At 41.1% G+C, this 230,686-nt stretch carries 221 protein-coding genes, 6 pseudogenes and 2 riboswitches (1 of these 229 only partly in view); of the genes and pseudogenes, 66 read left to right on the plus strand and 161 right to left on the minus strand.

Annotated elements, in window-relative coordinates:
* From FFL34_RS05800 to FFL34_RS18165, 5 genes are all read left to right on the plus strand, one after another.
* On the plus strand, positions 1-97 hold the 3' portion of the coding sequence (locus tag FFL34_RS05800; protein ID WP_138602319.1) for a GbsR/MarR family transcriptional regulator. 494 nt of this gene lie to the left of the window's left edge; only the last 97 of its 591 coding nucleotides appear in the window; its start codon lies beyond the left edge, outside the window; its stop codon occupies positions 95-97.
* Positions 57-752 carry a cysteine hydrolase family protein gene (locus tag FFL34_RS05805; RefSeq protein WP_138602321.1) on the plus strand — a complete coding sequence of 232 codons (696 nt, stop codon included), beginning with the start codon at positions 57-59 and terminating at the stop codon, positions 750-752. The genes FFL34_RS05800 and FFL34_RS05805 overlap by 41 nt, the downstream gene beginning before the upstream one ends.
* Before the next feature lie 33 nt (positions 753-785).
* Positions 786-1,022, plus strand: coding sequence for a hypothetical protein (locus FFL34_RS05810; protein ID WP_138602323.1), 237 nt, complete (start codon positions 786-788; stop codon positions 1,020-1,022).
* 20 nt (positions 1,023-1,042) lie between these two features.
* Entirely contained in the window at positions 1,043-1,717 is a 675-nt protein-coding gene (locus tag FFL34_RS05815) for a glycine betaine ABC transporter substrate-binding protein (protein WP_138602325.1), read from the plus strand.
* Positions 1,718-1,786: 69 nt separating this feature from the next.
* Entirely contained in the window at positions 1,787-1,963 is a 177-nt protein-coding gene (locus FFL34_RS18165) for a hypothetical protein (protein WP_176961153.1), read from the plus strand.
* 187 nt (positions 1,964-2,150) lie between these two features.
* Here FFL34_RS18165 and FFL34_RS05820 read toward each other — a convergent pair whose 3' ends face one another.
* Together FFL34_RS05820 and FFL34_RS05825 are read right to left on the minus strand one after the other, a co-directional pair.
* Positions 2,151-2,447 carry a DUF3219 family protein gene (locus FFL34_RS05820; RefSeq protein ID WP_138602327.1) on the minus strand — a complete coding sequence of 99 codons (297 nt, stop codon included), beginning with the start codon at positions 2,445-2,447 and terminating at the stop codon, positions 2,151-2,153.
* Between the two features lie 289 nt (positions 2,448-2,736).
* Complete coding sequence (locus FFL34_RS05825; protein ID WP_138602329.1) at positions 2,737-3,627, minus strand: LysR family transcriptional regulator; 891 nt, start codon at positions 3,625-3,627, stop codon at positions 2,737-2,739.
* A gap of 166 nt (positions 3,628-3,793) precedes the next feature.
* Here FFL34_RS05825 and FFL34_RS05830 point away from each other — a divergent pair, with 166 nt between their 5' ends.
* Positions 3,794-4,567 carry a sulfite exporter TauE/SafE family protein gene (locus FFL34_RS05830; RefSeq protein WP_138602331.1) on the plus strand — a complete coding sequence of 258 codons (774 nt, stop codon included), beginning with the start codon at positions 3,794-3,796 and terminating at the stop codon, positions 4,565-4,567.
* Positions 4,568-4,625: 58 nt separating this feature from the next.
* Here FFL34_RS05830 and FFL34_RS05835 read toward each other — a convergent pair whose 3' ends face one another.
* The 12 genes from FFL34_RS05835 to FFL34_RS05890 all read right to left on the minus strand — a co-directional run bounded on the left by FFL34_RS05835 (position 4,626) and on the right by FFL34_RS05890 (position 16,690).
* The gene (locus FFL34_RS05835) at positions 4,626-5,663 is read right to left on the minus strand and encodes an ABC transporter substrate-binding protein (protein WP_138602333.1); all 1,038 of its coding nucleotides are present in this window, start codon (positions 5,661-5,663) and stop codon (positions 4,626-4,628) included.
* Positions 5,664-5,770: 107 nt separating this feature from the next.
* Entirely contained in the window at positions 5,771-7,000 is a 1,230-nt protein-coding gene (locus FFL34_RS05840) for an NAD(P)/FAD-dependent oxidoreductase (RefSeq protein WP_138602335.1), read from the minus strand.
* Position 7,001: 1 nt separating this feature from the next.
* Positions 7,002-7,355, minus strand: coding sequence for a Rieske (2Fe-2S) protein (locus tag FFL34_RS05845; RefSeq protein WP_138602337.1), 354 nt, complete (start codon positions 7,353-7,355; stop codon positions 7,002-7,004).
* A gap of 42 nt (positions 7,356-7,397) precedes the next feature.
* Entirely contained in the window at positions 7,398-8,861 is a 1,464-nt protein-coding gene (gene betB / locus FFL34_RS05850) for a betaine-aldehyde dehydrogenase (protein WP_138602339.1), read from the minus strand.
* 29 nt (positions 8,862-8,890) lie between these two features.
* Entirely contained in the window at positions 8,891-9,247 is a 357-nt protein-coding gene (locus tag FFL34_RS05855; RefSeq protein WP_138602341.1) for a Rieske (2Fe-2S) protein, read from the minus strand.
* Positions 9,244-10,344, minus strand: coding sequence for an amidohydrolase family protein (locus FFL34_RS05860; RefSeq protein ID WP_138602343.1), 1,101 nt, complete (start codon positions 10,342-10,344; stop codon positions 9,244-9,246). Before FFL34_RS05860 ends, FFL34_RS05855 begins: the two co-directional genes overlap by 4 nt.
* A 490-nt stretch (positions 10,345-10,834) precedes the next feature.
* Positions 10,835-11,707, minus strand: a complete 873-nt coding sequence (locus tag FFL34_RS05865; RefSeq protein WP_171046284.1) for an IS3 family transposase — start codon at positions 11,705-11,707, stop codon at positions 10,835-10,837.
* The gene (locus tag FFL34_RS05870) at positions 11,704-12,000 is read right to left on the minus strand and encodes a hypothetical protein (protein ID WP_138602247.1); all 297 of its coding nucleotides are present in this window, start codon (positions 11,998-12,000) and stop codon (positions 11,704-11,706) included. The genes FFL34_RS05865 and FFL34_RS05870 overlap by 4 nt, the downstream gene beginning before the upstream one ends.
* Positions 12,001-12,200: 200 nt before the next feature.
* Positions 12,201-12,689 (minus strand): hypothetical protein, encoded by a 489-nt coding sequence (locus FFL34_RS05875; protein ID WP_138602345.1) that lies wholly within the window; start codon positions 12,687-12,689, stop codon positions 12,201-12,203.
* Positions 12,690-13,099: 410 nt separating this feature from the next.
* Positions 13,100-13,861, minus strand: a complete 762-nt coding sequence (locus FFL34_RS05880) for a glucose 1-dehydrogenase (RefSeq protein ID WP_138602347.1) — start codon at positions 13,859-13,861, stop codon at positions 13,100-13,102.
* Positions 13,862-13,975: 114 nt separating this feature from the next.
* Positions 13,976-15,115 (minus strand): plasmid pRiA4b ORF-3 family protein, encoded by a 1,140-nt coding sequence (locus FFL34_RS05885; protein WP_138602349.1) that lies wholly within the window; start codon positions 15,113-15,115, stop codon positions 13,976-13,978.
* Positions 15,116-15,277: 162 nt separating this feature from the next.
* Positions 15,278-16,690, minus strand: a complete 1,413-nt coding sequence (locus tag FFL34_RS05890) for a sodium/glutamate symporter family protein (protein WP_138602351.1) — start codon at positions 16,688-16,690, stop codon at positions 15,278-15,280.
* Positions 16,691-16,866: 176 nt separating this feature from the next.
* Between FFL34_RS05890 and FFL34_RS05895 the strand changes: the two genes are divergently transcribed.
* On the plus strand, positions 16,867-17,253 hold the full coding sequence (locus tag FFL34_RS05895) for a hypothetical protein (protein WP_138602353.1): 387 nt from the start codon (positions 16,867-16,869) through the stop codon (positions 17,251-17,253).
* 424 nt (positions 17,254-17,677) lie between these two features.
* Here the strand turns inward: FFL34_RS05895 and FFL34_RS05900 are convergent, their stop codons facing one another.
* Positions 17,678-18,661 (minus strand): ABC transporter substrate-binding protein, encoded by a 984-nt coding sequence (locus tag FFL34_RS05900; RefSeq protein WP_234031439.1) that lies wholly within the window; start codon positions 18,659-18,661, stop codon positions 17,678-17,680.
* A 381-nt stretch (positions 18,662-19,042) separates the two neighbouring features.
* Between FFL34_RS05900 and FFL34_RS05905 the strand changes: the two genes are divergently transcribed.
* Positions 19,043-19,396, plus strand: a complete 354-nt coding sequence (locus tag FFL34_RS05905) for a SpoIIAA family protein (protein WP_138602355.1) — start codon at positions 19,043-19,045, stop codon at positions 19,394-19,396.
* A 134-nt stretch (positions 19,397-19,530) separates the two neighbouring features.
* Positions 19,531-19,995, plus strand: coding sequence for an Abi family protein (locus FFL34_RS05910; protein WP_171046288.1), 465 nt, complete (start codon positions 19,531-19,533; stop codon positions 19,993-19,995).
* A 24-nt stretch (positions 19,996-20,019) separates the two neighbouring features.
* Here FFL34_RS05910 and FFL34_RS05915 read toward each other — a convergent pair whose 3' ends face one another.
* The 3 genes from FFL34_RS05915 to ggt are packed head-to-tail and all read right to left on the minus strand — an operon-like array spanning position 20,020 to position 22,769.
* A complete protein-coding gene (locus tag FFL34_RS05915) occupies positions 20,020-20,547 on the minus strand; it encodes a chromate transporter (RefSeq protein ID WP_138602359.1) in 528 nt (175 codons plus the stop codon).
* A complete protein-coding gene (locus FFL34_RS05920) occupies positions 20,544-21,128 on the minus strand; it encodes a chromate transporter (RefSeq protein ID WP_138602361.1) in 585 nt (194 codons plus the stop codon). Before FFL34_RS05920 ends, FFL34_RS05915 begins: the two co-directional genes overlap by 4 nt.
* A 27-nt stretch (positions 21,129-21,155) precedes the next feature.
* Positions 21,156-22,769, minus strand: coding sequence for a gamma-glutamyltransferase (gene ggt / locus FFL34_RS05925; RefSeq protein ID WP_138602363.1), 1,614 nt, complete (start codon positions 22,767-22,769; stop codon positions 21,156-21,158).
* A gap of 280 nt (positions 22,770-23,049) precedes the next feature.
* Here ggt and FFL34_RS05930 point away from each other — a divergent pair, with 280 nt between their 5' ends.
* Both FFL34_RS05930 and FFL34_RS05935 read left to right on the plus strand, forming a co-directional pair.
* The gene (locus FFL34_RS05930; RefSeq protein WP_138602365.1) at positions 23,050-23,508 is read left to right on the plus strand and encodes an Lrp/AsnC family transcriptional regulator; all 459 of its coding nucleotides are present in this window, start codon (positions 23,050-23,052) and stop codon (positions 23,506-23,508) included.
* 117 nt (positions 23,509-23,625) lie between these two features.
* A complete protein-coding gene (locus FFL34_RS05935) occupies positions 23,626-23,979 on the plus strand; it encodes a SpoIIAA family protein (RefSeq protein ID WP_138602367.1) in 354 nt (117 codons plus the stop codon).
* A 20-nt stretch (positions 23,980-23,999) separates the two neighbouring features.
* Here FFL34_RS05935 and FFL34_RS05940 read toward each other — a convergent pair whose 3' ends face one another.
* The gene (locus tag FFL34_RS05940; protein ID WP_171046289.1) at positions 24,000-24,698 is read right to left on the minus strand and encodes a YqjF family protein; all 699 of its coding nucleotides are present in this window, start codon (positions 24,696-24,698) and stop codon (positions 24,000-24,002) included.
* A 395-nt stretch (positions 24,699-25,093) separates the two neighbouring features.
* Here FFL34_RS05940 and FFL34_RS05945 point away from each other — a divergent pair, with 395 nt between their 5' ends.
* Positions 25,094-25,723 carry a YczE/YyaS/YitT family protein gene (locus FFL34_RS05945; protein ID WP_138602371.1) on the plus strand — a complete coding sequence of 210 codons (630 nt, stop codon included), beginning with the start codon at positions 25,094-25,096 and terminating at the stop codon, positions 25,721-25,723.
* A 20-nt stretch (positions 25,724-25,743) separates the two neighbouring features.
* Here the strand turns inward: FFL34_RS05945 and FFL34_RS05950 are convergent, their stop codons facing one another.
* On the minus strand, positions 25,744-26,724 hold the full coding sequence (locus FFL34_RS05950; RefSeq protein ID WP_138602373.1) for an aromatic ring-hydroxylating dioxygenase subunit alpha: 981 nt from the start codon (positions 26,722-26,724) through the stop codon (positions 25,744-25,746).
* Positions 26,725-26,805: 81 nt separating this feature from the next.
* A complete protein-coding gene (locus FFL34_RS05955; protein WP_138602375.1) occupies positions 26,806-28,167 on the minus strand; it encodes a nucleobase:cation symporter-2 family protein in 1,362 nt (453 codons plus the stop codon).
* Between the two features lie 160 nt (positions 28,168-28,327).
* Positions 28,328-28,429: riboswitch (purine riboswitch) on the minus strand.
* A 200-nt stretch (positions 28,430-28,629) separates the two neighbouring features.
* Between FFL34_RS05955 and guaD the strand changes: the two genes are divergently transcribed.
* Positions 28,630-30,006 (plus strand): guanine deaminase, encoded by a 1,377-nt coding sequence (gene guaD, locus FFL34_RS05960; protein WP_138602377.1) that lies wholly within the window; start codon positions 28,630-28,632, stop codon positions 30,004-30,006.
* Between the two features lie 199 nt (positions 30,007-30,205).
* Here guaD and FFL34_RS05965 read toward each other — a convergent pair whose 3' ends face one another.
* The 9 genes from FFL34_RS05965 to FFL34_RS06000 form a co-directional block, all read right to left on the minus strand.
* The gene (locus tag FFL34_RS05965; protein ID WP_138602379.1) at positions 30,206-30,391 is read right to left on the minus strand and encodes a hypothetical protein; all 186 of its coding nucleotides are present in this window, start codon (positions 30,389-30,391) and stop codon (positions 30,206-30,208) included.
* Positions 30,392-30,895: 504 nt separating this feature from the next.
* Positions 30,896-31,045 carry a hypothetical protein gene (locus tag FFL34_RS18170; RefSeq protein WP_171046290.1) on the minus strand — a complete coding sequence of 50 codons (150 nt, stop codon included), beginning with the start codon at positions 31,043-31,045 and terminating at the stop codon, positions 30,896-30,898.
* Positions 31,046-31,080: 35 nt separating this feature from the next.
* Positions 31,081-31,299 carry a hypothetical protein gene (locus tag FFL34_RS05970; protein ID WP_138602381.1) on the minus strand — a complete coding sequence of 73 codons (219 nt, stop codon included), beginning with the start codon at positions 31,297-31,299 and terminating at the stop codon, positions 31,081-31,083.
* Positions 31,300-31,618: 319 nt separating this feature from the next.
* Positions 31,619-32,788 (minus strand): ArgE/DapE family deacylase, encoded by a 1,170-nt coding sequence (locus tag FFL34_RS05975; protein ID WP_411712278.1) that lies wholly within the window; start codon positions 32,786-32,788, stop codon positions 31,619-31,621.
* 295 nt (positions 32,789-33,083) lie between these two features.
* Positions 33,084-33,725 (minus strand): M20/M25/M40 family metallo-hydrolase, encoded by a 642-nt coding sequence (locus FFL34_RS05980; RefSeq protein WP_171046291.1) that lies wholly within the window; start codon positions 33,723-33,725, stop codon positions 33,084-33,086.
* 11 nt (positions 33,726-33,736) lie between these two features.
* Positions 33,737-34,243 (minus strand): M20/M25/M40 family metallo-hydrolase, encoded by a 507-nt coding sequence (locus FFL34_RS05985; protein WP_171046292.1) that lies wholly within the window; start codon positions 34,241-34,243, stop codon positions 33,737-33,739.
* A complete protein-coding gene (locus FFL34_RS05990; protein ID WP_138602389.1) occupies positions 34,243-35,730 on the minus strand; it encodes a tripartite tricarboxylate transporter permease in 1,488 nt (495 codons plus the stop codon). The genes FFL34_RS05985 and FFL34_RS05990 overlap by 1 nt, the downstream gene beginning before the upstream one ends.
* Positions 35,731-35,751: 21 nt before the next feature.
* Positions 35,752-36,198, minus strand: coding sequence for a tripartite tricarboxylate transporter TctB family protein (locus FFL34_RS05995; RefSeq protein ID WP_138602391.1), 447 nt, complete (start codon positions 36,196-36,198; stop codon positions 35,752-35,754).
* Positions 36,199-36,223: 25 nt separating this feature from the next.
* Positions 36,224-37,219, minus strand: coding sequence for a tripartite tricarboxylate transporter substrate binding protein (locus FFL34_RS06000; RefSeq protein WP_138602393.1), 996 nt, complete (start codon positions 37,217-37,219; stop codon positions 36,224-36,226).
* Positions 37,220-37,437: 218 nt separating this feature from the next.
* Here FFL34_RS06000 and FFL34_RS06005 point away from each other — a divergent pair, with 218 nt between their 5' ends.
* The gene (locus FFL34_RS06005) at positions 37,438-38,631 is read left to right on the plus strand and encodes an IS256 family transposase (RefSeq protein ID WP_138602395.1); all 1,194 of its coding nucleotides are present in this window, start codon (positions 37,438-37,440) and stop codon (positions 38,629-38,631) included.
* 319 nt (positions 38,632-38,950) lie between these two features.
* Positions 38,951-39,859 carry a LysR family transcriptional regulator gene (locus tag FFL34_RS06010; RefSeq protein WP_138602397.1) on the plus strand — a complete coding sequence of 303 codons (909 nt, stop codon included), beginning with the start codon at positions 38,951-38,953 and terminating at the stop codon, positions 39,857-39,859.
* 186 nt (positions 39,860-40,045) lie between these two features.
* Here FFL34_RS06010 and FFL34_RS18575 read toward each other — a convergent pair whose 3' ends face one another.
* The 10 genes from FFL34_RS18575 to FFL34_RS06050 form a co-directional block, all read right to left on the minus strand.
* Positions 40,046-40,684, minus strand: a complete 639-nt coding sequence (locus FFL34_RS18575) for a PucR family transcriptional regulator (protein ID WP_234031440.1) — start codon at positions 40,682-40,684, stop codon at positions 40,046-40,048.
* A gap of 108 nt (positions 40,685-40,792) precedes the next feature.
* Complete coding sequence (locus FFL34_RS18770; protein WP_267900357.1) at positions 40,793-40,888, minus strand: sugar diacid recognition domain-containing protein; 96 nt, start codon at positions 40,886-40,888, stop codon at positions 40,793-40,795.
* A 34-nt stretch (positions 40,889-40,922) separates the two neighbouring features.
* Positions 40,923-41,147 carry a sugar diacid recognition domain-containing protein gene (locus tag FFL34_RS18775; RefSeq protein WP_267900358.1) on the minus strand — a complete coding sequence of 75 codons (225 nt, stop codon included), beginning with the start codon at positions 41,145-41,147 and terminating at the stop codon, positions 40,923-40,925.
* Positions 41,148-41,562: 415 nt separating this feature from the next.
* Positions 41,563-42,264 (minus strand): LutC/YkgG family protein, encoded by a 702-nt coding sequence (locus FFL34_RS06020; RefSeq protein ID WP_138602399.1) that lies wholly within the window; start codon positions 42,262-42,264, stop codon positions 41,563-41,565.
* A gap of 1 nt (position 42,265) precedes the next feature.
* Positions 42,266-43,696, minus strand: coding sequence for a LutB/LldF family L-lactate oxidation iron-sulfur protein (locus FFL34_RS06025; protein ID WP_138602401.1), 1,431 nt, complete (start codon positions 43,694-43,696; stop codon positions 42,266-42,268).
* A 14-nt stretch (positions 43,697-43,710) separates the two neighbouring features.
* Positions 43,711-44,430 (minus strand): (Fe-S)-binding protein, encoded by a 720-nt coding sequence (locus FFL34_RS06030; protein ID WP_138602403.1) that lies wholly within the window; start codon positions 44,428-44,430, stop codon positions 43,711-43,713.
* A 576-nt stretch (positions 44,431-45,006) separates the two neighbouring features.
* A complete protein-coding gene (locus tag FFL34_RS19025; RefSeq protein ID WP_411712852.1) occupies positions 45,007-45,243 on the minus strand; it encodes a helix-turn-helix domain-containing protein in 237 nt (78 codons plus the stop codon).
* Positions 45,244-45,801: 558 nt separating this feature from the next.
* The gene (locus FFL34_RS06040) at positions 45,802-47,088 is read right to left on the minus strand and encodes an IS110 family RNA-guided transposase (protein ID WP_138602407.1); all 1,287 of its coding nucleotides are present in this window, start codon (positions 47,086-47,088) and stop codon (positions 45,802-45,804) included.
* 522 nt (positions 47,089-47,610) lie between these two features.
* Positions 47,611-49,275, minus strand: a complete 1,665-nt coding sequence (locus FFL34_RS06045) for an amidohydrolase (RefSeq protein WP_138602409.1) — start codon at positions 49,273-49,275, stop codon at positions 47,611-47,613.
* A 192-nt stretch (positions 49,276-49,467) separates the two neighbouring features.
* The gene (locus tag FFL34_RS06050; RefSeq protein WP_138602411.1) at positions 49,468-50,922 is read right to left on the minus strand and encodes a sodium:solute symporter family protein; all 1,455 of its coding nucleotides are present in this window, start codon (positions 50,920-50,922) and stop codon (positions 49,468-49,470) included.
* Between the two features lie 1,244 nt (positions 50,923-52,166).
* On the opposite strand from FFL34_RS06050, the gene FFL34_RS06055 reads away from it, so the two are divergent.
* Genes FFL34_RS06055 through FFL34_RS06065 form a run of 3 tightly spaced genes read left to right on the plus strand, consistent with a single transcriptional unit; the run spans position 52,167 to position 55,150 of the window.
* Positions 52,167-54,215 carry a thioredoxin domain-containing protein gene (locus FFL34_RS06055; protein ID WP_138602413.1) on the plus strand — a complete coding sequence of 683 codons (2,049 nt, stop codon included), beginning with the start codon at positions 52,167-52,169 and terminating at the stop codon, positions 54,213-54,215.
* 40 nt (positions 54,216-54,255) lie between these two features.
* On the plus strand, positions 54,256-54,945 hold the full coding sequence (locus tag FFL34_RS06060; RefSeq protein WP_138602415.1) for an NAD(P)H-dependent oxidoreductase: 690 nt from the start codon (positions 54,256-54,258) through the stop codon (positions 54,943-54,945).
* A gap of 22 nt (positions 54,946-54,967) precedes the next feature.
* Positions 54,968-55,150: a hypothetical protein gene (locus tag FFL34_RS06065; protein ID WP_138602423.1), complete on the plus strand. Its 183-nt coding sequence runs from the start codon at positions 54,968-54,970 to the stop codon at positions 55,148-55,150.
* 135 nt (positions 55,151-55,285) lie between these two features.
* On the opposite strand, the gene FFL34_RS06070 is transcribed toward FFL34_RS06065, so the two are convergent.
* From FFL34_RS06070 to proB, 4 genes are all read right to left on the minus strand, one after another.
* Complete coding sequence (locus FFL34_RS06070) at positions 55,286-55,507, minus strand: hypothetical protein (protein ID WP_138602425.1); 222 nt, start codon at positions 55,505-55,507, stop codon at positions 55,286-55,288.
* 122 nt (positions 55,508-55,629) lie between these two features.
* A complete protein-coding gene (locus FFL34_RS06075; RefSeq protein ID WP_138602427.1) occupies positions 55,630-56,199 on the minus strand; it encodes a hypothetical protein in 570 nt (189 codons plus the stop codon).
* A gap of 958 nt (positions 56,200-57,157) precedes the next feature.
* Complete coding sequence (locus tag FFL34_RS06080) at positions 57,158-58,405, minus strand: glutamate-5-semialdehyde dehydrogenase (RefSeq protein WP_138602429.1); 1,248 nt, start codon at positions 58,403-58,405, stop codon at positions 57,158-57,160.
* Complete coding sequence (gene proB, locus FFL34_RS06085) at positions 58,402-59,529, minus strand: glutamate 5-kinase (RefSeq protein WP_138602431.1); 1,128 nt, start codon at positions 59,527-59,529, stop codon at positions 58,402-58,404. Before proB ends, FFL34_RS06080 begins: the two co-directional genes overlap by 4 nt.
* A gap of 615 nt (positions 59,530-60,144) precedes the next feature.
* On the opposite strand from proB, the gene FFL34_RS06090 reads away from it, so the two are divergent.
* Entirely contained in the window at positions 60,145-60,897 is a 753-nt protein-coding gene (locus FFL34_RS06090; RefSeq protein ID WP_138602433.1) for a hypothetical protein, read from the plus strand.
* An 873-nt stretch (positions 60,898-61,770) separates the two neighbouring features.
* Here the strand turns inward: FFL34_RS06090 and FFL34_RS06095 are convergent.
* The 4 genes and pseudogenes from FFL34_RS06095 to FFL34_RS06105 all read right to left on the minus strand — a co-directional run bounded on the left by FFL34_RS06095 (position 61,771) and on the right by FFL34_RS06105 (position 64,750).
* Positions 61,771-62,193 (minus strand): hypothetical protein, encoded by a 423-nt coding sequence (locus FFL34_RS06095; RefSeq protein WP_138602435.1) that lies wholly within the window; start codon positions 62,191-62,193, stop codon positions 61,771-61,773.
* 42 nt (positions 62,194-62,235) lie between these two features.
* A complete protein-coding gene (locus FFL34_RS18175; protein WP_171046293.1) occupies positions 62,236-62,400 on the minus strand; it encodes a hypothetical protein in 165 nt (54 codons plus the stop codon).
* Positions 62,401-62,672: 272 nt separating this feature from the next.
* Positions 62,673-62,852: pseudogene (locus FFL34_RS19105) on the minus strand (IS4 family transposase); the annotation flags it as partial.
* Between the two features lie 668 nt (positions 62,853-63,520).
* The gene (locus tag FFL34_RS06105) at positions 63,521-64,750 is read right to left on the minus strand and encodes an IS110 family RNA-guided transposase (protein ID WP_138601661.1); all 1,230 of its coding nucleotides are present in this window, start codon (positions 64,748-64,750) and stop codon (positions 63,521-63,523) included.
* Between the two features lie 380 nt (positions 64,751-65,130).
* Between FFL34_RS06105 and FFL34_RS06110 the strand changes: the two genes are divergently transcribed.
* From FFL34_RS06110 to FFL34_RS06120, 3 genes are all read left to right on the plus strand, one after another.
* Complete coding sequence (locus tag FFL34_RS06110) at positions 65,131-66,480, plus strand: APC family permease (protein WP_138602437.1); 1,350 nt, start codon at positions 65,131-65,133, stop codon at positions 66,478-66,480.
* 93 nt (positions 66,481-66,573) lie between these two features.
* A complete protein-coding gene (locus tag FFL34_RS06115; protein WP_138602439.1) occupies positions 66,574-67,530 on the plus strand; it encodes an acetamidase/formamidase family protein in 957 nt (318 codons plus the stop codon).
* 31 nt (positions 67,531-67,561) lie between these two features.
* On the plus strand, positions 67,562-67,834 hold the full coding sequence (locus FFL34_RS06120) for a hypothetical protein (protein ID WP_138602441.1): 273 nt from the start codon (positions 67,562-67,564) through the stop codon (positions 67,832-67,834).
* 539 nt (positions 67,835-68,373) lie between these two features.
* Here FFL34_RS06120 and FFL34_RS06130 read toward each other — a convergent pair.
* From FFL34_RS06130 to manA, 10 genes are all read right to left on the minus strand, one after another.
* On the minus strand, positions 68,374-68,616 hold the full coding sequence (locus tag FFL34_RS06130) for a hypothetical protein (RefSeq protein WP_138602442.1): 243 nt from the start codon (positions 68,614-68,616) through the stop codon (positions 68,374-68,376).
* A gap of 20 nt (positions 68,617-68,636) precedes the next feature.
* Positions 68,637-68,891, minus strand: coding sequence for a hypothetical protein (locus FFL34_RS06135; protein WP_138602444.1), 255 nt, complete (start codon positions 68,889-68,891; stop codon positions 68,637-68,639).
* A 672-nt stretch (positions 68,892-69,563) separates the two neighbouring features.
* Complete coding sequence (locus tag FFL34_RS06140) at positions 69,564-70,412, minus strand: ROK family protein (protein WP_138602446.1); 849 nt, start codon at positions 70,410-70,412, stop codon at positions 69,564-69,566.
* Between the two features lie 134 nt (positions 70,413-70,546).
* A complete protein-coding gene (locus FFL34_RS06145; protein ID WP_138602448.1) occupies positions 70,547-72,496 on the minus strand; it encodes a BglG family transcription antiterminator in 1,950 nt (649 codons plus the stop codon).
* A gap of 74 nt (positions 72,497-72,570) precedes the next feature.
* On the minus strand, positions 72,571-73,893 hold the full coding sequence (locus FFL34_RS06150; RefSeq protein ID WP_138602450.1) for a 6-phospho-beta-glucosidase: 1,323 nt from the start codon (positions 73,891-73,893) through the stop codon (positions 72,571-72,573).
* Between the two features lie 20 nt (positions 73,894-73,913).
* Positions 73,914-75,302, minus strand: a complete 1,389-nt coding sequence (locus FFL34_RS06155) for a glycoside hydrolase family 1 protein (RefSeq protein ID WP_138602452.1) — start codon at positions 75,300-75,302, stop codon at positions 73,914-73,916.
* A 15-nt stretch (positions 75,303-75,317) separates the two neighbouring features.
* A complete protein-coding gene (locus FFL34_RS06160) occupies positions 75,318-75,629 on the minus strand; it encodes a PTS lactose/cellobiose transporter subunit IIA (RefSeq protein WP_267900359.1) in 312 nt (103 codons plus the stop codon).
* A gap of 73 nt (positions 75,630-75,702) precedes the next feature.
* Positions 75,703-76,995, minus strand: coding sequence for a PTS cellobiose transporter subunit IIC (gene celB / locus FFL34_RS06165; RefSeq protein ID WP_138602454.1), 1,293 nt, complete (start codon positions 76,993-76,995; stop codon positions 75,703-75,705).
* Positions 76,996-77,021: 26 nt separating this feature from the next.
* Positions 77,022-77,330: a PTS sugar transporter subunit IIB gene (locus FFL34_RS06170; RefSeq protein WP_138602456.1), complete on the minus strand. Its 309-nt coding sequence runs from the start codon at positions 77,328-77,330 to the stop codon at positions 77,022-77,024.
* Between the two features lie 314 nt (positions 77,331-77,644).
* A complete protein-coding gene (gene manA / locus FFL34_RS06175) occupies positions 77,645-78,604 on the minus strand; it encodes a mannose-6-phosphate isomerase, class I (RefSeq protein ID WP_138602458.1) in 960 nt (319 codons plus the stop codon).
* Between the two features lie 140 nt (positions 78,605-78,744).
* Between manA and FFL34_RS06180 the strand changes: the two genes are divergently transcribed.
* On the plus strand, positions 78,745-79,227 hold the full coding sequence (locus tag FFL34_RS06180; RefSeq protein WP_138602460.1) for a GNAT family N-acetyltransferase: 483 nt from the start codon (positions 78,745-78,747) through the stop codon (positions 79,225-79,227).
* A gap of 112 nt (positions 79,228-79,339) precedes the next feature.
* Here the strand turns inward: FFL34_RS06180 and FFL34_RS06185 are convergent.
* From FFL34_RS06185 to FFL34_RS06195, 3 genes and pseudogenes are all read right to left on the minus strand, one after another.
* Positions 79,340-79,717, minus strand: a pseudogene (locus FFL34_RS06185) (PTS sugar transporter subunit IIA); the annotation flags it as partial.
* 210 nt (positions 79,718-79,927) lie between these two features.
* Entirely contained in the window at positions 79,928-80,251 is a 324-nt protein-coding gene (locus tag FFL34_RS18585) for a hypothetical protein (protein WP_234031441.1), read from the minus strand.
* A gap of 131 nt (positions 80,252-80,382) precedes the next feature.
* A complete protein-coding gene (locus FFL34_RS06195; RefSeq protein ID WP_138602462.1) occupies positions 80,383-80,931 on the minus strand; it encodes a hypothetical protein in 549 nt (182 codons plus the stop codon).
* A 302-nt stretch (positions 80,932-81,233) separates the two neighbouring features.
* On the opposite strand from FFL34_RS06195, the gene FFL34_RS06200 reads away from it, so the two are divergent.
* Complete coding sequence (locus FFL34_RS06200) at positions 81,234-82,559, plus strand: IS4 family transposase (protein WP_234031442.1); 1,326 nt, start codon at positions 81,234-81,236, stop codon at positions 82,557-82,559.
* 79 nt (positions 82,560-82,638) lie between these two features.
* Here FFL34_RS06200 and FFL34_RS06205 read toward each other — a convergent pair whose 3' ends face one another.
* A complete protein-coding gene (locus tag FFL34_RS06205) occupies positions 82,639-82,953 on the minus strand; it encodes a penta-EF hand family protein (RefSeq protein ID WP_138602464.1) in 315 nt (104 codons plus the stop codon).
* Between the two features lie 88 nt (positions 82,954-83,041).
* Positions 83,042-83,592 (minus strand): annotated as a pseudogene (locus tag FFL34_RS06210) (Rossmann-fold NAD(P)-binding domain-containing protein); the annotation flags it as partial.
* 180 nt (positions 83,593-83,772) lie between these two features.
* Between FFL34_RS06210 and FFL34_RS18180 the strand changes: the two are divergent.
* Entirely contained in the window at positions 83,773-84,186 is a 414-nt protein-coding gene (locus FFL34_RS18180) for a hypothetical protein (protein WP_171046294.1), read from the plus strand.
* 220 nt (positions 84,187-84,406) lie between these two features.
* Here FFL34_RS18180 and FFL34_RS06220 read toward each other — a convergent pair whose 3' ends face one another.
* The 3 genes from FFL34_RS06220 to FFL34_RS06230 form a co-directional block, all read right to left on the minus strand.
* A complete protein-coding gene (locus FFL34_RS06220) occupies positions 84,407-85,003 on the minus strand; it encodes a 3'(2'),5'-bisphosphate nucleotidase CysQ family protein (RefSeq protein WP_234031443.1) in 597 nt (198 codons plus the stop codon).
* 178 nt (positions 85,004-85,181) lie between these two features.
* Positions 85,182-85,784 (minus strand): adenylyl-sulfate kinase, encoded by a 603-nt coding sequence (gene cysC, locus FFL34_RS06225; protein ID WP_138602466.1) that lies wholly within the window; start codon positions 85,782-85,784, stop codon positions 85,182-85,184.
* Positions 85,785-85,800: 16 nt separating this feature from the next.
* A complete protein-coding gene (locus tag FFL34_RS06230; RefSeq protein ID WP_138602468.1) occupies positions 85,801-86,238 on the minus strand; it encodes an SLC13 family permease in 438 nt (145 codons plus the stop codon).
* 151 nt (positions 86,239-86,389) lie between these two features.
* Here FFL34_RS06230 and FFL34_RS06235 point away from each other — a divergent pair, with 151 nt between their 5' ends.
* Positions 86,390-86,827 (plus strand): VanZ family protein, encoded by a 438-nt coding sequence (locus FFL34_RS06235; protein ID WP_171046295.1) that lies wholly within the window; start codon positions 86,390-86,392, stop codon positions 86,825-86,827.
* Positions 86,828-86,978: 151 nt separating this feature from the next.
* On the opposite strand, the gene FFL34_RS18445 is transcribed toward FFL34_RS06235, so the two are convergent.
* Positions 86,979-87,425, minus strand: a complete 447-nt coding sequence (locus FFL34_RS18445) for a hypothetical protein (RefSeq protein WP_176961134.1) — start codon at positions 87,423-87,425, stop codon at positions 86,979-86,981.
* 258 nt (positions 87,426-87,683) lie between these two features.
* Here FFL34_RS18445 and FFL34_RS06245 point away from each other — a divergent pair, with 258 nt between their 5' ends.
* Positions 87,684-88,352 carry a hypothetical protein gene (locus tag FFL34_RS06245; RefSeq protein ID WP_138602472.1) on the plus strand — a complete coding sequence of 223 codons (669 nt, stop codon included), beginning with the start codon at positions 87,684-87,686 and terminating at the stop codon, positions 88,350-88,352.
* Positions 88,353-88,869: 517 nt separating this feature from the next.
* On the opposite strand, the gene FFL34_RS06250 is transcribed toward FFL34_RS06245, so the two are convergent.
* Entirely contained in the window at positions 88,870-91,059 is a 2,190-nt protein-coding gene (locus FFL34_RS06250; RefSeq protein WP_138602474.1) for a malate synthase G, read from the minus strand.
* Positions 91,060-91,306: 247 nt separating this feature from the next.
* On the opposite strand from FFL34_RS06250, the gene FFL34_RS06255 reads away from it, so the two are divergent.
* The gene (locus FFL34_RS06255) at positions 91,307-92,191 is read left to right on the plus strand and encodes a LysR family transcriptional regulator (protein ID WP_138602476.1); all 885 of its coding nucleotides are present in this window, start codon (positions 91,307-91,309) and stop codon (positions 92,189-92,191) included.
* 169 nt (positions 92,192-92,360) lie between these two features.
* Here the strand turns inward: FFL34_RS06255 and FFL34_RS06260 are convergent, their stop codons facing one another.
* The 13 genes and pseudogenes from FFL34_RS06260 to FFL34_RS06315 all read right to left on the minus strand — a co-directional run bounded on the left by FFL34_RS06260 (position 92,361) and on the right by FFL34_RS06315 (position 103,160).
* Positions 92,361-92,996: an SGNH/GDSL hydrolase family protein gene (locus FFL34_RS06260; protein WP_138602478.1), complete on the minus strand. Its 636-nt coding sequence runs from the start codon at positions 92,994-92,996 to the stop codon at positions 92,361-92,363.
* A gap of 30 nt (positions 92,997-93,026) precedes the next feature.
* The gene (locus FFL34_RS06265; protein WP_171046296.1) at positions 93,027-93,866 is read right to left on the minus strand and encodes a MurR/RpiR family transcriptional regulator; all 840 of its coding nucleotides are present in this window, start codon (positions 93,864-93,866) and stop codon (positions 93,027-93,029) included.
* Positions 93,867-93,868: 2 nt separating this feature from the next.
* Complete coding sequence (locus FFL34_RS06270) at positions 93,869-94,774, minus strand: ROK family protein (protein ID WP_138602483.1); 906 nt, start codon at positions 94,772-94,774, stop codon at positions 93,869-93,871.
* Between the two features lie 66 nt (positions 94,775-94,840).
* Positions 94,841-96,121: a TRAP transporter large permease gene (locus tag FFL34_RS06275; protein ID WP_176961133.1), complete on the minus strand. Its 1,281-nt coding sequence runs from the start codon at positions 96,119-96,121 to the stop codon at positions 94,841-94,843.
* Complete coding sequence (locus tag FFL34_RS18450; RefSeq protein WP_176961132.1) at positions 96,122-96,589, minus strand: TRAP transporter small permease; 468 nt, start codon at positions 96,587-96,589, stop codon at positions 96,122-96,124. It abuts the gene before it with no gap.
* A gap of 25 nt (positions 96,590-96,614) precedes the next feature.
* A complete protein-coding gene (locus tag FFL34_RS06280) occupies positions 96,615-97,649 on the minus strand; it encodes a sialic acid TRAP transporter substrate-binding protein SiaP (RefSeq protein ID WP_138602485.1) in 1,035 nt (344 codons plus the stop codon).
* Positions 97,650-97,859: 210 nt separating this feature from the next.
* Positions 97,860-98,726 (minus strand): N-acetylneuraminate lyase, encoded by an 867-nt coding sequence (locus tag FFL34_RS06285; RefSeq protein ID WP_138602487.1) that lies wholly within the window; start codon positions 98,724-98,726, stop codon positions 97,860-97,862.
* Positions 98,723-99,432: pseudogene (locus FFL34_RS06290) on the minus strand (N-acetylmannosamine-6-phosphate 2-epimerase). The gene FFL34_RS06285 and the pseudogene FFL34_RS06290 overlap by 4 nt, the downstream one beginning before the upstream one ends.
* Before the next feature lie 638 nt (positions 99,433-100,070).
* Positions 100,071-100,718, minus strand: a complete 648-nt coding sequence (locus FFL34_RS06295) for a cyclase family protein (RefSeq protein ID WP_138602489.1) — start codon at positions 100,716-100,718, stop codon at positions 100,071-100,073.
* A 156-nt stretch (positions 100,719-100,874) separates the two neighbouring features.
* Complete coding sequence (locus FFL34_RS18590) at positions 100,875-101,042, minus strand: hypothetical protein (RefSeq protein ID WP_325053266.1); 168 nt, start codon at positions 101,040-101,042, stop codon at positions 100,875-100,877.
* Between the two features lie 154 nt (positions 101,043-101,196).
* Positions 101,197-101,976: a Cof-type HAD-IIB family hydrolase gene (locus FFL34_RS06305; protein WP_138602491.1), complete on the minus strand. Its 780-nt coding sequence runs from the start codon at positions 101,974-101,976 to the stop codon at positions 101,197-101,199.
* A 666-nt stretch (positions 101,977-102,642) separates the two neighbouring features.
* Positions 102,643-102,855 carry a DUF2922 domain-containing protein gene (locus FFL34_RS06310; RefSeq protein ID WP_138602493.1) on the minus strand — a complete coding sequence of 71 codons (213 nt, stop codon included), beginning with the start codon at positions 102,853-102,855 and terminating at the stop codon, positions 102,643-102,645.
* 80 nt (positions 102,856-102,935) lie between these two features.
* A complete protein-coding gene (locus tag FFL34_RS06315) occupies positions 102,936-103,160 on the minus strand; it encodes a DUF1659 domain-containing protein (protein WP_138602495.1) in 225 nt (74 codons plus the stop codon).
* A 310-nt stretch (positions 103,161-103,470) separates the two neighbouring features.
* Here FFL34_RS06315 and FFL34_RS06320 point away from each other — a divergent pair, with 310 nt between their 5' ends.
* The 3 genes from FFL34_RS06320 to FFL34_RS06330 all read left to right on the plus strand — a co-directional run bounded on the left by FFL34_RS06320 (position 103,471) and on the right by FFL34_RS06330 (position 106,850).
* Positions 103,471-104,463: an LCP family protein gene (locus FFL34_RS06320; RefSeq protein WP_138602497.1), complete on the plus strand. Its 993-nt coding sequence runs from the start codon at positions 103,471-103,473 to the stop codon at positions 104,461-104,463.
* 181 nt (positions 104,464-104,644) lie between these two features.
* The gene (gene tagD / locus FFL34_RS06325) at positions 104,645-105,031 is read left to right on the plus strand and encodes a glycerol-3-phosphate cytidylyltransferase (RefSeq protein WP_138602499.1); all 387 of its coding nucleotides are present in this window, start codon (positions 104,645-104,647) and stop codon (positions 105,029-105,031) included.
* Positions 105,032-105,797: 766 nt separating this feature from the next.
* On the plus strand, positions 105,798-106,850 hold the full coding sequence (locus tag FFL34_RS06330; RefSeq protein ID WP_138602501.1) for an LCP family protein: 1,053 nt from the start codon (positions 105,798-105,800) through the stop codon (positions 106,848-106,850).
* A gap of 136 nt (positions 106,851-106,986) precedes the next feature.
* Here the strand turns inward: FFL34_RS06330 and FFL34_RS06335 are convergent, their stop codons facing one another.
* The 3 genes from FFL34_RS06335 to FFL34_RS06345 form a co-directional block, all read right to left on the minus strand.
* Positions 106,987-108,054, minus strand: coding sequence for a glycosyltransferase family 4 protein (locus FFL34_RS06335; RefSeq protein WP_138602503.1), 1,068 nt, complete (start codon positions 108,052-108,054; stop codon positions 106,987-106,989).
* Between the two features lie 120 nt (positions 108,055-108,174).
* Positions 108,175-109,647, minus strand: a complete 1,473-nt coding sequence (gene murJ / locus FFL34_RS06340; RefSeq protein ID WP_138602505.1) for a murein biosynthesis integral membrane protein MurJ — start codon at positions 109,645-109,647, stop codon at positions 108,175-108,177.
* Positions 109,644-111,893, minus strand: coding sequence for a glycosyltransferase (locus tag FFL34_RS06345; RefSeq protein ID WP_138602507.1), 2,250 nt, complete (start codon positions 111,891-111,893; stop codon positions 109,644-109,646). Before FFL34_RS06345 ends, murJ begins: the two co-directional genes overlap by 4 nt.
* A gap of 1,023 nt (positions 111,894-112,916) precedes the next feature.
* Between FFL34_RS06345 and secA2 the strand changes: the two genes are divergently transcribed.
* From secA2 to FFL34_RS06365, 4 genes are all read left to right on the plus strand, one after another.
* On the plus strand, positions 112,917-115,301 hold the full coding sequence (secA2, locus tag FFL34_RS06350; RefSeq protein WP_138602509.1) for an accessory Sec system translocase SecA2: 2,385 nt from the start codon (positions 112,917-112,919) through the stop codon (positions 115,299-115,301).
* On the plus strand, positions 115,302-116,177 hold the full coding sequence (locus FFL34_RS06355; RefSeq protein ID WP_138602511.1) for an accessory Sec system S-layer assembly protein: 876 nt from the start codon (positions 115,302-115,304) through the stop codon (positions 116,175-116,177). It abuts the gene before it with no gap.
* A gap of 554 nt (positions 116,178-116,731) precedes the next feature.
* Positions 116,732-117,940 carry a glycosyl hydrolase family 18 protein gene (locus FFL34_RS06360; RefSeq protein ID WP_234031444.1) on the plus strand — a complete coding sequence of 403 codons (1,209 nt, stop codon included), beginning with the start codon at positions 116,732-116,734 and terminating at the stop codon, positions 117,938-117,940.
* A gap of 18 nt (positions 117,941-117,958) precedes the next feature.
* On the plus strand, positions 117,959-118,798 hold the full coding sequence (locus FFL34_RS06365; RefSeq protein WP_138602513.1) for an S-layer homology domain-containing protein: 840 nt from the start codon (positions 117,959-117,961) through the stop codon (positions 118,796-118,798).
* Positions 118,799-118,835: 37 nt separating this feature from the next.
* Here the strand turns inward: FFL34_RS06365 and FFL34_RS06370 are convergent, their stop codons facing one another.
* The 6 genes from FFL34_RS06370 to FFL34_RS06395 form a co-directional block, all read right to left on the minus strand.
* The gene (locus FFL34_RS06370; RefSeq protein ID WP_138602515.1) at positions 118,836-120,968 is read right to left on the minus strand and encodes an S-layer homology domain-containing protein; all 2,133 of its coding nucleotides are present in this window, start codon (positions 120,966-120,968) and stop codon (positions 118,836-118,838) included.
* A gap of 78 nt (positions 120,969-121,046) precedes the next feature.
* Positions 121,047-123,080 (minus strand): S8 family serine peptidase, encoded by a 2,034-nt coding sequence (locus FFL34_RS06375; RefSeq protein WP_138602517.1) that lies wholly within the window; start codon positions 123,078-123,080, stop codon positions 121,047-121,049.
* 117 nt (positions 123,081-123,197) lie between these two features.
* A complete protein-coding gene (locus FFL34_RS06380; RefSeq protein WP_171046297.1) occupies positions 123,198-124,613 on the minus strand; it encodes an S-layer homology domain-containing protein in 1,416 nt (471 codons plus the stop codon).
* A gap of 277 nt (positions 124,614-124,890) precedes the next feature.
* Positions 124,891-127,419, minus strand: a complete 2,529-nt coding sequence (locus FFL34_RS06385; RefSeq protein WP_171046298.1) for an S-layer homology domain-containing protein — start codon at positions 127,417-127,419, stop codon at positions 124,891-124,893.
* Positions 127,420-127,700: 281 nt separating this feature from the next.
* Positions 127,701-129,308, minus strand: a complete 1,608-nt coding sequence (locus FFL34_RS06390) for a hypothetical protein (protein ID WP_138602523.1) — start codon at positions 129,306-129,308, stop codon at positions 127,701-127,703.
* 57 nt (positions 129,309-129,365) lie between these two features.
* Positions 129,366-129,722, minus strand: coding sequence for a hypothetical protein (locus tag FFL34_RS06395; protein WP_138602525.1), 357 nt, complete (start codon positions 129,720-129,722; stop codon positions 129,366-129,368).
* 303 nt (positions 129,723-130,025) lie between these two features.
* Here FFL34_RS06395 and FFL34_RS06400 point away from each other — a divergent pair, with 303 nt between their 5' ends.
* Positions 130,026-131,021 carry a YecA family protein gene (locus tag FFL34_RS06400; protein WP_138602527.1) on the plus strand — a complete coding sequence of 332 codons (996 nt, stop codon included), beginning with the start codon at positions 130,026-130,028 and terminating at the stop codon, positions 131,019-131,021.
* A gap of 135 nt (positions 131,022-131,156) precedes the next feature.
* Here the strand turns inward: FFL34_RS06400 and FFL34_RS06405 are convergent, their stop codons facing one another.
* From FFL34_RS06405 to FFL34_RS06415, 3 genes are all read right to left on the minus strand, one after another.
* A complete protein-coding gene (locus FFL34_RS06405; protein WP_234031445.1) occupies positions 131,157-131,975 on the minus strand; it encodes a phosphodiester glycosidase family protein in 819 nt (272 codons plus the stop codon).
* A 23-nt stretch (positions 131,976-131,998) separates the two neighbouring features.
* Positions 131,999-132,913 carry a hypothetical protein gene (locus FFL34_RS06410; protein ID WP_138602531.1) on the minus strand — a complete coding sequence of 305 codons (915 nt, stop codon included), beginning with the start codon at positions 132,911-132,913 and terminating at the stop codon, positions 131,999-132,001.
* A 219-nt stretch (positions 132,914-133,132) separates the two neighbouring features.
* A complete protein-coding gene (locus FFL34_RS06415) occupies positions 133,133-134,728 on the minus strand; it encodes an S-layer homology domain-containing protein (protein ID WP_138602533.1) in 1,596 nt (531 codons plus the stop codon).
* Between the two features lie 346 nt (positions 134,729-135,074).
* Between FFL34_RS06415 and FFL34_RS06420 the strand changes: the two genes are divergently transcribed.
* Genes FFL34_RS06420 through FFL34_RS06430 form a run of 3 tightly spaced genes read left to right on the plus strand, consistent with a single transcriptional unit; the run spans position 135,075 to position 137,995 of the window.
* Positions 135,075-136,586: a DUF6056 family protein gene (locus FFL34_RS06420; protein WP_138602535.1), complete on the plus strand. Its 1,512-nt coding sequence runs from the start codon at positions 135,075-135,077 to the stop codon at positions 136,584-136,586.
* 33 nt (positions 136,587-136,619) lie between these two features.
* The gene (locus tag FFL34_RS06425; RefSeq protein ID WP_138602537.1) at positions 136,620-137,606 is read left to right on the plus strand and encodes a glycosyltransferase family 2 protein; all 987 of its coding nucleotides are present in this window, start codon (positions 136,620-136,622) and stop codon (positions 137,604-137,606) included.
* Positions 137,603-137,995 carry a GtrA family protein gene (locus tag FFL34_RS06430; protein WP_138602539.1) on the plus strand — a complete coding sequence of 131 codons (393 nt, stop codon included), beginning with the start codon at positions 137,603-137,605 and terminating at the stop codon, positions 137,993-137,995. The genes FFL34_RS06425 and FFL34_RS06430 overlap by 4 nt, the downstream gene beginning before the upstream one ends.
* Positions 137,996-138,026: 31 nt before the next feature.
* On the opposite strand, the gene FFL34_RS06435 is transcribed toward FFL34_RS06430, so the two are convergent.
* The 10 genes and pseudogenes from FFL34_RS06435 to FFL34_RS18185 all read right to left on the minus strand — a co-directional run bounded on the left by FFL34_RS06435 (position 138,027) and on the right by FFL34_RS18185 (position 153,287).
* Complete coding sequence (locus tag FFL34_RS06435) at positions 138,027-138,572, minus strand: transposase (protein ID WP_138602541.1); 546 nt, start codon at positions 138,570-138,572, stop codon at positions 138,027-138,029.
* A gap of 381 nt (positions 138,573-138,953) precedes the next feature.
* On the minus strand, positions 138,954-139,373 hold the full coding sequence (locus FFL34_RS06440) for a hypothetical protein (RefSeq protein ID WP_138602543.1): 420 nt from the start codon (positions 139,371-139,373) through the stop codon (positions 138,954-138,956).
* Positions 139,374-139,576: 203 nt separating this feature from the next.
* On the minus strand, positions 139,577-140,149 hold the full coding sequence (locus FFL34_RS06445; protein WP_138602545.1) for a TetR/AcrR family transcriptional regulator: 573 nt from the start codon (positions 140,147-140,149) through the stop codon (positions 139,577-139,579).
* Positions 140,150-140,162: 13 nt separating this feature from the next.
* Positions 140,163-143,258 (minus strand): efflux RND transporter permease subunit, encoded by a 3,096-nt coding sequence (locus FFL34_RS06450; protein ID WP_138602547.1) that lies wholly within the window; start codon positions 143,256-143,258, stop codon positions 140,163-140,165.
* A 3-nt stretch (positions 143,259-143,261) separates the two neighbouring features.
* Entirely contained in the window at positions 143,262-144,659 is a 1,398-nt protein-coding gene (locus FFL34_RS06455) for an efflux RND transporter periplasmic adaptor subunit (RefSeq protein WP_138602549.1), read from the minus strand.
* Positions 144,660-144,836: 177 nt separating this feature from the next.
* Positions 144,837-146,144, minus strand: a complete 1,308-nt coding sequence (locus FFL34_RS06460) for a TolC family protein (protein ID WP_171046300.1) — start codon at positions 146,142-146,144, stop codon at positions 144,837-144,839.
* 354 nt (positions 146,145-146,498) lie between these two features.
* Positions 146,499-148,433, minus strand: coding sequence for a M28 family peptidase (locus FFL34_RS06465; RefSeq protein WP_171046301.1), 1,935 nt, complete (start codon positions 148,431-148,433; stop codon positions 146,499-146,501).
* Positions 148,434-148,608: 175 nt separating this feature from the next.
* Positions 148,609-149,546 (minus strand): annotated as a pseudogene (locus tag FFL34_RS06470) (nucleoside hydrolase).
* 247 nt (positions 149,547-149,793) lie between these two features.
* Positions 149,794-152,118 carry a PepSY1/2 domain-containing protein gene (locus FFL34_RS06475; RefSeq protein ID WP_138602555.1) on the minus strand — a complete coding sequence of 775 codons (2,325 nt, stop codon included), beginning with the start codon at positions 152,116-152,118 and terminating at the stop codon, positions 149,794-149,796.
* Between the two features lie 263 nt (positions 152,119-152,381).
* Positions 152,382-153,287 carry a hypothetical protein gene (locus FFL34_RS18185; RefSeq protein WP_171046302.1) on the minus strand — a complete coding sequence of 302 codons (906 nt, stop codon included), beginning with the start codon at positions 153,285-153,287 and terminating at the stop codon, positions 152,382-152,384.
* Between the two features lie 94 nt (positions 153,288-153,381).
* Between FFL34_RS18185 and FFL34_RS06490 the strand changes: the two genes are divergently transcribed.
* Both FFL34_RS06490 and FFL34_RS06495 read left to right on the plus strand, forming a co-directional pair.
* Positions 153,382-153,801, plus strand: a complete 420-nt coding sequence (locus FFL34_RS06490; protein ID WP_176960977.1) for a hypothetical protein — start codon at positions 153,382-153,384, stop codon at positions 153,799-153,801.
* A gap of 18 nt (positions 153,802-153,819) precedes the next feature.
* The gene (locus FFL34_RS06495; RefSeq protein WP_138602562.1) at positions 153,820-154,257 is read left to right on the plus strand and encodes a hypothetical protein; all 438 of its coding nucleotides are present in this window, start codon (positions 153,820-153,822) and stop codon (positions 154,255-154,257) included.
* A 200-nt stretch (positions 154,258-154,457) separates the two neighbouring features.
* On the opposite strand, the gene FFL34_RS18190 is transcribed toward FFL34_RS06495, so the two are convergent.
* The 11 genes and pseudogenes from FFL34_RS18190 to FFL34_RS06550 form a co-directional block, all read right to left on the minus strand.
* A complete protein-coding gene (locus FFL34_RS18190; protein WP_171046303.1) occupies positions 154,458-154,604 on the minus strand; it encodes a hypothetical protein in 147 nt (48 codons plus the stop codon).
* Positions 154,605-154,767: 163 nt separating this feature from the next.
* Positions 154,768-155,748: an aldo/keto reductase gene (locus tag FFL34_RS06500; RefSeq protein ID WP_138602564.1), complete on the minus strand. Its 981-nt coding sequence runs from the start codon at positions 155,746-155,748 to the stop codon at positions 154,768-154,770.
* Positions 155,749-155,981: 233 nt separating this feature from the next.
* Positions 155,982-156,341 (minus strand): hypothetical protein, encoded by a 360-nt coding sequence (locus FFL34_RS06505; protein ID WP_138602566.1) that lies wholly within the window; start codon positions 156,339-156,341, stop codon positions 155,982-155,984.
* 652 nt (positions 156,342-156,993) lie between these two features.
* A complete protein-coding gene (locus tag FFL34_RS06510) occupies positions 156,994-157,251 on the minus strand; it encodes a hypothetical protein (protein WP_138602568.1) in 258 nt (85 codons plus the stop codon).
* A gap of 1,015 nt (positions 157,252-158,266) precedes the next feature.
* Entirely contained in the window at positions 158,267-159,232 is a 966-nt protein-coding gene (locus FFL34_RS06515) for a carbon-nitrogen hydrolase family protein (protein ID WP_138602570.1), read from the minus strand.
* 17 nt (positions 159,233-159,249) lie between these two features.
* The gene (locus FFL34_RS06520; protein WP_138602572.1) at positions 159,250-160,758 is read right to left on the minus strand and encodes a sodium:solute symporter family protein; all 1,509 of its coding nucleotides are present in this window, start codon (positions 160,756-160,758) and stop codon (positions 159,250-159,252) included.
* Position 160,759: 1 nt separating this feature from the next.
* The gene (locus FFL34_RS06525; protein WP_138602574.1) at positions 160,760-161,005 is read right to left on the minus strand and encodes a hypothetical protein; all 246 of its coding nucleotides are present in this window, start codon (positions 161,003-161,005) and stop codon (positions 160,760-160,762) included.
* Positions 161,006-161,177: 172 nt separating this feature from the next.
* Complete coding sequence (locus tag FFL34_RS06530; protein WP_138602576.1) at positions 161,178-162,782, minus strand: sigma 54-interacting transcriptional regulator; 1,605 nt, start codon at positions 162,780-162,782, stop codon at positions 161,178-161,180.
* Positions 162,783-162,885: 103 nt separating this feature from the next.
* Positions 162,886-163,227, minus strand: coding sequence for a hypothetical protein (locus FFL34_RS06535; protein ID WP_138602578.1), 342 nt, complete (start codon positions 163,225-163,227; stop codon positions 162,886-162,888).
* Positions 163,228-164,297: 1,070 nt separating this feature from the next.
* On the minus strand, positions 164,298-164,498 hold the full coding sequence (locus FFL34_RS06545; protein ID WP_206675977.1) for a YjzC family protein: 201 nt from the start codon (positions 164,496-164,498) through the stop codon (positions 164,298-164,300).
* Between the two features lie 152 nt (positions 164,499-164,650).
* Positions 164,651-164,755, minus strand: a pseudogene (locus tag FFL34_RS06550) (ATP-binding protein); the annotation flags it as partial.
* Positions 164,756-165,244: 489 nt separating this feature from the next.
* Here FFL34_RS06550 and FFL34_RS06555 point away from each other — a divergent pair.
* Genes FFL34_RS06555 through FFL34_RS06565 form a run of 3 tightly spaced genes read left to right on the plus strand, consistent with a single transcriptional unit; the run spans position 165,245 to position 167,432 of the window.
* Positions 165,245-165,826, plus strand: a complete 582-nt coding sequence (locus tag FFL34_RS06555; RefSeq protein WP_411712307.1) for a GbsR/MarR family transcriptional regulator — start codon at positions 165,245-165,247, stop codon at positions 165,824-165,826.
* Positions 165,816-166,475, plus strand: a complete 660-nt coding sequence (locus FFL34_RS06560; protein WP_138602582.1) for a cysteine hydrolase family protein — start codon at positions 165,816-165,818, stop codon at positions 166,473-166,475. Before FFL34_RS06555 ends, FFL34_RS06560 begins: the two co-directional genes overlap by 11 nt.
* 39 nt (positions 166,476-166,514) lie before the next feature.
* Positions 166,515-167,432 (plus strand): glycine betaine ABC transporter substrate-binding protein, encoded by a 918-nt coding sequence (locus FFL34_RS06565; protein ID WP_138602584.1) that lies wholly within the window; start codon positions 166,515-166,517, stop codon positions 167,430-167,432.
* A gap of 319 nt (positions 167,433-167,751) precedes the next feature.
* On the opposite strand, the gene FFL34_RS06570 is transcribed toward FFL34_RS06565, so the two are convergent.
* The 6 genes from FFL34_RS06570 to FFL34_RS06595 all read right to left on the minus strand — a co-directional run bounded on the left by FFL34_RS06570 (position 167,752) and on the right by FFL34_RS06595 (position 172,297).
* Positions 167,752-168,510, minus strand: a complete 759-nt coding sequence (locus FFL34_RS06570) for an amino acid ABC transporter ATP-binding protein (protein ID WP_138602586.1) — start codon at positions 168,508-168,510, stop codon at positions 167,752-167,754.
* Positions 168,488-169,162, minus strand: coding sequence for an amino acid ABC transporter permease (locus FFL34_RS06575; RefSeq protein ID WP_138602588.1), 675 nt, complete (start codon positions 169,160-169,162; stop codon positions 168,488-168,490). The genes FFL34_RS06570 and FFL34_RS06575 overlap by 23 nt, the downstream gene beginning before the upstream one ends.
* A gap of 136 nt (positions 169,163-169,298) precedes the next feature.
* The gene (locus tag FFL34_RS06580; protein ID WP_138602590.1) at positions 169,299-170,087 is read right to left on the minus strand and encodes a substrate-binding periplasmic protein; all 789 of its coding nucleotides are present in this window, start codon (positions 170,085-170,087) and stop codon (positions 169,299-169,301) included.
* Between the two features lie 37 nt (positions 170,088-170,124).
* Positions 170,125-171,273 (minus strand): N-methyl-L-tryptophan oxidase, encoded by a 1,149-nt coding sequence (gene solA, locus FFL34_RS06585; protein WP_138602592.1) that lies wholly within the window; start codon positions 171,271-171,273, stop codon positions 170,125-170,127.
* A gap of 596 nt (positions 171,274-171,869) precedes the next feature.
* On the minus strand, positions 171,870-172,100 hold the full coding sequence (locus FFL34_RS06590; protein ID WP_138602594.1) for a DnaD domain-containing protein: 231 nt from the start codon (positions 172,098-172,100) through the stop codon (positions 171,870-171,872).
* Complete coding sequence (locus tag FFL34_RS06595; RefSeq protein ID WP_138602596.1) at positions 172,100-172,297, minus strand: hypothetical protein; 198 nt, start codon at positions 172,295-172,297, stop codon at positions 172,100-172,102. The genes FFL34_RS06590 and FFL34_RS06595 overlap by 1 nt, the downstream gene beginning before the upstream one ends.
* Before the next feature lie 109 nt (positions 172,298-172,406).
* Here FFL34_RS06595 and FFL34_RS06600 point away from each other — a divergent pair, with 109 nt between their 5' ends.
* Complete coding sequence (locus FFL34_RS06600) at positions 172,407-172,892, plus strand: helix-turn-helix transcriptional regulator (RefSeq protein ID WP_199799049.1); 486 nt, start codon at positions 172,407-172,409, stop codon at positions 172,890-172,892.
* Here FFL34_RS06600 and FFL34_RS06605 read toward each other — a convergent pair.
* From FFL34_RS06605 to FFL34_RS06615, 3 genes are all read right to left on the minus strand, one after another.
* Positions 172,854-173,459 carry a hypothetical protein gene (locus tag FFL34_RS06605; protein ID WP_138602600.1) on the minus strand — a complete coding sequence of 202 codons (606 nt, stop codon included), beginning with the start codon at positions 173,457-173,459 and terminating at the stop codon, positions 172,854-172,856. The two genes, FFL34_RS06600 and FFL34_RS06605, sit on opposite strands and share 39 nt — an antisense overlap.
* 301 nt (positions 173,460-173,760) lie before the next feature.
* Complete coding sequence (locus tag FFL34_RS06610; RefSeq protein ID WP_138602602.1) at positions 173,761-174,102, minus strand: transposase; 342 nt, start codon at positions 174,100-174,102, stop codon at positions 173,761-173,763.
* A gap of 251 nt (positions 174,103-174,353) precedes the next feature.
* Positions 174,354-175,391 carry a hypothetical protein gene (locus FFL34_RS06615; protein ID WP_138602604.1) on the minus strand — a complete coding sequence of 346 codons (1,038 nt, stop codon included), beginning with the start codon at positions 175,389-175,391 and terminating at the stop codon, positions 174,354-174,356.
* Between the two features lie 1,161 nt (positions 175,392-176,552).
* On the opposite strand from FFL34_RS06615, the gene istA reads away from it, so the two are divergent.
* Together istA and istB are read left to right on the plus strand one after the other, a co-directional pair.
* Positions 176,553-178,115, plus strand: coding sequence for an IS21 family transposase (istA, locus tag FFL34_RS06620; protein WP_138602606.1), 1,563 nt, complete (start codon positions 176,553-176,555; stop codon positions 178,113-178,115).
* Positions 178,112-178,891, plus strand: coding sequence for an IS21-like element helper ATPase IstB (gene istB, locus FFL34_RS06625; RefSeq protein WP_138600698.1), 780 nt, complete (start codon positions 178,112-178,114; stop codon positions 178,889-178,891). The genes istA and istB overlap by 4 nt, the downstream gene beginning before the upstream one ends.
* Positions 178,892-178,922: 31 nt before the next feature.
* On the opposite strand, the gene FFL34_RS06630 is transcribed toward istB, so the two are convergent.
* From FFL34_RS06630 to FFL34_RS06645, 4 genes are all read right to left on the minus strand, one after another.
* Positions 178,923-179,573 carry a hypothetical protein gene (locus FFL34_RS06630; protein ID WP_138602607.1) on the minus strand — a complete coding sequence of 217 codons (651 nt, stop codon included), beginning with the start codon at positions 179,571-179,573 and terminating at the stop codon, positions 178,923-178,925.
* Positions 179,574-179,807: 234 nt separating this feature from the next.
* Positions 179,808-180,323 (minus strand): hypothetical protein, encoded by a 516-nt coding sequence (locus tag FFL34_RS06635; RefSeq protein ID WP_138602609.1) that lies wholly within the window; start codon positions 180,321-180,323, stop codon positions 179,808-179,810.
* A 59-nt stretch (positions 180,324-180,382) separates the two neighbouring features.
* Positions 180,383-181,294, minus strand: coding sequence for a nucleotidyl transferase AbiEii/AbiGii toxin family protein (locus FFL34_RS06640; RefSeq protein ID WP_138602611.1), 912 nt, complete (start codon positions 181,292-181,294; stop codon positions 180,383-180,385).
* Positions 181,294-181,902, minus strand: coding sequence for a type IV toxin-antitoxin system AbiEi family antitoxin domain-containing protein (locus tag FFL34_RS06645; protein WP_138602613.1), 609 nt, complete (start codon positions 181,900-181,902; stop codon positions 181,294-181,296). The genes FFL34_RS06640 and FFL34_RS06645 overlap by 1 nt, the downstream gene beginning before the upstream one ends.
* 534 nt (positions 181,903-182,436) lie before the next feature.
* Between FFL34_RS06645 and FFL34_RS06650 the strand changes: the two genes are divergently transcribed.
* A complete protein-coding gene (locus tag FFL34_RS06650; RefSeq protein ID WP_138602615.1) occupies positions 182,437-183,108 on the plus strand; it encodes a restriction endonuclease in 672 nt (223 codons plus the stop codon).
* A gap of 273 nt (positions 183,109-183,381) precedes the next feature.
* Here the strand turns inward: FFL34_RS06650 and FFL34_RS06655 are convergent, their stop codons facing one another.
* Positions 183,382-183,867: a type II toxin-antitoxin system PemK/MazF family toxin gene (locus tag FFL34_RS06655; protein ID WP_138602617.1), complete on the minus strand. Its 486-nt coding sequence runs from the start codon at positions 183,865-183,867 to the stop codon at positions 183,382-183,384.
* Between the two features lie 409 nt (positions 183,868-184,276).
* Here FFL34_RS06655 and FFL34_RS06660 point away from each other — a divergent pair, with 409 nt between their 5' ends.
* A complete protein-coding gene (locus FFL34_RS06660) occupies positions 184,277-185,470 on the plus strand; it encodes an IS256 family transposase (protein WP_138602395.1) in 1,194 nt (397 codons plus the stop codon).
* Between the two features lie 328 nt (positions 185,471-185,798).
* Positions 185,799-186,320, plus strand: a complete 522-nt coding sequence (locus FFL34_RS06665) for a tyrosine-type recombinase/integrase (RefSeq protein ID WP_234031446.1) — start codon at positions 185,799-185,801, stop codon at positions 186,318-186,320.
* Positions 186,321-186,450: 130 nt separating this feature from the next.
* On the opposite strand, the gene FFL34_RS06670 is transcribed toward FFL34_RS06665, so the two are convergent.
* The 4 genes from FFL34_RS06670 to FFL34_RS06685 form a co-directional block, all read right to left on the minus strand.
* The gene (locus FFL34_RS06670) at positions 186,451-187,197 is read right to left on the minus strand and encodes a hypothetical protein (RefSeq protein ID WP_138602620.1); all 747 of its coding nucleotides are present in this window, start codon (positions 187,195-187,197) and stop codon (positions 186,451-186,453) included.
* An 88-nt stretch (positions 187,198-187,285) separates the two neighbouring features.
* Positions 187,286-188,146, minus strand: a complete 861-nt coding sequence (locus tag FFL34_RS06675) for a tyrosine-type recombinase/integrase (RefSeq protein WP_138602622.1) — start codon at positions 188,144-188,146, stop codon at positions 187,286-187,288.
* Between the two features lie 14 nt (positions 188,147-188,160).
* On the minus strand, positions 188,161-188,469 hold the full coding sequence (locus FFL34_RS06680) for a hypothetical protein (RefSeq protein WP_138602624.1): 309 nt from the start codon (positions 188,467-188,469) through the stop codon (positions 188,161-188,163).
* A 114-nt stretch (positions 188,470-188,583) separates the two neighbouring features.
* Positions 188,584-188,769, minus strand: coding sequence for a hypothetical protein (locus FFL34_RS06685; RefSeq protein WP_138602626.1), 186 nt, complete (start codon positions 188,767-188,769; stop codon positions 188,584-188,586).
* Between the two features lie 111 nt (positions 188,770-188,880).
* Here FFL34_RS06685 and FFL34_RS06690 point away from each other — a divergent pair, with 111 nt between their 5' ends.
* On the plus strand, positions 188,881-190,038 hold the full coding sequence (locus FFL34_RS06690) for a helix-turn-helix domain-containing protein (RefSeq protein WP_138602627.1): 1,158 nt from the start codon (positions 188,881-188,883) through the stop codon (positions 190,036-190,038).
* A 97-nt stretch (positions 190,039-190,135) separates the two neighbouring features.
* Here the strand turns inward: FFL34_RS06690 and FFL34_RS06695 are convergent, their stop codons facing one another.
* The gene (locus tag FFL34_RS06695; RefSeq protein WP_234031447.1) at positions 190,136-190,345 is read right to left on the minus strand and encodes a helix-turn-helix domain-containing protein; all 210 of its coding nucleotides are present in this window, start codon (positions 190,343-190,345) and stop codon (positions 190,136-190,138) included.
* 399 nt (positions 190,346-190,744) lie between these two features.
* Here FFL34_RS06695 and FFL34_RS06700 point away from each other — a divergent pair, with 399 nt between their 5' ends.
* The 4 genes from FFL34_RS06700 to FFL34_RS06715 all read left to right on the plus strand — a co-directional run bounded on the left by FFL34_RS06700 (position 190,745) and on the right by FFL34_RS06715 (position 195,764).
* Positions 190,745-191,716, plus strand: coding sequence for a replication-relaxation family protein (locus FFL34_RS06700; protein WP_138602629.1), 972 nt, complete (start codon positions 190,745-190,747; stop codon positions 191,714-191,716).
* Between the two features lie 773 nt (positions 191,717-192,489).
* A complete protein-coding gene (locus tag FFL34_RS06705) occupies positions 192,490-194,541 on the plus strand; it encodes a hypothetical protein (protein ID WP_138602631.1) in 2,052 nt (683 codons plus the stop codon).
* A gap of 567 nt (positions 194,542-195,108) precedes the next feature.
* On the plus strand, positions 195,109-195,360 hold the full coding sequence (locus FFL34_RS06710; protein WP_138602633.1) for a hypothetical protein: 252 nt from the start codon (positions 195,109-195,111) through the stop codon (positions 195,358-195,360).
* Positions 195,361-195,410: 50 nt separating this feature from the next.
* Entirely contained in the window at positions 195,411-195,764 is a 354-nt protein-coding gene (locus FFL34_RS06715; RefSeq protein WP_138602635.1) for a hypothetical protein, read from the plus strand.
* A gap of 77 nt (positions 195,765-195,841) precedes the next feature.
* Here FFL34_RS06715 and FFL34_RS06720 read toward each other — a convergent pair whose 3' ends face one another.
* Both FFL34_RS06720 and FFL34_RS06725 read right to left on the minus strand, forming a co-directional pair.
* Positions 195,842-196,078, minus strand: a complete 237-nt coding sequence (locus FFL34_RS06720; protein ID WP_138602637.1) for a hypothetical protein — start codon at positions 196,076-196,078, stop codon at positions 195,842-195,844.
* A gap of 83 nt (positions 196,079-196,161) precedes the next feature.
* Positions 196,162-196,395 (minus strand): hypothetical protein, encoded by a 234-nt coding sequence (locus FFL34_RS06725; protein ID WP_138602639.1) that lies wholly within the window; start codon positions 196,393-196,395, stop codon positions 196,162-196,164.
* 378 nt (positions 196,396-196,773) lie between these two features.
* Here FFL34_RS06725 and FFL34_RS06730 point away from each other — a divergent pair, with 378 nt between their 5' ends.
* The gene (locus FFL34_RS06730) at positions 196,774-197,247 is read left to right on the plus strand and encodes a hypothetical protein (protein WP_138602641.1); all 474 of its coding nucleotides are present in this window, start codon (positions 196,774-196,776) and stop codon (positions 197,245-197,247) included.
* Positions 197,248-197,540: 293 nt separating this feature from the next.
* Here the strand turns inward: FFL34_RS06730 and FFL34_RS06735 are convergent, their stop codons facing one another.
* Together FFL34_RS06735 and FFL34_RS06740 are read right to left on the minus strand one after the other, a co-directional pair.
* Positions 197,541-197,966 (minus strand): hypothetical protein, encoded by a 426-nt coding sequence (locus FFL34_RS06735; RefSeq protein WP_138602643.1) that lies wholly within the window; start codon positions 197,964-197,966, stop codon positions 197,541-197,543.
* Positions 197,967-198,570: 604 nt separating this feature from the next.
* The gene (locus tag FFL34_RS06740; protein ID WP_138602645.1) at positions 198,571-198,888 is read right to left on the minus strand and encodes a hypothetical protein; all 318 of its coding nucleotides are present in this window, start codon (positions 198,886-198,888) and stop codon (positions 198,571-198,573) included.
* Between the two features lie 472 nt (positions 198,889-199,360).
* A riboswitch (cyclic di-GMP riboswitch) is annotated at positions 199,361-199,445 on the plus strand.
* Positions 199,446-199,534: 89 nt separating this feature from the next.
* Between FFL34_RS06740 and FFL34_RS06745 the strand changes: the two genes are divergently transcribed.
* The 3 genes from FFL34_RS06745 to FFL34_RS06755 are packed head-to-tail and all read left to right on the plus strand — an operon-like array spanning position 199,535 to position 200,319.
* Entirely contained in the window at positions 199,535-199,729 is a 195-nt protein-coding gene (locus tag FFL34_RS06745; RefSeq protein WP_138602647.1) for an aspartyl-phosphate phosphatase Spo0E family protein, read from the plus strand.
* Positions 199,726-200,091, plus strand: coding sequence for a response regulator (locus FFL34_RS06750; RefSeq protein WP_138602649.1), 366 nt, complete (start codon positions 199,726-199,728; stop codon positions 200,089-200,091). The genes FFL34_RS06745 and FFL34_RS06750 overlap by 4 nt, the downstream gene beginning before the upstream one ends.
* 12 nt (positions 200,092-200,103) lie before the next feature.
* Complete coding sequence (locus tag FFL34_RS06755) at positions 200,104-200,319, plus strand: hypothetical protein (protein WP_138602651.1); 216 nt, start codon at positions 200,104-200,106, stop codon at positions 200,317-200,319.
* A 469-nt stretch (positions 200,320-200,788) separates the two neighbouring features.
* Here the strand turns inward: FFL34_RS06755 and FFL34_RS06760 are convergent, their stop codons facing one another.
* From FFL34_RS06760 to FFL34_RS06775, 4 genes are all read right to left on the minus strand, one after another.
* Complete coding sequence (locus FFL34_RS06760) at positions 200,789-201,370, minus strand: HNH endonuclease (RefSeq protein ID WP_138602653.1); 582 nt, start codon at positions 201,368-201,370, stop codon at positions 200,789-200,791.
* A 120-nt stretch (positions 201,371-201,490) separates the two neighbouring features.
* Complete coding sequence (locus FFL34_RS06765; protein WP_138602655.1) at positions 201,491-201,751, minus strand: hypothetical protein; 261 nt, start codon at positions 201,749-201,751, stop codon at positions 201,491-201,493.
* Positions 201,752-202,354: 603 nt separating this feature from the next.
* The gene (locus tag FFL34_RS06770) at positions 202,355-202,843 is read right to left on the minus strand and encodes an HAD domain-containing protein (protein WP_138602656.1); all 489 of its coding nucleotides are present in this window, start codon (positions 202,841-202,843) and stop codon (positions 202,355-202,357) included.
* Positions 202,836-203,255: a hypothetical protein gene (locus tag FFL34_RS06775; RefSeq protein ID WP_234031581.1), complete on the minus strand. Its 420-nt coding sequence runs from the start codon at positions 203,253-203,255 to the stop codon at positions 202,836-202,838. The genes FFL34_RS06770 and FFL34_RS06775 overlap by 8 nt, the downstream gene beginning before the upstream one ends.
* Before the next feature lie 599 nt (positions 203,256-203,854).
* On the opposite strand from FFL34_RS06775, the gene FFL34_RS06780 reads away from it, so the two are divergent.
* Positions 203,855-204,328 carry a hypothetical protein gene (locus FFL34_RS06780; RefSeq protein WP_138602658.1) on the plus strand — a complete coding sequence of 158 codons (474 nt, stop codon included), beginning with the start codon at positions 203,855-203,857 and terminating at the stop codon, positions 204,326-204,328.
* A gap of 74 nt (positions 204,329-204,402) precedes the next feature.
* Complete coding sequence (locus FFL34_RS06785) at positions 204,403-204,612, plus strand: hypothetical protein (protein ID WP_138602660.1); 210 nt, start codon at positions 204,403-204,405, stop codon at positions 204,610-204,612.
* A gap of 356 nt (positions 204,613-204,968) precedes the next feature.
* Here FFL34_RS06785 and FFL34_RS06790 read toward each other — a convergent pair whose 3' ends face one another.
* Positions 204,969-205,679, minus strand: coding sequence for a hypothetical protein (locus tag FFL34_RS06790; protein WP_138602662.1), 711 nt, complete (start codon positions 205,677-205,679; stop codon positions 204,969-204,971).
* Positions 205,680-205,996: 317 nt separating this feature from the next.
* Positions 205,997-206,740: a hypothetical protein gene (locus FFL34_RS06795; RefSeq protein ID WP_138602664.1), complete on the minus strand. Its 744-nt coding sequence runs from the start codon at positions 206,738-206,740 to the stop codon at positions 205,997-205,999.
* Positions 206,741-206,975: 235 nt separating this feature from the next.
* Here FFL34_RS06795 and FFL34_RS06800 point away from each other — a divergent pair, with 235 nt between their 5' ends.
* Positions 206,976-208,292 carry an IS1380 family transposase gene (locus FFL34_RS06800; RefSeq protein ID WP_138602666.1) on the plus strand — a complete coding sequence of 439 codons (1,317 nt, stop codon included), beginning with the start codon at positions 206,976-206,978 and terminating at the stop codon, positions 208,290-208,292.
* A gap of 169 nt (positions 208,293-208,461) precedes the next feature.
* Here the strand turns inward: FFL34_RS06800 and FFL34_RS06805 are convergent, their stop codons facing one another.
* Entirely contained in the window at positions 208,462-208,707 is a 246-nt protein-coding gene (locus tag FFL34_RS06805) for a hypothetical protein (RefSeq protein WP_138602668.1), read from the minus strand.
* 705 nt (positions 208,708-209,412) lie between these two features.
* Between FFL34_RS06805 and FFL34_RS06810 the strand changes: the two genes are divergently transcribed.
* Positions 209,413-209,826 carry a hypothetical protein gene (locus tag FFL34_RS06810; RefSeq protein WP_138602670.1) on the plus strand — a complete coding sequence of 138 codons (414 nt, stop codon included), beginning with the start codon at positions 209,413-209,415 and terminating at the stop codon, positions 209,824-209,826.
* Between the two features lie 119 nt (positions 209,827-209,945).
* On the opposite strand, the gene FFL34_RS06815 is transcribed toward FFL34_RS06810, so the two are convergent.
* From FFL34_RS06815 to FFL34_RS06825, 4 genes are all read right to left on the minus strand, one after another.
* A complete protein-coding gene (locus tag FFL34_RS06815; RefSeq protein WP_138602672.1) occupies positions 209,946-210,770 on the minus strand; it encodes a hypothetical protein in 825 nt (274 codons plus the stop codon).
* Between the two features lie 338 nt (positions 210,771-211,108).
* Complete coding sequence (locus FFL34_RS06820) at positions 211,109-212,971, minus strand: ATP-binding protein (protein WP_138602674.1); 1,863 nt, start codon at positions 212,969-212,971, stop codon at positions 211,109-211,111.
* A 453-nt stretch (positions 212,972-213,424) separates the two neighbouring features.
* The gene (locus FFL34_RS18780) at positions 213,425-213,559 is read right to left on the minus strand and encodes a hypothetical protein (RefSeq protein WP_267900360.1); all 135 of its coding nucleotides are present in this window, start codon (positions 213,557-213,559) and stop codon (positions 213,425-213,427) included.
* Positions 213,560-213,969: 410 nt separating this feature from the next.
* A complete protein-coding gene (locus FFL34_RS06825) occupies positions 213,970-215,253 on the minus strand; it encodes an IS110 family RNA-guided transposase (protein ID WP_138600615.1) in 1,284 nt (427 codons plus the stop codon).
* 572 nt (positions 215,254-215,825) lie between these two features.
* Here FFL34_RS06825 and FFL34_RS06830 point away from each other — a divergent pair.
* Entirely contained in the window at positions 215,826-216,371 is a 546-nt protein-coding gene (locus FFL34_RS06830) for a hypothetical protein (RefSeq protein ID WP_138602675.1), read from the plus strand.
* A gap of 101 nt (positions 216,372-216,472) precedes the next feature.
* The gene (locus FFL34_RS06835; RefSeq protein ID WP_138602677.1) at positions 216,473-216,718 is read left to right on the plus strand and encodes a hypothetical protein; all 246 of its coding nucleotides are present in this window, start codon (positions 216,473-216,475) and stop codon (positions 216,716-216,718) included.
* A 612-nt stretch (positions 216,719-217,330) separates the two neighbouring features.
* On the opposite strand, the gene FFL34_RS06840 is transcribed toward FFL34_RS06835, so the two are convergent.
* The 9 genes from FFL34_RS06840 to FFL34_RS06880 form a co-directional block, all read right to left on the minus strand.
* Entirely contained in the window at positions 217,331-219,892 is a 2,562-nt protein-coding gene (locus FFL34_RS06840; protein ID WP_138602679.1) for a hypothetical protein, read from the minus strand.
* Between the two features lie 559 nt (positions 219,893-220,451).
* Positions 220,452-221,327 carry a hypothetical protein gene (locus FFL34_RS06845; RefSeq protein ID WP_138602681.1) on the minus strand — a complete coding sequence of 292 codons (876 nt, stop codon included), beginning with the start codon at positions 221,325-221,327 and terminating at the stop codon, positions 220,452-220,454.
* A complete protein-coding gene (locus tag FFL34_RS06850) occupies positions 221,324-222,106 on the minus strand; it encodes an ImmA/IrrE family metallo-endopeptidase (RefSeq protein ID WP_138602683.1) in 783 nt (260 codons plus the stop codon). Before FFL34_RS06850 ends, FFL34_RS06845 begins: the two co-directional genes overlap by 4 nt.
* Positions 222,099-222,488, minus strand: coding sequence for a helix-turn-helix domain-containing protein (locus FFL34_RS06855; protein WP_138602685.1), 390 nt, complete (start codon positions 222,486-222,488; stop codon positions 222,099-222,101). Before FFL34_RS06855 ends, FFL34_RS06850 begins: the two co-directional genes overlap by 8 nt.
* A gap of 335 nt (positions 222,489-222,823) precedes the next feature.
* Positions 222,824-223,732 carry a tyrosine-type recombinase/integrase gene (locus tag FFL34_RS06860; protein ID WP_138602687.1) on the minus strand — a complete coding sequence of 303 codons (909 nt, stop codon included), beginning with the start codon at positions 223,730-223,732 and terminating at the stop codon, positions 222,824-222,826.
* A gap of 179 nt (positions 223,733-223,911) precedes the next feature.
* Entirely contained in the window at positions 223,912-224,676 is a 765-nt protein-coding gene (locus tag FFL34_RS06865) for a hypothetical protein (RefSeq protein ID WP_138602689.1), read from the minus strand.
* A gap of 19 nt (positions 224,677-224,695) precedes the next feature.
* Positions 224,696-225,553 carry a tyrosine-type recombinase/integrase gene (locus FFL34_RS06870; protein ID WP_171046304.1) on the minus strand — a complete coding sequence of 286 codons (858 nt, stop codon included), beginning with the start codon at positions 225,551-225,553 and terminating at the stop codon, positions 224,696-224,698.
* Complete coding sequence (locus FFL34_RS06875) at positions 225,540-225,896, minus strand: hypothetical protein (RefSeq protein ID WP_138602693.1); 357 nt, start codon at positions 225,894-225,896, stop codon at positions 225,540-225,542. The genes FFL34_RS06870 and FFL34_RS06875 overlap by 14 nt, the downstream gene beginning before the upstream one ends.
* Positions 225,897-225,910: 14 nt before the next feature.
* Positions 225,911-226,123 carry a helix-turn-helix transcriptional regulator gene (locus tag FFL34_RS06880; protein WP_234031448.1) on the minus strand — a complete coding sequence of 71 codons (213 nt, stop codon included), beginning with the start codon at positions 226,121-226,123 and terminating at the stop codon, positions 225,911-225,913.
* 101 nt (positions 226,124-226,224) lie between these two features.
* On the opposite strand from FFL34_RS06880, the gene FFL34_RS06885 reads away from it, so the two are divergent.
* Complete coding sequence (locus FFL34_RS06885; protein WP_234031554.1) at positions 226,225-226,602, plus strand: helix-turn-helix domain-containing protein; 378 nt, start codon at positions 226,225-226,227, stop codon at positions 226,600-226,602.
* A gap of 287 nt (positions 226,603-226,889) precedes the next feature.
* Here the strand turns inward: FFL34_RS06885 and FFL34_RS06890 are convergent, their stop codons facing one another.
* From FFL34_RS06890 to FFL34_RS06905, 4 genes are all read right to left on the minus strand, one after another.
* On the minus strand, positions 226,890-227,318 hold the full coding sequence (locus FFL34_RS06890; RefSeq protein WP_138602697.1) for an ATP-binding protein: 429 nt from the start codon (positions 227,316-227,318) through the stop codon (positions 226,890-226,892).
* Between the two features lie 312 nt (positions 227,319-227,630).
* On the minus strand, positions 227,631-228,626 hold the full coding sequence (locus FFL34_RS06895) for a helix-turn-helix domain-containing protein (protein WP_138602699.1): 996 nt from the start codon (positions 228,624-228,626) through the stop codon (positions 227,631-227,633).
* Positions 228,627-229,159: 533 nt separating this feature from the next.
* A complete protein-coding gene (locus FFL34_RS06900; RefSeq protein WP_138602701.1) occupies positions 229,160-229,777 on the minus strand; it encodes a PDDEXK family nuclease in 618 nt (205 codons plus the stop codon).
* A gap of 35 nt (positions 229,778-229,812) precedes the next feature.
* On the minus strand, positions 229,813-230,295 hold the full coding sequence (locus tag FFL34_RS06905) for a hypothetical protein (RefSeq protein ID WP_138602703.1): 483 nt from the start codon (positions 230,293-230,295) through the stop codon (positions 229,813-229,815).
* Positions 230,296-230,686: the final 391 nt, after the last annotated feature.

Here is a 230,686-nt window from a genome sequence, read left to right on the forward strand (position 1 = left end):
TGCGCTGGAATCCGGCGATATATACAATTTTATCCCAAAACACAATCAAGAAGGTGATGACACTGGACACAACAAAAACAGCTCTAATCATAATTGACATGCAAAATGAAAGTCAGTTTGGTATTCATGGCGTCGATAACATAGTCGATTCGACCAGCAAGTTAATAGCCGAATGTCGCAAACACAACATCCCTATTATTTATACGCGGCAAATTAACCGCCTAGACGCGGTAGGATTATCCAAACAAGAACCCTTAAATCAAGATGACGAGCCTGTATTTTATCATAGTGGCACCGATGCAATCGACATCATCGACGCCATTCAACCAGAAAGCCATGATATTGTCATCGATAAATATCGCTGGAGCGGCTTTTACCAGACGGATTTAGATTTGATTTTAAGAAGCATGGGCATTAAACATATCATCCTGGGCGGTGTGGTTACCGACGGCTGTGTGATGACCTCCGTTTTCGACGCCTACTTCCGGGATTATCAAGTAAATCTGGTAAAAGACATTTGCGGCGCAACGAATGAAGGCGCGCACATGAGCTCAATTTTAACGATGGCCAATTGGATTTATAACCTCGCCATTTTTAATTCGTCCGAAATGATTAAAAAACTTTCCGGACAGACCTATACTTTCTGGGAATCGACATATCCGGACCAGTTACAATTCACACCGGAGAATTTGCGTGACGTTTTTGCCCGTCTCGACCAGGAAACACAACCTTCGCAACAGGGCGCGGATTAAGATACAAAAAAATTAGAGGAGGATAACCGCATAATGAAGAACATAAAATTTCTAGCATTTACTATACTTTTCATGCTTACTATGGTATTAGCAGCATGTGGCGGTAATGATGAAACATCAGAAAATAACTCAGGCGATAAGGCGGACGATGGTAAACTCGAATTAGGCCAAGAAGAGATCACCATCCCTTATGTCTCCTGGCCATCCGCTGTTGCCAGTTCAAACGTGATTAAGGTGCACTTGAAAAACAAGGATATGACGTTAATTTAAAACAAGTTAACTCCGGTGCCATGTATACAGGGATTGCTGATAAATCAGCTGACTCATCTGTATGTATATGGCTGCCAAATACAGACAAAGAGTATTGGAAAAAATATAAAGAGGACATAGAAATGCTTGGCCCCAATGTGGAGGGAACCCCACTCGGACTCGTCGTGCCAAAGTATATGGAAGATGTGAACTCAATCAAAGATTTAGCCAACAACACCAATTCGGTAGGAGATAAAACCGAATGGACCATTACCGGTATCGAGCCCGGCTCCGGTCAAATGGAAGTAACAAAAGAACAAGTCATGAAAGAATATGGATTAGATGATTGGACGTTACAAGCAAGTTCCTCCGCAGCCATGGCCACACAACTGGGTGAAGCTATCAAGAATGAGGAACCAATTGTTGTTACGCTCTGGTCACCGCATTGGTCTTTTTCAAAATGGGACTTGAAATACTTGGACGATCCGAAAAATGCATACGGCGATTCAGACGATATTAATACAGTCGTACGTCAAGGATTAAAAGAAGATGCACCAAGAGCCTATGAAATTCTCGATCAATTCGGATTAACCAAAGACCAACTAGCAAGCGTCATGGTTAAAATCAATAATGGCATGGACCCAGCAAAAGCCGCGCAAGAATGGGTAGATAATAACGAGGACATTGTTAACGAATGGTTTAAAAATGTAAAATAACCCTTTGGTAAAATTCGCCATAGGAGGCTTTAAGGCTTTCTATGGCGAATTTCTTTTTACGAATATTTAATGGTGGATTTTCGGCGGCTGCCGAAAATCATCTTTTTGGATATGGGTGTGCTGCTCGAGTTGGGGTGTGTGTCGCTCGAGTGGCGCGGACTGTCGCCCGAGTTGATGGTCGTATCGATCGATTTCCGCTCCACCTCGATCGAGTTCAGCCTCCTGTCGCTCGGGATGCGCGGTTGATAAATGGTAGATTTTCGGCGGTGGCGGAAAAACATCTTTTTGGATATGCGAATTTCGCTCGATTCGGCGTACCTGTCGATCAAGGACGTACGTGTCAAACGCATCTATTCACGAATTCTTTCTCAGCCATCCTCCTTTAGCGCAACGAGAAAGCACCATATAAGTCGGCCATTACAGGCTTCTAGCTTTACGATTCTTTTTCGGTCAGTTCGAGTTTAAAATCCCCAACGGCTCCCGGCTCGTATAAATTGGTGATGGACGTTGAATAGTTGGTAATGACTGCGGAAAATTCCAGATTCTTATCGGGAACCTTTACAATAAAATCATTCTCATATAATAAAGTTGTTACATCATGATACATGTCGTGCGTCACTTTAAAATCAAAATTTAATTTTGTCCGCAATTGTCCATTCTTCATGATCGATTCTGCCCGAACGTTAGACGCAATTAGCTCCATATCATTAATAATGATTGTTTGCTTCATGTGCTCACCTTCTTCCATTATATTCATCGTTTACCGTAACAAAAATAACTAATGGTTGCCACGTTTAGAATAATAATCCATTAGTGAAAAGATGAGTCGAATACAACTTCGAGTGGTAACAAGTATCTAACTTGTTGTTACTAGAATTAGACGCCTAATTAATAGTAGATTTTCGGCCCCTGCCGAAAATCATCTTTTAGATAGCGGGGGTGTTGGGGCGGGTGCGTCGCTCGAGTGCGGCGGGTTGTCGCTCGAGTTGAGGTGACTGTCGCTCGACCTGCTCCCCCCCTCACACCCCGCTCACACCATTCCCCCCCAACAAAAACGCTGCAAAATCCGTAACTATTTCCTTCTCATAACGCCTGTTTTTCTGAACCATCCAGAAGTCTCTTGTTAAATGAAAGTCCTTAATAGGGATCTCACGCAGGGTGTTGTATGCTAGTTCTTTTTGGACGGTTAATTTGGGTAGGATACTTGTGCCTAGTCCTTCTTCTACGGCACTTTTGCTGCCGAGTTCCATGGCGTTTTCTATTTTTTCCAGAACGTGATGTTGGTTTAATGATTCCTCCACAATTTGCCGAGTCCCTGATTCTTTCTCCCTCCAAATCATCTTTTCTTCTGGTATTTCATTTATTTGAATGGCTTCCCGATTTCCCCAGCGATGATTGGAAGCAGTGACTAAAATTAATTCATCATCGGCAAATTTCCTCTGTTTATAGACGTTCTCAGGAACAACACCTTCCACGAGTGCCATGTCAATAGCCTTCTTCTCCAATTTTTCGAGCATGAGTGGTGTATTTCCAATCGACAAATGAAATTGAACTAGGGGGTACGACTGTTTAAACTGGCGGATTAACGCAGGCAGCAAATATTCCCCAATGGTCAAACTGGCACCGACATATAAGGACGTTTCCCGTTTCCCGAGATGTTCCTGCATTTTTTCGTGCGCCTCTTGGTGAACGGCTAAAAGTTCCTTCGCATATGGGTAAAGAAGTTCTCCAGCTTTGGTTAATTTCAGCGCCCCTTCCTCTCGATCAAACAGGGTGGTTCCATAACTATCCTCAAGTTGTCGAATTTGTTTCGTTACTGCGGGTTGCGTTACATACCCGAGTTCTGCCGCCTTAGTAATGCTCCCCTTTTCAACCACACGGCAAAACATCCGGAAATTTTCAATATTCAATTCCTACCACCTCGTTCCTATCGTTCTCTCACCTGCGTACCATTCTATCACAACCAGACCGGCGTTCATTCCTTTTTGTTATAGGGGATAACATATACTGATTTCATTTATTTAGTAAACCATGAGAAGATGGAGAAAAGATAAACATAAGAAGGAGGCCATTTTAGTGGATATAGGCACTGGCATTTTGCTCCTTGTCATCGGGATTATTGCAGGGGGCTACGGTACGATTGTCGGGGCAGGCGGAGGGTTCATTTTTGTTCCGGCATTACTTATTTTATTAGATATAGATCCGGTGATTGCCGCTGGATCGGGATTAGTCATCGTTCTCATCAATTCACTCACTGGTGTCATCGGGTATGCCAAACAGAAACGAATTGACTATAGAATTGCCCTGACCATTGGCATCAGCGCCTTCCCGGGAGCATTGCTGGGTGTGTGGCTGTTGCGTGTCTATTCTTCTCAGTATTTTTACATTATTTTCGCAACCATCTTGGTCGGACTTGGTATCTTTCTGCTCAGCAAAAATGCACCGACTAAAAAGAAGAAAGCAGCATCCGACGAACCCACCAACAAACCAGCAGCTATCTATGATAAGTGGTTCGTCCCGCTTGGCCTGCTCATGGGCGTCTTGTCCAGCTATTTAGGAATCGGCGGCGGATGGCTGTTGGTACCGATCCTTGTGTACTTGTTTCAAGTGCCCACACACCAAGCAACCGCTACATCGCTTCTGTCACTATGTCTTTATTCGACAGTAGGCGTCATCACGCAAATCTATTATGGCAATATTGACTGGATGGCTGTGATCTTCGGAGGTACCGGTATCATTGTTGGAGCTAACTTAGGTGTTATTATTTCAAAGCGGCTTTCCGGCAGAGTGGTCATGCAAATGCTCTCTGTGCTGCTGATTATTATTGGAATCAGGATGTATTTTCAGTAGATAGGTGCCAGGCACTTATACAATTCAGAATTGTGTATGTGCCTGGCACTTAAAATGCTTATTTTATTGCTTTTTCCACTTCCTCTGCTACATCATCCGGAACCCATTCTGTCCAGATGTCAGTATGTTTGTTCATCCACCATGTGGCGGCTTCCTTGGCATTTGCGTCATTATCATTCATATAGACAAGCGCCTCATTGGTCAATTTGTTGCTAGTCTGATAGTTTTTAAGGACTTTGACAGCATCTGGGGCTGTTTCCGCTAATTCTGCATTTATGGCGATCGGTACATCTTGATCTGGAAATGCCGTGCCATAATTTTTCTCCCACGTTTCTTTATCATATTCCGGTTCCTCGAGAAGTGTCATATCGTATTTTCCTAACACCCAGCTTGGGGAATAGGCGTAACCAATCCAAGGTTCACCTGCTTCATAAGCTTTTGTCAGGGACACATTCAAGCCAGTGCCTGAGCCCGGATCTACATATTTAAAGGTATTAGAAAGGTTATATGTTTCCATTTTTTGCTCAAATGCTTTTGCCGCTCCCCACATAGACGGCGCACCGATAATTTCGCCTTTCTTATTAGAAGATTTCGCGAACACATCTTTATATTTCGGCAAATCGTTGATCGACTTCAAATCTGGTGCCATGGGCTCAATACCACGTTCCTCATCACCTTCAATCACATAAGTAGGGACAAAATAACCGCGCTTGGTATCACCAAAGTTAATGCCAACTTGTTTGACCTTTCCGTCGTCGAGTGCCTCATCATAGGCGTCACCCATCTTATCTCCCCATATTTCCATCGTTACATCAATATCGCCATTTTGCAGTCCTTTTAACCCAATAGACATGGATGCGGTGGTTACTTTGGTTTGATAATCATATCCTTCTTCCAAAATGGTCGCAGCGACTTGATTGTGGAAGCGAATACTGTTCCAGCCCAGATCAGAGAAGACAATCTTATCTTTCGTAGCCTGGCTTTCGTCACCTTCACTGTTAGCATTCGTTTCCGACCCACAGGCTGCTAGTAATATTACTGCAACAACACTTGTGAATAACAACATAGGTCTGAGCATTTTTATACATTTCATCATTAAAAAACATCATCCTTTGCTTCATTGAGTAGTTTTGTTTTCATATAGTTGGTTTTTTGCAAGTCCGATGGAAAGTAACACGTACGGGATTGATCCACGTGTATCACTCATACCAACATGCGTTGCACTTTTTTCAATGCCATACTTTCATCTGCCAAGGCTTCCGGATCGACGGCTTTTTGCTGCTGAATCATCCGTCTCGCAGGCAAGGCGTTTTTCGGTTGATTACAAATAAACGCGGCCTTGACGATATGCTGCTCATCTAAGTAAAAGTAAGTGAACGCATTCGCCTCGATTGATCCGCGTAAAACGGTTTGGGCCCATTCCTTTGCATGCCCGAAATATTGGAAACGGCTGCCGTGTTGATCCGACCAAAAGTACGGTGTATACGTATAGGGGGCCGATTGCGGCTGTAGTAAGTTTTTGGCGACCGTCTTGGCATGATTGACAGCATGATCCCAATGTTCCACATGAACAGGTATTCCGTTATACGGCCATGACGTACAGTCCCCCGCCGCATAAATATCAGGGACCGATGTTTCGCCATATTCATTGACAGTATAACCACCATCAATATGTATTTGTGGGTGCGAAACTTCCGTGTTCGGTGTCACCCCTACACCGATGATGACCGCTTGGCACGGAATTCGCCTCCCGCCGGCAGTCACTGCTTCTTCCACCATGGCGTCCCCGTTAAACTGCGTGACAGAATCATTTGTAATCACATTGACACCATTACTGCGGTGCAAATCCAGAAAATACTCCGATACTTGCCGGCCGACGACATTTTCCATCGGGTACGCGGATCTTTCCACGATGGTCACGTCGATTCCTAACTGTTTCAGCGAAGAAGCAAGTTCGGCTCCAATAAAACCAGCCCCGATAATAACGGCCTCTTTCACATGTTGCATATGTTGTTTCATCGCGATGGCATCGGCCATTTGTCGTAAGTAAAAAATGCCTTGAAGATCATCGCCCTCAATCGACAGTGTGCGCAGTTTCGATCCTGTCGCAAGCATGAGTTTGTCCCATGCATAGGAAGAACCATCTTTGGTATCGATGGTTTTACGAACGGGATCGATGGCTGTCACCTCCACACCGAGCTTCAAATCGATGTCCAATCGTTCATAGGTCTCAGGGTCTCGTAATAAAATATTTGCTTCATCCATTTCCCCGGTTATCCATTCCTTCGATAACGGCGGGCGGTCATAAGGCATCTGGCTGTCGCTATCTAGCAGCACAATCCGGCCTTGATAACCTTCTTTTCGCAAGCTTTCGGCGGCATGAACGCCCGCGATTCCCGCTCCAACAATGACTGTTGTATCTGCATCAGACATCTTATTCTCCCCCTTCATAGCGAACCCATACGGATCCGTCAGCCTCGATCGCTTCATAGACTTGCAGCGGGGTTTCCGCCGGTCCTTCCAGCACGGAACCGTCACGAATATCGAAACAGGCAAAATGCAATGGACACGTTAGACACGTTCCATCCAGATCACCGTCGACCAACTCAGCATACGCATGCGTGCATATCCCTTCCACGGCATAAACCTTTCCATCGCCCCGGCCGACAATGATTGTTTCATCACCTACCTCACATTCCATGAGGTCATCCTCTTCAAGTTCGGAACTTGAACATACGTAAATATAAGTGTCGTCTAAAGTGGGGTTTGCCCCTTCTGTATGTTCCATGGTTATCACCCTCGTGTTTTATTCTATATTGCTTAACCATCCCTAAAACCAATTAGCTGGCTCCGGTTTCAAGTTTCGGAAAATATGCTTCGTTTCCTGATATTCTTCCAGCCCTGTTTTGCCGAGTTCACGACCGATTCCGGACTGTTTAAAGCCACCCCATGGTGCTTGCGGGAAGTACAAGTTCACGTCGTTGATCCAAACTGTGCCCATCCGCATCTTGACCACACAACGTTGAGCTTTGGCAATATCGTTTGTGAAAACACCACCGGCAAGACCGTAAATGGAATCGTTAGCAAGGTGGATCGCTTCTTCTTCCGTCGCGAATGTTTCCACGGTAATCACCGGACCAAAGCCTTCATCCTGCACAACGCTCATGTCGGTCGTGCAATTCGTCAATACGGTCGGCAGGTAGAAAAAGCCATGCTGCAGTTCCGGATCGTCGGGCTTTTCGCCACCGACAGCAACCGTTGCCCCTTCTTTTTTTCCGTTCTCGACATAATCAACCACTTTTGCTAAATGTTCTTTAGATATGAGCGGGCCCATTTGCGTTGCTTCATCAAAACCGCTGCCAAGCTTGATTTTCTTCACGCGTTTAACGAGCTCCCTAACAAAATCATCATGCATGCTTTCCTCTACAATGAGGCGCGTGCCCGCTGAACAGATTTGCCCAGCATGGAAAAATACCGCATTCATCGCCTGGTCGACAGCGGTGTCAAAGTCGGCATCGGCAAAAATAATATTCGGATTTTTACCGCCCAGTTCCAATGCCAAATTTTTTACATTCGAACTGGCTGCCTGCATAATCCGTTTGCCTGTTTCGATGCCACCTGTAAACGAAATCAAATCCACATCGTCACTAGCCGATAACTTGGCACCGACGGAATTGCCGGAACCAAGCACGAGATTGACAACACCTGCTGGAACGCCAGCCTCTTCCATTAATTCGAATACTTTCACCGACGTAAGCGGCGTAATCTCGCTTGGCTTCATGACAAGTGTGTTACCTGCTGCCAGTGCCGGGGCCAATTTCCATGAAGCCTGCAATAATGGGTAGTTCCACGGTGTAATCTGCCCGCAGACGCCGACAGGTTCATGAACGACCCTGCTTGTGGCATTGGCAATAGGCGATGCAATGATTTCGCCGCCGTCTTTGTCCGCCATTTCCGCAAAGTAATGGAAAACACCGGCAATATCATCCATATCAACGCGACTTTCTTCAACGGTTTTACCGGTATCAAGTGATTCAAGCTCGGCTAATTCTTCACGGTCACGTTCAATTAATGTCGCAATGTCATGAACCTTTTTGCCGCGGTCACGAGCAGGCCAATGTGACCATTCTCCATGGTCAAAGGCCTCTCGAGCGGCTGCAATCGCCAATGTCGCATCCTTCTCATTGCCTTCTGCTACCGTTGCAATGACTTCTTGATTATAAGGATTAATAATTTCTCTTGTTTCTCCTGAACAGGCTTCAACCCATTCACCGTTCATAAACATCTTTTTCATACGTTCACCTCATGCATCCTCAGGCAGATTCATTTGTATAGAACTACATGTTCATCCTCAATTGTCACGTTGAAACTGCGTAATTTTTTTTCAGGTTCAGCTAGCATACAGCCGTCATTTTTGATGTCATATTCAAGCCCATGCCATGGACAGCGAAGAATTTCACCGTCTCTAATATATTCATAGTTTCCGTGAATATCCGTCCGTTTCGTATCGCCGCATAACGCACCTTCAGAAAGCGGTGCACCCTGATGCAGGCACCGATTGGCATAAGCGTAAAATTCACCGTCTTTTGTGCGGCAAACAACAACCGGAATTTTTCCTAATGACGCGCTTCTCATCTTGCCCGGCTCAATATCTTCTTTTTTACATACAACTTCTCTCATGTTAGAACACTCCCTTGCATTTGTGGCAATTTAGGGTAAGAAGCCCTCGCGTTTTCGGCGTAGATTTTTTCCTCTAACGTTTCACCAAGTTTAGGAAGTGCCTCAAGTGGTGAATCATAATCCCAATGCGGATAATCCGTTGCAAAACAGACCATATCTTCTGACCCCATTTGATCCATATACTGCATAAATTCTTTCTCGGTCATTTCTTCTACAGGCTGTGTTGTAAAACGAACATGCTCCTGCATGATGCGGCTCGGCATCCGTTTGACCCAAGGAATCTCATGACGAAGTTCCTTATACTGCTGATCCATCTTTTTCATCAAATGCGGGGCGTGCGTGAATCCGCCCTCGATCATAATAAGGCTCAAACCAGGGAATTTATCAAACACACCGTTAAACACCATGTTGGAAACTTCAATCATATGCGCCGTTGGTAACATCGTATGCCACTCGATAAAATAACGCGGCCAGCCTCCAAAATGCGTAGGTGGCTCATTATGATGCATACCAATCGATAAATTGTGCCGCTCAGCCGCTTCAAAAATCGGATGGTAATAGGGGTCTCCCCACGACCGGGTATCAATCGGAAGCAGGATTTGCACCATTTTCGGATGCGAGCCAACCCGTTCAATCTCACGAACCGCTTGCTGTGGATCCTGCGCCGCAATATGTACTGAACCATATAAACGGTCATCCTTTTCAAGCCAATTTTCAATCTGCCAATTGTTATAAGCAGTCGCTAAAGCAGCACCCATTTCGTACCAACCGTGCATAGATGACGGAGATGGATCCAAGGCTCCCGTTAAAATGCCATACTCATGCCCCTCCGCATCGAGTAATTGTTCTTGCATAAACGCGAGATCTGTTCCGGCAGCCCCACCATCTGGAGTTACAGCATCTGCCCGATCCACACCAGCAACCGTTGGCTGTGTATACGGCATGTGTTTTTCCTGTATCCAGTGGTTATCTGTTATATACCGCCTCCACGGATTATCTAAATAAGGGACAAGTTCTGCATAAGTCGCCCTTTCGTGAATATCGGTGTCGATGATACGACGCTGTTTCTTTCCTTTTTTAATTGATTTTTGCGCCATTTTTAAATTACTCCTTTTTTTCTTTTATAAAAGACTATTAAATTCCGTTGAACAACCTTACAAAACATTTCCATGCGCATGAACTAAAATATAGTTTACAAAAAGCGATTTAACCCTGACAAAGCCGATTTCAAGAACTGAGAAGCTTCAGTGACACTCAGTGAGCTTCAGTGAAGGTCAGTGAGCTTTTTTCTCCAAATTTGTTTTTTTACTACCAATATAGTGAAAAATAGCACTTTCATTGGTATGGCAGGGATTGAAGGGGTGTAGAGGAATATAGGTGGAATGTGTGTTTTATAGATGGTAGATTTTCGGTGGCTACCGAAAATCATCTTTTGTTGAGGGGGTTGTTGGGGTGGGTGCGTCGCTCGAGTTGCGCACCCTGTCGCTCGAGTGCGGGCGGCTGTCGCTCGAGTTGGGGTGCGCGTCGCTCGAGTTTGGGGGCATGAACATGACCCTGTCAAATAGACAGCATAAAAAACGTGCAGAATTATGCTGTTTTTAACCGATATTCGACTGGACTCATTTCCAGTTTGTTTTGTAGTCGATTATTGTTAAAATAGTGCATATAGGCGTCTATTGCGTTTTTAATGTCAACCAAAGTTTCCATCTTGTAGAAACAAGGTGCTTCTGTCTTGAAATGGCTGAAGAAATTTTCAACGCAAGCATTGTCCCAACAATTACCTCTACGGGACATGGATTGGGTGATGCCCATTTCCTTCAGACGCAGCTTATATCCGGGATTTGTGAACTGGATGCCCTGATCGCTATGCAGGATGGCACCTTTCTCAAATCCCCTTTTTTGTAATTTATTTAAGGCTTCATAGACCAGTTCAGTTGATTGATTGGTATCCATGGAATACGCTACGATTTCACTATTAAATAAATCCTTTATGGCGCATACATAAAGCCAGGGATGATGGCTTCCTTTAACCGGAACATATGTGATATCCACACCCATTTTAATGCCGGGCCTTAAAGCTTTAAAATCACGATCCAGAACATTCGGTATGTTCCCATAAGGCTGACGCCCGCCTTTTTTACGTTTTCTCCGGATTTGGCAACGTAAACCATATTTTTTCATCACGCGTGAGATACACTTTTCATTAACAATCATGTGATAGGAACGTTTAAATTCCTTTTTGATACGCTCACGTCCAAATGTTCCACCATGTTTTCGATAAATCTCTAAGATCTTCTGGTAAAGCTCCTCGTCTTTCTTGTCCTGTTCATAGCTTTCCTTACGGGATTTCCATCTGTAATAGCCAGAACGAGAAACAGAAGTAACGCCAACTAGTTTCGCTATTGGATACACGCCCTCATATTCTCGTATAAATTCAAATTCAGCCTGTTTACGCCTCACCTCCTTTGGAGATCCAATAACTTTTTTAAATACTTCACCTCTAATTTCAGAGACTCATTCTCTTCTTCAAGAGAACGCTCCCGGCCACGATGATGATCTTTCGTTTTGGCACCACGATGGTCCTTTAAGGCTTCATAACCGCCCTTCAGAACTTGATCACGCCATTCGTAAATGCGGTTACGATGCGTTAGGTCATATTCCTTTACCAATCGGCTGGAGGGGTACCCCTCCATAAACTTCTTAACAACATCCACCTTATCGTCATATGAATACTTTTTCAGTTTCTTCCCCATAAATCATCGCCTCCCCATAATCAAATTAACATATATGGTTGCACGATTTTAACGTTGTCTACTTTATGGGTACAATATCATGCGCGTCGCTCGAGTTTGGGTGGGTGTCGCTCGAGTTGGCGTGTGTGTCGCTCGAGTTTGGGCCGCTGTCGCTCGAGTTTGGGCCGCTGTCGCTCGAGTTGGGCCGCCTGTCGCTCGAGTTACTGGCAGAGCACTACAATCTGGTAAGGTGTGGTCTGGGCCGGGATGCTTTTGGTTGAAGGGCCGTAGACGACGACTAAATGGTGGCCGGCGGGATCTTCCATAAAGGCTTGCCCGTTGGTTGTCACAATCTGGGTAGAAAAATCCAGATTTAATGCTAGCCAATTGTCCTCGCTTACAAGTTGTGTATCAAAATAACTCACTTTCACTTGGCGGTCGGCATGCTCTTTTACCATGACAAGGGCTGGGTATTGAGGTGGGTAAATCATGATCATCGGTGCGTTGGCATCGTAATAACCGGTTACAATATCGCCAACAGCCATCATCTCCTGATTGAGAACATACGTATCCGGACTCACGATAAAACGAGCTAGAACACCTTCTTCATTTTGCAGCTCAAACATTTGTACACAACCATCTCGAAAATCACCGCTTGCAACATTCTGAATGCCGATAACTCTGCCAGTAAACGATCCAAAAGAAATCATGCTGTCGCCCCTTTTCTTTAAAATGGTCTACAGCATAATATGCACGGTGCCAGGCACTGACACTATTCAGAATTGTGTCAGTGCCTGGCACCTAAAATACCTGGCACCTAAAATAATCGGACCAAGTTGCATCCTTGTAATTCGATCAAGTCCATCCTTCCGTTTGAGGGTTGCAGTCAGGCCATAAATATAGGTTATTTCTGCTTTTTTCAACACAAATTTATGATTTGACCGTCCAGAACTTCACAGCGATTCCCATTATCTCATGCTGCATATTCTTTATATGTCACATCATTTTGGTTTCCATTCGCAGCACCCATAGAGGATACTCCTTCAGATCCATCAACTGATTGCACCACATCACTTCCGTTAAAGACAACCGTCTCCCCACTGAACTACAGTATTTATCCTTAATAAGCACTCCATCCAGCGTCAGCAGCCAGTGTAACACCATTCACGTATGCAGATTCTTCGGATGCAAAAAATAGCGCAATATTAGCAATATCACCCACCGTTCCTGCTCTAGGCATTAAGTTTGTTCCACGTGTGGCTGCTTCCATACCAAATGTGTCAACATTATCCATGGACGCAGAAAAACCTGTTTGCACTTGCGCCGGGGCAATCGCATTACAGCGGATATTTTCCGGTCCGTAATGGGATGCGACGTTTTTCGTCATCCCCACCACTGCATGTTTGACAGCCGTGTACGCCAGACCACCGCGGCCTCCAGTCAGACCAGTAATTGATGCCATATTGACGATCGTTCCTCTGCCGTTTTCCTGAAAATGGGGGATGACTTTTCGCATAGCATACATCACACCATTCAAGTTGATATTAATAACTCGATCCCAAGTATCATCCTTAACATTGGCCGCCGCTTGCATATTATCTCCGACGCCAGCATTGTTCACCAAAATATCTACCCGTCCAAATCGTTCAATCGCCTTATCAACCATTTGATCCACCTCAGCACTGACAGCAACATTCACTTTGACGCCCATTGCTTCATGGCCATCATCGGTCAGTTCTGAGACTGTTTGATTCATAGCCTCTTCCGCAAAATCCGCGATAATGACCTTAGCCCCCTCTTTTGCATAAGCAGTAGCAATCTCTTTCCCTATCCCGCTGCCACTTCCAGTCACAATCGCTACCTTGTTTTCAAGTCGTCTCATCCGTTATCGCTCCTTCTAAAAAATGGTTTAGGATTCCCCCCTATTCTATCATCTGAATTCCAGAGTGCCAGGCACTGACACTATTCAGAATTGTGTATGTGCCTGGCACCACCCTCATCGTCTTTTTAACATATGATTGACCCCTTCTAAATCAAACGGCATGTGCAACTGACTTTTAGCCCATTGCTTCATATGGTCATAATCCGGATGATCCGGGTCGTCCATAATCCTCAGAAATTCCAGGTATCCTCCCTCGCCGCCAACATCCTCTGGTGGTGCGTCGCCTTCTCCATCCAGACAGACAGGATGGTTGTAAGAATAGTTATCTACCACATCGGTCACATCAATTTGGTGACGCCAATCATCACCAAAGTCGTAAACGTAGATCATCCGCTTCATTTCAGGAAGGTAATCCGACAGTCTGATGCCAGTTTCCATTTTCTTTGGAATCTCTTCTGAATAGGCAAACGCTTCCTCATTGTCAACGAGATGAACAACCGCTTTCGTGCCATCCGCCTTTATCCCCGGGTGATTTCGATTAAGAGGTACGTCTGTTTTCTGATCGGCAAACACAAAAAATTCATGTAGATGGTGATCCCACCAGTTAAAGGCCACCTGCAATATGTCATGCAACCGTGGGAAAGTCCGGTTCAAAGGTACCATTAACCGGCGCCAGACTTCCTTCTCTTCCAGCAACAGCCGTACATGCATTTCCACAGCCTTTACACTGAAAATCTCCGTGCCTGAAAACTGCCGCAGCTCTTCATACAGTACCTCATTTGGATAAATATAATCGCCACTTCCATTGCCGGCCAACAGACGACTGGCTCGCACACTTACATCCGGTTGAATCAATTGTTCCGTATTTATTTCATCTTCATAAATCGTCACTTCACGACAAATGCGACTCAACCTGGCAACCAGACTGCGATTTTTCGTTTTAGTGAATTGAACCTCTCCCGATTGAGCCAGATAATCTTCAATTACATGGTCCTTTATGCCTTCTTCACGCCAGACCATTCGTATAGCCTGGGCAAACAATGAACCCATCCGGGAAAAGTCTTTTGCCCGGACGCCATATAACACAATCGTATATTGACTTTTATCATGCATAAAAACAACCGACTGCCTGCGATTCATCCGAACCACATTGGCATGCCAAGAAAAAAGTGCTTCCTCTTCCACCTGTTCTGTCATTGTTTCAGACCGTACCTTCAAATGGTCACGCATTTTTTTGGTGCTATGTATGAACATGATTGAATCTCCTTAACTTATAATTGGTTAGAAAAAGTTGAAACCGGTGAAAGGAATCAACTATTTAAACACGACTTTCCGCAGCACTGTTTATATGTTCATTCACCCTATTACTTACTGGAGCAATTATTCCGGCGTTATGCACGGTGCCAGGCACTGACACTATTCAGAATTGTGTATGTGCCTGGCACCAAGCAATCCTATTACGGCTATGAAGCAGACACCTGCAAGAAGCAAAATACCTGCCCATAACCCTTGATGGACAAGAAAGCCAAACATAATTGGAAACATTATAAATCCAACAACTAAATTGAATGAGTATCCCATAGAGAACTCTGATAATACTGGGGATTTAAAACTAGGGTCACACATTTTAAGTAACAATAAACCGGAAATAAACACTCCAGTACTGGTGCCAAATATGGCAATGCCTTTTTCAAACCAGTATTCATCAAATAATTTTTTGCTTAGCCAATAGGCGCCTGCTAGCGTTAAGCCTCCAATAACAACAATCATAATTATAAACGGAACAATATATGCTAGGGCGGATTGAATCGGAAGACTAGCTATGGCGGCTACAACAGCATAATCCGTAAATAAACTAGCTATTTTAGACTTCACTTGCCTATCGACTAGCCAATCTAATTTTAACAGACACATCATCCCCCATACACCATACATAACAACGATGGCATAAGCCCAAATCGGCACATTCGAGATGAATGGTACATTAAAATATTTAACCAGTGATAGGAGACCATAGGCCAATCCACTTCCACCCAATATCAGCGCCGTGTGAAACGTCAGGACATCAATGGAGGAACTTAATGTTGTTTCTTTTCCAAAACTATTTTGTTGATAAGGATCCCTTTGAACGCCAATACGCTCCTCTTTTGGGAATTTGCCCGGCCCTAATAAGTAATTTGTATAACCCTTCCTTGCTGCATAATTAATCATCATAACGCCGATTAAAATGCCTCCAACGATGCCAACAGTAGCTGAGGTCACAGTTAGTCCCTGTGCCACTTCCCAATATGGTAGGTTCATTGATTTTAAAAGACTACCAATAACGCCAGCTGTCCCATGTCCTCCAGAAAAGCCTGCTTCAACCTCCGTTCCAAAAGTTGCATAAACGTCACCCAACAAACCCAATTTTTCTAAAACATATCGAATGACCAACCCTAGCAATTGTTGACCTTGTGATATGAAAACAAGAACTAAAAACATGACTAACATATTCATGCCTGTATTCATCTTCTTTTTTTCTTGACTGTTGGTGGTGCTGGCATTTTGAGTGTCCTTATTTTTCTGCTTAAATCGAATACCCAGCGGTACTGTAGCAACAACAGGAACAATCAAAATTCCGGGCAATAGCGCGTAAATATCCATCCAATCCTGTGGTATCGGCAATGGCGCATATGTCCCCCATAATATTGGCCCCAAGAGTAAGCCAACAAAACCGCCGATAACCGAAGCCGGTAAAAAAACAGATTGAATAAATGTCACTTTCGCCCTAATGAACGTGCCAACCAATAATAATCCGCTTAAAACAGAAAAACTGATTAATAAATCCAAAAAATCCCTCCCCTAGTAACAGTAAACCAAATCGATATGACTGATAGAAAACACTATAAAAAGATATTAACAAAAGGTGCCAGGCACGTACACAATTCTGAATAGTATACGTGCCTGGCACCTAAGGCGTATACTATAGGTAGCATGGAATCATATTTTAGAAGGGGAAATAACCTATGAACGTGTTGAAGCAGGAAAACTTTGTACGTTGTGTGTTGCCGGGCGTCCCGCTTCCACTGGGCAAAACTGGCGATTATCTGGTCCACTATTTCAAGGAAAATTACAATATTAATATTGAATATCTCGATGCAGCGAAGACCTTGTCGGGATATGGCGCAAGAGGGGGAAGGATTGATCAAATCTTCAATGTTAAAGAAGACAGTATAGATACGTTCGATCGTATTAAATCCGAGATAGGCGCTCTTTATGCAAAGGAAGTCGTGCGAAATAAAGCGCACCACGTCTACATGGAGCGTGTCTATTTAAGGTACTTTAAACGAATTGAGGATGAACTGCTCAAGACAGGAGAAATATCGGACGAAGATGTTTATCAAACGCTATGAAGTGCCAGGCACCCAAACAATTCTGAATTGTTTGGGCGGGCCTCTGTCGCTCGAGTTTGGGTGGGTGTCGCTCGAGTTGAGGTGCGTGTCGCTCGAGTTGAGTGCGTGTCGCTCGAGTTGGCGGGCGCGTCGCTCGAGTTGAGGTGCGTGTCGCTCGAGTTGGCGGGCGCGTCGCTCGAGTTGAGTGCGTGTCGCTCGAGTTGGCGGGCGCGTCGCTCGAGTTGAGGTGCGTGTCGCTCGAGTGGGGATGCTTTTCGTATAGCCCACGAGCAGCAAATCTATTGAGTTGATTCATCCGGAGGGCCAGGCACAAAAACAAAAAGAAGCTGCCATACCAAAAGTGGTATAACAGCTCCTTAAACAAATATCACCCGACAAAAATTCAGAATTGTGTATGTGCCTGGCACCACCTAAATTGCACCACCTAAATCGCTTCTTTCACTTTATCGGCTACTTCTTCGGGTACCCATTCGGTCCAAAGTGCTTCTTGTTCTTTTAGAAATTTGATAGCTGCTTCATGTGCGGATGCATCTTCCTTTTGCATATAGTTGAGTGCATCATTCGCGATCTTACTGGACGTTTGATAGTTTTTGAGGAATTCAGTAACCTCAGGTGCTCGTTCGGGCAGGCTTTTGTGTGAGATAATTTCGACATCCTGAGTTGCAAGCGCCGATAATGGTGTATCTTTTTCCTCGAGTAATGGCGTCATATCATATTTTCCCATTACCCAGTTTGGTTCATAGTTGTACCCGATCCACGGTTCACCATTTTTATACGCATCAGCCAGCGAAGCATTAATTGCTGCTTCGGAACCCGGACGGAAATAATTGTAGTGCTCGTCCAGACCGTACACTTTCAACGTTTCGAATGTCAACTCGCTGACTTCCCATCCTGGAATAGCCCCGATGATGCGGCCTTTTTTCTTATCTTCCGGATCCTGAAACAAATCCTTATAGTCAGCTAAATCCGGAATATTCTTTAAACCAGGCGCCATCGGTTCAATTCCTCTTTCCGGGTCACCCTCAATGACATATGTAGGCACATACAGGCCTTGATAGTTATCATCAAAGTTGACCGACAGTTTAACATAATCGCCGCTTTCCATCCCATCATGATAAGCTTCCTTATTATTTTGCTTCCATAGCTCCATATGGACATCAATATCCCCTTGACGGAGGCCGGTTAATATGGCAGCTGCTGAGCCCTTCCGCTGTTCTGTCTCATAGCCATAACCCTCCTGAATGATGGTCCCGGCAACTTCATTATGGAAACGAAGACTGGCCCAACTCTCATCCGCAAAAATAATCGGTTCTTTTTCGTTACCGGATGCCTTACCGCTACATCCGCCAAGAATCATCATAGCAATCAGTAATAGAATTCCGCTAAATACTAGTGATTTTTGTTTCAAAAAAACTCCTCCTATTGTTTTGGGTTGACTAGCTGGTAATAAGCTGCATGCGAACGGTTCTGTAAATATTCAAGATCCCTAGCTTTTTCCTAGTTCCAATATGTAACGAATGCTTTCCCATCTCCTTCCATCTGCATTAATCATAGACCAAACAGAAAAATCAAACAACCGCCTAATCGCATATCATAAAGCCGAAAACAAGAGAATACACAAGCTTATCCACAGCTAAAAACAAAAAACAACAAAAAATCAGGAATTTCAGCGTGCCAGGCACCCACACAATTCAGAATGTGTGGGTGCCTGGCACTTAATGACCATGTTTGACGTAATATCTACTGAGGAATAACATTTAAGACAAATGAAAGAAAGGATGTGGTAAGGATGATCAACGTGACCACCCAAAAAAACAGCTCCATTATTGAAATAGTCATCAACGGAAAATTCGACGAGACCGATATCAACACTTTCGAAGAGGCGATCAGGCAAAAAATCACCGAACAGGAACCGGTGAATTTGCTGATTACTGCTAAAAATATGGAAGGCGTTACGCTAAGAGGAATCGTGGAAAGTCTGAAAATGTTTCGGTACTTAAAAAGCATAAAAAAAGCGGCAGTGATCACAGACCAAACCTGGGTTAAAATTGATGCCAAACTGGAAAATCTCCTACCGGGCATAAAAATTGATTATTTCACCCCTGATCATGCCAAAGCAGCTTGCGAGTGGTTGGAAGATTAGTAAGTGCCAGGCACCTAAACAATTCTGAATTGTGCAAGTGCCTGGCACCATGCCTCTTAATTAACAGAACTCACCACGCCTCTTAGCAATGCGGACCAAGGTGGGTCTTTTTTATATTTTGGGGGAGATTTAAATTGAGCCCTTCAGAAAGACACATTAAAAAACCTAAAACATATAAGCAACAAATAGATATCCTGAAGAATAGGAATTTAATTATTAATAACGTTGAAGAAGCCGTCACGTTTTTAAAAAGAGTGAACTATTATAGGTTTTCCGCGTATGGTCTTACACTGAAGCAAAAAGAGAATAGCGATTTATTTTTAGACGGCGTCACATTTCATCAAATAAAAATGGTTTATATTTTTGATCAAAAACTCCGAGAATTACTAATATCTCAATTAGAACCCGTTGAGATTGAATTTCGTTCTAAGATTGCTTATCACCACGCCCACAAATTTAGCGCTCTTGGATATAAAGATTCCGCTAATTTCAAGGACGAATCGATGCACACAAAGTTTTTAGGGGAACTCTACCAACAGATTGATAAGAGCAAAAAAGAACTCTTAGTTAATAAGTGCCAGGCACCTAAACAATTCTGAATTGTGCAAGTGCCTGGCACCTGGTTACAACAAAAATCCTCCATATACTAATGCTCCGGCTATGACAAATGCTGGGTGAATTTTTACTCGCTCCATTAACACATAACTTACAACTAAAATCAATATCGTTTGTATTAATCCGATTCCGTGGTAGGATTGCGCAAAAAAACGCCAGGCCATTACCCCGAGCAGTACCGCAATAACCGGTCGTACATATAGGGTCATTCGTTTTACTTTAGGAGATTCTTTATACTTAAAAAGAATGCCTAACAAAACAAGCATTAAAATCAACGATGGCGCGACCGTTGCAAACACACCAACGAACGCGCCCGGAACGCCAGCTACATCATATCCAATATAGCCAGCCATTTTAGTCGCAATTGGTCCCGGCAACGAATTACTGAGTGCCAATACTTCACTGAATTCCTGAACAGACATCCAGCCAAACCGCTGCACCACTTCATTTTCGACTAAAGGTATGGAAGCAGGACCACCTCCATAGCCTAAAATTCCCGGGATAAAAAAGGCCACAAAAATGTTCCAATAAATCATGATGACGAAACACCTTCTTTTTGCTTTTGACGTTCTTTGGATTTGTCGGTATCTTTTTGTACTAACGCTATAATTAATAATGCAGCGATGACGATTCCGGGATGAATGCCAATCAACTCGAGTAATACAACAACAAGCCCTGCCATAAGTACAGTTTTCGTCCATCCCATACCTTTACCGGCTTTTCCAATAAACTGCCAGGTCAGCACTGCCAGCATAACACCAACAACGGGAACAACTGCTGCTGTCATCCCTTGCACCCAATCATAATCTTTAATAGAAGATAACGATGCGAGCAGCGTTATCATTAACACAATTGTTGGTAAAATGCTGGCTAATACAGCATTGATCATTCCCCAAAAGCCTGTAACACGATAACCGATATACCCTGCAAGCTTTGTGGCAATAGGTCCTGGCAGCGTGTTTCCCAGTGCAAGGATATCACCGAATTCTTCACTTGTTACCCATTTATACTTATCTACAACCTCTTTGTGTATTAAAGGAATAGAGCCCGGGCCGCCACCGTACCCGAGCATCCCTACACGAAAAAAGGCTATAAACAGATTCCATTGTGTCCGCATAATGAACTACTCCCAGATGTTAATTTTTTACCAGCAGGCAACTGTTCCGTCTGTTCGCGATTCTGTTCCGCCAACCAAAACACCTGATTCCGGATCGCGCCAAATCATCTGCCCGCGCCCAAAACTGTTCGGTTCAAGCTGCATGGTAATATCGTGTCCTTTTTCAGCAAGTTCCTGTGCGATATGATGCGGAAAACTATGTTCCACCTCGACTTTTTTATCTTTTAACCACTGCCACCTTGGTGCATCTAAAGCGGCTTGCGGGTTCAGGCCGAAATCAATTGTGTTCATCATTACTTGCACGTGTCCCTGCGGCTGCATAAATCCGCCCATCACACCAAAAGGGCCAACAGGTTGCTGATCTTTTGTTAGAAAACCCGGAATAATCGTATGATACGTCCGTTTCCCGCCTGCCAGCGCGTTAACATGGTCTGGATTCATCGAGAAGTTATGCCCCCTATTTTGCAATGCAATGCCTGTTCCAGGTACAACCAGCCCTGAACCAAAACCCATGTAATTACTTTGAATAAAGGAAACCATATTCCCTTCATTATCAGCAGTTGCCAAGTAAACAGTACCGCTCATCGCTGGTTCTCCAGCTTCCGGCTGCAGCGCATCATCCGTGATTAGATTCCGGCGTGCCTCACCGTACTCGTCACACAATATATCATCACTTGAACAATACATGTGCTTTTCTTCTGTGATATGTTCCTCTCCGTCTGCAAAAGCGAGTTTCATAGCTTCTATTTGTTTATGATAAGTAGAAACAGATTCCTTTTCATTAAACGTAAATCCTTTTAATATGTTTAATGCCTGAAGAGCAACAATCCCCTGCCCGTTAGGTGGTATCTCCCATACATCATACCCGCGATAATTTACCTTAATAGGATCAACCCAGTCAGGCTGGTGAGCAGCCAGATCATCATATGTGAGAAATCCGTTGTTTTCATTTGAAAAGCTGCTAATCTTTTCAGCTAATTCTCCGCGATAGAAAGATTCAGCACCTGTCTCCGCAATCGAACGCAATGTTTCTGCATGATCAAGAGACGACCAAATCTCTCCGGCTTCTGGTGCACGGCCCTTTGGCGCAAACGTCTGAAACCATTCTGTAAAAATGGAATCGGTAAGATGCTCACTAAAATTTTTATATGCCTTTTTCCAATACTTGCTTAACGTCGGAGAAACCGGAAAACCTTCTTCCGCATACTGTATGGCCGGTTGCAATACCTCATTTAAAGCAAGTTTACCAAAACGTTCAGATAGCGCTGCCCAAGCCCCCGGCGCGCCTGGCACTGTTACAGGAGTCCATCCATACTTCGGGATCTCCTCGAAACCCGCTTCTTTTACCGCATCAATCGATATGCTTTCCGGCGACCGGCCGCTGGAATTTAACCCGTAAAGGTCCCCTTTCATCCAGACGAGTGCAAATGCATCCCCGCCGATACCATTCGAGGTAGGCTCGACTACTGTAAGACAAGCCGCTGTTGCAATCGCAGCATCAACTGCATTTCCGCCCTTTTTAAGTATCTCCAAACCCGCTTGAGAAGCCAATGGTTGGGATGTAGCTACCATACCGTTTTTGGCATAGGTAGCGTTGCGCTTTACATGATATGGATAAGACTGATTGTGAAATGACATCATAGAATTTCCCCCTCGTTTAAATGAACCAACTTTCTAACTATTTAAATTACAGCCATCATATCGAAATGCTAGTGAAATGTCAATATCAAACCATCATAAGTTAACCGTTAAAACATAATGGCTTTCATATTTAAAGTTGATTACATTAATCTACACATATATGATACCTTTCCTTGGGGATTATAGAAATAGTTTACAGTGGCATCCTTTTGCTTATGCAGTTATTTTGCTATACTTAATTGTACAAATACTTTAATAAATTCAGAAGGAGCTTAACTCCATGAAAAGTGATTACTTTGATGAAATAGATAAAATAATCATTAATGAACTGGTGGATGACGGCAGAATATCGTATGTGGAATTAGCTGAAAAAGTAGGTTTGTCAAGAGTTGCTGTAAAAGATCGCATTAATAATCTTAAAAGTAAAGGAGTTATCGAAAAGTTTACTGTAGTGGTCAATTCTGAAAAGTTCGGTAAAAAGGTATCTGCATTTTTCGAAGTTGATGTCGAACCAATGCAGCTTCAAAAAGTAGCGCAAAATTTAGCCGATAACCCGGCTGTGGCCAGTATTTATCAAATGACAGGCCCAAGTACGCTGCATATGCATGTATTAGTGGAAGATTTTAAGATGCTCGAGACATTTATCAACGACGAGCTCTATTCAGTAGAAGGAATTACACGAGTAGAAAGTTCCGTCATTTTAAAACGATTTAAAAGCAGGAATGGATTTAAATTGTAAGTGCCAGGCACCCGAACAATTCAGAATTGTGTGTGCCCGGTACTTGTATGTTTCATTTCCTATGTAAAGTGGAAGGCTATTACAAAAGTGAATCTTGAACAGGAAAGGATGTCACAGATGCTTGAAATAAAAGGTGAGAAAAAAGGCGAAATGTTGGAAGTGACGACTGAGGGTACGGCAACACAGGACGACTTAAAAACATTTGAGGAGGCTTTAAAGGCTAAGAAGCTCCAGGAGGAACCCCTCAACATTTTATTTATTTTCAAGAACATTGAAGGTAACACCAAAGAAGCGCTACCGAGAGCCTGGAAAATCGTTACCCATCTAAAAAGCATAAATAAAAGCGCCATTGTAGCAGACGAGACGTTTATGGGCCTGAACGAAAAGATTGAAAAGCTCATACCAGGTGTAGAAGTAGCTCAGTATCCACTGCAAGAACTGGAAGCGGCGAGAGATTGGCTTCGCGAATAAGTGCCAGGCACCCGAACAATTCAGAATTGTGCAAGTGCCTGGCACCCTCTTACCTGGGGAGGATATAAATAAGTCGTTTGGGACGAGGCAACATGAACCAGTGGATCTCTTGTTTCGGGAGTGATCGCGAGCAAGTTGTTCTGTTTGATGTTGTACCGGGCTTCAGATAGACGCCACGGCATGTGGGAAATCGTTGCCTTCACTATGTGCTTTCCTTTGATCGTGTAAAAATGATACCGCTCCGTAAGCCAGTGCGCCAATGTGTGCTTCTCCGGAGTAAAACGTTCGGATGACGGATAAACATGTGCTGAAAATCGTCCGAATGAATCGCCATTGGTTTGTTTCATCCTGAACGACGTCCGGCTCCCGCCATCGAAATAGGCGTGCTGATAAGGAAGCGACAGCAACCATCGAGCTCCCAGCACTGACAGCTTGCTGTTCGTGTACACTGTAAGAAAATAAACGGCCGGTTCCTCGTAAAAACGAATATACGTGCGCACATTCACCTGCGAGAGTGAACTGAGAGAAAATAAGCCAGAACCCCAGCGCAAATGGCTTCGAGGCGAACGGAAAAGAACAATGCTCACCCACGCCCGGCCATGAAATGTATCCAGTTGAAACGGCTCCGGCACGAGCGATCTTAACACATCATACGGTACCGGCCAGTGCATGAATATAGGATTTTCCCAATATTGGACCCCTATCCACGGCCTCTTCATAGTGCAGCCTCCTCTATTCCGCCTAGCAGGAATCGTCATAAAGCTCCAATTTGCAATTAATATAACACATGAGTACCATCTTGGAAAATGTTTAAGTGCCAGGCACATACACAATTCTGAATTGTGTTCGTGCCTGGCACTCGAATGATTCTGTCGCTCGAGTTGCACGCTCTCTCGCTCAAGTTCGGATTAATGCTATCCCTTTTTACATTTTATGGAAGTTGTATACCCACTCCTACCGGGGGAGATCCCGCTTTCATACTATTATTCCCCCATTAAGAAGTCGTTCTGGTCGGTAAGCTAAACACAGTCATCCTTCTCAACATCTGGACGGGGATCCTAATAATCTGTTATAACTAGACTAGTTGACTATAGATAATGAAAGAAGGATAGATATGAGAAGGGATTTAGTTTTTCGGTGGCTTTTCTTTTTTATTGGTCTATTGGTCTTGGGGCTTGGCGTTGCTTTGACTATCAAAGGGCAGCGGTTTGGTGTGGGGTCCTGGGATGTGTTGCATGTGGGCTTGTTTAAGCAGCTTGGGTTATCTATTGGGCTCTGGTCCATTATTATGGGTATCCTTATTGTTACAGCTTCTTCTATCGGTTTACGCGAGCTGCCCAAAATCGGCACATTTGCTAATCTAACGTCAGTCGGCTTATTTATCGACTTTTTTAATTGGCTCATTCCCGACCCCCATACGTTTCTCATGCAATTTATCGCCTTTATTCTTGGCGTGATACTTCTAGCGATCGGCTGTGGCATCTATATTTCGGCGGATTTAGGCGCAGGCCCCCGGGATACAGTAATGCTTCTGTTGTCGGAAAAGCTAAATTGGAGCATTACTTTTGCACGGACCTTTATGGAAATAGTTGTCGCTGTCGCAGGTTTTCTATTAGGCGGGCCAATCGGCGTAGGGACCGTTATCATCACCTTTGCCCTTGGACCAATCATTCAAGTTTCTCTCGGGTACAGCAAAAAAGTTCTGCATCACCAACTAGAGTGCCAGGCACCCGCACAATTCTGAATTGTTTGGGTGCCTGGCACTTATTTCTTTGGTATGGTGCCGTTTTCGATTCCTAATTCGTCCAGCCATCTCCGGTAAGCGATTGTGAGCGCATCTGATTTTAGATGCATTTCTGCTTGCAGGTCTAATGGGAGGAGTTCCGGCTTTTGACTTTCGACCACATCTAAGTCCTGATAAAAAATCGTATCCTGAAATTCTCTGAATGGCTCGTCCGGCTGATCCAAATCATAATTTCTCGTCAGAAGCATAAAGACCCTGCATTGCTCGTGGTCTTCCTGATTGACAACCGTTAAAATCGTAAATTCCTCATTCGATCCTTCTGCTGTTTTCGTGAATCGTGCAACAGTAGGACTCAAAATCTCATACACATAGTCCGTATAACCACCTTTGGACCGACCGTCAGCATTTGGTTGGTAAACGGGAATTTTACTTGTAATGAAGCGGCCATCGATAAATTCTACATTATAATCGACTATTTCAGCATGATCAGCATCCCCAAGCATGCCTTCATGAACAAACATTAAATGGGATACATCAATGAAATTTTCGATAATTCTTGGCGCATTGGCTTGCACTTCATAGGAACCGCAAATGATGGTACGGTAACCTTCTTTATCATATTCCGGATACGTAATCAGTGGAGTTGGTTCATCCCCAAGATTCACCCAGATAAGACCAAGATATTCCTGACAATGATAAACAGTTGCTTTTGCTTTCCTAGGGATGGGCCGTTCACATGGCAGTGCAGGAATCTTCACACATGTTCCTTCTGAATTATACTCCCATGCGTGATACGCACATACTAGATTCCCATCGACTACTTTTCCCAATGAGAGAGCGGCTCCCCGGTGAATACATAAATCTTTGAAAGCATGGACGCCTTTCTCATTTCGGAAAATAACCACCCTTTCCCCGAGCACGTATACCTGTTTCGGATCGTGCTGCAGCTCCTCCGCTTTGCATACAGGATGCCATTCATTCCATAACTTATCTTGATGCATAATAATTCCTCCTTGTTTTGTTAGGACTGGGCGAGACGGCACTTTTAACTTTAGGACAGTAGAAGCGCTGATACACCCGTCTTACTTGTTCACGCCGATTGGGATTACTTTGTTGTCTTGCTTTTTCTCCGGGAGCACGAAATTAAGTACTAATGCTGCGATTGCTCCAACGGCTGTACCTGAAGAAACAAAGTAAGTTACTAGATTGGGAAGTTGCTCTGCTATATCAGCAGGGATTAGAACAGCAGCTAATGCGAGCATAATCGGAACACCAACTACGAGCATATTTCGCTCCGTAAATGGGGCATTTTTTACGACTTTCAACCCATTCATCATAATGACCACACAGAGAATGGCGAACACACCATTAATAACGGGAGCAGGAATACTGGCAATACCATTCATCAACTTGGGCATCATTCCCAGCGCCATTAGAATAGCACCACCGGCAATAATGGGTCTGCGGCTTTTTACACCCGTAATGGCAATGACCCCGGCATTGGAGGAATATCCAGTGACAGGTGTTCCACCGAAAAAGGATCCGATGAAGCATCCCAGTCCTTCGCCGAATGCTCCTCCGTTCAACCGCTTCTCACCAAGCTTTTCGTCCGCCACCTCGCCAACGGTAAACCATGTGCCTGTTGTTTCAATCATGATAATCAAATAAATGGCAAGCATAATGAGTATGGCGTCTAAGTCAAACGTCGGTGTGCCAAATGCATATATACTCGGCAACGCAAACCACGGAACATCGCCAACAGAGGAAAAGTCTGTCATGTCAAAGAAGTAAGCAACCAATGTGCCAATTCCCAATGCCGATATGACCGAAGCTACTTTCATAAATCTAAATTTTGTTTGCACACTTTCACCGACATACATACAAATAATAAGAATCGCCGCCGTAATGAAGGCAACAAGAATATTTAACTGAAAACTGCCTGGAGCCGTATAGATGGAATTAATCGCACTGGGCATCAGGGAAATCCCAACCACAACAATGACCGTACCCGCAACAATTGGTGGGATAAATTTTAGTACAAGCCTGCTAAATAGTTTTAAAGGCCTGCCAAGTATCGAAATCAACAGCGCGCCAGGAATCAGACTGCCAATCATTGCACCTATCCCGGATGTTGTTCCAATTGTCGCCAATGCACTTATAGGAACGAAAGATGGCCCTTGCATCACCGGCAGTTTCATGGCAAAACCAGCCTGAATAATGGTCGCAATCCCGCAAGCAATAAATGTCATTTGCACCAATAACGCACTGTCGGCTACAGAAAATGATAATAACCCCGCCAAAATGAGTGGAGGAATGAACAGATCCATTGCAAGTACATGCTGCAATCCGACAAAGATAGATTTCCCGACAGAAATAGCTGCATCCCTGTCCTGTGGTTCCACCTGATTCATCTCAATTTCCTTATCTCTGGCTGTTTGATGCATTCGATAATTCCTCCCATGAATGGTCTTGTAGTTGGTGAAAGCGAATGTCGGCGGTGGTACAGGTATAAAAAAGCCCGGGACACACGCTTCCCTATAAGAAAGCATGTATCCCGGGGACTCGTAACCATAATAAGAATAGCATCTAATATAAAAATTAGACGTCACCGGACTTGCTTTCCATAGTCAGTTTATTTACGGTAAACTGGTAGAAACTTGCAGGCCATATCCCCGCTATTATATGAAAAACATGATATTGTTTGTCTTTAGTATATCATCCATTTTTCAAGACACAAGTAGTTTTTAAAATAAATTTTCCCTCATCCACTTCAAAACATCCCAAATCCCTTGTCACTGATGCATTTGGAATAGCATAATTTGAATCATTCCACTCTGGACTTCCTCTTGTCGTTCCCTTATAATGGCTACTATAATTTATAAAACACGAACAATAAGGTGGATTGTATGATGAATTATTCGAAAGTATTTCAAGGGACTGCATTTACGAGCAAATCAGCTAAGGAAATAAATATATTAAAAGACTACCTCTTTTGCCTTGATGATCGGGGGATGATTGCAAAAATTGTTTCCCCGGAAGATGACGAGTACAACGCTATGATCCAGGAATACCAAGATAAAGATTATTTTCACCGTCTCAAAGAAGGAGAATACTTTCTGCCTGGATTTATTGATTTACACATCCATGCACCGCAATGGGCACAGTCTGGTACAGCGTTGGACCTCCCCTTATATGATTGGTTGCATACGTACACTTTTCCACTGGAAGCTAAATTCGCTGATAGAACCTTTGCCAGAAAAGTCTATGAAGATCTTGTCCATACATTATTAAAAAACGGAACAACGACCGGCTTATACTTTGCCACCGTACATAAAGAAGCCAGCTATCTGCTAGCTGAAATATGTGCAGATCAAGGACAGCGCGGGTTAGTTGGTAAAGTGGTTGCAGATGACCCGCAACAAAACCCCGACTATTACAGAGATTCCGACGCAGCAACAGCACTAGCCGAGACAGAAGAATTTATTCTAGATGTAAAGGAACTGGCAAAGAAAACCAAGCAAGGTGTTTATCCTGTTGTAACCCCAAGATTTATCCCAAGCTGTACGGACGAAGCATTACAAGGATTGGGGGAGCTAGCGGCCAAATACGATACACACATTCAATCACATTGCAGCGAAAGTGATTGGGAACACGGCCATGTCAAAGAAAGATGCCATAAAACGGATGCATCCGCACTAAATGAGTTCGGATTATTACAGGACAAATCCATCATGGCGCACTCGGTATTCTTGGAAGATAACGATGTGGACCTTTTTGCCGAAACTGGGACAGCGATCGGACATTGTCCACTGTCTAATGCCTATTTTGCGAATGCAGTTCTGCCCCTCGCCCATTTCCATTCCCAAGGCGTGGATATTGGCCTCGGAACTGACATTTCAGCCGGTGCAGCGCCAAGTCTCTATGATAATGCCAAGCAAGCAGTGGTATCTTCCCGTATGCTGGAAGATGGTGTAGACACCTCTCTTTCTCCCGAGACACGAGGCGTGGACGGATCACGTATTACGATTAATGAAGCCTTTTACTTTGCCACAGCCGGGGGTGGGAAAAGCCTGAGTCTCCCAATCGGACTTCTTGAAGAGAATTATGCATGGGATGTACAAATTGTAGACACAAACGCTGGAGCAAATAAACTTCCTATTTTTGATGAGAATGAAGATTTATACGATGTGTTTCAAAAAATGATGTATTTAGTAAAACCGGACAACATCCGTGAAGTTTGGGTACAGGGTGAGAAAGTAGTGAGTCAGGGAGACGGCTCTTGACTGGAGGTGCGACTAGTGCCCCAGGTGCACACGCAATTGTGAATTGTGTGTGCGTGGGGGTTGGTTTTTCGCCCCATATTTGAATTATTAGAATTGTTCCGGTGCCTGGCACTTGTGTCGCCCAACAAGAAAATATCCCATATCGCTTTTAAGTGCGATACGGGATATTTCCAAAAGTAATTTTATTTATATATGGGAGCTAAATCTTTGCTGGTTCTCTCATTTTATTTTTATTTTCCCGAAACTCTCGAACGCGTTTTTCAGCTTTCTCATATTCAGAGGCGCTGAAATTGCATGCATTTTCACGATATTGAGATCCAAATTCTTTTGCTTCCCTTGGACCCCTTTTATTCATTTTTTGTCGCAATCGCTCATTCATGTTCATATTCTTACCTCCCTTTTAGTTATATTATACCCTAAAGACTAAGTCCTCAGTGCCAGGCACACAAACAATACTGAATTGCGTGTACCTAGCACTTGGTTTAGCACTATAGCGTGTGGGGTTGATCCCCAGTATACAACACAAAGGTCACCCATGCCCTGGAAACGGGAGGGACGTCCTTTATTTGACGCTTACTTTCCTAATGGAAGCAGTTGGAGCCACCCCTATACTTCTTCTTCCCAAAACCCGTTCACACACAAACGCTTTATTCCTGTGGATGAACAAGGGAACTGGGAATTTTGGGGTCCCGCCACACTAGAAAAATAAATTTGAGCAGATTCAATGATCACTTCATACGATAAGCAGAACAGTCGAACAACAAACGAAAGTTATCTTGATTTAAAAGAGATATATGTTCGTTCAATAAAGTCTAAAAAACTTTCTTTTTCAAAGTCATATGCATGAAGTCCATCTTCACAAAACTGAAGGTGTATAGCATCCCGATTTTTATTTAACCAAAAACTCGTTTTTTTTATTCTTCTTCTTTTTTAAAGGGAGTTGAATCAAACTTTCAATATCATTTTCCTGCATATCATTCGTTTTAATGTCAATTACAATAATTAAACGTGGTGTTGTTTCATTTGAACTATCATTCATATCCACCATCATCCATTGTTTGTTAGGAACCTGTTTTAAATATATAGAATACCCTTCCTTTCTTCCAAAGTCCAAACGAATATGTTGAAATTTTGTAGAAATTGTTTTAATAAAAGCGGTATTCTTCTTTTAACCTGACGCCAGTCCAGTTTTCTATCCTCTATTTGTAATCGCTGTTCATTTTCATCCAGCATATCCTGGCACCGGTCAAACATCTTATCTGCTCCGCGGCCTTCAATATCAATCATAGCCATCACTTTATTTTCTTTCAGCCGTTCTCTATGCAGGTGAAATTCTAGGTGGATATCGGGCTTGCCAGTCCACTTTTTACACCTGATTTGCTGATAATCACGTTTTTCCGTGAAATCATAGTCAGACGCCTCATAAAGTGCATTTTATCCCCGCCTATTTTCTAAATAAAACTTTTGACCTAGAAGTTCTTGATTAGTAATACGTTTTCCTGCCGTCATGCTATAATTTTCGATGGTGGTAGGAAACCTTTTTCAGGGAATGATGGCACCAAAATTCCCAAATTACAATATTAGTTATGTTGTGGGGCTGATGTTTTTATTGTTAAAGGTATTTTTGAGCAATTGCTTTAAATAAATCTATTCCTTTGAGATATTTTTCAATTTCAACGTATTCGTTCGGCTGGTGGGCAGTTTTTCCATCGATAGTACTCCAAACAATAATTGGAAAATTATTTAAAGCCTTCATAAACTGAGAACTATCGGTATATCCTGTCATACCTTTTGGTTCTTTCAATTCACTCGTCCTTTCTTGGAGTACCTCTTGAAGTATATGAACAAATGGATCATTTTCCTGCGTATTCAAAGGGGCAAGGTTATTTAATATAGAAATATCCGCTTTTAGTTCGGGGTATTGTTTTCTTACTGTTTCAATGACACGATTCAATTCATCGATTATATCCTGATGATCTTGCGAAGGAACAGTACGGAAATCGATATTTACGCTACATTGGTCAGGAACGACATTCGTGTTGCTACCACCATTTATGACGTTAATACTATAAGTCGGTTCACCAAGCAAAGGGTCAGGCTCATACTTTAATTGAAAATCCTCACTTAATATTTGGTTTATAATCTCATGAATATGTAGAACAGCATTAATTCCGTGGTGGGGTCTCGAACCGTGTGCCGTTTTCCCATAGCAAGTGATTTGTGTCCAAAAAGCTCCTTTGTGTGAAACGACTATATCTCCACCGCTAGGTTCAGCAATAATTAAAGCATCAAGATCCTCAGCATAACCTTCGTCAACGAGTTGTTTCGCTCCGACTGCACCGGTTTCTTCACCAACAGATGCCAGTAATTTAATGTCGCCATCCAATTGAACATCTTCCTCTTTGAGCGTAATCATTGCCATGACACAGGACATCAATCCGCTTTTCATATCACAGGCACCGCGTGCATAAATCTTACCATCAACTTCATCGGCGGCATATGGATTATAATCCCATTTAACATCTCCTGGTGGAACCACATCCATATGCCCAGATAAACCTAGTACACGTCGGAATTTTTTCGTGTTACGTCCTCGTAAATTGGCAATTAAATTGACTCGTCCTTCACTATGAGGAACCAACTCGGTCTCTATCCCATAAGATTCAAACAAGTATCTTAAATTTTTAGCAACGTCTTCTTCATTTCCTGGTGGGTTAGCAGTGTTTATTCTAAGAATCTCTTTTAATTTATCAATTGAAAACTGGCGATCCAAGTTTATCACCTCAAAATTATCATAAATATATTATCTGAAATTAAGTACTAAAGGGAGTTGTTATGTGAACCGTCAAACCATGATAATTACAATTGTATAATCCTGTATTTGAATTAGTCTGTCACTATAGATGTTCCCCCCCACAACTCGTAATTTTTCCTAATTGATAATTCTTCTTGCTTACTAATGAAAGCTTCCTCGTGGGGGTTTATCCAGACGTTATCCTCGACTAAATCTTATCGCCCACTTGATTAAACAGATTCCCTCTATTTAAAATAGATGAACATCCCCAACTCCCTAATTCTCAAAGCCTCATACCATACAACAAAGAAACCGCCAACAACTTCAATCGTGGTATGTATGAATCCAGTTCTAGATATTCATTCTCAGTATGCCAATTACCTCCTACTGGTCCCATACCACATATTGTTGGAACCCCAACTGAGGAAGTAAAGCCCGCTTCTGATGCACCTTTAGTTGGCTTTCCGACAACCTTCAGGTCTAGCGTTTTTGCTGCTTGTTGCACGATTTCATACAAGTCATTATTTCGCTCATTGTTTTCCATCGGTAGCATACCCACTCCTCCGGATACAACGCTTTTGGTACCATCAATATATGACTTACTTACGATTTCCTTAATTTTCTTATAGACAATGTTAAAATCCTCCTCATTCCAAAATGCGCAATGAATGGTTCCGGTGGCGTGAGGGGAAACAATATTATTACTTACTCCCCCATTAATCAATCCAAAATTTATCGTTAAACCCTTTTCCTTGTCAGCTAACTTTTTTATTTCAGTCATTTTAAATGCGAGTTCATCATTTGCACTTATCCCATCTTCAATAAATGCTCCAGAATGAGCTGCTTTACCTTCAATTTCTATCTTTAAATGTGCAGAACCCTTTCTGGATGTAACAATGGTTCCATCCGGTCGGCTTGGCTCCAAAACAAAAGCAGCTATTGTTCCCTTGCTCGTTCTTTTATTAATTCTTTTGAAATGGGAGATCCAATCTCCTCATCGGGAGTAAATAACAGTTCGATATCATACAACTCTTCGGGAGCTAGCTTTTTTAGGGCTAGCGCTGAATACACCATGAACACTAGACCCGATTTCATATCTGACACACCTGGTCCCCTTAGCAAGTTTCCATCCTTAGTGAAAGGAAAGTTTTGAAGAGTACCAGTAGGATGAGCTGTATCTTGGTGACCAACCATTAGGACCCTACCTTTTTTATTACCTTTAATTCGACCAATTAAATGAGTTCCATAATGCTCATTCTCCCTAATTTCGCATTCTATCCCTTCCTCCTCTAATTTTCTTTGAAGCAATAATGTTACTTCCTTAACTCCATCTTTATCGTGTGAATAACTATCAATGTTTACTAACCGTTGAAGCAACTCCAGCGATTCTTCTTTTTTTTCTCTTAAATACAAGCAAATGTTATCGATAAGCTTATTATTCATCATTTAACCCCCTGCTTGGTTTTCTTATAGTGGTTTCTAAAAATGCCTATAAATACAATGATTGTTACTATTAAAATCACCAGACTAACTGGACGCGCAAGAAAGATAGTAAAGTCATTTTCCGATATGATCATAGACCTACGAAAATTTGTTTCTACTATTGGCGACAGTATTAAACCTAAAAGTAACGGTGCTAACGGTAATCCCACTTTCAACATAACGTATCCTAAAATACCAAAAATAAGCATAATTAAGACATCAAATGGTGAATTTGATATTGAGTAAGAACCTAAAACGCAAAAAACAACAATAATCGGCATCAAAATCTCTTCAGGTATTTTGAGTAATTTGGGAAATAACCTGGATGCTGCCAATCCTAGAATTAAAACAAAAATATTAGCTATAAACAAAGAGGTAAAAATACCGTAAATAATATCACCATTTGATGTAAATAACGTGGGTCCGGGTGTATATCCTTGTATCATAAGTGCACCGAGTAATACTGCAGTTATAACATCTCCCGGAATCCCCAAAGTCAATAATGGGATAAGTGCACCACCAGTGACAGCACTATTTGCAGATTCTGTAGAAGCAAGTCCATCAATGTTTCCTTTTCCAAAATGATCTTTATTTTTTGACCCTCTTTTGGATTCATTATATGCAACAAATGCAGCAATACCTGATCCTGCAGCTGGAATAATACCGATAAAGGTACCTATAGCGGACGAACGTAAAAGATTAAACCAGTTTCTAGTTACTTCCTTCATCTTCAAGCCTATTTTTGAGCTATTTACATGGTTTAGTATATTAGTTCTTTTCTTTTCCAATCTAATTAGAACTTCTGAAATGGCAAATAATCCAACAAGTGCTGGAACTATGTTAATTCCATTTAACAAATCAGAAACACCAAATGTAAATCTATTCGTTCCAGTTATTGGGTCCATACCAATTGTTGCGATAAATAGCCCCATCAATCCTGCAATTATACCTTTTAATAAAGAGTCACCTGAAACCCCAGCGACAATCGATACACCAAATAGCGCTAAGGCAAAGTATTCAGGGGGGCCGAATGATAACGCAACCTTAGCAAGTTGTGGAGAAATAAGTGCCAACATAATACAACTAAAAATACCACCAATAAAAGAGGCTACCGTTGTCATTGTTAAAGCCTTTTTTAATTCTCCCTTTTTTGTTAGGGCAGGACCTTCCAGTAATGTTGCTGCTGCTGCAGCAGTTCCAGGTGTACCCACTAAAGTAGCTGTTATTGACCCTGCGTAAACCGCTCCTACATATACGCCCAGTAATGCACTAAATGCAACTACAGGTGGGAAACCGAATGTTAGAGGAACAATTAAGGATAAGCCCATCGTCGCTGTTAAACCCGGTAAAGCACCAAAAGCTATGCCTAACGTTACTCCTAATAAGTTAGCTAATATAGCAAGTGGTGCTGCTGCAAATGCTAAACCTTCGATAATTTCATTCATCATTAACTCCTCCAGTGGATAAATCTAAGGAAGTGGAATATTAAATAGGTTTGTAAATAAATAATATAATAAAAATGGCGTTAAAGCTGATATAATAATTAATCTTGGTATCTTCCTTACACCAAAGAAATATTGTCCAACTATTAAAAAGATAATCGTTGAATAAACAAAACCAATCATAAAAAATAAGTTAATGTAAATGATCAGTAAAATAGTATAAGAAAAGATTCTTCCAATCGTTTTTTTGTTTATCTCCATATATTTATCATTTTTTTTTAAGTCGATTATTCCTTTAATAAACAATATAACTGAACAAATTGCTAATAAAGTAAAGACCAGCTTCGGAAAGAAGTCTGGCCCATATAGTGTTTCCGTCTGAGATCTACCAAAATTATTAGCAATTATCATGCCTGCTACGGAAACAAGAAGTAAAACTAACCCAGTGGAAATATTACGGATTTCGCTTTTCATAATTTGCAACCCCTAACTACTAAAATCATTCTTCCAAAGATTTAATTACCTCAGCATTTTTCTTATTCTCTTTTTTAACTTTATCAGTGAATTCTTCGTTATTTAGGTAATTAATAGGAAGCCCTGCGTTTTCGAACTGTTTCTTAACCTCATCATCTTGTAAAGCATTTTTAATTGTTTTATCTAATTTATTTACTACTTTATCTGGTGTCCCTTTGGGTGCCATAAATCCAAACCATGCGCCATTACCAATTAAGTCATATCCAAGTTCTTTAAATGTCGGTACATTCGGCAATTCATCTAATCTTTCTTTAGTGGTTACTGCTAATATCTTTAAATCTCCACTTTCCTCATGCTGCAATAATTCTGAAATGGTGTTTACTGATGCTGTCACATGATTTCCAAGAAGTGCACTAACTGCTTCTGCCCCACCTTCGAAAGGGACATGTTCCATGTTAACTCCTTCCAAATTTGAAACTAATTCTGATGTAACAACATGCTGATGTAACCCAGCCCCTGTTGTACCATACGTCACCTCTTCACTTTCGGATTTTTTAAACAATTCCTCTAAAGAGTTCACATCAAGATCCGAATTTACTGCTAAACCATAAGGTGCCTCACTAATTTGCGATATCTGTTCGAAGTCTTTTGTTACATTATATCCAACGTCGTTTGAGTTTGGTGTTAATGTCGAAGGACCAACAGCAGTTAGAATGATAGTGTAACCATTAGCCTTGGAATTTTTTATATAGTTCATTCCGGTCGATCCAGCTCCCCCTCCTTTGGAGACTACATTTACGGTTTGGTCAAATTCTTTTTTCATATAATCACTAACGATACGAGCCTGAAGATCAGCACTCCCACCAGGCGCATAAGGAATAACTACATCAATTGATTGGTTCGGGAATTCATCGCCTTCCTCAGAAGAAGAAGCGCTTTCATTTCCACCAGTAAAGTTGCTACAACCTGCCAAAAGAGCTATGAGTACGACAAAAATACTCAACCACATTTTTTTGTTCATAATTTTCCCTCCTGTTTATCGATTCATTATTTTCTAATATTATATAGTAGACTTTTATTAATGTAAAATATATAATAAATTTATGTTCCATACATTTTCTATATGAGAGCGTAAAATAGTTTGTGTAAATGAATATACCTAAACGATGGTCATAGAAAAAGGAAGACCTTTTCCTGTAGAATAGAGTTAGCACACAAAACCCACAGGAGGTCTTCCCTATGAGTCATCTTACTACAGATTTGCTAGAAGGACTAGCCCAAAAGCAGGATATTGAAGAAATTTTTCGCCATCACTTGGAAACAGCCATCAATCAGCTTTTAAAACACGAATTAACGGCTTTCCTGGACTATGAGCCTTATGAGCAGGCCGGCGTTAACTCCGGTAATTCCCGTAACGGGTTCTATGACCGAACGTTCAAAACGGAATACGGCAGCCTTGAGCTGCATATTCCCAGAGACCGCAACGGTTCCTTTCAGCAACAAACGCTGGCGCCTTATAAACGTTCTAACGACACGCTGGAACAATTTGTAATCCATTTGTACGAAAAGGGCATAACGACGGATGAAATTGCTGATTTGATCGAAAAAATGTATGGTCAACATTATTCCAAACAGACCGTTTCAAATCTGACACAGCTTGTGTCAGAAGATGTTCAGGCATTCCATGAGCGAACCCTGGAGCGACGTTATGTGTGCATTTATCTGGATGCCACCCAGATCCCGATTCGTCGTCAAAGCGTTGAAAAAGAATCGGTCTATATTGCCATTGGCATTGCAGAAGATGGCGGCAAAGAAGTACTGGACTTTACCATTGCCCCAACGGAATCCGCCAATGTGTGGGAGGAGTTGGTACAGCACTTATCTGAACGCGGTGTTGAACATGTCCTTCTCTTTATTTCGGACGGCTTGAACGGCATGACAGATGCCTTGCATCGTGTCTACCCAAAAGCCAAACATCAGGTGTGCTGTGTCCATGTTTCCCGCAATATCGCTAACAAAGTTCGTGTGAAAGATCGTGCGGCTATTCTGGATGATTTCAAGGCTATTTACGAAGCTGAGGACCGCCAGCAAGCTCTTAGTGCCCTGGACCAATTTCAAAATAAATGGCACAAAACGTATCCTCGCGCTGTCGACGCAGTGATGAGACAGGATCGCTTATTAACGTTCTATGATTTCCCGGTATCCATCCGTTCCAGTATTTATACCACAAATCTCATCGAAGGATTTAACAAGGAAATCAAACGCTACGTCAAACGCAAAGAACAATTTCCCAACGAGGATGCCCTGGAACGTTTTCTGGTAACCCAATTTTTGGATTACAACCATAAATTCGGTATGCGGTGCCACAAAGGATTTGGAAAGGCGAAGCCCGAACTACTGCAGATGTTTGAAGCGCTGGAAAATCAGGCTTAACACCGCCATCCTTGACCCTGCTTGCGGTCGTGGTGGTGTGTACATGGCGGCTGGGCAAAATAAAGCCCTCAAGGGGCTCCATCCGCACACCGAGCGTACCACGACCGATCTCTTCTACGTTCTCGCTGGCCGGGTCCCTGAACCCAACACAGCGAATCACGAAGAAGAGGCGCAGGGTCAAGGACAAGCAGCTGCCGCTGTGGCTTAGAGCAGCCACCTAATCTTGAAACTTTGAAAAACAATGGCTAACCTTCTACAGGAATAGGGTCATTTACACAAAATTATTGACGCCCCCTTCTATATAAGGAGAGCAAAAGATATGGATGTAGTTAAATTAAAATACTTTATAACCATAGTAGATAAAGGGTCTATGTCGAAAGCTGCTTCAGCATTAAATATGACCCAACCACCTCTAAGTATGGCTATTAAGAAATTTGAAGAAGAATTAGGGGTGAATCTTTTTTTAAGAAATGGTAAAAGGCTTCGATTAAGTGAAGCTGGCAAAACTATTTACGAAAGGGGTACTGAACTTCTTTTATCGACCAAGTCCATCATTAAAGAAGCTCAAGAAAAGGAAGAAGGCAAGACGGGATATGTTACTATTGGGTGTTCCACAGTTGCTAATTTAACTATTATTCCTGAAGTGGTTAAAAGAATGAATGATGAAAATATAAAGATCACCACTCGGGTCCTTGAAGGAAATACAGCTTTCATTCTAGAACAATTGAAAACACACAACATGGACATAGGTCTAGTAAGAAATATTTTTGACAAGGAGGATTATCATACTACTGCATTACTATCTGAGCCATTATATGTTGCATTACCACCCCAACACCCTTTAAAAGATAGATTATATATATCACTAGAAGAACTATCAAATGAGAACTTTTTAATTCCATATACGTCTTTTGGACATGGAATTTCTGATTTTATTCTAGAGGGATGTCAATCATTTGGCTTCACACCAAATATTATTTATTGGGGAACAGAAAACCTACCAATGCTTAATATTGTAAATCGTGGTATAGGAATAGCATTTGTACCTGCTCTTTTTAATCATATTAAAGGCTTTTCTTTACCACCACTCGTAAGACTAAAAAGTCCAGATATTCACGCGTTTTTAAATCTCACAACCTTAAAAAACAGTGTCAAAAATTCTGCTACAGAACAATTTCTATCAATTGCAAAAAGGGTGATAAATGAATATGATAAAGCAATTTTGTAAAATGTATTCCCTTTAGATTAAAGATTAGGTAGTAAAAGCTCCCTTTATAAGGTATGCTCCTTGTCCATATAAACATATACCATTTCTTTATTTATCCGGTTCCGTTCTAACAATTGTCTATCATCTATTATAAATAAAAACACATCTTTAATTCTACGTGTTTTCATACAAAAAATAGCGGTTAAATCATGGAAACATTGTGTGTTCCTCTAAAAACATGTTGGCAAGATAAAGATTCACCAAGTCCTTGAAGCGCTTCGGATCCAGTCCGGTCATTTGATGGATTCTAGACAGCCGGTAATGTAACGTATTGATATGAATGAATAATGTATCTGCGGTTTTTTGAAGGGATGATTCGTTCTCTAGAAATGCCTTTAGCGTTTCAAACAGCTGTTTATGATCCATTAAATCCCCGATTGTTCTGGTGATGAATTCCTTTTTTGTTTCATCGGAGATATCATACAGACAAAGCTCCAACTGAAGATCCGTATGGTAGGAGATTCTGGAGTTAGTGCTGTAATGAAGGGCCGTTAATGCCTGTTCATAGGAACGGTACAGCTCATGGGACGCGGCAATGTCTCCAATGCCGATATGCAATTCAATGAAAAAGTTACTTTCGCAATTATGTTGTATAGCTTTCAAAAAGTCTGGCTTTATTTGTTTCGATTGATGAAATGTATGCATCCAGAATAATCGATTGTTCCCCCAGCGAATGAGGGTATCTTTTTGCGAGATGACGTTCCGAACGTCCTGCCATATTCTTTTTTGAAAAATGGAGTCTTCCTGATTTATAGCAAATAGGATAACCTGCTTCGTCTCATCCATGGAAATCCCTAGGGTTTCCGCCCGATCCAATAAGAGGCGGGTTACTTTTCTGCTCTGCAAAAATCAAATATAAAATTTTCAACAGCGCGGTGTTCAAATTCCATTTGCTCATGAATTATTTTCATTGATCAATAGCACGGTCATTTTCCGGACAATCTCCCCAAACGGCTTTACTTTCTCGATTTCCCCAGTAATGCCAATCACCCCGATTACCGCTTCATGGAAGCAGAGGGGGAGGTTAATGCCTGTTTCCCCCCCCTTTTAATTCCATTGCCAGTTGTTTGGTGATAATCAGTTGTTCGTTATTTTGGTTCACAAGCTCAGAGCCTTCATGGTATTCCCCGACTTTATCCGGGTTTGTGCTTGCAATAATGATTCCATTTGTATCGCATATAATGATTTGCTCATCAATCAAGCTTTTAATAACTTGAATAATTTTATCTGCTAAGTGGTGGATGGTCATTGGAAATTCATCTCCTTTAGTACCGGACTCTTTTTGGTAGCTTGCACCAGAACATTAATACCGTCAAGCGGCCCATTGGTCAATTTAGAAATGAATCACCTTTGAATACCGTTCTGTGCTTTTTCAATGATTTTGCTACTTTAATCATGAAGTGTTGAAATTTAACTGCTTGTTACTTGGTTAGGCTTTGCTGTTTTTGAGCCATACAACGTGAATTAAGTAATAGCCCTTCTACCAAACAACCAAACCAATTCCTCGAGCAAGTCGATAAAATTAAAGAAAGAATTAACCAAAACTTGAATTCAAAAAACGCACTGTGGAGGGAGTGCGATTTTTTGATAACCATGTCTTATACGATTTAGCTCTTCATTTAGTACCCAACTACCATCTAATTTACCCCGGTTTCCTTAGACTGTTACGCATCTAGGATGACAATATGAACAGCCTTGACGGGCCCATGAACACCAACAACCATGTTCATTTCGATATCTGCACTATTACTTGGACCCGTGATAAAATTGATATATGGGGAGATGTTTTCCCCATCCCCCCCTTGTTTATGAATTCGAGCAGTCACCTGAGTCATCCGAGGCACAATGGTTGACTTTGGAATAAAGGCTGTATAGGTTGTTGGAAGCAAACTGACGGATCGCGCAATATTCCGGTCGTTAAATTGGGCTATCGTTCCTGATTCGGCAAGACTGACGTCACTGAACAGGAAGCCGATATTAGCTTGTTTGGCTTTTTCAATATTCCTCTCACCTGATTCAGCATCCCATATATGGACATTGTTTTTATCAAATACATCCGTCAGTCCAAATTCGGCAAAGCGCTCATCATCCGTTGCAACCATTGGTGACCCGTCATAGGTTTTCATGACATATTCGACTGTTTCCTCAAGCTGATCCATTGTCGTTTCCAGAACGTGGGTGCCTTTTTCTTCACTATTTTCATTAAACAGAGCACATAGTTCATCGGATGTTTTTTCCTGATAGACAGCCCATTGCGGCTGATATTTCCAGTCAGGCCGTGACACATCTGTTTTCTGTTCCCGTCCAAGCCGATCAGCAATATGACTTAAGAATTTATCCCGGTTATGAATGGTACCTTTACTCATTTTAGCTGTCCCCTTTCTTATGTTCCTTGAACCACTTTCTGAAATTTTCTTTGCCCGGTGCCGGGAATTCCCGTATTTTGGTCCAAAGTTTCATCGGTCCGGGGCCGTTTGATATCGAACCTTCATGAACAAAAGGTTTAGCAAATGTGGGTGCCCCTTTTGTGGCAATTTTGAACAAGGATGGCGTACTTGCACCGATACCAAAAGCTGTCATGGCTGCCTGTTCGCTTTTATCAGCATACCCTTCCTCGACATAAATTTGACGGTGACGGATGAGCTGCTCATGCAATGGGATTTTGACTGGACAGGCCTCGGTACACGCAGCACAAAGGCTAGATGCGTAAGGAAGTTCGCCGTATTCTTCATAACCGCCCAATATTGGTGAAAGCACAGCACCAATCGGTCCCTGATAAATAGAACCGTAAGCATGACCTCCAATATGACGGTAAACTGGACAAACGTTCACACAAGCGGCACATCGAATACAATGAAGCGCTGATTGGAATTCCGTCCCAAGTGCTTTGGATCGGCCTCCGTCTACAATGACCAAATGAAAGTCTTTTGGCCCGTCAACACTCTGCAGACCAACTTCCGGCGTCACATTCGTTACGTATGTGGTGATTTTTTGACCAACGGCACTTCTGCTTAATAGGTTCACCATGACATCCAAATCTTCCCATGTTGGCACAAGTCTTTCCATGCCCATGACACTGATTTGAGTCTCCGGATAACTAGTTACCATATTAGCGTTGCCTTCATTGGTAACCAAGGATACAGTGCCTGTCTCGGCAACCCCAAAATTACACCCGGTAATCCCGATATCAGCATTCATAAACACATCTCTCAACTGACTGCGCGCAAAAGCCGTCAATTCCTCAGGCTGATCTGTGCCACTATATCCGGCTTTTTCCTTTAATGTATCTCGGATTTGTGATTTGTTTTTATGCAAGGACGGCACCACGATATGAGACGGGCGATCGCCTTCCTCAGCCTGTAAAATGTATTCCGCCAGATCGGTCTCATGAACCTGACAACCAACATCTGCCAATGCTTCATTCAGCCCTATTTCTTCGGTCACCATCGATTTTGATTTCGTGGCATTTTTAGCATTTTTCTCTTTAGCTACCTGCTGTATATAGGCATTTGCCTCTTCAGCCGTTTCCGCGAAAAACACATGCCCGCCACGTTTTGCAAAATTCTCACTTAATTGTTCCAGGTAATAATCAAGATTTTCCAATGTATGCCGGCGTATTTCCTCTCCGGCGCTTCGCCAATCCTCCCAGTCACCAATCGCCTCGTCGCCTTCTGTTGCAGCAATCTTTTTGCCTCTTAAGCCGTCTTGTGCATTAGCCATCGATTGATGCATGAATGTATCATCCAATGCATCATCCACCCTATCAAAAAATGGCTTTTCCCCAATTTTCATAGCCACGACAATCGCCTCCTTTATGAGCGTGAATTTAAAATTTGCGCAATATGTTTAACAGCTATCGGTTTTCCCTCACGGTCAATACGTCCCTTTATGTTCATCAAGCATCCCCCATCTGCCGTAATCAGAACATCTGCACCTGTCTCTTCTACGTGCCGGACTTTTTCATCAACCATTTGTTCCGAGATTGGCAACATTTTCACAGCAAATGTCCCGCCGAAACCGCAGCAGTCATAACTATTTTCCAATGGAAGCAGTTCCAGTCCTTCTACATTATTAAGCAGCTTGAACGGAGACTCTGTTTCCTTGAGTAAACGCATCATATGACAAGACGTATGGTAGGTAGCCTTTGCATGATAAACTGCTCCAAGATCCTCAACATCTAGTACATTGACAATGAATTGGGTGAACTCATACGTTTTATCAGCCACTTTTTGAGCTTTTTCATGCCAGGTGGAATCATCCTGGAAAAGTCCAGGATACTCCTTAAACATACCGGCACATGACCCGGAGGGTGTCACAATATATTCCGATGATTCGAAAGCGGAAATCATTTGTTTCGCTGCTTTTTGTGCATCTTTCCGATAACCGCTGTTGTATGCCGGCTGTCCGCAGCAAATCTGTCCTCGTGGAAAGTCAATATTACAGCCGAGTCGTTCAAGCACCTCAACCATATCTTTTGCAGCCTCCTGGTAGAATAACTCACCAAGGCATGTAACGAATAATGATATTTTCATCGTCTTCCTCCCTACTAAACTCATAAGAATTAACGAACAATATTAACATATTCCGCGTACCGGATGATTTTTACATTCTTCCAATTTCATCACACCTTCTCATCCGTTAATTTATTCCAACAGTTTTTTGTTTTTACCCATTCAACTGTCTTATCATGTATTCCCTTGTCGCTTATTCCTGGTCTCGTTTCAGTTTATCTTTCAGCATCCCCCCTTCCGACACAAAGGGGTACACTGAATAAAGCTTTCTTCGATTACCAAGTTATAATACAATTCGACATTGACATCTTAAATGATGGAAATCTCCTATCGACATTTCCCAGATTAATCCGGATAAACAGTGAAAAGTTAGAACGTAGCTCATAAAAATATGAAAATGAAATTCCTTTTAGAATTAACAAAACCACTAGATTTAATGAGAAATAAGTACAACAAACCTAGCAGCTTCTAAATCCTCTCCAAAGCACTCCCTCATAGGAAAGCTTTAACACTTTAGCGTAGCGGGAATCCAACCAGTTACTAGCCGATCTTTTGTCTTTTGATCCAGCATACTCCTCACCTCATCTTTTTTTAATTCTAAAGAGCTAATGGAAATATATGGACTTTATAGCAACGATACGCCATTTTCTTGAAGTTTTTTACCTCTAAATAATCCATGTCAGACAACATACGGTTTTTCAAACAAAGACCAATGTAAAATAATGTCGTACCTTCTGCCTCTTTTGGATTTATTCCTGTCATTTCTTTAATTTGTTTCAGTCGGTAATATAGTGTATTTATGTGAATATGCATGACATTTGCCGTATATTTAATAGATTGGTGATTTTAAAAAAATAGGTGTCCAATGTTTCTAATAATTCTTTTTCAGTTTCCATATTTTTAAATACTCGATTTAAAAATTCACGTTTTGTCTCAACGCTAATATCTTCAATAATCAGTTCGATAAATAAATCTTCATTATAATCAAATCCTCCCTCAATAAATTAATGTTCTCTTAGAAATGCTTCATTTTTCTTCGAATTTCTTTCGATTAACTGAAGTCCATAGCGGTCTTTATTCCTTTTAATTACATCAAAGGATAAATCTGGAATTTATGAGTTAATCCGAATAAGCTTTAATGGGGGTTTTCCATTAAATGGATAATTAACCTTATGATCGCACCTTGGATCTCCACATTTACATGGCGGTGGACCCTCCCATGTCTCTCGGCGTCTATGCGCGCAAATTCCTTCGTTCGACCTAACCATGGTGGATGCCGGAAATGCTCCTTTGGCGGGTCTGTGCCCTAATGGATTAAATAACGACCGGCTAATCCGTGCTTCAATTGTCTAAATGACAAAAAAACGTTTCAAAATGATAGTTGAATGCTTATTAAGCGACTTCCTGTAACGTCGAAATCATGGGGATATCACGAATCATGCGCTCTTCACTGAACGTACACTTCCGTGTCCCTAATACATAAAAGATTTTGATGAGTTTTCGGCTTAACGCAATAAATGATTGTTTTCCTGTTAACGGATTATCGGATCGATGACGATAATAATGGTGCAGCTGCTTGAAGCCTTCATTGTGCAGGGATAATGGACGCGCTACTTGATACAGGATGCTTCGCAATCGCTTTCGTCCCCGCTTGGTGATGGTTGTTTTGCCTTTGAACAGCCCTGATTGATTCATCTTAAGATTGAGTCCCGCTAATTTAATGATTTGGCGTGGATCCCGATAATTCGATAAATCACCAACTTCGGCGAAGAAACCGGCCACTGTTATAGCGCTGACGCCTTTAATCGCTATCATCTGATCAGCTCCGGGGATATGAAGAACAAGTTCTTCCAGTTGTGCTTCAAGAGCGATAAGACGTTCTTCAAGAGCCTTATACTGATCAATCAAATAATGGATTTCCTGACGTCCCATGCGTAATCCAACTGTGAGGCCGACACTGTCTTCAGCTGCCTGCTTCAAGTCCCGAATACGTTTGATACCCACACCACGTTTGGCGGCTTTCTTGACTTCAAGAAGCAAATCTTCTTCCGAAGTTTCGCGGATAGCTTCCGGTAAATAGCCACGTTCTAATAGATGGAGGGCAGCTTTTCCAGTCCAGTCTTTAAAGACATCGAGAAACTCCGGGAAGTATCGATCAAGCGCATTATGCATTTGGGCTTTGACCGAAGACATATCTTCCTGGATGATGTCATAGAGTTTCATGCCTTCACGTAATTCAGCGTACACATCCTCTGGTAATGTTGGTTCATGATAACGGCCATCACGCACCACCTGGGCGATGACTTTGGCGTCTTTTGTATCGTTTTTCGTTGGTGAATCATCATCCAATTCCTTGGATTGTTTTACCTTCATCGGATTGACAACCACCACTTGAATGCCCCCGTTTTTCAAGTGATAGGCTAGATTCAGCCAGTAATGACCAGTTGGTTCCATCCCAACGATAATGTTGGGGCGCACGTGTTCATCGGATAAGCTCTCAACCCATTCAATGAGGGTTGAAAATCCCTGCAGCGAATTGGGGAACACCAACCGTTTGGCGAGGTCCCGGCCTCGATCATCTATCGCTCGGGCCACATGTTTACGTTTGGCTACATCAACTCCGATAATTAATGTTTGTTCATTGATTTGCGCTAAACGATTATTTTGTGTAAAATCCATTGTAGAAGTCCTCCTTCGGTACTAAATTCGAGGTCATGCATGACACTCTCTATCGTACCAAGGGGACTTTTTTTATGCACTTTTCATTTTCGCCAATTTCCCTTCAAATTTTTTCATTACAGGAATGCTCCTTTACTCTGAGCCACCTTTGATGCTTTCTCCGCTTCCTTATATGCTTGATAAAATCGAAAAGTTGCTATCGATTTACTAACTTCTATGGATAGACTTATATCGAAATTATATTCTACATATAATCTTTCCACTCCTTCTTATTTCTCTATATGAAGAAGATCGATTGCCCTATAACTTGGAATTAAAGTGTTGCTAATCCAGAGTAGATCAATTGGGCCTAAAGTATAAAAAGTGTCATGCAAAATAGATGCACATGACACTTTTCCATTGGTACTTGTTTATGGAAGTAAAGCACCTTAATAGTCACTCTACATAATACACTTGATACTATGTTACCTATCGTCAGTCCTAAAGCATTCTCCAAGCAGCCCGACTAAACCTATACTTATGTCAGTTAGTCATTAGTGTTTCGTGTCCATATACAGGTTTTCCGCCAATAAACGTAGCATTAATGGAAATGTCTTTAATTTCTGTTGGATCCACCTTTGTTGGGTCTGCCTCTAACACTGCAAAGTCAGCTTTTTTCCCCACTTCAATACTTCCAATATTCTCTTCCTCAAAAATAAACTTCGCCCCGTAAATAGTCATTGATTTAAGCGCCGTTTCTACATCAATTCGTTGCTCAGGCCCTAATACTTTTCCTTCCCTAGTTATCCGATTTACAGCGGCCCAGACTGAGAATAATGGTGATATTGGTGTGACTGGGCAATCAGAATGGAGCGTGAATAACACGTTATGTTCAATTGCCTCTGCAAGCGGACTAATCCTACGTGCTCTTTCAGGTCCTAAAAATATTTGTTCATGTCTGTCTCCCCAATAATAAACGTGATTAATAAAGAATGACCCAGCAACACCCAATTTTCCCATTCTTGCTAAATCATCAGTTGTAGCCGTTTGCACATGCTCAATCCGATGCCTATGATCGTTATGAGGGCTTTTCTCCAATGAATTGGCATATGCATCAAGAATAGATCCAATTGCACGGTCACCGTTACCGTGAGTTGTTATGCGAAAACCCCGCTCATGCAAATTCAATACTTCTTCTTGAAATAGTTGTTCGTCATGAATAAGGTCACCATAAATTTCGGGATGTTGATAATATGGCTGACGTAATGCCCCAGTTAATCCTTGAATTGAGCCATCTTGAAACATTTTTGCACTATCCAGTTGAACCCTGCCATTTGACCGTTCCTTTAATTCTTTATCTAGTTCCTCGGCGGAGTACCCGGCATATTTTTCACCTTCGCGCAAAAAGTGATGCATAATCATTAATTGGGTTCGCATGGGATTCACATTGCGTTCAGCGGCCTTCAGGTGAATATCTAATTCCTGTAATCCATCGAACATGCCTACTGCAGCATCTGTATTTGTTGTAATTCCGTGAGCTAAATATTCTTGCGATGTTTTTCCTAATTGCTGAATCCTTTCTTCATTTGATTGTTTAGGTATCTGATCTAGAACAACCTGCATGGCAGATGGTTCATATAGAACACCGTTTAATTGACCTTTATCATCTCGTCCATAGTGACCACCTTGCGGATCGGATACGGAATTATCTAACCCTGCATATTCTAACCCCAAAGAATTAGCGGCAGCTAAATGGCCTGAGGTATGTCTGATAAGAACCGGATTATTCGGGGCCACCTCATCTAGATCATATCGTGTTAGGTGACGCCTTTCGTATAATAAAGTATCATCGTAACTGTGACCGACAACCCATTCGTTCACTTGCATTTCTTTTACTTTTAATCTTATAGATTCTTTAATATCGTTAATTGTTTTATTTTTTGGCGAACTACAATCAACTTGATTTTGCATACTTGAATACATCAATATATGGTTATGCGTATCAATAAATCCAGGTAATAATGTAGCGCCATGAAGATTAACTAGCTCTGTCTGATTTGTAACGTTTATGGAACCGATTGGGGGTTCGGGTTCCTGCCAAATATTGACTATTTTTCCGTCTTTCACAGCAACTGAACCCGCTCGGCTGTTCTCACAATCTAGCGTTAGTACGTTAGCATTGGTTATTAAAAGATCAATTTTATCCACAAGAAACACTCCTTTTATAATATTTTCTTAATAAAATATGTCAATAATTTTAGAAGTTATATCCTTAAATCAAAATTATAGTGAGCCTCCTTTCCTAGGCCTAATTATGCATTAATAGGAGGGACTGATTATTAATGGAGTCGGTCGTCTTACCTACAAATTCATTTAAATCTCTCCCTCTAAAAAATCTATTTATGCTTGCTTTTTATCCTCAAACTCTTCCAAATCATCATCTTTCTCATTTTTAAACTTATAATAATAAGCCGTAACCTCTTCATCATGAGAATGTTTTGTCAGAAGGCTAACAACCACAAGAAGTAGGAACGACACAATTAAACCCGGTAGTATTTCATGTATGCCAAATGGTTTCCCGGCCAAATTCCAAGCTAATGAGACAATGATACTGCCTATGATGCTTGTTAACACGCCTATCTTTGTTGCGCGTGCCCAAAACATTGCTGCTAAAACTGGCATCACCAATGTTGCGGCAGTGAATGATAGTGCCAACTGATATATGGCAATGACATCATTGATAAACAAAGCAATGAACAAACCAAGGATCGCCATGCCAGTAACAGATAGCCGAGAGACCTTTAAAACCTGCGAGTCGTTTGCTGCCGGATTGACCCACCCTTGGTAAATGTCTTTTGAAATATTAATTGCACCACTTAAAAGAAATGATGTTGCACCCGTTAAAAGAGCTGCCAATAACGATACTAAAAATAAACCGCCAAGTGCAGGTGGAAATACATCAACTAGGAACTTGGTATAAACTAAGTCAGGATCTGTATTGGGAGCTAGTTGTTGAACTGCTGTAATGCCAACTAAAATACCCAGAAATCCTACGATAGCGGATATGATAAAGCCAATAATAATAGACCATACACCTATCCTCGTTGTTTTTGCAGCTGTTAGCCGCTGCCATGTTGTCTGCCATACGATATAAAAAGGTCCAAACACAAGAAACCAATTCAATAAACCTTTGAACCCAATATCAAAAAAATTAAATAAACGCTTCGGCGTATGTTCAATAACTTCACTTGGCCCTCCAACATAGCTAACACCCAAGACTAACGTTAAAATGACACCGAAGAGAATGACAACAGTCTGTATAGCGTCAGTCCAGGCTACACTTGGCATCCCACCCAAGAGCGTAAATATTACTGCAACAAAAAAACCAAGAATGATTCCCCATATAACAGGAATATCCATAACCGACGAAAGAATTGAACTCATCCCAACTAATTGCATACCAAAGGTCGGCGTCATATACAAAAGACCTATAATGAGTGCCGGAATGAGGGCAGCCATCTTTCCAAAGCGCCTCATGAATAATTCAGGCACCGTGTACAGCTTTAGTTTACGTATAGTAACTCCAAGGATGGTTACTGCGACAATTGTAAACAAAGTGAAACTTATCATGGTGGTAATATAGGATATTCCCATGTGGAATCCTTTACCGGCGCCACCAATAAGAGCTGCTGATCCTGTTACTGTCGCGATAACAGACCCACAGATTGGAAAAAATCCCAAACTGAAATTTGCCATTACATAATCATCCGCTGTTTTTATTTTTCGAGATGCCGTAATACTTATAGAGAATAGTACAACTAGAAAGGCGATAATCCATACGAGCCACCAGTTCATTGTTTAAAACACTCCTTAGTGAGATTATTGACCATATACCTATTATTCACCGACTTTAAATTCAATCTGAATCCAATCTACAAATTCGCTTATCTCACCTACTACAACATCATCACCAGCATTATAAGATTTCTCTTCAAATTTGTTTGTTTCAGGAATGCTACTACATCTGATAACTAAGCAAAAAACAAATTTGATAGCGTTTACATTTTTAAAATATTGCCCCCTTGCTTCTTTTTTTGTTAAAAGCGGTTTATATTTATTATATGGAATGGCAGGACTGTAATTCAATATTTTTTGTTAATTTGATTATTTAGAATTTTAATAACATTTATAGTATATTATAATTATTGCGGCTGGGTGCCAATGAATGGTTGTATCTAGAGAGACTAGTCGGAGGGAAAATTGATATATTGGATAAGACGCAGCAAATAATGCCCGAGAAAAAACCCATATTACCCAAACTTACGGGGTAGATTGGTTTAGAAATGAAACATGTGACTTTAATAGTAAACTTTCAGAGCTTCCGCCGTTTTGCCTCCCCAATCTTTAATGGTACTTCTATGGTGTACGATTTTCGGCGGCAGCCGAAAATCAACCTTTGAAATTCGTGCCCCGGTATCATAAGGCATATTCCACTCTTATACCTCGTTTTGTATTGTTTAACTCATGGGGCCGCGGGGTAGTTCATGAGGTGGTTCGTATGGTGGTCCAGCTGGTGGGTCATGTTGTGGTTCCCTTGCTGAACCGCTAAATCAACTACTTCCTGGTTTGTTTCATGTGTTGTTGCAGGCCTATCTTTGGATGGGGCGTGTTGTCGGTGGCATAATCATTGCTCGAGTGAGGGCTGTTGGCGCTCAAGTTGCGCATCCTGTCGCTCGAGTCACGCCCCCTGTCGCTCGAGTTGCACGCCCCGTCGCTCGAGTCGCACGCCCTGTCGCTCGAGTTACGCTCCCCGTCGCTCAAGTTACGCTCCCCGTCGCTCGAGTTGCACGCCCCGTCGCTCGAGTTGCATCCCCTGTCGCTCGAGTTGCCCTCGCACCCTCTTTAGCTCGTGCAACCAACCATTTTTATATCACCCAGATTATTTCGCGGGAGGTATCCCCGACAACAGGCCTGGCACTCCAAAAACCACCCATTTTCTGTTAAAGTTAAATTAAGATAAAATAAGCCTAATCCTCCATAAACTAAAAGGATGATGAACCACAGAACCTGTCCCTATGGTTCGAAAGGAAGAAAGTCCAATGACATCAAACAAGCAACCCAACAATTTAATCATTGAAAAGTCTCCGTACCTTATGCAGCATGCTTATGCCCAGGTAAACTGGTACCCGTGGGGTGAGGAAGCATTTGCCAAGGCGAAAGCGGAGAATAAACCAATATTCTTATTCATCGGCTACCTGACTTGCCGCTTATGTCGTCATATGGCACATGAATCGTTTGCAGATGAGGAAGTTGCTGCCTATTTGAATGCGCATTTTATTTCCATTTTGGTAGACAGGGAAGAACGGCCGGATATTGAATCGGCCTATGGGAAGGTTTGCCAAATGATGACTGGGCAAAGCGGTTCGCCACTATCCATCTTTATGACACCGGATAGCGTTCCATTTTTTGCGGATACATACATACCGAGGAATGGCAAATTTGGGGCGCCTGGATTCCTTGATACCATCCAGCACCTAAGCGAGGCATATCAACATGATCCCGCTTCGATTAAGACCGTGACGGATAGTGTACATACAGCATTACAACAAACGAAACAAACGAAAAGTCAGGCTAGATTGTCAAGTAAATTCACGATTTCCGCTTATCAACTACTCAGCAAACGGTTTGATACGTCATACGGCGGCTTTGGCGTGGCGCCGAAATCGTCCGAGCCGCAAACGTTACTGTATTTATTACGTTTTTTTCACTTTACCGAAAAGCGAGATGCATGGCGGATGGTGGATAAAACCGCTCGAGCAATGGCAGCTGGCGGCATGTACGATCATGTTGGATTCGGTTTTACATCAGGATCGAAGGATGACATGTGGCTTGTTCCGCACGCTGAAAAGATGCTGTATGACAACGCCTTATTACTAATGGTTTATACGGAATGTTATCAGCTAACGAAAAAGCCGTTTTATCAGGAAAAGGCCGAGGAAATCATTGCCTTCATCAAACGGGAAATGACCAGTCCAGAAGGTGCATTTTATTCGGCGATTGACGCGGAAGAAAACGATTATCTATGGGATGACAAGGAAATCACCGATATTCTGGGATCTGATCTTGCTGCCCTTTATCAAACGGCCTATAACATCACGCCGAATGGAAATGACGAAGGGAAACATATCCCAAACCTTATCCACACGAAGCTGGAAACCCTTGCAAACGAACGTGGTGAATCCGTGCAAGCCATTCAACAGCAACTGGAAAGTGCCCGAGCCGCTTTACTTGCCAAACGTCAAGAAAGAGCGCATCCATTGGTTGATGATAGAATCTTAGCCGCTTGGAATGGCTACATGATTGCTGCCCTTGCCAAAGCTGGCGCAGCATTCGGTAACCCGGCATATACCGAGATGGCGGCAACTGCACGAACGTTTATTCAAGAAAATATGGTCAAGCACGGCCGGTTAATGGCCCGCTTTCGGGATGGCAAAGTAAAACATCAAGCCAATCTTGATGATTACGCGAATCTTTTATGGGCATCCATTGAATTATACGGGGCAACTTTTTCACGAACTTACCTGCAGCAAGCAAAAGATTTGTTTGCAACAATGACCGAGCTATTTTGGGATCAAGCATATGGCGGTTTTTATTTTAGCGGAAGGGACAGCGAACCATTGATTGCCAGGGACAAAATCATTTATGACGGTTCCCGCCCTTCAGGAAATGCGGTTGCCGCCGTGATGGCGACACGTCTCGGGTTCTTGACAGGTGAGACGCAATATCTTGACATGGCTGATCACATGCATCATACCTTCTTTCAGGATATCAAGGAGGATGTGATCGGGAGCCCGATGTTCCTCGAAAGTGTCATTCTAACGGATTTGCCGACAAAAGAAGTGGTGATTATTGGTAAAGAAAACGACCCCAACCGCGTGCAATTGCTCGAGCAATTACACAAGGCATATCTCCCGCATGTCACCGTTCTCGCGGCTGAGCATGCCAGTGAATTCCAATCTGTTGCCCCATTTGCCAGCGCTCTTAAGCAAGTGGAGAACCAAACAACCATCTACATTTGCCAAGATTTCAAATGCCAGGAGCAAACCACCGACATCGAACAAGCGTATAACACGATTGTTAAAAAATAAATGCCAGGTCTAGCGCCTGGCTCAAGAAAGGATGTTTCGTTTGCGAACGCTATTAATTGTTTCCCATCCGGATATACTTGAATCCCGTAGCCAGCAATATTTTTTAACGTCCATACAAGATAGTGAAGCAGTTACGATTCACCATTTAGAGGGCCAATACCCTGACGGAAAGATTGATGTGGAAAAAGAACAAGCATTACTGTGGCAGCATGACAGGGTTATTTTCCAATTTCCGTTATACTGGTATAGTTCACCACCTCTTCTAAAATACTGGCAGGATATGGTTTTAGAAGATGGTTTTGCTTACGGAAATAAACACGTATTAGCCGGAAAAGAGTTTGGGTTAGTTATCATGATTGGTGTGCCAAGGAAAGAATACCAGGCAGGTGGCGACGAACTGTTTTCAATTAGCGAGCTCACCAAACCATACCAGGCGATGGCCAATAAAGTTGGCATGACGTACATGAAGCCCTTACCCATTTTTCAATTTGCATACATGGACGATGATCAGAAAATGGATATCCTGACCGAATACTGGCAGAAGCTCACGATGGTAAACGATGACAGCTTGCAAGCACGGGAAACATGGATGATCGAACAGCTCCGAAATGCCTTTCTAACAAACGAAAATGCCACAGCTAAAGACACCATAGGATTCGCAATCGATCATATGCAAGAACAGCGGGAAAATATGGATCAATTAAAGATGGTGTTGGATGATATGAATTAACGAACAGGAGGATGGACAGGATATGGAAAACGATGCATGGATTCTGAATCAATTACAGGAAACGTATGACATGCTTGATGACTATAATCAACGCACTTTAATAAAAGCTGCTATAGGAATGATTCAAGAACAATCAAAGCGCACGGAACAAATGGAAGGACAAATAGAAGGAACCATTTGGAGCCCGAAGAATTGGGGAGAGTGAGTATAGCGGGTGCCAGGCACATACACAATTCTGAATTGTGCGTGTGCCTAGTGTTTGGTTGCGCTTTTGCTACGACGACCTCATAAAAAAACCCCTAATTAAATTAGAGGTTACTTAAAAGTATATCAAAAGTAATTAAAATTCAATATCAGCAAAGTCTTCATAATCTACATCATGTGGAATAACATTTTCAACCATAAGATCACGTAATGTAGTTATTGCTATCGAAACATTTAAGTCCAGCATTTCTTCTCCGTCGTAGTCAGCTTTAAGATAAGGAACATTCCGAACAACATATGCACTATCTGCAATCTGCCAATAAATATCTTTTTTTAACACAGTTGGTTCACTTTTCATTGTTTGAACCTCCTCGTTTACGATAGGCATTTGCATTCATCCCTTCTACGACTTATTTTTAACGTACATACGAAATATTAAACCCTAACACATATATATTCAAGAAACGTTACTTATGTCCTTTATTTTTTCTGACTTCGGTCCACTAATTTTTTTCTATACGCTGCCATGCGACTTTCTAGTTCTTCACTATTAGCTATTTTTGTAGTCATTTTTGATGGTGGAGCATCACGGAAGGAAACTGTAACGGACAAAATTTGACGCTTTCCTTTAACCCATTTAAAACGAATTGGAAGTTTATAAGACGTTGGGTCTCCGTCTTTAGTTAAAGTATATGTTAATGAACTATACCCTTTAAACTGAGCTTTCGAAACTTTATCTGCATCAATTATCCTTTGTATTATATTTAATATCGTTTTAAGTTCCTTAGAACCCTCTCTTTCAAAAACCCTTACTTGAGAATGAAGCGAGATGACAATTTTTTGCTCTCTTTTCAATGTAGCCGGGTTCCTCCCAAAAACAATACGATTTTTAGATCTTACTACTCTATGTCTTTGATTTGCAGTCAGATATGGGATATCAAAGCCTTTATCCTTATATTCTTGTAATTGTATTCTTATATATTGAGAAGCAATTGCCCGTACTTCATGAACTTGTTTTTCTTCAAGTGAAAGAACATCGTAGAACTCCATTTTTTCGCAATCCTGAAATTTTATAATAAATCGTCTAGGCAACGTCACTACACGTCCTTTATACAAACACTATCAAAGCACTTGAGATTCAAATTTCTTTTGTTTGGGTGCTGTCTACACTCCACAAATTATTACTATTCCATTGTTCAACCATAATAACTTTTAATTCACCTAGTAATATAAGTGTCTCACCTAATCTAAGTAAGTTGCCCTTAACTGATATAGTCTCAATAGCATCCAGAAATTAAGACTCATATTACCTATTCGACGAATTTCTGCAAACTCCTGCAAATAAATCACTTCATTTTTGGCTATCTATTATCTCGCGTGTTCTGTAAAATATCCACCCGCTAAACTTCGGTTGCTTCCCGCGATCGGCGGTATTTATCACAGGATTCACCTGCTGACTGTTCCTGCTTTTGCTTCTGCCTTTCCCGACTCTTTTGGCACCCGAACCAATCCGGTATGACTTCCCCAGTCTGGACGGCATATGCGCACCTAACCCGCTGCAGTTGTATTATCTAATTTGTTCTGGTTTGGTTTCTTTTTGTATTGTTTTAACTAATGGGGCCGTGTGGTGGGTCATGAGGTGGGCCGCATGCTGATTCTTGTTGTGCTTCCCTTGCTAGTCCGCTAAATAATCTGCTAACTGGTTTGTTTCATGTATTGTTGCAGGCCGATCTTTTGGAATGTGTTGTCGCTCGGGTGTGGGCTAGTGTCGCTCGAGTTGCGGGTGCTGTCGCTCGAGTTGACCCCGCTCTCGCTCGAGTTGCGCGCTCTGTCGCTCGAGTTGACCCCGCCCTCGCTCGAGTTGCGCACCTTGTCGCTCGAGTTGCGTGCTCTGTCGCTCGAGTTACGCACCCTGTCGCTCGATTGGCTTTCATCTACAGTATTATGCTTAGCTTGACGGCTATGGTGCCTGTCCCCATGGTCCCCCTGTCCCCGTGGTCCCCCCATGTTACGCTTTAATTTGGCCTTTACCTCGGATGATATATTTCGTTGAGGTTAGCGCTGGCAGTCCCATTGGTCCGCGGGCATGCAGTTTTTGTGTGCTTATGCCGATTTCTGCGCCGAAGCCGAATTCGAAACCGTCTGTAAATCTTGTTGAAGCGTTGTGATACAAAGCTGCAGCGTCCACATTGTTGAAAAAGGCCAGCATATTGTCATCGGATTCTGTAATAATGGCTTCTGAATGACTGGTGCCGTACTGGTTGATATGTTCAATGGCAGCCTGCGCATCAGGAACAATTTTGACCGCCAGAGTTTTATCCAGGAATTCGGTTGCCCAGTCTTCTTCGGTTGCTGGTATCAGGTTTTCAGCAAGTGCCTGTGCTTTGTCATCGCCGCGCACTTCAACATCATGGTGCTGAAGCGCTTGGATGAGTTCAGGCAAATGCTTCTTAGCCCAGGCGTCATGAACAATCACTGTCTCGGCTGCATTACAGACGGATGGGCGCTGTGTTTTTGCATTGACGGCTATATCAATCGCCATTTGTTTGTCGGCGCTTTCGTCGATGAAAACATGGCAGTTGCCTGAGCCTGTTTCCAACACCGGAACAGAAGATTGTTCAACGACGGTTTGAATGAGATTGTTCCCGCCGCGCGGAATCAGAACGTCAAGATAGTCGTTGAGTTTGAACATTTTCGATGCAGTTTCCCGGCTGGTGTCTTCAAGCAGCTGCACGGCATCGGCTGGCAGGTCCGATTGCTCAAGCGCACGGTGGATCACATCAACAAGCGCTTTGTTGGAATGTGCGGCTGAGGAACTGCCACGCAGTAAGACGGCATTGCCGGTTTTCAGGCAAAGGCTTGCCGCATCAACGGTGACGTTTGGCCGTGCTTCATAGATCATGCCAACAACACCAAGCGGGACGCTGACCTTTTCGATTGCCAGATCATTCGGGCGGTCCCACGATTCGAGGACATCACCGATCGGATCGTTCAGTTCAGCCTGCTGCTTCAGGGCGTCTGCCATGTCCTGAATGCGCTGTGTGTTCAGAACGAGACGGTCAATTAGCGATGCTTGAAAACCTTTTTGCTTGGCGTTTTCAATATCTTTTTCGTTTTCACCCATAATAAAATGGATTTCACTGATTAATTGATCCGCGATGATGTGTAATGCCGCATTCTTTTGTTCTGTCGTTTTCACCCCAAGTCCTTGAGCAGAATCCTTTGCTCTTGCTGCTTTTGTTAATAGTTCACTCATAAAACATTCTCCTCCTTCAGCGTTAAGATTAATCGGTCACGATGGATTACTTCAGGGCGGTTCCGATTTGCCTGCTGCATGGCTTCTTCGCTTGCAAGTCCTCTGATTTTGCTTAAATCGGCGGACGAATAATTCACCTGACCTCTTCCAATAACCCTTTTTTTACTGTTGATGATTTCAACGACATCGCCTGAGTCAAAAATACCTTCAAACGCTTTCGTCCCTGCCGGCAATAAACTTTTTCCATTGGCCACAATCGCTGCTTCTGCCCCTTCATCCACTTCGATTTTGCCGGAAACGGGTGAGTGGAATGCGATCCACTGCTTCGGCTTTTTTAAGTTGTGAATCGTGTTTTCGCCGATATAGGTCCCCTCGCCTGTGCCATTCACAATATGTTCAAGTTTGTCCTCCCCGCTGCCGGTGCCGACAAATGCGGGAACGCCAAGCGAGAGGGCTGTCCGGGCAGCTAACAGTTTGGAGGTCATGCCGCCGGTTCCGACTTTGGAGCCGGGCTTGCTTTTCGTATAACGAAACAACTCGACGGTAATGGCGGGCAAAACATCATAACGTTTAGCTGTCGGATCAACCTTTGGATTACGTTTATACACACCGTCGATATCCGTCAGCATAATTAAGAAGTCGGCATGCACAAGGCCACTGACAAGAGCAGAGAGCATGTCATTGTCGCCAAATGTCAATTCATCAACGGCGACTGAATCATTTTCGTTAATAATCGGCAAAACCGACCGTTTCAACAACTCAGTCAGCGTATTGTAAACATTGCTATACTGAGCTTCATTGCCAAAAACGTCACGCGTTAACAGCAATTGAGCGGCTGTGATGCCATGCGCTTTTAACGATTCGGTATACGCCTCGATTAACAACCCCTGGCCGACCGCTGCTGTTGCCTGTTTACCTGCTAGGGTGACCGGGCGGGACGGGTAACCAAGTTCGCTGTAGCCGGCCGCCACCGCACCTGAGGAAATCAGGATCACTTCATGACCTTGTTTTTTCAGGCTTGCCAAGGCATCAGCGTGCTCAAGCAGTTTGGTTTCGCTGAGCCCGCCGTTTTTATTCGTTAACAAACTGCTGCCAATTTTAACGACAATTCGTTTTTTCGCCATACATCTAACCTCTTTTCTGCATACTAAAAAAAAGACGCTTTCCCTTCCCTTGCATAAACTGCAAAGGACGGAAAAGCGTGACGCTCCGCGGTACCACCTTTTTTGGCATCCAATGTTTATAGATGCCCTCTCTCACCCTTTAACGCAGGGAACGGCCAGGTTATTCGCCCAGCCAGCTAAAGAGGTAGGTTCAACAGCCTGAAATTCGCCAGAGTCTTTCAGCCGGTGGACTCCGCTCTCTTTCGTTTCAGACGCTATTTACTGGCCCCTGTCAACACTGTATGTAACGCATTTGATTTTAAAACTTATTATGTGCTAAATGAGCTTGAATGTCAAATATATTTTTAACTATTTTTAATAATTTGTGAAATATGATAAGGTATATGATCAAAGTGTCGGACGTAAATGGGCTGATGGGGCGTGCGTCACTCGAGTGGGCGGGCCTGTCGCTCGAGTTGCGGGGCGTGTCGCTCGAGTTGCGCTCCCTATCCTTGGAATTTGCCTTTCATATTTAGTTTAGCAGCTACAGTTTAAAATAATCGAGGCCCAGTATCATACATGCGTTGGCCAAGCATATATTAGTAAAAATTGCTTATTAAGGAGGTGATTACTGTTATGGAAATGGTTTATCGTTTTCGGAACCTTAGTTTTGATAGACAGTTATTTGCAGTTACCCTTGTATTATTAATCATAGTTGGTTTACTCACACAACAATTCTCTTCATTAATTGTACTAACTGAACCATTATTAATCATACTTGGTTGTCTACTCATTTGGATAAATGTTAGTTACGAAAATTCAGTAAGGAAGGTGATCGGAATATGCTTGATCACCATGTTCCTATCTCTGACTTTTCTAAAATGGCTACCTTTTTCTTATGCTATTGCTGAATTCATTATTTATCCTATAGGAGTCTTACTGCTCTTTGAGTTTACACGTGTTGCAAAAATGGATAAAAAAGCTTCATTCTTTTGGCTTGTATTCGTTCCATTAATTCTTGGAGCAGCTACTGTACAATTACTAAACTTAAGCAATGAGCAATGGTGGGTTCCGTTTCTCGCATTTCCTATAGCTTGGCTGTATATGGCTCTTTACGCTAATGCCACTACATTTAAAAGTACAATAAGATATGTAGGCGTATTTTTAATTACAATACTAGTGGGTTTCTATTTAGCAGTCGATATATTAGCTTTAGATTTTGTTACTAAAATGTTTGAAAACGAGGAGATTAAACAAGTATTTGCACATAGTGATACCTTACCTTTTGTACATTTAGCTGTTACTGCTTTCTTTATTCCATTTATAGTTAGTTGTTTTATATGTTATCTGATTGCTAATTATCGGGAAAAAAGCTCAGGCGAAAACTAAATTATCTAAATCTTTCTTTTCCTTTGCTATAACCATGATATTTACTGGGAACTACTTTTAACGTACGAATAAATTCATGTTTTAGTAATTTTCAAGAAAAAAGTAACCTACCCTATCCTTTGGTCGAGGCGGAGGACGGTTACTTTTTTCTATTCATGACAAACGTTAGGACTCCTATCAAAACCATATTTGATGTGAGTGCAATCATTATTGCTTGATATGTTGTCATTTTTACCACCTCCCTTCTTCGGGAAATGGTCAACCGCCCATCCGCTTTCTAACACTGATCGTATCAATATCCCCATAAAAATCTATAAAAATACAAAAGGAGAGACAATCTTGCTATGTTGAATAATTGTCTCTCCCTTTCTTTTATTCTTCAAATCGAAAAGTCCTGCCAGAGATTTTCAAGAGCGAGTTAACCGCTGAAACGAGCCGGCGACACATGTAAATACCCCAATAGGAAAGTGTCCATTTTTATCTAGCAATAATTGATTATTTTAGTTTAGCAGTTACAAATGTTTCATTCGGTACAGTCGCATTGAGTATTTCTTCCCCTAACGAGCATATTGCTGTTTGCGGGCGGCGGCAACACGGGAACGGATGGACGCGGAGGTTTCATTATGTTTGGCCGTCTCTCGATCCAGGGCTACAGTATCGAGATTCAGTAACATATCCATGCGTTCCTGAATAGGCCCGGAAACGCGATTATGATAGGCAGTGATCTGTTTGGGGTACAGGTACAATAATAGCGGTTCGATCCTAAAAATCCACATGGACACGGATTCATATAGAAATAAACAAAAATAGTTTTAACCCTATTGTTTTTAAAATCGAAGTAACCATTATTTGCAATGGGTTACTTGCTTTTATTTATCTTGACTTAAAAGAAATATATGTTCGTTCAACAAAGTCTAAAAAACTTCCTTTTTCAAAGTCATATGCATAATGTTCATCTTGACAAAATCGAAGGCGTATAGAATCACGGTTTTTAGTCAACCAAAAACTCGTTTCCTTTTGACCTTTCTTTCTTAAAGGGATTTGCGTTAAAATTTCAATATCCTCTTCCCGTATATCATTCGTTTTAATGTCAATTGCAATTATTAATTCGGGCGTTGCTTCATTTGGACTATCATTCATATCCACCATCATCCACCGTTTGTTAGGAATCTCCTCCAAATATATAGAATACCCTTCCTCTCTTCCAAAGTCTAAATTAATATCTGGAAACTTGGTAGCGATCGCTTTTATAAAGGCAGTATTCTTTTTTTTCGGAAACGAATTTTTACTATTCATAACACCCCACCCAACTTACTAAATTGAGACCATTATTACTTCTTATTCAGGCCTACCCATATTTAAAAATTCATGAACCTTTTCTTTACTATCATCATTAATTTTTAGAACTGAACCTACGCCTTTAGCATAATATTCAATCATTGTGGTTTCTCCTTTTTCCCTTTTTACAACAATACAATTAAATGTTTCACCATTTTGAGTCAAATCCTCATATCCTAAAAATGTAATATATAGTTTCCCTTTTAGGTCTGATGTATATTGATAATTGTATTCATAAGTTTTCCCTTCTACCATTTTTGACGGAAGATAGATTTCTGGCTCTATATACCAAGTCTGATTACCATCTTCATTTTCTTCACCAACAGTTAGAATATCATTATTTCCATTTATATGTAAAAAATTTCACGGGTGTTTCCGTGTAAGGAAGCCCCTAAAAAGTGTTAGAAATCTAATATTGTTTTTTCTCTTTAACTAACTCAACTTTTGCAGACCGAAATAGGCAGGTATATCTTGATATAATTGGGCAGACCCGCTATCCATTGCTGCAGTTGACTCTTTGATAGGATGCTGAATTTTCTTATTACTCTTTTCAGGGTATCTTCAAGAAGCTCGATCAATTGCTGTAATGCTACAGACCAATCGAGGTCACTGCCCTCTATAAATGTGACGCCAGCGCTTTCCTATTCCAGAGAGGTCCATTCATTAACCCTCGCGGCATCAATCTCTAGCGCTCGTTTCGCAAGCTTGTGGCCAAGTATATGCTGGAAGTCTTTATCATCCGTTACCGGCTCAGGATGCTTTGTTTCAGAAGAAGACATTGAGATGATCGCAAATGAAGAAAGCTGACCATAAAAAAAGAGGCAACGACGTCGTGCAGTGTTTCAACAAAACAGCATTCCATCCCATCTATTTGCGGTAATGGCATATCCTTCATAAGGGGCAAATACAATTGCTTGAACCCTTCCTTCCTGGCGGCAACAATTGCGAGAAGCATCCCATCAACCGGCTTAATCGTGTCATCGGCGATAAGCCACCCAGAAAAGCAGCACCATCTGGAACAGCATCCTTCATATCCCCCGCTTTCTCATCACTCCCAGAAATGATATTCATCCAATTAATAAAAATACTCATAATTATCATGCTTGTATTATATCAATATATAGAAATCCAAGTTTAAAGACCTGCGGTGATATGTCAAGAGGAAAATAACTAAATATTCGATTGTCAAGGTTCAATTTTGCGAAAAAAGGCATCAGGAAACTAGACCAGTAAATAAATGGAAATTACTGGTAATCAGTAAAAGGATTTAGAAGCTATTTGTGCTTCATGCATTCACGCTCCTTTTTGGCGTGTAGATTTGGTGATTGCGTAGTAGCACATCCACCAAACGCACTAATTTTCTTGCGGTTAAGACGAGTGCTCTTTTGTGTTGATGCTTAGGTACTTCACTGTATTTTTTCGCGTAATATGCTTGATACTCAGGAACGTGCCGTCTTACCGAGTTGGCGGCTTCAACCAGGTAATATCTGAGGTACTGATTCCCGTTACGCGTAAGTGAAGTGTCGTCAGCTGTGAAGCGGCCTGATTGGTGCTTTCGCCAATAAAGGCCTGCATATTTGGCTATCTTAGTTTCATCATCAAATCGCTCAATTTGGCCGATTTCGGCGATGATTCCCGCAGTAAACACGGGCCCGATGCCTGGGATAGTGACAAGCGTTTGTGGCAGTCCAGCCATGATACGCTCGATTGCTTTATCAATTTCCTTTATCTGTTTTTGGAGTGTGCGAATGACTTCGATAGTTGTACCAAGAATAACATCGATAGAGTCTTCCACAACCTTGTCCAGACGGTAAGAAGAACGAACGGCTTTCTGAATGGATTTCGCAACACATTCCGGGTCACCAAAGCGATTTCTGCCCTTTTCTTGTAGAAAATCAGCTAGATCTTCAACCGGCATTTGCGCAAGTTCATCCAGACTGAACTTCTCGAAAAACAGTTCCATCATGGCATTCCCAAAAACGGAAGAATCGACTTCCTCTTTGAAGGTATTGCATTTAAAACTCAAGTGTTGAAGGAAGTGCTGCTTTTCCTTGGTAACCTGATGAACTAGCTGATACCTGGAGCGTGTAAGCTGTTGGAGCGCAACATATTGGCTCTCTTTGACAACAGACATTGGCAATCGGCCAAAACGCAGATAATCGGCGATGACGAACGCATCAATTTCATCGGTTTTGTCCATGTCGCTATAACTCTTTTTAAAGTTCGCAATCTGTTTTGGATTCATGACAAATACCTCTGCGCCAAGTGCTTTGAGTGCCTCATCATGATGAAGAAACATGGATGGATGAAAACTATAAACGGACGTGGATTCAAGCCCGAATTTGAGCGTATCAACAGCCTGATCACGCAAATATTCCAAAACAGTATCCCGAAGCTCACTAGCACCAGGAAGGTCATTGGAAACCGTGAAGGATTTAACCTTTTCTCCTTCACCATCCAGCAAACAAATCTTGATATCAAAAGAACTAACATCTAATCCAGCAAATAATTTCATGGGGGGTTCTCCTCCTTTCGATTTAGAATCATTGGTACTATTTCTTGGACGCCCTGAGATATCCCTAGTGTGAACGCCGATCAGCAACCTCGTGTATAAGTACTAACCCTGATTCGAAAGCCGCCCTGGGGCTACTAACACCCAGGTTCGAGATTCAGGGTGCACAGCCTGCGAGTAGGAAGGTCCGAACGCACACTGGGAAACAGTCTTTACGTGTGGTCTAGCCACAAGGGGGAAAAGAATTGTCCCAAATGATCCTAAGACCATTATCTAGGAACATCACGGGACGTCCAAGACTTTTGACTATATCCAGCAGGAAAAGTAAGAAAATATGGGCTCAAATGATAGGGCCTAAACATAATATACGAGGGGGGCTTTCTATGAAAAAGCAATCTGTTGAAAAATTTGGTTATCAACAGGAGCTGAAAAGGGGACTATCTTTTACCGACATTATTATTTATGGTTTAATCTTTATGGTCCCAATTGCACCATTCGGTGTATACGGCGAGGTCATGGTCGGGGCAAAAGGAATGGTTGCGCTCGCATATCTCATTGGAATGGTCGGTATGATTTTTACCGCATTGAGTTATGCGCGCATGTCTGAGGAGTTTCCACTTGCAGGTTCCGTATATGCCTATGTAGGGCGAGGAATCAATCAGCACCTTGGTTTTATTGCCGGCTGGCTGATTTTATTGGATTATATTTTAGTACCAACGTTAATGTATGTTGTCAGTGCAGCAGCGCTTGGTGGGGTATTGCCAGGGGTTCCAGCATGGGTTTGGATTATCATTTTCGTAATTATTAACACGGTTATAAACTACTTAGGAATTGAAATGACGGCACGGACAAATAAAATATTTTTAGTATTCGAATTGATCGTTCTGGTGATTTTCCTTGTGATTGGTATTACAGCTATCGCGAATGGTGTGAACGGCGCTACATTTTCATTTGACCCACTATTTAATCCGGACAATTTCAGTTTGAACTTAGTGTTAGGTGCCGTTTCGATTGCAGTTCTCAGTTTTCTTGGGTTTGATGCTATATCTACGTTGTCGGAAGAGTCAAAAGAGGGCCCTAAGGCAATTGGACGTGGAATGATCATTTCCTTGTTACTCGTTGGTGTACTATTTATTGTTCAAACATGGGTAGCAGCATTAATCTTTCCGGACTACGAATCTTTCTCGAATATTGATACAGCATTTTATGAAACAGCGGAAATCGCTGGAGGTAAATGGCTCGGAGTACTTACAGCTGTAGCTACAGCATTGGCGTGGGGAATAGCAGATGCACTTGTGGCACAGGCAGCAATCTCACGTGTTCTGTATAGTATGGCGCGAGACAAAAAACTGCCACAATTTCTTTCAAAAGTACACCCAAAGTATAAGACGCCATATACAAGTACTTTATTGGTAGCAGGAATTTCTGTGATCCTCGGTTTTGTGTTTATTGGAGGTATTGATACTTTAGCTACACTAGTAAACTTCGGAGCACTTTCTGCCTTTTTGCTCCTAAATGTAAGTGTATTCTATCACTTTATCTTAAAAAAGAAACAACACGATTACTGGAATTTCTTAATACTCCCGCTGATTGGCTTTATTGTCATTGGTTTTGTGTGGCTCAATTTTTCATCACTGACAAAAATCGTTGGGCTAAGTTGGCTCCTGGTTGGTATAGTAGTTACGATTATCCTTGCTGCGAAAGGTAAAGATGCTAACATTGACCTCGACTAAAAAGACGCAGGCATTTTATAGTTTCTTCGACTATCATTTGATCGACAAACTAACACGAATTCGGAAAATAAAATTTTAGAGGAGTGATTTCTTATGTCCATTCATCATCACAACCATTCATTTATGACCATCCATGATTTTAATCGGCATAGTCATATTGGCTGGGATAACTCGCTTAAGCCCATCGCAGAAGTTGATTCTGGTCAGACTGTAACGTATGAAATTACAGAGTCTTCCGGTGGACAGTTTAATAAGCATTCAACGGCGGAAGATGTGAAAAACCTTGATTTCTCTAAGGTGAATCCAACTGCTGGTCCAGTTTACGTTAAAGGGGCACAGCCGGGCGATACACTGGAAATTGAAATGATTAATTTCCAGCAACTTGATTGGGGATGGACTGCGCTCATACCTGGCTTTGGTCTATTATCCGACTACTTTCAGGAACCTGCGATTAAAACATTTGACCTGACAAACTCGAATACGATTGAATTTTTGGATGGCATTAACCTTTCCATGAAGCCATTTCCGGGAACCGTTGGTGTTGCTCTTCCTGAATCAGGTAAATTCAGCGTTGTTCCACCACGGAAAAACGGTGGAAATATGGATATCCGCCATTTGACTCGAGGAACAAAACTTTATCTTCCTGTCTGGGTGGAAGGTGCTTTATTTTCAATTGGGGATACGCATGCAGCTCAGGGTGATGGCGAAGTATGCGGTACAGCAATTGAGGCTTCCATGGAAACAACCATCCGATTCACCTTGCATAAAGGGAAAAGTATTCAGGAACCGCGCTATGAAATTCCTGGGCCGCCAACACCAGAAGCAGACAGCCGCGGTTATTATGTAACAACCGGGCATGGCGAGGATATTTACCAAGCTTCACAAAATGCCATCCATTATATGATAGAGCACCTAGTTGGCACATACAAAATGACAGAACAGGAGGCATATATGCTGTGCAGTCTGGCAGTTGATTTAAGAATTAGCGAAATCGTCGACATGCCGAACTGGCTCGTATCAGCCTTTTTGCCGAATGCCATTTTCAGATAATGTTTGGTAACTCTACGCAGGGAGCAACCGTTTGTTCTCCCTGCTTTTTATTGTCGATTGGGTAGGCAAATCATTATTATTTACAATTTCATTAGGGATTCTTCTGCTGCCCGCTCTTTTTCAGCTTCTCCTGACGCTTTTACCCATGGAACTAATCCAGTATAACTTCCTCCGTCCGGGCGGCATACGGACGCTCCCCTTGCTGACGACTTCGGCGAAAGGCCGCTTCTTCCGCCTTGGCGCCTTCAACTATCGTGATACTCTTATTCGCCCAGGCTTGAAAGATGCCCTTTCAAAGGGTTAGATCGGGCTTTAAACTTTATATCTGATAATAATCTTCCTGATCCAAAAAGAATAGATTATGTAACCTATCTTACAGGATATTTTGTATACAACGGCGATGTACCTATGAATGACAGTATGGTGATAAGGCTCAGAGATTGGTATTTAGAAACAAACTTTGTAAACAAATCTAATAATACAAGGCGTGAAATGTTTAATGAGCTAATAAATTTATAAGTTATCAGTAGTTTCCATAAGTCATAAACCCAGCTTTTTTTGAGCTGGGTTTTTGGCTAATAATATCTAGTCTATAATCTGTGATGAACCAAATATAATAAAACCGACCCTTATTCTTATACCTCGTAACCTTTCCACCTGCTGCTCCAACAATAGCTTTTCCTGCACAGGTATCCCGCCATTATTGGTGCATATCGGGACAATAATCTGCTTTTCCCTCGCCACTAGTCAAAACTTTAATGAACCGCAGAAGATACATTCTATGTTGTACGATTTTCGGAAGCTGCCGAAAATCAACCTTTGGAAATGGGGTTATCCTCAAACTCACCCACTATACTTCGCCAATAGCCGTTCTGTTTCTTTCCACTCGGCCGTCCTATCACGGGATTCTTCTGCTGCCTGTTCCTTCTCTCGCTTCAGCTTCTCCTGACGTTTTTGCTCATAGAACCAATCTGGTATAACTTCATTCGTCTGGGCGGCATACATACGCCCCCCTTGCTGCCGACTCCGGCGAAATGCTGCTTCTTCGGCCTTGGCATCTTCAACTGTCGTGATGCCTTTCTTCACCCACGCTTGCAGAATCCCCTTCACATAGCTCCAGTTGCTCTTGCTGCGCTCGGATGTCGTGCATCGCGTCCAGGGACGAGTTCCTCCCCGAGGTCAGCCACCCAATTCATCAAAGTGACGGACATAAATGGGCTGATGGGGACAAAGTTGTTTTGGTAAAACACAAATGCATCTGCGTCAGCTGCTGTAGTTGTATTGTTTGGTTTCATCTGGTTTGGTTTTGTTTTGTATTGTTTAACTAATGGGTCTGTATGGTGGGCCGTAGTGTGGTTCACAAGGTGGCCGGCTGGTGATTCGCTAAGTGGGTCACATGCTGGTTCATGTTGTGGTTCATTTCCTGGTCCGCTAAATAATCTGTTTCACGGCTTGCTTCAAGTGACGTGGAGGTTCTATCCTTCGGATGGGGCGTGGTGTCGATGGCACAATCATTGCTCGAGTGGAGCGTGTTCTCGCTCGAGTGGGCTGGTTCCGCGGATTGCAGCCCATGTTGTTTGGTTGCTGGTCATGATGAATGAACAGTTGTCCGACCCATTAGCATGACTTCGCGCTCATATTTCAGTGCTGCAGTCCATATCGGAAAATTCCCGCCCATTCTTCCGTGTTCCAGCCCATACCGAAGAACTCGCGCTCATTTTGATTGTGCTCCGGCCCATTCCACATACACACGCGCCCATATCACGTCAGCACCCGGTCATGCCCAAGGACCTCGCACCCATGATGACAGGCCCTTGGGTGACGTTACCGTTGCTCGAGTCAGCCGCTCGACCGTTTCAGTCGTTATTCCGACCGGGGGGGACAGTGATCACGTCCCTCTGTCTCCCGTCCCGTTGTCTCCCCGCTTGGGTTCAGGGTAAAGTACAATCAGGCCAATATCGTTTGCTATTTCTCTATGACAACAAGTTTATACCCTCCCTTTCTAGGTGGCACAATTTATATAGGAAACACATTCAACCCGTGACCAATGCCATAGCACCCTTAACCCCCTGCTCATTTTCCAGCTCCGGGGCAACAATCAACTTGTCAACATCACCAATTGGCACATAATCATTTACAAATTCCCGAACCTTACTTCGAATCATACCGTACATTTTTTTCTGTTTCATAACACCGCCACCCAGAATTATCCGTTCCAGTGATAAAATCATCATATAATTAGTAACCGCCTGGGCTAAGTAATATGCTTCAAGATCCCATATCTCATCATGACTTGGCAATAAATGACCTCGCACACCGGTCCGTTGTTCAATCGCTGTACCTGAAGCAAGGCCTTCCAAGCAATTTCCGTGGTATGGACAAGCGCCGGCAAACTTATCATTATCTTGCTTCCGGACAAAAATATGCCCCATTTCGGGATGGCTTTTTCCTTGGTAAGTGCGTCCGTTGTGCACAAATCCAGCACCAATTCCTGTCCCAATGGTTATGTAAAGCACACTCGCCGAATCTCTCCCGGCGCCATAAAGATATTCGCCCAGACACGCAGCATTGACATCCGTGTCCAAATAAACCGGAACCTCAAAATCGGCTTTCAATCTTCCTAATAAGTCAAAATGCTTCCATTCTATTTTGGGTGTGTTCAAAATCGTTCCGTATGTATCTTCACGAGTGTCCAAATTAATCGGCCCAAAGCTGCCGACACCGAGCGCTTCAATCGAATAATGGTGAAAAAATTGGTTGACCGCCTGTAACGTTTTCTCAGGCTCTACTGTTGGCAGACTGATTTTATCAAAAATTTCCCCTTCACGGTCTCCGACTGCACAAACAAACTTTGTTCCGCCTGCTTCTATTCCACCTATCATTAATGATCACTCTCCTCAAAATTATTAATTCAAAAGCACATAGATAATTCTATGACCCTAAAAAAGCTGTCAGTCTACACGTTTTAAACCGACAGCTCATTCCGATGCTCCTGTGATTCGCAGGGGAACAGTGATCACGTCCCCTTGTCCCGTAATAATACCTTTACGAATTCTTCATACGTGTCTGCTTTAATCAGTTTTTGGACAAGTGCTGGACTGTCAATGATACGGCCCAGCATCTCGTACATTGACTGTAAATCTTCCGTACTGTTTCGTTTCACACTCAGTCCACAGACAAATTGGACAGGCTTTCCTCCCCATGTAATTGGCGATTTAAGAGTACAGACTGATAAAAAGGTCTCGTCTGAATGTGGTGTAATCGGGTGGGGAATGGCTACTAGATTCCCATAAGCTGTTGTAGCGAATTCTTCCCGTTCATAAATGGATGTCAAAAAGGTATCATCAATTAAACCAAGTTCTTGTAAACGCTCCGACATAAAGCGTAATACAGATGCTTTGGAATCGAAATCTTTTCTTAAGTGCATCAGCTCAGGTCGAAAATATTCATAAATTGATTGCTCGTTCTCATTCAGGTATGACTCAATATTTTCTATATCCTGTTTGCCGAGAATAGCGTTCACTTCAAGCACCGGTGTCGATATGTTATCCGGTATTGGCACAGAACTGATAATAAAATCTATTGAACTCAGATCATACTGGTTTAGTTTATAATATTCGGTCGTTCCAACAACTTCCAATTTGCCTTCAAATTTTGACTTAATCCGGTAAAATAACAGCTGGGAACTGCCCAGACCGGATGCGCAAACAACCAGACAGCGCTTGGGTTGTGCATTCATTTTATTCCGTTCCATAGCTGCCCCAATATGCAGGGCCAAATAACCGATTTCATTTTCATCTATTTCAGAACCGGTATGTTCTTCTATTGCTAACCCAGCTATGATGCCAGCTTCATATGCGAATGGATAATTCCGTTTGATATCGTTCAGCATTGGATTCCGTATATTCATCCCATACTTATAACGATTAATCGCAGGTTTCAAATGCAAACCTAGCGCTACCATCAACTCCTGATCACGATTTATTTTCAAATTCATTTTATCTTCTATCTTAATGAGAATCGCATTAACCAGCTCACGTGTAGTTGGATCAATCAGATGCTCAACGTTCGTCTCGTTAAGATTTTCGTCGGCTGATACCATTTTCGTTCCCAGTAGATGAATTGCAACATACGCAACTTCTTCTTCCGGAAACGTCACCTCTAACGTCTGTTCAACTTTTTTTAAAATACGATCAGCAACTTTGAATTCGCGTTGTTCGGTAATTTCCTTGAAATCTGTTTGATACAATGAAATTTGGTGCCCGTCCTTGATTCGCTTATAGGCGATAAGTAAATGAATCAAGAGGTTATTGATGGCAATATCTGATAATGTTATATCATTGATTTTGACCTCATCAACTATAATTTGCAGGACAGCGTTCTTATCTTTTTTGGAAAAAGAAGAAAATAGTTCCTCTGGAAGTCTTTCCTGCAATTCCTCAGTGCGGTCAAAAACATATTCAGCCATACAAAATCGGAGCTTGAGTTCATCTCCAACAGCCTTTAAACCATGGCCAGGTCTCGATTCCAGGTTAATATCATAATGATCAAGTACTTTTTTAACATTTTTTAAATCATTTTGAATGGTTGATTTACTGACGAAGATCTCGTCAGCTAAATCATTCAATTTTAAATAATGGTTACTCAGTAAAAAACGTCTGATCAGATATTCTGTACGTTCTTCAGGAATACTGGGGTATCGGCTGCCATGAGGTAATTCTTCATCAAAATAGTCTCTGAGAAATAATCTGAATTTGTGGTCGTCAATGATTTCCAACTGGTAGCCTTGTCCCATGACAGAATGTATCAGGGTCCCATATTCCAAAATAATGTTGTTAAGTTCTTTTACATCATTACGTGTCGTCCGGGTAGTGACCTGATTGAGATTTGCCAAATATTCACCTGTCAGCGGCGCCTCTGACGTCATCAGTTCCCGCAAGATGTATTTCATTCTGGCGTTTGACATCCTATTTTCTCCTTATCCTTAATCCATTCCTGCCCACTAGCGTTGCAACACTAGTGTTTCCTGTCCAAAAAGCTTTAAGACACTACGTTTTCATTAAAGCGAGGCAAATAATAGCGATGTGCTTCCAACATTTCATCAAGAAGATCTTTAGCAATTGAGTCAGATGGAACAAGAGGATTAATTACCATGGCAAGCAATGCTTTATGATAATCACCCATTACTGCTGCTTCTGCACTCACCCGTTCAAATGATTTTATTTGCTGAACAAGCCCCCTAACAGCTACTGGCAAGTCACCTACAGCAATCGGCCGAGGTCCGTCTTTCGTTATAACGCAATTCACTTCAACTGCCGATTCAGCCGGGATGCTTGCAATCGCACCATTATTACGTGTGTTCACCGGTTGAATGTCTTGTTTATCATTATAAATCGAATTAATCAAACTACAGGCCGCATCACTATAGTAAGCGCCACCGCGTTCTTCCAGCTGCTTGGGCTTCTCCGAAAGCTCAGTATTCTTATACAATTCAAACAATTCATTTTCAAGTTGCTGCACAACTTCGGCTCGTGACCCTTTTTCAGCATAGTCTTTCTGTTCCTCTTCCAGCATTTTGCTTGTTTGGTAATAATAGCGATGATAAGGACATGGTAAAGCACCCAATGCTTTAATAAAGTCTTTTTCCCAACCTAAATTGACAATATTCTTCATCGTCATTCCTTCACCGCTCACCAGTTTATTCAACACATCGTCAGTAATGTTTTTGCCGTCCAGGTATACATTCAATCCGTACACCATATGATTTAATCCAGCAAAGTCAATGTGTACCCGCTCCACATCAACACCGAGCATTTCACTGATGCCCATCCGCATGCCGATCGGAACATTGCACAAACCGATTGTTTTTGAGATATTGCTGTAACGCAAAACGGCTTCAGTTACCATACCAGCCGGGTTCGAGAAGTTAATAAGCCATGCATCTGGGCATAACGTTTCTATATCACGGCAAATATCCAAAATAACCGGAATCGTCCGCAAACCTTTAAAAAGACCACCTGGCCCATTAGTTTCCTGTCCAATAACGCCATATTTCAACGGAATCGTTTCATCTTTAGCACGTGCCCCCAGTTGACCGACCCGGATTTGGGTTGTTACAAAGTCAGCCCCAGGCAGTGCTTCTCGCCGATCTAATGACAGCTTAATATCAATCGGAACGCCTGCCTTTTCAACCATGCGTTTTGCTAGTGCACCAACGTTTTTTAGCTTTTCGTTACCTTCCGGGACATCAACAAGCCACAACTCCTTGACAGGCAGTTCATCGTACCGTTTGATAAACCCCTCGATAAGCTCAGGCGTGTAACTGGAGCCACCGCCTATTGTGACAATCTTAAGACCGTCCATCTTTTTGTCCCCCTTTCTAATTAAAACCCATTATTTTCGGCAACAGACTTCATCCAATGAGCACTTTTCTTTGCTGTTCGCTCTTTCGTTTCCAAATCAACTGAGAAAAATCCGTATCGGTTCTTATATGCGTTCATCCATGACCAGTTATCCATGAAAGACCACAGGTGGTATCCTTTTGCGTTTGCCCCCTCTTCAATTGCTTGATGGAGCCATTTTAAATGTTCCCGGATAAAATCAATCCGATAGTCATCCTGAATTTCGCCATTTTCAATAAACCGCTCCTCGTTTTGCACACCCATACCATTTTCAGATATAAATGATGGAATATTGCCGTAGTTTACTTTTAAGTTCATCATAATGTCATAGACGCCTTTTTCATAGATTTCCCAGCCGCGATACGGGTTCATTCTCCGTCCGGGCATCTCATACATGTCGAAAAACCAGTCCGGCATAAACGGACTATACGGATTGGGCATACTTTCTTTTGCTTTAACTCGGCGTGGCTGATAGTAGTTAACACCAAGAATGTCCGCTGTATTGGATTTCAATAAGTCTGAGTCACCTTTTTTGGTTTGTGGCAGATGTCCATATTCCTCCAAAAGATTGATCAGCTCCTGCGGATATTCACCCAAAACAGCCGGATCCAAAAAGCTTCGGTTAAAAAATAAATCCGCAATTTTTGAGGCCTTCAAATCAGCTGGATTCTGGCTTCTCGGGTATGACGGTGTCAAATTCAGGATGATACCAATCTGACCATCTTTTATGTCGTGCTTTCTGAATGCTTCAACTGCTTTAGCATGCCCGATCATCGTGTTATAGGCAACCTGGAAGGCGCGCTTGGCATCAACAATATTCGGATAATGAAAGTCATACAAATAGCCACCTTCGACTGGTACGATAGGTTCGTTAAATGTGAACCATTTTGATACGCGGTCACCGAATAGTCGGAAGCATTCATCCGCATATTGCTCAAAGGCATCTACCACATCTCTGTTTTCCCATCCACCTTCTTCTTGCAATTCCAATGGCATATCGAAATGAAACAAATTAACGAAAGGTTCAATACCGTTGGCGAGAAGTTCATCAATCACATTGTTATAAAATGTCACAGCTTCCTCGTTAGTTTCACCGCGTCCACCCGGAATCAGTCTTGCCCATGAGATTGAGAAACGGAATGTATTATGACCAATTTCTTTCATTCTTTGAATATCTTCTTTATAGCGATGATAGAAATCAGACGTCGTTTCCGGTCCCACATTATCAAAGAAACGATTAGGTTCCGTTTCATACCAATGGTCCCAAATGTTCTTACCCTTACCTCCTTCTGATGCAGCCCCTTCGATTTGTGTAGCTGAAGTCGCGCTTCCCCACCAAAAGTCCTTAGGAAATTGATATGATAGTGTCATTAGAATACCACCTTTCTATTTATTTCGGTAAATTTCTACGAGTTCAACTGCGAGATCCCGAACTGTCATGGAAGTCATGAGATGGTCCTGGGAATGCACCAGCATGAGGTTTAGTGGCGACTCCTCACCATTAGCCTCACCCTGGAGCAATTTCGTTTGGTAATCGTGCGCTTTATTAAGCTCCTCACCGGCCGCTTCTATCAGATCATCCGATTTTGCAAAGTTCCCCTCCTTTGCTTCCTGTATGGCTTCCATTGCATTGGACTTGCCATTGCCAGCATAAAGAATAATTTGAAAAGCAATTTCGGTAATATTATTTGCTGTCACGTGTCTTCACCTCTAAAGAAAGATAATTTCCTGTAAACTTATATACGGGTTATTGATTTGCTGCGGAATCGGGTTATTCATTTCCTTCCTTTTTCTCTGATTCGTAGTAACTTTTATCAAGGATTTTCAGGAACGGCCACCATATTAAGAAAACGACTGCCATATTAAAGAACTGCAGAACTGCCCCTTGCCAAGCATTTCCTGTTGCCATAAAACCACTGATTCCGATTGGCGTTGTCCACGGAACGATGATACCGGCCGGTTTTGGCACCAGTCCTGTTGCCATTGCAAAATACGTGGTAAGTGTAATAACTACCGGCGCTAAGAGCCAAGGAATAAGTGCCAACGGATTCATGATGATAGGCAGTCCAAAAATAATTGGTTCGTTAACGTTAAAGATACCTGGGGGACCACCCAATTTGCCAAGTTCTTTCAGCTGCCGGCTTCGTCCAATCAGGAATATACCGATTACAACTGCAAGTGTCATACCCGAGCCGCCCATACCGACTAGGAATGTATCAATAAACTGTTTTGTCACAATATTCGGCAGCTCTGTTCCAGCCTGAAAGGCTTGAAGGTTCTCATCATTAAGCGCATACCAGATTGGGTCAAACACCGAATTGATTAAAATTTGTCCATGTAGACCAAAGAACCAAAACAGTTGAATCAAAAGCACAGCAATAATAGTAGCCGGCAATCCGCTTCCCAAAGCAGTCAACGGTTCTTGGATAACGGTATAAATAAGGTTTTGAACGGTCTCAAATGGTGTATAACTGAATATAATCCGTATAACTAAAAATGCACTTAACGTTAGTGTGATCGGAATTAATGCACTAAATGAGCGGGATACGGCGTCCGGTACACCTGCAGGCATTTTAATGGTCAAATTCTTTTGGACAAAGAACCGGTATAATTCTGCAGCAAGGAACGCCGTGAATATACCTACAAACATCCCCTCCGCGCCGAGTACAGCCGTTGGGATAACCCCTGACACGTCTTCAACCGTCTGCGGTGTCAGAATAAGAAATGACGCAAATGCTGCCACACCGCCAAAGATTCCTTCAATCCCATATGACTCTGTTAGTTTCGTACCAATACCAATAATAACAAATGTACCCATGATACTAAGTGTTGCAGCCGATGCTGGCCCCAGTGCGTCCTGATAGGTAGCATAAGCCTCTTCGCCTATCAACATATCCAAAAATGGTAAATTAGCCAGCACGACAAAAATTGATCCAAAAATAATTAGTGGCAATGCAATCATAAAACCATCGCGCAAGGCTGTTAAATGACGGTTATTGTTCAACTTTTCCGCAATCGGCATCAAAAAGTTCTCAAGCATATCCATGAGTTTGTTGCTGTTCATTGTAATTCTCCCCCTTTACAAATCAATTAGCCATCAATCAACTTAAGTGCATGATCAAGAACAGCTTTGCCATCTACACGACCGTATGCAACAGGGTCGATAACATCGAGCGGTGTACCTTTTTCTTCAGCAGTCTTTGAATATTTTTTCTTCATAAACCGCATTTGGGGGCCAATCAACAGAACATCAGCATTTCCCAGTTCCTTAACAGCTTTGTCCTGAGCGACCGCCCATATTTTAACGTCGATTCCCCTGTTTTCCGCTTCTTCCTCCATTTTTTTAACTAATAAACTCGTAGACATTCCAGATGCGCATGCCAATAAAATTTGTTTCATCGTTTAATTCCTCCTCGTTTATCTTGAATAACTACATTATAAAATAAAAACGCTTACATTTGGATGCATTGTTTTTCCGTTATATGCAGGAAAGTCTTGCTAGGCAAAACGTTTTAATCGACTTCTAAATCTTTAAATAAACACTGGGACAAACCTCAGTAATTAGAAATAGCGTGGTACTTACCGATTAGGTTAAGTACCACGCTTTACACATGAGCATTTAAAGTTTATGAACTTTTTAATAATAGATTAAAGAAAGAAGGCAAGTTTTAAAACTGCCTTCCTGAAATTGTACTCATTTGTGAAAAGTCTGCTCACACCCATGAAACAATAAACGAGGCCTCACCGGTAAGTTTATAACCCTTTACAGTATTTGGCACGATAAAGTTTGTGCCTTTTTCAAGGTCGAACGCCGCATCACCAACCACAATCTTTCCATTTCCCTCCACAACACTAACCTGCAGAAAATCGCTCGTTAATTCACGCTTTACAGTTCCACCCAACTCCCAGTGCTCCACCGTGAAATATGGATCTTCAACCAAACGTTTTATCGTCAAATCGCCTTCTGTGACGAGGTCAAACTGATTTGCAACAGCAGGCTGATCCAGAATTGTTGTAACGTCCGCAGCTTTATCAAGGTGCAGTTCACGCTTGTTCCCTTCAGCATCTGTCCGGTCATAATCATAAACGCGATACGTAATATCAGAACTTTGCTGGGTCTCCAAAATCACAATGCCGCTGCCAATCGCATGAATCGTACCACTTGGCACATGAACAAAATCACCGGCTTTTACCTTTACACGCTTTAAGAGCTTGTCCCACTCACCGGCAGCCAGCAGTTGATCCAGTTCTTCCCTTGTCTTAGCATGATGACCAAGAACGAGTTCAGCATCCGGTTCAGCGCTTAAGACATACCAGCACTCTGTCTTGCCATACGGCTGATTTTCAACCTCACGGGCGTATGAATCATCCGGGTGGACCTGAACAGATAAATCCGTTTTAGCATCTAAAATCTTAACAAGTAATGGATAATCTTCATTATTATCCGCTTTTCGATTAAATAGTTCCCCGTATTCGTTCCAAGCCTGCCTTAACGTTTTTCCTTTCAGCGGACCGTTTTCGATTAGATTCGGTCCATTCGGATGCGCGGAAATTCCCCAAGCTTCCCCAGTATGATCAGATGGAATAGCATAATTAAAATCCGCTTGCAGCTTCTGCCCACCCCATATACGTTCCTGAAACACAGGTTGCAAAAAAATCGGTTCACTGTACACTTGAATACCTCCATTCGGAAACATTGGGACGGTTTTTTGTTTTCATAATCATTTTTAGAAACATGAGAACCGCCCCCGTGTCCCCCTCAGATTTTCTATGATATAATGCTGGCATATCTCCTGAAGAATGTGGTGATTTGATGAATCCAATTCCTTTATATATGACACATGACTTAAGCAGGCTGCCAGATTATCGGCTACCGGACGGTTATCACTTCCGGATTTTTTCGTATGATTCCGACGTAAAACATTGGACAAAAATTGTAACTGAAACCGGTGAGTTCGCGAGCGAAACACAAGCTCTTCAGCGATTTGATCGTGAATTCAAACCTTATTTAAATGAGGTTAAAAAACGTATTATTTTTATCGAAACGCATGACGGCCAAATTGCCGGCACAGCTGCAGCCTGGTTTGGTGAATGGAATCAAACCACCATCGGCCGGCTGCACTGGGTAGAAATAAAACCTGCATACCAAAGGAAAAAACTCGGCAAACCGCTTGTCGCCAAAGCCATGCAATTACTCCACCATTACCATCAAACAGCCTTTTTAAAAACCAACCCAGGCGACCAGCCTCGCCGCCCTCTCTATTTATCACCAATTCAGATTCAAACCCGTCATTAACACCGAACAGGAGCAGCGTGTTTGGAATGACGTGTTTCGTCAGCTTTAACAAAAGTAGGGCGGTTCTCATGACTGAACTTCAGTTTGGCGACTCGAGATCCCCCTTAATTCCTTATTCTATTGTTTGAAGCAGGTCATATGCTGGATCTGTTGATTTCACCTGTAGCAGCTGTTCGCGGAAATTATCGTCCCTTAATCGGCGTGAGAGCATTTGCAGGATTTTCAAGTGATCATTTCCTGCTTGTTCTTCCGGTACAGCAATTAAGAAGATAAGTTTTGCATACGTACCGTCCATACTGTTCCAGTCAACGCCATCGCGCTGGATACCAAATGCTACGGCTGTTTTTTTAAAAGCAGCCGACTTGCCATGCGGTATAGCGATATGCATACTCATTCCCGTTGTTCCTTCTGGATGGAGCGTGTTGTCGATGGCATAATCATTGCTCGAGTTGCGCGCTCTGTCGCTCGAGCCAAACCCACTCTCACTCAAGCCACCCTGCCCGTCACACCGGTACGCGCCCGTTTGAACGAGCTTTCCGCTAGTGTAACTGCCAAATCCCACACCACCTGTCCTAAAATGACTCCAACAACGCGAGACCACTAACAACTCACAGTACTACCAAAAACCATCCATTCAACAATTCTTCCCGGTTATAATAAAACCGCTCTTTACCCTCATACCGCGTAACCTTTTCACCAGCTACTTCAACAATGACTTATCCTGCACCGGTATCCCACTCCATCGTTGGTGCGTTGGTGCATATCGCGGATAGTAGTCTGCCTTTCCTTCAGCCACTAGGCAAAACTTTGAAGAACTACCAGACGAGACAACTTCTACTTCCCCGTCTTCTACTTCCCCGTGCTTTGCTTCCAGCTCTTTGATAAAAGCTTCCGTTTCCTTAGACATATGGGACCTACTGGCAACTGCGCGTGTCACCTTACTCTCTTCCACCTCAGGTAAACGTACACTTTTCTCTTTCAAGTCTTGTTCGCTCGCTACATCCACCTTTGAGGCGTTTTCCAATTTGTATGCACCGTCACCAACCCGTCCAAAATAAAATAAGTCTAATGCCGGTGCATATATATCCGGTAAGTGACAGGCAGCTATACTATATTACTGTATTGCAATAACGGCAGTCTAAAGAAGTTTAATACTTAATCATAATAGCCAATTTTACTTAACCTGGACCGGTTATTAGTAAGTTGTAACGACTCCTCATTATAAAAATTCACTTCAGCATCAAACATCCAAAATAACATTTTATATTTATCTGGAAGAATATCATCTACTTGACGAATGAAATCATAAGAATACTGAAGAAACTCAATTGTTTTACCTCTCGTTACCTGGAACAAAGGCTGCAAGTGAGATATATGCCTTGATTCATCCGTAAATGGCGATGCGTGCACATACCTGTCTCTATAATTTAAAACTTCTTTATAATTGGCGTAATGTGGTTTGATCTTCTCTACTGCATCCGGATATAATTTGTAAATGATATTTTCAATAATTTGTTTATCATTTATCTTCTTTTTATTTAATACATCTCTCACTTCTCTCGTTTCCTCATGATTGCCTTGTTTTATATTGTAAAAGAAATCATACAGACAAGCCTCTACAAAAGTTACAGACAAAAAAACTAAATTCCTTTGCATTCCTCCAATTTTATTTTCTAACTCTCTATATTTTACATCTGTCATCATCTTAAATCGCTCTTGATGATTTAGCTGTTTATTTTTCCCGTCCTCCAAGTATAAATTCCAATGGACCTTTAAGTCATTAAAAATGATCATTTCAGGAATGGTCGGATACATACCTTTTAAAATATTTAATTCGAACCATTAGTATTGCATAAATAAAAAACTATTTTGTCAATCAATACTCCTTCTAAAATTAATTACGGAATATTGGGAATTATGGTGATAAAGTCTTTAAATAAATAAAAAATCCCCTTATAATAGGGATTAGGTAGTTCTGTCCAAATCCCATTACAAGGAGACACCGTATGGACAAGAATACCACAAAATCCACAATAAATGAACTGTTCAAGGTACTTGATGAACAAAAATTTTTAAACGTGATCAACGTTACGGATATTGATCAGTACATAAAAAAACTGACGGCCTACAAATTCCTGGAACTGTTGATTATTGCGCAACTGAATGAGACCGAAAGTTTAAGAGAGCTATCGAAACAACTCAAGGATAATCAGGACATCCAACAGAAGATTGAAGTGGACACCATTAGTACGTCACAACTATCCCGGAAACAGTGTAATCTCACTCCTCGAATATTTGAAAAGGTATTTAGACATCTGGTGTTCGAGACACAAGCGCTAATGAAACATCCATCGATGATACGTGATATTGGAAAACTACTGGTTATTGATTCATCCACTATGTCGATGAGTTTGAGCCAGTATCCCTGGGCAACGTTTCGCAAAACGAAGTCAGGTGTTCGACTCCACTTGCGAGTAGTCGTGACAAAGGATATAACCATGCCTGACAAAGCTGTTATGCTGCCAGCCAAGCATGCGGATAGATCCCAGATGGATGAATTAATCGATATTGATTCAAACGCCATTCATTTGTTTGACCGGGGCTACAATGACTATAAGCAATTTGATAAACTTTGCTTTGATGATGTTCGGTTTGTCACAAGAACAAAGAAAAATGCAGAAATAGAGGTTATCTCGGAACAAGTTCCGGACACGGAAAACAACATTTTTCTTGATCAGGAAGTGTACCTGGGCAGTGTGCAAAATGGAACCAAAATGACGCAACCCTTGCGCCTTATTAAAACAAAAGATAGCGAAGGCAATGTGGTTGTCATTGTTACTAACTGTTTCGAACTATCTGCCAAAGAGATTGGTGATTTATACCGCTATCGCTGGAAAATCGAAACATTTTTCAAGTGGATGAAGCAGCATTTAAAAATAAAATCATTTTATGGCAAAAGCGAAAATGCCGTTTACACACAAATTTGGATCGCGTTAATCACGTACTGCTTACAAGTGTTATTACAGTTGAAATTTCATCATGAAGGATCGCTATTAGAATTAAAACGAACGCTCAAAAACCTTTTATTCAGCCCATTGGAAGAATTTTTGCGGTCTCTGTTCCGTAAACCAACAAGAACGTCAAAAGGTCGTAAAAAGTATAACTGGGAGAAAGAATTTCAACATATTGTAAGCCAATTTGAAGAAGGCGAGGTGGCTCATCTTAACGACTTAACGTATGATCCGTTATTTTTTTTAACAGTATATGATGGAAATAAATGTAAATTGTGGATAAGAACTACCGGTCATATCCCCTTTGACTTTTTTTCATAAAAAACCAAGATAATTGTACTGAATATTTAGAAAAGACATTCACTGGAACTTATAGGGTGTTTGACAAAACCAAAAAATTTTATGCAACACTAATGAATTCATCTAAGCTGTCTCTTCCATATTCATCTGCATATCTTTGACTTAATTCCAGAACATCTTCATTTATTGAATTATCATCTATACCTAAACCTTCCAAAATTTTTTCTTTAAGTTCTGGCCAAGTCATCATACCATCAAGTGATTCATCAATTTTATTTGCATTTAAACTAAAACCAGATCCAATCATCACAGAAACTCTACTTTTTCCATCTTCGGACCAAAGCTTACCACGAATATTTTCCAAGTGATGATATTTTGGCAATTTCTCCTTAAATTCATTAGTAGAGTTACCCATTGTGTCCTCCTTCATTTAAATGAATAATCATTCATTAGCTTAGACGTTGTAATTAACCAAATCCATCATTGCCAACATTGTTATTAACTTACTTCACCTGATAGTAATCGACATACCAATCGGCAAATTTCTGCAGGCCATCTTGAATGGATGTTTCCGGTTTGAAACCGACTGCCTGATAAAGTAAATCGGTCGATGCATAGGTTGCTGAGACATCGCCTGGCTTGATTGGTTCATAGACTTTATTGAATTAGACATCATGGCCTAATGAATTGCTCAGCGCCATTTTCTAGTGCACCGATGAATGTCATCAGTTTCTCTGGGCTGTTGTTGCCAATATTGAAGACGCGGTGCGGTGCGCCGTCTTCGCTCTCAGGTTGATTGCCCAAAAGCCGTTCCACTCCGATGATAATATCGTCAATGTAGGTGAAATTACGATACAAATCATTCTCAAAATCACAGTTGTTGAAGATGTTGATCGATTCGCTGTTGAAACATTTATCCGTGAAGCCGAAATACCATGCCTGGACACCCCATGAGATCATAAACGGTAAAGAAACGCTGGCCGGTTGCCGAGATATTATACAAATGGCTGTAGGTATGTACCATGATTTCATTCGACTTCTTGGTTGAGGCATATTCCTCATAAATAGTATTCAAGCTTTTCGGTACATTATTATTTCCTGCCCAATTTTGGCCCAGGTTCTTGGGTTCCAATAGGTGGAAAAAAGAACTTCCATGACAGTTTGGACAAATGTAAGCTCCTCCTACTTGTTCTCCACTTCCATCTTTCCATTCTCCTGAGGAATCTACACCCCTATGACAAGACTACTTCACTATTTCTACAACAAACAACAAAATCCTGCAAAACCTCCCAAAATTAAAATGACACTCCTTCAGGAGTGCCATACCAATTCCTGCCCCTTCACCAACAACCATCCATTCGTCAAATTCTCTCTCTATTATAATCAAACCTCTCGCCATCCTCATATCCACAACTCTACCGCTGGCCGCTTCAACTATGGCCTAGCCGGTGCCGGTGTCCTATTTCATCGTCGGGGCGTAGCGCGGGTAGTAGTCGGCTTTGCCCTCGACGACGAGACAGAACTTCAACGAGCTACCGGCGGAGACGACGTCAACCTCGCTGGCACCGCCGCGCAGTTCCTGGATGAATGCCTCGGTCTCGATTTCGGCAGCTGCCGAAAATCATCCTTTTGGAATAGCGCGGGATAATCGTTGTCGCTCGAGCGGATCGTGTTCTCGCTCGAGTAGGGGCTGCTGTCGCTCGAGTTTGTCCGACCCTCGCTCAAGTTGTACGCCTTATCGCTCGAGTTGACCCGTCTAACGCTCGAGTCGGTCCACTACTACATAAACGCCTCCCCCAAAATAAAAATGACACTCCTTCAAGAGTGCCAAATCAATTCCTACCCCTTCGCCAAAAACCACCCATTCGTCAAATTCTCTCTCTATTATAATCAAACCTCTCGCCATCCTCATATCTCAAAACGCTTCCACCTGCAGCCTCAACAATAGCTTGACCGGCGCCGGTATCCCACTCCATCGTCGGGGCATAGCGCGGATAATAGTCAGCTTTCCCTTCTGCCACTAAGCAAAACTTGAGCGAACTTCCGGCCGAGACGACATCGATTTCTCGCTCACCATCGCGCAACCCTTCAATAAATGCCTCCGTCTCAGCAGACATATGCGACCGGCTTGCAACCACATGGACAACGTCGCCCGGCTCGACAAGCGGCAGACGCACACTCGCCTCAACAAGCTCGTTATCACCAACTACATTAGCCTCTGATGCACTTTCCAGCTTAAACGCACCCAAACCAGCCTTACCAAAGTAAAACGTGTCCAAAGCGGGTGCATAAATAGCCCCCATCACCGGGTAGCCGTCTTCAATCAGCGCGATATTGACTGTGAACTCGCCATTCTTTTTTATAAATTCTTTCGTACCGTCCAACGGATCAACCAGGAAAAACACCGTCCTGTCTTTCCTATCCGCATACGGAATGTCGGCCCCTTCCTCGCTCAACACGGGCACCGATGCATACGCCTTGTGAAGCCCGTCGACAATCGTCCGGTGCGAGCGCTGGTGGCTTCGGTCAGCGAGGAATTGTCATCTTTCGTCTCCACGGAAATGTCCTGCTCATACACATCCAGAATTTCACGTCCGGCATCCAATGATATATCCAACAGTGTCTTCAAACTGACGTCTGCCATCATTCCACGTATCCTTTCTTTTGCAAGTACGCCACAATTGTCTGCACGGATTCTTCCAGGCTCTGCTTATCCGTATCAACGGTGACTTCCGGATTAACCGGTGCTTCATATGGTGCGTCAATGCCTGTAAAGCCTTTGATCTCGCCAGCGCGTGCTTTCTTATACAGCCCTTTTGGATCCCGTTCTTCACAGGTCTCCACACTTGCGTCGACAAACACTTCAATGAATTCGCCGTCTTCCACTAATGCGCGCACCTCATCGCGGTCTTCACGATACGGGGAAATAAATGCGGACAATGTAAACAATCCAGCATCGACCATCAGTTTCGATACTTCTCCGATGCGGCGGATGTTTTCTTTCCGGTCTTCCGGGCTGAAGCCAAAATTCTTATTCAAGCCATGACGGATATTATCCCCATCCAAACGGTACGTACGCACGCCCATGTTATGCAGTTCTTTCTCCAGTTCCACAGAAATGGTTGATTTACCAGAACCAGACAAGCCGGTGAACCATACAACAGCGCTCTTACGGTTATTTAGCTGCTGCCGGTGTGCTTTCGTTACTTTCGAGTCATGCCAGACAATATTTTCTGATTTAGCCATGTCCATTCCTCCTCTATTAAAACCATACATTATAAATAATCAATACCGATGTCACCATCACCATGAGACTGAGGGGCAGCCCTACTTTCATATAATCCGTGAACGTATAGCCGCCGGGCTCGTACACAATCAGGTTCGTCTGATAACCGATAGGTGTAATAAAACTGGCGGATGCGGCAATGGCAATGACCACCGCAAACCCGGCCGAATCCACGCCTACCGTTTCAGCCATTTCAATTCCGATGGGCAGCATCAATACTGCCGATGCTGTATTGGTAATCATTTCAGTAAACAAATTCGTCAAAAAATAAACAATAAACAATAGCGCCAGTAATCCTAGCGGCTGGCCGATCTCTAGCAATCCGTTTGCAATCCAATCCGCAAGACCGGTTTTTCGCATAGCAGTGCCGATTCCTAACGCACTTGCAATTAAGAGCAGCACGCTAAGGTACATTGGGCCAGGGGGTTCTGGCTGGGGTGCGGTGGTTTTAAATGGTTGATTTTCGGCGGCGGCCGAAAATCCTTTCTTTAGCCCGAAAGCACCAGAAGCTTGGGTCTAATTCCTTTCTGTACCGGCAATGCTGGAACCAGAGGAGGGATGGGAATTGGTAGTTGATTATAATCTTATGTTTGGATTGGATAAGCAGGTGCACTTTTTCAGCTATACCGCTCTTTCCGCGTTTCTGGGAATCATGGTGATGCTCCTGTCTGATCGGAAATCTGTCAAAAAAAGACTTAGCTATTTATGGATGGTGTTGGTGACGATCGGAACGGCGGAAGAATATCGGCAATATATGGTCCCTGGCAGGAGTGCGGAGTTTTTGGATGCGATTGCGAATATGCTTGGAATATCTATCGGCTTAGCCATCCCCATGCTGATTGCATACAGACATCATTTTCTTGTTAAAAGGTTGGCTCTATATAGTATTGTTTTCATTCCGATGCTGCTGGGCTTGTTGTTTTTGAACGAACGTCCATTTATCACCATGGAGGAACCCATTCAAGCACAGTTGAAGAAGGTCGTGGCGTTTATTGGCGGATGAGGGAACCGGGGGACCGCGGGGGCGGCGGTGCCAGACACTTGCACAATTCAGAATTGTGTGGGTGCCTGGCACTTGGTCGAAAATCATCGGAACGGGCATGAAAAGAGGCCGCTCCATCGCCATGAAGGGGCCTCTTTTTTAGAAGGAACTATTAGTAAAAGAATGGGAAAAATAGACGGTTTATTCCATAGAACGGAAACCGGTGACGTCTGAAACGACGATATCTTCTAGGATAACCGTATCCACCGTAGCCGCCATAACCTCCGTAGCCGTATCCATCATATCCACCATAATTTCCGTAGCCACCATAACCAAAGCCGCCGTATTGTCGGTCCATTTCTTCCTCTCTTTCCATATCACCATATGGCATGAGCAATACGACGCTGTTCTCATCGAAATCTTCAATAATCCCATCACACATATATCCATCCATTGTTTGCACTTGCACAAAATACAAATGGTAATTTTTACACATATCATACATTTGTTTGGTGTGGGTGTTCTGATCCATGTATTGCGGTTTTACGTTTGTGTAAGGACTCGTGTGCTGAGGGCCGCATCCCTGATTATAAGGCATTCCATGTTGATGGTGTTGCATCGTATCATCCCTTTCATTTTGACTCACTCCTAAGGTATTCAGCCCACGGGCAAATGTGACACGGGGTGCGGGGGGGGGGGTGCGGTGCGGCGGTGCCAGGCACTTTAACAATTCTGAATTGTTAAAGTGCCTGGCACCAAAATAGATAGTTGTACAAGTATATCTATCTATACAATTATCTTTTACTTGAATATATATAAATGTAAGGAGCTTGTTCCTTGCAAGGGGACCTCCTAATAATTGGAAAGGAAAATTTAGATGACGAAAAAATATCACCATTACAACAAGTGTGGTTGTCAGAAGGGGCAGTACTGTCATAAGTGTAAACCGCAGCATCCTGATCAGGGAGCTATTGTGCAACGCGTGGTCTGCTCGAAAGAAGTGCAAAAGTCAGCAGAGCTTCTTCTTCCGGCAGCACTCGGCCCGCTCAGCGAGACCGGTGTTAATGGTATAACACCCGGTTCATTGATTGGAGGAATTGAGCAGTTACTTGGGCTGACGGGAGGTGCACTTGTCAATATTCGCGTATCGCCTGATTTCACAGCTATTCAGCAGGAAGCAACAGTTATTAAAGACAAAGTGATTAATATGGGGTATATTCCTGCCACGTTGGATGTCGTCGTAACCGGCGGAACCGTTACACTTAGTATACCTGTCCGCATCTTTTTCCAAGAGCATACGGATTGTCCCGGCGCTCGTCCCGGAGACCAAATCATCGAAACAGATCCAGTTGTCGAGGCTGACTTTTACCAGGATTTATTAACGACGGATGCAAGTGGCAGTACGGTTGTTAATTTGCTGTTATTCAAAGCCATCGTGTGCTCGCACCTAACCATCTACCGTCCAGCCATTGAAAAGAACGGTGAACTTTGCGATATCGACTCTTGCTCCTCACCGGATGGCCCCGTCACTATTAAATCCCCATAACATTCATCCTGGACAAGCCACCATTTGCCGTAACGTAGCACATGATGTGAGACAAGCCTTGCAATCGAAAGTGGCTGTGCTGTTTATTTAGCACAGCCGCTTTTTGTATTGGTATGGTAGATTTTCGGCGGTGGCCGAAAATCATCTTTTGGGTGCGGCGCGAACCGCGGGGACAGGTTCATTGGGGCGGTGCGTGTCGCTCGAGTTCGGGTGCGCGCCGCTCGAGTGGACGGGCCTGTCGCTCGAGTTGGGGTGCGTGTCGCTCGAGTTCGGCCCGCTGTCGCTCGAGTTGCGGTGCGTGTCGCTCGAGTTCGGGCCGCTGTCGCTCGAGTTAGATGACCCTTTTCTAAATGGTCGATTTTCGGCCCTCGCCGAAAATCATCTGCCTTTGGGCACATACACAATTCTGAATTATCAAAGTGCCTGGCACCATGCACGAAAAAACCAACAGGAAAATCGGGAGGTTAGGCCATGCGCCTGTTTAAACATCCCTCTCTTTTCCTGCTGGCTTTTCAACTTATTTTGCTGGGTTCATTGCTTCTTTTTCTTTTGCTTCAAGGCGGCGCTGATGCAAAATTGGTTCGGTATAGCCGCTTGGTTGCTCACGGCCTTTGAATACCAGGTCACATGCCGCCTGGAATGCAACCGAATCATCATAATCAGGCGCCATTGGACGGTATGCAAGGTCACCTGCATTTTGTTTATCAACAATTTTGGCCATTCGCTTCAATGTGTCCATCATTTGATCCTCCGTGCAGATGTCGTGATAAAGCCAATTAGCAAGCATTTGGCTGGAGATGCGCAATGTTGCACGATCCTCCATCAAGGCAACATCATTAATGTCGGGGACTTTGGAACAGCCGACGCCCTGCTCGACCCAACGGACGACATAGCCGAGCAATGTCTGTGCACTGTTATCCATCTCTTGCTGGATTTCTTCAGCCGTCCACCATTTTGCGTCACCCGCTACCGGTATGTGTAACATATCATGCTTGTAATTGTCCAGATGATTTTTTTCAATATCTTCTTGTACATCGTTTACATTCACCTGATGGTAATGCAGTGCGTGCAACGTCGCTGCGGTTGGTGACGGTACCCATGCCGTGTTGCCGCCTGCTTTCAGATGTCCGATCTTCTGCTCGAGCATATCCGCCATCAAGTCCGGCATTGCCCACATGCCTTTCCCGATTTGCGCTTTTCCTTTCAATCCGGCAGCAAGACCAACACGGACATTATTTTTTTCATAGCCATTCAGCCAAGTCGATGTTTTCATGTCACCTTTTTTGATCATCGGACCTGCTTCCATGGATGTGTGAATTTCATCCCCGGTACGATCAAGGAAACCGGTGTTAATGAATACGACGCGTTCGCGCACTTCATAAATGCAGTTTTTCAGGTTCAAGCTTGTTCGGCGCTCTTCGTCCATCAAGCCGATTTTCAGCGTATTGCGCGCCATGTCGAGCATATCTTCAATACGTGCAAACAATTCATTGGCAAAAGCCGCTTCTTTTGATCCGTGCATTTTCGGTTTCACAATGTAAACAGACCCCGTTTGTGAATTTTGATACGGGCCGTTGCCGAGCAGGCTGTGTTTTGCCATCAGGCTTGTGAATACACCATCCATGATCCCTTCGAACACTTCTTCACCATTTTCATCAAGCATGGCGCTGTTCGTCATCAAGTGCCCAACATTACGCACAAACATGAGCACACGGCCGTTCAATTTCACTTCTTCCCCGTTCGGGCCGGTGTACGTACGATCAGGATTTAACTCGCGTGTCACGTCTTTTCCGTTTTTTGAAAATGTGGCCGTCAAGTCACCGCGATTCAAACCGAGCCAGTTACGATAGATCAGCGTTTTGTCTTCTGCATCAACTGCGGCCACGGAGTCTTCACAGTCCATAATGCTTGATGTCGCCGACTCCAGGAACACATCTTTCACACCAGCTGGGTCCGTTTTACCGATTGGATGATTCGGATCAATTTGAATCTCCGCGTGCAACCCGTTGTGCTTGAGTAAAATCGTCTCCGGCTGACCGGCAGACCCCTGGAAACCGGCGAACTGCTCCGTATCTTTCAGGCCGGTTGTCTCGCCATTTGCAAGTGTTACAACGAGTGTTCCGTTTTGGATGGTATAGTTCTTAGCATCCTTATGAGAGGCCGCTTCGAGTGGTACATGTTCATCAAGAAAGTTTTTAGCAAAAGCGATCACTTTTTCCCCGCGGACAGGGTTATAGGAAGCAGTCTTCTCAGCCCCATCCTCTTCACTGATTACATCGGTTCCGTAGAGGGCGTCATAGAGCGATCCCCAGCGTGCATTGGCAGCGTTCAGGGCATAACGTGCATTATCAATCGGCACGACAAGCTGCGGTCCCGCCTGATGCGTAATGACCTCATCCACATGGTCCGTTGTGATGTTGAAATCCGCCACTTCAGGCTCCAAATAACCGATATCTTCAAGGAATGATTGATAGGTGTCTAAATCAACCGCATTATTTTCCTTATGCCACGCATCAATCTGCTTTTGTATGGTATCCCGTTCATGCAGCAATGCTTTATTTTTTGGTGTCAAATCAGCCACGAGCTTCCCCAGTTCCTGCCAGAATGTTGCCTGATCAAGTCCTGTTCCGGGAAGCGCCTCTGAATTCACAAAATCATAAAGTTCTTTGGCCACTTGCAGATTGCCTGTTTTGATATAATCTGTCATCCCGAATCCTCCCCCTTAATCCTTTTCTATAGTGTACTGCAAGCGTACCAAAAACAAAAATACATGTTTTGCATGTACCCTATTCCTTTTAGTTATACCTTGACGTATAATAGACATAATAATCAGAACAAGTGGACCAGGGGGACAGGCACACTGGTCCGCCCAAAGTGGTCCAAGGTTCCTGTCCCCCTGGGCCTTCCTGGACCTTCTGTTGCGAGTAATTTTTATAAAAGGGGTATCGATTCCTATGGACATTAGACAAATCGCATGTTTTGCGGAAGTTGCCCGTCAGCTGAACGTTACACGTGCGGCTGCAACCCTTCATATCTCCCAGCCATCACTGAGCAAAACAATCAAAAATCTTGAACAGGAGCTTGGTGCACCACTTTTTTACCGGGGGGCACAACAGCTGGAATTGACCGATGCAGGGGAAGCCTTTTTAGTCAATGCGAAGGTGCTTCTTGATGCTTTTGACAACCTGACAGCCGAACTGAATGATGTGATTGATTTGAAAAAAGGAGAAATCAAAATCGGCATCCCCCCGATCATTGGTGCCGCATTTTTTTCAACGTTTATCAGCCGCTACAAAGAAAACTATCCTTCTATTGATCTTTTATTAACGGAAGTCGGCAGCAATAAAATCAGTCAAGGCGTCAGTGAGGGCGATCTCGATATTGGCTTGGTATGCAATCTCCCGGCACAGCAAGAAAACCTCGAAATCATCCAACTTCTAAAAGATCCATTAATGCTTGTGGTGCACAAAGACCACCAATGGGCCGGCAGATCCGCTATTGATTTTGCGGAAATCAAGCACGAACCACTCATCCTATATCGGCACGACTTTTCCCTTCATGACAAAATTATGGCCGTATGTGCGGAACACGGCTTTGAACCGAAAGTCGTCTGCGAAAGCTCACAAAAAGATTTCATGATGGAGATGGTCGGCGCCAAACTTGGTGTGACGCTGCTCCCAAGCCGCATCTGCAGGCAAATTGAAAATGATCGGCTGGTAAGCATTCCGTTTACCAAACCTGAGGTCAATCTTGAACTTGGAATGATCTGGAATAAGGATAAGTATTTGCCATATGCGGTAAGGGAATTTATTGGGATGTCCGAGTCTCATCGTGTTTGAGGCGGGACGGGCTGTCGATAGGGTGGCAAGTGGGCTTTTTTGAATGGGAGATTTTCGGCTGGGCCGAAAATCAGCTGCCTTTGGATCGCACCCCCTTAAGTGCCAGGCACATACACAACTCTGAATTATTAAAGTGCCTGGCACCATGCAAACACACAATTCTGAATTGTCAAAGTGCCTGGCACCATGCAAACACCTGTTCAGCCATATGCTGGTGGCCTTCTTGATTTAGATGCATATAATCGATGTTGTTCATGGATACGGTGCTGCCTGCATCTAAAAAGTGAATGCCGGTTCCTTTTAGCAATGTCTGTAAATGCCGTGGAAATGCGCTTGATTTTACGTCACAATCTTTGCCCATAGGATGCTTGATGTCTGTCGTGGCGTACGCAGCGCCGATGGGAGGTGGGGCTACCACTAATACGTTTGGGGCTCCTCCTTGTCTTCCCGCGTTGGTGCTTTTTGCTTTATGTGCAAGCCGTGTGATGGCTTGTGCGATGTTGTAAGCGGTTAAGCCGAATCGTTCCTTCGTATCGTTTGTGCCGAGCATGATGATAACGAGTTCCAATGGGGCATGGCTCATTAAACAAGGTTGGATGTAAGCAAGACCGTTTAACCCCTCGATTAGAGGATCATCACAGACGCTTGTCCGCCCCGATAGGCCTTCTTCAACGACTTGATAGTCATTGCCCAGCCGCTGCTGCAGCAGACATGGCCATCTTATGTCTTCGGAAAATCGCTCCTGGGTTGCGGCGTCATAGCCCCATGTATTGGAATCACCAAAACATACAATCCGTTTTTTCATATTGATCACACCTCCCTCGCGTGTTTCCATTTAATACAACTTACGTGCGGTATTTTTGCTGATGCCCATTTTGATTTTCTCGGCCGTTTTGTAATTTTTGATGGTGAGTCCGGTGCAAATAAGATCAATTAAGAATAACTGCGACACTTTGGCCACGAGTGAACCGCTGTCCAGTGGGCTTTCTTTTGCCGAGGATAGCAGGACGTGGTCGGCAAATTGCGTTAGTGGTGATTTGATGTAATTGGTTAGCGCGATAATAGTTGCGTCTTGCTGCTTGGCAATCTCGACCGAGTCCACAATGTCCTTGGTACTACCGGTCAGGCTGACAGCGATGACCACCGTATTCTCATCCATGGAAGAAGCCCGCATGAATTGAAAATGGGGATCAGTCACAGCGGTCACGTGTTTGCCGATGCGCATGAGTCGGTTTTCCATATCTAATACGGCAATTCCCGATGAGCCCACCCCGAATAAAACGACATCTTCTGAAGCATCAATCGCGTCTACACACTTCTGCAGTTCGTCATCATCAATAATTTCATGCGAATTTTCGATGGCCTGGACCATATTATGTTTAATTTTACCCGCGTACGTCTCGTCATGGGCATCGTCGTCCTGGACGGTGACTTCTTGTGCAAATAAAAACTTAAAATCCTGAAATCCTTTAAATCCCAATTTACGGAAAAAACGCAGCACCGTCGCTTCGGCTACACCACTTTCCTCCGATAACTCAGTCAATGAATGATACAATACTTGGTCACTATTGGATTGGATGTAGTCGTAAATTTTCTTATCAGATTTGGTAAAGATGTGTTTGTGCTGCTCCATCACAATTGATGGTTTCACACCATTTAACTGACTTTTATCCATCATCATCCTCCTTTCTGATCAATAAAATGTTTAGCCGCTCCGAGCAAATTCGCTTGGTTCGCATGCTGGGCTATCCTGACATCCAGATTGACTTGGTAATTCGGCATGATCTTTTCCGACAGCGATTCCTTGATTGGATCCAGCAAAAAATCTCCCTGTGCCGATATGCCGCCGCCAATGACAATCAATTCGGGGTTTAATGTATGGACAATCGATTTTAGACCGGTTGTCAGATTATCAATCCACTTGTTATAGACCGCCATGCCTTTGGGGTCACCAGTGCGTAATCTATCGAAAAACTCCCTCAGATTTATGGTATATCCAAATGTTTCCTTGATCATTTCTTGAAGTGCGGAACTTGACGCGTATTGCTCCAGACAGCCATGATCACCGCAAGTACATGGCTTGCCATCGGGATATAGATTGATATGACCGATTTCTCCGGCTGAAAAACGCGCGCCGACATACAATCTACCATCTGTAAAAATGGCCCCGCCGATCCCCGTGCCGATGGTGATACAAAGAAAATTTTCCGCATCCGTTGCAGCGCCTTTCCAATATTCCCCAAGCGCCGTACAGTTCACATCGTTTTCCACTGTGACGCTTAAGCCGGTTGCCTCCTCGACGCGCTGTTTAATCCGCACGCCCGTGTACCCGGGGATGTTATCCGTCGCATGCACGACAACACCTGTTTTGTTATCAATCTGTCCTGCTGAACTGATGGCAATACCAGCAAGAGCCCATTCCTGCTGCAACTCCTTGCTTTTGGCAATGACGTTTTGGATAAGGACCTCCCCACCCAGGTGCGCCTCCGCGGGAAAAGCCTTATCCATTAAAATCGTTCCTTCTTCATTCAAAACGCCATATTTGATAGACGTTCCACCGATATCAAACACTGCAATGAACATGGTTTGTCTCCTCTCTGTGCATAAAAAAGGAAAAACCACCCGTAGCGGCTTTTCCCCTTTTGTTGTCTAAGGACTTAGTAGATTTGGCAGGAATAGCACGATTTGCGGCAATATAGTAATGATAATCAGCGTCACAAATAGTGGAATCCAGAAAGGCAGCACACCTCTTGTAAGTACGTGGATCGGTATTTGGCCGACTTTGGACACGACGAAGAGCGCCATTCCCATAGGTGGTGTTAAGATACCAATCATCAGGTTTAAAATAACAATAATTCCAAAATGAACCGGATCCACACCTGCCGCGACAACAACCGGAACGAGAATCGGCACGACAAGAACCAATAAAGCCAATGCATCTATAAACGTCCCAAGAAAAATAAGCAATACGTTCATTAATAATAGCAATATAATCGGATTTTCCGTTACAGAAAGGAAAAAGTCAGAAATGGCAATCGGTACCCGTTCATGGGCAATCATCTGACCAAAGAATTCCACCGCCATTACCATTAATACGGCCACACCTGTCAGTTTCAATGATTCAACAATATTATTCCAGAATTTCTTTAATGTTAGTTCACGATAAACGAAGAATCCTAGAAACATGGCATAAACGGTTGCAATAATGGCTGCCTCTGTTGGTGTAAACAATCCTGAAAAAATACCGCCAATAATGATAATAGGTGTCAAAAGAGCCAGGAACGATTTTTTAAAATGATACCATCGCTGACGATTCGTTGATTTCTCCTCTTTCGGAAAGCCGCGTTTTTTAGCAAAGGCATAGGCGGTAACCATTAACGAAATCGCCATAATCAATCCCGGTACCGCACCTGCCAAAAACAACTGTGAAATCGATTGGTCAGCTGTGACGCCATAAATAATCAAGGGAATGCTCGGGGGAATAATCGGCCCGATAATGGAAGAGGCAGCTGTTAATCCTCCTGCATAATCGTCATCATATTTCCCGTCCCGCATCGATTTAATTTCAAGTTGACCCAGTCCACCAGCATCGGCCAATGCGGATCCGGACATGCCGGAAAACATGAGGCTGGCGAGTATATTAACATGACCCAAACCACCTGTTAAATGACCGACAATCGACTTAGCAAAGTTGAAAATCCGATCGGTGATACCGGACGAATTCATCAGATTACCGGTCAAAATAAAGAATGGAACTGCCAATAAGGAAAAGACATTAATACTTTCTACTAGTTTTGCACCGGTAAAAAATACTAGACTCCAATCTTGGGTGATGAAATAAACGAATGTCGCTACCAATAGCGTGAAACCAACTGGCATACCAAGGAATAACAATAGAATCCATAGCATTAGAATCAAGAAAACATCCATTTATTTCACCCCCTTTCCTTGCCTAATTGCTTTCACATTACGTTCAATCAGTCTGTAAAGCATCAGCACACCTAATATAGGCAACGCCATATACATATAAACGTAGGATATATTTAGCGAGACAATCTCCATCGGAAGCTTTCTCAGCGACATCTCGTAGCCTACATATATTAGTAAAATCAATACTATTGCTATCATTAACTGGAACACGTAATAAACGATATTCCGTAAAGAACCCGGCAATTTATTGAAGAAAAAGTCAATTCGGACATGCCCCTCATTTTTAATTTCTGAGGAGATGGCGAGATAAGCGGTATAAACAAATAGGAACCGTGCTAATTGTTCCGTCCAGGTGATGGGGCTATCCAACACCTGGCGGGAGAATATTTGAATCACTAGAACAATCAGCATGACGATGAATAAAGAACCGCCGATTATTTCCTCCAAATGATTGAAAATTTTTCGCATCGTTACTCACCTAATTACGATAGAATTATTCTCGTGCATCCTTAATCTGTTCTAAATATTTATCTGCGTCGCCTTCAATATCTTTTGTATATTCAGGATAAGCTTCGGACACGGCTTCTCTGAACGGCTCCAGATCTGGTTCTGTTACGGTCATACCTTCTTCTTTAAACTTGGAAACCAGTTCTTCTTCCTCTTGGGTAAACATTTCCGTGTGCTTTTCGACTGCTTTGTCGATGCCATCCTTCAGAATCGTTTGCAAGTCTTCCGGAAGTGATTCATACATTTCAGCCGATACGACGTAACTGTTATCATTTACAACATGATTTGTCATTGCCAGGTAATCCTGCACTTCATAGAATTTCTGTGCATCAATGGTAGAAAGTGGATTCTCTTCGCCATCAACCGCATTTGTCTGCAGTGCTGTATAAACTTCCGAAAATGCCATTGGTGTTGGTGCTGCGCCGGTATACTCAGCATAATCTAGCAGTGTATCCGCTTCCGGAACACGCAACTTCAAGCCTTCCATATCATCCAATGATTCAATTTTACGATTTGACGTTGTTTGACGCGTACCATTATAAGCAACGCCCATCACTTTCCAGTTATAATCCTCTTCCAATTCCTTATGAAGGTTCTGGCCGTACTCTGTATCATAAATAATGCGCTTTAAATGGTCAAAGTCATCTACCATATATGGAAGCGACAACAATTCTGCGCGTGGAACCCAAATACCGAACCGGCCGGTCTCTGCAAGGGTAATGTCCATTTTGTCATTTTGTACCTGTTCCAGCATCTCCCGGTCATCACCGAGCTGTGCATCAGGGTATATATCAACTGTTAATTGGCCGTCACTTTCTTTTTTTACATAGTCAGCTAGCACTTCTGCTGCTTTGTATTCATTTTGTGATGTTGTTGGCTGCATGCCGAATTTCAGTGTATAGTTTTCCTTATCGCCATTTCCGCTTTCACCATCACCATTAGCCGATGACGAATCGTCACCTGAACAAGCCGCTAAACCGATCAGCAGTGTCACTAGGATACCTAAAAATAACTTCTTCATTTGATTTGACCCCTCTCCTTTTAAGCTTATGAATTAAATGCTATCTTTCTAACAACTTCCCATCACATCAACGCCATCGATGATTAACATTGATCACCCCTCTTCTGATTAAGCGTTTTCATTGATTACGTAAACGATATCATTTTGAAAACCAGCTGTCAACATTGTCGTTAAAATGATAGTGTAAAATCATTTTAACGACAATAAAGATTATAAGTGTTTATCAGCAATCTCCTGCGCCCGCTTTATACCTTCTTCGCTGAGTGATTTCATCGGTTTACGGCAAAAGCCCGCATCAACGCCTTTATATTTCAGCATTTCCTTGATTGTCGGATAAAGGCCATTATCCAAAATGCCAGCAATCAAATCGTTGGTTGTCTTTTGTACGTCTCTCGCTTCATCAATCCGGCCTTCCTGGGCAAGCTCAAAAATCTGTCTGGCCCGCTGACCATTCACGTTAAATGTACTACCAATAGCGCCGTCAACATTTAACACACTTGCCGAAAGCAGCATCTCGTCAAATCCTGAGAAGATCAGCTTTTCCGGGTAGGCATGCCTGATGCGTTCCAGTAAAAAGAAATCTGGCGCCGTAAATTTCACACCGATCACTTTGTCATTTTCAAACAGCTCGCCAAACTGCTCGAGATTCATGTTAACGCCGGTCAACGCCGGAATGGAATAAATGATCAAGTCATTATCGACACTATTTAAAATGGTATTGTAGTAGTCTTTTATTTCCTCAAAGTCAAACTTGTAGTAGAACGGTGTCACGGCAGAAATAGCATTATAGCCCAAATCTGTTGCGTATTTGGCCAGTTCGACGGCCTCATCCAGATTCAACGCCCCCACTTGTGCGATCAATTTCACGTCATCGCCCGCTTCGTTTTTTACAATGTCGAAAATCTGTTTCTTCTGTGCTAGGGAAATAAGGAAATTTTCACCGGTACTGCCGTTCACATACAAACCATCCATCTGCTGGACATCAATATTGTGGCGGACAATCTCCCGCAGCCCTTTCTCATTCACATTGCCCTTTTCGTCAAACGAACACATTAGCGCGGTATATAAGCCTTTCATTCTATCACCTTTCCTTCTGTTGATTGGTTATCTAACTCCAGTACAGCTTGGCTAAATTTCTCCGTGATGCATTGCGGACGTGTGATGGCACTCCCAACGACGACCGCATGCGCACCAAGCTGCAGCGCTTTTTTCACTTTTTCCGGCGAGTCGAAATTACCTTCAGCAATCACCGGAATCGACAAATGTTCAAGAAGTTCCGTTACAAGATTCATAGGCACCGTATCTTTTGAGTAGGGCGTATATCCCGCCAGCGTCGAAGCGACAATATCAACGCCCGCTTCTTCAGCATGGATCGCCTCCTCCAATGTGGAAATATCCGCCATAAACAATTGATCCGGATACGTCGCCTTTACCTCGGAAAAGAATGCCTTGAAGCTTTTGCCATCAGGTCTTTTTTGATTTGTAGCATCAAGTGCGATGATATCCACACCCTCGCGATACAGCGCATCCACTTCATCAATCGTTGGTGTAATGAAAACATCACTATCTGTAAAATCCTTTTTGATGATGCCAATGATTGGTAGGTCCACTTCTTTTTTATCGCCTGAATGTCTTGTACAGTATTGGCCCGAATCCCAGATGCGCCACCTTGTTCAGCAGCCAGCGCCATTTTAGACATCATTCGGGACCCATGCAGCGGCTCATCCTCCAAAGCCTGACACGAAACAATTAACGCCTTATTGATTTTCTCCAATACGTCCATACACAATCCCCTTACTGATTCAAGGTAACGTTTTTAAAACGTTTTCATAGCTTAACTATAGCAATGTTGATTACCTGTTGTCAATATGTTTGTTATTTTTGATAGTGGATAATCAAAAAGGGTGTGGGGCGGGTGCGGGCGGGTGCGGGTGCCAGGCACTTTGACTATTCTGGTAATTCTGAATTATGTAAGTGGCTGGCACCCTGATGGGCTGCTGTCGCTCGAGTTCGGGTGCGCGTCGCTCGAGTTGGGTGCGGGTGCCAGGCACTTTGACTATTCTGATAATTCTGAATTATGTAAGTGCCTGGCACCCTGATGGAGTGCGGGGCGCTGTCGCTCGAGTTGCGGTGCGTGTCGCTCGAGTTGAGGTGCGTCGCTCGAGTTGAGGGGGGCGTGTCGCTCGAGTTGGCGGGTGCGTCGCTCGAGTTGGGGGTGCTGTCGCTCGAGTTGCGGCCGCTGTCGCTCGAGTTGAGGTGCGCGTCGCTCGAGTTGGGGTGCTCTCGCTCGAGTTGCGCGGGCTGTCGCTCGAGTCAGAGGGCCCTTTTTAAATGGACGATTTTCGGCCCTCGCCGAAAATCATCTACCTAGTGCCAGGCACTTTAACAATTCTGAATTGTTAAAGTGCCTGGCACCACCTCCTACCCTTCCATCGCGACGGCGCGAACTGGTGAGCCGTCTCCATCCACCAGCTTTAGGGGTAAAACGGAAATAATTGGATTGGGAAAGTCAATCGCATCCAAATTGGTCAGATTTTCAATGAGGACGCCCTCCCGCCCTAATACTTCTTCATGCACGGAAAAGTCGTCGCCCCCGGTCTTGTCCGGATTCAGCGCATCAATCCCAATCACGCGAACGCCTTGATCCAGCAATGCTCGCGCTACGTCGTGATGGATGTAGGGATGGCGCTCATATTTTTCCGTGCCGACATATTGTGCCCATCCCGTATGAAACAGCACGATGTCTCCTGGTCGGGCCTGTTGAATAAATGTGTTTGTATCGGCGAGTGTGATTGGTTCTTGCTCTTGTTTTCCCTGTACCGGAATGATCAAGCCGCGTCCGATGAATAGATGCAGATCCAGCTGGTCCATACGAGCCCCGTTCTGAAAAAAATGGGACGGGGCATCCACATGCGTGCCCGTGTGGGAAGCGATATGAAGATGGTGCACACTATACCCATCATCTTCCGGTGTTGCTGCTGGATAAATATGCGGCGTCGGATCTCCAGGAAAAACGGGCGTTCGATTGGTTAAATCCATCGTCAAATCGACAATTTGCTGCGGCTTCACACGTATTACCTCCCTTTTGTATTGGTGGACAAAACGTCACCAACAAATCAATTCGGTTAATCAACATACTGGCCCTGCTAACATGCCATATATACTACCATAGAAAAGCGGATTTTCGACAGCTGTCGAATCGTGTCTGCCTGCCAACTATCCCACTCAGACCCGGCATGATGGACATCTATATTCGATATCCAGAAACGCGTAATCCATCATCCAATCAATGTTGTGCAGGACATCATCGAGCTTCATCCCCTTAAAATAGCCATAGACCGGACAATGATCCAACCCTATCTGCAGCAATTTTTTCTCACGTGAGCCTTTCAAAATTTTAGCAAGTAACGCCGCCCGCCTGAAGCAATGATTTCATCGGCCGCACGCAAAATCGCTCGAATAGTAGCTTCCGGTAGTCGGTTTGTTTGCTGTGTCATATGGATAGCTCCTTGTCATTTTTCTGATGCATGAGGGCCTCCAAGCACCGTCACGTCAACAATCCAGCTGCTCGCAGCCCGTGCCAAATGCCATCATCATGCACATCTCTCGTCACAGTGCCTGCCGCTTGTTTGACGACATCTTTTGCATTCCCCATCGCGATGCTGTTCTGTACCGTTTGGAGCATCGGAATATCGTTCAGACCATCGCCAAATGCATAGACATCAGATTCAGGAATATTCAGCTGTTTTATCAGCTTATGAATGCCTGTCGCTTTGGACCCGCCAGCCGGCATAACATCCACAGAATACGTATGCCAACGGACAAAATTGAATTGATCAAACGTTTGATTATATTCCGCTTCGTCCGCTTCTGTGCAGAACAGCAGTGTCTGGTATACTTCCCCATCACGGTAAAATTCCGGGTGATACTTGACAGCCGTATCCAATTTCAGCGAGTCTGTCGCTTCTTTGACGTGCGGATGATTCCTAGTGTTGGCATACCAATCATGATGATTAAGATGAACCAACGGATGCTGGCGCGCCGCCGCATATGTTTCCAATGCCGCAAGATGATCCGGTTGGAGCGGATTTTTATAGATTGCTTCGTTATTGTGCACGACATATTGGCCGTTGATGCTGACATAGGTGTTAATGTTCAGTTCATGCATAAGTGTTCTGAAGGCAAACGGCGCACGGCCTGTTGCAATAGCCACAAAATGACCAGCCTGTTGTAAGTCGTCAATCGCTTGTCTAGTCGATTCCGGCAGCCGTTTCGCATCATCAAGTAGTGTACCGTCTATATCAAAAAAGATTAGCTTTTGTGTCATGTAATTTCCTCGTTTCATAGTGGTTTGCATCTATTATTCTAACATACATGATAGAAAATTTTTTGCAAAGCCGGTCACAGCCAATTGAAGCAAGGTACTTATAACAGATGGCAGTTTTTTGCGATTGAATTCGCGCAAGTTTCACCTCGGGCCGCGCGAGTTTCGAGTCGGGACGCGCGAGTTTCCTGATTTTCGCGGTTGACTTCTTTTAGGATTGTATTAAATAAGAGGGACCTTTTGGATTTCCTTATATTTTCCCAATAAAAGTCGAAAGGAATCGTGACCTTCGACATCATATTACGTTTTTATTTCCCGGGGAATATTTTAGGGGAATATGTCATTTTATTGCGATTGAGAAAATGATACCTATGCTGCGAGAGGAATGTACGAGATTACGATATGGACAGCACAACGCGTGGGTATGCTCTTTATTTGGATATAGGAAGCACCACTTAGTTATTTTGAAATGGAGGATTTTCGGATTGACGGGGGAGGCGCGGCGCTGGAGTGGCGGTGTGCGTCGCTCGAGTTCGGGCGACTGTTTAGTATATCGACAGAGGGAAGTGTATTTGGACTCGGCTGATTTTCGGCGGCTGCCGAAAATCGTCTATTTGTTAAAAACATCAAAATGTTAAACAGACCAGCGCCGCGACGCTGGTCTGTTCATTATAATTCGATACCTTGCACATTCCGTTCGACGATGCGCGCTTCCTTAATCGATGCGACGTCACCGCCGGAAGATGTGAAAGCATTCTGGGCGATGATCTCATCCATCGCTGCTTTAATAGCGGCCGAATCAACTGGTTCAACCGGCTTTTCCAAAGAATAAGTGACAGTCTTGCCATCCTGATTCAAAAATTTCAATTCAAGCTTTTTCACAAAATCACCTCCCTTCCCGCGTGCCAGGCACCGACACAATTCTGAATTGTTTGCGTGCCTGGCACCGAATTGCCTGGCACTTACGCTTGTGTGATGTTGGAGCTGTCGTTTCGTTCGACTTCTAAGAGCGGGCGCTGTTGCAATGGTGCGACCGCATTTGCGATGGCGTACAGCTGGTCGGCTGTTGCATCGGTTTTGACGTTGTTGAAGCCTTTTGTTTTGTACAGTTGCTTTCCGGATACCTCGTCCACCCCGTCATCGAGAATGAGACGCATGCGTGAATCGACTAGTTGTGCTACGGCCATGTTGCCACCTCCTTTCACCCTTACAATCGAATGTGGAGGCAGAAAGGTGTTGCCTTATAGGAAATTTTTTTAATCAATTGGGCGATTGTGCTGATATGGTAGGCTCGTGTGGTTAGGATCGCGCGAGTTTCCACGTTTTCGCGCGACTTTTCTCGATTTTCGCGCGAGTCTCACCTCGGGTCACGCGACTTGCTCTGTTTTGCATATGATTTTGTTGGTTTTCATAGGCTAAGGGTCGATTTCTGTTTATTTTTGTGATTTTATTGGTATTTATGTAGAATGAACATAAAATGGTAAGGGAGTAACAAAAATGTCGAAACGAAAGAAGTGGCTGATCGTTTTTGGCGTATGTATGCTTTTAGTAGTGGCTGGTGGTGTGGGTTACGCCATGCATTTGTACGATAAAACTGAGGAAACGGTGACTGAATCGCAGAAAAAAATTAGTCGTGATCATGATACATCCGAGCTGCGGGTTGAGGAAGTTGATCCTGTTGAAGATAATGTTTCTGTTTTGTTTATCGGCGTTGATAACAGTGAAATTCGCAATGAGCAGACTAGTCGTTCGGACGCGTTGATTTTGGCCACGTTCAATAAGGAAAGCAGTTCAGTTAAGTTGCTCAGCATCCCGAGGGACTCCTATGTTTATGTTCCTGAGGTGGACAGGTATACCAAAATCACTCACGCGCATGCTTATGGCGGCGCGGAGGCAACGATTGAAACGGTGGAGAATTTTCTCGATGTTCCTGTCGATTATTACGCGGAGATGAATTTTAATGGGTTTGTTGACGTGGTGGATGCACTTGGCGGGATTAAATATGATGTCCCGTACGAATTTAGTGAGTTTGACTCTAATGATGAACGGAATGGGGTTCATTTAAATGCCGGCTATCAGACGTTGAACGGGGAGGAAGCACTGGCGCTGGCAAGAACGCGGAAGTACGATAATGATATTGAGCGGGGCAAGCGGCAGCAAGCAATACTGAAGACAATCTTTGACAAGGCGACATCCACTGCATCCGTTTTTAAACTTGGAGAAGTAATTGATGCGATTGGAAGTAATATGACAACAAATATGACTTTCACCGACATGAAAAACTTTTTATCCTATGGGCTGGATGAAAACGTCGCTATAGATAAGATGATACTTGATGGAAGTGGCGGTTATATGGATGATGGGCTTTGGTATTTTCAGGTAAGTGAGGACAGCAAACGGAATACTCGTGCGGAGTTACGCAACCATTTGGACATGCGTGAATATGCCGATTCGAATGACCACCATGAAAAAGCAAAAAATGATATATAAAGTGAGGCAGTTTCCAGCGGAATTTGGGGAAAAGTAAGGCGGCACGATTGATGCTGCCTCTTTTTTTGTGCGTTTCTCGGTTTAATTGCTTTTTTTGGACAAATACAGCGTTTATGTCATTTACGAAGGATTCGCTTCATAGTAAACTAACAGTAATCAATTTTACGGGGCGGTCGATAAGATGAAAAAAGTGATCACATATGGGACTTTTGATTTATTGCACCCCGGTCATATTCATTTGCTGCGCCGGGCAAGAGCGTTGGGCGATTATCTGATTGTCGGCGTTTCAACAGATGACTTTAACCACAAGAAAAACAAAAATGCCTTCCACAATTATGCCGACCGCAGAACGATTGTCGAGGCGATTCGTTATGTAGATCAAGTAATCCCGGAAACAAGCTGGGAGCAAAAGCCGGATGATATTCTGACATATGATATCGATATTTTTGTCATGGGTGATGACTGGAGGGGCCAATTCGATGATTTAAAAACATACTGCGATGTGGTCTACCTCCCTCGTACAACCGGTATCTCTACCTCTAAGATTAAAAAAAGCCATTTATTTTGATACGAAAATGTAACCTTTTCTTAAATTGTCTCGTCTCATATATGTGGTATCCTAATTATTGTGGTCCAAGGGGACAGGTTCATCGGTCCAGGAAAATTTAACCAATTCCGTCCAGCGATAAGGTCGCTCCTTGCAGCGCCAGCTCAGGATTGCTGCCCTGGCCGCCCTTCTATCAAGCAATTATCTTTATGAACAATCTTCACATGCTTAAGATTGGCTGCTGATTTTCAAATGACTATCTGATCGACTAGCTAAAACGTGCATGCCGGCCATGCTCATATTGAATATGAGGGGACAGTCAGCCAATTTCTGTGTTAATTATTCCCCTTTTCACGGTAAGTATGTACACTTTTTGGTGACTTTCCTCAAATCCGGTGGCTCGCGCGCGGGGACGGTCGGCTTTTTCCCAAATGGGGCGGCTCTCACATGGGTCCGGTCGGCTTTTTCCCGAATGGGGCGGCTCTCGCGTGATCCAGTGGTTTCAGCCAAATTCGTGTTCTCTCGCGGCCCCGGTCAAATTTTCCCGAATCCAGTTAATTCTCGCTTAATCCGGTCGATTCCACCCGAATTCGGTTGATTTCTCGCACGTTCAAGTCGAATTTTCCCGAATTCGGCGGTCGATTCAGCTTGTCCTGGTTACTGCTATGTTCATTTTCGCATCGTTCGGCGGGGTATACGTTCGGCAATAAGCAATTTACTAGTGAGTCGATTTCTAGTAAAATGAAGGTTAGTTTTGTGGAAGGCAATCAATTGAAGGAGTAATCATATGACGAATAATACTTCACAAACGCGTCGTGTACGCAGGCAGAAGAAGCGCAGGCTGCGAAAAAAGAGAGTGTTTTTTGTTTTCGTGCCATTGCTGGTGGTTTTTGTAACGGTAATCTATGCAACATACCTATATGTGGAAGCGAAGTCTATACTTTCTGAGTCTCACGAAGATGATGGTCGGGAAAAATCTGATCTGCGTGATAAAGTGGTCGATCCCAGTGAAGACAATGTGACGATTCTTATTGCCGGGGTGGATGCGAGCGATGTGCGCAACAATTCCAATGGTGCAAGAACGGACACGTTGATGCTGGCAACCCTCAACAAAGATGAAAAAAGTGTTCGGCTGTTAAGCATTCCACGTGATTCGTATGTATATATTCCGGAAGTCGGCTACAAAACGAAAATTAACCACGCGCATGCATTCGGTGGCATACCAGCGACGATTGAAACCGTGGAAAATTTGATGGACATTCCGGTTGATTACTACGCGAAGCTCAACTTTGAAGCGTTTATCGACGTGGTGAATGCACTCAATGGTATTACGGTAAATGTGCCATACGAACTATATGAACAGAATTCTAAAGATGTCGCCGGTGCTATCCATCTGCAACCAGGTGAGCAGAAACTGAATGGGGAGGAAGCATTGGCGCTGGCCCGGACCCGAAAATTGGACAATGACATTGAGCGTGGCAAGCGACAGCAGAAAATTATTCAGGCTGTTGTTGACAAAACCACTTCCATCGGCTCGATTACAAAAATTACTGACATTATGGAAGCGGTCGGCAGTAACTTGACGACGAATATGAAATTTGATGAAATGAAATCTTTTGTTTCGTATGGGCTGAAGGGCTCCAGTATTGATTTTAAAACCATGACGCTTCAGGGAAGTGACAACTGGACCAATAGCGGCTATTACTGGCAGCTGGACCAGACAGCGCTCATGGAAACAAAGCAGAAATTGAAGGAACATCTCGAGCTAATTGATAAGACTGAAGATGAAGCCGTGCAGGAATCAAGCGGCGAAACCGGCACGCAAAATGAATCATATTGAATCGAAAAAACCGGCAGAGCGCCGGTTTTTTTTTGGTGCCAGGCACTATGAATATTCTGAATTGTGTGCGTGCCAGGCACCATGAATATTCTGAATTGTGCAAGTGCCTGGCACCAGATCCTCCCCTTCCTCTCCGCTATTTTGTGAGGAGGGATCGGATGCTGTTGAGGAGTGGTTGTTGGCCTTTTTTGACGACGCCGGCGAGTTCGGCGATGATTTGGATGCCGAGGAGGACGGCGCCTAGGATTAGGACGGATGCTTTTAGGGTGGCTCCGTTGAACACGATGGCCATGATTCCGAAAAAAATACTGAATCCGTAAATGATCAGGACGGACGTGCGGTGGCTGTAGCCCATTGCCATCAGTCTATAATGGATATGACCTTTATCCGCCATGCCGATGCTTTGTTTATTCATGAGGCGGCGTACAATAGCAAAGATCGTATCAAACATCGGTACGGCGATCACGACGATTGGAATAATGAAACTGAAAAAAGCGATATTTTTAAATAAGCCAAGAATCGAGACGACAGCAATCGCATAACCGAGAAACAATGCACCGGTATCGCCCATGAAAATGGTTGCCGGATAAAAGTTATGAAATAAAAATCCAATACAACTGCCTATAAGGACAAGCGTCAAGTAAACGACAATCAGCCGCTCATCCGCAATAGCCATTATAAAAATACTAATCAGTGCAATGGTCGATACCCCTGCTGCCAGACCGTCCAAGCCGTCAATCAGATTGATGGCATTCGTAACGGCAAGAATCCAAATAATGGTAATCACGACGCTATTCATGTCCCCAAAATAAATGATTCCGAAAAACGGGAGCGTGATTTTATCAATGAGCAAGCCGGATGCGACCACGGTTATGGCGGCAAGCACTTGTCCGAGAAGTTTCATGATTGGTTTGAGTTCCAAGAGATCATCAAGCATACCCGTCGCCATCATGATCACCCCTCCTAGCAGGATCGCTGCCAGCTGCGGGTGCTCAGGCCGAATGATGAGCAGACCTGCCACAGCGCCAATCAAGATGGCCAAGCCGCCCATACTCGTTTTGATTCCTTTATGTGTTTTTCGCTGCTGGTCGGGTTTGTCCACTGCACCAAGCGAAATCGCTAGCCGTTTAACTAATGGTGTACTAAAAAATGAAACAGCCAGCGATACAACAAACGCGGCAACCAGCACGATAACATTCATCATTGTCAACACCTGCTTTTTAATCAAAGGAGCCTTTTCGCTTTAGGTATTCCCAAAACCGTTATGCGTATGAATTTCCATCGGCATGAATTTAAATTCCTTGCCGCGCGCATCTTCTTTTAGTCATCCGCGCTTCATTCCGCCGCTCCATTTCAACCCGAGCAGAACCAACATTCCTGTCACGCCACCACCGATAACGAGCGACCATACATGACTGTCAATCGGAACCAAAGACGTACAGTAAATCAAAACCGCTGCTCCACCGACGAAGCTAGCCAATTTCCCGATCCCGCGCCATGAACTGACCACTAGACCGAGCTTATGTTTCGCAGCCGCCAGCAAAAGCAGCATATTGACGATGGAGGCGACAACGGTTCCCAAGGCAATCGCCTGTGCACCGAGGTCATCTATCAACAGCGTAATGACGAGGATGTTGACGCCAAAAACAGACAGGACATTCATCCCAATCGGCAGGTAGGCATTTTCCCTTGCATAGAAAAACCGTGTCACGTACGTATTCAGCGCAAGGGCGAAAATGCCGAATGAGAATACTTGCAGCAGTGGATACGTCGCGTTTGTCGATTGCGCGTCAAAATGGCCGTACTCAAAAATAAACGCAATGATATCTTTGGCATACATAAAGATAAAGACAGTAGCCGGCAAAAGCAAGGTGCAGGGCATGTGAAAGCCTTGTTGATAGGCTTTCGTCAGTTTTTGCGCGTCTCCGTCATTCACGGCTTTAGCAAGCATGGGATAAATCACTGTCGTAACACTTGTCATTAACACTGCCTGTGGAAATTGCGTCATTTTCGACGCGTAGTTCATCGCGGCAATCACGCCTTCGCTCAAATCCGCCGCATAGATCCGCTGAATGATAAAATAAAATTGAATCGTGGCACCGCCGAAAATGATTGGGAGTGCCATTTTGACAAACCGCGTGATCTCCGGCATGGGCACAAGCCGAATCCGAAAAGGCATGATCGCTTGTTTCCGTATGTACGTGACGAGGAAGGCCAGCATGAAAAACGAACCCAACAATGCGCCGAGCCCATAAGCGTATGCCGACATGATTGAAGTTAGTCCGAATCCGATGATTAAAAACACCGCATTAAAAATGAGCGTAGACATGGCGGTTAGCCGGAAGTTGTTGTGCACATTATGCAACCCGCTCAGAGCCATCGCCAGTGCCAGGAAGAACGTGGCCGGCGCCATTAAGACAAACAAGTTGCTCGTCAGCGCCATTGCTTCCGAAGACAGTCCGCCAAAAAACAAGTTCATCCAAAATTCCGGTATAAAGACAAACAGGATGGTTAATACGCCGATAATGATGCCAAGCCCGGTCAGTACCGTCTGGACAAATGTGTGTTTGTTTGAGTCAGCAGTTTTACTGTAGACGGATATGAACGCCGTCGTAATCGCCCCGCCGACAACAATATAAACGAAATTCGGAATGGTGAACGCCGTAATAATACTGTCAGCCTCGTAGCCTGTCCCGTACTGATAACCAATGATCACTTCCCGGGCAAACCCGAGCAGCCGGGCGATAACATTGATTAGGGCAACCGTCCCGAGCAGTTTCAGAAATGTACGTTTCATGAGCGGCTGCCCTCTTTTGAAAGTCCATACAGCGCGATGACGTCCTGTATCAGTTTTTCCTGATCATTTGCCGCTGCTTTTTCCAGTCCATTGGCAATTAACCGGGATCGTGTGCGTTCGTCGGCTAGCACGTCGTCTATTTTCGCAGCTAAATCATCCGAATCGTGTGGCGCGGCCAGCATGCCGGCGTCGTTTGCGAGCAAATAACTGAGACCGCCGACATCGGTTCCGACAACAGGCAAACGGCATGCCATCGCCTCTAACGCCACGAGTCCAAAGCCCTCGATATGAGACGGCAGCACAAATACATCAGCAGCGGCCATCCAGTCGGCTACCTGCTCCTGTGGCATGGCATCATGGATATGGATTCCTGCGCGCTTTTTCGCCTGTTGTTTTAAGTTGGCAAAATAGCTCGCGTCCTTCGCCTCCCCTATTAGATGCAGCGACACGTCGTCATGGCGGTCCCGGACGATATCGTATGCATCGACTAAGTCATCCAACCCTTTGGCACGGATCAGATTCCCGACAAATAATAACACTTTTTCATCCGCTGGCAGATCAAGTCGTTGCCTGGCGTCCATTTTATCCTGTTCGTGGAATACAGACCGGTTGACCCCCATATTAATGACGGAAATTTTCCCGGCATCAATGGAAAAAGCAGCCAGCATCTCTGCGCGGAGTCGCTCACCAACGACGATAATCTCATCCGCTTCTTCCAGTATTTTCTTCGTCCATGATTGCACACGCTCGCTCTTCTTGCTCATCTGGTCGATATCACCGCCGTGTGAAGTGACGACCAACCGCTTGCCGAGCAACTTTTTGTACAATAAACCGACTAGCCCTGTCGGAAATATGTAATGCGCGTGTACGGTGTGGTAATGTTTTCCCTGCGTCAATAAATTCAACATGCTTTGCAAGAGAAAGCTACCATATTTTTTCACCAGCAGCAGTTTACCTTTGCGTGGATCGTCAATCGCCAGCACATCAACGTCCAACCCTTTCGATCGAAGCAGTTCCACTTGATTTTTGACAAAAATACCGAACGTTTTCGACCGGCCGGATGGATACATATTACTTAGCACGAGCAGCTTTTCCTTATTATTCTCAAACGTCTGCCTGATTAGTCCCATACCCCTGTCCGACATCTGTTTCATGTTGGTGGCAACGGCTTGAAAACGGTCTAGTGTCGCCGGCCAATCCCGGTTCATCGAGCGATACGCTTGGGCAAAAAAGGCATCATCCGCATTAAGATTGCTAATCGGGACTGTATACTCACCACAGCCAACCATGTCCATAAAATCCTGCACTTTATGATGGTAAGATACGGCAATAACCGGTATGTGGGACACGAGCGCCAAAATAAGCGAGTGCAGCCTGGTACCGATCACCAGATCCTGCTCGCTTGCATATTGGGTGATCTCCTGATGATTCATGCTCTTCTCCTGCATCGTAGAACGCCCGCTGTACGCCATTTTGTCCCTAATGGCCTCTGCTACTTGCAAATCCTGTGGGTACTTCGTTGCAAAAAAATTCACCGTTGCATCGGGATGTTCAGCAAGCAGTGTGTCCAAATTGCGAGCCATCCCTGTTATGTAATCGTCATACTTGGCCATATCTTCTTCCGGCCAATAGCTGCGGTGATGGTACGGGACCGCTGTCACTCCAATCTGCAAACCATTTGTATTGCGCTCGGTTTCAGCCGGTTGACGCACTTGAAACGCAGGGTCACCGATGACATGAATAGCGGATTTGACACCGATGGATTCCAGCAGTTTTTTCGATTTCGGATCTCGGACCGTTACCAGCTTAGCCAGATGGGCGAGTGACCGGAGAATCGTCTTGCCGATTTTTGTGAGAATCGGACCTGCACCGACGCCATACAGCACAACCGGCGTCCCGGATAACTTGGCAAGCCAGCCGTACATACCAAACAGGAATGCTTCACGACCGTACAGATCCATGAAAATACCGCCGCCGCCAATCAGCAGCAAATCCAGCTTGCGGATGATCGAACGGTTCTTCCGCATCGTGCCCAGCATCGTCGTCAGCGAACTCTTGTTTTTGTAATAAAGCTTGACCGACTGCACCCCATACTTCGCTGCTGTCTGTTCCGGTTGATTGGAAAAGACGATCATCTCATCCCGGCTGACGTGGTGGGTGGCTTCCAGCTGCAGTAAAATCCCCTCAAGAATTGCCTCGTCACCCTGGTTATTATTTCCATAATTGCCTACAATCCCGATTGCCATCTATATTCAATCCTTCTCATCATTTTCACTAGGCTTATACGTCGTAATCCATTCTTTCATTTTAACACGAAACGCGCTGGATAAGAAATAAACATCCCCGTTTCCGCTAGAAAAACTTGGCTTTCCACAAGATTTTTCATTTTACTCATTCAACTTTCGAAGCGTGAAGTGAACACATAAAACTAGAAGGAGTGAAGAAAGTGGATATGTACTACGCTGGTTGACTTTTTGGGTGAATGGTTCGTTGTTTTATCATCATATTTGAAATATAATGCGCGTCACTTTGTATAAATGTTAAACCACCGCTGCGGAAATACACTACGCTTTCCGTGGGCAGCTGATGAGCCTCCTCGTGCTGGGTGCTCGTCGTGTTGGAAGTGATTTCAGTGATGCAGCACTCCTCGCAACTCGTAGCTTATTCGGTAGAGGTAATGCTCGTTGCACTGCGGGGTCTCATTTAGGCTTTTGCTTCGACGAACACGACGGTCTAGTGTCGGCGTTGGTCACAGGACGTGACCGAATCTAGCCGACCCACAGGAGTCTCCGTGTATTTCCTCCGCTGTTTTTATTGATTGAAGCAGGAATCGTGACAGAAAAACGAGTAGCACCACTTCACTAGTCCGGGTGAGCGGAGGGCGGTGACTCCTGCGGGAACAGCACGTGTCCGAAGACCCCGCAGGAAGCGGTTTTCTTCCGAGGAGGCTGAGGCCGTGCCCGCGGAAAGCATCCGCCCAGAGCGATCCCGGACGGTGGACGAAAAGTCGGCCGGATTATAGGAAATATTTGAATAATTACGACGCATTATATATCTTTTATGTACAAAAATAACCGTTCAGCATACAACTTTTATATTGATCAAGGTTGCAGGGGAACAGTTAGATGTGTTTTGAGTTTACCTCAGTTAGCCAACGGAGAAATTCGAAGTGTCATTTTTACCGGATGTCGTAAATAATCATGCTAACTACCTATATTCATGTTATAATGAACGATGTGATTACTATAACTAAGGAGTAACGAATAGTCATGCAATTGCTCAAAAAAAATCGAAACCAATCGAAAAATAATCGTGCACTTAAAAGATATTATAAAATGCTTGATAAAATAAATCGACTCGAAAAAGATGTCGAACACTTGACGGATGACGCACTGCAGGAAAAAACGAACGAGTTCCGAAACCGACTGCAGCAGAAAGAAACGATTTATGATTTGGCGCCGGAAGCATTTGCGGTCGTGCGGGAGACATCCCGGCGTGTGCTCGGCCTGCGTCATTATGATGTGCAAATCATTGGCGGGCTTGTCCTGCTTGATAATAACATTTCCGAGATGGCTACAGGGGAAGGAAAAACCCTTGTCGCGTCCTTACCGACCTATCTTGTCGCCCTGGAAGGCAAAGGGGTACACATTATTACCGTCAACGAATATCTTGCCCGCCGTGACAAAGAATTGATTGGCCAAATCCATGAATTTCTCGGTCTGAATGTCGGGTTGAATGTCGGCGGATTGAGCCCTGCCGAGAAACAAGCAGCCTATCATTGTGACATCACATATGGTGTCGGCAATGAATTCGGTTTTGACTTTTTGCGGGATAACACCGTGCAGGCGCTATCGCAAAAAGTGCAGCGCCCGTTTCATTATGCCATTATCGATGAGGTCGACAGTGTACTGATTGATGAGGCGAAAACACCGTTGATTATTGCCGGCAAGGATAAGCCGAGCGACCGGCTGTATGATGTCTGTGCCCGTGTGATTAAAGGATTGAAAGAGGATGAGGATTTCACCTTTGACCTCGAGTTGAAAACGGTCAATTTCACGGAAAAAGGGATGAGTCGTTGCGAAAAAGTTTTCGGTATTGATAACTTATTCGACTTGGAACACAGCTCTCTTTTCCATTCACTACTGCAGGCACTCCGGGCGCGCATGCTGTTTGAACGCGACGTTGATTATATTGTCGAACAAGGGGAAGTGAAACTGATCGACATGAATACCGGCCGTGTGATGGAAGGTCGCAGTCTCAGTGACGGACTGCATCAGGCGATTGAGTCAAAAGAAGGACTCGTCAACACGGAAGAAAATAAAACCCATGCCTCTATCACCGTGCAGAATTACTACCGGATGTATCCGAAACTTGCCGGTATGACCGGTACCGCGAAAACGGAGGAAACCGAGCTGAACAAAGTTTATGGTATGCAAGTTGTCAGCATCCCGACGAACAAGCCGAACCAGCGCGTCGACATGCCGGATATGGTGTTTATGACGAAAGAACAGAAATATGAACAGCTTGTCAAGGAAGTGCGGAAGCGTCATGACAAAGGACAGCCGATTTTAATCGGAACAACCTCTGTCCGCCAGTCCGAGCTCGTAGCCGAATACTTGGACAAGCAGCACATTCAATATGAATTGCTGAACGCGAAAAGTGTCGAACAGGAAGCCCACCTCATCGCCATGGCTGGGCAAAAGGGACAAATTACGATTGCCACGAATATGGCCGGGCGCGGTACCGACATTATGCTCGGGGAAGGCGTTGCTGAGCTCGGCGGCCTGCACGTCATCGGCACAGAGCGTAACGAAAGCCGCCGCATTGACAACCAGCTGAAAGGACGCTCCGCACGTCAGGGAGATCCGGGCTCGACGCAGTTTATTATCTCACTGGAAGATTACCTGTTCATCCGGTTTGCTTCCGATGAATTGGAACGTGTTAAGCCGAAGCTGAAAGAGGGCAAAAACGGGCTCATTAAATCCGACAACGTCCATAAATTTGTCGATACAGCACAGAAAATTAGCGAAGGCATGGGCTATCAATTCCGTGAATTCAATTTGAACTTGGAAGACGTCATCAATGATCAGCGCAAAGTCACCTATGAGCTCAGGGACCACCTACTGGAAGCCGACAACCCAATCGCCTTTATCACCCGGCAAATTGCTGATTTACCTGATCAATTCGTCGATAGCTATTGCCAGTCGGACGTACCGAATGACTGGGACTTAGCCGGAATGGAGCAGGCACTGAATGCCATTTTGCTTACAGAAGTCACATTCGGTGAAACAGAATTTGAAACGGTGGATGAGATCAAAGCCTATATCCAGCCAGCCGTCGATGGGCACAAAGAGCAGCTTCAGTCATTGGAAGAAAACGAGCAACTGCAAAAAGCAAGTCGTGCACAAGGGTTGTTTGTCATCGATACAGTGTGGAAAAAGCACTTGGACCGAATGAACCAGCTCAAAGAAGGCATTGGCATGCGGCAATACCAGCAAGAAAATCCGCTCGATCTCTTTAAAAAAGAAGGCTACCGGCTTTTCGAGGAATCCTATCACGAAATAACGTACCAGTTTGCATCCCGTTTAAAACAGCTGATCGAGAAAGTGCGGGAACAGCAAAAAGCAGATACCAAAGCGAGAAAGGAAGATTAAATGTTTGGCTTTGCGAAAAAGAAAAAGAACGATACAAATGAGGCAGTCGACGCTAACGAATACTTGGAATCTGCCCCGGAAGCAGACGATCAGGACAGCTTGGAAACCGAATTATCCATACCGAACGACTGGAACGTTCCTAATGAAGACCGTTACGTGTACGCGTTCCATAATAATGAAAGCCCAAAACTCAAGCAAAACCAGATTTCCATCTATGGTATGGAACTATCCAAGCTGAAAAACAACAGCTTCGTCGCGACCGGACTGATCCGTAATACCGTCCAAAAGTCCATCAAATTTGGACCAACAACCATTTTATTGCTCGGTCCTGATAAGGAGGTCATCGCCAAGAAAGAATTTGACCTCAGCCGGCTCGGCGACATCCCGGCAAATGGTGCACGCCCGTGGAAGTTCACCTTCCCGACGCAGGATATTGTAAAGGATATGGACACACCACACGAATGGTCACTAGCCTTCGAACTAAAGAAAAAGCATCGGCTCGACCTTGAGGAATCATGGGAACAATCCATTGCAGATGAAACAAAAGCAAACTTGGAAAAAATTGTCCAAAATGCCCAGCCACTCAAACCTGGCGAAATGAACTTTATGGGACTTAGTGCAAAACGTCAAGACGATGGCGGACTCGCCGTCACCATCTTAATTCGCAACGGCTCCGATAAAAACGTGAACCTCGAGCAAGTACCACTCGGCTTCAAAGACGCCAGTGACGAGGAAATCGCCAGAGGAAGCTTTAAACTGGGAAATTTCACCATCAAATCCAACACAAGCAAACCATGGACATTTATATTCCCAGCCTCCATGATCAAACAAGAAGAAATCGACCTATCAAGATGGAAAGTATACCCCATCCAATAACGAAAAAAACTATTGCCAAACCCGGCAATAGTTTTTTTACTGCGGGCGGTGGACCGCGGGGACAGGAACGCTGGGCCACTCGGGTGCGGGCGGTGGTCCGCGGGGACAGGAACATTGGGCTACTCGGGTGCGGGTGGTCCAGAGGGACAGGAACGCTGGGCCACTGCGATTGGGATCCGTTGATGTGCAGCTCCGTGACATTCAGCGATTTTCCGGTGATATTCAGCGATTTTCACGCGTAATTCAGCGATTTTTCGAAAATATTCAGCGGTTTTCACGAGGTATTCAGCGATTTTTCCCGCGCAATGTTCTCCTGAAAGCATACGAAATGGTCTTGAGATCCCGTCTCGAGACCAAATCAGAGCTCTAAAGCGGGCGAAATGGTCTTGAGAAGCCTTCTCGAAACCAGGGCGATTCGGTGGTTATCTCGAGATGCCCAGCACTCACCCGGTGATACCGGCGGTTATCTCGAGATGCCCAGCACTCACCCCCGAGATACCCAGCGCTCACCCGGTGATTCCCAATCAGTGTCTGGCACCTGACAGGAGGTAACTATGCATTTTATTGATTATCGGCTTGAACATACAGCTAAGGGGTATGTCGTTTATTTATACGTTGATCCAAATTTGGAGGAGTTTTCGTCTGAGCTTGGCGAAATACCTGATAAGAAAGAGCGTCATCTGCGTCGTTCTGTCAGCCAGTTCGTTCAAAAGCATTTTAAAGGATTGCCGGTTGTGACCGCTAAAGTGCTCATCGGGGGTACGTTGCTGACGGCTATTCCTATTCAGTCTGATTCGGTCAGCGCACATGATGCATCTTACAACATGTCCTACATCTTTACTGGCACGACGACATCACGGATTGCTGCTGTTGATCGTACAAAGGGTGCATTGAATGTAGTTGCTCCTTCCTATTTTAATCTGAACGCAGACGGGTCGTTACGCCTGTCACAAATGCTTGATCAAACGTTTGTTCAATCCATGCATGACCGCGGCATCAAGGTGGTTCCCTTTCTCAGTAACCACTGGGATCGTGCACTTGGCCGAAAAGCGTTGGCTAATCGGGAGCAGTTGACAGATCAGATTGTTGAGGCGATTGATAACTACCATCTTGATGGCGTGAACGTCGATATCGAGAATGTGACTGATGAGGATCGTGATGCTTATACCGATCTCGTCCGCCTTTTAAGTGAAAAAGTGCCTGATGATAAAGAAGTCTCCGTAGCCGTTGCTGCCAATCCTAATCAACAGAAACAAGGCTGGCACGGCTCTTATGACAATCAGGAGCTGGCAACATATGCTGATTACTTGTTACTGATGGCATATGATGAAAGCTATGAGGGCGGTCCAGCCGGTCCAGTCGCCAGTATTGACTGGGTAGAGCGCTCCATCAAAACCATGGTGGAGATAGAAGGGGTTCCGTCTGAAAAAATCGTGCTCGGCCTCCCCTTCTTCGGCAGATACTGGAAAACATCCGAAAGCACGGGTGGCTATGGCATCTCCAATCACCGGGTGGAAGCCCTTATCGACAAATACGATGGCAGGGTGACTTTTGATGAACAAGCACAATCACCTAAAGCTACCTTCACTATTAAGGAAAGCGATCCGACAACGGTCATTTCCGGGCGCACACTGACACCAGGCACATATGAAGTGTGGTATGAAAATAACCGGTCCATCCATGCTAAAATCGATCTCGTGCACAAATACAATTTAAAAGGAACCGGCAGCTGGAGTCTTGGTCAGGAAAGTCCCTCTATCTGAGATGACTATACCGCTTGGTTGAGCGATGATGATGGATCTGGTGATGCATCGTCGGACACAGATGGGCAGCAACCTGCATTCCCCTTCACAGATGCGGAGAACCACTGGGCACGGGATGCCATTCTGTTCGTTAAGCAAAAGGGTTGGTTTGAAGGCAGGGAGGATGCAACGTTTGCTCCAAATGAAGGCCTAACTAGAGCACAAGCAGCGTCTGTCTTGGTCAGCACCCTCGAATTAAAACCAACTGATTCTCTTGGCCAGTCATTTTCGGATGTATCCCGCGATTATTGGGCATGGGAAGCTATCGAAATTGCCAAACAGCATCATATTTTTGAAGGCAGGAGGGATGGCACATTTGGCCCTGAAGAAAGATTAACAAGGGAACAAATGGCGGTTGTGTTCGACAGTATTTTTCAACATTTATATGATGATGCGAAGAAGTCTGATCCGGTTCATTTCACAGATGTTCCAACAGACAGGTGGAGCTATGATGCGATTGCTGCTGTCAACCAGCAAGATTTCTTTTATGGAAATGAAAAAAATCAATTCAGACCCTCGGATACGGTTAAGCGGGCGGAGATGGCCGTTGTGCTAACCAATGCAGCTGATCGTATCGCTCTATACAAAAATGATTCGATTTTTCCAAGCGTGCTTCAAAACGGCAGCCAAGGAGCTGACGTTACGCTGGCTCAGTTTCATTTAAAAAAATTGGGGAAGTTTCATGGTGACGCAACTGGGGTGTTCGACAGTAAAATGGAAGAGGCGGTGCGTTCCTTTCAACGTGATGAACATCTTGCAGTTGACGGTTCTATTGGACCCAACACAGCAGAAAAGCTCTTAGAAGCAAGTAAAGAATAAGTGCCAGACACCCTTTGTGTGAGTGCCTGGCACCGTTCTACTCCTCTTTCAAGAAATCTTTATGGGCCCATGCTTCTTTACCTTTATAGATGATCTTGTAGTAGTCATTTTTCATGATATGGTTCTCATCGCTGTCGACTGCGCCACTTACTAAGTCACCGTTTTCCAGTTTGCCTATAGGTGAATGTTTCTTATTTGGTTCGGGTCTTACATTAAGACTCGATGTAATATCAACCACTCTTAATGGGTTTGGTTTCGTTAGGTAATCGCTGGAGACCCATCCGGTTTTTCGGGCTGATTTTGCTTTCACTTTAAACCAGCCGCCATTTTCTCCAATGACTTCAACCTTGGTTCCTTCAGACAATGTTTTTTTAACCTCTCCCCAAGGATATGATCGTAAATTGAGTCTAGAACTGGTGCTGTAGATCTCACCTTGACTTGACTTATCAATCGCAAATCGCCGTTCACCTGTTGGCTTTTTGCTGACGCCGGGCTGGTCGGCATACTTTGGTATATCAAATCTTAAAGAATAACTGTCCAGCAGCCCTGCTAAGTCATACATTTCCTGAATCTTTCTTGCCTGAATGGACGCCCATTCCAGATGGGTTGCATACTGATGATTGCCCGGGCTGACTGGGTTCCACCGCATTTTATACAGGGTATCCTGTCCCCTGCCGATATAACCGTTATCAATAAATACGGCACCACCTTTGACAGCCGCTTCAGGCGTAAACCATCCTTGTCTGTAGGCGCGTGTTGCACCGCACTTTTTAGGACAGCTGTCATATGCTCCGATTCCAAACATGTTGTATGTCTTCTTAATCTTTGTTAGTTTATCTTTATTTTCCGATGTCACATACGTTGCCCTACCATTGCTGTCTATACCGACTTTCAGGCCGTTGGATAAGGCTGATTGGCCATTTCCCGTTTCATGGAGCGCATGTGCTATTAGATAAATCACATTAATGTTGTTTTTCTTTCCTGCTTCAATAAAGGCATCCGCTGTTCCCTTCAAGCTGCCTTTATCAGCAAGAATACGACGATTAATTTGGCTTGCCTTTACACCTGGTATGTATGACAGCTTTAAAAATTGGAAGAACTCCGGTGAATCTTTCTGGATGTTATTAGGATTTGCGTAGTAGGACATCAATTCCTTACTTGCCAAAAATCTTCCTGCACCATCCACTTTTGGTAGCCGTTGTCTTTCCATTGCTTCATTAAAGCTGATATCGTACGAGACGGTGGTATATTTATCTTCAGCTGGCTTGTCCGGCCGCGGTGGCTCCGGCTCTGGATCCGGTTGCTCCTCAGGCGGCTCCGGTTGCTCGTTCGGTTCTTCTTTGTCCGGATTGTCCTTATTCGGCTTGTCGACTGATGGCTTGTCTTCACCCGGCTTATCCACATTCGAGTTATCGTCCGATGGCTTGTCTTCTGACGGCTTGCTCTCGTCTGGATCCTTGTCCGGAACTTCTTCGCCATCAGGCTTGTCCTCTGACGGTTTCTCATCAGGCTTGTCCTCGTCCGCGTCTTCTTCCGGCACTTCCTGAACCATGTCGGATGTAATCATAGACTGATATAAAAATGTCGCGAATTGTCCCCGCTTAACCGCTTCCTTTGGTCGAAAATTATCGAACTGATTCGTTATGTCATGTTGTGCCAGAATTTTAACATTTTCGCGATGGGATTGACCGACATTGTCCAGATGAATGCCTGGATTGGTTCCGTTATCCTCCAAGCCAAAAGCACCCACAAGCGTTGTCGCCATTTGTTCCCGTGTCATCTCGTCATTTGGTAGAAATAGCCCTCCTGACCCCGAGAATATATCCGGGGTTACCGCTGCAATCTGTACGGCATATTGATCATTTTCATCGACGTCCTTGTAGCGGCTCAATCGTTCCTTTATGTCGGCTATTTTGCTTAGCCCTAGTGCCTGATAGAACAGAATAGCTCCATGACGCCGCTTTAGTTCACGGTTTATGCCGAAACTGCCATCTGCATATCCACTCACGATTTCTTTTTCAGCCAGCTTCATGATTGCGTCATAATGAGCGTCAGACTTGTCCACATCAGGAAACGACTTGTTAGCAAACGACAATGTCGGCAACATCAACAGCATCCCTAAGGAAGCGATTCCAACCAGCAGCGTTCGCCATAATCGTTTGTTTTTCACGCTTTTTCACCTCCTAAAAAAATCTCATATATATTATATATTAATCTATAAAAATCTGAAAATAAAGGGGAAAAATGACTATTTATTTTCAGTTAGATAATTATATAGAAATAAGGAAAAGTGTTCGCGGCTGATTGGCTGTGCCGGTCGGAATGTTTGATCCGGATAACCTGTTGTCATCCCGTTAGCCGCTAGAATATCAACTTTGTCATGTGCCCAGTGGTCATCAGGTACATCGCTGAAACTTTCGCCATACGTTCCCGCGAGATCATAGGCTGACACTAAAATGGCCGCCATTTGCCCGCGCGTGAGATTTCCGCTAGGGTCAAATGATCCATCTTTTTTTCCGTTGATAAACCCGAGTTCAGCGGCCTTAGCGATTGCGTTGTATCCATATGTATCAGGCGTCACATCTGTAAAACCGGGATCAGTCACGTTTGCCTGGTCAACAGCAATTCCCATTTCACTCAATATCATCTGAACGGCCTGTAATCTTGTCACATTTTGTCCGGGTTGAAATGTGCCGTCCGGATAGCCGTTGATGATCCCTTTTTGCGTCAGATAGTTAATCTCCTTTGTATATCGCTCCACATCCGGAAAGCTTGCGCTGATGCTGAGTTTGTATGGAACGTCCGACCAGCGATGGTGCTTATCATTGACGTTCAAATAATATGTCCCTGCCTCAGCAGTAAACGTATAGTGCTCTTCTCCACCCGCATCTTCTTTGTCGATGGTCGCTAGCCGCGTGTCTGCATCCATGAGTTCTGCTGTTAAATCGAGCGTATCTGATGGATTAGTCAGCTCGATTGTTACCTTAGTTGGCTTATCCACTTCAAATCGGTACCAATCTGTATCCACCGAATGGTATATTTTTTCAGTAATGGTATGGTCAAACGTCAGCGCTGTTGCCTGCGCTTGTTGATCCGGTGCATCGCCGTCCCAATCATCCGGCTCGATTGTTAACGCGCGATAAGCATTTACCTGCCCATAGCCAAAATGTGTACTCCATTCCGCTTTATCCGGGGATACGGCACTTGCTTCCAATGCTTTTTTCATTTGGTCATTCGTCCACTCCGGGTGGGAGGCCCGCAGCAAACCGGCAATCCCGCTCACAATCGGTGCCGCGTACGATGTTCCACTATAAATGGCGTACCCGTCTTCCTTGTACACGTTGTAAATATCTTTCCCCGGCGCGGTAACATCCACTGCATTACCATAATTGGAAAACGAAGCATTACTGCCTTCCTTGTCTGTTGCCGCGACACCAATGACAGGTGGATACGCTGCCGGGTAACCCTGGTCGGATATCCCTTTATTACCGGCAGCCGCTACTTGCACGATTCCCGCTTCATAGGCATCTTGTATAGCCTTCTCCTCCAGTTTACTAAACTGATAGGATACAAAACTCATATTAATCACATCAGCATCGTGCTCAATAGCATACTGAATACCTTCTAAAATATTGTAGACCGATGCATCACCTGCTTCATTAGCGATCTTGACCGGCAGCAGATTAGCATACAAATCAATTCCCGTGATGCCTTGGCCGTCTGCATTCGCGGCAATGACGCCGGCCAGAGATGTGCCATGTCCATTGTCATCATCCGGGTGGCGATCATTATTGACAAAATCATACCCGGGCAGGACGCGGCCATTCAGCTCCGGATGATCCGCATCAATACCGGTATCCAGAACAGCAATCGTGACATCGGGCGAGCCTTTTTCTATATCCCATGCTTTTGGCATTTGGATGCGGTCCAAATACCACTGTTCATCATAGTCAGCATCAGACGGAATGAACGTTTTTTTCCGGATATAATCAGGTTCTGCCACCTGTACATTTGCTGCCTGTTGGATTTCTGATAATTTACGAGAATAATCCACATCATCCGGAATTCTCACTAGGCTATACTGATCGCTCAGAAGCTGCTCAGACGTTATTTCCCGGACACCCCACGCATCTGCGTCAAAATGTTGATTATCCTTGACTTTAATAATCACCCGGCGATCATTAACCTGATCCGTAGCTGTCGCGGCCAGGGAATCAGACGGAATGACTAACATCGTGACTAGATTAATCAATAATGTTACAAACAGTATTCGCAGGTACATAAATTGCCTCCATGTATATGATTCTATTGTTTTGGGCGTCGGGGATTCTTCCACGAGGTTGGTCGACAGCTAAGCTCCCGACACCCTGTCTATTATTTAAAAGAAGAAAATCCCGCTCTAATCTGTCACGACATCTACCATGGTGCGATAAATAAAGATGGCAAATTGTGAACGTGTAATGTCTTCATTCGGCCGAAACGGATCAGCTACGGTCACATTGTTATGATACATGGTGTTTACTTCTTCTAGATTCCAGATCTTATCTGCGTCTTTAAAGGCATGCGTCGACTCCGGTTCCTCATAGTAGGATTCGAACGCGTTACTCATGACTTGAGCCATTTGCGCACGGGTGAGGGTTTCTTTCGGGCGCAACTTGCCGCCACCGCCAAGCAATCCATTATATTCCACTTTTCGTAATGCCTCACGATAGTTATCAATAGATTCCGCATCAGCCGCTTGAATCTCGTAACTGTCGGGAGCCTCCAGTGATAATATATTGGTGAGCATCACCGCGACATGGTCTCTACGCAAAGGATCATTGGAACCGAAATGACCATTCGGATACCCTTGTGCATAACCGTTCATCGAAACAAAGGCCAGTGCCGCCGCCCGATGATCATCCATTGGGTCGTTAAACACCAATTCCTTGCTTCCCTGATTCAAGTATGCTGAGGCGACATAGCCATCCGCTGTCACTCCTTCCACCTCGTAGTAAGCAAAGTCGTTGGCAGCGTTAGATGATTCAACTGGGTCATCACTCGTAATCGTTAATGGGGTATACGGCCACAATTTGTTTTTCGCACCTGTGATCGCCCCTTCGCTAATGTTGGCAAAGCCTTCCCTGTCATCGATGTACACAACATCGCCTTGCTCATACATTTGCTGGGAAGGTGTCACGGTACGACTTTCATAGTGATTTTTGTCTGCTGGGAAAAACATCTTATCATTATTGTCTTTATAATTGATGTCGATTTCCGGGAATGCAAAATAAGATTCCCCTTCCCCATAAATGAATGCTGACTGTTCGATGCGTTGATAGATTTTCTCCTGATACGCATTGTCAGGATGGATGTTCGGATCATTCGCTTTGGACAGCCCGTTGTATGCTGCTAAAGCAAAATACCAATCTTCCAAAACTGACTTATCATGCTCATTCATTGTCGGCAAAAAATCCAGTTCCCATTTATTCAGTAAGACTTGCGCGCCTATTTCAATGTTATAATCCAAATCCGTTTTCAATTTTTCCTCATCCACATCCATATGGATACTATCCGGCGTCACCTGCATGATCCCTATACCGCCATCCGGTGATATATGCGGGCTCCCGTCTTCGTCAAACTGTTTATACGCCGATTCATTGGCAGCAATCGCCTTTAAAATCTCAGGCGGAATTCCCTTATCACGGGCCACATCCGCTATTTTTTGTTTCACATCATCCACCAGCGGATTCGTATCCCCTTCCGCAAATACACTAGTAGACATAAGCCCGAATGTACCAATGCACAAAACTACCACTAATAGAAACCTGCGCAACGTCAAACCTCCCCTCATAAATCTATCTATCACACTATTATACCGTTTTTCCCCCTTAAGTGCCAGACTTTTTGAGTGCCTTTCTGAATTGTTAGAGTGCCTGGCACCGGGATTATTCTGAATTGTTTCAGTGCCTGTTTCAGTGCCTGGCACCGGGACTATTCTGAATTGTTTCAGTGCCTGTTTCAGTGCCTGGCACCGGGACATTCTGAATTGTTTCAGTGCCTGGCACCGACAAAAAAAGCCCTGCGGTGCAGGGCTTTTTTTGTGTATTAATCTATTCAACATTAACATGGATAGATCTAGCTGCTTTAGCGTTTGTCTCACCTTCAGCAGTAAATCGTACAACTACTGTACCTTCATCACTAGACTCAAATCCAGTAATTTCACTAGCATCATCATCATAGTTCTTTGCAAGCTCAATATTATCCGAATCCGAATCATTTACAAATTGAGCATTGTCAAAGTCATTTGATAGGACGTCAATTGTGCCGAGCGTAATGTCGTCCTCGTCATCGACATCGATATAAGCTACCACATCACCGTTGTCTACTTCATATGCTACTGTACCTTCACTAGTAAGACTAACATTATCTAGAATGTCGTCTTCAAGATTCAGTGTACCTGCAGAAGTAATTTCAATGTTTTCTTGGAAGGAAACATTGGAAACGGATGGAGTAGTATCTTCTACAGTAATGTCCATTTCGTAACGTACGACAGAACCTTCTTTAACTAGTACCTTAGCAGTTCCTTCAGACTCGGCTGTGACATTTATTTGTCCATCTTCACTGTCAGCAGTAATTACGTCGGTATTTGAAGATTCAACAGTATAGTCGCCTGAGGAGAAGTCATATCCTCCGATCTTAAGTCCAGACGCGTTATACTCATTTAATGCCAACGTAACTTCCTTATCAGTGTCTAGTGGATTCAAGTCCAGTGTCGTGTCAGCAGCGTCTGAAGCCAATTCTAGTTGACGACTAGCTACTTCGGTATCAGCATCAACAGTGACATCAATCGTACCAAGCACATCGCCAGCAGCATTGGTTACCTCTAGCGCACCGGTACCTTCATTTGTGTCATCCGCTTCTACAGTGAAGGTTCTTTTACCTTCAGCATCTGTGCTGTCTGTGTCAGGACCATTTGTTACAGCAAGGATTTGTTCGTTATCACTATTTTTAACGTTAGCGATATCCTTATCGAATCCTTTTACCGCATCGCCGAATTGGTCTGTAACCGTCAATTCAAAAGTATCTTCAGCGGAACTTACGAGACCAATCGTTTCTTTACTAAGTTCTGCGGATGTTGCTTCACGCTCTTCGTCAGAAACTGTTACCGTCACCTGCTCCTCAACATTTCCTGCTTCAATGGTGAATGTAACTTGACCGGCAGAAACAGGCGTAATGTTACCATCTTCATCAATTAAAGCAACACTTTCGTCGGAAGAAGAGAAGTCAACTTGGGAATTAGTTCCGTTGATTTCTGCCTCGTCGCCGTTCTTGTATGTCACATCGAAATTATTTAGCGAAACTTTTTCATCTGTTACTGAGATAACGCCACCTTTGTTGACTACGTTAGTATCAAAAAGTAAATCATAATCAGATATACTAGTTACGCTTGACGCATAGCTTTCAACGTTAACTTCCGTAAGATCTGATTCAATTGTAACGTCATCTTTGGTAACGACTACTTTATATTCGAATTGTTCTACACCAGAAAGCTTACTCTGATTCAATTCACCTGTCGATTTATTTGCTAACACATCTGTATTTGTGGATTGGAATTCGACGTCGTATCCATTCTCAACTAATGTTGCTACATCAATGTTTTTGTCTGATTCGTTAATGGCAAATTCAAGGAACTGCTCATCCGTATCTTTGTCCACTGCGAGTGTGGTAGCAGTTACGGCGTTAACTTCCAGTCCTACAGTAAAGTCGACAGTTCTTTCAACTGTTTCTTCTCCTTGGTGAGCTACAACCGTTGCTGTATATTCACCTTGTTTTAGTTTATCAGTTGTGAATGTGAAGTTACCTTCGTCATCCAAGTCAGCTTCAATGACATTTTCTTCGTCAAGGCTAATGGTAACTCTGTCCGCACTCGTTACAGAACCATTGATGGTAGCAGTCAGGTCATTATTGCCAGCCGCATTTACCTTTTCAATTTCCAAAGTCGCCGGTTGCTCCACATTCAGCGCCCCATGCAGCATGGTCGCAAACGCACCACGGGAGATCTTTTCGCTTGGGTGGAAATCGTCCAAAGCAACTGTCAGCCCAAGATTAGCCAGTACTTGCACGTTGTCGGCGTGGGATTGGCTAACGTTATCCAGATTAACATCTACATCATCACCGCTGACATAGTCTTCCAGGCCAAGTCCGCTGACAAGTACGGAAGCCATTTGCTCACGGCTGATCTCTTTACTTGGGTTGAATTTGCCATTGTTACCGGTAAAAGCACCCGCTTCTGTGACAGCGGCGATTTGTTCAGCGTACAGGCTGTCTGCATCAACGTCGTCATATGCTGACAATACGCTGTCAATGTCGGATGGCGTACCAAGGTCCAACGCATTTGCAAGCATAACAGCTACTTGTTGGCGAGTGACATTGTCATAAACGCCGAATGAGCCGTCTTCATAGCCGGCAACGATGCCTTGCTCGGCCAGGGCCATAATCCCGTCGTAGTGGGAGTCACCTTTTTGAACATCACTAAAATTTATTGAATCTGCTGAGACCACAGGAGCGACTGCCGCAACTGCAGCGGTTGCTGCCATAGATGACACAGCGATATTGCGAATCTTTTTCGTATTAGACATGCTTTGTTTCCTCCTAGCGTTTTTCCCCGTAAGTATAGGGGGCTTCATGTATGTCCCCACTAGTGCGAGGCATAGAATCATAGACACATTCTATACTAGCATACAAATATAACTATATCATATACATAATAGTAGATACATAGGTAAAACGTGCCAGGCACCGACGACAGAGTGCCAGGCACCGAAACAATTCTGAATTGAGCGAATTATTGAAGTGCCAGGCACTTTGACAATTCTGAATCGCGCGAATTATCAAAGTGCCTGGCACCGACACAACCCAATCACCTCAGCAGTTCCTTGGCTTCCGGTGATAGGGTGATATCGTTGCGATTTAAGTAGTTGGCTTTTGATTCAATTAGCATTTCTAGCGTGTCTGTCTGGCTGGCATCTATTTTTTTCCACAATTCCACAGCCTTCAGCATATCCGTCAGGGTCAGATTCGTATAATCTTCACCCTGGAACGTGTGGTCCGGATTGATTTGATACCATGTGTCGCCTTCGTCTGTCAGCCACTGTTCTCCGAGTTCATTGATGCCATTTTGTATCTTTTTTGCCGTATCCAAATACTTCTCGTTACCCGTGCTGTTGTATGTCTCCAGCAGCAGGTTCATTCCGCCAATTACATGGTTTAGCGAACTATGTGTAATCGGTGCGTCTTCACCATATTTAAAGTAATCACTAATGAGATACGCATCGTCGCCGACTTCAATGACCTGCCCTGTTTCCATCTGATTGACCAATAAATCCGCATAATTGGTCAGCGCATCCTTTATTTCCGGAATACCTAATATTTCGCCGGTTTCTTCAAGGAATAAGGCAACCCCTTCATTATGCCGGGTATCGACGTATGGTGCCTTCATATCGTACACGCGATTTAGCCAGCCATTTGTATATTCCGTTTCCCAAAATGCTTTATCACCTTTAAAAATTTCCAAATTGGCAACGGAATTCAGCAGCAGATCATAATGGTAGCGTTCCTCGGTTTCCTTATACCGTTTAAGAACTTCATCTTCCCGGACAATCAATAGATTCCGTCCGTATTGCAGTTCTGATTCAGGCGTCGGTTCAGCGGTTCGTACCACTTTTTTGTAGGGACCTTTTGCCGTATACCAATTGTTATTTTTATACTTCTTAACGTTGTACTTGCGAATCCAGTCCTGATACGACTCGTTCGATGAAAACAATCGCTCATCAGAATACAGCAGCCAATGATCAATAATATCTTTCCCGTCTGAATCCATATCCATCTGAAGTGTCATCCCGTCCAGCTTCACATCAATATCCAAATCCTGGTTCTCAGATAGAAGCTTTCTTAGTTTACTTTTTTGCCCATTTTCATACGTTTTTGTTATGTCTTTTGACTGGTATTTTTTACCGACCATCAGATTGGAGTGAAATTCATCCCCTTTGTAAGTCGTGACCAAACCGAGCGGACTAGTAGTCAAATCCGCTTTGATATCTTCACTAATTCTGGGACCGGTTTTATATTGACTAAAAGATTGCAAAGAATAGTAACTGGTATCCGCTATGGGAACTGTTACAGATACTTCAAGGTCCTCGTCACTTTTGTTTTCCAATGTTGTAAATAAAAACTGATCCCCGTTATCGACAGTTCGTTTGGTCACATTAAAATTCGACACAGGATCGGTGCCAATTTCATAAGTGTAAGTGACATCATGGATACGATCCACATAATCCTGTTCCGTTGTTTCAACAAAAGCTATCTCGTGTTCGGTTTCCGTCGTAATCGCCATATTCCATGTTTCATGCTCATCGGGAAGTTGTGCCTCGCGTTGTAGCGGAGATTCCTCTTCCTCTTCCGTTTCACTAAAGTCATATGTGTACAAGCCCGAACCAACTGCGAGCGCGACACCTACCCCTACCATCACAATCAAACCTCTTCTGTTCAACCCTGTGTTACTCCCCTTTCGAGCAGTGCCAGGCACCTAGATAATTCTGAATTGTTGCAGTGCCAGGTGTTGCAGTGCCAGGCACCCCGACAATTCTGAATTGCTTGAATTGTCAAAGTGCCTGGCACCTATTGCATGGCTTGGTATAACCGTGTGATAGCCGTTTTCTGCCAAATATTTCATTTGCTTTTCAAAACTAGCTTTCGTGATATAGCTGGAATTATTAGGATGTAACTGTTTTTCCTCCTCCGTCAACAGACCGTGATACATGAGAACAGGAATCTGTGTCGCCGGATCAGCCACATCACCCTCAGCTGCATAAGCGATTCTTGGCACCAACACAATAAGTGCGAGCAATATTGTTGACAAACCAACAATGATGTTTCTTCTCATATTTACCCCCTATTATTACAAAAAAAGTTTCAGATATACTATACCACATTGGTGATAAAATGGGTTCGTATATTAGTAGAAATTGTGCGGGTGCCAGGCACTGGAACAATTCAGAATTGTGCGGGTGCCAGGCACCGAGACAATTCTGAATATTCGAAGTGCCTGGCACCTGTATAAACTACTTTGAACACGGATAACATGAGAGTAAGAATAAGGATACTTGGGCAATTTTTCCTTGAACATTTTTGGATTTTCGAGCATAATTAATAAGGTATCTATCTTAGACGCGAGGTGCTTTAAACTATGAGCAAGTATCAAAGAAATGAGCCTTGTCCATGCGGCAGTGGGAAAAAGTATAAAAAATGCTGCGGAGCTTTTAACATAACCGATTTTAGTTCCGAAGTGATAAACGGAGAGTTGGACCGTTTACACCAACAGTTCGTTTCTTTCGCAATGAATAAACACAGCCAAACAATCGATGAACAAATGACACGCTTTACTAAATCCGACTATGATAATGAAGATATGAATGAAATCTATAAGACCGGATTAATGATTTGGATTTTATTGAACGTTGCCTGCCTTCAAGGTGGACAAACCATATTTGATGCTTTTTTCCAAGCGTACCGTAATAGAATAAAGCATCAAGCACAACATATTTTTCGCCAATGGCCAAATGCTGTACCATCCGTCTATGAAGTATTAGGCGTTGATCAGGCGTCCGGACAATTATCTGCCAAAGAACTGCTGACAGATAAAACATATCCTATCCCGACCGCAGAAGGGGAAACTTTCATGGAAGGAAGCCTAATCATCGGGACACTGGTGCCATATGCCGACCGTTATAACTTCTTTTACAGTATGATTAAGCTATATTCTTATGATAAGGAAAACGTAATGGAATTATTAAGGCACTATGCCGCGAAAGACGATGGTCTAAATACACATTTCCCTGCCTTTTTAACCGATGCCCTTCTTCATGAAGCCGACTCAGACGAACATCAACAGCATGATCGCGTTGTCCAGCTGTTCGCTAACCATATGGTGGACAAAGGTTTTTCAGATGAAGTCATTCTGAAAGGTATAGACCTGTGGAACAAATATTGCAAACAAGAGACCCCTTCATTCGTCAAAAGCGAATCATACGCAGCAGCCTTAGAGTATTTCGTGCAAAAAACCGTCTTAAATAATACAGCGATGACACAAGGGCAAGTAGCGAGTGAATACGGTGCTTCCCATGGAACAGTTTCCACCCATTACCGGAAATTATCACAGACCCTGGCAGATACGAAGCAGTAATTGAGAAGCGATAAAACAAAGAAAAATCCGAACGATGATTCAACATTTTTCCGTTAAATTTGAATCAGTTCGGATTTTTTTATGAAAAGAGAAAGCGTATTTTTCCGTAGGGTCGTTTAAACTTATCCCAATATATTAGTTTTGCTCTGACTTGAAAAGAAAGGTTGCGAATTGACCGCGTGTGACGGCTTCATTCGGCCGGAAGTCTTCCAGCTGGTTCGTAATGCCGAGATTGGCAAGTGTCTGAACACTGTCTCGGTGCGACGGAGCCACATTTGACAGGTTAATGTCTACATCTTCTCCCTTACTTTCCAATTCAAATGCACTTACTAGCGTGGACGCCATTTGCTGCCGGGTCAACTTTTTCTCCGGCATATAGCGGCCGTCACTACCGTTGAAAATCTCTGCCTGGCCTGCTGCAGCTATATATGCTGCATAATGGTCATCAGGTTCAATGTCATCAAAATAGTCCGTGACTGCTGATTTATCCGGCTTGTCCAGCCCCAGCACGCTTGTGAACATGATGGCGGCATGTGGGCGAGTCAATTTTTTCGCAACACCGAACGATCCATCCTCATACCCTTGAATGCCTTGTCCTGTCAACCATTCGATGCCGTCTGCGTGCGTGGTGTCCAGGTTCACATCCGTATACAGGTAATACGGTTTCTCTGCTGTAGATACTGCCATCAACACCGATGAGACGCCTCGCTGCCGCCCGTCAGATGGTCGGTTCGCCACCTTCACTGAATCATAGCCCGGATAACGAACGGCCATGGTTGTCGATCCACCTCCATCCAAATTCAGCGCCCGATCGGCACCCAGTTGGACGGCATACGCGGCAAGTTCCGACAACGTCATGCCTTTCGCATAGCCGGATTGTCGTCCGTCAGCTGTTATGAAAAACACCTTTTCACCGGATTCATCAATCGCGATTGCGGTTCTAGGTGCTTTCATTCTAGCACGCCTGCTGTCCGGATTCATCGACAAGTTGACTTGTCCATCCTTACAAGCATTGGTCCGCTCGCCATCATAAAGGATGAATCTTTCCATTTGTCATCAATGTCAACTTCAAAGGAAACCTCATCACCGATTTCCATATCCGCAAGTTGTTCCAAACCTTTCCCGTGACCGGACAGGACGAACCCGTTTTCCGGTATTTCGGAGCTTTTTGTTTCACCGTATGGACGCACGGCCGCTACCTTACCCCTATAGGCTGATCCAAATTCAAGAACCGGTTTTCTCTGTGTTGCTACAACAACCTCGGTACCATATTCATTCGTACTGGTCGTCCTACCGCCAAACGCTGACGTATATAGTGTCACACTATCTTCCAGCCGAGCTCTGTTCGCGGTCGCTAATTCAAATTTTTCCCCTTGATATGTATAGTTAAGCTCCAGCTGATAATCGTCAATCATTCCGTTGCCGTGTTCATTTATACCAAAAGCAATCGGCTCATTGACATAGTTATTTCGATCATCCGATACTTGTTGTCCCCCAAAAGTTAGTTTATTATCTTTGGAAATAAGATACATGGGGATTCTCGGGCCTACATGGTAAAATGATGCGTTCATCGCGCTGACAACACGATGATCGTTGCTGTGATAATTGAGAGCCAGTGATGTGGTCGTCAACAACTTATTCAGCCCTTCCGGAAATCCAATCTCTACCGATGTATTCTTATCACTCGTGTCAATCTCCGTAACGCGCAGTGCCTGGTTATCCGACGAATTGGAGATACGGATATCCTTGTAGTTCACCCCTTCTGAAACTTGAAACTGATTGTGAACATTTTCCGATGCCTCTGCCTTTCCAGGTATACCAAAAGCAACCGCCCACAGCACTAAAACTGCCGCCTGCGTAAATAAAATCCCCTTCATTCTCTGTCTCGTCATTCTAATATATCTCCTCCGTATAGTAGATTAAAAGTCAATTATACTACTAAACTCGGAAAAGCGCCAGACGGAAAAGGGTGCCAGGCACTTCGAATATTCTGAATTGTTTTGGTGCCTGGCACTGCGAGGATTCTGAATTATTAAAGTGCCTGGCACCAAAAACCAAAAACACCTGCCCGGTCACGTGATTGGGCAGGTGTTTCGCATTGTATTCTTTTATTAAACGGTTGGCTCTACTGGTTCTACTGATTCTGTTGGCTCTAAGTCTTCCAACTCTTCCATTGAGATGGTCTCATCCGCATCTGGTATATCAATAGAAATGTCTCCATTGATATTTTGTTTTGTCTGATCTGCGGAAAGTTTAAAGCCGAATGTCTCTTCTTCTGCAGTTACGTCTACGTCTAATTCTACGGCATCATGGACGATGTAATTTTGATAGTTTATCGCCATATATTCTTCAAACGTATTAATCTGCAACGCATCGTCAATTTCAGACGTGATTTCATCGATATCTTCCTTGATTGTTGCAAATTCTTCCTGCGCCTGCTTGATTTCTTCTTCCGTTAGACCAAGCGCTTCAGCGTATTCCGGCTCTTCCAGGATTTCTAGAAACTTTGGCATAAATCCTGTTAGCATGGTTTCCATAAATGGTTGCAGCTCTTCATCAGTCAATTCGAAATGAAGCACTTGCTTAGCATTTACATTTTCCGGAACGTCATAGGAACCCGCTTCTGCTTGATCGTAGTAGTCGTTGCCAAACTGGTCGATAAACAAGTTCTGGATAGCCAGCGCCAATTCAGTTTGTACATCGGTATCAACTGTTGGCTGACCTTCCATTTCTTGTAATTCCTGCAAATCAAATTCGATAAATTTGCCGTCCAGCTCTTCCGGCAGTGGTGCTCCTGGCATCTGCGGGAACTTCATCCACATTTTTTCTTCCGACATAATCATCGGAATGGAGACGGTCGTCTGCATATCGCCTTTCATAGTAACGTCAACCGACGCATCCATTAGCATAGGATCCTGTTGATAGGAACCGCTAATATCTACTTGAATATCTTCAAGCATCATTGCCATCATTTCTTCTTCCGGTGTAGACTTCATCGACTCCGGAACTGTCAGCCCAAGATTGGCACTGCCCTCGAATTCATATGAATCTTGTTCCTGTTCATTCGCATATGCTTCCTTCAACAGTTCAGTCACATCTTTGCTGTTATCGATGGACTTCGCCAGCATTACTGCGAATCCGGCACGGGAAATGTTCTCTGTCGGATGGAAGTCATCCAGCTGGTTCGTGATACCTAAATCAGCCAATACTTGCACATTGTCCTGGTGACTCGAGCTGACATTACTTAAATTCACGTCAACGCTCTTTTCGCCGCTTTCCAGGCTGTATGCACTAACAAGAACAGAAGCCATTTGCTGGCGTGTCAGCTTTTTATTCGGCATAAACGCGCCATCATTACCATTTAAGACTTCTGCTTTCCCGGCGGCCGCAATATAGTCGGCATACTGATCCCCCGGTTTCACATCATTAAAATAGTCGGTCACTTCGTCGGCGTCCGGCATTTCCAAATCCAGCGCATTTACTAGAATAATAGCCGCATGGGACCGGGTTAACTCATCGCTCGCGCCAAAAGAATCGTCCTCATAGCCGTCGATGATTCCAGCTTCAGCAAAACGATAAATAGCGTCCGCAGCCCAGAAATCCTCCGGCACATCAGTAAACGTCTTCTCGGCATCCGCCTTCATACCCGGAGTGATTAGACTTACCACTACGGCAAACACAGCAATCCAAATTCCTTTTTTGAACATGTTTCTGTTTCTCCTCCCTTTTATGTAGTATGGTGAGTTAACATCGCTGACACCGCAATTTCATCAAACTGCAAGCAGCACACCTGACAATCATTAACTCTAACTACCAGTATAACATTATTCGAATTTTTTGTAATGGGAAATTGGTAATGGGGCGTGCCAGGCACCTTGAATATTCTGAATTGTTAGAGTGCCTGGCACCACGAAGATTCTGAATTGTTAAAGTGCCTGGCACCGAGAAAAAAGGGCACCTTGGACAGGGCTGGAGAATTATTATATACTACTCTTGTTGAAAGGAAGCGTTTTTTGTGATTATGGTGATTGGCAGAAAGTGCGGGGATGTTCATTGATTGGAAAACATAAGTATGTGTCTATTGCGTTTTTTACGGGGATTTTTTTGTTTTATTTTTTCATTGCTTTCCAGACTCCATATACCGGTGATGATTGGACGTGGGGGACGCAGCGAGGGATGAACAGGCTGGAAAACAATTTCGCTGATTATAATGGCCGGTATCTCAGTAATATGATTGAAATTTTAGCTACACGCTTCGCATGGCTGCGCTATCTCGTGATGTCCATTTTTGCCACTGCATTAGTCTATGTAATTGGAAGCGTGACCGGCCAAGCAAATAGAATGCTATATTGGCTCTTGGCCTTTTTGTTTATGCTGCTTCTGCCAACGGACATTTATGCGCAAACCTTTGGATGGACGGCTGGGTTCGTCAATTATGTTCCATCAATGGTTTTATTAATATTGTACATCATGATGATTAAGAACATCTTTTCCGAACAGCCGCCCACTTACCAAAAATGGCAGGTGTATGCGGCGGTTCCGCTTGGTTTGTCCACACAGTTAATAGTCGAGCATGTGACGTTGTTTTCACTTTTTGTTGCCGGTATGGTGATGTTGTATACCTTCATGGTGCACAAAAGATTTTATCTCGTTCATCTTGTCTATTTGCTGTCATCTGTCATCGGGGCGGTGATTATGTTTTCAAACAGCGCGTACTGGAATATACTAAGCGGACAGGACAAGCATGCCTACAGAGAGATTAACAATGGAACGGATGCAGGTTTTCTAAGCAAAGCATATGACGTATTCTCCGGTGATATGTATCGCTACTTGTTTATCGATAATCCGTCCATCCATTTATTTATTGGCGCCATGGTCGTCATTCTCATTGTGGGTGTGGTCTCCAAATCAGGCTTTGTGAATTTTTTCTGGAAACCAATCGTTCTGCTGACCGTCGTTGGATTTCTCTTATATGTACTCGCTTTTCAGCACATGTTAGGAAATGCCTACTTAGGAGCCTTGACAAATGATGCCGAAGCGATAATAAGTGCGTTCTATTTTATAGCCATTACCTTGTCTGTTATTGTTTTTGTGAAAGATCAACACATTCGAAACCGGCTGTTATTATATTTGTTCGGTATTGTCTTATTATCGGCACCATTTGCTTATGTGACCCCTTATGGGCCGCGTGCAGCATTGGCTTCCTATATATTTATGGTGCTATTCGGTTTGGAATTGTTTGCATACAACAAAACATTGCACGCGTGGAGAACCAAGCCGCTCCGTTCTGTATTGATCGGCCTGGTCACGGCGGCGGTCGTGATGTATGCCAATATCTTTTCTGTGATCGGGCATGCTAACCAGGAAAGACTGGACTATTTAAACGGACAAGTAGCGGCGAATAAAGCGCAAATCTATCTTCCGGATCTGCCATTTTCTTCATTTATGTGGTTCTCTTCCCCACCGGATGAGCATTTTAATACAATGTTCAAACGTTTTAACGATGTGCCGGAAAATGTAGAGATCCGATTTATTCCATATACCGAATGGAAAAGAAGACAGTAAACGTTTCACAATCATGAGCAAGGAAGGATTACGATGAAAACAGTCTCCCTTATCATACCGTGTTTTAATGAAAGTGATTCATTGAAACAAACGTATCAAGCAATTAGCGATGTTTCACAGCGGTCGACCGACTTTTCGCATGAAATCATTTTTGTCGACGATGGAAGTCAGGATAACACTTTTTCCATCATTTATGATATAGCCGCTGCCGATTCACGTGTCAAATATATAACATTCACAAGGAACTTCGGGAAAGAAGCGGCGATGTTAGCCGGGTTGAAAAATGCCTCCGGGGATGCGGTCATTATCATGGATGCCGATTTGCAGCATCCGCCGCACTTGATTCTGGATATGCTAGAGGCGTATAAGGATGGCTTCCACCAAGTCGTTGCCAAACGAACGCGAACCAATGAAAAACCGCTCCGTAAGTGGATGACGATGTTTTATTATAAACTGATCAATAAGCTGATCGATGTGGAGTTAGTCGATGGTATTGGGGACTTTCGCTTGCTAAGCCGTCAAGCGGTCAATACGCTCTTAAGCATGCCGGAATACAACCGATTTTCCAAAGGACTGTTTTCATGGATCGGGTATGAGAAAAAAGTGATTGAATATGAAAACCAGGAAAGAGTGGCAGGCAGCAGCAAATGGGGATTCGGGAAACTGTTAAATTATGCGATTGACGGCATTATTTCCTTCAACAGTAAGCCTTTACGCTTATTAATCTATATGGGCATCATCATCACGCTGTTAAACATGTTGTATATCGGTGTTTCGTTTGTGCAGATTCTGCTGTTCGGCATTGATGTTCCCGGCTATTTTACACTCATCTCCTCCGTCTTATTCCTTGGAGGCGTGCAGCTCATTTCGATTGGTATTTTAGGGGAGTATGTTGGCCGTATCTTTTATGAAGTCAAGCGCAGGCCCGAATACGTCATCTATCATACAAATGTCAAGCCGGATCCAACACAGACAAGCCGTCATTATACGGTAAAATTGCCCATAGGTGACAAAAAATGATTAATAAACTCATCCAGACAATTCAAAATAGATCCTTTATACGGTTTGTCATCGTTGGCTGCATCAATACGCTGAACTATTATATCTTGTATGTGTTATTTATGTCGCTGGGTGGTTTATATATCATCAGCCACTCAGCTGCTTTTATTATTAGTATGGTCGGTTCTTTTTATTTAAATTGTTATTTCACATACCGAACGAAACCAACGTTTGCGAAGTTTTTCCAATTTCCGTTGACATATGTCGTGAATTACAGCGTCTCGACCTTCTCACTCTTTCTATTAGTCGACCTGCTGCACTTCAATGAATTCCTGGCACCACTAATCGCAGCCATCATCCCCATACCATTCACATACATCATATCCAAAATTATTTTGGAAAAAGAGTAAGGTGCCAGGCACTTTGATAATTCTGAATTGTCTAGGTGCCTGGCACTTGGCACCACGCTGCATATTCGGTTCCTGCTGGCACTAGGGATGGAAGGACATCGAGCCTGACGAAAGGGTGTGGACTTTTCCGCTGGTAGTAATAAAGCGGGAATGATGAGTAGGGATACAATTGCAATTGCGAAACCATCGGCACATTCGTTTCGATCGGATTACGGTGGATATAGGCGGATACTTGGAGCATTCCAGTCGGGAGAGGCACTTCTTTGGAGTAATAACGATTTTGATAAATCTGACCGACAAAATCATGCCGCCTGCGATAATAGTCGCTGTAGCGTTTATTAATTTGCGCCATGAGAATGCCAAGCGACACATGGGGTGATCGAAGCAAAAGATGAACATGATTGGTCATAATACAATATGCATGGACTTCAAAAGGAAACTTGCCATAAACGCTATTCAAAATACGATAATATTCATTCACATCCATATGATCGGTGAAAATATTTTGCCGATTGTTGCCACGCATGGTGATATGATAATACCCATTTGCATGCCAATCCCGCCTAGGTCTGCCCATGGAATCCCTCCCCAATCATCCGAGTCACATCCTCGGTTGCGTTCTGCTTCCACGTTTTCTCCTTTTCAATGAAATGATTAACATTTATTTCCATCCATTCTTTCATCGACATATCACTTGTTTATTCATTCCAAACATCCTCCTAAACTATTTTCTCTATCATAGCTCCAACGCAAGCCAATGTAAATTGTGTCCAAAAAAGCGTAATTTCATTTTAAAGCGCAATAACAACCCAAAATAAAAAAACACAACACCAAGCCTAGCCAAAATTGCAAAAGGTGTCCGAATTTTCGAAGTGCCTGGCACCAAAAAAAATTCCGCGGAGAGTTTTCCCCCCCGCAGAATTGTTGGAATTATTGGAATTGTTAAAGTGCCTGGCACCTAGTCCAGTTTAAATTGATCAAGCTTGGATCCGTCTTGGGCGATGATTAGATCTACTGTTTTATCCGGATATTTGTCCCTGATGATGTCTTGATATTTCGTCTTCAGTCCATCATTCCAGTCTTCATCAGCCTTAAGCTGGATATCGATATTAACCGATTCCTTTTCTTCTCCTTCAACTAATTGAACCATCACGTCTTGTACTTCTTTTTCCTGCTTCAGCGACTTTTCTAAGTCTTCGTCACTTGATAATTCTTGTGATGGCTGACTATTTTCTTTGTCTTGGTCGTTGTCTTGGTCGTTGTCTTGTTCTTCTTGTTTCGGCTCCTCATTCTTATCCGAATCATCTCCGGCCGAGCATCCTGCTATGGAAATGGCCGCAATCGCCAGTATCATCATCACCCATTTGCGTAGTGTCATTCTATCAGCACTCCTTCTTCTGCTAGTATAGCGTTATTATAACTTACACCAACCAGGACCGTACAGGATATTATGTCCTATTCTGTATGAAAAAATTCTGCGGAGAGCCTCTTCCCCGCAGAATTGTCAGAATTGTCGAAGTGCCTGGCACCTACTCAAGTTGTCAGAATTGTTAAAGTGCCTGGCACTCACCTGGCACCCGCCTACTTCAACCCTTTTAAGAGGATGTCGATTTCGGCGCGCATGAGTTCTTCGATGTTGGTTTGTTTTCGGAAGATCCGGAAGTAAAATCCGAGTCGGAATATGTCTTGAATGAGCCATGCTGCGACTTCCGGTTTTACGTTTCGGATTTCACCCCGGTCCATAAACAGCTGCAGCATATCGGTGAGCCGATTCATATCTTTTTCTTGATTCGCGACCATCCATTCTTGTAATTGATTGGAAACTCTTGACAGGTCTTCATTTATGACGAATGACAGCTTTTCACAATGCTTATTCAGTATAAACAACACCTTATCCAGCAGTTGTTCGAAAAACGCTTCAATCGAATGGGACGCTTCAATGGTTTCCATCAAGATATTGGATACATACGATACGTTCGTCTTGATCATTTGTACAAATAAGTCTTCTTTACTGTCAACATATTCATAGATGGTTCCTTTTCCGACGGCGGCTTTAACGGCAATTTCCTGCATTTTCGTCTTTTCATACCCATACGTAAGAAACACTTCATTAGCCGCCGACAGAATGGAATCCCATTTATTGGGCTTCGTCATACAAATCCATCCCCTATTCCAATTCCTCGGACTTATTACGTGTCACTAACCGCTTCATTGTATTGGAGATGTTATCAATAATCACGTACATAACCGGTACAAAAACCAGCGTAAAGATAGTTGATGATAACAAGCCAAAGATGACGACTACAGCCATTGGTTGCTGGGTTTCTGCTCCTTCCCCGATAGCTAACGCAAGCGGCACCATGGCAAGCGCTGTCGTCAAGGTTGTCATGAGAATTGGGCGCATACGACTTTTCCCTGCTTCAATAATAGCCTCGATACGGTCGATTCCCTTGCGACGCAGAATATTGATATAGTCAACGAGAATAATTCCGTTATTGACGACAATACCTGCGAGCATGATCAAACCAATCAGTGCCGTAATACTCAATGGTATATTCGTGACAAATAGTCCTAAAATAATACCAATGACCATGGTCGGCAAGGAGAACATGATAATAAACGGATAGGTAAACGACTCAAACTGAAAGGCCATTACCATGTAAACTAAGACAATGGACAGGACAAATGCCAAACCGAGCTGGGTGAATGACTCGGTAACCTGTTCCGTCTCTCCGCCCATACTAGTGTCATAGCCGTCAGGTAAATTCATTTGGTCCAGCTTGCCTTGAATTTCCTGTGATACACTGCCTAAGTCTCGACCTGTTACGTCACTTGTGATCTTCACTTGACGTTGTTCGTCTTTACGGTTAATTTCACTTGGACCTTGTGTCTGCTTCAAATCAGCGACTGCCGTCAACGGCACATCAACGCCCTGAGCATTTTTGATTACTAATGTTTCTAAATCACGAATGGTTTCCCTATTCTTTTCAGGAAGGGCAACCGTGACATCGTACTCACTGCCATCTTCTTTGTATTTGGTTGCTACTTGTCCTTTGAAAGCCAGGTTAACTTCATTCATGACTTGCTGGTAAGAAAGACCATATCGGCTGGCTACATCCCGGTCTACGTCAATCTGAACTTCCGGATTTCCCTCTGATGCCGAACTATCCACATTCATCGTTCCTTCTGTGTCTTCCAGCATCCATACAATTTGTTGCGATAAGTCTCTCAACACGTCAAGATCATCACCGGATAAATTAACCTGTATTGGGGAGCCCGTGCCCATACCAGCACTACTTGCCGAAACGGTAATCTCTGCGCCTGGAATATCGCCAAGATCCTGATCCACTTTAGAAATAAATGTATCTGTTGTGATATCCCGTTTTCCTGAATCGATTAATTCAATCATAAAGCTTGCTGTATTGGTGCTGGAGCCTCCTACGCCCGGCGTTCCACCACCACCTACCATGACAAAGCTTGTTTTAATAATATCGTCATAGTTTTTTAGCTTGGCTTTGATATCTTTGACTGTCGCCTGTGTTTCGTCAAGTTTCGTACCGTTATCCAAGGTTACTTCAATTTGGGCTTGGCCGCTATCCGTACTTGGCTGCAACTCAACGCCTATCGCCGGAACTAAAGCAAGCGACCCAACTAACAACAGGCCGACAAGGAATACGACTGTTTTCCGTAATCTTAGTGCCTTAGCCAATACCTTTTCATAAACAGCAATTAATTTATTCAAAAGCCAATTAACGATACCCTTATTATCTTCTCCATCAAATGATACATTCACTTTAGCCAATAATTTAGAAGACAACATCGGGATTAAAGTAAGTGCTGCGATCAAGGAAGCAGATAGTGCAAAAACAACCGTTAAGGCCAGTGGTTTAAACAGTTGTGCCGCAATACCATCGATAAACACAACCGGTAAAAACACGACCACAGACGTGATCGTCGACGCAATAACTGCTGATGATAACTCAGAACCACCTTCAATAGCAGCATCTTCGGTCGATAAGCCTTCTTGCCGTTTTTTAAAGATATTCTCCAAAATAACGATGGAACTGTCCACCATCATACCGATACCTAACGCTAAACCACCCATGGATAAAATGTTCAGTGTTTCCCCTGTAAAGTACATGAGGCTAAAGGTGGAAATAACAGCAATCGGCATCGAGATTCCAACAACTAAGGTCGCTCGAACGCTTCGTAAAAACAGAAGTAAGACAATGGCTGCCATGACAGCACCGACAATCATGTTTTGAATAACGGATTTCATGGAATCTGTAATAAATGTCGATGTATCGATGACTGTCGTCAGTTCCAAATCGCGTTCTTTTAGTTTTGAATTCAAGTTATCAATTTTTTCTTGAACCCCTTGGGCGGCATCCACCGTATTGCCATCGGATTGTTTCGTGATTGAAAAGATCATGGCATCTTTACCATTTACTTGCGTCACGCTACTTTGGTCCTTGAACGTGTCCCTCACATCAGCTACGTCGGCAATTCGAACCGTGTCACCATTATTCAAGTCAACCAGTGTGTTTCGGATATCATCCACCGACGTATACTCACCGTCAATCCGTAATTGAACGTCTTTGTTCCCTTTAAGGACGGTACCTGCTGATATGGAATGGTTGCCTGCGCTTAATGCCTGACTGACTTGGGAAGGCGTTATACCATAATTAGCTAACTTCCCTTGGTCTAGGGCGACGCGAACTTCCCTTTCGACACCACCTTGAATGTCAGCCGATGCAATACCGATTACGCGTTCGAGTTCCGGCTGAATTTCATCTTCAGCGACATCTTGCATTTCACTTAAATCGTCCCCGGTTAAACTAGCCCACATAATCGGCGTACTATTCGGATCCAGCCGCATCACAGTCGGGGAATTCGCATCTTCCGGAAGTGACCCTGATACTCGGTCGATTTTTTCCCGAACATCATTTAATGCATTATCGATATCCCTGCCGAAATCAAATTGCATAATGACTAAAGAGGAAGAAGGCTGGGAGACGGATTGAACGGTATCAATCCCTTCAATGCCACTGACGGATGATTCAATGGGCTTACTAACCAATTCCTCCATTTCTTGCGGTGCAGCACCATCATAACTGGTCGCTACGACAGCAACAGGTAAGTCCATTTTCGGGAATAGTTCAACAGCCAATCCCCTTAATGAAATACTTCCTAATAGCAGGGCCGCTATAACAACCATGACAACGCCGACCGGACGTTTAATCGAACCTCTAACAAGTTTCAACGTTTAATCCTCCTCCATTATTTTCACAGAATTTCCATCTTCGAGGAGGCTTTGCCCACTTGTGACGACTTGATCACCTTTTTCTATATCACCTTTGACAGCTGTGGATTCAGTGCCTTGACGGACAATGTCTACTTCTTTTTGAACTGCCTCACCATCAACTGCGAGGAACACAACGGATTTTCCTTCCACTTGAACCACAGCGTTAGATGGCACTAAAAGACTCTTATCCACTAATACTTCATCGGTAACCAAGGTCGCAACCATACCTGGACGGAGGGAATGGTCGTCGTTGTCGATTTCGGCTTCAACGGTAAACAACCCTGCATCTGAACTTGTTGAAGCTACATAAGCAATGGTTCCGGTCACGTTTTTGTCTATTCCGGCAACCGCTATTTCAGCACTATCGCCTTTCTTCAACACGTCTAACTGTGCTGGTGATACTTGCACCTCAAGCTTCACGGTGTCCATCGAAACAATGGTCGCAAAAGGTTCCTGGTTTGACGCCATTTCCCCTTGTTCATTGTTCACCACGCTAATCTCCCCGCTTATAGGGGCTTTAATGGTTTTATCCTGTAGCTTTTCTTTAGCCGAATCTACAGATAGTTGGGCTTGCTCAACGGAAGACCGCGCTTTTTCAACACCAATATCCGCCTCGCGAATGGATGATTTGGCAAGGTCAACGCCAATTTCCGCCTGATCGACAGAGGCCTCTAATGACGCGAGTGCAACATCACTGGTTGCCTGTTCCTTATTTAGCTTGACTTTATCATATGCGTTCTGGGCATCTTTCAATGCTTTATCGGCATCCTCAAAATCCTTTTTGGAAATGAGCCCATCATCAAATAGAGCTTCCATCCGCTCTTTGTTTTTCTTAGCCTGATCCAAGGCTGTCTTTGCATTTTCTATATCCATTTCAATATTGTCTTCATTATTTTGCTGTTTTTCCTTCGCCTCGTCCAAAGAAGCCTCCGCTTGACGCAGGGAAGCTTTAGACTGCTGAAGGTTTTTTTGTGCTTTTTGTTTCCCGGCAATCGCATTCTCCAGACCGATCTGCGCTTGCTTTAATTTCGATTGATTCTGTTCGAGCGCATTGCGTTCATCGGTCGCATCGATTTGGGCCAAGGTATCACCACGTTTGACGATATCGCCTTTTTCCACCATGACCTTCGTTAATTCACCTGGTGCTTTAGCGATTGCGTTGACTTCTTTTTCAGGAATAATGGTCCCTGTTACTTTGTTCTCGTCACTTAACGAACCGAAAGACACCTCCGCAACTTCCACAGGTGTTTTTGTTTCCTGCTGATCATCCGTTGCGCCTTCCGAATCATTGCATCCCGTGATGATACCGGTGAAGGCAATAATGGACAAAAGCCCTGCTAATCTGGTCCTTTTATTCATAGAATCATAAATCCTCCCTTATCATCTGTGCTTCATAGAAAAAAGTTGTTGCCAGAACTGACTGGTCAGTTCTGGCTGTATATAAATAGTTTTATTATGCGCAATAGTTATGAGCCTCAGGAAACGAACGTCTGATAACGCACTGCCTGTTTGGACACGTGTTTTTCATACGTTCCTTTACTTCATACTTGCTTGCTGGCTGCTACCACCGGTTTGAATCACGCCATTTCTCAGCAAGTCTACTTGATGTTTTAGCAGGAAGTATTGTTGCTTTGCTGCTGTATAATCCAGTTCTGCCTGTTCTACTTGGGTGCGAGCCACATCATATTCCAACTGTGATACCAGACCTACATCCAATCGACGTTTCAGGTTTTGATGGTCCTCTTTCGCATAATCTAATTCATATCTTTTGTCCATAACCGTTTGATATTGGTTTGCTGCGTCTGTAAATAGACTATCAATCGCCTTTTTTAAATCCTCTTTTAATTGCGTGATATTTTCTTTTTTCTGATCCACGTTAATTTCAGCCTGTTCGATATCCTTGGCATCAACATCTTTTTCGGTATCATTGATGTTTTCTTTCGCTTGCTCTAATTTGTACTTCGCAAGTTCCAGTTCTTCTTTGGCTGTTTTCATGCTGTAGGAGTTGTTGATTAATTCCTCGGTTGTCTCCTCCTGCTCAATTGGCTCCACTGAATCTGTCTCAGGAGCTTCTAAGGATAAGTCGTCGTGATAGACAATACCGATATCCGCAGCAAATTCACGCAAATTATTTTCCAGTGTCGTTTCTGTCTGCTTAATCTGGGACTCCAGACGTGTCAGCTCCCGTTGGTCAGTGCGAAACTCAGTACGCGATGCCAGCCCGAGATCATAACGACGCTTGGTCGCTTTCACTTGTTTTCTCTGCGTCTCCAAGGAATCTTTCGTGAACGCCAACTGATCCTTGGTCATGACAAGATTCATAAAGGTAGAAATGGTTTTGAATTTAATGTTTTCCTCAGCTTCTTGTTGATTAAATTCAAGTGTCACTTGGTTGGAAGTTAATTCTTCAAAAGCATCTTCCAATTGGTCGAGACTATTTTCCATCTTTTTTATTTGATTATGAATCTGATAACGCGGCTGAAAAGTGTTCCCCGGTTGTTCTTTAAGATCATCAAAGTCATCTTCCAAATCATCGATATCAATTTCCAAATCACGATGATCATCTTCCGTTGCATCTAACTGACTTTTCAAATTATCCAATCGATACTGCAACAGCATCAGTGATGTATTATCAGTTAATGCATGTTCTACAGCAGCATCGAGAGTAAGCGTATCAATCAGTTCAACCGATTCTTCCCCTGTTTCTTCTGATTCGTCACTCGAACTGTCCGGTGCTTGCTGATCCTCTTTCACATCTGAGCTATGATCATCAGCAAAAGCGACAGGTGTCAAAGTCGTTGACGCAATCAAAGCGGCTAACCCGGTTGTGACTCCTTTTTTCATGCGATGTATCCTCCCATGTATGAATAATTTCCGAACGATCACTAGAATTGCAGAATCGCACTGCACTGCCCGCCATAAGAGACACCTTTGTATGTCTATGCGGTTTTTCATGCGGTTATGATGCATTGTAAAAAATGCACCACACGACAAAAATCGGCCCATCTCTACAAAACTAGTACCATTCCATAAAACATATTCTAACACAAATATGAGCAAACGAGAACAAAAATGTGTATCGGTGCCAGGCACTTGCATAATTCAGAATTTTCAAGGTGCCTGGCACGAACACACTGGCGCTGGAGCGGGACGTGCCAAAAAAACCCTGCGGAGTGTTTCGCTCCACAGGGTTTTCTATTAATCAAATGCACGGGTGTCAAATGAGTAATCGATTAAATCGTCGGCAACATCGAAGTTTGGTAGTTTCGGTGTTTCCGGCCGGGCAATTTGATAGGCTGCAGCTCCCACCGTTTCCGTAACTTGCTGCAGTTTTTTCTTACTGATTTTATCCAATGTGTCTGTCGGCTGGTGGTACGATGCCTCAGCTGGTGCGTGGGTGAACAGCGCTGTTGGCACGCCAGCTTGATGGAATGGCTGATGGTCGCTGCGTCCCATTTGTCCATACGGCACTGCGACATCCATGGTTTCCGAGCCCCATGCTGACCCTAGATCAGTGACCAGATTTTTGTTGCCATCTAGCGTGTACATAATCAGTCCGCCAGCCGGATTATCCGCTCCGGAATCACGTGCACCAATCATATCCATTTGAAAATGGGCCACCATTCGGTTTTTCTCATTTCGGAGCAGTGAATTCATGTAATAGCTGGATCCGACCAATCCTCTTTCTTCCGCACCAAAGGTTAAAAAGCGCACTTCCGTATCGATCGGTTTATCCGCGTAAATTCTTGCTAGCTCAAGTACCGCTGAAACGCCTGATGCATCATCATTGGCTCCAGGACCACCAGGAACGGAATCGTGATGGGCACCAATGGTAACGAGCTGCCCTGTCGTCTTATCCATGTCAGGCTTTAAGGAAGCAATCACATTATGGGATGTTTTCGTTATTTGCTCCATGGTAACATCCAGCGTTACCTCTATTTCTCCATCCTCCAACTGTTTCGCTAAGTCGCGTCCGGTTTCGCGGGATATTCCTACCGCCGGCATAATTTGCACGCCCGGTACTAATTGGAACGGCGCACCATCTTCACTGTCGTACATGATAGCCCCGACAGCACCCTCATTCTTCACATCCATCACCTGTTTGAAAGGAGGCATAGCACCTCGTTCAATAAGGGCAATTTTTCCTTCTACATCCGGTATGTCACCGGGCTCGGCTCTTCCTACGTCGACAAGCCCGCCTGTTTCTTTTCCGTTTTGACCACCGCTGATTACTTGCAATGTCTCATCCAACTTGTTTCCATCAATCGTAACACTGGCTTCCGAATGGACATCTCGGACCGGGAATGACTGAACTTCTGTTTCATAGCCCAGCTCGTCAAAACGGTTTTTAATATAATCGACGGCTCGTTTTTCCCCGTCCGTACCAGCTTCTCTCGGCACGTCCGTCAAATAGTCGATGTCGTTATACATATTCTCTGAGTTGACCTCTTGAATGATCTTCTGGTCGAACAATTCATATTTCTTGCCTAACGCTTTCACTTTCTGATCAAGTGTGTCATACATGGTGGCAAATGCGCCGCGGCTAATAGATTCTGCCGGCTTAAAATCATCAAATTGATTCGTAACACCCAAATTCGCTAAAATCTGTACCCGCTGTTTATGGGAGTCAGCCACATTACTTAATTCTATGTTTTTATCTTCTTGTGCATCGTAGGTTTCCAAGTCTCTTGCAGTCAAAAGTACAGACGCTACCTGTTGCCGTGTAATCGACTTATTAGGATGGAATGACCCCCCATTTCCTTTAAAAATCCCGGATTTCGTTACAGCAGCAATCTGTTTGGCGTACGGATGATTGCTGTCGACGTCATCGTAGCCGCTTAATATACGTTCTGTTTCTTGTTTGTCCGGTGCTTTTAAATCAAAAGCTTGATACATCATGACGGCCACTTGCTGTCTCGTCACATCATCCCACTGACCAAACTTTCCATTGTCGTACCCTTGAACAACACCCTGTTCCGTCAGTGCCATGATCGCATCATAATGGCTTTGTCCCGCCTTCACATCCGTATAAGACGTTGACGCCGCCATGACAGGTGTACAGGCCACACTTACCGCAACAGCCGCAGTAAAAGCAGAGCCCGTAACCCTTTTCCAAAAACCTTTACTTGCCATAAATCCAGTCCCCTCCCAATGTAAAAAATATACAAGCAACACCAACTTTAACATTATTTGAAATATTTTGGTAGGGGGGTGGTGGTGGTGCCAGGCACTATAACTATTCTGAATATTCGAGGTGCCAGGCACCCCAACAATTGCGAATGTTCACTATTTTTGAAGTGCCTGGCACCTAATAGGTTTGCAAAGCGTCTTTGAATAGTTTCCAAAATTTGTCTTGGTCTAGTTTATAGGCAAAGTGGACGTTCGGTTCTTTTTCTGTTACGCCTAGTCGGTCAACAATGGTCATACCATATGTGTAATCGCCTTTCGTTTCGATATCAACATGGACATGTTCAAAAGAAAATATAGAAGGATCGATTAAATAAGCTACCGTACACGCATCGTGGATCGGGGCGCCGTCGAAACCGAAAACATCTTTGTATGTTTTGGAAAAAAACGTCAATAAATCAACGACGAATTCGGCCACTGGGTTTTCTATTTTTGCTAATTCATTGGTTATTTCTTCGGTAGCTAAAGCCTGGTGTGTGACGTCTAAGCCAAACATAGCTATAGGAACACCACTCTCAAAAACTATTTTTGCCGATTCTGCATCAGCCCAAATATTAAATTCTGCAGCAGGTGTCCAATTTCCAAACGTTCCACCGCCCATTAACGCAATTTCTTTCATTTTAGGAATGATGCGTGGTTCTGTTCTCATCGCCAGAGCTATGTTCGTAAGTGGTCCTGTGGGCACTAACGTGATATCGTTATCAGATTGCATGATTTTATCGATGATTACCTTCACCGCACGATCTTGGATTGGTTCCTTCGAAGGCGTATCCGGAAGCTGCGGGCCATCCATACCACTTTCACCATGAATTTCTTTAGCAACCTCCATTTTTTTAACTAACGGCTTGTCCGACCCTTGTGCTACAGGTATATCATCCAAATGGGCCTTGTCACAAACCTTCAAAGCATTTAACGTATTTTTTCCACATTTATATTCCCCGCCACGGTCGTAATCGCCTCTATGTTAAGATTACTCTGTTTCGAACCGGCTAGTAGAATAGCCATTGCGTCATCATGTCCCGGATCACAATCCAGAATGACTTTCCTCTTATTATCCATTCGTCATACCTCCTCATTTAATTATAATCTTAGATTGGAGAAGGTGCCAGGCACTTTAACAATTCTTAATATTCACAATCATCGAAGTGCCTGGCACCTTCATAATATTCGCAATAATAAAAGTGCCTGGCACCAAAAAAGCTGGCACCAAAAAAAGCCCTGCAGAGAGTTGGGTTCTCTGCAGGGCTTTCGCTAGTTTTCTTCTTCTGCTTCCCGTGGTCGTTCGGGATGTGTCGGGATGCTACCTCTAGTATCGAGGTCTGATGTCGTTATCGAACATTCGTTTTACTAATTGGGTGTTCGATACGGCTAATTCTGCTAGTGTCGTGTTATCTTTTGGCTGGAAGTTGTTGCTCTCGTCACCTTGAAGAAGTCCGAGTGCTTGTGATAGCGCGACATAGCCTTTATAGTCATCATCAATAGCGTTGGCGTCCGCAAAATCGAGCTTATACAGATCACCATGTTTGGCTGCTGCATCCAGTCCGAGTGTACGGATATACCAAGCTGCAAGTTCTTGCCGTGTTAGCTTTTCATCAACCGGGAATGTATCCTGTTGGGTGTTAATAATGCCCCGGTCTGCTGCCCGTTCCACAATTTGATACAAGTCATCTCCAGGCGCGATGTTGTCAAATGTTTGCTCTTGTTGTTCCCCTGAAGGTCCACCCGGTCCAGGCATAGTAACATTAGGCATTTGTGTCAGCGACCGCACGAGCACGTTTAACGCTTTTCCTTTAGATAATGGGGCGTCCGGCTTAACGGATTCCGGATCATCCACTTGAATAATTCCCGCTTTGATCATAAAGTTAAGCTCGTCCTCTGCCCATGGATGCGAAACCTCAATATCTGAACCTTCTTGCCGGTTTGGCAATCTAGGGTCATCCATCCATTTCCCTTTAATAGCGTCATACGTTTGTGTATCATGACCAAGGTCCGGCTGGTAAATAAGCTTGTATTCGCCATCACCTGAACTAACATTATAAGGTACAGGATTTACCGGATTCGCCTTTAATGCTTGCGGGCTCATGTAAACAAGCGACACGCCCAGGTCTTCAAGGAAATCTTCTCTAGCCTGTTTCTTATCCACTGCATCCTCTTTAGACGGCCATTCTTTCACCGCTTTGGTATCGGCATTGAACATGATCACTTTTCCATCTTCAGCAGAAATGCTCACATGAACGTCATCACCGATTACCCGGATACCGTCATGAACGCGTGGGAATTGAAAGCTATAGGCCCCATCCGATGAGACGTCTTCCGGTTTAACTACCGGTTCGGCGTACTGATTGAGTTTTGAAGGGGCGTACTCCTTAATCGCCTCCACCGCTTGATCCAGCGCTTCCTCAGACGATAAGTTTTTCTCAACATCTTCCCCATCATTCATGCGCAGTTGATAAATGTCGTGGTATTGCACTACTTCCCCGTCGGCTTTATTAATGGATACACTTGAGCCAAAAGTAGAAGAACCGGTTTGATACGAATAATTTACGCTATAAACCGTTTGGCCGCTACGATTTTGCCTTTCCCGGACGGATTCAATTCGCAGTTTTGTATCGTCATCGTCATTCTGCAAAAGTTTTTCCGCTCGTTCTTTCGCTTCATCCTTGGAAATCGGCTCAGATTCTACATCTGCCGGTTCGTCCTTTAGTGGTTTAAGGTCATCAGCTTCCGGAATGTCCTCAACGAATTCACCATTGACGCTGAATTTCCCGTCTGTAGCGTGAATGCCGGTGACAGCCGGATCGAAATTATACATGAGTTGGGCTTTGGCACCTTCACTTCTTGAGTCAACGACATAATGAAGGCCAAGCTGGATGTTGTCTTTTATCCGTTTCAATGCTTTCTCTTGATCAAACGTTTGTTTAGGGTCTTCATATGAGACGTCTTTTGATGGATTCATTCCTTTGTGCACGCTCGAAATCTCACCGTTTCCGAGAATGGTAATCGTCACCGTGTCACCTGCAACCGGAATGTCTTGTTCCAGCCGCTCATACTGAAAACGATATTCAATCGGTTCCGTTAACGACTGATTCGTCGGCATCAGGCGAGAGATCGAATCGGTCTGATGGTACGTTGCATCGTCGGTTAACTGATCGACGACGGAACTCGCCTTTGATTGGGCTTCATCCTTGGAAACTTTCGCTGGAAAGAGCGCTTCTTTTTCATGGGGTGTTCGGTAGTTGAAATGTTCTAGGTGTAAATCATCTCCAGCAAACGACGCACTGGCATGCATACGCTCTCCATCGACTTCTTTGTTGATAGATACCCTGTATTGAACGATTTTTTCATCCTGTCCTTCCGGGTAACGATAGCTGGTTCTGACGCGGACATCATCTTCGCCTATTACATCAAATTGGCCAGGAGCCACCGCTTGTAACCTATCAATCAACTTTTTAACATCAACTTCCTTGTCTGCATCGGATACTTCTACCACTTGTGTACTATTAATGTGGTATTGCCCCGCCGGAGACTGTTCAGCTTGCTCAGCAGGTGTTGCTGCACTGGCGGCAAGCGGCATCCCCGCTATCAACAATGAAGCAGCAAGCGGCGTGACTCCTAATCTGTTAAACTTCAAATCCTTCCCCCCTATAAAAGTTAGTAAAATTTCTTACATTTGCCATTCTAGGCGAAATCTTGCAAATATGCAATGGGGGATGGTGCTGGTGCCAGAGGGGTGGTGCCAGGCACTTTAACTATTCTGAATTTTCATGGTGCCTGGCACCTCAGCTACCACCCTGCATAAGATTTCTCTCACGCAGCGCTTCTCCAAATCACACCTTCCAACATTCAATCTTGCCGAACAAATTTTCAGAATAATCTAAGTGCCTGGCACCCAAGCTAATCCGCCAGTTTATGAACGGACCAAACAGTTCCGGATGGTGATGAACCGCCTAAATTAAGATTGATGTTTAGGCCTTCTGCTTGGTAGTATAAGCCGATGACATCACCGGCGTTTAACATGACATCACCAGTCAGGGTAACGGTTCCGTTGCCTAAAACAGCTCTTAATGTTAATAATGTGACACTAATGTTAAGAACAGGGAACAGTCCCGAAACCAGATCCGTTGTAGTTGGGGATTTTTTCCGGACAACAAAAGCCGGATTCACATTTCCTCCAATGCTGGCGCCGACTGCAGCGGTTGTGTTATAACTAATAACTGCCTTGATTGTATACCTACCCGACTCTGGAACTGTATAATCACCGGTTGCAGGATCGAATCCTGTTCCATTAAAAAAGTTACCTGATACTGTCCAATTTCCCAATTGTCCACTGCTGCTAATGCTGGAAGGTTCCCTTTTTGCAGAAAACCCGGTTGCTGCCACATTGGGTCCAGGTGGTCCTTCTGGTCCTTGTGGCCCCTCTGGTCCTTGTGGTCCTTCTGGTCCTTGTGGTCCCTCTGGTCCTTGGGGTCCCTCTGGTCCGGGTGGTCCAGGTGGCCCGCCTTCCATGGACATAATTTCAATAACTTGGCCCAACTTATTATCCAAAATACCTTCTTTTTGCAATACGATATTTAGTGTATTTTGAACGGTCTCATTCGTTTCTAAGATTTCCGGTAATGTCGCATTTGGACTTAGCCCCTGAAGGGTACCCAGCGTATATTGAATTTTTTCCGCCTCAGCATTTATAACGTGAGCCAGTCCCAATTCTTCCATCGCTATGGAAGCCAGAAGCATATTTATCACATCATCCCGAGTCATTGAAATTTCGGGATTAATATCCGGAATATTGGCTTGTGACATTGACATCCCCCTTTTTCATTTCCATTACCATGGAGGTTGATTCCCATTGACTTCTGGAAGCTATTGATAATATTTTTATAGAGGGTGACCATACATGTCGATGCCGAATATTCCGGATATTACGCCCGAAATCTCTTTGAACAGGTGTGAAGCGATAAACTTAACGCTGACTTCCATTGCCTTGGAAGAAATAAGCTTATCTCACATACTGAACGCAGAAGGGGAAAAAGTACAAGGCATGATTAACAAAGCATGCAGCTTCGATGATTATCTGAAAACAAATGAAAGCATGCATGCCACACTCCGGTCAATCATTAAATCGCAAATGCTGCTGCAATTTAAACTCGAGGATGTCATTACGATCAATAAAGATAGCAGCCAGCATAGGTGCGAAAAATGCATTAAACAATGTCGATATCATGGAACCAGTTATTGTAAATGCAGTTCGTTGGAAAATTGTCCGTATTGCTGCAGTTTCCGACAGTATAAAAAACAGGATAAATCATCTAAATAATGACTGGGGGGTGGCCCCATGAGTGCGGATGACCATGATTGGGAAAGTTTATTCGCAGAAAGTGAAGCAGATTATTTGGATGCTCTAAGTATTTATATTTGTTTTTTGACCAATTATTTACGAAACCTTTGGACGATAGATAATAATGATGAGAGAGAGGAAGCAGAAAATCAACTGATGGATTCCCTCGTGTTAACACAGACACTGCACTTTCATCTGCTGCAGCGTAAAATGCTTCTTGATACCAATTTCCAACGGGATGATGACTTTTTTAATGCACAAAATTTGGCGGGTTCCCTGCAAGAACTAAAAAAGGCGGTTGAAAAACACACCTTTACTTCACAATACACCAAATCAAGATGCCAACAATTTTTAAAACAAATGACACTATATCATCCATCCATCAAAATCATCCAAAAAGACACGGATATCCCACCACCCTGGAAGTCGGTATAGGTGCCAGGCACTTGCACAATTCAGAATAGTCTAAGTGCCTGGCACGAAAAACCGCTCGACAATACAATCACCCCAAAAACTTGAAAAAAAGCACTAAATTTTTGTATAATATAAATATAATTATAATATAATGAAAAAGAGAAGTGCGCTAACACTTCTCCATACAACTGCACCGTAAGGGGGCGGTTGTCTATATGCGTTTATTTATTGTGTGAACCACCCTTTCGCTTCCTACGGCTCAGGGTGGTTTTCTTGTTTTCTAATATGTTTTTCCGAAAGAAATATGCACCACTCTCCCGCATGATCCCCTTCAGAACTTCACGAAGAAATTCAAGAAATGTTTCCATGATTATCACCTCCTTTCCTAAAACGGAAAGAAGAGCGACAACCAACCACCCTCACAATATTCAGCTGCATTTCAATTCTATCATATTTTTAGATTAAATATGTGAATTTTTAAAAAGTCACTCCAGAGATTTCTCTCCACTGTACCCGGCAAGTGCCTGGCACCTATTCAAACCCCACTACCGGGTGTGGTATGTATGGTTCTTCTAAGTACGCTACCTCTTCTGGTGTAAGCGAAACGGAAAGTGCGTCGACTGCATCTTCTACATGAGAGATTTTTGTGGCGCCGACAATCGGAGCTGTTACCGTTTCTTTTTGCAGCAACCAGGCAAGCGCAATTTGAACACGGGGAACGCCATGTTTCTCCGCAAGTTCGGAAACCCTGTCAACAATGGCTCGATCGGTTTCTGCTGTCGGATCATATTTACTTTTTTGCATTTGATCCGTTTTGGAACGATACGTCGATTCCGCCCAATCACGCGCCAATCGCCCTGATGCAAGCGGACTATAAGGGATAACGCCGATGTTTTCCTCTTTACAAAGCGGCAACATCTCCCTTTCCTCTTCACGGTATATAAGGTTCAGGTGATTTTGCATGGATGCAAATTTGGTCCAGCCATTTTTCTCAGCAATGTGATTGGCTTTTTGAAACTGCCACGCACTCATCGAAGAAGCACCGATGTATCTTGCTTTCCCGGATTTGACGACATCGTGCAATGCTTCCATCGTTTCCTCAATCGGGGTATGCTCATCCCAACGATGAATGATATAGAGATCTACATAATCGGTTCCAAGACGCGAGAGACTTTTATCGATTTCACTCATAATTGCCTTCCGGGAGAGGCCACTGCCATTTGGTCCATCATGCATCTGATAATAAACTTTTGTGGCTAGGACAATTTCATCCCGATTCGCAAAGTCCTTTAACGCCCGGCCCAAAAACTCCTCACTAGTCCCATCTGCATACATATTCGCCGTATCAAAGAAATTAATGCCCAATTCCAACGCCTTTTTAATAATCGGCCGGCTTTTTTCCTCGTCAAGCACCCACTTATGATACCAACGCGCCGCTTCACCAAAACTCATCGTCCCTAAGCAAATGCGCGATACATCTAAACCAGTATTCCCAAGTTTTACATAGTCCATTTTTTACCCCCTCTTATCTAGTGCCTGGCACCCACACAATTCAGAATTATCAAAGTGCCTGGCACCCCCGATTCTACCATATTATATGTGAATTTCTAAAAAATACTGTAGAGTTTAAACTATGTCGGTGCCTAGCAGCTAAAAAACAAAAGCCCTGCAGAGATTTCTCTCCACAGGACTTTCCCTAAGTGCCAGGCACCCGCACAATTCAGAATTGTCAAAGTGCCTGGCACCTAGCGGACCGTAATCCGCAAATTTTTACCAGGGTACTTCTCTTTTAGCTTCTCGTGATATTTCTCTTTCAATTGATCTTTTGTTTCTGACTCTGTGTCCTTTTCCATTTCAATTTCCATCTTTACTATACTGTCATTATCCTCAACGTAACCACTTTTGACGTGTTCTTCCTCTAATAATTCCGCTGATAAGTCCCGATCTAATTCACCCTGCAAGTCTTCTTCTACCTGGTCTAATTTTTCCGTCACCTCATTGTTTTCCGCCTCCTCATTGTTTTCCGTCTCCTCATTATTTTGCGAGCATGCGATTAGCGAAAAAGTGGTTACAATCGCTACGAAAACGAACTTGAATCTAGTCAAGATGCACTCTCCTTTTTTATACTTAGCTTGCCATTATTTGTTAATGTTATACATTCGTGCCAGGCACCCACACAATTCAGAATTGTCAAAGTGCCTGGCACTACACTCCCATTTGTGGGCTTTTAAGGTCCCTCAAAAATATCTTTTAGCGCTTGTCAACATGATGTATTCATGATATTCTTTATCTAGATAGTATTTATGTTTAGATTGCCTTGTCGCAATCAGAGAGACTATATTATATAGGTTACTGTTTCATTTAAAGCACATAATTTTTATCTTCCCGCATATGATATAACATGTTTAGATTGCCACGTCGCAATCAGAGAGACCCAATCATAACGATTGGGGTTTGAAGAAAGACCATTCCAATTGGAGTGGTCTTTTCTCATGGCCTCTTTTCACCTATAAAAAACTCCTTCTGAGGTGGAGAAGTTGTGTTACCTGACACCGTGCCCATCTAAGCGTTCTTTTTTTGCATATAGAGGCGCTGGGCTCCCTGCCTTAGTGTTCCGGCAAACTAAAACGGGATGTTCAGCAAAGCGGCGCCATCCTCAAGCTGAATTCCCTCAATATTGTTCGTAAATTGTTTATGCGCCTGGCATCCAAACTAACGGGGGGCTTGACCACAGGAACCTCACATATAAAGTATTTATTATCCAAATAATGCTTGAAGAAAAGAAAATTTATAAATAAAAGTAAATAATCCTATCCCAATACCAAATATTGCGAACCCCCTGTTGTATTGTTTAAATAAACCTATAATACCTATTACTATTGCTAAGATCCATACTGGCAGCAAAAGCCATCCAAAAAGCGGGATAAGACTAAATACGAATCCAAGTATAGCTAGTGAAATTGAGACAACTGCAGCGGTATTTGACCTTTGTTCTACGGCAATAACCTCACTCATTATCAAAACCCCTTTCATCTTTAAATATATAATTGGCATGATATGCTTCATTTATTCAAAAATGATTTTACTTTTTAGTACACAAAAGTAAGCTTTATCGGGAAAAAAGAAACATTTCACAAACGCTTGCCCCAACTAAAGAAACAGGGGGAGGAGCTCCCTCGTTGTTCATCCCCTCTTATGGTCAAAAATTGAGTGGAACATAATAATAATATCAAGTTCCTTGGTTTTTCAGGTTTAAGCCTCGATTTTTCCCGAGCGGGTTTTGCAATATTCAATAATCTTTCGTTCTCAATAGGAGGTTTTTCGTTATTACCTAAGTGTCTTCCACTATTACCGGGGATATCTTCATTATTTCCGAATAAAAAGGTCCGCAAATAATCATTAAAGGTTCGCACGAAAACAAGCCTGTGATTTGAGTGCTTCATGGGCTGTTTTCGATTTTCAGTGTCTTAATATGAATGATTATATGGCAAGGTTCGCATATTCACGAAGTAGGTTCGCACGAAAACGAAGTAAATTTTCAAGATTTTCGGGACAATAACAAAAACGTACATTGGTATATATAGGGATTGGAACACTTTTGAACTTAATTATCTGGCTTAGGTTCTCATATTAAAAACTTAGGTTCGCACGTTTACATTTATGTACTAACTAGGACAATATAGCTATCATACCTATACGATTGCTGGACTCTTTATGTTAATTAGCTTATACGGGTGATGTTTTCCATACTGGCAAGCACCCATATTCGGCCAGCATTTTGAATCCCGCGATCAGTTTTCTTCTCGTACAGCAATCTGAATAACACGCTTTTTAAAATCGAGAATCTTTATTACCAATACTTCATGTACCCTTAGTCCACAATATACCAAATAACGATACCACATCTTCCTCAACGCCTCCATTTGCTCTTCATAAGAGGAATCGATATAAGTCATCGTTGTTTCAATACTTTCAATGAAACAAAATAAATTGTGAATAGGCAACTGCTATTCACAATTTATTTACCCAGTTATTCAACTGACGAGAAGTCAATGAGTTCTCTATTTTTTTTATTAAATTTAACGTCAAAGCCTTCCGGATATGAATCTTTCCCGGTTACGTCTACAGACGCTTTACGTTTCGGAATTAAACTAAAATCAAGGTCAGCGTATACGGTTCCTTCTTTATCATATAATGGGCCTGCTAGATATTCACCACTTGGAGAGATAATAGCACTTCCGCCAAAATAATCCCAGCTTGCATTACCAATTGAATCAATACCTTTTTCGTCTTTGGGAACATAAAATGAGGATGCAATCACAAAACACTGCCCTTCAAGCGCATAGGCTTTGCTTGCTGTTTCAATAACTCCTTTATTCGATCGGCCGTTTTCAAAAATTGGCCACCCAGGCCATGAAGCACAGTGAATCTGCTCACCTTGAGCAATTAACCCATATTTCAGCATTGGTTGTAAGTGCTCATAACAAATAAGTCCTCCAACACGGCCTGCTTCTGTATCGACAACATTCAATCCGTTTACATCTCCTCGAGTATGGAACATCTTTTCCCTGTTTGAAGGAAATACTTTACGATGAACATTTAATATTTCTCCATCAGAGCCGATTGTGACTAGTGAATTAAAGATAACGCCATCATAATAGTCGATAACCTCGTTAATACCTGTAACAATTATGATCTTATTTTCTTTAGCAGCTTTTTGTAGCGAACTTAAATCTCCCTTTTCTATATTCACACACTCAAGTGTGAAATCAGCCAAATCTTCTTCCCATCTTGAAGGTTCCTTAAAATCAATGGACCAATTCGGATATGCCGGGATAAAACACTCAGGAAATACAGCAATATCCGCATAGTTATCTGCTGCCTCTTTTACGTATTCCAGCATTTTAGTTATTGTTTTTTTCTTATTAAACGGAAAAACTGGAGAAATTTGTACTGCTGCTGCTTTTATTTTTGGATATGACAGTTTTTCGCTCATCTTAATCTCCCCTTATCTTAGTTAATATTTTTTATATAACTACTTGTCTTCTTTCCATCCCCATATAATTTTGAAACAAGGGTATCGTGAAATTCGTTTTGGATCGCCGAAGTTTCCCTGCTATCCAGAAGACTTCCACCGAAAAAGACAATACTAGCGACTATAATTCCTGATGCTGCAGGTCCCATTGGAAGAGGTGAACCAAGTACATAAACTAATGTTAGAACTAACTCCCCAGCAATGATACTTACTATTGCAGCCACTGTGCTTGCTTGTCTCCACAACAGAGGACCTATTGCAGCGGGCACAAGCTGTATAGAGATAGCAAACCCTAATGAAGCAAGTGGTACTAAGAAACCTTGCGCTGCCGGCAGGAATGAAAGTAAAACAATTAAACCAGTCAATGCTAAAACAGCTGTTTTTCCAATAACAGTTATTTGTTTAATTGTTAAATCCTTCTTAAAGAAACGAACATAAATATCGGTTACCAATAAACTGACTGATGATAGCAGCTGACTGTTAATAGTTGAAATACCAGCTGCCAAAATTGCTGCTACCACAACAGACCCAAACATAGGAGCATAGTTTGAGAAAAATACCGGAATAATTTGATCACTGTTAGCAGCTGTTATGCCAGGAACCAAACCAGGATAATGTGCTAGAATTCCAATGAACAGGGCTCCGCAGGCCATTAACCATGAATTCCAAAATGGAGTTATTACTGATGTTTTCGCCAAAATCATTGGTGATTTGGCAGAGTAGAATTTTTGCCACATATGAGGCATCACCCAATAACCTAAGCCTAATCCAAGAGCCGTATCAAAAATACCCCAGAAATCGCCATGATTCGTTAAAGTCTCAGGTGCAATATCCTCTATCGACTTCAGTGCATTTATTCCACCAGTATTCATAAAGAAGATTGCCGTAATAAAAATTAGTACAAAGCCAAAGAAGAATCCCATAAATGTGTCAGCCCATGCTGCTCCTCGTCCACCACTCAACGTTACGATAAGACCAACGAAGGCACCCATGATTAAAACACCTATCCAATATGGAATTTCTTCCCCCGTCAAACTGTTTAAGGCTGAAGCACCGCCAGTCACCTGGATCAACATATAAGGAACCAAACCAATGATGCCTATTACAGCAAATAACAGACGTAACGTACTACTTTTATAGTATTTTTCAATTAATTCACCGGGAGTCACGAAATTGTACTTCTTCCCCAAGTACCATATTCTTGCACCAAAAATCCAAATAAACATCGCATGCACAATTGCCCAAGCTGCAAAAGCAATAAACCAAACGCCACCCCTATAATATGAACCAACTGCTCCGAGTAATGTCCATGTGCTAAAGAAACTAGCACCTGTCGTCATGACCATAACAATTGTTCCAAGACCACGATTCGCCAGATAGAAATCATCTGGGGTAGAAATATTCGAACGAGAAGCCATAAATGAAATGGACAATAATATGATCAAAAATATTGTAAGTACAATAATGGTAGTCGTTGTCGAAGCCATGTTATTCCCCCTTTTTCTCTTCATCTAATAACTCTTGTTCAGTTCTTAAAGCAAACGGTTTAAAGAATTTTTTATAAACGTAAACTACAACAATAGTATTAATCAAGTTGATTAGCAAAACCCAAAATAATGGCAATGGCAACGGTCCTATCCAGATTAGTGAATTGAACACTCCTAAGTTTGGTAAAAAAGTTAATGCATAAAGAATAAAGAAAACCGCTAACGTGTTCCTGTGTTTTTTCTGCATGAATATCACTCCTTTCCTTTTAAATTGTAAACGTTGCTATTTTTTTGAACAATAAAATAAGTAAAAAAATCTATGCATAAATGCATAGATTTTTAAAGATTTTATATACTCAATTAATTAAACCTTCGTTAAGACAATAACCATGCCTAGTATGCATTTATGCATACAAAAGTTAAATATTATACTTTTGTAGTTTCCTGCTAATATTTGACTGGTTTATACCTAGAACTTCCGCCATTTTAGTAGTTGACATATATCGTTCTTTTGCTTTATTTAACAATTGCATTTCGACTAGTTCAATGGCTTCCTTTATAGGGATTAGTTCATTAACGGAAATGGAAGGTGATAATTCATGATATCCTCTTATATATTCTGGAAGTAATTCAGGGCTTAACATTTCGCCATCGGATAGAAGTATCATGTTCTCGATTACATTCTTTAACTCATTCACATTACCCGGCCAGTCATACCTTTCGATGAATTTCCTAAGCTCATTACTGAAATACTTATTACTACTCTGTTTATCGTTAAATTGTCTCACAAAATATTGGCACAGTGGAATAATATCTTCACGCCGATCCTTTAACGGAGATATTTCAATTGGAATGGCATTCAAAAGAAAAAATAGATCCTTTCGAAATTTACCTTTTTCCATTAGCTTATATAAATCCACATCCGTAGTGGCCATTATTCGTGCTGAATTGGAATTGTTCTGAATATGCTCGACGAAACCCTTCAGGTCCCCTTGTAACTTTTTACTTAATTCCGATATATTTTCAAAAATAATCGTGCCATTATGCGCCTTACTACCTATATGTTCACTATTTTCTCCGTCACTGCCGGTAACATTTATATCCTCTAAAAAAATGTTATCTGTAATTGCAGCACAATTTACAACTATAAAAGGGTTTGAACTTCTTTCACTGTAATTATGAATAAACTCACATAGTAAACGCTTTCCCACGCCATTTTCACCTTTTACTATAACCGGAGAGTTACTGGGCGCTGCTTTTTTGGCCATAGCAATTACTTTTCTCATTGCCGAGCTACGATAAACTAACCTATTTTGAACACCCTTTTTCTCCCGCAATGAGAGTAGCTCTTCCCTGTATCCTTCCAGCAATGACTTCGTATCCTGCAATTCCTTTTGCAGATGGCTAACCTCCGTGATATTTCTGGATACGTTCACTACCCTGATAACATTGTCATTTTCATCTTTAATCGGGATTCCAAGAATAATCAGCCTCTTTCCTGTTTTCGTGATTTGAATGGCTGAAACTTTTCTGCCCGCCTTGAGTACAAGCCTAGTAACAGAAGGCTGAAACACACCTTCTTTTTCCATTTTATAAACACTTTGCCCCTCTAATTCTTCCGGAGAATACCCCCATATTTTTTTGGCTGCCTCACTAACTCTTAATGTTACTCCTTCCCCATCAGCAATATAGATAACATCAAAGGTATGTTTGAATATAGCCTCAATATCCAGGTTCATCTCCTCATACTTTACTTTTTCTGAATCCTTCTCACGTAACATATACAGGCTATTTTTATCGTCATTAAACAATAATAATCCTTCAATGTTCTCTGATAAATTGATTGCTGATTTTATGTTTTTTGGGTGTATTTCTACTAGTAATTCAGATATATTCACATCGTCCTTGATTAACATTAATTTACTCAACTCGTTCATTCTGCTGTCAGAGAAGTTTTCATTGAAGGCCACAACTGGTACTTTAAATTCATCCAATACATCATTGTCAAAAAAGCAGAAATCCATTTTAATCACCCCCTATAATCTGTTTTTATTCTACCAATAAAAGATCAAAAATGCATAGGTATCTTTTTTGCTCGATATAAAAGAGCAAAGCAAAATACTTTAGTCACTGAATGGACTGAATAAACCCGATTCTTCTTTCATTTCTTCTTCTTCTAACAACCTTTTTTCCAGTATTATCATGTTTTATTTTCACTGGGTGACTGTCTTCTTTATTCAATAATGGCTTAGCCACGTCACCTTTGGCATAATGCTCCGGGGCGCATGTTGTTTCATGTTGTGGTTCATTTGCTGGTCCACAAATTTTATACTTGAATGGTCTCTCACCATTGACGATTTTAGGCAGCTGCCGAAAATCAAATAAAAGAAAAAAGCCTTCACAAGTAACCCCCCCTTTGCACCAACCTTTATATTTTAGCTCCTTCTTTAGATAAGCCTCTTGAGGCATTTAAATTTTCCTAATTGCCACGCTGATATCTGATCAAGTAGCTCATTGTTTTGTGATACAGTAGTCTTAGTTGAACTGAATTCATTACATTCAACACAAGCATTCACAACTGGTTTATAGGCTTTCTACATTCTGCGCAATGAAGATCACTCTGTACCATTAACAACTCTCCCTTAACTCACTTATTAGAGTCACTATTACTAATAGGTCAAAATAAAAAAGAAAGAACCAACCCGAAGGTTAGATCTTTCCTACAATCCAACAATGAATTGTCAGAGCTGTGTAGTTGCCAGTGAAAGGATACAGCATGAAACAAACTAACTTAACCTCGACTTAATTTATTTTGGTGCTGTATCCTTTCTTATGCTCGGCTATATAAACTGGCCACCTAGGACTCCCGGCAAAAAGCCGAAGCAATTAACACTACACTTATATTAATCATTGTAAACCACTCCATTTTCGATAATAGATTTAATCTGTTTGCTACTGAGAAAGAGATAATTCCTTCGCATAACCCACTAAGAAGCCATCCATTATTTTTTATATTGGTGGTTAAAATTTCACAGGTCGGGAGATTTTGAATCGAACAAAATCCAGTTAATAACATCTTAGCAAAACTATTGTACCATAAATAGAAAGTTCACCAAACCCTAGCTTGTACATTAAGACTAAGACATTATTTAATTGTGTTTTACTCTAGCACCAAGTGTTGCAAGGTTAAAAAGACCCTGCAGAGTATTTGTCCCCTGTTCCGGCAATTGCCAACGGACGTATCATTAGAAAATCAGATGGAGCGAACATTTATGTGTGTGAATGTATTGGAAGGCAAATGATTCAGCCGCCTGTCCGGCATCCTTGCCATAACTGATAGATCATGTTTCAAATCAGGTTTATCATCTTTTAAATAAAGTCAATCCCCACATGGAAAAAGTGTCATGTAACATGACACTTCTTCTTTCCAAACTCGATTGTAAGTGTGAAACACGATCCACCATTCGGTATTATTTGACAAAAAATGAGAAATGGAAGGCTCGTAAGCTATTGAAAAAAATCTCTACTCCACATCCTCATTAAGCATATGACGTCATCTTCCAATAGGCACCTTTATCACACGAGTTGATAGGTGGAAAGGTTTCATACTTTTCTAGTTTAATTTTCTTTTCTTCAGCTGTGGGTTGTGGTGTTCGTGTACCGTCTATATAACCATCCCATTCATAATACGCTGTTGCCATAGAAGTTTCTCCTGTTCGATACCGTTCGCCAATTGACACCTATTTCACCCCCTTCTTTCTATTGCAAAAATATCATGTTTACACCATAAAATCAAAGTATAGTATACAAAATATAAAAATAACTATATGTAGTGTTATATAAACAATAAACTTTGTTATATTCGACAAAACCCTGGTAAGAACAATTATGAAGGAAAAATTGACGGAAATAACTCGGCTAGCAAGCTTTTGCCACAGTCAGGCGGGCCACTCATTAACACATTATGACCACCAGCAGCTACTATTTCCAATGCTTGATTATTGCTTGTTCTTGGCCAATAATACACCGTTCTACATACATATTTCCAACATAACAGGAAATTCTTCTTTAAAGATAAAGTTGAAAAATTTCCAACGCAAGTTTCTAAATGAAACGTAAGAACCTTCCACGTGTTTCATTCTATAAACAACAAGGAAGCCAAATGCTAATAAAATAACTCCCGAAATATCATTTTATATATAGGTGTAGCAAGTTTTAGGTAATTCTTCACCCTCATTCTTTTACATCTAATTCTCCAATATTCGTCTCTAAATATGCTACAGCGGCATCTAAATAGATTTATTACTTCGATAATCAGTATTCGTTTCAATTCAGTAATATTGCTTTAAAATTAAATGTGTTGATGAATGATCACTAGTTCAGAATTATAATAACACTTGACTTAACAATTTCATTTGTTTAATATGTATTAAACAGCTTATTTGTTTAATACATATTTATAGAAATAACTATATTAAATAGGAGAATGACAAAATTGGAAAATGAATTTGATCAAATTCAAGAAGCTAGAGATGTCATAATTAGAGGCATTGCACAAACTATGGAATTTTATGGACTAACTCCCTCGATTGGACGAATTTATGGCGTTCTTTATTTTGCAGAAACTCCAAAGTCACTTGATGAAATTAAAGATGAAGTTGCAATGAGTAAGGCAACTGTCAGTAATGGGTTAAGAGAACTTTTAGATACCGATATGATTACAAAGGTATGGAAAAAAGGTGATCGTAAAGATTATTACATTGCCGTAAAGGATTTTTTCAAAAACTTCATTAATTTTTTTGTAAAGCAGTTAAGACAAGAAAGAAAGATTATTCTTAAAGCTTACAATCAATCACTTCCTGCTTTGGAGGAAATTGCTAATAATGGTCAGTCTGAAGTTGCAAAGGAAAAAGCTATGAAAGATATAGCATCAATTAATAAAACAAAAGTATATTTTGATTGGACACTACATCTGACAGATGCACTAGAAACTGGGGAAATATTCAATTACCTTCCGTTGTCAGATGAAGATGAACCAAAAAAAGGAGATAAGTATAATGGATATTAAAAAAACAGCGTTAGTCTTAATCGATACACAAAAGGAAAGTGAGTTTGGCATTGAAGGGTTGGAGCAGGCTGTTAACAATTCTAAGAATCTTATTGAAGCATGTCGTTCCTACAATATCCCTATTATTTATACTAGACATGTCAGTCGAGCTGATGGTGTTGGATTACCTGATCAAGAGCCAATAAATGAGAATGGGACCCCCATTTACTACGCTTCAAATACAGCTGACATTGAAGTCATAGATGCAATTCGCCCTAAGGAAGAAGATATTGTAATTGATAAACATCGCTGGAGTGGCTTTTATGAAACAAGTTTAGACTTAATGCTTCGCAGTCTTGGTGTAGAGCACCTTATTATTGGTGGTTTCGTTACGGACGGGTGTCTATTCTCAAGTGTTTACGACGCCTATTTCAGAGATTATAAAATTCATTTGGTAAAAGACATCTGTGCTGCAACTAATGAAGGCGCACATATGTCATCTATTTTGATTTTGGCAAATTGGGTTTATAACATTCGCATCTATAACGCTAACGAAATGATTAAGAAACTAAAAGGCGAAGAACACAATGTGTGGATTTCAACCGCTCCTGATCAACTACAATTCACCCCAGAGAATATGCGAGCAGTATTCAATCAATTAGATCAATAATCTACAAAACAACAACTAAACATTAGGAGATGAATAACTATGAATAAAATATTATTAAAGTTACTATCACCAACGCTTCTTGTTTTCCTGTTAGTGTTATCAGGTTGTGGAAATATTAACAATGAAGCGGATAAGGAAACAACTGAAAAACAAGACAAAACAGACTTAAGTGAAGAAACAATTGTTTTTGGTGAGCCATCATGGACAAGTGCAATGGCTCCAACCGCGATTGCCAAAAAGATTTTAAAAGAGGCGGGTTATCAAGTGAAATCAAAAGTAGTTGATCAACCCATCATATTTACTGGAATGAAAGATAAAGAAATTGATTTTTTCATGGACGCATGGCTTCCTTATACTGAAAAAGATCTTTGGGAGGAATATAGGGACGACTTAACTAAAGTTTCAACAAGTTATGAAGAAGCACCGTTGGGCTGGGTCGTTCCCACTTACGTTGAGGAAGACTCTATTGAAGATTTAAAAGGTAGAGCAGATAAGTTTGGTGGATCTGTTGTAACCATGGATCCCGGCGCAGGAATTGTTAAAGTTTCCCGTGAGGTTTTAGAAGATGAAGATTATGGTTTGGATGATTGGGAACTTAATACGTCTAGTGAAACAGCTATGATAGCCGAAGCAAAACGACGTATTGATAATAAAGAGCCTATTGTTTTTACCGGCTGGAAACCACACTCAATGTTTAACAGATTTGATTTGAAATTTTTAGATGAACCAAAAGATCATTTTAAGTTTGATAATATTTATGTCCTTTCATATAAGGGAATTGAAAAAGAACACCCTGCTGCTTATGATATTCTTTCTAAATGGGAGATTGATATTACAGATTTAGAGGACATGATGGCCGAACATGAAGAAAGTGATACTCCATTTGATGAACTTGCGGATAACTGGATTGAGAATCACCGTGATAAAGTGGACGATATGCTGGGAGAATATAAGTAGGTTTACTGAACGGGACTAAAGTTCGGGTGGTTACAGGCACCCGAACTTTAAATAGGTGGATCACTACGATGAACCTACAAATAAGACCGGTACTGACACCCACTTTGATTCCCCCCAATACACTATTACTAGTCCTATAATCACTTATTTTTATCCTTGCTAACCATTATGAAAGTTGTTATTTCCTTCACTTGAAAAAATAAAAGAAAAAAGCCCTGAAGAGATCACTCCTCCACAGGACTTTCTATTGATGAAACATGAGAATCGTTCCCGTGTTTTTTGCTATACTAGGCGCGCAACCTAACTTCCCCGGGATGACTTATTCCCTATCTATATTAGCCAGGAATTTATTAAGCCGTTCATTCTGTTTATTTGTAAAGAATTCTTCAGGAGTTGAATTTTTTACAATTCTTCCGTCATCCATAAAAATAATTCGATTTGCAATATTTCTTGCAAAATTCATTTCATGTGTTACAACCACCATGGTCATACCTTCCTTGGCCAAATCCTTGATTACGTTCAGCACTTCCCCAATTAGTTCTGGATCCAGGGCTGATGTAGGCTCATCAAATAACATTAAGTCCGGATTCATTGCTAATGCTCGAGCAATTGCAACACGTTGTTGCTGACCTCCAGACAGTCCACTAGGGTAATGATCTTTTTTATCTAATAACCCTACTTTTCCCAAAAGAGATTTGCCATCCTTAATAGCTTCATCCTTTGAGTTTCTTTTTACAATAATCGGTCCCTCAATAACATTTTGAAGAGCTGTTTTATGGGGAAACAAATTAAAGCTTTGGAATACCATACCAATGTTTGTACGAATTGGGGTTACCTCTTTCTCTTTTTTTTGGATACTTCTATCACCAACTGTTTTATATAATATTGATTCCCCTTTGAAAAATATGTCTCCATCTGTGGGATATTCCATTAAATTTAATGTCCTTAAAAATGTACTTTTTCCGCTTCCACTTGGGCCTACTATTGCCACTATTTCTCCCTGATCCATCTCAAAGTTGATACTTTTAAGGACATGGTCATTTCCAAAATACTTGTTAATGTTTAACGCCTTTAACATTCCCTACATTCCCCCTTTTTTCTAAATAGTCCACTAACAAGCTAAGCGGATAGTGTAGAACCCAATATATAATCCCTACTAGTGTAAAAACTTCTAGATGTCTAAACGTAGTAGACGCAAGAATTTGACCTTGATACATTATTTCTCCAACAGTAATTACAGCAGCTATGGAAGAGTTCTTTAGACAAAGAATTGCTATATTTCCAATTGAAGGTAACTCATTTTTTATGGCCTGGGGGAGAACTATTCGGCGCATAGTGTCAAAGCTATTCATACCTATGGCTTTCGCTGCTTCTATTTGTCCTTTTGGAATCGCCTGTATCCCGGCTCTGTATATTTCGGCTAAATAGGCACTTTGGTTAAGCGCAAGTCCTATAACTGCTGCTTGAAATGCAGTTAATTCCAATCCCAAGTCAGGTAATCCAAAATAAATAAATAAAAGTTGTACAAAGAAAGGTGTACCTCGTAGTGCACTAATATAAAATCCAAAAATTTTATTTATAAATAAATTTGATGACAGTCTTCCAAACGCAGCTATCAGACCAAAAATTAATGCGATTATGAATGCAATAATTGTTAACTGAATCGTTATAGCTGCTCCTTCAAATAAAGTAGGAAGAAAGTCCTGAAAATAGCTTGTTAAAATATCCATTTTAATCCTCCATGAATCGGGAATATTTAAAGTAAAACATCTAGTGATTTAATGCAGAGACTGCCTTTAAATGGCACTAGATGTTTTATAATTAATTGCTCTATTAATGACACTACTATCTAATAGCCAAACAGTACTATTCTTTAAACCATGTAGTACCCCATTCTTCATGAATAGATTCTAATGTCCCATCTTCTTTCATCTTCCCAATTGTCTTATCAATCTCATTTAACAGCTTTTCGTTCTCCTGATTTACAATAACGCCAATTTCTACTTTAAAATTTGGCTCATATTCTTTAACAGTTTCTACATCATATTTAGAATTATTTTCATTCAAATAATGTACAATTGGTGTGTCATTTATTGCTCCCTTTATTCTACCTTTGGTCAGGTCCAGCAACATCTCACTTGTTGTATCATACGCCTTCACATCCAGTGATACATTAGATTCTTCCAAATAATCATGATAAAAAGTTCCTGCGGATACACCTACACTCTGATTTTTTAAATCCTTTAGTGATTTTATATTATCCTTATTACCTGCTGGCACTACTAATGCTTCACTAAATCCATAAACAGGTTGAGTAAAACTTACAGTCTTAGCTCTTTCATCTGTAATCCCCATTCCCGCAGATATAACATCTACACGACTGCTGTCAAGTGACGGAATAAGCGAGGAAAACGGCATTGGCTCAAATTTGAGCTGGTAATCATTTCTTTCCGCTATTTCTTTTATAATGTCAATCATTACACCATTTACTTTCTCTGTTTCATCGTCGACAAAAGCATTTGGTGGAGAAGCGTGGGTAGTCCCTACAACCAAAGTTTCATTGTCCTCACCATTTTCCCTGGCAGCCTCATCTTTATCCCCGCACGCAGTCAATACCGTAAGAAATAGCAGAACAACAAGAGTTAACTTTTTCATGTTTTTCCCCCTTAACAAGCAAATATTTTTATTTCCATTAACCTGATTTTGAATTAAGGAATCTATCTGGGGATAATTTACTAAGCGAGAACGGCACTTTTTGATTCATAACGAGATTAGCACTTATCTTCCCCAGTACGGGAGCCATTTTAAAACCATGACCTGAAAAACCAGTTGAAACAACAACATTTTCATTATAACCAGGCAGTTTACCAACTATGGCATGTTTATCCTTTGTATAGGTCTCCATATAAGCGTTAACTCTTGCAGGATCTTTATAGAGACCGGTAAAGTAGTTGTTAACGGTTTTTACTAATAGAGAGTAATCTTCTATGTTAATGTTTCTGTTAATATGATCAGCTTTTTGAATACGATCATCAGGTGTTCCTGCAAGTCCAATCTTTACCATACCGTTATCCACTGCTGGGACACCATAATAACTAATTCCATTAACTTCCCTCATAAACACCGGAAAGTTACCCTCGCCGAAATCTTCCATTTTACCCTTTGAAAAAAACCATCCATTAATTAAACGACGAACCTCTAAATAATCCCTTAATTCCCTTAACAATTCATGTGACCACGGACCAGCAGTTATTAACACTTTTCCGACTTTATACGTTACTCCATTTGCCACAATCCTTACTCCATCTGAATCAGGCTCGATTTCTTCAACTTTTGTTTTGGACTTTAGAATAGCTCCTAGTTCCACTGCTTTTTTTACTGCTGAGATAATTGAATATTGTGCACTAATATATCCTGCTTTATAATCAACAACCATAATTTCATTTGGTAACAGATGATGCTGGGGGTAATGTTTCTTTGCTTCACTATAGTCTAAAATACTATGTTCCAAATTATATTTCTCAATACTTTTAAAAATGTTTTTAATAGACTCTGAACCCGGGTCACCAATCATAAGTCCTTTAGTCAAGGTCAGGAGTTGATTATTGGTGTCACTTTCTAGCTTTCTCCACAGATTATATGCTTCCTCTAGAACCGGCACATAAGAATCACCTTCTTTGTAGGCTGTTCGAAATATGCGTGTCTCCCCACCTGCAGCTGACCGATCATGACCAATCCCAAATTGTTCAAATCCTATTACGGATACTCCTTCTTGAGCTAATTGCCAAAATGCCATACTGCCAATAGTTCCAACACCAATCACTCCAACATCTGCATCCATTCGTTTGCCCCCCTACATTTATATTGTTCGTTTCCTTTTAAGTTTTTTGTTATTTTATTGACACCCCCTTTTTATATCCTCATCCACTTATACATCCTACCACTTTAATTTAATTAATATTCTGAATAATATTAATATATGCTGCTTAAATTTAAATTTTAACTAATCGATAATAAAGATTAGTTAAACCAAGTGAGTTTTAAGTCGGAAAGGACACGTGTGTATTTGCACCTCCTTACGTCCAGCAATGATAATTATACGGATTAATGCTTGTTGTTCGACACCTTCCTTATTGATATGTTTAATCATTTCAATTCCTAATTCTTGCGCCTCACGATCACTAAATTCAATCATTTCTTTAAACATAGTTAGAACGGTATGGTCCTTATATGTTGTACGATTTTCGGCAGCTGCCGAAAATCATCCTTTAAAAAGGAATTGAGATACCAAATTTATTAAAATAGGTAATGCCTTCACCCGCTATACTTCGCCAACAGCCGCTCCGTCTCCTCCCACTCAGCCGCCTTATCACGGGACTCTTCTTCCGCTTGTTCCTTCTCCCGCTTCAGCTTATCCTGACGCTTTTGCTCGCGGAATCAATCCGGCACAACTTCCCCTGCCCCGGCGGTAGACATACGTCCCCCTTGCTGCCGACTCCAGCGAAATGCTGCTTCTTCCGCCTTAGCATCTTCCACGGTCGTGATACCCTTCTTTACCCACGCTTGCAGAATCCCCTTCACATAGCTCCAATTGCTCTTGCCACGCTCCAGTGCTCGCTGCATCGCGTCCACGACAAGGTCCTCCCCAACGTCAGCCACCCAATTCATCAGGTTGTCGACATAAATGGGCTGATGGGTCCGAAATTGTTCTGGTAAAACACGAACGCATCGGCTGCAGCTGCAGTTGTATTGTTTGGTTTCATCTCGTTTGGTTTTGTTTTGTATTGTTTAACTAATGGGTCCGTGTGGTGGTCCGGCTGGTGGTTCATCAAGTGGGTCGCATTCCGGTTCATGTTGTGGTTCACTTGCTGGTCCGCTACATGATCTGTTTCCTGGATTGTTTTCTGTATTTTTGCAGGCCTATTTTCGGTTGGAGCGTCAGTTGCATAATTTTTGCGCGAGTGGAGTGTGTTCTTGGGGAAGCATTTACAAAGGTATCGATTGGCGAAAGGGCTCTCACAGGAAGAACTGGCTTACAGGGCTGGACTTCATGCCAAATATATCGGGCGGATTGAGCGCGGCAAGCACATGCCATCCTTTCTAACCATGCATCGGCTATCCCAGGAACTTGCCTTTCCTATGGATAACATCGCGTCGATCGTTGAATCCGGAATCAACACTTCCCACAACCTGACTGGTGCCCCCGCTGCAGCCTTCCAGTACTTCCCTCCCAGCACAAGGAGTGTTCCAGCCAGTGGAAAAAGTTACTCAGCCCGATTACCAGAACAGCAGCTGCCAATGGACGTATCGTATTATATACTGGAAAAACAGGTAGAGCGACCGGGATGTGCACGGGGGCGTTTGGGGACGGGTGACGTGCCTTCCATTTCCGCCTGTACTATACGGGAAATGACAGGTACCTCACCTGTGTTGACTGTCCTCTTGCCTATCCAAATCTAGCCTTTTCATGTTGCGACTTTGGATTACCCAATGATTTTCCTGAAATTTGAACGTTACGGTTAACCTATAATGGCCATAAAGTTCACTTTTTACTTCTTGAATGACCCGATACGTGTGCGAATCCACCCTCTTTGTTTGGTACGGCTGCTTTGTATTAATCCATGCTGGAGCATCTTTCGGCTCTAAATACAATTTTCCATCTTTCTCATCGTAGTATTCTTCTACATAGACTTGAGCTAAATCCTTTGTTGTAACTTCTGTAAGCGCCTGTACCAATTCTGACTTGGAATCATATTTTTTGACTCGATCTTCCTTGTCTGTTTCCTGGATGAGTAAATTTCGGAAGGTATGAGTCATTTTTTCAACAGACGGTTTGTTAGGTTTCTTTTCATCAGCCTTATTTTTATTATTGGAATAATTATCCATTTCCTCGCTCTCCAAGTCTGATTGCTTTTCCTGATTGGCAGATGAGCTATCAACCTTGTCCTGACCATCCTCCATCATGCCGCATCCACTTAAGCCAAGTATAAGAGCACTCATAACCGCTGATACGATTCTCCATCCCATTTGTTTACTCCCCTTTGCCCCAATCTTTTATATAACATTTTCCGAACTGCTTTTGCTTCAATCATTTTTTCGATTAATATATGTCAAAGTGGCTAGCACCCGTGTATTTTTAAAATCCATCCATATAATTATAACAAAGATTCCCATATTAACCATGCTCTCACGATGAATGAATCCCCGGTGGTTCCTGGAACAACTCCCATCTTGTCATCGGAGAATCCGTGCTTACCCATAGTCCCTATTTATGTCAACCAACAAAAAAAGCCTCGCAGAGATTTCTCTCCGCAGGACTTCTTGCTTGTCAAGAACAATCGTTCGATATATTCCGGGAAGTGACAGCCCACACAAGATCCTCGTAATAATGCCCCGTTGTTTCAACCCCTACGACAACCTCTTTCATATGATGACGCTGTTTCTCTGCTTGGACAAACTGTTTCACTTTAGCAATCCCAGTACTTGACGCATCAAATTCATACGGTCTGACTAATATATCCCCATAAAATGTACAAATCATCGCTTTATGTGTATATTTCGCCGCATCTATTGCGACAAGCAATAAATTTTCAGATCCAGTATTTCTAACAAAATTTGACCAACGACTTCCCATTTTCCCTTGAATATGATTAAATGACGGATATACCATCGTTTTCACTCCTTTAAGGTTTAGTAAATCGGAAGTTCTGTAGTAGGTACTCCCATTTTACAATGAAAACGGTGGTTTTTGTTTGTTTATCCATCTATTTACTATACTAGGCACCTCACCTATTAGGGTAAAAAGAAAGCCCTGCAGAGATCTCTCTCCACAGGACTTTCATCTTTATCAAGAACAATCGTTCGACATATTTCGGGTGGTGACGGCACCAAAACTAATGAAGTAACGTTTCGTTCAGATTATTAACTACCAGAAATATCTGCAATGTCAAATGTAATACTTCCAGAAGCTTCGTTACCAGCCTCGTCTACAACTTTTGAAGCGTCAATGGTAATTGTATCTCCAGATGCTGGAATATTCAATGTTCCATTACTACCATCTCCATCATCAGCTAGTGTAACAGTAAATGAAGTTGCATACCCATTAGTATCTTCATCATCAGCTGCTACAGTTGATGTGTCCCAATCACCATTGTTAAGTCCTAAATCATCAATGCTAATATTTGAAGCCTCTACTTTTGAATCAAACTTAATAGTAATAGTTTCTCCCGCTTCATATGCAGTATCATCATTACCAGTTGTATCTGCATTTGTTTCTATTCTAGATTTTGCCGCTCCAGTTAAATCAATACCTACATCATAAGTATTTGAAGCAGAAACACTATTATTAGCTTGATCGTATAATGTAGCATCTATATTTACAGTATTATCGTCATCATTGTTATCGTAAGTATCAGCTGGAATAGTTACATCAACATATCCATTAGAGATATCATCTTCAGTTAAAACAGTTTCAATAGTATCTCCATCATTATCAGCAGCTGAAAGCTCTAGTAAATCACCAATTTCTGCATCTGTAAAGCTAACACGAACTACTTGATCATTTCCGGCTTCATCAGAATTTAGTACATCATCATTAAATGCAGGTGATTGACCAGTAACCGTTGGTGCCGTTGGAGCAGTTTCATCAAAAACAACAGGTACGGATACTGTTTCTACAACAGTATTGCCTTGTTTTAACTTGAAGATAACTGAAGCAGAAGAATCCTCTGTTACATTATCTGTAGGTTCAAGTACTCCAGAATTTAATGGTAGATTAGTTGAATCAGAACTAAATGCTTCAATTGTGCCAATCACTTGACCATTATCTTTTACATCAAATGTATTGCTTCCGTTTGCGTGAATTTCATAAGAAGTCTCTCCATTATTCACTTCAATTAAGTTAGTAACAAATTGTTCTGAATAGAATGTTTCATTTCCAGCAGAAGTTTCATCCCCCACTAATGTCACATCATCATTGTTATTTTCTTCGTCGGATTTGACGTAAATTTCAGCACCGTCTTGAACAGCTAATTCACCAATTTTTGGAGTACTGTTTACAACAGTTATATCAAATGTAGCACGTGTGATATTACCTTCTTTAACTGTTATTGTAGCAGTACCTGCTTCTGTGCCAGCCTTAACTAATACATCATTAGAATCAATATCTACAGTAGCTACATTTTCATCGGAGCTTTCAACAGAAAAGCGAGTAGTTCCATCTGTAGATAATTGACCGCCATCAAATACATCTGCAATAAGATCTGCTGAATCTTTACCGACTAATTCAAGACGTACTGAATCATCACTGTCATTTCCAGCATAAATATCTAACTCGGAATCATCAGATTCTTGTGAATCAGAAGCAATTCTTAATGCATAAGAAGTAACATCTCCAGCTTCAGCATAATCTACTGTTAATTTTCCAATACCTTCATCATCTGCATTTGCGCTAGTTGATAATTTAACATTATCTGAACCAGTTGTTGCATCAGCAGCAGCATTCAGAGTTAGTTCAACTTCACCATCTGCTCCTGTTTTAGAGTTATCTGATTGAACAATTGCATCATCACCTGTTTTTAAAGGTTTTTAAAGGATGTGCATAAATTGTTGCATCTTCAACAGGATCACCATATTGGTCAACTACTGTACCTTTAACTGTTACTGAACCTTCTTCAGATGAAAATGATACATCCTCTGCTGTTGCTTTAGTTACTTCACGAGCAGCTTCTTCAACTGTAATTGTCTTAGTATATTCATGCCCTTGTGACTGCTAAACTAAAGTAGACAGATATTGCTAAATAAAAATGAACACTTTTGGGGGGGCGTTGCATTGGGCAGGCCCCGGCCGGGGCCTGCCCAATGCAACGGTAACTGAATCTCCTTTTACATGTTTTCATTTTGATTCTGTCAACGATTCATTTGCACCTTGAAAATTGAATATTTTTTAAATGTTGGAGGGCGTAGCTTCGTAATGAGCATTTGCTTGCGGAGCAAGCTAATGCGAATGAGAAGGAAGCAAGCGTGAGCGCGGTAGTCTACATGCTCTATTTTAAAAAGACGCACGCCATTTCGATATGATAGGTTAATAGATATCATCAAAGAAATGGAGTGTATGGAAAGGTGGACAAGTTCAGAGTGTACACGGACATACGGCAGCTTTACCAGCAGGGGTTTAAAGTTGCTCAGATCGCCAGAAAGCTTGGCATCTCACGAACAACTGTTTATGATTATCTGAATCGGGAGCCTGAGGAAATGTCTATTTGGGTTGCCGGCACAAAGGAACGCTCTAAAAAGCTTGATCCTTATGAAAATGAGATCTTTTCCTGGTTGAAAAAGCACCCCGACCTTTCGGCCGCGCAGATACAAGATTGGCTCTTAGAGAAACACGGAAATATGGATGTTGCGGCCAGTACCGTTCGCAATTATGTCAGCCAATTACGAGGGCGGTATCATATTCCTAAAGTATTACATGTGCGAGACTACGAGGCCATTCCCGATCCCCCCATGGGGCAACAGGCACAGGTTGATTTTGGTGAGACAAAACAACAGACGACGAAAGGAGAGGAAAAAAAGCTTTACTTTATCTGCCTTGTCCTGTCGAATTCACGGTATAAAACAGTGATGTGGTGGGATCGGCCGTTTACGACGAAAGACGTTATCCAGGCGCATGAGACATTCTTTGAACAACTTGATGGAATGCCTGAAGAAATCGTTTATGACCAGGATCGTGTCATTCTTGTCGATGAAAATGCCGGCGACCTCATTTTTACAGCAGACTTTCAGAAGTATCGAGAGGAACGGGGATTCCGGGTTTATATGTGCAAGAAAGCTGATCCGGAGTCAAAAGGACGAGTTGAAAATGTTGTGGGATTCGTCAAAAATGGTTTTGCCAAACATCGTGTTTTTGACAACATTGATAAATGGAACGAGACGTGTCAGGAATGGCTGGATCGAACCGGTAACGGCAAAATACACAATACAACAAAAAAGAAACCGGACACGGTGTTTCAAATAGAAAAGAAACACTTGCGCCCAGTCATTCCTAAAGCAAATATACTTAAAAAAGATGATTTTAGTATAACAGTAACGGTGAGGAAGGACAACACTATCCTATACGATGGCAATCGTTATTCCGTGCCACTTGGTACCTATCAACATGGGGAGTCCAATCAGGTTCATCTTTTAAATAAAGGTGAGATACTGACCGTGATTGACGGAAACGGCGAGATCATCGCTGAACACAAAATCGATAACCGAAAAGGAGAACTCATTCAAGCGTCTAATCATCGCAGGGATCGTTCAAAGGATATTGAAGCCTATATCCAAAGCTTGGCTTCACGTTTTGAAAATCCGAATCGGGCGACGACTTATTTGGGGGAAATTCGTAAATGTTACCCACGTCACGCTAGAGACCAGCTCCAAGTCATAGCGAAATGCACGAAAAACAGCGATAGCCAGCGAATGGAACAGGCATTAATAATGTGTGTGGATAATAGATTATATTCCGGAAATGATTTTCGAGACGTCTTAAACCACCTGCATCAGGAGGAATCAGAGAGCACAGATCAGGCAATGGAGAATGACGTTTCTTCACCCGTTCATAAATCTTATGAGAATTGTCAGCCAACGACTAGGGCTTTGACCGATTATATCAGCATTCTGGAAGGAGGTTCTTCTACATGACATCAACAGGCCATCTTGAACAGCAATTGCGCACATTACGGCTTTCAGAAACGGCACAACAACTCCCTGAAATGATTACGGAGGCGGAGAAACAAGACGCCTCCTACCAGGAGTTTCTTGCCCGTTTATTGAATTACGAACAAAAACGCCGAGAGGAGAAACGGATTGAGCGCAACATGAAATGGGCGGCATTTCCTTTTCACAAAACGTTGGAGGAATTCGATGTTCATGAACAAACAGCGTTGAGTCAAAAACAGCTGAATCAACTAAAAGAACTAACGTGGCTGGACCAACTATATAATTTAATTCTGTTGGGGCCACCCGGCGTAGGGAAAACCTTTCTGGGTGTTGCGCTGGGGATTGAGGCCATTTATCGGGGTTACCAGGTTTCGTTCCTGCCAATGGGCGAATTGGTTCATATTCTTAAAACAGCAGATGTCATTCGCAAATCGCAAACAAGAAAAAAGCGTATCCTTAAGTCGGATCTCGTTATCATTGATGACTTAATGTATATGGCCATGAATCAACAGGAGGCGAATCTGTTTTTCCAACTGATTAATGAATTATATGATCAATCTACCATCATTTTCACCTCAAATAAGGGGCCGAAAGATTGGGGAGACCTTCTTGGGGATCCGGCCACTACCACGGCCATCCTCGATCGTATTTTACATCGCGCGGAGGTAATCCAAATGGATGGGGAAAGTTACCGAATGAAATACAGAAAATCCATTTTTGGCGAAGAAAATGAACAGGATAAAAGTGTTCAAAATTAATTAGCAAAAAGTGTTCAATTTCACTTGACGCTCACAGCCCTGATGCTAACTCTACTGTTACAGTTGCTTCACCTGCTGAAATAGGTCTTAAAGTAACAGTGTCGCCGCTAGCATCCTTAGATACAGTCACAACAGTAACATCAGATGTTTCTACAGACTCAACTTGACCATTCCAGTCTTGAACTGCATTATCATTTTCTTCACTTAGGACTGTTCCGTCATTTTGGGTTGCTACTGTTGGGAATAAAATCATATCATCGCCTACAACAGCAGTATTCACTGTATTGTCATAGCTTGCATCTGTATCCCCATCAATATCATTATCAATCTTTAACTGAGACCCAGAGACAGTTGCCCAATCACCAGCATTTACAACGTTTACTGTAAATTCTTCAGTTAAATTAACATCTTGAGACTCTGAGGAAACAGTTGCAACTACAGTAATTGAATTGTTTGCACTAGGTATATTTTCCTTATTTGCAATTGTTCCATCTTCTGCAAAGACATCTTTACTATCAGCGAATGAAACTTTTAAATCTTCTGGTAGTTTATCTGCTTGAATTACATTTCCTTCTGTATCTTTATATTCTAGTCCTAGTCCTAATTGATAAGCGTCAGTATCTACACTAGCACTAGGTAAAATTGTCTCGTTAATCGCACTTACACCATTAAAACATTCCATTATTTTACATCATATTATTGCACAAGTATCAAAGGCTTATACACCTTGAATTTTAGGCATGTTGATTAATTATCTACTTACATTAGGAATGTGAAACACTTGTCAATTTTAAGCAAGCTACAAACAAGCACGTTAACATATCAATATACAAAATAAAAAAGCCTACCTTTGTTGGCAGACTTGTCCTCGGCAATTACTGATTTATAGAATGAACATTTAAATACGTTCTTACATTTATTTACTAACATATTTATACTCATCATTTAAATAATCTATCGCTAATTTAAAAGTACCCATTATTTCTTTATTCTCAATGTATTTTTCATAATTCTTTTTCTGATCCGGCCACTTTCCCTCTAATATTTCCCCGGCCTTCATCCAATGGACTGTTAGTGGTGGTATTTCAAGAGGAAATGATATCGGAAATGAAAATCCACCCTCTTTCTTATGTATTTTTATAAAATCCATATTATGTTTCATTGAATTATAAGCATGTAATAATCCAGAAAGGATCTGCCCATTCTCATGTTTATTTCTTCTTGGTTTATATCCTTTATTGTGTTTCTGATGCCACTCATTCGTTGTCATTACCCAAAGAAGCACTTCACCAGTAGCTGCATATATTTCTTGGTCATGATTTAGGTCAATAGCTTTCTCTAACCGGTGATATGCATTTTTTAAAGCATAATGATTGTTTTCTAACCTTCGCAAAGGACTAGTATGATACTGGTATATGTCTTTATCACCCATTCCAAATATCCCCTCCAAGCTTTAGGTGATTTACTTATCTATGATTCCAATCAACAAATTTATTCCCATTTTCGAAGTTGGCAATTCCACGCTTGGAAAAATTCTTTCTCATCTAAAACAGCTTGGTAAATTGGAAACAGGAACTTTTGAATTCCCTCCATTACTATGGAGAACTCCATACCTTCTACAGATCCAATCCGACGTATAAAAGCTTTCCATTGTTTAATCCTTGCCTCATCTTCCGCAAATGAAGTTGAGAATAAAGGATGTTCTCTTTCTATATGAGTACCTCGTCTTTGAAATGTTTCATATACGGCTTCTAGTAAAACTCGTCCTTCAAAGTTTTCAGTGGTTAATAGCGTATAAATGTCATAAAAGTCTTTCATCCTACTATTGGCTACCGATAATGAAATCATTGCTTCGAATTTTTCAGATATAACTGATTCAGTTGAATATACTCGGATAAGTGGTTGATCCATATTTAATAATGCAGGGTATTGAATGTCCTGTGGCTTTGGAACAACTACATCACCAAAACCGATGTCCAATTGCAATAACTTTTTCATTCTTCCAAGCGATGCTGGAATCTTCACACGTACTCCTTCGTAATCAGCATCTTCTTTAATCCGCTCCACAGTAATACCATTTACATCATATTTAACCCCATCTTCTTCAATGGATATTGCACACATCGCTTCAAACGCTGCCTTAATATATTGAATATCATTGGATATTTGCTTTGCCAAAAAGTCTATATCTTTTGTTGGTCTTGCTTTAAATTGTGTTAACGAAAATAAGAAGAGACCGCCTTTAAGCAAGAATTTATCCCGATAATCAGAGACGGATAGGCGATGTAAAAGACGTTCCTGAAAATACAACAATAATATTAAATCGAAAGCCTTTCCACTTTGTTTCGCAACATTCTTTAATCTTTCTGCTACAGAAGCAGGTATGTTCTTTATTTCCCCCATTATAAAAGCACCTCTAAATATTTTAATAAAACCGTCTTAATACGCATTTCTTCTGCACAAGAAACCAATTTTGTAATATTTTTATCTGGAAGCTGCAAATAATTACGCAGTCCCTCTTTCATAAGATCTTTCCCGATTTTTTCCCTATACCGTATGACATCACAAATCGTTTTCTCTCGATTATAGATCTTCATCATATGTCCATCAATATTCACTTCTTCAATGCCATACTCATACTGCCTATCGGAGAAGTAAAAAACTTTAATAGGTGGATAATCAGGCAAACTTGGCTTCTTCGATTTTCTACAAACGGCAATTTGGTACTCCCAAGGATTATAAGTTGTCAACTCGTAAAATGACAATGCTGATAAGAGGCATAGCACACCATTAGGAATAACTTGAGTCACTTCAATTATTTCATCGTATTGATTATTTTCAAATTGAACATGACGATAAAGACCACGCTTTATTTTAATTAATTCTCCAGTCTCCACGAGTTTACGAATATAATGTTGACTAACTCCTTCTTTGACTAAATCTTTAGTCCGAGCAAAACCTTTTTGACGCTCAAAAATATCCGTTATTTTCCGTTTTACCTCTTCATTCATTTCCTCACCTCATTTACGTAAAGGTTGGCATTTAAATATAATTGTAAACCTTTTATACATATTCTTTATTATACACAAAATTCCTTGTTTTTATTACCAAAAGGTCGGCACTTATTGACAAATGTAGAAGATTAGTAAAAATACATTACGGAGACAGTACGGACATAAACCCTAAATCCGAGTCTGAAATTGCCGGTCCTATAAGAAATATCCTTTAGCAAGTCGTCGGGGTCAATTTAACGCTTTGTAGAGGCAGCAAGATAAAGAGGAAAAAGATAAGGTACCATTTTATTCATGTGGACCCTATCTGATAAAAACTGTCCATAAAACAAAAGGTGATTAGTTATTAATTTCGGGACATAATAAGATGGTCCTTTTACACAGAAGGTTTTCCTAAATAGTGAATTACCTTTTTGGGTAACAATACTATACTTTCCGTATAACAGATAATCCTTTAAACTAGACAGTGGTATTACTTATAAGAATATTACATAGATTTACATCGGTAAAGTAAAATAAGGAAGTGAATTCAAATTGAAAAAGAAAGATAGAAAATTAATATCGAGTACTATTTCAGGACTCTTTATGATAATTAGCTTGTATCTTTATTGGATTGTCTTTGACAGCAATAATATGTACATATTATTTGGTATAATCCTTGCAACCCCATTTATTGAGGCGATGACATATAGAATGTTACCTAAAAATAAAAAGTCTAACAAAAAGGCAAGGTCTCGGATCAAGCATAATTCGAAAAAACCCAAGGGTCGAGCAAACTTTAATAGAATGAGAGAGGATCATGAAATCATAAGTTCTCCGCTACATGATCTTTCATGGCGGGAATTTGAGAGAATTTGCTATCTTTACTTTAAAGCTAGAGGACATAAGCCAAAAGAAACATCCAATGGAGCTGACGGCGGAGTTGACCTGATTATTTATAATAGATATCACAAAGCTAATGAAGCGGTACAAATCAAACATTATCTATCATCAGGAAACCAAATAACCGTCAAGGAAATTAGGGAACTTAACTCAGCAAAAAGAAATCATAATTGTGTTTTAGCAAGATTTATAACAAGTTCTGGATTTACTCAAGATGCGTTAAGAGAAGCGGATAGATATAGAATCCAATGTAGCAACATAGACTGGGTAATGAATCATATAGAAAAGTGGCGTAAAACAGAGTTAGAAAAGATGTCCAGTTGATTAAAAGGATTACATCTAAAAATAAAAAATCTCAGCAAAATAAAGGCTCCCCGTATGGAGAGCCTTACACATAATTCTAACGCGGGTTCCCCCGCGGACCTATTATGTATTTATAGTGTATGCATAACTTATGATTTTTATTACAACGAAAAAGCAACCTATCAAAAGGTTGCTTTTTCGGACCGATAATACTACTACGCATCTATATGCGGACTAATAATGTAGCTTTATTATAATATATTTAGAAAAAATGTCAAGAACTCTTCTCTTTAATTAAATACCTGATGCATACATACGTTTGATTTCGCGCTTTATTTTTTTCATATCTTCGGTTTCCACCTTTGCATATTTCCCTCTTTTTCTCATTTGATTATCGATTCGATCTTTGGAGATTACACGAAAATGCTCTACGAGAGCAGTATTATCAAAACCGTCAAGATCAATATGATACCATAAATCATCATTTAGACGTTGTGTCGTTAAAGGAACTACAGCACAAACTGGTGAATTTTTTTCAGTCCTAACAACAACAACGGGACGATGCTTGTCCTGTTCTCTTCCAACATTATAACCTAGATGAGTCCAATAAACGCCTCGAAAATACACAGATTCGTCTTTATACTTATCTCTTTCTTTATAACGTAAGTGAGCCTTTTTCCACGTCCATTCAGCAAAATTTAAAGTATCATCCGGATCATTATCCATAAGGATTTTTTCAGTTTTGATAAGCCAACCCCTTCTTTTATGTTTAGATGACATAAAATCCCCCCAATAAAATTTTTTTATATTAACAAGTTAATAATAAAGCAAAAATGCAAACGAGCAAAATGTTTCTAAGGTACAGGGTACACCTAATTATACCCTCACCAATGATACATAATCATATTATGTATCATTGGGTATTTCCCTGTAACCCTTGATATAACAATGTTTCTTTAGTATTTTCAACGCTAAAACGAAAATGATGGAAATTTAATGATACACAATATATAATACTTATATAATAAGTATCATTAATATAAAGGGGGCGTTTGATGGATTTTGTAGAACCTATGAGAGCGTAAAATAGTTTGTGTAAATGAATATACCTAAACGATGGTCATAGAAAAAGGAAGACCTTTTCCTGTAGAATAGAGTTAGCACACAAAACCCACAGGAGGTCTTCCCTATGAGTCATCTTACTACAGATTTGCTAGAAGGACTAGCCCAAAAGCAGGATATTGAAGAAATTTTTCGCCATCACTTGGAAACAGCCATCAATCAGCTTTTAAAACACGAATTAACGGCTTTCCTGGACTATGAGCCTTATGAGCAGGCCGGCGTTAACTCCGGTAATTCCCGTAACGGGTTCTATGACCGAACGTTCAAAACGGAATACGGCAGCCTTGAGCTGCATATTCCCAGAGACCGCAACGGTTCCTTTCAGCAACAAACGCTGGCGCCTTATAAACGTTCTAACGACACGCTGGAACAATTTGTAATCCATTTGTACGAAAAGGGCATAACGACGGATGAAATTGCTGATTTGATCGAAAAAATGTATGGTCAACATTATTCCAAACAGACCGTTTCAAATCTGACACAGCTTGTGTCAGAAGATGTTCAGGCATTCCATGAGCGAACCCTGGAGCGACGTTATGTGTGCATTTATCTGGATGCCACCCAGATCCCGATTCGTCGTCAAAGCGTTGAAAAAGAATCGGTCTATATTGCCATTGGCATTGCAGAAGATGGCGGCAAAGAAGTACTGGACTTTACCATTGCCCCAACGGAATCCGCCAATGTGTGGGAGGAGTTGGTACAGCACTTATCTGAACGCGGTGTTGAACATGTCCTTCTCTTTATTTCGGACGGCTTGAACGGCATGACAGATGCCTTGCATCGTGTCTACCCAAAAGCCAAACATCAGGTGTGCTGTGTCCATGTTTCCCGCAATATCGCTAACAAAGTTCGTGTGAAAGATCGTGCGGCTATTCTGGATGATTTCAAGGCTATTTACGAAGCTGAGGACCGCCAGCAAGCTCTTAGTGCCCTGGACCAATTTCAAAATAAATGGCACAAAACGTATCCTCGCGCTGTCGACGCAGTGATGAGACAGGATCGCTTATTAACGTTCTATGATTTCCCGGTATCCATCCGTTCCAGTATTTATACCACAAATCTCATCGAAGGATTTAACAAGGAAATCAAACGCTACGTCAAACGCAAAGAACAATTTCCCAACGAGGATGCCCTGGAACGTTTTCTGGTAACCCAATTTTTGGATTACAACCATAAATTCGGTATGCGGTGCCACAAAGGATTTGGAAAGGCGAAGCCCGAACTACTGCAGATGTTTGAAGCGCTGGAAAATCAGGCTTAACACCGCCATCCTTGACCCTGCTTGCGGTCGTGGTGGTGTGTACATGGCGGCTGGGCAAAATAAAGCCCTCAAGGGGCTCCATCCGCACACCGAGCGTACCACGACCGATCTCTTCTACGTTCTCGCTGGCCGGGTCCCTGAACCCAACACAGCGAATCACGAAGAAGAGGCGCAGGGTCAAGGACAAGCAGCTGCCGCTGTGGCTTAGAGCAGCCACCTAATCTTGAAACTTTGAAAAACAATGGCTAACCTTCTACAGGAATAGGGTCATTTACACAAAATTATTGACGCCCCCGAACCTATTCGGGAAAGAAAAAAGATAAAGGATATGAAAAAATATCTACAAGGTAATAAAAGGGATCTTCTATTATTTACACTTGGCATCAATTCCGCTTTGCGAGTAAGTGATTTATTAGAATTGAAATTTGTGGACATCATTGACGAAAACTTAAAACCGTTGGACCATATTAAGCTAAAAGAAACGAAAACAGGAAAGCATAACAAAATCGCCATATCAAATGGGGTGAAAAAGGCGGTAGTCGAGTATATGAAGGATTACTACAAAGGAAATTTATCTGATTTTGTTTTTTATAGTAGAAAAGGAGAAAACAAACCAATTCAACGAGCTATGGCTTGGAAGATAATTAAAGGAGCAGCGGATGCTGTTGGAGTAAAGGATATTGGTACTCACTCATTACGAAAAACGTGGGCTTATCATAGTTACAAAGCTGGTACTGATATTGTCATTATTCAGGACATGCTGAATCATAGTTCTCCAGCAATCACTTTGCGCTACATCGGTATAACGCAAGATGAAAAAGATCGGGCTGTTCTGTCATTAGATCTGTAATATCCTATATAATAGGAAGAAACCCGGATAGATCAATTGTATAATTTCTATATTCAGCAAAAAACGTCGAAAGATTTACGCCCTTTCGACGTTCTTAAATTATGATGAAACAGAAGGAATTAACCCTCCATCAAGAATTTTTAAATAGTTCCTCAACCTCGTATTTGTAGCCATAATTTCGAAAAAAGTCTATTAATGCCGTTTCGATAATTTCACGATGAGGAACATTTTTTTCGTAACCAAAGTTCTCAATCAATTCGTGTAATAAATGGCTAATTGGAGTCGTTTTATTTTTACGAATTCCGCTGATTAAATAACGCGGCATCTTATCCACAATTGGATTATCCTCCATATTTAGCTTTTCATATAATGTCTTAACCAAATATTGCAACTCATCGTCTTTCTTCACTGTTTTTTGGTGTTTTTGGGACCCCTTCTCTTTTACATCATCATTGCTTTTATCGTCTTTCAAAATCCCAACCTTACGAACATAGTTTTCCTCTTTACCGCTCCATTCATAGCCCTTATTTGTCATATATTCAGCTAATCGCTTATGATCTTTAAATCCATTATTTTGCGCAACTGTTTTTGGATCTACTCCTTCTTTAAATGACTCAATAACTTTTGCAACTTTTCCGGAGTGCATGTTTTCATCCATTGCTTTTTTTTGACCGATTTTAGTATGAATGGGTTTGTAATTTTGCTCTTCCTTATCCCAAGTAAAATTCTTACGACGCATATACATATCCAGTGATCGATAATCTCGATGCTTATACTTTACTGCTAAATCCTCTCTGGGAATTCCATCGCTTAAACTCCGAAGAATTTCATTTACCCGATCATCATAAATTGGCATAAGTTCTGCTGGTGTACTCATTTATATAATTCCTCCTATTGTTGTTATTATTAATTTGTCTTTTCGATCAGGCACTACAAATACATGCACACACCTGATTTAACATTTTCTAAAGCTTATTTACTGCTGTTTGTAATTCATTATCATCTAATTGAAGATATTCCGTTGTTGTTTTTAGAGATGCATGACCAAGCAATTTTGATATAGCATAAACATTTACATTTTTACGTAAAAGATTTGTTGCAAAACTTCTACGCAATGCATGACAGGTTACATTCTTTTCCCATCCAAGCTCATTTGTTGCTCTGTGCAGCTCATTGTTAATATATCCAGCGGATAGCTTTCCCGTTTTCCTTGTTGCCAGCACAAATTCGGAATCAATGTCCCCACGGATATTAGTCAGATAGTCTTCCAATGATGGTTTTAATGAGTCAGCAATTGGGATAAAGCGTTGTTTTTTCCCTTTTCCGTTAGCTAGTAATCTATTACTCTCATAATCAATATCTTCTAATTTTAGAGTGTGGGCTTCCTTGACCCGCATACCTGTATAGGCCAATAAGGCAATAGCAAAGTTAATAACTGGATGTTTCATTGTTTCAAGAAGTTGTTGAATTTCTTCCTGTGTTAAAGCCACCTTTTTTTCCTGTAAAACCTTCACTGAATCAATTTCTGCAGCCACATTATGGCTAACCCACTTCTTTTTAACTGCATAATTTAAGAATGATCGTAAACTAAATAAATAGCGGTTACGACTACGTGGTGCCAATTCCTTTTCATCAAGCAAGTAATACATATAATCCTCAACATCGTCACTGGTAAGGTCCTCTAAGTATATAGAACAGTTATAAATATTTGTTACAAACTGATTAAAGCATCGCAAATCCTTCATATAGCCCTTTATGGTTTCTTCACTCATATCGCGATATGTCATGTTTTTCTTAAATAATTGTTGGCCTTCCGTAAATAACATATATAAATCCTCCCTTATAGTCCTTTAAAACGTAGTCTCAATACGTTTTTTACTAATTGTTTGTTGTTTGAATCTAAATAATCAATATCATTTAAATCAACAGAGACCTCGCCGTTATATAAATGTATAGCAAGATTCACAAAAAACTGTTCACTACGGGACCAAGGCTTTGAAAGCTTTAATAGCTGCTTTACTTCGATAACCTGATTATCATAATCGATATATTCATCAGTTAAATATCTTTCCAATTTACTATGATTGTTGAATAGATAAATCACTGCAGCCCAGTGCGGATTATGTTTCGCTAATTCAGATAGTTCCATTATTATCACCCTTCTATCAATATTCAGTTTTCTGTCTTTCTTAGGTTACTAGTTTTCCCCTTTCGGTTTTCTTCCATTTGCTATATCATTTATAGAAGAAATTCAATTTTAGTTTTACCTCGCCTTAGATTTTGCTATTTCGTTAATTGCCTGTAGATACCTTTGCTTTTGCTCTCTAGAAAGGTTCTTTCTCAAATAACGATACAATGTTGTTTCATGAACACCCAAGTGTTCAGCTAGTTCCCAAGTACGCACGGTTTGATTTTTTAATTCGTCGCGTATGGCTTGATTGCGTACCATGTATTTCCACCTCCTGTTTTGCTGGTAGTACTAGTATATTTTTTAATGGTAACTATTTCAAGCGAATATAATACTTAAAAGTAGTAACCAAAAATAAAAAGGAGTGATTTAATGACGAATTACTTAAATGCGAAAGAAAATTCTTTGCTAACAAAACATACGGATTACGAACTAAGCGGAAATGCTATATATGCATCATCTGAGGAAGTAGAATATTATAATCCGTTTGCTCAAATAAAAGATTCACTATTAGAATATATTTTAGGCAAAAATAAGGATTACGTAGATGCTGATTTTGATTTACATACGTTGTTTTTAAATCTAAATTATAATAATCCTGACCAAATTTATCGGTTTGTCCAACATTTTGGTCTGCTATACAATCCGATTTTTATGGATAAAGAATTACAGGAAAGTCTTATCAGTGAGTACGGGATAAAACAATTAAGATACAGAACAGGGATTTTTTCACACGTGTATAGTGAAAATGAATCTTTATTAATGTCAGAAATAAACAATCGGCCAATATATTTAAAAGAATTTCAGGAGGAAATTGAAAGGTTAAGGATGGTCATCGAATTATACATGGCAATACAGGCGCAAGACATCACCATTCTATCTAGAAATACCCGCTTTATGTTGTTTTTAGAAAATCATTATAAACATCCAGTTCTTAATCCATTCCAAGAGCTTTTACAACATTCTAAGATGAAGGCAAACGTTCAAGCCGTATTAGCCAATATAGATGGTTTTTCTGTAAACAAAAGGGATTATACCAAACAACAATTGGAAGAGATTATAGAATCAACTGAAAGTGTTTATAAAAATATCCAACAACTAGGTTTGGAAGATCTTATCATTGAGATGTGTATTGTCTATTTAGAAGCAAATATTGAAACGGCATTAAAAGGAGTCTCTCCTAAAATAAGTTTTAATGATGACGGAAGTAGTCAACAAACTTGGGTATTCTCCGGCCTGCTTCCAGCAATTTATTTTATGATTCATCAAGACTTTATTTCAGGAAAACCATTCAAGAGATGCCATAATCCAAATTGCAATAACTTATTTACTCCTAAACCTAAACATAAAATTCATTGTTCGAATATGTGCCAATCACGGGCTAAGACTGCTCGTCTTAAACTGAAGAAGAAGGATGAAGCTTTAAAACTTTATAAAGAGGGTCTTTCTATTGATGAAATTGCTAATAAAATTAAAATGGAGCGCGGGCGTGTTAGCGGATGGATAAATAAATATAATAAAGACCGGTAAAATATAAGATGTACATAGAGCGTGCCAATGATAAGAAACAATGGTACGCTTTTTTGTGTCTTTTTTTATTCACAACGTTTGCATTTCTGATATACGTCTACTGAATAATAAACAAATCGTAAAACTCCAATCGTAGTTTCTCTGCAATTTTCTTTGCAACTTTTGGCGATGGATGTTTTCTGCAATTGATAATCTGATTAAGATAAGCCCCGCTTGTTCCAAGTTCTTTTGAAAAATTCCGTTGAGAATATCCTTTTTCTATTAATGTCATTCTAAATTGAGTCGCATCTTTAAGCACAATCTTCATAATGATCTCCCTTTACTCCAAAATTGTTAACTTTATTTTAACGTTTGATTGTATTATATTATCGATTATTCATCACCACAAATGAGAGTTTGACACTGTCCCCCTCTGGTTATGAATGAAGGAAATCAACTCAAAGTGAATTCTCGCATTTCTCTATATTTTCCATTCACTCTAAGAATACAAAGTTTTTGACTATATAATGATTTCTGAGTCATGACAAGTAATAAACTTTCACCACCCTAATTGGGTATGTTTAAGGGTTATTACTTGGAAAAGTTGATAACTCAGCACCCTTCACGTCATAACGGAGATCAAAATAACCCAAACAATATAGGCAAAAAAGCGATCTGTTTAAAAGGGATAAACCATGATTTATATTTTTTCAAGAGGTGATACAAAATGGAGAGGATAACAACGTTAAAGGGAACTGGTAGAAGCAGACTTGAAGTAAAAGAATCCGAAATTCAATATTTGGCATATCTAGAGAAGCACCGTGTTTTAACTCTACAGCAACTGCACACAGTTGCAACAGAGCTGTTTGGGGTAATTCTTGATAGTTATAGTTTTAAAAATCGCATGCGTAAATTTGAACAGTTCAAACTTATTCGATCAAAGCAGTATGCAGATGGATTCAATGGCGAACGCTTTAAATATGTATCGATTGGTATAAGAGCAGTGGACTTACTAATTGAAAATAAGCTACTGGATGCAGACTTCAATCAACAAAATATCTATAAATATATTCGAAAAGAGAATCTTTTGCATTATTTGGTTACCCAACAAGCTATTATTAATATCCTTTTAGCAAATCAACGTGAAAGTTATATGTACAATCAAGATATTTTTTCATTCTCAAATTCCGATTACCCGTATCACGATTTAATTCGGAAAAAGAGCATGGTTTTTGGACGCAATAGTGGCGCACAACATGCGGCTATTTCTAGCTTTAAGAACGGAACTAGCCAAAAATCGAAAAGCAACTATCGAACTTACACCATCATTAAGCCAGACTGGGTAATAAAGTTAGATTTAGAAGAAGATGACCTACCAAGTATTATTAATATCGAAGCGGATATGGGAACAGAGCCTTTAGCGACTTTGGAAGAGAAGTTTTGGAAATACTGTATATTGGCTAAAAACAGATCCCATGAACGACATCTTTTACTATTTGTCTTTCCAGATAAGTCCTTTTCAAACCGCTCATCCTTTGTACTACAAAAAAAGCGGGTGAAAAACTTTTTAAACATATTAAACCTGCAAACTAATAAGAAGATAATGGAAGAAGCTAAAATTTCAGTTGCGACAGTTCCTTTATCGGGGTCTGCCGAGCGTTCCCTTTTATTTTTTCATGGTAATGAAGTTAAAGGATGATCAGTATGTACTTCTTCTACTTTTAAACAGTCATTCTGTAGCGAATGACTTACATAATACTTCGAGTTTCTATTAATCGTCTCCTTTACTGGATACCACAATAAACCTTTTTCATATCAATGGTCCTCGCTGTTGAATCGCTTATTATTCTATCAATTCCTTCCTTTTCTTCCCCTTGATCGTAACCATTATAGGTATCTAACCTCGACATTGGGCAAAAATTGATGTTGTAACCCATTCCAAAATTAAGAATTTATACATTAAAAAGTGGTTGGACCACTAAATTATTAATTGGTACCGGGTTAAGGTACCCACTATTAGATACCATGAACAAACCACTCGTATTAGTTATTCTCGATTATATGACACTATCCTGAACATTCTCCGTAACCCTTATTCGTTACTCTTTAAGGTAACTACAATTAGCATTTAAAATTACCACTTTTATATTAAAAATCCCCTACTATTTTCAAACTCTCATTTGTGCAATCCTCAAAACAATTTATAATGTACAATTACAGGCATTCTGTTAACTTTTATAGACTTTTGTTAACCAAGCACTAGAAATGAGAGAAATCAAGGCTATAATTGTTTTCACTTAGGCACATTATCTTGCAAATTAGTAATAACCTTGCGATAGGTTGACGTTGATCCGTTAAACAAGCACTGGGGGAAAGCTGCGGGAGAGGGGGTTTTCAGAACATAACATTTACCAGTATCTAAAGCAGTCACAACTAACAAAGGATACTAACTATAGAAGGAAGGATATAGCAATGAGCAATCTCGAAAACTATTTAAATGATTTGCCATTTGAATTAACTGAAGAAGAGAAGAAGGAATGGAGAGAAGAAGGCATAAACAATAAAACGGCTAACCAACAAGACGATATTCCCAATCCCTTTTTAGATGAAGATACTAACGCTAATATTGTGTCGATAGAAGAAAGAAGAAAAAACCGTAAAAAAACGGAACTACGGGATTTCACATTATACGAAGATGTTATGAAGGCTATACAAGAAGATGAAAATAAACAAAGCACCAGCTCCGACACTGATGCTTCTGAAAAAGATAATAAGATCGTTTCAGACCTTAAAAATTATGTCTTACCATTTGATGATATTTCCACGAAAATCAATTTCAAAAAGATGTATTACTATATTTATTATAAAGCTGGAAAGGAATTTAAAGAAGAACGATTATCCAACTTTCTTATACTTCCATTATACGCTATAAAAGCCGAGGATGGAAGCCAAAAAATGTATGCTCGATTAATTAATCAGGAAACTTCCGTTGAGGTAATTTTCGATGGTGAAAAGTTATCAAACCAAAGAAGTTTTAAAACCTTTGTCAAAAGTTACGGTAATTATAATTGGAATGGAAAACAGCATAATTTAAATGACTTGAACGACTTATTAAGTGCCTACAAGCTTGATGAAATCGAGGAAAAAACGTATGCGGGATGGCATAAAAGAGAGAAAATGTGGTTATTTCCTGACCGAGCTTATCATAATGGAAATGTATATCCAGTAAATGATGATAAAGTAACGATAAACGGGAAGTCTTTCACTTTCGATAGAGAAGTAAAAAATGAAGTTAAAATAATTCGAGAACATATTGATCTACCAGAAGACACAAACGAAATCAATAATGTTGTAGAGTCTTTCATTAAGCTTTATAAAAAAGATGGACATCTAGGTATTGGTTGGATCATCGCTTCTTTTGTAGCGGATGATATATCTTCCAAAAAATTAGCAGGTCAATTCCCGCTTCTTGCGCCATATGGAATTTATCAAAGTGGAAAAACTGGTTATGTACGCTTTCTGAGTGAAATGGCTGGGATTGATACCGAATTAAACACTGAACCTTCAAAAGATGTTTGGAGAAAAGATCTTCATAACTTTTCTTGCCTTCCAATTATTTATGATGAAGTGAAAGAGAAAAAAGGGCCAAATGGATATATTAAAGAAATGCGACCATATATTAACAAAACTTTTGATCGAGCAACTTTTAAAAAAGGATCGATAGACAAATATGCAACAGAACACTATGAGGTTCATGGTACTCTTGGGTTACTTGGTGAAGTCCCACCTACAGATTCTGCTATTTTATCCCGTTTCATTTATATCGATTCTAGCAAAATGAGCAAGAACAAATCGTTGTATCACATAGTTAAAAGTAATCAACATATTTTAAATGCCATTGGGCAGTATTTTATGAGAACTTCGGAAGATTGGAAACCTGATTTCATGGCATCATACCAAGAGTTTTTGGTGGATCTGGGAGAGCGTGATATTAAGGATGACCGTATGGAGATTAGTTACGCCATTATTCTGGCAGGAGCAAAAACCTTTTTAAAAGTTCTTGAAAAGTTAGTAGGAGAAGGTAAATTCAACTCCGAACGCACAATAAAGGAACTAGTAGATTATGTTGAATCAAAAATTAAATCAAACGGTCAAGATCTAAGACAATCTCATCCTTCTATGCAATTCTTAGAAGACATTGGGACAATGGTAGGTGAAAAGGAAATAATCGATACTGCCTTCACAATACGGATTAACCATGAATTCGAAGGAAAGTTATATAAAAAGATCCTATTCTTAGCACCATCAAGTATTTGGAAAGCGCACAAGAAAAACCAAGTATCCGACCCATTTTATACGAGTAGTGGTCAATTGAAAAACGATTTAAAAACTTATTCCTTTTTCATCGGCAGTAAGTCATTCCGGGTTTCTCCAAAGTTAAAATCTGCTCCAACATGCTGGATGATTGATTTGACAGACCCTTCACTTCCTACAGAAATGCAGAATTTTGATTACTGTAAATAGAAATATTAGACAATCCTAGAATGGGGTTGTCTTTTTATTATGCTTAGGTACGTCCCAAACTTATTGACAACATATAAAACTCATCATGCCAAAACCGGGATCCATTGTCGCAATCTATTTTTAATACGACAGTTATACGACATTACTTACGACAGCAACAAACCTTGATATAACAACATTTCTATTACAATCTATTATAATAAATACTTATTTGTCGTAAGTCGCAATGTTTTTATACTATGCTCCTTTTTTCTTAAAACCATTCTAATAAAATATATACACTAGTACCCATATCTAGTTGCGACTTACGACAAAACCACCCAGAACGTTGATACACAAGGTATTCTCATTGTCTTTAACCAAAAAGAACACACGACATCCGTGCTTCATTTTTTACGACAAATGGTTTTTAGTATGTGAAACAAAGCCACTTAAACCTCTACGAATTAAATCAATGTCCCTAAGACATAGCGACCTATACATCTATTCTTTTCCTTCAATCTATTCGAATATCGAGGACCTAAAGGTATAATATCTCAAATGTTTAAATTATTGGGGGAAATTTTTATGGACCAATTTTCTAAAGATGCTTATGTGGAAGGGAAGAAGGTGAGACGACTAATTGATTCAGATGAAAAGCTAATTGTCGTCATGAATATATTCGAGATGATTAATTTAGATTATGAACAATTTTCTTATGAAATTATGCAGTTTTATAAGCGATACAACAAATCAGTGCCGTGCTTTATCAAGCAAGTAAATAAAGAGAACATGCACTTCTTCGGTATTTATTTTATCCACGGACTATTGTATGAATAAATCTCACAGTATTAAACATTTTAAAGACATTCAAAAGGAGCTTAAAACGGATGAATAAAACTACAATTGAACCACACTATTATGACCAGATTAAACATCTTTCATTAGATGATTTTGCGAACATCGCTCTCGATTTATATAATGATTATAGGGATGATGTAATGGCATACGCCCTTAATAATTTAAATCAATTTAATCAGCAGAAGGTATTATTTGATGATTCGAAACTGTTCTATTGGGATATTTCCGATGATCCATACCTTAACTATTTGATTAGAAAGCATTCAGCAGAAATATGGGAGCGAATGATCACTTCTAAAAAAAGTTATATCTTAATTAATCTAGATGTTTTCAATGGAATTAACTGCTGGAGCCTTTATTTACCACCGGTTCTTTATCAATGATTATTTTGTATTAAAAAAGGGACAGAGAGTGCGCGTGCATTCTCTGTCCTATTTTAATCATTCTTATACTGAAACACTCAATGAAGTCGTGTAATACTCGCTAAGGAAGCTTCCCTTGGAATTATTACGCGGTTTCCTTGATCAAAACCTAATGGACCAATATCATTAAAAATCAAAAACATCTCGCCTTCTATCAAGTCTTCATTTATGTTTTCACTCACAAATTTTTGCGCTTCACTAACAGTAGAAGCTTCAACAATCGTTTCTAGTACATCACTCTTTTCTTTGCGTCGAATAACGTAGTATTTATTCATGTTTGTCATCCTATATATCAAAGGGAATCCTCCGTCAGAATTTCCACAGAGTATTCCCTTATATTGCAGATTTTTTTTAATTTCTAAAACTGTCCAATAAGAATCACGACATCACCATCCGGAAAAATCAATCGGTTTAGTTCGTTAAATCCAAGATGATTAGCCACTGGGAAGACGATAAAGCTTTCTTTTTCCAATAACTTATTAACATAATGCTTCCTTACCTTTTCCCTCGCATCATCCATCGAGTTCGCTTCAATTACTGTTTCTTGATAATCCCTATTTTTTGTTGAACGAATAACACAGTATTCTTTCATACTTAAACGCCTCTCTTTCTACTTATTTATAAAAAAACATCGATAAAGATGACAGCAATTATTTCCGCCGCACATCCTTATCGATGTTTTTTAACGATATTCAATGACCCAAAAGGCCGCCTCTTGCTTCTTTTCTAAACAATGATAAGTCAATTAATCTTTTAAATAGTATAACCTCTATATTGCACGCTTTTAACCTTCGATTGTTAAAAACAATGTAGCCTTCCCGCCATTCGTTTGTCATTAATAACATGAATTCGACCCTATTTAGGCAACTTTCTTTTGGTTACTAGTTTGAAGAACACAGTAGGGAGAGAAAATGAGACATAAAAGATATAATAAGGTTCAGAACACTGATAACAGAAAGGTGAGGGCATTATGGGTACATACTATGCATTAGGAATTGTAAAACACTTTACAGCAAAATCGGACCAAGCGATCAGTCCAGCTATTTGGAACGTATATCTGGATGAAAGAATAGATATTCAGCTATATACTCTGCGCATGAATGGTGCAGAAATACACGGGGAATTGAAGATGGAAGTATTTGAAGACAACATCGAAGACTTTTATAACAAACTTGTTGAAATTACTGATAACGAAAAGATTTCAATATACTTTGAGGACTCAGGAAAAAACATGGAGCAATATCAGAGTTGGGTTACGGAAATGACAGTTAAACAATACGATCCAAATATTACCTTGACCGCTGAACTTGCCATTCTGTTCATAGAAGGGAAAGTTCTTGTGGAGGAATTCAGCATTGAGCCGAAATTGATTAATTGGTTGTTTCGGCATGTTAATCTCGCAAACCCACTTGTTGGTTGTGTAATGTGCGATATAGTTGGATAATACCTTCCTAATTATGTGCAGGTGGCGGTTATATCATTAAACGGGAGAAATAGGCGTAAGTAAATGCTAGAAAACAATTTAAATGATTAAATTCCTCAAACGTTACATCAACGACAAGTCAATGACCCAGATTATTGAGAAAGGCCAAAGAAGCGCGGGAAGAGGGGAAGAAACTTCTATGGAAGCGGATGGATAAACCAATTTCTTAAATAAAGACACAAGGAAATAGAGTGTTATTTGATTCGCTTCAGTCAATTTCCACTTCCAAAATTCACTTTAAATTGAGGTAGGGATTATCTATATTGCGTATATTCAAGTAAACTACGAAGTTCATCTATAACGAAATCTAGTGATTCAGTATCTGCTTCATCATCAACCTTTTTCATATTCCTTTTCAAATCTGTAAATGCTTGTATCCTTTTTATTATTTCATTCGTGATGTCTAACACTTTTTCGTCGGATTGCTGGAATGCTTCTAATAATCTGTCGTAATTTGTTTTAGATGTCGATTGGGATAACTCATTAGATAGCTGATCAATTCTTTCCTGTTTCCTATCCATATTTTTGTTTTGTTTTTCCATCTGTTCAAGCATCATGGTCATTGTTTTCTTGTACTGATCAGCATTTCCTTCTTGAGCCTTACAGAGTTCCTTTAAGGTCTCTTCTACAGTCATATTCCTTAACTTATTCGGAATATCGGTATTGTGGAATTTATGCATAATGGTGCCTCCTTGGTTGTTACTAATTTGACATTGATAATGATAAATGTAAATTCACTCAACGTGGGTACAGTGGATTACACCTTTTATTGTGTGGGTTTTGCTGGATTATCCTAACACCACGGATTAGGTATATTATAGCAGAAACAATGAGTGCAATCACAATTACCTTGAAAGAGTAAAAATAATGAGAAGCAACAGCAGCCAATATGTAAACTGATTCAAATTAAAACAAAGAAGAATTTTCATGGACTTTTTTAGACTTGCTTTTTTATCAATGCAATGGTCATCAGTCTTAATGTAGCGGTAACTTATATTGTTATAGTAAATCTCATTTTCTACCAACCTATTCGTCCATTTACAATTGTTGCTCCTGCCTTTGGTTACGGAGTAATGAATAAATATAACCCCGTATTTCACAAGCTATGGGATAGATGGTTTGGGAATAGATGGTGATTGTTTATAAAGTAGAATAATTAAGAAGTTTCTACTCAGGGGATTGTTATCCTGTTAATGTGGTAACTACATAAATTAGCAAAAATACATTCTATGTCACATCATGTGCCTTATTTGCTGCAATAGAATAAGCACCATTAAAAAGGTGCTAAATCTCTTCCATTTGTAAATTTCCAAAAGGAGTAACTATATTTCCATTCATAACATCATTAGCTGTTATAGTAATCCTAGTTTGATAAGAAAACGATTCAATTAAAAAGAGTTCGTTTCCTTTTTCCCACAGCCATTTATGAACGTTCTCTCTCGAAACTCCACAACCTCTACTCGCAGTTGCTTGATCAGTAATATTTAGTTCTAATGCTAGCTTGCCTTCAACCACAAATACCATTGTGTGTACGGGTTTTATAGGCGTTTGAATATATCCTTCGATAAGGCCTTCCTTATTATAGAATTTTATTACTACCACCTCCTATTATCAGAACTAATTCGATAAAAAGTGGGATAATCCTTTATTTTTTTCTTGTTGCACATAATCATTCTTACATGATATAAAATTCAAAAATAGCCCAATTTATACATCGTGTATTATGTTCAAATTAGTCCCCAGAATGCAGCAAATAACGGGGCTAAAAAGAAATAGATTGGAAAATTGGGTTCATCTACTATTATTTATTATTATTGTATGAGTTTGCGATATATAGGTCTCACGTCCTAATATGAACGTATTTCGCCGTCTACTCTTATTTATCAGCCAATGTATCATCGCGATTCTTCCTGTGCAAGTTCAATGGGTTATCCGCACCTTAAAGAATCTGCATATGCAGATAACCTTATAAAAGGCAAAACGGATAATTCAGGGAAAACCCTTCATAATGTTACTCATTTTACCGATAATACAGGTAAATGAACGTGGTTCAATTGAACTAGTTATTTAGTTTATCCGATAATGGCAAACTTATCGAAAGGTAAGGACGCAAAACCAAGGACCTAAAGCTCATTAGCTAAGGTAGCCTAGTTACCGAAGTAAGCTCTCTTAATAGGTGTACCTATCTTGTTTGGTTCGCCTTTTTGAGTATCCTTACTTCAGAGTGAAGATTTTAGGAGGTAATGGGATGCTTATAACAGATCATAAAATAACAACAGACTACCTACTGGAATTGATTAATCATAAGAAAGAAACGATGATAAAGGTTGCTGAAACATTTGGTTTTAATAGTGATAAGACATTAGAATGCAGTCAAGAATTAGATGAGTTAATTATAAAACATCAGCGAATGACAAAATTAGAAAGAAAAAGCACAACATGAGAACGATATTAATAGCGGATGATTCAACGTTTATGAGAAGATTTTTAAAACGTAAGATTCAACAACATGGACATCTAGACATTGTTGAAGCAACCGATGGACAAAAAGCGATTGAGGCATATAAACAAATACGTCCAGATATTGTTTTCCTCGATATAACGATGCCAAATGTAAATGGCTTAACTGCATTGAAGGAAATTATAGCGTTTGATTTGAAAGCAAAAGTGGTTATGTGTTCAGCTATGGGTACAGAATCAAATGTTATTGAGGCACTGCAACTAGGGGCAATAGATTTTATTGTTAAGCCTAATTTTGAAAGTTTAGTTAACGTTTTAGATAAACTGGATTCCAACACAGAATAGGAGTGGTAAACAATGAAGCGTAATGGTTTATGTGTACACTGTGGGAAAATTGATCAACTTATGCATGATTTATGTAACGAATGCTACGAAATAGAACAAAACAATATTAAGGCGGTTAAAAAGGTTTTATTTAAATATCCAAATTCAAATGCTATAGATTTATCCATAAAAACTGGCATTTCTATTGACGGTATAACCCGTTTAATTAAAAAGGGAACATTAATATAATTCTAGCCAACAAAACAATGCAGAACAACTCCAAAAGTCCTTTTATGGTCATCTATGTATTATTTGCATTATATAAGTCCTCACGTTCTCATATGGCCGTATTCCATCTTCTGTACTTGTTTGTATAAGATGCTTAGCCAATGTTTCATTGCTATAAGTCATATCATCTAAAATTACGAATGCATCCGCTTCTTCTTTTATTTTACTACGTCCATACCTGTCATGTTGCACTGAATTACTACAGATTAGATATCAATTGATTAAACCGCACATCTGTCTGTTGCACCCAAATCTTCTGTAATAACATACCAAGCCTTAGCCACCAGATGAGAAGGACGGCTTTTACCTGTAGCTTTTCATAACTGAACAGCTTCAGTTAGTATAGCTAGCCTTATACTCCAATGAATGGCGTTTTCTGTGACAACATAAACAATTTTACCAAGCACATCCCTCACATTCATCGATCTTTTTAATTCTGTTCAGTTAATTCCACGATATCTATATATTCCTCATATTCAATGTCATCCTTATTTCGATTACACTTGATACAAGCACAAACACAGTTGCTTGGTGTGCTTGCTCCGCCTTTTGCTCTAGGAACTTTATGATCAATTGTGTCACCGTAGAAACCGCAATAATGGCATATAAAACCATCCCGTTCTAATACAAATTTCCATAAAGTTTTCCTATTGAAGAAATGATGAATTAGCGTACTATGTACAATGCCTGCCGCTCCCTCTTCCACTAACCTCTTCGCTTTGTCATAGCTTATTATATTTTCATACTTATAATTACTTGTATTGCGTCCACGGATGGTAATTTCTTTAGTCGCATCTAGCAATGATGAATCAAAACTATATTCCTGTCTTGGACCAAGTATTCTTTCATGCCTACGATCTTTGCAGTCCCGACAATATGATTTTCTTTTGCTTGGCCTGTTGTGTTTCCCGCCTGTAGCCGGAAAACTTTTCATATATTTATATTCACCACAAATTTTACATCTCTTATAGAGCCTACAAGTGTCACCCGTACTTACTCCCCTTACCCCCATTAGTTCACCCCCAATTGGTCATTATGCTACTAATAACCCATGTAATATTACGAATACAATATCATTTTCTTACTTTCAAATCTACCAAGAAGCGGTATAGGGATGACCCCCGGATAAATTCTATTCCCCTTTTACCAACACAATATCAACCAGATCTAGAATATCTTCCGGTAACCGCTCCTGTCGTTCAACTGCAAATAGAAATTGCCCCAACTCACAAAGCTGCTTTCGCTGACTTACATCCAATTTTTCTGCATTCCTTTTTATAAGCCCAAGCAGTATGGCCAAATCATTGTTTGTGTATGTATTTTCCTTTATTTTTAATCGAATGATATTTGCTTGTCTATACTCTGATTTATTATTTAATATGGTTTTGTTCATAAAAATACCTCGTTTAAAAAATAGTTAGCCTCTATAGATACCCTACAACAGCAACCATTACACATATATTACATATCCTTATAGTTATTGCTTTTACCACGCCATCATCATCAAACCGCTATCCTCTAACTAACTTATATGAAGCGAAACCTCGGCAACTAATGCGCTGTCAGCTTAGTACAGGAAAATGTAAATAAATGTTCAAACGAATCCATAAAAATACACTGCCAAGTGCTAAAATAGCAAATGGTGTCAACAAATTGAAGTAAAAAGAAGGTACCGAAAAAGTGATACGCGCTTATGATATTTCACAAAGATACGAACTTAATCTAATTGAGCTAAGTATTCTACATGAACTCACGGACAAATTTCCAATGTATTTATCTATCGATGATTTAGTTGCCATAAAGGTGGATTATACGATGATAGAAAGGAATATAACTCGATTACTATGCAAAGGATTAATCGAGGAAAGATGGGGTAAGCTTAGGGTTATAAAATAAGATATAAATTTTCAGTTTGTACGGGGTTTATTGAAGGGCTACAAGATGCTTTATGGGCAGATAACACATAAGCATTCACACTAACACAGGAAGAGAAAGTTTACTTATGTAAAATCTGCATGATACAAGCTCTTACATCCTCATATGCCCGTATCCCGTCTTCTGCTCTTGTTCGTACAAGATGCTTAATCAGTAACCCATCACGATAACGCATATCGTCCAGAATAACGAATGCATCCGCTTCACCAATCATAGCAAGATGTTGCTTAATTTCGTTTTCACGGGTATTTCCCTTATCAGTGAATTCAATTCGGTCAATAAATTGTTCTAATCCATATTTTTCAATTAAAATGTACTTTAATTGGTCGCGTGACAAATCATAACGCCAGTCACTAATGACCACAATAGTTATCTCCGCAAATAAATTCTTTAACTCTATTAGTATTGCTTTTAAATTGTCTACACAAACATCATCAAATTGTAGTCCGGGATGTAGCTTTGATGAAACGGAGAACTTGGTCGTTAATACACCATCGAAATCCAAATACATATACAAAATCTTATCTTCCATATTCGTTTTTCTATCCATTACTACCACTATTGTCATTCTGTTGCTTATCAACAATCGCTTGCAAAAATTCTTCCCACTTATCATCCTCCAAGAAAAAGAAGTCTAGGTAAGCAGTTTCTATTTCCTTGTCAAAGAGATCTATTTCTTTTATCTTTTTCCGTCCATACCCGTTATGTTCCGCTGAATACATTTGCTGCAGATTAGATATCAATTGATTAAACCGCACATCTGGTTGTTGCTTCCAAATCTTCTGTAGCAACAACATAATACGGTTGATTCGCTCTTTTTCTCTCATTATCAGACCTCCATCCATATACTCTATTGTCCCGTCATAATGCTCTTTAACGGTCCCATACTTTGTATCATAAACGATAGCGGTTTTATTTGCTTTAGCATCAATCCTCGCCCGTTCCCCGTCATCTTGGCCCATTTATCGACCCATGCAAATTTTCTCTTAGGAATTTTATTGTCCGACAATGAACATACCGCCTTTCCGCAATATCTTAAAAGTTACCTAACGCTTGTATAATTCCCAGTCGCTTCACGATCAGATATAACCTTAATCCCCATATTTCGTAGTTTGCCTACATTTACTTGTCGATCTTTTTCCAATTGTACAAACCTATTCCTAAACATGATTCGAATTATAATTTTCGTGGCGGGAAGCATAACGAACTTCACGATAGACCTAATAGCCAAGAATAATAAAATGATTAATAAAAAGAACGCAAGGAAGTCCACCATTGAAATTCCCCTTTCAATTTGAATTTTCCCTTATTATATACGATATGTTGTGTGATTGCGATTAGGCAGAACCCGTCCATCTACATTTATGTTCTTAATAAAAAAATCAATACCCTTATAAATATAATGTCACGGTTATTCCCTTCCGCCTCTTTAACCACTTTAATCAGTCATTTCATGGATTTAAGGTATAGACATGACTGATTAATACTTATAATAGCCTAATAAGACATTAGGGAAACGCAAGAATAAGAAGAAATCTTAATCGTAAAATGAGGGATTTAAGTGGGTACATACTACGCGCTTGGCATTGTAAAAAAGTTCACAGCGAAATCAAATCAAGAACTTAGTGAAGCCAACTGGGAGGACCACATGAATGAAAGACTTGATATTGACCAATATGCGGTAAGCGTTAAGGATAATGTGATAGAAGGAGTATTAAAAGAGAAGGTCTTTAGGGAAAACATCGAAGACCTTTATAACAAACTGGTCCAGATTACCAATGATAGGCAGGTTTCCGTTTACCTTGAGGATTCCGGTACAGACATAGAACAATATCAGACTTGGCGTACAGGAATGACAATAAAAGAATATGATTCCAATATCACTTTGACCGTGGAACTTGTTATTTTGTTTATCGAAGGCAAAGTTATTGTTGAGGAATTTAGCATCGAACCAAAACTGATCAATTGGCTGTTTCGACACGCCAGCCTTTCGAATCCACTTGCCGGTTGTATTATGTCGGATATAGTCGGATAGATTTCGTTTAGTTATATGTAAGTACTTTCAAGAATATCCACGCTAACAATCAAACAAAACAAAGAGAATTAACGATGGACTTTTTTAAAATTGCTTTTTTTATCAATGCTATGACCATCTGTCTTAATGTAGCAGTTACGTATATGGTTGTAGCGGATCTTTTCCTTAATCAGCCCACAGCACCTTTTACCATCGTTAGTCTTGCATTTGGTTACGGAATAATGATTAAGTATAATTTCGTTTTTCATGAGTTGTGGGATAAATGGTTTGGGGATAGAAAGTGATCAAACTGCAAAACATTTTTTGACGTGTAACTTAAACGGATAAGAAGCGGGAGATAGCGTTGACTTTGATGCAAGATAAAAGAATGCCCCGCGGAGATTTCTTCTCCACAGGACCAAGATTAGTTCTATTTTAATCATTCAACACGCTTTGAAATAACCACACAGCTCGCTAATAACTTTTTATTTTGACTGTACCGCTAAACCTACTGTTAAAATTTCATTAGCCTCATTAAATGAAAGCAACAGAATTTCATTATTAATTATCCAACCAGATCTGTTTCACTTTTCCCTTCAGCTATTTTCCGAAAAGACATATAAAAAAGAAGTGGATAGGAGGTCTGACCACAAGTGTTTGATTATACCTCTTTATTAACTATTGAACAGATACTTGAAACAGCATTAAATAGCCTCAAACAATCTATTTCAGTTAAATTATATTCTGATCTCCCATGCAATAGCCAATGTCTATTAATAGAGGATGGTTCAGTATTATTAAAGTCTGACTTCTCGTATAACTTCCTAACAAAATTATTATATGAAAGCCACACATATTTCTCTATAACACTCTTATTTCCTTCAATTTTATCAACTTGTATTTGACATACTTTCATCATTCTTACATTAGTTTTATCCGGATAAAAACTTGATAAAATTCCTTCTATAACTGTAATCAACGTTATTGAAGTGATAATATATTTTTTATTTTCATATGAAAATACACATTCTTTAATAGCAGTTTTAAATTTTTCATCAATAGTAGAACTTAATATTCCATCTACTAAACCTACAAAATTATAGCGCTCATTTTCCGTGAAATACCAATAAAAAAACTGATTTATATCTTTAATTTCACTTGTCTGTCCCAAAACATTGATTGGATAAATTGCCATTTCAATCGGAAGTGTCCACCCAGTTTCATCAATTTTTGTAATTACATTATCCAAAGTTCTCGAAAACTGTTCTGACATTTCTTCTGCATCTTTTTTTACTTTTTCTTTAAAATTAGTTTGAATTTTAGAAAGTTGCTCTTCGCTTAATTTACTATGGATATCATTAACTTCTGTCATCGTCACACCCCTCTCTTCCATATTATACTTTAAAATATAAAAGGTAATGAAAGCCCCTGCAGAGATTTTTTACTCTCCACAGAACTTCAATAAATCAGCACTTTGAGACTTTAAAACAATGGGGTCTGACCCTATTACCGAGAGTTTTAGTTTTGGTTGGTCATTTTTAGCTAAAATAATGTTTGACTTATTTACTATTATACGCTGATCCCAATATCATGATCAATCCACGTAACCAATATATCACTCACTTTTCATTCCGACTAATCTTATTAAATACTCTATACTTTGCCTTTGTCCATCTATTACAAATACATCTATATACGAAAACTAAAATCTTTTAATGTGAGTTTACTTTCTAATGGCACTGTGGTTATTTTAGCAAAACGAAAAGCGTCTTTCTTTTTAGGTATTGGTAAATAAAAAGTATTTCCTTCCTCTAATTCAGGTACAATGTAATCCACTCTATTTTTTATTAAAGTTCTAATTAGAGAATGAACTTGCTTTCCAATATTGATTAAATCATTAATATCAATTAATTCACCGTAACGGTATCTTAATAAATTTCGTTCTTCCTGAAGTTTAGTAATACCGGGTTGAATTTCAGGAGTAAGATTTGGAATAACAAAAGCTTCTTGTTTACTTTTAAATGCTTTTTCAATCGTTTCATTATCATAACTAATAGGCAGGCCATCTAAAGAAGTTTTACGTCTATGCAACTCATTTTTATTCAAAGTTCCGCTAAATGGTCTCAGGGCAACTGTCAGTCCATGTTTGTATTGGTTGTAGAAAAATCTGTAGTCATTAAAAAACTCTAGCACCGATTGAGTATAATCAATTAGATTTTGTGAACCTGTTGCAAAAACCGCTAAGTTTTCTTCTTTTCCTTCGATTTGATCAGTCATTACTGCCTCGAGATATGACTTGCTAGGAACCATGTAAGCTTTCAACAATTCATCAACGGATAAAACCTCAATACGGTTAGCTGCTTTTCCAATATCTCTTGCATAATAGAACACTACTTTTTTAATAAAATCTTCATTTTCCCTAATATTTTTCATTAGAATTATATAGTCCTCCACATACATAAGCAGCTCTGAAATGGCACTGAATATTAAACCATTTGTTACCTCATTATAGATCCTGAATTATTCACAAAAACACTCTGGTATAGCTTAACCCCTTGATTGTCAGGTTGTTTGACCAAATCATATATTCATCTAATAAATGAAAAAGAACCCCTTTTTCTGTTACAGTTAAAGTACCAACAGAAACCAACAGAAAGGGGTTCTTATATTGGCTACTTTACCGCAAATAACGCTTGATTTCAACCGTCAAATTAAATTGTCGCATGATGGGGGTGACCTGTCATCGGATACCGGTGAATTCCTGTTTCGGGAATTTGACGAAACTATTGGTTTCACCCGGACATTGGCGAAATATCTGGTGCTGAACGACGAAAGACACTACCATATTCATGCCAATCAGGACTTATTGCGTCAAAAAATCTACCAGATCATTGCCGGATACGATGGCGATGATGCCGCCGATCAACTGACAAATGATCCTGTCCTGACACAAATTATTGGGACGAAAGCTCTGGCTTCTCAGCCTAGTCTGTCACGCTTTCTTGAACGATTTGATGCCAACTCGATTGATCAACTGAATCAGGCCAATCAGGACCTGTTGGACAGGGTGCACCGATACAGGGCGTCCGATGCCCTGATCCTGGACTTGGATTCCACCCACGCTGATACCTACGGTAATCAGGAAGCAGCGAATTACAACACCCATTATGGAACCGTTGGGTTCCATCCTTTGGTGGCTTTTGACGGGATCACAGGTGACTTTGTGAAAGCAGATCTACGTCCGGGCAGTGTCTATACGTCCAATGGGGTGGTTGATTTTATCGAACCTGTTATACAGCACTATAATAACGTGTTTCCGACAACCACACCGTTCCTGCGCGGTGACAGCGGTTTTGCCGTTCCAGCCCTGTATGAGCTGTGTGAACGTGAATCCGTGTTTTACGTGATTCGTTTGAAAGCCAACCCTGCTTTGAAGCGCATTGCAGCCGAACTTCATCCCAATACGACACCAGCCGATGCCACGCAAACCGAGTGCTATTATGAGACCATACACTATCAGGCTGGGTCCTGGTCCCAACCAAGAAAAGTGGTCATCCAATCCATTCGTCCGGCAGGTGAATTGCTTTTCACGCATGGGTTTTTTGTCACGAACTTGGGTGACACATTTTCACCTGAAACGATTGTCCAGTCCTACAAGCAAAGAGGGACAATGGAAAACTATATCAAGGAAGCAAAAAATGGCTTTTATATGGATCGTATGAGCAGTCATGACTTTCAAGTCAACCAGGTTAGAATGATGTTGAGCCTGTTGGCCTATAATTTAACCAATTGGCTGCGCACGCTTTGCTTCCCCGATGGTCACCAGAACATGCAGATCCAGACCATTCGCACAAAGTTGATCAAGGTAGCCAGCAAGCTGGTTCGATCGGGACGATCGTTTTACTTCAAACTGGCTTCCAGCTTTGTCTATCCGAAACTTTTTTGGCAGGTGCTGCAACGAATACAGGCTATGAAGCCGACATAAGACGGTAAAAATATAGTGTAAAAATATAGGTCATTTTTTAAAGCCCAAGCCCAGACACAGGAGACGTATGTCCAAAATCGGCAGTAAGCTGATGATATCGCCATGTTTTAGTTGCTTTGGTTCTATTTTCACGATTTTGGAATCCAAGAACGCTGGTGCAGCGTTCAATTTACCATAATGGCGTTTTAGTTTTGAGCTGTGAATAATTCAGGTAGATATAATTATTTTCATGCTCTTTAAATTCATGGCCGTAAAAGGAACGTAATTTTCTTTTCAATTTTTCTCTGTCTTCCAACGTCATTTTAATAGATAACAATTTAGTTAATCTCCATCTATCATCGTATCCACTAAAAAATGTCTGTAGTTGAGAATCGTTTGCCTTGCTTTTATTAAAAAGGAAATCATTGTGTTTCATACTCATTCCCCTATTCCCACCTTTATTTTAATTTAAAGTTTATATATATATCTGTTTTTGTTAGATGCATTTGCAGATGTCCTATGGGCTGCAGGAAGAATATACCTTGCCGTCTTAGGTTTTTCAACCAGCTCCCCTTTTTGGCAGCTGGGTTTGACCCCAATGTCAAAATCGCACATCAGTTTGCTTCTCCCAAATCCCGTGTAAGAATGTCCTAATTCTATTTATTCGTTCTTTCTTCCGCATTTTCCCTACTTCCATTTTCTGCGGAATTTATTATCTCAAGTGTACCATCGTAATGCTCTCTAACCCATCCTTGTTCTGTCTTATCTTTAGCATCAATCCTTGCACGTTCACCTGTTATCCTCGCCCATTTATCGACCTATTCGAACATTCGAACTTCCTCTTATGATCTGTCATAAAATAACTCTACCCCTTCCTGCTAAGCACTTATATTACGTTAAATATGAGTATATTTTAAAAATATTTAATTAGCTGCTGCAGTTTATGTAAAAAGATATACAATACTAAACATTCATTAATTCTCTGACATCATTGTATTACTTATATCTTTACCTATAATATGTTAACTTTGTAATTGCGCAATTTCGTCAAGAAAAAGTACTTTCCAATGGGCAATCTAAAATCCATTATGGAGGAAATAGCCTCTTTTTGTCGAATTGCTTTAAGTAGGAGGTGATAATAATGAAACAAGAATATCGTAATTATGCCAAAAAACTTGAAGAAATTGGTGACAAAATTATTAGTATCACTAATCGTACAGCAAGATTAAATGAAGGATTAGTACATACAAAGAAAGAATTAATAGAAAACCAAAATAACGCTAGAGTGGCCACTGAGAATTATAGATTATTAATTAATGAATTGTTGGAAATGAAAGTTCCCAGCGTTGTTGCGGGTGAACACAATGGATTAATAAGTGGCATTAGTTGCTTTGTTCATGGGCATAGCTTAATGAGGGATAGTATTAATATCGATGAAAATACAGTGGACAAGAAACAAATGGCACAAGGACTTGCTATTAATGATATCGGATTAGGTACTGTAAAAAGGTCTTCTGAGCGTATATCAGATATATTAACTAACCATTATAAATAGGATTGTTCTAAGTCTGAAAATTAAAGAAGGTGCTGGTATCAGTGCCTTTTTTAACAGATAATTGGAACTTAACCTTAATGATATACAACCAGATAACAAAAAACCTTTCCGAATCATTATTATTCTTTCACTATTCGTGTTACAACATTTTGCATGAAATCCATCTCCATCAATTGGGAGATCATGAAGTCTAAATTGTTCATTAGTTTTTCGATGGTTTCATTCAACTTTTCAAAGGTATAGTCTGGTTTTCCTGTCACTCTATAACTATAATTATCCCTAATTTTATATAATTCTTGCTCTTGCTCTGTTATCTTTCTTCTTTGAATAGGAACAGTCAATTCATCAATTCCAACAAAGTATCGGTGTGTTGTTGTATTTCTATAAAGTTTTAGAACATCCTTTTCTTCTTCGTTAATATCCCTGTATGCATAGGACAGTATCTTACTCAATTCTTTGATATCCTCATAAGTTAACCATCCAGCTCCTTCTTTCCGGATTTCCAAGACGGACTTAATACCATTAAAATAAACCCTTCTTATATTTGATATTAACTTACGCTGAGACAATTCATTTACCATAACTGCTACGTAGTCTAACAGGGAAATGAATCTTGGTATGATGCTTCTAAAATAGTAATTTTTTACTTCGTACTTCCAATAATTACTCCAACCAATTTCTCCTTCTTCCCTAAGTTTCTTCTCTATGGCATACGCTGATAGGGAATAATAATACGTTTTTACCAACTCTTTAAAGGCTTCTGAAATTGAATAGAGATAGCTTTGACACAGCATATCTTTTGCCGGAGCAAAACCATCCATAAACACTTCATATTCCAATGTTTTAAAGGGAGAAGTGAGCAGCATTACATTGTATTCTCTGAACCATTTTAATAAATATGGCTGCATTTCTTCTAAATGTTCTTCTAATAGCCTTTTATCCACAAGCCCCACCTCCAACAACATTGTACCATAGAGAAGCAGTTTGGCCGGATATAACTATCGACACCGCATTTCTTATGATCTTTTGCTTTAAAGCATGTGTTTTGCTTTTTATTTTGCTTTATCTGCAAAACAAAGTATCGCGCTTATAGATATCCTGAACTTCCGCAGCGCGGTTCGTTAACTATAGCTTTCATCGGAAAATAACAGGCACCGATTTCAATATAAAAAAAGCCCTGTAGAAGTTTTCACTCAACAAGACTTTCCAATCATTTCAACACTTTAAGGTAGCAGGGTCTGACCCATTGGTCCCAGCTGAAAAAACAAAGCTAATGATTATTTTATTGTAATACTTTAGCAGTTGTATTATACATTTCACTTATAGTTTTAAACCATCCTTCAATCTCTTCGTAAACACCATGTTGTTTCAATGAATCAGCAGTGATCTTTTGGGTTAAAGTAGAATTTAAAATTCCCTTTATAGCATTTTCCCTTTTCTTATCGTTCTTAATATATTGCATTGCTACGCCCTTTAAATAATTAGGAACATCAAAGTCATTCCAATTTATTAGTTGTTTGGAGAGGTCACATTCAAAATGTTCATCTATTAAATGTGGCGGTATGTAATTTTCCATTTCTCTAAGGCTAGTCACTACGCCCTTTCTTCTTCCATCATTTATACTATTCATATTTTTAACAGACTCTTTATATTTTGGAATATCACCATCATATAAATGAAATTCTTTAATGTTTGAATATTTGAAGTGGTCTAGATTTATCCAATTAATTAACCTGCTGCCACCTAAATCGTAAATACTAATATCAGCATTTTGTAGGTCAATAATATCCCTAAATTCTGGTACGGTCTTATTTATGTTTTTTAAAAAGTTAACATCATGCGGCCCTTCGACACATATTACAACACTTGAATGAATAGTTGGCAAAATCCCTAAAGTATTAACAACTTCCCTGATTTTTATCTCTTCTTCCGTGATAATGTATGGATTGCCACTGTCATCTTTCGTAATCATTATTAAAGCATCCTTGTTTACCATTTGTGCTATTTCGGGAGTATGGGTAGTTATAAAAACTTGATTCCCTTCCTGCTTAGCAATAGTAGTCAATGAATCTACAATCATCCTTTGGTAATCAGGGTGTTGAGATGTTTCAGGTTCTTCAATAGCATAAATAATATTGTTGCTCCCAGTTTCATCAGCACTTTTTTCGGCTTGCGCTCTAAAATAACTCAAAAGGATCAATCTTCTTACGCCACTTCCTCTTTTATTAAGAGGAATCTCATTATCCGTATCTAGGTTAAATTTAAAAATAGAATCCCAACTTTTTAGTTCGGGTATTGTCTTTAGTTCATTGGCAATTTCGTCATTAAAGTCGCGTAATTTTTCTATCGTTTTATTACCGATTTCCTCTACTTTCGTTACTACTTCGTCTCTGATTTTGTCTAATTCTTCTTGAAGGCTGACTAAGACTTCTTTCGTTATTGCCTTCATTGGGTCTTGTACCTCTTTATCCCCATCAGTATTAGCTCGATCCGATTGAAAAAGATTGTAAAGTGGGAGGTTTTCTTTAAGTTTAACCCATGTTTTTATGCTATCATCTTGAATATCTTTGATATTTATTGTCTTTTCTTCAAATATTGTTCCTTCATTTATAAGTGATTCAAAAATTGCCTTCCTCATATCTGCCTTTTTGGTTTTATTAATACCTTCATAGTTATCAATCTTATCTTTATGATTCTCTAGCAATTTTTTCAATTCAATACTTTTATATGTAATTAATGGCTTTTCATTTACAAGGGGGTGATAGGTATTTAAATGAACAGAAATACTACTTTTAGTAATTGAATTTCCACCAGCATTAATTACCTTTTTTACTTCTAGAAGATTTTCTTTATTTAAAAGGTATTCGTTTTCCAAAGACGTTGGATTAGATGCATCTAAAATTACAAGCTCATCACTTTCAATTTCAAATGATATACTTATCTCAATTACTTTTTCGGATGCATTTTTGTAGCAATCACTTGTTTCAGGCTTTACTTCATCATTAAAAAATATATTCAGAGCATCAAGGATGGTACTTTTACCGACGTCATTTTTACCAATCAATATATTCAAATTTTCATTAAACTTGACTTCTATATCCCGATAACCTCTAAAATTCTTTAAATGTAATTTAGCTAACTTCACTTTTTCACATACCCTTCTTTACTTTAATAACAAGTACCAGATCATTAAATCCGATATATCGGAAATTAACAGAAATAACTTTTGATTTTATCCCACCGTTTATTTATACACATAAAACATTCGATAAAATATGACAAAAGTCCTGCAAAACAGCTAAATTAATTTCTAAATTTTTATGACAAATTTCTCATGTTTTATAGCGGTCTTCAAAAAGTCAAAATTTAAAGGAAAGTAAAAGGATAAAATTCATTCATGGCTTATTGGGCAAATATTATGATGAAGCGAAGAAATTATTTTGACTATTACCAGCAACTTTTACCACCTTCCAAAAAGGATTATTAACAATTCTATATTTTTTACTAGAATTAACACCTATCACAAATTCTTTAATTTCTTCAGCATACGGTTTCTTAAATCCATTTTGTAATGCCCAATCTCTTATTTGGAACGGATCTAATGAATATCCAGATTTTTTAGTTTTCTCAACATTTCTATTGTTGATCCCTTATCATCTGGATGTGTAAATCCGGTAGATAAATTAATTCTTTTTTTTATTGTGTACAATCCTTTTAAAATCACCTTGTCCATGTAGTACCTCCCTCTATATAATTAAAATATCTTCAAAATGCTCTTGTTTTCTTAGAATTTCTCAACCACCAATTTAGGAGTATTACAGGGGGAAGGGGGGCATAGCTCAGAATACTGAAGATTCTAACATCCTCTAATCCATCCTAACGACTAAACTGGTAGTATTTGGTTAAAATAGGTATAACCATGCTTTACTTCTCCACACTACTTATGATCGCTCACCCTCCCATGTATCACGGGATTTTAATCCATACATTCCCTCGTCCTGCGTATCCACAAGGTGGAGGTCGGAAAAGCTCCTTAACTGGGTCGTTTGCCCGAATGGAATAAATAAGCTCCGACTCTGCATTATTGGTGTTTGTTGATTCCAGAAATCAAGTACATTTATTCATACATCTTGTTCAAAAAGCTTAAGCAGCCTGTAATGAATCGCTTTGCGATATACCCTGTAATAACTTACTCCCATCAAATTCACATTGTTTTTGTCCGATGGCGAACAATACACGTACTAACTTTCCACACAACGCAATAAGTGATTGCTGTTTCTTCAATGGACGATCAGGGCGGGTTGTGTAATGCGAATGCAACGCCTTAAACGTTGGGTTTTTGGCGACTAATGGCCGCACAGCCAAATATAAGGCTTTTCGCAGTTTCTTTCGTCCACGTTTGGTTATTTTCGTTTGGCCTTTAAATTTGCCGGAACTATGCTCCCGTAACGACAGTCCTGCCATATTTACGAGTTGTTGGGGGTGCTTGTATTTCGTGATATCCCCAACTTCTGAGAAAAAGGTGGCAACTGTCGTTGCTCCAAGACCTTTAATGGCTATCATTTCTTTAGCCCCTGGTATATCTTCCATTAGATCCGCTATTTCCTGTTCCAGTTCTTCCAACTGGTCATGGTACAATCGATATTGCTCCAAAAGGCTGTTTAATTCCTTCCTGGCAAAGCGCAACCCAATTTCAATACCAATGCTTTTGTTGGCTTTATCAACTAGATTTCTTGCTCTCTTAATTCCGACCCCAGCTTTCACGACGGTTTTCCATTGAGCTAATACTTCTTCCGGTGTCATGTCACGAATATCAGAAGGAAATGGAAAGTGACGTAATGTGAAAAAGGCTGTTTTTCCATCCCATTCTTTAAAGACATCGTCGAACTCCGGGAAGTATCGCTGAATGCTGTTCTGAATGCGTCCTTCAATGATCATAAGCTGTTTGGTTAGTTGATCTCTTAATTTTATTCCTTCTCTTAATTCGGCATAAATGCCTTGGAGAAGGTTCGGTACAGAGTATCTACCATCCTTCACAAGCTGTGCGATAACGCGCGCATCCTTTGTGTCGTTCTTGGTTGGGGAATTGTCATCGAGCTCTTTGGACTTCTTCACGTGCATGGGATTGACCAGCACAAAATCATTGTCCTTGGCTATAAGATAATAGGCTAGGCCTAGCCAGAAATGCCCGGTTGGCTCCGCCCCAAAAATGACATTCGTTTTTTCATTGTCCTTCTGAAGTCTGAAAACCCAATCTAGTAACTGTTGAAAACCATGTATTCGATTGTCAAAGACCAGTCTTTTGCCAAATTCATACCCTCGATCATCCTGGGCGCGTGCCACGTGTTTGTCCTTGGCAATGTCAATTCCTACAATTAATGTAGATGGAGTGATTTGCGATATTTTGCGATTTTGATTATAATTCATGTCGAGTCCTCTCCTTGGTATTTATCTATTTCGGGGTCAATGCGCATTGACAGCCCGTACTATACCAAGAGGGCTCTTTTTTGTTCAATCCTCAAATTTCTTCATTACAGGAATGCTCCTTAAAGTATTTAACTAAATCTTATCACTCTAAACAGGAGGAAGATGGTTAAATACAGTTGAAAATCTAATAATATTCACCAATAACTGGCAATAATCCCATGCTCGAATACCGGTATATCAACATTTTAAGATTAAAAATTTTCGTGTGGTGCTAAGTTACGTGTTAGCAGGAACTTTTATTTTATCCTCCTTTGTTTTCCTTTAGCATCCAATTCGTTAACTGCTTTCGTTTATCCAATCTAACTTTATTTGAACTTGCTATTTTTTTGCATTTTATCGATAATATAAGGTCTGCACCATAGTCGCCAATTGCTGGTGTTAATATGGAAATAAGGCAAATTAAGAAATGGTCTTTTTAATGTTCTTTTACTTAACATCCTCCCTTGACAGTTTCAACCAGTAACCATAACCTAATGGAAGACATTATATTTTAAAGAAAAAGGGGCTATTATATGGTGTTTAGAGTTATATTTGAAAGCGACTCACTGTCAGTAGTAGATTACTTCCAAATTGTAGCGGCAATCGGAACTGTCTTAGCTGCATTAGCTGCGATGATTACAACACTTCAAAATAGAAAAGCTAATAAAGAGTTAGAAACTGAAAGGCATATGATGGTAAAGCCTACATTCAGAATACAGTCACATTTTGAACAAAGAGAAGAACGAATTATAGATATAAATGCGCTTAACATAGGATTTAATAGAGTCCTAAATGGTATAAATGTTAGTTGGGCAGGACCAGAAAAAGTCAAGTCATCTATTAAGGAGCAATATGAATCAATGGAAAGTGCTATGAATCATAGTTTAAAAATAAGGTTAGATTTTTCGGAGTGCAAAGAATATGAGATAAATGGCACATTGAGCATCACTTATACAGATATTTTAGGAAAGCTATATAAAGAGTCCATACCTATTAATATAATCTACCATTTCAATAATATAACAGAAGAGTATCTACCAATTCTTCAAAATCAATTAGTAGGAAAGGCATTCATTTAAAAAGAAATATATCTATGATAAGAGAACTGATAATGGGTAGTTGTAAGTCTAATATTTCCATTCTATAATTATGATAACATCATCATAAAGGAGCAAAACCATTGGGAATCTCAAATTTTCTTCGTAATCTCAAAAAGAGTATTAGGGAAAGAAATGCTTTGGTTCGTGAATATATGACTGTAAAGAAACAATATGACCACATGATGAGGGATTTGGAAGGAAAAATAAAAAATGCAGAAACAGATGAGGAAAAGGAAAGACTTAAAGAATTTAAGCAACAGATAATTGACGAGGGAAAAAGAGTTCGAGCAGAAGAAGAAAAGAAAATAAGAAACCAACAGAAATAGATGTATAAACAGTATCCCTATGCAGAAAGAGTAAATGGAATGTTACGATGAGAACTACTTGATCATATTATTCCGTTAAATGAAAACCATTTAGAACGATTAGCCAGACCAGCCTAATTGAATATTTTAACTACCAAGCCTTTTTAAAAAACCGAAATTGGAAAGGCTTATTTGTCATGCCTATTTTTATTTTTTGCCATCCTTAATTAAAACCTTCTACTAGACTTTTATGAAAATTAGCCTTTCTATTACCCAATTTTAGCAATAATCTTTTACTAATTTTAGTAGATTAGTAGCTGTTTTTAGTCTCGGATGGACTTTTTGAAGGCGACAACCATCTACTACTTTCAACAAAATAAAAGATTATTTAATATTGCCTATACCCTTATAATTACTAATTATAAAGTATAAATAACTGTACTTCCTAACTGATCTATCTACTCTTCAATGCTAATATATGAATCTACTAAGTGCGAAAATAAATCCCTGTGTCCTTATTTATAAAAAAATGAAAGAATAAGAAAAGCCCTGCAGAGATTTCTCTCCACAGGACTTCCTTCTTGTCAAAAACAACCATTCGACATAGTCTGGGTAGTGACAGGCATCAAAACCTTAGAAGCTAGGTGTGAAAGTAACACCTGTAGATTCTGTCGCTGTGTCATTACCAGCAGCATCTTCATATTTATCTAATTGAGTTGAAAATTTAACTTTAATATCACCTGTTGCTCCTGAGTAGTCCTCAACAGTTAGAATTATTTCATCTGAATTATCACCAGCTGCTGCCGCTGAAATATTATAGTTAACCGGAGTTGTAGCAGAATCTTCAACGTTAAAACCAGTTCCATCAGCGATGATACTTGATGATTCAATATTCTCACTTAAAGTAACTTTAATATGGGTAGCGTCAACTTGTGAAGCAGAAACTACCGTTGGTGCAACTGTTTCAGCTTTAGATTTTGTTACATTAACACCTAAATCTAATGCAACACCATTTTCAATTAGAGTTAATCTATAGTTTGAATCAGCTTCAGCAACAGTATCACCTGTTCCATCGTTAACTGTAACTGTATCTGTACCAGCAGTAAATGTATCGTCTGTAGTATATTTGATACCATCAAATCCTGTAGCTGATACAACATCAGCATTAGTTACATCGAAATTAGCTTTTACACCAAATTGGTCAACAGTCCATAGGTATAAACCAGCATCACTAAAGTCAATAGTATCTACATAGTCTGTTGAAGTTATAGATGTTTTCTCTTTAGCAGTATCTGCACTTGCAATAGCCTTATCCATACCCTTAAATTCTACAACTTCTGCATCCTCAGCTGAAACAACTACATCTTTAGTAATTGTCTTAGTTCCTTCATCTGTTTGAACATTTAATGTAAGTGTAACTGTTTGATCTTCAGTGATATCTGAATCGGTATCAACTGAACCAGCAACATACCATTTACCATTTGAAGAATGCTTATGAACATCTACATAATCAGAAGACTCAGTTACATTGATAATAGAAGATGCTGGAATTGATACTACTGAACCATCAGAATCAACTGCATTTACTTTGATTTCCTTAGCGTATGTGTTATCACCAGTTTCACCATCAGCTAAAGTTTGATCAGTTTTGCTCGCTACATCTGTTCCATGCTTATAAAGAGTAGGAATATCTTCTACTTCATAAGTGAATTTCTCAGAAGAATTCGCAACTACAGTGAATGGAACTTCAACAGTATCTACTACTTCACCAGAACCATCTTTAAGATTAGCTACTAGAGTTGCAGAGCCTGCAGCTAGTCCATTAACTGTAACTTCTGCAGATTCCAAGTTATTATCCTCGTCGGAAAGTGATACAAATTCACTTTGATCGGTTTCAGATAGTTTATAATCTACAGTGTAACCTGATGGAGTAGAGCTTAATTTATTATTATATTGATCAAAAACGTCAAAATCTACTGTTGTAGATCCAGTTTCTACAATTGAAGAAGCGTGTTTGCTATCATCGGAAACAGTTAAATCAAACGGAGTAGCTTCTTCAGCTACAGTCACATCAAGAACTGCACTCTCACCAGTCGCATTTAGGGTTAATGTGATTCTTGCAGTATTTCCTTTTTCACTAGTACCTTTAGATTCAACAACTAGTTTACCATAGTTTTCAGAAGTTGGATCTTTTTCAATTTTAGTATTTGTCTTATTTACAACATCTTCATTAGAAATAGCTATTGTATGAGCTACACCTACGTAGTCTTTTGGCTCAACTTTATTACCATACTTATCAGTTACTTCTAAATCAATTACTTTCTGTCCAACATTTGCTGGGATATCAACAGAACCCTCAGCTAGCTTCACGCTATATGGTACACCCGCTTTTTCATTTACTTCTAATGAAAGATTAGTAGTTTCACCAGTCACTTTGTTAAGTAAAATCACATTAGTTTTACCAGCTTTTTCAAAAGAATCAACATTTATATAAGTTTCTCCATCTGAATTCTTTTCAAATGTAACATTTGCTGGATTTAATATAGACTCATCAGAAACGATGACTTTTACATTATCACCTTTAACTAATTCTGTTTCATTACCATACTGATCATATGCTGTATATGGAACAGTAACATCTTCTAAGTCTTGAGTCAAAAGAGTCTTGTCTTCAGGTAACTGAACATCACCAAGCGTAATAGAATCCAGTTGAGCGCCTGCTACAACTTCTAGTCCTTTTGATGCTGACAAACCAGTTTCATCATCAACAAGCGAGACATTTACAATATCGCCCTTTTCAAATGCATCTTCATCGGATGCAGTATCAACATAAAAACCGTCAGTTGAATTATATTCAATAGTTACATCTTTGTTTTGAGTTTTGTTGAATGCACTAACAGTTACATCATTGTTATCAAACTCAACTTTGTCACCATATTGATCTTTTAATTCAAAACCTACTTTAGCTTTTGCTGTTCCATCTAAGAGGCTTTCATTTGTAATAACTGCTTCACTAACAGCTCTATCTTCAACAGTGACTTCTCCTGTTAAGTCTTCATCACCTAATCCACTAATAGTTAGTACATAGTCTCCTTCAGCGAATTCAGCATCATTTGTACGTACTACTGTAGCTTTATTCCCATCAAATTTGTCGAATTCAACAAGAACAGATGAACCATTTTTAGCAGCTTCCAATTCTAGTTCTTTTTGTTCATCAACAGTAAGTTCTTTATTGAATGTTACTTCAAGAGTTTTAGCGTCAATCGCACTTACTCCAATTAGACATGATTAAATTTAGATTGCCTCTAAGTACTGACATATCAGTATTTTTATATTCAATTTATATTGGCATTGTTAAAGTATATGTAGAATGTACCTACTTTTCAAATAGGTATAGTAGTAAAAGGTATAAAATAGGAATGGCCAACATTTGAACAAGGCTAACTTTTATACACTAAAAAAAGGAAGCAAAACAATAATTTGCTTTTACTTCCTTTCCTAATGATATAAATATTTTTCTAATGCTTCAAAATCATCATGGTCGGTCAATACGCTTATTGCCTAGTTATATGGAGTACTCGTAGTCCACAATACAACGTGAGATCCACATCCGCTAAGTTTGTAGTCTGTTGAATCCCTTTTGTTATGTAACTAATGAATCTTTCTTGCTCCTCTTTATTATTCTGCCATAAACAACCTTAAAAATTTATAAAAACAAAAAGAGAATACCATTTCATTGTATTCCCCATAAAAGTCAATATATAATTTCAATTTCTTCATTTGATAGTAATCGTTGAAAATCTTCATTAGTTATTTTTTTCTTCTGTTGATTTAAGTTTAATACTTTGTTTACTTTCAGATGAAAACGTGTTTTTCTATTTGGGTATCTATGTATAGGAATTAAACTAGCCAAGGCCTTATAATCAGTAGTATTTCTATAGTAACTTTGCAAGAGTGTGTCATTACTTAGAATGTAAATTTGATTTGAAAAAGGATTAACTTTTTCAGAGAAATAACTTCTCTCAACAAAAACATATAGATCATGATCAATTCCTACAAAGTTTACTCTTATATTACCCGGTAATTGTTCTAAAATTGTAGAGGCCCAAATCAAAGATAACTCTCCCCTATTTTCATTATTGTTTTCTGAAAAAAAGGATTGGTATGAGCATAAAATAACCTTTTCAGCTGTTGAAAAGGACCGTTTACTTTCCTTCACTCGCTCTTTCAACCATTGGATACTCATAAAAGCCTTTTCACTTGCAATTAAGAATTTTCTTCTTGCTGCAGTTACCTCGTAATCAACTTTAAGTAAATCAATCAGATTTTCTTCCTTTACATAAAGGACTTTCCTGAAATTAGATAAGTACGATAAATATCGATACGCTTGATCCTCCATTATCCTCATCTCATTCGCTATCGTATCTGTTATTAGGATAGGTGCGTTTTCACTATAAGTATGAAACAGGAGATCATGATGTTTATTATAGGCCATTTCATGGGGGGATAAGGCGGAATTATCATAGAAATAAACTGTTTGCATTTCGTATAGAATATCAACAATTTCCTCTGTATCTGTGATAAAAGAAGTTTCACTTTGAATAAATTGATCTAAAGCTAAATCGCTCAACTTTTATTCTCCTTTCCTGCCTTAGAAAAGAAGCTTTTAATTTCTTCTAATATTTTCTTATTAGATTGTTGTGCCGCTGCTGGTAGAGAATGCCGAGCCATTAAGGTTTCTAAACTCTTAAAATTGTTAACATTACTCGCCTCAAGAATATAAGTGTCTATCCCTCGATCTTGAAATTCTTTTATAAAATTTATTTTTTTATCAAAGAGATCTTCTAAATCATTAAGCTCAATAAGTGAAAGTTCATATAATCGAATTAAAATCGCCTTATAGGGAGCTTTGAACGTAATCATAGATAACAGTATCTTTGTAAACAAGGATTCTTGCTGATTTTCTGGACCTGAAAAAAAAGAACATAATTCATATTCATCAAGCAATAATAGGGAAGCAAAGTAATCTGCTTTTCTCTCATTACTACTATTATCAATCTCCGCCTGAATAAAATGTAAATCCTCTATCTTTTCAGCGATAGTGATTAAATGATATAACTCATGGAAAAGCACAAAATTTTGATACATTCTTGGCTGGGCTGTATTAATATAAAAAATACTTTTATCATTGTTTGTTGTCCTAATAAAACCGCCAAACGTTAAATCTTGAATAGGAGCCTCAATTAAATAATGATTTTGCTCTATAGCTTTTTTGGCACCATCTATACGATTCCACCCTTTTGGGTGATAGGTCTGAAGATATTGATTGACTGACATTCTAATTTCCGAGCGAATTTCTTTATTTTCTTTTAACAGTTGAGGCAAGTCTTCAAATGTAATTTCAGGCATTTGAATTTTCCTCCATATTATAGATTTCAATCATCTCACAGACTCTTAACAACTGATTCAATCCCTCTTCTCCTTCTTTAGATAACGTTCCTGTTGAAAATGCAATAGCTCTCATATTTTCCAGTTCATCTGGTTTATAGTTGAAGTTTTGATTCATAAAATAGGTACCTTCAAGACCTAAAACTTCAGCTAAACTGCCAGAAAAGTCCAAGATATTAGATCTTTTCCCATTCAAATAATCCGAGAAGTTAGATTCAGACATACCTAATTTTTTTGCAAGTCGTTTTCTTTTCAACCCTTCTCCATCAATAAATTCGTTCATATTTTTCAATGTTTGCTTAGCATGACGATCTAATGAGACATTTCCAAATTGGTTGTTCATTAATATCATCTCCTTACTAATAAGTATATCACTTTATATACAAAAAATCCATATGAGCCGAATTTAAATGTATATAAATAAAAGGGGTTAGGTGGAATCGCTGATTTATATTGCGCAAAATTCATTTGAACAGAATAATAAATGTTTAAGAACACTAAAATAAAAAATTTGAACTTCAATTTTAGCATCACCATTATGATATTCTTCAATCACTGATTGTGTGATATTCTAACTATTCAGTTGAAATAAGTACTGGATAATTGGTGAACCTTTGTGTAACTATACCTATAGAATTGGATCTGTGGCAGACTCATTTTTTAATTTTCATTACTTCTTCACATCCTTTGTAACGCCTCCATCTGCTCTTCATAAGAGGAATCGACATAAATCATTGTTGTTTCCACACTCTCATGCCTCGCTAACCGCTTAATCACTTCAATTGGTGTCCCATCATTGGCTAAATTCTTACAAAAGCTATGACGGAAGCGATGCGGGGTGATGTTTTCCATACTAGCAAGTTTCCCATACTTGGTCAGCATTTTCTGAATACCGCGATCAGTAAAAACTCCCGTTCGTTCCGAAACAAAGAGGTACGTTGAGTTTATATGTATAGGTTTTGTTAAGGTTTGACGGTATTTAAGCCATTTCCTAACATTCCTTGAGTGCTTTTTAACTAGGGTAAGGCCGGCAAACTTACTTCCTTTTCCTAATACAAAGATCTGAATATCGCCACCTTTTAAAACTAAATCATGTACCTTCAATGCAGATACCTCATGTACTCTTAGACCACAATACAACATGAGATCCACGACTGCTAAATTTCGAAGTCGTTTGAACTCACTTTGCTCTAAATCCAAATAGCTGATAAATCGTTCTTGTTCTTCTTTAGTCAACCATTTTTCTTTATTATTATATATATGGTCTGTCCGGTTGATTCGTTGGATCTTTATTCTAGACGCAGGATTAGCTTGGACCGTTCCTTGATCTTCTAAATACTTAAAAAAGGATTTTAAGGCAGCGGTATATTTATTAATTGTAGCCTGAGATCGATTTCGTTGGTGACGGAGATAGTTGAGATACTCTTTTATATCAATCGGTTTAATCTGATTTATTGTAATGTCATTCTCACTTTTATCCAACCATTCGACAAATTGATTCAAAGAAGTTCGATAAGCTGTTATGGTCTGATCACTTTTTGCATCTTCAAACAAAAAGTTTAAAAAGCCTTCTATTAAATGGTTCAATATGATCCCCTCGTCTCGTAATTATTAAAAAGTGTTCTACGCACTTCCATCTACAGTATTTGAATGTTTTCTACGTATAATATTAGCCGTTATTTATGCGGATTGTTTATAGAATTCGATTTCTACGAACTAAAATTAATATGTAAAAAGAAAGGACTTAAAGCCCTTTCTTAATGATTTTAACAGTTTAATTTGCTTTTGACCTCAGATTCATACCCGTACTTTTTCAGAAACTCAATTAATGCAGTCTCGAAAATGGACCGTTGTTTAATATTTTTCTCCTGACTGAATTCGAGCAGCAGTTCATTTATTGCATCACTGATATGAGCGCATTTATTCATGCAAGTTCCCGGAACCGCATATCTTGGAATTTTACTTACATCAGAAGTTACATTCAATACTTCAAAAAGTCTATCCTTATAATTCGCCAAAATATGAAGAATCTCCTTTGATTGTTCATCATGGTCTACATTAAAATCATTGGTTACTGGTTGCTCAGGAACGGAAGGCGATTCCTTTTGTTCATCTTCATCTCTATCATTAACCATCCCAAATACTTTCGTATAATTTTGCTGCTCCGAATTCCATTCGTACCCTTTACTTTTCATATATTCACCTAATTTTGTGTGATCGGTAAAACCAACTTTTTTAGCAACTGTCTTAGGGTCTAAACCTTCTTCTAGATATTTTACTACTTTACCCGCCTTCCCGTGCTTCGGTGTTTGTACTATACTTTGTCCTTGCTTTTCCATAACCGGAACATAATTTTGCTTTTCTGAATCCCATGTGAAATTTCGGCGTCGCATGTACATATCTAATGATCGATAATCACTGTAATTTAAGTCATCCGATACGTCATCTCTCGGAGTTCCAGCCGCTAGAGATTCGATAATATAATTCACTCGTTTGTCATAAATTGGTTTTAATGCTTCAGTTCCATTCACTTAAAAAACTCCTATTCTTCTATAATTTATTAATAGCTTCTTTTAAGTCGTCAGATAATATATTCAAATAAATCATCGTTGTTTTAACACTTTCATGTCCTAGTAATTTCGAAATATACGGAAGCTCAACACCATTGCGAAGTAGATTTGTTGCAAAGCTTCTTCGTAAGGTATGAGAAGTAACTTTTTTATTCCATCCTAACCTTTTAACTGCTGCACGTAATTGAGCATTCATATAAGCTGGTGACACTCTACCCGTCTTTTTGGTGGCGAAAAAATAAGGCGAGTCTGAATCCCGAATACTTTTAAGATACTCTACAAGCGTAGGATATAGTTTTTCGGAAATATGAATAGTGATTATCTTCCCTTCTTTAATACAGGCTGTAATGGTTCCAGCATCTAAATCAACATCTTCTAACCTCAGATTAATAGCAGAAGTAATCCGTAAGCCTGTCCGGTACATAAAAATCACTAATGTTTTTAACAAAGGCTTATCTATTTCATTTATTAATTGATCAACTTCGTCTTCGGTTAATGTTACTTTTTGGTCTTCTGGAACTTTTGCGTCTTTAACTTTCGATGCTACATTTTTTTCAATCCAGCCTTTATCTTCAGCATATTCGAATAATGAGCGGATACTAGAAATATAGCGGTTTCTACTTCTTGGTGCGAGTTTTCGTTTCTCTTTCAAATAGATCATATAGTTTTCTAAATTATCACGAGTAACATCTTCTATATATACCGGGCCATTAAAAACATCTTCGATGAATCCTCTAAAAACTCGATAATCCTTTTCGTACCCTTCGAGTGTGTCTTCACTTCGTTCTTGTGCGCTTAGATACTGTAGGTAATATTTCGACGCATCAGCGTATAGCATAAAAACCCTCCTTACCATCTAGAAAGTCAAACTTAAATCGTAAACACAACGCATTCATGACTAATTCCAAGTTTTGTTGGTCTAATGAGTCTGCCTCGTTTAAATCGATTTTTGCATGGCCACAATATAGATGTAGCGCTAGACGTAGCATAAACTGCTCACTACGGGACCAAGGTTTCGAAATCTCCATTAATCGCTTGACATCAATAAATCGATTATCGAAATCAATATATTCATCTGTTAAATAGTTTTGTAATTTGCTATGATTGGTGAAGATGTACAAGAATGAATTCAGGTACGGGTCTTGAAATTTTGCGAAATCGAACGGTTCAGTTTGATTCATGTGTCCCACTCCTCCTAATTGTTAATTTGAAATACATCATCAAAAGTAAGCTCTAATTGATTAGCAATATTCCTTGCGACATGCGGACTTGGGCTTTTCTTATGATTAATAATTTGATTAAAGTAATTTTCACTCATCCCAACATGACTCGAGAATTGGCGTTGGGAAAAACCTTTTCGGATTAAAGTCATACGAAGCTCATTTGGATCTTTAACCTTAATTTTCATGAAATGAACGCTCCTTTCGTTCACAATTGTTATTTATTATTTACTATTGTAATTATTATATAAGCCTTTGTTTGCTAATGCAAATAAAAGTTCGATGGTTGGTGATTATCTTGGAACCGGAAGAATTCGGTGAGTACCTACGTTCCTTACGCAAACGTAAAGGACTTACTATAAAACAATTAGCGAATTTATCAAATGTCAGCAATGCATACATTTCACAAATAGAGAATGGAAAAAGAGGGGTCCCTTCTCCAGATGTGATCCGAAAATTCCATGAACAGCTTGATGTGAATCAAGAACATCTCATGCAACAGGCTGGCCATGTTCAAGACACGGAACATCACTCCTTTCCAGATCTAAAATCAATGTTACAAAAGCAAAATGATATCTATTACAAAGGAATCAAACTGTCCTCACAGCAATGTGAGTTGCTGCGGAAGATCCTCGACGAATTTATTAAATCGTCACCGGATAAATAAAAAGGGAGAACCGCCAGTGAAGACACACAGCATATCTATTCAAAGTTGCCGTGGCTTAATGGGGTTCTCCCTTTTTTGGTTATGATATTTTGATTTCCTTTTAACGCTTGCATAAATACTATACCAGCGTTTTTTCATATTTTAAGAGATTGAATACACTTTTTTAGGAAAAATGATCTCTTTTTTCAAATTCAATGTTCAAATGAATTCTTTCCTTTGCTCTTGTGTGAATACTTTACCACCATTATATTCCCATTTTAAGAGGTAGAATACATTTTTTTTGGATTTTATTCAAAAAACATTTCTGCTATTTTGTCATTCTCTTTTTGTGCAATGAGCCGACGTACACTTTCCTCCGCCATGGTAACCGGAAAAGTCATTTTTTCGAGACGGCTTTCGACTCGTCCCGCTGGATATTTATTCGTTAATTCTTGAACCGGAATATTGGACGTAATGATTGTCGGTCTCTTATTATTCATCCGTTCTTCAAGAATCTCGGTTATCTTTTCCTCAGACCAATCGGTAGTTTTCTCTAGGCCGAGATCATCGAACACTAGCACCCTAGCCTCCTTAAAAAATTCAACTAAACTTTGAGAGCTTGTCTTTGGACCTTGATTATATGTTTTCTTAACCTCATTTAATAGATTCACAGTCGAAATATAAATTGGTTGAACATGATATTTCTGAATAAGTGCATTCGCAATGCCAAGAGCCAAACGTGTTTTCCCCGACCCTTTGTTTGGCTATAAAAGTATAGTCCTTTTCCTGACTTTTCCAATTTACGAAACTGCTCTACATAGCGGACAGCTACCTTTTTGGCGTACGTTGCTTTATGAACATTTTGCTCGCTTGAATAAATTTTTGTATCAAAATCTTTTACGGCAGTGTTAGCAAACTCTTCAGGAATTCGAGCAATATCCATAAGTTTTTTCTGTAATCGACATTTGCATTTAGCAGCTACCGTGGTTTGGTCTTCTTTCACATAAACGATTAGGCCACTACCATCACATTCCCCGTGCATACACTTATCAGAAGTCGATGTTATTCTCCCAGTCTTCATCTTCTGCAGTTGTTGACCTTTCGTATCGTCTAAAGTATTCACTTCCGGCATTTTCTTGATTTTCTTGATTATGTCTTGAATGTTGTCCATTAGAAATATCCCCCTTTAGATTTGATTGGTGAGCTTGATCAAAAATGTAATTCGCTACATATTGAAACGATCGAATTTGGTCACGCTTGTGACTTGCTTTAAATTGTTGAAAGCACTCTTTCATCCAACGAACCACTTGGTCCGTTGACCAATTTTGTTTAATAACATCATCTATAGCGACTTTATCATTCGCTGTTAACCAATTTCGTTGACTAAGACTTAAATACATTTGACTAATCTGTTCGAAAGGTTGGTTTATATAATTTAAGTTTTGGTTATTCAGCTCGTCTTCATCCGCCTTAACGGAAGATGAAGTTTCTGTAGTAATTTCTGAAGTAATCTCTGATGTAGTCTCTGGTATTGCTCCGCATTCTGTGTGATTCGTACCATCTTTGGTTTGACTCGAATCATTTGATTTTCCTTCCGAAGCGTTAAAATTTGAGTTTCGAATGAATAATTCATAACCCTCCAATGAAAATCCTAATTGCTGCAGATCAGTCATAACCCTCATCATGTTCACTCGATATTGAAACGTCTTATCCCACTTATACCGGGGATTATTTCGTTTATCGATATACCCTTTGTCCACCAATGTATTTAAATGCTTGCGAATCGTATTAGCTGTTATGCCAATCATTGTTTCCTCGACCAGATCCTCAGCCTTTTTAAAGATCCAACCGTATGAGAGTGGAAAGTTTACCTCCTCTCCTATATCATTCGAACGGTTCTTTTCTTCTTTTATATACTGGTCTACATCTTTCATTCGGTCCACCCAATAGATGAACTGATTCAGAAGAACTGCCTGCACCATATTACCGGTTAACGTTACTAATTCTTCTTTGATCACAGCCCGCTTTAATTTCTTCGGTTGCATGCCTATCACCCCCCCGATTACATTTGTGAATTTAATTTAACTATTGCAATTATATGCGATTGAACACTTTTTGCAAAATGAGAGTTTGATTAGATTTACCTACCACCTTCCTTTACTAGTTTTTACAGTTTCGCTCGTCTGTTGGGGGTCCATCCAGATCCGTATTCATACAAAAAGGGAAGAACCCGAAGATAGACGTAGCGAAATAAACACACTTCATGTGTGCATTTCGCCACTTCCTCTTGGGTTCTTCCCTTGTTATGAGAAAGTCGCTATATTTTTCTGTACCTAGTATTATACATATCATTTTATATTTTGCAAGTATTGATTCACGATTGAACACAAAAAATGTCACAAAGCAAAGACAAGACAAGACGGAAATTTGCTTAAAATGTTCACCGATTCCTTTTTCTGTTTTATATGCCCCTGTTGCTAATCCACGTATTCTATCACCTGTAAAGATTATAAGAAACCATTTTATCAACAAACAAGGACTTTGCCACATAGAGCAACCCCCTCCAATGTGTAAAATGTCACTCCATACTTAATTCATTTTCCTCAATAAACTGATCAATGATTTCCGCCATATCCTCACGTTCAAAATAGGGAATTCTGAGCAAATGAATGTTTCTTTCCTTGCAGTAATCCGTTTTCATTTGGTCTCTTCTTTTGACTTCCTTAAACTCTTCTTCACCTCCGTATATCTCTACAGGACGAAAATGGCCGTGGCCGTCATATTCAATTAAAAATGCTAATTCGTTTTTATTGAAAACCGCGAAGTCAAATGGAAGAGGGTAGCGGTCTCTGCAATCATAAAAACGATACTGTGACTGGTAATCCCAACTTCTTTCTTGCAGGAACTCCCTAACCATTTTTTCTCCAATCGATTCATTATTTTTACATAATCGACACCTTGGGAAAACCAATAAATTTCGTGCTGCTTCTAATTCAAATATACGACCACATTCACGATGCTTAACTTGAATCGGTTCATGCGCTCCCTGATATTCACTGATCACTTCAAATTCATCACCTGTCTCCATCTTGACTTCTCGCTGGAAATCCCTTGTTGTTTTCCGTTGCTTCTCCCCTCGTTGCTCAAACGTACACCAGCGACAACGACTCCCTTCAAGAAATTTTTTGGGATACATCCTTATTTGCCTTCCACAAGCTCTATGAATCATTTCTACCGGTTTATCGACACTTTCGTACTCCCGATCACTTCATATTCATCGCCGGCTAATAAATCAACTTCCTTTTCAAACTCTTCTTGTGTCTTTTTTAAGTTGCCGGCGCATTTTGGACATCGGGAGCCACTGATAAAGTGTTTCGGTACAGCATTCCAACGATACCCACAAACCCTATGCTTCATTGTAATCGGCTGATCCGTTCCGTTGTATTCCCCCAAGACGATGTATTCTTTACCTACAAGATCACAAACAAGCGTTTTATATTCTTCGGTAGTTAATGTATATCCATGATTGCATCTAGGGCAACGTCGCCCTTGCAAGAATTTATGTGGTGTTACTAAATATTCATGTCCGCACAATTGATGCTTCATATTAAGCTTTACGTTAGCTTTTCGATATGTACCTTTGACTTCATATTCGTTCCCTGCTTGCTTATACACTTCGCGCTTGAACCGTTCCGTTGTCTTTTGTTTAGCCATCTTAAACTCCATCACATGAGTTATATAATATTAACTTTTGTAATTTTATTATAAATCAATTTACCGATTAGACAAATAGAAGTTTCTCGTAATAACCATTTTTCTCGTAAGAATATGAGTGCAAAAATTCCCACACTCGGAATGATCGACTTTTAATCAAGGAATTTTCCCATATGTCTGCTTTATACCCCCTCCTGATTTATGCCTTGGATGGTTAAGCTCTCACGTATATTCCTCGAGTCAGCTTAATAGGCATTGCTAAACTTTTAGTATGCTTTAAACGATAAATAGACAGTCATTTGTCATATAATTCTTATACAATCATAAAATTTTTCGAAGCTTTTCTATTGTCTTCAATCTATTTTTATATTACAATGCAATTAGTTCGATA

Origin of the sequence: Lentibacillus cibarius (genome assembly GCF_005887555.1) — a bacterium.
Taxonomy (GTDB): domain Bacteria; phylum Bacillota; class Bacilli; order Bacillales; family Amphibacillaceae; genus Lentibacillus; species Lentibacillus cibarius.

Coding starts and splice junctions, on each gene's coding strand:
- FFL34_RS05805 (WP_138602321.1), top strand. CDS start 57: ATGACACTGGACACAACAAAAACAGCTCTAATCATAATTGACATGCAA.
- FFL34_RS05810 (WP_138602323.1), top strand. CDS start 786: ATGAAGAACATAAAATTTCTAGCATTTACTATACTTTTCATGCTTACT.
- FFL34_RS05815 (WP_138602325.1), top strand. CDS start 1,043: ATGTATACAGGGATTGCTGATAAATCAGCTGACTCATCTGTATGTATA.
- FFL34_RS18165 (WP_176961153.1), top strand. CDS start 1,787: ATGGTGGATTTTCGGCGGCTGCCGAAAATCATCTTTTTGGATATGGGT.
- FFL34_RS05820 (WP_138602327.1), bottom strand. CDS start 2,447: ATGAAGCAAACAATCATTATTAATGATATGGAGCTAATTGCGTCTAAC.
- FFL34_RS05835 (WP_138602333.1), bottom strand. CDS start 5,663: ATGATGAAATGTATAAAAATGCTCAGACCTATGTTGTTATTCACAAGT.
- FFL34_RS05840 (WP_138602335.1), bottom strand. CDS start 7,000: ATGTCTGATGCAGATACAACAGTCATTGTTGGAGCGGGAATCGCGGGC.
- FFL34_RS05845 (WP_138602337.1), bottom strand. CDS start 7,355: ATGGAACATACAGAAGGGGCAAACCCCACTTTAGACGACACTTATATT.
- betB (WP_138602339.1), bottom strand. CDS start 8,861: ATGAAAAAGATGTTTATGAACGGTGAATGGGTTGAAGCCTGTTCAGGA.
- FFL34_RS05855 (WP_138602341.1), bottom strand. CDS start 9,247: ATGAGAGAAGTTGTATGTAAAAAAGAAGATATTGAGCCGGGCAAGATG.
- FFL34_RS05860 (WP_138602343.1), bottom strand. CDS start 10,344: ATGGCGCAAAAATCAATTAAAAAAGGAAAGAAACAGCGTCGTATCATC.
- FFL34_RS05870 (WP_138602247.1), bottom strand. CDS start 12,000: ATGGGGAAGAAACTGAAAAAGTATTCATATGACGATAAGGTGGATGTT.
- FFL34_RS05875 (WP_138602345.1), bottom strand. CDS start 12,689: ATGATTTCTTTTGGATCGTTTACTGGCAGAGTTATCGGCATTCAGAAT.
- FFL34_RS05880 (WP_138602347.1), bottom strand. CDS start 13,861: ATGAGACGACTTGAAAACAAGGTAGCGATTGTGACTGGAAGTGGCAGC.
- FFL34_RS05885 (WP_138602349.1), bottom strand. CDS start 15,115: ATGTTCATACATAGCACCAAAAAAATGCGTGACCATTTGAAGGTACGG.
- FFL34_RS05895 (WP_138602353.1), top strand. CDS start 16,867: ATGAACGTGTTGAAGCAGGAAAACTTTGTACGTTGTGTGTTGCCGGGC.
- FFL34_RS05905 (WP_138602355.1), top strand. CDS start 19,043: ATGATCAACGTGACCACCCAAAAAAACAGCTCCATTATTGAAATAGTC.
- FFL34_RS05915 (WP_138602359.1), bottom strand. CDS start 20,547: ATGATTTATTGGAACATTTTTGTGGCCTTTTTTATCCCGGGAATTTTA.
- FFL34_RS05920 (WP_138602361.1), bottom strand. CDS start 21,128: ATGCGGACACAATGGAATCTGTTTATAGCCTTTTTTCGTGTAGGGATG.
- ggt (WP_138602363.1), bottom strand. CDS start 22,769: ATGATGTCATTTCACAATCAGTCTTATCCATATCATGTAAAGCGCAAC.
- FFL34_RS05930 (WP_138602365.1), top strand. CDS start 23,050: ATGAAAAGTGATTACTTTGATGAAATAGATAAAATAATCATTAATGAA.
- FFL34_RS05935 (WP_138602367.1), top strand. CDS start 23,626: ATGCTTGAAATAAAAGGTGAGAAAAAAGGCGAAATGTTGGAAGTGACG.
- FFL34_RS05940 (WP_171046289.1), bottom strand. CDS start 24,698: ATGAAGAGGCCGTGGATAGGGGTCCAATATTGGGAAAATCCTATATTC.
- FFL34_RS05945 (WP_138602371.1), top strand. CDS start 25,094: ATGAGAAGGGATTTAGTTTTTCGGTGGCTTTTCTTTTTTATTGGTCTA.
- FFL34_RS05950 (WP_138602373.1), bottom strand. CDS start 26,724: ATGCATCAAGATAAGTTATGGAATGAATGGCATCCTGTATGCAAAGCG.
- FFL34_RS05955 (WP_138602375.1), bottom strand. CDS start 28,167: ATGCATCAAACAGCCAGAGATAAGGAAATTGAGATGAATCAGGTGGAA.
- guaD (WP_138602377.1), top strand. CDS start 28,630: ATGATGAATTATTCGAAAGTATTTCAAGGGACTGCATTTACGAGCAAA.
- FFL34_RS05965 (WP_138602379.1), bottom strand. CDS start 30,391: ATGAACATGAATGAGCGATTGCGACAAAAAATGAATAAAAGGGGTCCA.
- FFL34_RS18170 (WP_171046290.1), bottom strand. CDS start 31,045: ATGAATGATAGTTCAAATGAAACAACACCACGTTTAATTATTGTAATT.
- FFL34_RS05970 (WP_138602381.1), bottom strand. CDS start 31,299: ATGGCTATGATTGATATTGAAGGCCGCGGAGCAGATAAGATGTTTGAC.
- FFL34_RS05985 (WP_171046292.1), bottom strand. CDS start 34,243: ATGAATAATAAGCTTATCGATAACATTTGCTTGTATTTAAGAGAAAAA.
- FFL34_RS05990 (WP_138602389.1), bottom strand. CDS start 35,730: ATGATGAATGAAATTATCGAAGGTTTAGCATTTGCAGCAGCACCACTT.
- FFL34_RS05995 (WP_138602391.1), bottom strand. CDS start 36,198: ATGAAAAGCGAAATCCGTAATATTTCCACTGGGTTAGTTTTACTTCTT.
- FFL34_RS06000 (WP_138602393.1), bottom strand. CDS start 37,219: ATGAACAAAAAAATGTGGTTGAGTATTTTTGTCGTACTCATAGCTCTT.
- FFL34_RS06005 (WP_138602395.1), top strand. CDS start 37,438: ATGAGTCATCTTACTACAGATTTGCTAGAAGGACTAGCCCAAAAGCAG.
- FFL34_RS06010 (WP_138602397.1), top strand. CDS start 38,951: ATGGATGTAGTTAAATTAAAATACTTTATAACCATAGTAGATAAAGGG.
- FFL34_RS18575 (WP_234031440.1), bottom strand. CDS start 40,684: ATGGATGAGACGAAGCAGGTTATCCTATTTGCTATAAATCAGGAAGAC.
- FFL34_RS18775 (WP_267900358.1), bottom strand. CDS start 41,147: ATGACCATCCACCACTTAGCAGATAAAATTATTCAAGTTATTAAAAGC.
- FFL34_RS06020 (WP_138602399.1), bottom strand. CDS start 42,264: ATGAGTAAAGGTACCATTCATAACCGGGATAAATTCTTAAGTCATATT.
- FFL34_RS06030 (WP_138602403.1), bottom strand. CDS start 44,430: ATGAAAATATCATTATTCGTTACATGCCTTGGTGAGTTATTCTACCAG.
- FFL34_RS06040 (WP_138602407.1), bottom strand. CDS start 47,088: ATGGATTTTACACAAAATAATCGTTTAGCGCAAATCAATGAACAAACA.
- FFL34_RS06050 (WP_138602411.1), bottom strand. CDS start 50,922: ATGAACTGGTGGCTCGTATGGATTATCGCCTTTCTAGTTGTACTATTC.
- FFL34_RS06055 (WP_138602413.1), top strand. CDS start 52,167: ATGACATCAAACAAGCAACCCAACAATTTAATCATTGAAAAGTCTCCG.
- FFL34_RS06065 (WP_138602423.1), top strand. CDS start 54,968: ATGGAAAACGATGCATGGATTCTGAATCAATTACAGGAAACGTATGAC.
- FFL34_RS06070 (WP_138602425.1), bottom strand. CDS start 55,507: ATGAAAAGTGAACCAACTGTGTTAAAAAAAGATATTTATTGGCAGATT.
- FFL34_RS06075 (WP_138602427.1), bottom strand. CDS start 56,199: ATGGAGTTCTACGATGTTCTTTCACTTGAAGAAAAACAAGTTCATGAA.
- FFL34_RS06080 (WP_138602429.1), bottom strand. CDS start 58,405: ATGAGTGAACTATTAACAAAAGCAGCAAGAGCAAAGGATTCTGCTCAA.
- proB (WP_138602431.1), bottom strand. CDS start 59,529: ATGGCGAAAAAACGAATTGTCGTTAAAATTGGCAGCAGTTTGTTAACG.
- FFL34_RS06090 (WP_138602433.1), top strand. CDS start 60,145: ATGGAAATGGTTTATCGTTTTCGGAACCTTAGTTTTGATAGACAGTTA.
- FFL34_RS06095 (WP_138602435.1), bottom strand. CDS start 62,193: ATGAATAGTAAAAATTCGTTTCCGAAAAAAAAGAATACTGCCTTTATA.
- FFL34_RS06105 (WP_138601661.1), bottom strand. CDS start 64,750: ATGAAATTATTTGCTGGATTAGATGTTAGTTCTTTTGATATCAAGATT.
- FFL34_RS06110 (WP_138602437.1), top strand. CDS start 65,131: ATGAAAAAGCAATCTGTTGAAAAATTTGGTTATCAACAGGAGCTGAAA.
- FFL34_RS06115 (WP_138602439.1), top strand. CDS start 66,574: ATGTCCATTCATCATCACAACCATTCATTTATGACCATCCATGATTTT.
- FFL34_RS06140 (WP_138602446.1), bottom strand. CDS start 70,412: ATGATAGGTGGAATAGAAGCAGGCGGAACAAAGTTTGTTTGTGCAGTC.
- FFL34_RS06145 (WP_138602448.1), bottom strand. CDS start 72,496: ATGTCAAACGCCAGAATGAAATACATCTTGCGGGAACTGATGACGTCA.
- FFL34_RS06150 (WP_138602450.1), bottom strand. CDS start 73,893: ATGGACGGTCTTAAGATTGTCACAATAGGCGGTGGCTCCAGTTACACG.
- FFL34_RS06155 (WP_138602452.1), bottom strand. CDS start 75,302: ATGACACTATCATATCAATTTCCTAAGGACTTTTGGTGGGGAAGCGCG.
- celB (WP_138602454.1), bottom strand. CDS start 76,995: ATGAACAGCAACAAACTCATGGATATGCTTGAGAACTTTTTGATGCCG.
- FFL34_RS06170 (WP_138602456.1), bottom strand. CDS start 77,330: ATGAAACAAATTTTATTGGCATGCGCATCTGGAATGTCTACGAGTTTA.
- FFL34_RS06180 (WP_138602460.1), top strand. CDS start 78,745: ATGAATCCAATTCCTTTATATATGACACATGACTTAAGCAGGCTGCCA.
- FFL34_RS06195 (WP_138602462.1), bottom strand. CDS start 80,931: ATGATGACAGATGTAAAATATAGAGAGTTAGAAAATAAAATTGGAGGA.
- FFL34_RS06200 (WP_234031442.1), top strand. CDS start 81,234: ATGGACAAGAATACCACAAAATCCACAATAAATGAACTGTTCAAGGTA.
- FFL34_RS06205 (WP_138602464.1), bottom strand. CDS start 82,953: ATGGGTAACTCTACTAATGAATTTAAGGAGAAATTGCCAAAATATCAT.
- FFL34_RS18180 (WP_171046294.1), top strand. CDS start 83,773: ATGACAAGACTACTTCACTATTTCTACAACAAACAACAAAATCCTGCA.
- cysC (WP_138602466.1), bottom strand. CDS start 85,784: ATGGCTAAATCAGAAAATATTGTCTGGCATGACTCGAAAGTAACGAAA.
- FFL34_RS06230 (WP_138602468.1), bottom strand. CDS start 86,238: ATGTACCTTAGCGTGCTGCTCTTAATTGCAAGTGCGTTAGGAATCGGC.
- FFL34_RS18445 (WP_176961134.1), bottom strand. CDS start 87,425: ATGCAACACCATCAACATGGAATGCCTTATAATCAGGGATGCGGCCCT.
- FFL34_RS06245 (WP_138602472.1), top strand. CDS start 87,684: ATGACGAAAAAATATCACCATTACAACAAGTGTGGTTGTCAGAAGGGG.
- FFL34_RS06250 (WP_138602474.1), bottom strand. CDS start 91,059: ATGACAGATTATATCAAAACAGGCAATCTGCAAGTGGCCAAAGAACTT.
- FFL34_RS06255 (WP_138602476.1), top strand. CDS start 91,307: ATGGACATTAGACAAATCGCATGTTTTGCGGAAGTTGCCCGTCAGCTG.
- FFL34_RS06260 (WP_138602478.1), bottom strand. CDS start 92,996: ATGAAAAAACGGATTGTATGTTTTGGTGATTCCAATACATGGGGCTAT.
- FFL34_RS06265 (WP_171046296.1), bottom strand. CDS start 93,866: ATGGATAAAAGTCAGTTAAATGGTGTGAAACCATCAATTGTGATGGAG.
- FFL34_RS06270 (WP_138602483.1), bottom strand. CDS start 94,774: ATGTTCATTGCAGTGTTTGATATCGGTGGAACGTCTATCAAATATGGC.
- FFL34_RS06275 (WP_176961133.1), bottom strand. CDS start 96,121: ATGGATGTTTTCTTGATTCTAATGCTATGGATTCTATTGTTATTCCTT.
- FFL34_RS18450 (WP_176961132.1), bottom strand. CDS start 96,589: ATGCGAAAAATTTTCAATCATTTGGAGGAAATAATCGGCGGTTCTTTA.
- FFL34_RS06280 (WP_138602485.1), bottom strand. CDS start 97,649: ATGAAGAAGTTATTTTTAGGTATCCTAGTGACACTGCTGATCGGTTTA.
- FFL34_RS06285 (WP_138602487.1), bottom strand. CDS start 98,726: ATGAAAGGCTTATATACCGCGCTAATGTGTTCGTTTGACGAAAAGGGC.
- FFL34_RS06305 (WP_138602491.1), bottom strand. CDS start 101,976: ATGACACAAAAGCTAATCTTTTTTGATATAGACGGTACACTACTTGAT.
- FFL34_RS06315 (WP_138602495.1), bottom strand. CDS start 103,160: ATGGCCGTAGCACAACTAGTCGATTCACGCATGCGTCTCATTCTCGAT.
- FFL34_RS06320 (WP_138602497.1), top strand. CDS start 103,471: ATGTCGAAACGAAAGAAGTGGCTGATCGTTTTTGGCGTATGTATGCTT.
- tagD (WP_138602499.1), top strand. CDS start 104,645: ATGAAAAAAGTGATCACATATGGGACTTTTGATTTATTGCACCCCGGT.
- FFL34_RS06330 (WP_138602501.1), top strand. CDS start 105,798: ATGACGAATAATACTTCACAAACGCGTCGTGTACGCAGGCAGAAGAAG.
- FFL34_RS06335 (WP_138602503.1), bottom strand. CDS start 108,054: ATGATGAATGTTATCGTGCTGGTTGCCGCGTTTGTTGTATCGCTGGCT.
- murJ (WP_138602505.1), bottom strand. CDS start 109,647: ATGAAACGTACATTTCTGAAACTGCTCGGGACGGTTGCCCTAATCAAT.
- FFL34_RS06345 (WP_138602507.1), bottom strand. CDS start 111,893: ATGGCAATCGGGATTGTAGGCAATTATGGAAATAATAACCAGGGTGAC.
- secA2 (WP_138602509.1), top strand. CDS start 112,917: ATGCAATTGCTCAAAAAAAATCGAAACCAATCGAAAAATAATCGTGCA.
- FFL34_RS06355 (WP_138602511.1), top strand. CDS start 115,302: ATGTTTGGCTTTGCGAAAAAGAAAAAGAACGATACAAATGAGGCAGTC.
- FFL34_RS06360 (WP_234031444.1), top strand. CDS start 116,732: ATGCATTTTATTGATTATCGGCTTGAACATACAGCTAAGGGGTATGTC.
- FFL34_RS06375 (WP_138602517.1), bottom strand. CDS start 123,080: ATGTACCTGCGAATACTGTTTGTAACATTATTGATTAATCTAGTCACG.
- FFL34_RS06385 (WP_171046298.1), bottom strand. CDS start 127,419: ATGTCTAATACGAAAAAGATTCGCAATATCGCTGTGTCATCTATGGCA.
- FFL34_RS06395 (WP_138602525.1), bottom strand. CDS start 129,722: ATGAGAAGAAACATCATTGTTGGTTTGTCAACAATATTGCTCGCACTT.
- FFL34_RS06400 (WP_138602527.1), top strand. CDS start 130,026: ATGAGCAAGTATCAAAGAAATGAGCCTTGTCCATGCGGCAGTGGGAAA.
- FFL34_RS06405 (WP_234031445.1), bottom strand. CDS start 131,975: ATGAAAGCACCTAGAACCGCAATCGCGATTGATGAATCCGGTGAAAAG.
- FFL34_RS06410 (WP_138602531.1), bottom strand. CDS start 132,913: ATGACGAGACAGAGAATGAAGGGGATTTTATTTACGCAGGCGGCAGTT.
- FFL34_RS06415 (WP_138602533.1), bottom strand. CDS start 134,728: ATGTTCAAAAAAGGAATTTGGATTGCTGTGTTTGCCGTAGTGGTAAGT.
- FFL34_RS06425 (WP_138602537.1), top strand. CDS start 136,620: ATGAAAACAGTCTCCCTTATCATACCGTGTTTTAATGAAAGTGATTCA.
- FFL34_RS06430 (WP_138602539.1), top strand. CDS start 137,603: ATGATTAATAAACTCATCCAGACAATTCAAAATAGATCCTTTATACGG.
- FFL34_RS06435 (WP_138602541.1), bottom strand. CDS start 138,572: ATGGGCAGACCTAGGCGGGATTGGCATGCAAATGGGTATTATCATATC.
- FFL34_RS06440 (WP_138602543.1), bottom strand. CDS start 139,373: ATGACACTACGCAAATGGGTGATGATGATACTGGCGATTGCGGCCATT.
- FFL34_RS06445 (WP_138602545.1), bottom strand. CDS start 140,149: ATGACGAAGCCCAATAAATGGGATTCCATTCTGTCGGCGGCTAATGAA.
- FFL34_RS06455 (WP_138602549.1), bottom strand. CDS start 144,659: ATGAATAAAAGGACCAGATTAGCAGGGCTTTTGTCCATTATTGCCTTC.
- FFL34_RS06460 (WP_171046300.1), bottom strand. CDS start 146,144: ATGAAAAAAGGAGTCACAACCGGGTTAGCCGCTTTGATTGCGTCAACG.
- FFL34_RS06465 (WP_171046301.1), bottom strand. CDS start 148,433: ATGGCAAGTAAAGGTTTTTGGAAAAGGGTTACGGGCTCTGCTTTTACT.
- FFL34_RS18185 (WP_171046302.1), bottom strand. CDS start 153,287: ATGTCACAAGCCAATATTCCGGATATTAATCCCGAAATTTCAATGACT.
- FFL34_RS06490 (WP_176960977.1), top strand. CDS start 153,382: ATGTCGATGCCGAATATTCCGGATATTACGCCCGAAATCTCTTTGAAC.
- FFL34_RS06495 (WP_138602562.1), top strand. CDS start 153,820: ATGAGTGCGGATGACCATGATTGGGAAAGTTTATTCGCAGAAAGTGAA.
- FFL34_RS18190 (WP_171046303.1), bottom strand. CDS start 154,604: ATGGAAACATTTCTTGAATTTCTTCGTGAAGTTCTGAAGGGGATCATG.
- FFL34_RS06500 (WP_138602564.1), bottom strand. CDS start 155,748: ATGGACTATGTAAAACTTGGGAATACTGGTTTAGATGTATCGCGCATT.
- FFL34_RS06510 (WP_138602568.1), bottom strand. CDS start 157,251: ATGAGTGAGGTTATTGCCGTAGAACAAAGGTCAAATACCGCTGCAGTT.
- FFL34_RS06515 (WP_138602570.1), bottom strand. CDS start 159,232: ATGAGCGAAAAACTGTCATATCCAAAAATAAAAGCAGCAGCAGTACAA.
- FFL34_RS06520 (WP_138602572.1), bottom strand. CDS start 160,758: ATGGCTTCGACAACGACTACCATTATTGTACTTACAATATTTTTGATC.
- FFL34_RS06525 (WP_138602574.1), bottom strand. CDS start 161,005: ATGCAGAAAAAACACAGGAACACGTTAGCGGTTTTCTTTATTCTTTAT.
- FFL34_RS06530 (WP_138602576.1), bottom strand. CDS start 162,782: ATGGATTTCTGCTTTTTTGACAATGATGTATTGGATGAATTTAAAGTA.
- FFL34_RS06535 (WP_138602578.1), bottom strand. CDS start 163,227: ATGCCTCAAGAGGCTTATCTAAAGAAGGAGCTAAAATATAAAGGTTGG.
- FFL34_RS06555 (WP_411712307.1), top strand. CDS start 165,245: ATGACAAAATTGGAAAATGAATTTGATCAAATTCAAGAAGCTAGAGAT.
- FFL34_RS06560 (WP_138602582.1), top strand. CDS start 165,816: ATGGATATTAAAAAAACAGCGTTAGTCTTAATCGATACACAAAAGGAA.
- FFL34_RS06565 (WP_138602584.1), top strand. CDS start 166,515: ATGAATAAAATATTATTAAAGTTACTATCACCAACGCTTCTTGTTTTC.
- FFL34_RS06570 (WP_138602586.1), bottom strand. CDS start 168,510: ATGTTAAAGGCGTTAAACATTAACAAGTATTTTGGAAATGACCATGTC.
- FFL34_RS06575 (WP_138602588.1), bottom strand. CDS start 169,162: ATGGATATTTTAACAAGCTATTTTCAGGACTTTCTTCCTACTTTATTT.
- FFL34_RS06580 (WP_138602590.1), bottom strand. CDS start 170,087: ATGAAAAAGTTAACTCTTGTTGTTCTGCTATTTCTTACGGTATTGACT.
- solA (WP_138602592.1), bottom strand. CDS start 171,273: ATGGATGCAGATGTTGGAGTGATTGGTGTTGGAACTATTGGCAGTATG.
- FFL34_RS06590 (WP_138602594.1), bottom strand. CDS start 172,100: ATGAATTGGGTGGCTGACGTTGGGGAGGACCTTGTCGTGGACGCGATG.
- FFL34_RS06605 (WP_138602600.1), bottom strand. CDS start 173,459: ATGGGATGGAGAATCGTATCAGCGGTTATGAGTGCTCTTATACTTGGC.
- FFL34_RS06610 (WP_138602602.1), bottom strand. CDS start 174,102: ATGGTATATCCGTCATTTAATCATATTCAAGGGAAAATGGGAAGTCGT.
- istB (WP_138600698.1), top strand. CDS start 178,112: ATGACATCAACAGGCCATCTTGAACAGCAATTGCGCACATTACGGCTT.
- FFL34_RS06630 (WP_138602607.1), bottom strand. CDS start 179,573: ATGGAATGTTTTAATGGTGTAAGTGCGATTAACGAGACAATTTTACCT.
- FFL34_RS06635 (WP_138602609.1), bottom strand. CDS start 180,323: ATGGGTGATAAAGACATATACCAGTATCATACTAGTCCTTTGCGAAGG.
- FFL34_RS06640 (WP_138602611.1), bottom strand. CDS start 181,294: ATGGGGGAAATAAAGAACATACCTGCTTCTGTAGCAGAAAGATTAAAG.
- FFL34_RS06645 (WP_138602613.1), bottom strand. CDS start 181,902: ATGAATGAAGAGGTAAAACGGAAAATAACGGATATTTTTGAGCGTCAA.
- FFL34_RS06655 (WP_138602617.1), bottom strand. CDS start 183,867: ATGTCATCTAAACATAAAAGAAGGGGTTGGCTTATCAAAACTGAAAAA.
- FFL34_RS06660 (WP_138602395.1), top strand. CDS start 184,277: ATGAGTCATCTTACTACAGATTTGCTAGAAGGACTAGCCCAAAAGCAG.
- FFL34_RS06665 (WP_234031446.1), top strand. CDS start 185,799: ATGAAAAAATATCTACAAGGTAATAAAAGGGATCTTCTATTATTTACA.
- FFL34_RS06670 (WP_138602620.1), bottom strand. CDS start 187,197: ATGAGTACACCAGCAGAACTTATGCCAATTTATGATGATCGGGTAAAT.
- FFL34_RS06675 (WP_138602622.1), bottom strand. CDS start 188,146: ATGTTATTTACGGAAGGCCAACAATTATTTAAGAAAAACATGACATAT.
- FFL34_RS06680 (WP_138602624.1), bottom strand. CDS start 188,469: ATGGAACTATCTGAATTAGCGAAACATAATCCGCACTGGGCTGCAGTG.
- FFL34_RS06685 (WP_138602626.1), bottom strand. CDS start 188,769: ATGGTACGCAATCAAGCCATACGCGACGAATTAAAAAATCAAACCGTG.
- FFL34_RS06690 (WP_138602627.1), top strand. CDS start 188,881: ATGACGAATTACTTAAATGCGAAAGAAAATTCTTTGCTAACAAAACAT.
- FFL34_RS06695 (WP_234031447.1), bottom strand. CDS start 190,345: ATGAAGATTGTGCTTAAAGATGCGACTCAATTTAGAATGACATTAATA.
- FFL34_RS06700 (WP_138602629.1), top strand. CDS start 190,745: ATGGAGAGGATAACAACGTTAAAGGGAACTGGTAGAAGCAGACTTGAA.
- FFL34_RS06705 (WP_138602631.1), top strand. CDS start 192,490: ATGAGCAATCTCGAAAACTATTTAAATGATTTGCCATTTGAATTAACT.
- FFL34_RS06710 (WP_138602633.1), top strand. CDS start 195,109: ATGGACCAATTTTCTAAAGATGCTTATGTGGAAGGGAAGAAGGTGAGA.
- FFL34_RS06715 (WP_138602635.1), top strand. CDS start 195,411: ATGAATAAAACTACAATTGAACCACACTATTATGACCAGATTAAACAT.
- FFL34_RS06720 (WP_138602637.1), bottom strand. CDS start 196,078: ATGAATAAATACTACGTTATTCGACGCAAAGAAAAGAGTGATGTACTA.
- FFL34_RS06725 (WP_138602639.1), bottom strand. CDS start 196,395: ATGAAAGAATACTGTGTTATTCGTTCAACAAAAAATAGGGATTATCAA.
- FFL34_RS06730 (WP_138602641.1), top strand. CDS start 196,774: ATGGGTACATACTATGCATTAGGAATTGTAAAACACTTTACAGCAAAA.
- FFL34_RS06735 (WP_138602643.1), bottom strand. CDS start 197,966: ATGCATAAATTCCACAATACCGATATTCCGAATAAGTTAAGGAATATG.
- FFL34_RS06745 (WP_138602647.1), top strand. CDS start 199,535: ATGCTTATAACAGATCATAAAATAACAACAGACTACCTACTGGAATTG.
- FFL34_RS06750 (WP_138602649.1), top strand. CDS start 199,726: ATGAGAACGATATTAATAGCGGATGATTCAACGTTTATGAGAAGATTT.
- FFL34_RS06755 (WP_138602651.1), top strand. CDS start 200,104: ATGAAGCGTAATGGTTTATGTGTACACTGTGGGAAAATTGATCAACTT.
- FFL34_RS06760 (WP_138602653.1), bottom strand. CDS start 201,370: ATGGGGGTAAGGGGAGTAAGTACGGGTGACACTTGTAGGCTCTATAAG.
- FFL34_RS06765 (WP_138602655.1), bottom strand. CDS start 201,751: ATGAACAAAACCATATTAAATAATAAATCAGAGTATAGACAAGCAAAT.
- FFL34_RS06770 (WP_138602656.1), bottom strand. CDS start 202,843: ATGGATAGAAAAACGAATATGGAAGATAAGATTTTGTATATGTATTTG.
- FFL34_RS06775 (WP_234031581.1), bottom strand. CDS start 203,255: ATGGGCCAAGATGACGGGGAACGGGCGAGGATTGATGCTAAAGCAAAT.
- FFL34_RS06785 (WP_138602660.1), top strand. CDS start 204,403: ATGGACTTTTTTAAAATTGCTTTTTTTATCAATGCTATGACCATCTGT.
- FFL34_RS06790 (WP_138602662.1), bottom strand. CDS start 205,679: ATGACAGAAGTTAATGATATCCATAGTAAATTAAGCGAAGAGCAACTT.
- FFL34_RS06795 (WP_138602664.1), bottom strand. CDS start 206,740: ATGAAAAATATTAGGGAAAATGAAGATTTTATTAAAAAAGTAGTGTTC.
- FFL34_RS06805 (WP_138602668.1), bottom strand. CDS start 208,707: ATGAAACACAATGATTTCCTTTTTAATAAAAGCAAGGCAAACGATTCT.
- FFL34_RS06810 (WP_138602670.1), top strand. CDS start 209,413: ATGAAACAAGAATATCGTAATTATGCCAAAAAACTTGAAGAAATTGGT.
- FFL34_RS18780 (WP_267900360.1), bottom strand. CDS start 213,559: ATGGACAAGGTGATTTTAAAAGGATTGTACACAATAAAAAAAAGAATT.
- FFL34_RS06825 (WP_138600615.1), bottom strand. CDS start 215,253: ATGAATTATAATCAAAATCGCAAAATATCGCAAATCACTCCATCTACA.
- FFL34_RS06830 (WP_138602675.1), top strand. CDS start 215,826: ATGGTGTTTAGAGTTATATTTGAAAGCGACTCACTGTCAGTAGTAGAT.
- FFL34_RS06850 (WP_138602683.1), bottom strand. CDS start 222,106: ATGCCTGAAATTACATTTGAAGACTTGCCTCAACTGTTAAAAGAAAAT.
- FFL34_RS06855 (WP_138602685.1), bottom strand. CDS start 222,488: ATGAACAACCAATTTGGAAATGTCTCATTAGATCGTCATGCTAAGCAA.
- FFL34_RS06870 (WP_171046304.1), bottom strand. CDS start 225,553: ATGCTATACGCTGATGCGTCGAAATATTACCTACAGTATCTAAGCGCA.
- FFL34_RS06875 (WP_138602693.1), bottom strand. CDS start 225,896: ATGAATCAAACTGAACCGTTCGATTTCGCAAAATTTCAAGACCCGTAC.
- FFL34_RS06880 (WP_234031448.1), bottom strand. CDS start 226,123: ATGAAAATTAAGGTTAAAGATCCAAATGAGCTTCGTATGACTTTAATC.
- FFL34_RS06895 (WP_138602699.1), bottom strand. CDS start 228,626: ATGCAACCGAAGAAATTAAAGCGGGCTGTGATCAAAGAAGAATTAGTA.
- FFL34_RS06900 (WP_138602701.1), bottom strand. CDS start 229,777: ATGTATCCCAAAAAATTTCTTGAAGGGAGTCGTTGTCGCTGGTGTACG.
- FFL34_RS06905 (WP_138602703.1), bottom strand. CDS start 230,295: ATGGCTAAACAAAAGACAACGGAACGGTTCAAGCGCGAAGTGTATAAG.